This window comes from Gramella sp. KN1008, from assembly GCF_004332155.1.
Classification (GTDB): Bacteria; Bacteroidota; Bacteroidia; order Flavobacteriales; family Flavobacteriaceae; genus Christiangramia.
Window position 1 is genome coordinate 284,918 of the sequence record NZ_SJDV01000002.1, and the last position, 230,686, is coordinate 515,603.

A 230,686-nucleotide genomic window follows, 5' to 3' on the forward strand; every position below is an offset into this window, starting at 1 on the left:
TTCTATTACCCCATTATTTTCTAAACCTATTGCTATTATCATCAACGCAAGAACTGTGATAGTCGCCGGGCTGGAAAATCCCGAAATAGCCTCTTCAGGGCTTATAAGGTTTGTCACCAGAAGACTTACCATTATAAAAAATGCGATCTTATCTACCGGAAAAACTTCCAGGGCAAACAAAAAGATCACGAGCAGGATAATAGCGAACAGTATGATAATTTCCAGGCTCATAGTACTTGTTAAGCTACTAAAAATAATCCTTACTTAGTTTGAAAAATAAGCTTTCAGAAATATTTATGATCTATTCCATTTAAAGTTGAATTTGAATTAAATTTCATAGATTAACTCATAAACCAATAAATATGAGTCGAGGATTTGTAAAAGAAGGTGATCAGGAAGAACCTCCAATGATCCCGCCACGGGCTGCTCTTCCTGAAGGCGTAACGAATTATGTTACCCCAAACGGATTAGAGGATCTTAAGACTGAACTGGTCCATCTGGAATCTGAGCGTGCAGGTATAAAAGGCGAAAATGATACCGAGAAGAGAAGGGCACAGGCCCTGATAGACGGAAAAATCAATTTACTGAAGGAAAGGATTAACACAGCCAGATTACTGTATCCAGAAGATCAGCCGGAGGATGAAGTAAGGTTTGGGGCATCGGTCCAAATAAAAAACATGGATACCGGACAGATACAGGAATTCAGAATCGTGGGAGTAGATGAAGCTGATATCAAAAAGAAGAAAATTGCCTTCGTTGCACCCATAGCAAAAGCTATAACAGGGAAAAAGCTAGGGGAAATTGCAGAATTAAAATTGGGAAATGAAACCCGGAGTCTAAAGGTTATGAAGATTGGCTATTGATCTTCCACCCGCTTTTTAACTACAAGAACAAACTCGAGATCATCAACAATATCGCCATATTCAGTCATTTCAATCTCAAAATCCTCAGACCTGTTTTTAGCGTCCATTCCTATGGTCTTCAATTGTTGGGCGTCAATTTCGGCTACATATTTACCGGGACTTAGACCAAGGAAACTAAAATAACCATCTCCTTCGGTGAGGATGCTTTTTACCTTTTCTCCATTCTCATTCAGGATATTTACGATAATCCGGCCCTGACCCCGGGTGCTTTCATCTTCCTTAACATACACAAAGCCGGCGACCTCTCCCATAACCTTTACAGGCACATACACCGGTTTATAATGATTAGGAACAGTTTCCAGAGCTATCCCTGGATTTTCTATCTTCCAGGCGATATTGTCAAGGCTGCTAGGTTCTATTTCAAGGAACAGGTCTACATAAGGCTGGAGATCATTGATCCGCAGTATCGTTTTATCCTTATTATATAGTAGCCTGCCGGGATTTGATTTTAATTCGAGTCCCGGAACACCAGGCTCCATTTTATCCTGTTTACCATTCTCATTATAATCAAGGAAGGGAATTAGTGTAATTCCACCACGGGCTACACCGGGCCTGTTGCTCACGGCTAGATGTCCGGCATTATCGTCCAGTCGTAAACTACCACGTGCCGACTGGATAAATGAAGAATTTCGGTTACCGATCCTTGACGTTGTTGCTGCCTGTGCAAAATTGAAGGTATACCGAAGCCCGATCTCAAAGGTATGCGCATTCCTTAAAAAGTTATTTTCGTACGCCAGATTTAAAAACCCGCGTTTAAAGATAACCCGCTCCAGTTCAAGATTTATATTTCTTACTGCCTGATCATTTAGGTCATATTGTATCTGAGGTGAAAAAAGAATCTGATAAGGTAATCTGTAGGTTTGGGCAAGACTGCTGTAAATAGTTGGTTCTTTTATCCTGTCGTTATAAATCGCGTAAGTGGTAAGATTCGTGCTTATTCCAAATAAAACTCCCGATACAAGCAGCTGACCTGTGGTGAACTCGGTGGTGGGTAGAATAATCTGGTTAAGACTGAATCGGGTAAATGCTGAAAAAGCTTTACTTCTTATAGGGGAGGAAAAACTGAATTCTCTTTCTTCCAGGTAATTATAATTTATGGCGGTTTGATCTGGGTGATATTTAGTATAATTAAGATCAAACTGCATATTGGACGGTGTACGATAACTTAACAAGCCTTCACCTTTTACTCCATAATTATACTGGGCAGAAAATAAAAGATTAGGAGCTAATTTAACAGAGCTGGTAAAAAAAGGCATTACTTCGCCACTGCTAACTTCAGACAGGTATTCAACCCCGGCACCAAGCGTAATGGAATTTGAAAGACCGTAATTAAGATCAAATCTCGTGAATCTTCGATTATCATCATCTTCCACGATTCCTGCACTCAGTTTGTACTCAAGCTGGTTCTTCGGTATAAAGGTGTAAGGAATATTGATCACTCTGTCTTCACTTCTTTCTTCCCCATAAGGCCCATAAAATCTGAGGTTAACATTTGTGTTTCCATACATTAGAGGTACCTCGAAACTGTAAAATCCGGAGGCATCGGCCTCTGTATAATCTACAAGTACATTGTTCACATAGAGTTCCACCGTCCATCTGGGCTCAGTATAATCATTAAGTATATAGGTGCCATAAGATCTGCGGTTAAGCAATGGACTGTTACTCAACTGTACACCCACCACAGGTGCGAACAGTGAAGATGTTGCGCCGGTAAATATCTTACCGGCCGTCACCTGTTTAAATAATTTACTATCGTTATTCACATATCTCCACTGGTAGAACTGGTTTCGGGAGGTAAATGGAACCCGGTTGGAATAATTCAAAAGGACATTTGTCTCACCACCTGCGATCATAGTTCCCAGACCAAGGTTAAACCGGTTGTCATCAAATCCGTTAGTTTGCTGAGTAGTAATTATGCCCCAATCCAGCATACCCGCTTTAAAGAAAGGATAGCTTCTTTCTATCAGGGTGTCCGGTTCTATAACTCCTTTCACCTTGTTCAGGTTGCTCCTTAATTCCTTTTGTCTTAACTGCCTGAATATTGGGAGGTCAAGCTCGGTTTTAAGATCAATGGCAAGACGCCTGAAACTAAATTCCGTATCCAGACCGAAAATCTCACCAAAAAGATCTGAGCGAAGGTAAAGGGTAGTAGGGGTTTTTATAAAATCCTCTTCGTTAAGGGGATACGTTCTCTCTTTAAAAGTTATTTCCCCTTGCTGTGGATCTATGATGTAGGGGATATCGGGGGAAATTATAAATCCGCTGATGATTCCGTCCGAACTCTCTGTTTCATTTTTAATATTAAAGGAATTAAAAAAATCACTTACCGAAATATAAGCTTCTTCACCTTTAATAGCAACCGGCATCTCAATCACTCCAAGCCGCGGAGCCGATAGATCCACAATAAGCTCATCATATTCATTACTTTCCTGTGCCTGCAACTGCAGTCCCATGAAGAACAAAAGGATAAGGCCTTTAAGAGTGAAGAGATGTGACTTACTAACTTTTAAGGTGAAGCTCATGTAGGCTTTTGGAATTCTTTATTGCTGATTAAAAGTTATCATTATAGTGCCGCTATAGCGACCCGGGGTGTTTGCTGAAGGACTTCCCAGGGTAAGCGTACCGCCGATATAAACCGGATTGGGAATATCTGAATTTTGAGTACTGATAAAGGTATTTCCAGTACTATAACTGTTAATTTCCAGGCTAATTTTCTGGCCACCTCTTGTTAGTTCAAAACTGGGCGGATGGGTTATTGTTATGATTGTTCCGGGATTGGCGTACACATCAAATAAGGCAGGAGAAACTGTGGAGCCACTATTAAGTAAAGTGATATCATCTGTCCAGGTCCTGGTACCCGTATGGTCTACACTCACAGTGCCACCGTTTTCCCCCACAGTAAAAGCTCCAAAATCAAGAAATTGAGCTGTATTTACTTCTACTTCTACCGGAATTGGAGGATTCTCCTGGGCTGCCATTTGGTGATAACTCAATAGAACCGGCAAAAGACCTATGATCAACTTAAAACTTCGGAAACATTTCATATTCTTCATTTTTGAACCAATACCTTTTTTGAAAATTCTCTTTCCCCTGCAATATAACTTACCAGATATACCCCATTACTTTTAATTCCCCTGATATTTATAGTTTCATTCCCTCTTACTTTTCTAAGCTCTATGAGTTGTCCATTGATATTATTAATCCGAAGCACTCCTTTTCCGTGTTCTTTAAGATTCATTTTAATAATGATCTCCTGGCTTCCTCCAATGAGGCTGAATGGTTCATCGAAAATATCCTGTGGTGTTGGAGTATCAGAAGGAGAAAATGAGATATAAAAACGGGAGGAATACTCCATTTTACCTGAATAAAATTCATAATCCTGTTCACGAAGATTAACGTAAGTCTGTTTTGCTTCATCAATCAGGTAAATATTAAAACTTTGAGGGAGATTCTCAGCTGACTGAAGAGAGATACTTATAATGCCTTCACTTGCAGAAATTACTCCCAGCGGATATTTTCCAAAAATCTTACCGTCATCCATAGAAATGGCATTTATGGAAAGTTTTTTTCCTTCCGCAGATAATGAATAAAGATTGGGAACTTTTTTATTAGTATTAAGCAGTTTCAGGGCATCGATATTTTCTTCAAAATCAGCTGAAGCTGCTGGCTGAAAATAAAAGACCATAGCATCCATGTTCTTCTGGTCTTTATAACCAGCCGTAATACGGATTAGCTTTTTTGGTTCACTGCCACTTTTAATAAATTGCTGATCAAAATCCCTAACCCTAACTTCATTGGTCATACCAAGACTTCCAGTGGCCGGGTAAATTCCTGTAGGCGGGTCACTAACATGCACAAAAAAGCCCTGCATGGAAGGGATGATATTAGAACTACCACCATCAGCACTTGAAACACCATTTACATAGGAGGAATAAGTGCCGGTGTACTGATCGGTATTATCGGCTGTAAAGAAATAAATCGCGTCATCGATGTTATTCCTGGTCCAGCCCGTAGAGGCATCCCAGTCAATAGGTGAAGGGTAGGGGTTCCCTACCAGATGAAAACCTTTAGTATATTTCCTGTTATGATTAACAAGATTCTTTTGATAAGGGCCATTATTAACTGTACCACTAAGCTGTATTAGTAAAGGGGATGAATTATTTCCAAAATTAGCTGCATAACCTTCAAGAATATTTAAGGGGGAAGTGGCTGCAGTATAAGCTTCCCAACCCGAAGCATCCCTGTTCTGGGAATCAGTACGGTTTTCATTATACCTGTAGAAAGATGGGAAGCTCGCGTTGAGATCTATATAATCTGAAAGGTCACCAACTACCGTGTTGTCAAGCGGTGAACTTAAATACTTATATCCAAAAGCGGGATCCAGGAATCTCTGCATTATCACATTACCAATTACTTCCCCTGTTCCGGAACCATCGATAAGAGCCGTTTGAATATTATCTGAAATAAGTGCAAAATCATCACTCGTATAAAAATTACCGTTGGTGACCTTCAACGAACCTGTAAGTTGAATAGTTGAATTGGAAGTCACGCCATTTGAATTATCTATTTCCAGGGCTTTGATTCTGCTGTTCAACAGAAGGCCTGAAGGGATGGTCTGCGCAGCACTACCATTGAATTTAATCTTGCCTGAAGAAGCATCTATGCTGCCGGTACTGGTAACTATACCAGATATTTCGAGAGTGTTATCAAGAATTTCAAGGCTGGCTCCGGTTCCTATATTTAGGTGGTGAACCTTTCCACTTGCTCCGGTGTTTAATACTGGATAATTGGTAAGACCTGCCGGAATGCTGATATCTGAAGTACTATCCGGGATTGAATTACAAAGCCAGTTTCCTGCCGTATTCCAATCGCTGTTAATAGCCCCAGTCCATTCATTATTCTGTTGAACCGTCAATGTAGCCGGCTTTGAAATCGTGATCTTACAGCCGGAGGCGGTGGTATCCTGACTCCTGACGACCACTCTGTACTGGTTGCCATTCATATCAGAAGAAATGCCGGTTAAGCTTAATGAAGGAGGAGTAGAGGCCGTGCCAATATCTGTATACTCTGTTCCTCCAGAGGGTCTCATCTGCCACTGGTAATTCACGCCGCTGATCTGGTTCACAGAAAAACTTACAGATCCTCCAATACAGGATGACTGGTCGGTTGGATCTTCCACTTCATAACAGTTAAGTTTCTCGGTATATTCCGGCGGGAAAGTTTCAATATTCTCTTCAAGGTTATCTTCGGTGCCAAAATCGCAGTTATCGTTTCGGGTTTCAGTATTACCATCATAAGTTTCACAGGTAGTGAAATCATCTGGCCAGCCATCCACTTCACCAAAAATATAGATGTTTCCATCTGCAATATCAAGAGTACCCTGGTTGGAACCGGTAGTTCTGATAAAATTTCCCTGAACGATAAGGTAACTCGATACAGAAACATTTACCTGGTTCGAGGCCTCAAAATTACCGTAGACAAGTACAAAAGCCGAATCTCCCATGGAGAATTTCGACATATTTCCGCTCATAGTAAGGTCTCCATATACTATGAGCGTTCCGTTCACCCTAAGATCACTGATGTTTCTATTAAGATCAAGGTTGTTGTATTCCTTGGTTATGCCCGCTGGAATTGTATATAGGCCCGAAATAATGGTATCATTCTGAGCCTGAGTCTCAATAAAAAACGAGAGGCAGCAAATCAGAAATAAGAACCTTTGTAATCGGGGGTGGGGCATTGGTTATTGCAATTCGTGATCGGTTTTGGCAAATATCTTACCGTCTTCACCCTTGTAGGTAATGACGAGCTTTCCTTTTCCAGGCTCAATTGTTTCAGGCGTTTGTAACCTGAAAGAAAAGTGCCTATTTAGATTAGGTGTGTAAACGGCTATTCCTTTTACAAGACCAACTTCGGAAATCCTGGAATCTGCATGATATTCAACTACCAGATTTCCATACACAGACATATTTCCCTTTCTTTCGATATCCAGTGAAAGGATGTTCTCTTTAGCGCTGAATGAAATATTATTAAGTTCAACATCCGTGGTTGATTTCCCATTTCGAATAATCACGGGTATGCTGATCCCAAAGACTGTCCTGATATTTATTGAAATATTGTCTTTATCTTCGGAAATATCTTCACTTCCCAGCGCTTTCTGTTCTTCCACAGCTCTGAAATAAAGATGGGAGCGATATTCACCTTCTGTCATTTCTCCAGTTCTTGTAAGCTGTAATCTTACTGTCTGGGCTTCATTGGGGGCCAGACTAACACGGCGTGGATAATACCTCAGGTAACGATCGGCAAATCGTTGACCCTCTTCTGGTTCGGTTATCTGTTCAAAACCACCATCCTCTTTCATCTTATACTGAATAAATGAAATGGCATAAGTAGCCGAATCATTTCCGGTATTTGCCAGACTTATTTCCTGTGATCTTTCAGATCCGTCAAAAACAAGCCTTTTGGGCATGATCATAAGATCACCCTGAGAGAATGCGGTTTGAAAGGTTATTATTAAAGCAAGGGGTAGTAGGTAGTGTAAATTTTTGGTCATGTGGGGAGCGGTTAGGTTAATTCATCTAAAATCATCCATTTTAATTATAGGTGACCGTCACACTGAAACCTGAAGAATTGGTATAAAAACCGGGGGGCTGATTGGCTCCAAGATTCAGGGTTGCACCTATCTTCAGTATGTCGGTATCATCGCTTGTCACTTCGGGCATAACTGTAAACTGATCGATGACGAGTATCTGGTTCGGATTGCCTTCATTATATAATGTGAAATCTTCGGGCAGGGTGATGGAATAATTATAATTTCCATGTTTAACCACAGCCTCGGCTGGGCTAACCTGGCCCGGATTTGCCGGAGACAGATGAACACCAAAAGCCGTCCTGGTTCCCTCAGGAGATAAGATCAAAGTTCCAGGATTATAACTGCTTATCACATTCCCAAAATGGAGATCAACATTTTTGGTGATCTCAATAGGTTCTACGATCACCGCAGTGCTGTTCACGGAGGTGGAGGAGGAAGATTGAGCATATATTCCCGAACAAAAGCTTAATACCAGTATTAAAAGGCTTTTTTTCATTTATATTTTTAAAGGATTACAGATATGACTAAGTAAAAAACGCCGCCATGGCTGGACGGCGTTTAAATATATTCAAGTATTAAAAATCCTTATTCGTAAGTTACAGTTACGGTTACTTCACCGGTATAAGTTCCTGTAGCCTGGGTGGCTCCAACCTCCAATGTTCCTCCCACGGTAAAATTAGAATGTGACAATCCAGAATTATTAGGAAGACTGGTAGTAATATTTGATAGAGTCATTTGGTCTCCCCCTTCAGTTTCTAATATATCGCCAGAGGTGTTCACACTGTAGGTTACTCCAGTTGCACGACTAACAGAAAAAGTAGGAACAGAAAAAGGGCTGGAACTAATTTCCATATCGGTATTATCAAATGTTCTGTTTTCCCCGGCGGCATCAATAACCACATTTCCAGAAGTTCCATCCTGAGCAATCTTTCCAAAATCAAGGCTTCCCGAAGAAGTAATGCTTATAGGATCTACGATTTCTGCATTTACAGTTGCAGTTCCCGAAGCCGAACTTTGAGCATAACAGTTAAGTGATAAAAGGGCTAAAAGTAAAAGGGTAAAATTTTTCATTGTAAGTAGGTTTAATAGATCGTTTTTACATTGTAAATATGCGATTGTATTACATTACTTACCAAACTTAATCGTTAAGCGGTGGATATTACTCGTTGAGAGGTAATATAATTTGGATGAGTTGATCAAATTCACAACTCATTAACAGATGTTTGACTATAGGATAAAAAAAGGATAGAAGAAAAAGACTACAATTGTAAGTATTAGTTATAACTAACGGTTACCTCAATGGGCGCTATGCTACGGTAGTTTCCAGGCTGCTGTCCCGCCCCAACATCAAGGCTTGCACCCAGACGCACGGTTTCAGTATTATCATTGAATAATCCCTGATAATCGACGGTAAAATCTTTTAAGGTAAGAGAACTTTTTCCATTAGACATGAGGATTTCGTTCTGTGGCACTATAATATTATAGGAATATCCACTCTGTCCTTTTATCCTGAAACTAGCCGCAGAAACACCTGAAGCCTCGTCTAGCAAAACATCACCGCTGCTACTTCGCGTATTATCAGGATGTAAAGTGACTGTCCCCCCTTTACGTGCATCAATACTTGCGAAGTTCATATTCGATGTATTCTCTATTTGCACCGGTTCAATAATGGTGACTGTCGCCATGAAAGTGGCGCTCGCACTGCGTTGGGACAATGCTGTAAACGGCATTAAAACAAATATATAAAGTATTACAAAGTATCTGATATTCACAGGGAGATCTTATTGCTGAAATCGAATATAAATAAAATCAGATGAAATGCATAATAATATCGACGAAATGCATTTTTATTTATTCGGACATTAGTTTAAAATAATTGAACAATTATTCTTAATAATATATTTTCTTATTTTACAATTATATTTAATTAGGAATAATTAGTCGATTCCGAAAAACTAAGTACCTTTTCAGTTAAAATTTTTCCCCATGAAAACTTCATATACAACAAACCTAAACCTTCAGCATACAGATATAGGACTGCTGATTTTCAGAATTGGAATTGCTGGATTAATGTTAACTCATGGAGTGCCAAAGCTTATGAGATTCTTTGGTCCTGATGAGATAAGTTTTGGCGATCCGCTGGGTTTCGGACCGGTTGTTACTTTTACATTTGCCGTCCTTGCCGAATTCGTATGCTCGGTCTTCATTATTTTCGGGTTTCTTACCCGTTTCGCCGCGATTCCTCTTATACTCACCATGGCTGTAGCTGCACTGGTGGTTCATATACCCGATGGATTTGGGAAACAGGAATTGCCATTGCTGTATATGTTTGGCTTTATCCTGCTTTTTTTTACGGGAGGCGGGAAATATTCTCTTGACTTTATCTTGAGCAAAAGGAAAAAATAGGAATTGAGATCGATTTACATTTTAATGGGAGTTTCAGGGGTAGGTAAAACTACTCTAGGGAAAGCTTTGGCCTCAAAGCTTAACTTGAATTTCTATGATGGGGATGATTTTCATCCTCAGGAAAATATCCTTAAGATGAAAAATGGAAAACCTCTCACTGATGGAGACAGAGAGGGATGGCTTAAGAATATTTCTGACAAAATGAATGAATGCCCCAATGGAGCAGTTTTTACCTGTTCAGCCCTGAAGGAAAAATACCGGCGGTTCATAGAGGAGAATTCAGAAACTCTTATACACTGGATATTTCTTTATGAAAGCTTTGATGTAATCCATGAAAGGATGAAGAACAGGCAGGATCATTTTTTTAAACCTGAAATGCTAAAGTCCCAATTTGATATTCTGGAACAACCAAAATATGGGCTGCACATAAAAGTTAACGCCTCCCCTGAAGAGACATTAAAAAACCTGATGAGGAAGATTGAAATGCCTCAAATTGGAATAATAGGCCTTGGCGTTATGGGAAAAAATCTGGCCCTGAATATGGCTGAAAAAGGAATACAGGTTTCGGTCTATAATCGGGAAGTCGAAGGAGAGGAGGAAGGAATCGCTGAAAATTTTTATAAAGAAAATCAGGAGTACTTCGATTTTCATCATTTCAGCAACCTGACAGAATTCGTAAACTCTCTCCCGGTACCCAGGAATTTAATTTTAATGGTCAAAGCCGGGAATGCCGTAGATTCTGTGATGAATGAACTTTCACCATTACTGGAAAAAGATGATCTTATAATGGATGGTGGAAATTCTCACTTTAAGGATACCGAAAGAAGGATTTCCGAATTAAAGAAAAAAGGAATTCTTTATCTGGGAATTGGAATTTCGGGAGGAGAAGAAGGCGCGAGAAAAGGTCCTTCCATTATGCCGGGTGGATCTATGAAAGCCTATGAACGGGTTAAAAAACTACTTGATGCTATTGCGGCAAATGATGTGAAGGGAGTAGGTTGCTGCACATATATTAGCTCGGGAGGTTCCGGACATTTCGTAAAAATGGTACATAACGGGATCGAATACGGGGAAATGCAGCTAATAGCTGAATTTTACCATTTCATGAGGTTCTATCTTCAATTTGAACCCCGCCAAATAGCCAAATTATTTAAAGAGTGGAATAAGGAATTGAATAGTTATCTGCTTGAGATAACTATAGATATCCTTCAGAAAAAGGAAAACAAAGAGCTTCTTCTAGATCTGATTTTAGATGTTGCCGGTCAGAAAGGAACAGGAGGTTGGTCTACGCAGTCTGCCCTGGAACTGGGAGTTCCACTGGATACAATTACATCAGCGGTAATGGCCAGGAATATATCGGCTTATAAGGGCAGGAGAAATAGTGCTCACAAAGCTTATAGAACCTCTCATGATAATAGCTTAGAAACATCAATCAATGAATATCTTTTGCCGGCATTTAGAACCACACAAATAATAAACCATGCTATTGGTTTTGACTTGTTGGAAAAAGCCTCAGCTGAATATAACTGGAACCTTAATCTTTCGGAAATAGCAAGGGTCTGGACCAACGGGTGCATTATACGTTCCGGGTTAATGGAAAGCCTCGTTAAAATATTCAGAAGATCCTCTGATCATCTTCTGATAAATCCGGGAATTATTCCTGAAATTAAGGATAACAGGCAGTCACTTTCAATAATTGTTTCGGAAGCTATAAAACTTAATTGTCCGATACCGGTGAGCTCAGCTGCGATAAATTATCTCAATAATTTTGTCTCTGCACAATCATCGGCTAATATTATTCAGGCCCAGCGAGATTACTTTGGGACTCATACCTATGAAAGAACCGACAGAGTCCGTGGACAGTTTTATCATACCAAATGGAAATAAACCAATAGATGGATATCTCATTACTATTCGCAGTCTTAATCGGAATAGCCTTACTGTTATTTCTAATTCTCCGATTAAAGATTCAGGCGTTCCTGGCATTACTTATCGTTTGTATTGTAGTGGGACTCATGGCGGGACTTCCTGCTCTGGAGATCATGGAAACTATGAAAGAAGGAATGGGAAGCACTCTTGGCTTTGTCGCTACGGTTGTAGGACTTGGCGCTCTTTTTGGTGGCATCCTGGAACAGTCCGGTGGGGCTAAGGAACTTGCAGTACACATTCTTTCAAGAACTGGTGACAAAAGAGCTTCGTGGGCCATGATGCTTACAGGATTTGCGGTTGCCATACCTGTATTCTTTGATGTGGCATTTATTATCCTGGTGCCCGTTGCTTACGCCTTAAGTAAAAGAACGGGGAAATCGCTACTCCTATATGCACTGCCTTTGCTGGCTGGCCTTGCAATTACCCACGCGTTTATCCCGCCCACCCCGGGCCCCATAGCTGTAGCAGATATTCTTGGAGCCGATCTTGGCTGGGTGATCCTGTTTGGTTTCATAGCCGGCTTGCCGGCGGCAATTATCGGAGGGCCGCTTTATGCCCGGTATATATCAAAACGAATTTTCATTGAGGCAGGTCATTTTACCGACGGGAAAGAAGATGAAATTGAGAATCCTCCATCGGCAGGTTTAATAATTTTAATAATATTCGTTCCTATATTCCTTATAGTGCTCAGTACAATTATTAACAGTCCATTTTTGGCTCAGACAAATATTCCCCCGGGTGTTTTGGATGTGATAAGCTTATTGGGACATCCATTTACGGCTCTTATTATAGCCAATTTACTTGCCTGGTATTTTATTGGAGTTAGAAGAGGAATGGGCAAGGATTTTCTTTTAAAAGTAGGGACGTCTTCCTTTCAGGCTGCTGGTATTATCATACTTCTTACCGGTGCGGGAGGAGCTTTCAAACAAATTTTGATCGCGACCGGGGCAGGGGAAATGATAGCAGGGGGGCTTAATAACAGCTTCTTTAACCCATTATTATTTGGTTATATAACTGCTCTTCTTATAAGAATCCTGCAAGGCTCTGCCACAGTGGCCATGATAACGGCTGCGGGCATTACAGCTCCCGTAATTGCGGAAGCAGGATATTCCATGCCTCATATTGCCCTTATAGTAATTGCTATTGCAGCCGGAGCATCAAGTTTTTCGCATGTGAATGATAGTGGATTCTGGTTGGTAGGCCAGTATCTGGGACTTACGGAAAAACAAACTTTCGCTTCGTGGACTGTAATGACCTGTATCATCTCCGTTGTGGGTCTTTTGGTGAGTCTTTTGTTATGGTATATCATTTAAAAAGTCCATCAGATTTGATGGACTTTAAAATTAAATATCTTTATCAGAATTGGGGTGTTCCTTTGATTTCTGCCTGTCTGGCCGGGCACCCTTTTTATTATACTGCCAGTTCTGTTCATCGGGGATCTGTCCCTCTTTATCAGGATTTGCATCATTACTGGCAGGAACATCCATTTCTTCTGCGGTAAAATCTACCGGTCTATCACGATCCAGGGCTTTATCCTGCCCCTTGTTCATACTTCTGCCTTTTTCATTTAAAGCCTGTTTATCTTCGTTTGTAATATCAGGATTATAAGGCAGATCCTCTGGTTTTCCCGCTTTCTTTTCTTCTTCCGGTCTCTTCACTTTTTTCTTCATAACCTTAATTTTTTCTTTCTTTAATAAGTTAATTAATACAATGTATAAAGACTATTTATCAAGGTTAAAATCCAGTTAAACCTCAAAATAAAAAGGGAAGCAATTCTGCTTCCCTTGATTTTTTCAATTATACCTGATTGGTCTATTCTTCGACTTCAGCTACCTGAGCGTCAGACTCAAGCATCGCAAAGAATTTATCAAGATTAGGAATAATTACGATTCTTGTTCTACGATTCTTCGCCATGTTTTCCTTGTTGGTATTATCAACTAGCGGCTGATAACTACTTCTACCCGCGGCGATAAGTTTTGCCGGATCCACATCGTATTTATCCTGCAGAATTCGTACAATAGAAGTTGCTCTTCTCACACTAAGATCCCAGTTGTCTTTGAGGTAAGAGTTCTCAACGATAGTTCTGTCATCTGTATGACCTTCTATCATAACTTCCATGGCAGGTTCACTGTTGATCACTTCAGCAAGTTTTTTAAGAAGTGGCTGAGCTTTATTAGTAACTCTGTAACTTCCGCTTCCAAAAAGAAGTTTATCGGAAACATTGATCATTACCACGGTTTCATCTACGCTAATGTCAATATCATCCTCATCAGCACCTTCAGAAATGTTCTTCTTCAGATTATGTGAAACTGCAAGGTTGATAGAATCTTCGAGGGTTTTTGCTTCTTTTACCTCCTCAGGATCCATTTGAGAGATAGTGTTTCTCATTTTTTCCCTTGTCTGCTTAGACATTACCGTTAGATCGTTCATTTCCATCATGCCCTCATTCTCAGTTCTGAGAGAATTGATCTTGGCATTATATTCTGCCACCCGTTCCTCGATGCGGGCATACTTTTCTTCGATCTCTTCTTTTTCTACCCGGGTTTTCTGTAGAGTGCTTCTGGTATCGTTAAGTTCGCTTTCTAGTGCAACATATTTCTTCTTGGAAACACAGGAAGTCAACATGCTGGCAGCCAGTACCGTTACGGTTAATACTCTTTTCATAAATAGATTTTTAAATGTTGAATTGATTAATTATCTAGTTTTTTATATCACCTTAATAAAAGCCAGAATAATGCCATGTACGAATAATCTTCTTCGGTTGACCTTATAATCCGGGGCCTCCTGAATCTCCAAAAGCGCCTACAGTGCCTGATATTAAGCATTTTAAATATTTTCTGGATTTTCTGATTTCTCTAAAAATATGGAGATTAACTCTCTGAAAAATTGTAATTCACTGATCTCAAAAACTGTGGAAATCCTATAATTCTGTGTAAAAAATCTCCACAATTCTGATTTGTTAACCGCACTGATTCGCTGCTAATAATGGTATTTTCTGAGGATTTTAACAACAAATTAGGTTTTCATGCTTTCGCTTTAACTTCTCTAAACGATAACTTTGAGGTTTACTAAATTCTATTGATTGACAAATTCAGGGAGAAAGCTATTGAAAGTCTTTAAGTTCCTGGGGAAATTCTTCCTTGGTTTGTTGATCGTTATTCTCTTACTGGCTCTTTTTATAAGGAGCGAATGGGGTCAGAATATTATAAAGGACAAATTCATTAGTTCCATAGAAGATAAATCGGGTGCTGAAATAAGCCTGGAGCGTATATTTATCAAGTTCAATGGTGATATCCAGGCAGAAGAGCTTTATATAGAAGATCCTGAAGGTGACACTATCATTTATTCCGAATATATTTCAGCAAATATTGGGCTCTGGCAACTCATTAAGGGCGAGGCTTTTTCACTTAACGACCTGGAGGCTTCAAATCTAAAGGCCAATATTATCCGCAGGGATTCGGTTCAGGGTTATAATTACGAGAGCCTGATGAAAGCCTTTTCAAAGAACAATACCCAGCCCACACCTACAGATACTACTTCTAAACCCATGAAGACTATTATTGGTGATCTGGAGCTTAAAGATTTTAATATTTTATACAGAGACGACGTTTCCGGAATCGATTCCAGGTTTATTTTTGAAAAATTGCAGCTGGATTTCAAAGAATTCGATCTGGACAAGATGGTATATAAAGTCGGGGAGGTGGAATTCTATAACGCGAGGATTGATTATAACCAAACTCGTCCATTTCCAAAAAGCAGTGATGATGAGCCTGTCCCTGCACCAATGTTCAGCATAGATGAACTCAATTTCAGTAATATATTATTGCGCTACAATAGTGAGCCGGATTCCCTTTTTACCCATATGGAAATTAATGAGTTTCAACTTGCTGATAGTGAAATAGACCTAAAGGAACTTCAGCTTTCAGGAGATAATATAAGGCTGGCTAATTCCAGGATAGAGCTGGACCTAAAGCAACGAACTGCTTCTCCTTCGGAAGAAACTTCCGGTGCCGGCTCCGGTTTCCAATGGCCAGAATGGAAGGTTGATATTGCTAATATTGATTTCGAAAATAATTCATTTGATTACTCGGTTAATCAGGCCAGCGTAAAAGATGGCACTTTTGATCCAAATGCCATTAAACTGGAGGATTTCTATCTCCAGGCTGATGCTCTTAACTATGAAAAAGGTAAAGCTACTGCCAGGATTGAGAAATTAGGGTTCAGGGAAGCTTCAGGAATCAATGTTAGAAGGTTTAACATTTTCGTCACATTAAGTGATGAAAGAGCAGAATTTAAAGAGTTTGATCTTGCTGCTAATGGTAATACTGCTTCCGGAAACCTGGTATTGACTTATACAGACATCAATGAATTTCTAAACGAACCGGGTAAGGCTAATATTGAAGCTGATCTTGGAGGTATCAAGCTTGATATAAAGGATATTTTCAGGTTTCAGCCTTCATTAAGAAATAACGAGATTATGCGGTCGCTTTCTGATGCCCCTATAAGGGGAAGCTTCTCAGCTACCGGCAGGTTAGACAACCTGAATTTAAAGCGTTTGGATTTGAACTGGAAGAACACAAGGATAGCGGGCAATGGATCCATTCGTAATCTCCAGGATCCCGACAACCTGGTATTTAACCTTCCGGAATTTAGAATGAATACGGTTAGAAGCGACCTGTTGACTTTCGTCAGGGAAGAGGATACAGGAATCAGCCTTCCTGAAAAAATGAGCCTGGAAGGTAAGTTTTCGGGAAGTATGAGTGATATTGAGACGACTTCTGTCCTAAGCACTTCTGAAGGAAACATTAAGGTAGATGGCCGTTTTGAAACGGGCCAGCAAATAACTTTCAATGCCAGTATCCAGGGAGATAGTTTAGCACTGGGAAGGCTACTTCAGAATGAAAAGTTGGGTAATCTTGATATACAATTAGAGACTTCGGGAAGCGGAAATTCCATGAATACCCTTGATGCCCGTCTTGAATCCAGTATTACTTCCTTCTCGTATAACGGATATGAATTCAGAAATATAGATCTGGAAGGAGAACTCGAGGACGGTCAGGGTCCCATAAATCTTTACTATCAGGATCCTTATCTGGAGATGGAAGCCCAAACTCTTGTGACTCTTGATACGGTCTCTCCCAGGCTGGACTTTACAGTTTATCTGGACGGTGCAGATCTGGGGAAGCTAGGGATAACCCAAAAAAGCATAAAAACAGGATTTGTCCTGGAAGGCTGGTTCCAGGGTAATTCGAACCAATATGAATCCCAGGCTGAAATTATTGACGGGATCGCCGTTTATAATAACAAGACCTATTTATTAGGGAATTTTGATGCTTCGGCCTATGTTAGGCCCGATACCACTTCAGTAACCGTAAAGAACAGGGTGATAAACCTTGATCTTCGCTCTAATGCCGATCCCTTAGCTTTTACAGCGGCCATTAACCGTCATTTTAAACGATATATCACTGAAAATTATAAGGAAGATTCCATTATAGATCCGGTCAATCTAAGGCTTAATGCACATATTAATGAATCTCCTATTCTTAATGAGGTTTTTCTTGTGAATCTTGAAGAACTTGATAGTGTGGATATAGATGTAGACTTCAGGGAAAAGGAACGTAAGCTGGATGCTTCCATCTCCATCCCTTTTATCAATTATTACAGTAGCGAGGTAGACAGTTTAAAACTTGAAATGCGTTCTGATCCCAATGACCTTAATTTTGAATTCGCTTTCAACGAACTCAATGCAGGGCCTCTGGCAATAAAGAAAACCCTCTTACAGGGAACGGTGCTGGATAGAAAATTAAACCTTGATTTTACCTCTCTCTACGATGGGGATAGCCTGGTTCATGTAAATTCAGAACTTAATTTTCAGGGAGACACACTGAAATATCATATAAATCCGCAAAAACTTATTCTTAACCGTAATCCCTGGAGTATTGATTCCTCAAACCGTATAAGTTATGCTCGGGAATATTTGGATTTTAGGGATTTCAGACTTTTCAGAGACGATCAACAAATGCAGATAAGCAATAATGAGCCGGGAGTGGAAAAGGAACATCTCAGTCTCAATTTCAGTAATTTTAAACTGGCCGCCTTACTCAATTATCTTAATCCCGAAAATGAGCTAGCTAAAGGACAGCTCAACGGTAAACTGATTTATGAAGAACCTTTCGGTAAGACCGGTCTTCTTGCCGATATGCAAATAAATCAGTTCCAGGTCATGAATGTAGACCTGAATACCCTTAGTCTAAAGGGAAATTCAGCCGGATTTAATAATTATGACTTTGAAATGGCCATCAAGGGAGGAGAGGTGGATCTTGATCTGGTAGGTACTTATCTAGCTGATGAAACTTCGGCAAACCTTGACTTGAACCTGGACCTGAATGAAGTTAAGATGACCGCTCTTGAAGGATTTTCACTAGGCGAGATCAAGGATGGCAGCGGAAGTTTTTCAGGTAACTTCAATGTTAAGGGAACGGTGGCCGAACCTCAATATGAAGGAGTGTTGAATTTTAACGATGCCGGTTTCAATATTACTTTTCTTAACGCCCCTTTCTTTCTACCCAATGAGACGCTGAGCATGGATAATGACGGAATTTATTTTGAAGATTTCAATATTAATGATGAGAACCGTGATTCGTTCGTGATCAATGGAGAAATAGGTACAGAAACTTTTTTGAATCCAACATTCGACCTGGACCTGCAGGCAAGGGATTTCAGTTTACTTAATTCTACCGAAGAAGATTATGAACTATTCTATGGTGATGCTGTGGTAGATGTGGATGCTCAGGTAACCGGCGATCTTAATCTGCCTGTCGTGAATATGGACCTTAAGGTAAAAGAAAATACTAATTTCACTTATGTTGTACCAGAGGCCGAATTACAGATGAAGGAGAGGGATGGGATCGTAATATTCGTCAATAAGGAAAACCCTGATGATATTCTTACCCAAACCGAAGAAGAGTCCTATGTGATCTCGGGTTTTGATATTTACTCCAGAATAAAGGTTGATGAAGAGGCCAAAATAAATATGATCATCAATCAGGAAACAGGAGACATGTTCCAGGTACAGGGAGAGGGAGATCTGATTTTTAATATGTATCCAAATGGCAGGCTTTCCCTTACTGGTATTTACGAGATCAACGATGGTTTTTATGAAATGAGTCTTTATAACCTCGTGAAGAGAAGGTTTGACATCGCTGATGGAAGCAGGGTTTCCTGGGCGGGCGATCCCTTTGAAGCACAGCTGGATGTAAGGGCTATCTATAGGGTTGAAACATCGGCATCTTCGCTTATGGCCACACGCTTATCTGCCACCGATCCTGCCACAACGCAACGTTACCGGCAGGAATTGCCATTTTATGTCTATTTGAATATAGACGGTGAACTTATGGAACCTAAAATATCTTTTAATCTGGATATGCCTGAAGAAGAACAGGGTGCGATTGGAGGGCAGGTGTATGGAATGGTACAACAACTAAACAGTCAGGAACAGGAACTTAACAAGCAGGTATTTTCACTACTGGTACTCAACAGGTTCTTTCCTGGTTCGGGCAGTGACGGAAGCAGGGGAGGGACTCTAGCTGTGGCAAGGGATAACCTCAACGAAGCTTTATCTGATCAATTAAACATGCTTTCCAGCAGGATCCTGGGAGAGAGTGGACTTCAGTTGAACTTTCAGGTGGACAGTTTTACCGATTACCAGGGTGAAAGTCCGCAGGACAGGACACAGCTTGATATAAGCGCTCAAAAAGCCTTTCTTGAGGATAGGCTTATCGTAGAAGTAGGAAGCGAACTGGATATACAGGGAGGAAATCAGCCGGGACAGGAAACCAGCCCGGTAATCGGAAATGTGAGCATCTCATATCTGCTGGATGAAGACGGGGTTTGGCGCCTTAAAGGTTTTAGCAGAAGCCAGTATGAGAATGTGATAGACGGGCAGCTTATTGTAAGCGGAATAGCGTTGATATTCACGAAAGAATTCAACAAATTTAAAGATATGTTCGAGAAGGCCGTAATGGAAAATGTAAAGAAAGAAGAGAATAGTTCAGAAAAGAAAAATAAGGACAGTGATAAGAATTAAACCGGGAGTCATATTATTTTTAGCAGGTCTTATTATTCAGGGCTGCAGTGTTAAGAAATTCATTCCTGCGGATGAATTTCTATATACCGGTGCACGGGTAGAAATAGAATCAGATACCACGATTAAGGAAAAGCCTCATTTAAAGACCGAACTGGAAAACGTACTAAGGCCGGAGCCTAATACGAAGATCCTGGGAATGCGACCCGGTTTATATTTTCACTATAAAGCACAAAAGGACAAGCCTGGTTTCATTAATAAATTCCTGAACAAGAAGTTCGGAGAGGAACCTGTTTATCTTTCAGATGTTGATATAAACAATACTGAAGACCTCCTTCTTAACAGGCTTGAAAATCGTGGTTTCTTCTATAGCAGGGTAAATTCTTCAACAGAAAAGAATGAAAAGGCCAAAACTGCTTCCACTGCTTATGAACTTATTGTTCCAGAACCTTACACAATGGAGACCTATCAGTTAGATACAGATACCCTGATAGTTTACGAACAAATTAAAAATAACCTGGATAAAACCCTGTTGGAAAAGGGAATGCGTTTCGATCTTCCGGAACTGAAAGCTGAAAGGGAAAGAATAGACCTCCATCTCAAAAAAGATGGGTATTATAACTTCAATCCAGGATTTCTCATTTTTGAAGCCGATACCAATCAGTATGAAAAGAAGAATTTCGATCTTTATTTAAGGCTTAAGAAAGATGTACCTCCAAAATCAGTAATTCCTTATCAGATTTCAAATGTGAATGTGTATGCGAATTATAATGTTGATGAGGACTCACTCACAAAGAATTATGAACGCTACCAGGACAAGAATTACTTCCAGGAAGATCTCATCTTTAAACCTAAACGACTGGATCCCTACATTCTCATTGAGACCGGGGATTATTATGATCCGGAAAAATCAAGGAATACCAGCAGGAGATTAGGATCAATTGGAGCCTATAAATTTGTAAACATCCAGTATAAGGAGATAGATACTCTTGCAACAGACAGCCTGGGACTGCTGGAAGCTAATATCTATTTATCCCCATTAAAGAAGCGGGCTATAAGGGCAGAATTACAGGCCCTTACCAAGTCCAATAATTTTGCAGGTCCTCATCTTGGGGTGACTTTTTCTAACCGAAACCTATTTAAAGGAGGGGAGAGCCTTCATATATCGGCAAATGTAGGATATGAATTTCAGGCTGGGACCAAAGAGAAGGCCGGTCGTAACAGCATACAATTAGGTCTAACCAATGATCTTATTATCCCACGAATGATCTTCCCTATAGAGATCAACAAGAACTTCTTTAAATATTCTATTCCAAAGACAAAGATCAGTCTGGGAGGAGATTATCTGAAGCGCAGTGAGTTATTCAGTCTTAGTTCACTTTCGGCCAGATTTGGCTACTATTGGAATGCCAACAGATATGTTTCCCACGAGATCAACCCTTTAAGTCTTAATTACGTCAGGCCAGGGGAGAAGTCGGAAGAATTTCAGCAGGTACTGGATGAGAATCCGTTTCTGGCAAGTAGTTTTAATGAGCAGTTCATTCCCGGCCTTACTTATTCTTTCATTTATAACGGCCTGATTGATCTGGATAAAAAACACGTGTTCTATTTCAATGGGAATTTTGATATTGCCGGGAATACTTTCAGTCTTTTTGGGAAGAAAAATGAAGAAGGTAAACAGGAAGTTCTGGGTCTTGAATATTCACAGTATGTAAAACTGGATACAGATTTTAGATACCATTTTAGATTTGGAAGAGCGCAGGTGATCGCTACCAGGTTGTTTGCCGGATATGGTTTAGCATATGGCAATTCAGAGGTGATGCCATTTAGTAAACAGTATTTCTCGGGTGGACCCTACAGTGTACGGGCTTTCAGAACGCGGTCTCTTGGCCCTGGAAATTATTCGCCTCCGGAACAAGAGGGAGGCCTTGGATACCGGGACCAATATGGAAATATAAGGCTGGAAGCCAATGCCGAATACAGGTTCCCTATTATCACTTATCTGAATGGAGCTTTCTTTGTAGATGCCGGCAATGTGTGGACAAGCAAGGTGAATCCTGATCTGCAACCTGAAGGGAATGAGGGAGAAAATCTTCCTGCAGATATTGGTAAGTTCAGTGGTAATTTTATAAATGAACTGGGAATTGGAGCCGGTGTGGGCTTACGCATCCATATTCAGAATTTTGTGATACGCTTTGATCTGGCCGCTCCTCTTCATGATCCGGCTTTACCTGCGGGCCAAAGATGGGAATTTGATATTACCAATCCGGTTTTCAATTTCGCGATTGGATATCCCTTCTAATGTTGCATTTTACTTCCAAAACATAAATCTCCTGCATCCCCCAGTCCTGGAACTATATAACCTTTACTATTTAATTCATGATCTATAGTAGCTATCCAGAGCTTGGAATCCTCAGGGAATACAGATTTCAGATATTCGATTCCCTCATCAGAACCTATTACCGATACCAGATGGATCTTTGAAGGTTTTCCCATTGGTTCAAGGGCTTTAAGAACATTGGCAAAAGAACGACCGGTAGCCAGCATAGGATCGGCCAGGATAAGGGTTTTTCCTTCAAGCGAAGGAGAGGCCAGGTATTCTACCAGGATCTCAAACTTCTCATCATTATCGGGATGGTGGCGATAAGCAGAAATAAATGAATTTTCTGCATCATCAAAATAGTTGAGAACTCCCTGGTGTAAGGGAAGACCAGCGCGTAAAATGGAACATATCACCACTTCATCTTTTGGCAGCGATAGTTTTGACTTACCTAACGGAGTACTAATCTCTTCCTCTTTATAATGAAGTTCCTTACTTAGTTCATAGGCCAATATCTCTCCAAGACGTTCAATATTCCGCCGAAAACGCATTCTGTCTACCTGAATATTTATATCCCTTAACTGCGAAACAAATTTGGTCGCAATAGAGTTTGTTTTTAGGAGTTCCTGAACCTGCATGTTTAATTGAATTAGATACGATCCAAATTTAATCTTTTCATTATAGATATTAATAAAAGCTAGCAATAAACATGGGTTCTGTTATAATTCACAATACAGTCCCTACCATCCTTTCAGAAGAATGAAAAAAGTAAAATGTCAAAATAATGACGTAAATTTATGAGTCAACATATTAAAAATCAATAAAATGAAGGGCCTCTCAGAAGCTTTTTCAACATACTCTGTCAATGATCTCAAAATGGCAAAGAAGTTTTATGAGGATACTCTCGGTCTTGATGTTACTGAAAATGAAATGGGGTTACTGGAGTTAAAGATGGCTAATTGTCAGGTTCTTATCTATCCAAAACCTGACCATAAACCGGCTAATTTTACCGTACTTAACTTTAAAGTAAAAAACCTGGAAAGGCAAGTAGATACCCTCAGAGTTAAAGGGGTAATATTTGAACAATATGACAACGATCAAATTAAAACTGATCCCAAAGGTATCCACAGTAGTAAACATGGGCCTCGGATAGCCTGGTTTATGGATCCGGCAGGTAATATACTTTCATTAATTGAAGAAAAATAACAGATTATGGCTAATAGGAAAGAATTCGTTAAAAAAATCAATAAAGCATTCGCAAGTTGTAATACGGAGTTTATTTCTAAAAGTGTAACAGATGAGATTGAATGGATAATAGTTGGTGAAAAAACCATTGCCGGCAGGGAAGCCTTTGAAGATGCTCTTGAAAGAATGAAACTGGGCGGTCCAATGCAAATAAACCTTGTAGATATCATTACTGAAGAGGATAAAACAGTAGTGGAAGGTATTGTTGAAATGGAGATGGAGCCCGGTAAAGTTAAAAAATATGCGTTTTGCGATATCTACATTTTCCAGGATACTAAAAGCAATAAATTTAAAGAGTTAAGAACCTATATATCGGCCATAAAAAAGAAGAAATAACTATTTCTCATATCCATTAATTTAATTATTTGAACACGAAAACTTTAATATCCATAATGTGCCTTGTGTTTCTTGGTGCATTTTATTCCGAAAACCCGGTCAGTACACAGAAAGATGACATCTTTGAATACCTGGAGGAGACAGGAGAAGGTCTGGAAGAAAGCGTTGAGAGTTTAAGTGAGGCGCAAATGCAGTTTAAAGCAAACCCAGATAGCTGGTCTGTAGCAGAAATCGTAGAACACATTAATATTGTTGAAGGCGCCCTAAAATCTATGCTGGAAGCCAAGTTTGCTGAAGATCCAACTCCTGAATTGAGGGCAGAAGTGAAAATGACCGATGAAGATATTATTGCTTTTATTACAGATCGCAGTCAAAAGGTTAAGACACAGTCCCAGTTCGAACCTTCTGCTAAATATAAAAATGCAGATGAAGCCCTGGAGGCTTTTAAGGATCAAAGGGAAGACATCGTGGATTTTCTAAAGGATTCTGATGTAGATATGAGAAATTACATCAATGAATTTCCCTTCGGAAAAATAGATGCCTGCCAGACCGTTCTTTTTATGGCCGGCCATACAGCGCGTCATACTGAGCAGATAAAGGAAATAAAAGCGAGTGCAGGCTTTCCGGAAGATTAGAAAACTAAAGACCTAAATCAATCCCGGATATTAATATCCGGGATTTCAATTTAGTTATTTTTAAAATTGTATTAATGTATGTTTTGAATCTCTTTTTATCATATCCATTTTTTTTGGCTGTATTTTTGATGTAAATAAGAACAGATTGCGAACAAATAATATCATGCTTAAACAAATACTCTTAGTTGCTTTTTTCCTTGTAAACCTGGGAGCATATTCCCAGGTAGAGATACCTCGTACCACTAATACCGGTACTATTATTAAAGCTGAAGAAACCAATACTGGATTTCCCATTCTAAAAAAAGAAGAGACCGAAACCGAAAGCAGGTTTCTAAAAGAGAAACCGAAGGCTATTGATCTCAGAGAGAATCCCAACGGATTATTAACTGCCGGAGACGTGATTGAAGAGAAATGGACCAAGGATAAGGAGATAAAAGAAGAGTTTAAATTTGATCAGAGCCTTGGTAATGTGGTGACCAAGGGTAAGTTTGTAGAAGTCTATTGCCGGGATCATGAATATGTAGATGGAGACAAAGTACAGATCTTTGTGAATGGAGAACTTGTAGCGAGAAGCGTAAGTCTTCATGCAGGCTTTCAACCCATACTGGTAACCCTTCAGGATGGTTTTAATAGCATTGAATTTGTAGCTCTTAATCAGGGAAGTTCCGGGCCAAATACAGCCGAACTTCGTGTACTGAGTGAAAAAGGAGAACAGCTGGCAAAAAAGGAATGGAATCTTCTCACCGGCGCAAAAGCCCAGTTAATAGTGGTTAAAAATTAATAGTTAAAAATGATTTTTCCATTTTCTAGTCGGCTATTTGTTCAAGGCGCTTTATCTCAGAAATAGTTTTCTTAATATGATCTCTCTGAGTCTCCAGCAGGGTTTTGATTCTCGGAGATAGAATGTTTTTTTCGATCACTCTTTCATATTCCTTTAAACTTACTTTTTCACCCCTCAGACACTCCTCAAGCAGAGCCTCATCTTCTTTTTTGGTAATGGCTGTTCTAAAGTCCATCCAGAATTTATGAAGGTTGCCAAGTACGCTACCATTTCCTTTTGAATCAGGATGCTCATTAAGCATATGGATTTCTTTATCGAGTTCAGTCGCAAAATGATTTCGGCGTACAGCCTGTTCTTTAAGGAATACCTTAATATCGCGTCTGTCTGCATGTTCAATAGCTTTTTTATAGCCTTTCTCGGCATCATAATTCTTCTCTAATAACGAAGAAAGTATTTGCAGCATATTTCTATGGCTCTCTTCCCGGGCCGCTTCTCTTGTAGTTTTCATAACGCAGAAGTTTAAAAGTTACCTCTATAAAGATAATTATAATAGCATTTATTAATATATTGATTTTTAATAAATTATCATGACAATCGTCATGTTTTATATATTTTATTCCATACTTATACAGGTAATTACCCATTTTCAAAAATTCTCTTTTTGATTAATTTGCAAGGCTATTCCCAGATCTTTCTGAAAGAAGATTTTGAAAAACTATTTTCAATTTAAAGCTGTTGTAAGGTAAAACCTGATAAAAATTATTCAATATGGAAGCGAATGGATTCATTGTAAGTTTTAAAAAAAGATTGGTGCTGGGGCTATCACTATTATTCTGCAGTTTGTTATATGCCCAGGATGGAAAGCAAACAGAGAAGTCTGTGGTTATTGACCATAACTCAGCAGATTTAAACTGGGGCGGTTGTCCCGAATTCATGCCTGCCGGCTGTAACATAGCGGTGTTACATGGAGATCCCGCTAAAACAAATTCGGATATTCTTTTCAAGGTTCCTGCAAATTCGGATATTCCGCTTCACTGGCATAATTCTGCAGAGCGAATGATATTAATTTCCGGAGAGATGGAAGTCACCTATGAAGGTGAAGATACACGAACCCTTAAAGAAGGTTCCTATGCTTACGGGCCGGCCCAGAAACCTCATACGGCAAAATGTAAGGATAAAGGACCGTGTGTATTATTCATCGCTTTTGAAGATCCCGTAGATGCATTTGCAGGAAAAGGGAAGTAGCTGTAAGAAAAAACCGAACAGGTTGTTGGCTTTTAAAGAATCTTTTTAAACATTAACTGCATTTTTTCCTAATTTAGAGAGACCAATCAATAATTTCTTAATTATGAAAAAGGTCCTTATTGGGATGGATTATAATCCAAACTCAGAGAAAGTCGCTCGAAAAGGTTATGAACTGGCCAAAAAACTTGGAGCCGAAGTCTGTCTAATCCATGTACTTGCCGATGTAAGCTATTACGGAGTAAATTATCCAACCTTTATGGGCTATGAAGGATATAATGAAATGCAGGTAGATCTAAATGTTATCTCCGAACTACGGGAAGTTGCGCGTGATTTTATCGAAACGGCTGCGAAACACCTGAACGATCCATCAGTTTCAACCTATATGGCCGAAGGTCCTACAGCATCTGCTATTCTTGAATACGCAAAGGAATGGGGGGCAGACCTTATCGTAATGGGCACCCATAGTCATTCGGTCCTGGAAAAGGTGCTAATGGGAACCACGGCAAGCCGGGTACTGGAAAAAACCGAGGTCCCTGTCTATATGATTCCTGTAAAGGATAAATAAAATTATTGATTGCATATACCTCGCACTCCTAGATTTATGTTAATTATTTGAAATGCAGATATTTAATAAGTAATTTCAGGAAAAGAGAATTACTAATTTAATATGTTGAATTATGGGAATAATTAAAGTTATCGAGGTGATCGCATCCTCTGAAAAGAGTTTTGAAGATGCTGCTCAAAATGCTGTGAAAGAAGCATCAAAGACTGTAAAGAATATAAAATCTATCTACATTAAGGAGATGAAGGCTAATGTAACCGGCACTGAGATTACTTCTTACGCGGTGAATGCAAAAATTTCTTTTGAAATTAGCAGTTAGAATTGTTCATTATAGGATCAATATGGATCTTATATCATTTTATAAGCCGGACTTTTTGATCCGGCTTTTTTAATAAATTATAATATAGTTTTAACCTTTCAAAATTCCAGGCTCTCTGTGTATTCCTTAAATTTAATATTAATTTTGAGTATGAAAAGAGCAGGGGAGACCCACTTAAATGGGTGGTTAACAAGATAATTAGAAGAAAACATATCCGTATTCAATTTTGAGGGGACCGAAATAAGTAAGATCGATATTGTCATTTTGAAATTTTAATAAAACCTTTGAGTTATGAATGATTTTCGGTTGTTTTTAATAGGAGCTTCGGCGGGTGGAAGACCTGCTGTAGAGAAAGCCCTGGCAAATATACCTCATGATTTTCCAGCAGCTTTCCTTGTGGTGGTACATTCGTCTTTCGATATGATCTCCAGCTTCAGTTCTTATTTAAATCGAAAAATAGAGATGGAGGTTATTGATTGTGAGGAGAATATAATTATCAAGCCTGGTAAAGTATACGTTGGAGTTCCCAATCAACATATGGTCCTGATCGATGGTAAGCTTTCTAATTCCAATGGTCCTCGTGAAAACCTATTTCGTCCTTCTATAGATGTAATGTTCCGATCTGCTGCGGTAACTTACGGGAATCGATGCGTAGGGGTGCTCTTATCGGGCAGGCTTAATGACGGCACCGTGGGACTGGAAGCTATCAAACGATGCGGAGGCAAAACAATTATACAAAATCCGGAAACAGCAGAATTTTCTGGAATGCCGCTAACCGCAAAAAAATTCGTGGATATAGATTATACGGCTGAGCTTGAAGATATTGGGGATCTTATTAAAGAGATTATTGAAAAACCCCTTCCTCAAAATGTGGAAATACCAAATACTCTTAAGCGTGAGGCAGCTATTTCCACAAAAATAAAAAGCCAGGTTAAAACTGAAGATTACCTGGGCGAACAGGTGGCTTTGAGCTGTGCCAGTTGCGGAGGTCCTTTGTGGCGGATTAAGGATACGGGAATTCCCCGGTATAGATGCCATGTGGGTCATTCTTTTTCTGAGGAGTCACTTCTATTAGCACAAAATGAGAATCTGGAGGAAACGCTATGGGTTTGCCTTAGGACTTTGGAAGAAAAAAAGGTACTGCTCCTTAATATCGCAGATAATTTCGCCGAAAAGGGATCCAGTCAGATTTCCCGCTCCTATAAAGACAAAATAGAAGAGGTGGATGAACATATAGACAGGCTAAGGGCACTAATGGATATAAAGGATTAGGTGTCAGAATATAACCACATTCTTACCAACTGATTTTCCGGATTCCTGAAGCCTGTGAACCTTTTTCAAGGTGTCTGCGCTTAAACCGTGAAAGCTTTTGTTGATAGTGGATCTTATCTTATTCTCTTCTATCAGTATTTTTAATTGTTCCAGGATTTTATGCTGGGAAATCATATCCCTGGTGTGAAACATACTTCTGGTAAACATTAGTTCCCAGTGAAAACTAACACTCTTATTTTTTAGTAAATCAAGATCTACATTTTCAGTGGCACCTACTATACCACAAATTGCTCCCTGAGGAGCGACAAGTTCAGCCATCTCCTTCCATGTACCCAAAGTGTCAGCAAAATTTAGAATATAGTCGACATTTTTATAGGCGCTCATATTGTCGATAAGATCATTATAATCAACGATATCATCGGCGCCCATCTTTTCACACCAGTTTCGGGTAACCTCCCGTGAAGCGGTAGCTATTACATGAATTCTGGTTAGTTTTTTTAATAGTTGAATGGCTATTGAACCTACACCACCTGCACCACCAATAATAAGTATATTCCGGCCAGAGCCACTTCCTTCTCTGATCCTGAGTCTGTCAAAGATCGATTCCCAGGCCGTAAGTGAGGTCAAAGGAAGGGCTGCAGCTTCTTCCCAATTTAAATTGACGGGTTTATGACCAACGATCCTTTCATCCACCGCCTGGAATTCGGCATAACACCCGGGCCGGGAAATATCTCCTGAATAATAGACCTCATCTCCTTTTTTAAAGAGACTTACATTTTCGCCTACACTTTCTACAGTGCCGGAAGCATCCCAGCCAATGATTCTGGGTTCTTCCAGTTCTGAATCTTTTGCCGCAGACTGCCTTACCTTGTAATCTACCGGGTTTACAGATATCGCCCTGATCTTTACAAGTACATCCCTTTTTTCCAGTTTTGGGAGCGAAGTCTCAAAATCGAAAAGACTCTTTTCGTCATCGATTGGAAGGGACTTTCTAAATCCTACTGCTTTCATCTTTTTTCTTTTAAATTAGCAGTCATTTTCGGGTTTTCAGGTAAATGTCTCATAAACTTTTGCTAAAATCCAAACCTGATTGTAGGCTTTAAATACACTACTTAAATTTGACATTAAATACTCTAATTATGAAAATTGGTTTTATTGGTTTAGGTATTATGGGCAGCCGGATGGCCGGTAATCTTGTAAAGAATGGATATCAGCTAAAAGTTTATAACCGTACAAAGGAAAAGGCCGATAAACTGATCAAGGCTGGTGCGGCATGGGCAGATTCCCCTTCAGAAGCAGCAAATGAAGTGGATATACTTTTTACTATGCTTGAAAAACCAAAAGTAGTGGAAGAGCTCGCTTTGGGTGATTCGGGTTTTTTAAACTCGATGAAAAAGGATTCTCTATGGATTGATTCCAGTACGGTTAATCCTTCATTCAGTGAGCAAATGGCTGTAGTTGCCCAAAATAAGGGTGTTCGTTTTATGGATGCTCCTGTTTCAGGTTCCAAAAAGCCTGCTGAAGATGCCCAGCTATTATTTCTGGTAGGAGGAGAGAAATCTCAATTTGAACAAGCTAAGCCTTTATTTCTGAAAATGGGAAAAGATGCGCTCCACATTGGGCCAGCAGGCAAAGGCTCGGCCATGAAGATTATGATCAACCAGCTTTTAGGACAAAGTATTCTCGCTTTTTCGGAAAGTCTTAACCTTGGAATGGCAATGGGTATAGATAAAAAAACAGGGATGGACATTTTACTGAAAACACCGGTTACAGCTCCTATCCTTGATTTATTCAGGTCCAGAATAGAGAATAATGAATATGAACCAAATTTTCCTCTAAGGCATCTTCAAAAAGACCTTCATCTTTTTACCGAGACGGCTTATGAACTGAATCAGCCCAGCCCGCTAACCAATGCTGCAAAAGAAGTTTATGCTCTTGCAAAACATAAGAATATGGCTGATCTGGATTTTACCGCAGTTTTTAAATACCTCCATGAAAAGGAATAATTTACGAAGTCTGTGATTTAAGTTTTTATTATCAAATCTCTATACCTATCTTTACCAAAATTTTGATGCAGGCCATAACGGCCATTGCTCTCTCTGAATAAATCCTTCAAAAGATAATATTACACATTAAATTTTCTGGTATTCGTTTAGTGGTTCAAAGCATTGAAATTGAAACGAGTATTAATTAAAATTTAGTGAATGGCAAGATCCGGACAAACCCAAAACAAACGAGAAAAAGAAAAAAAGAAGCTTAAAAAACGTAAAGAGAAGGAGCAGAAAAGACTTGAACGTAAAGAGAATTCCAATAAGGGAGGATCTTTTGAAGATATGATAGCATATGTAGACGCCGATGGAAATCTAACCGACACTCCTCCAGATCCTTCCCAAAAAGTAGAAGTTGAAGCTGAAGATATTGAAATAGCTGTCCCTAAAAAAGAGGATAGGGAAGAGGAAGAAGTAATAACTGATACTGAAGGAAAAGTTTCATTTTTTGATCACTCAAAAGGTTTCGGATTTATTATTGGTAGTCAAACAGGAGAAAAATACTTCGTGCATGTAAGCGGACTCATCGATGAGATCATGGAAAATGATAAGGTGAGCTTTGAACTTGAGCAGGGAATGAAAGGGCTTAACGCTGTAAAGGTGAAAAAGATTTAAACCCGGATAGTGTTAAACCTGGACTAAAACACCCCATAAGATTCCCGCTGGGATTTTATTTAAATGAAAATTAATCAGTTAATTCCCCAAAGGTTCATTATTTAAATGTACATTTGCAATGTTTAATAATTTAGTTTCTTCACTTTTATAGTTTCCCAAGGGATTCTTCAGGTTTTGTTCACTTCAGTATTTAGACGGTAATATTAAATAGTTTCAGTATCAATAATCCAAAATTTGCCCAGAAAAGGGCGTCAGAGTTTTCCAGGACATTAAGAAGTCGGGTAAATTCATATTTTAAGAACAATAATATAAGTAAGCATGCAAATACGAGCATGATCGTAAAGACGGTTCTAATGCTGCTTATATTTATTACTCCCCTTATAATTATCAATACCGGTATTGTTTCCAGTACATGGCTATTATTCAGCCTTTACATCCTAAGTGGTTTTGGTATGGCCGGAATAGGCATGGGTATTATGCATGATGCTATCCATAACTCTTATTCCTGCAATCAAAAGGTAAATAAGTATCTGGGATACACGCTTAATCTAATAGGAGCAAATGCAAGCATCTGGAAGATACAGCATAATGTTCTTCATCATACCTTTACTAATATAGAAGAGGCCGATGATGATATCAACCCTCCATTTTTTCTGCGATTCACACCACATACTAAATGGTATAGCATACATAAGTTCCAGCATATCTATTCCTGGTTCTTTTATGGACTCTCTACAGTTTCATGGGTTACGGCCAAGGATTTTGTGAGAATGGTTCGCTTTAGAAAAATGGGCTTTTTCAGAGAAAAAAGCAGTTTTAATAAGGAGTTGGCGAAAGTTGTTGCCTGGAAGGTGATCTCATTCGGGTTTGTACTTGTACTGCCAATAATAATGGCACCTCAGGCCTGGTGGGTTGTTGTACTTGGTTTTATTGCAATGCATTTCGTGACCGGTCTATTGATCACTACTGTTTTTCAGTTAGCACATATTGTACCTACAACAGAGTATCCATTACCAAATGAAGAAGGAATAGTGGAAGGGGATTGGGCAAGTCACCAATTGCTTACAACAAGTAATTTCTCACCCAAAAGCCGATTGTTTTCATGGTTTATAGGTGGATTAAATTATCAGATAGAGCACCATTTGCTTCCTAACATCTGTCATGTACATTACAGGAAAATATCACATATAGTAGCGCAAACTGCAAAAGAATATGGTTTGCCTTATCATAACAAACATAATTTTGTCTCGGCTGTAGGGGAGCATTTTAAGATGCTTCGCCAACTAGGAAAGATGGATAATCTTAGAGCGGGGTAATGATATAGATTGGATGTCGTACGATCTTTAAACAAACACGGCAATTTTATAAATAATAACAAGTATAGTAATGCAAGAAGGTAAAGTAAAGTTTTTCAATAATACCAAAGGATTTGGTTTTATTAAAGCTGATGATTCAAACGAAGACATCTTTGTACACTCAAGTGGTCTAATCGACGAAATTCGTGAAGACGATAGAGTACAGTTCGAAGTTGAGCAAGGTAAAAAAGGCCTTAACGCCGTAAACGTTGAAGTAATTGACTAATTATTTTCAGTTTTCTTTAGAGATCTGTTAATGATGAAGATTGTATGTCGTACGATCTCTAAACAAGCACGGCAAATTTGTAACAATTAATAAGTATAGTAATGCAAGAAGGTAAAGTAAAGTTTTTCAATAATACCAAAGGATTTGGTTTTATTAAAGCTGACGATTCAAACGAAGACATCTTTGTACACTCAAGTGGTCTAATCGACGAAATTCGTGAAGATGACAGAGTTCAGTTCGAAGTAGAGCAAGGCAAAAAAGGCCTTAACGCTGTGAACGTAGAAGTTATAGACTAATTATTTCAGAACACCTATAAGGAGTTTAGAAATAATCCAGATCGATCGTCGCATGATCTATAAATAAAGCGGCAATTTTATAACAATTAATAAGTACAGTAATGCAAGAAGGTAAAGTAAAGTTTTTCAACAATACAAAAGGATTTGGTTTTATTCAGGCTGAAGGGTCTAACGAAGATATCTTCGTACACTCAAGTGGTCTAATTGACGATATCCGTGAAGACGATAAAGTTCAGTTTGAAACTGAACAAGGGAGAAAAGGATTGAACGCAATAAATGTAGAGCTAATTGACTAATTAGTTATATATATATTTAAAAATCTGAAAGCCGTCCTAATGGACGGCTTTTTTGGTTTTAAGGACTTCATTATGCCTTAATAAATATCTTATAATTGCCCTCTCAATTCTCCACCCGGGAATTCAGTAGTATGAACATTAACATAAATATTCCCTGCTCTAATAGCATCCAGTAGGGCCTGGAAATCTCCATCCAGAGGACCTACAACATCATCTTCAGTAATAACACCTTCAGCAAGAACACCATTAAAGTCTCCTGCAGGTGCTGGACCATCCTTACCAAATAACCATACAACTACATTTCCATTAGTACCGGCAGGTGCCATATGAAAATGTGCCATGATAACATCTTCAATATTGGCTACTATCAGTTTGTATTCAAGATAAGTCTCATCCTTGCTGATTTTAACGATTGCCTGTCCGGTTGCTTTACTGTCAACTGGATGAACTTCATTTTCGGCTTTTAGGCTGGTAGTAAAGTTGAATTTTACCGCAGACTTTATCGAGGCATCTACTTCCTGAATCTTTTCTATTTCGTCCACTGAATCGGTAGAACAACCTATCATGCTTACAATAAACATTAGCAGGATTCCTTTAATAATCTTAGAAATTCTCATAATTTAAATTTTAGGTAAACAAAGTATTTTGAATCGTGTAGGCATTCTTACAATGATAGAAGTAAGTGATGAGAAAGTTCCATATAGGTTTTTAAAACTACAATAGGGGCTAACCATAAAAATTAGTTTCAAAAAGTAATAGATCCCCATTTGCAACAATAGTGGAACCATAGCTCACAGGATATGCTGCAGGCCAGGCCTATTAAACTATACAAATCAAAATGTCGAAACTAATCCAGTTTATTGGTGGTTTGGATATAGACCTCTTTGATAGTCGGCTTTTTAGCCATGATCTCATTTCGAAGGTCATCTATTATCTTTTCTGCCTTGAGTAGTTCAAGATCATCTAAAATATCAACTTCCACTATAAGAAGTATCTTGTCAGGCCCAAAATGCATGGTCTGGGGCAGGGAAGAGGCCTTAATATATTGATTTGAAGTTATTATTTTATCTACATCGTCAATAACTTCAGGATGAGCACTTTCTCCCAGTAACAGGCCTTTACTTTCTCTTGCAAGAAAGGTTGCTACTGTAAGCAGGATCACACCAATTACTATAGAGGCAGCCCCGTCAAGGTATGGATTGTCCAGTTGTTGTGAAAGAAAGACTCCGAGCAAAGCTACCACAAGACCTGTGACCGCAGCAGTATCCTCAATAATAACTGCAAAGGTTGCAGCATCTTTGCTTCGTATGATATTCCTTATTAGGTTCTTTGACTGGTGCGCCCTGGCTTTATTAAAAGTCTTTAAAGCCAGATAAAGAGCGATTCCTTCAAATATAATGGCAGCTCCCAGTACCGCATAATTCCAGGTGGGATCTTCTATTACATGTGGATCCTGAATGGCGTGAACCCCTTCATAAATGGCAAATCCGCCACCAAGAGCAAAAATAAGTATACTTACTACAAAGCTCCAGAAATATACCTCCTTGCCATAGCCAAAAGGATGTAATTTATCGGGTTTCTGTTTGGATCGCTTGATACCTAATAGTAATAATAATCCATTGCCTGTATCTACCAGGGAATGGATCCCTTCTGCAAGCATAGCCGAACTGCCGGTAAAAAAAGAAGCGATGAATTTGCTTATCGCAATTAGAAAATTTGCACCTATAGCGCCATAAATAGCTATGTGAGATCCTCCTGCTGCCATATATATCGTTTATTTCGAAATTACGATTATATGTAAAAAATAAAGAGGCTTTTTGATTTCTTTAATACAGAAGAGCTTAAACATTTCCGATATTAGTTGAATCTAAGCTATAACCATACCTATGAGTACCCGCAGTAAGTTACTTTTCATTACTACCGCTATTATACTTTCAACATTTTTTCTTTTCTGGGGTCTGTCCAAAGCGAAAGGTTTTTTTGCACCGCTTTTTATGGCGGTAATTCTTAGTCTTATTGTACTGCCATTATCCCAAAGAATGGAAAGAAAGATGAATCGTTCATATGCAGCCCTGCTAAACAGTCTGTTGCTTTTTCTGCTATCTCTTGGTTTTTTTGCGATAATCTCGTTCCAGGTAAGAAGTCTTGCTAAAGAATGGCCGCAAATGCAGGAGAAAATGCAACCCAAAATAGAACAATTAGAGAATTTCGCTCTAAAACATACTCCGTTAAGCAGGGCTGATATAAAAGAAGCCAAGAAGAGTTCAGGAACAGAAAAAAAAATGGCATCTCCCAAAAAAATAACTACTTTTCTGAACCAGGCCATGAGTTTTCTTGCAAATTACCTGCTTACATTCATTTACGTATTCTTTCTGCTCAATTACAGGCGCATCTTTAAAGACTTCCTTTTGAATATTTTTTCAGATTCCAAAAGAGATACGATAAAGTCCATAATTTCAGAATCAATAAAAGTAGCTCCTCAATACCTTATTGGACGACTTATGCTTATTGGGTTTCTAGTCATCCTTTACGGAATTGGTCTTGGAATTTCCGGGGTGAGCAATTTTATACTCGTAAGTGTGATAGCTGCTTTACTTACTCTTATCCCTTATGTGGGAAATCTTATAGCTTTTCTGATGGCAGTAGTCTTTGGTTTTCTGGCTACGGGAGACACCATGACCCTGGTAGGCATTGCTCTCACCTTTACTATAGCCCAATTTGTGGAGAGCTACGTTCTTGAGCCTTACGTAGTAGGAGACAGGGTAGATGTACATCCTTTTTTTGTGATCCTAGCCGTAGTGCTTGGCAATATGGTTTGGGGAGTTATAGGGATGATCCTGGCAATACCGGTTTTAGGTATTTTGAGCGTGGTGCTGACCCATATAGAAGATTTACGCCCATTCGGAGTTCTTTTAAGTAAGAAAAAAGCTTCTACAGAAAAAAGTTAGGTAAGCTTATACTGAAATCTTTCTCGGTATCATTTATTTATTTTATTCCTGATAGATATCATATTATCGTCTATTTGTTGGATGTATTAGGTGTTTTTTAGAGACAAAATTTAAAGTATTGTGTATATTTATAAGGCAAATCCTGTACATATGACATCACCTATAACAAGTACTTCACTTTTCAGGACACTGCAGTATCTACCTGTTTACTCATATTCTAAAATCTTACACAATGAAAATTTACGATGATAAGCACATCAAGAACGTAATCTTTGTTGGAGCACATAATAGTGGAAAAACTACCCTGGCTGAAACAATGCTATTTGAAGCGGGTCTTATTAATCGAAGAGGCTCTGTGGAAACCCGTAATACCGTTTCTGATCATCACGAAGTGGAGCATGAGAAAGGGAATTCGGTATTCGCAACCCCACTACATACCGAATGGAGGAATTATAAAATTAACATTATAGATACTCCCGGTCTGGATGATTTTATAGGAGAGATTATCTCTTCAATCAGGGTGGCCGATAGTATTGTAACCGTTCTTAATGCCCAGCATGGGGTAGAAGTAGGCACTGAGATCATCTGGAACTATATTGATAAATATCGTAAACCCACGCTCTTTGTGATCAACCAGATAGATCATCCGGCAGCGAATTTTGAAGATAGTTTTAAAACCATCAGGAACCTTGTTGGGAATAACGCGGTCAAAGTACAGTACCCATTGATGATAAATGGTTCGCAATGCATTGTGGATGTTCTTAAGATGAAGATGTATAAATTCCTTCCCGAAGGAGGAAAACCGGAAAAACTGGAGATTCCTGACGATCAAAAGGAAAATGCCGAATACCTGCATAATGAACTGGTAGAGAAAGCAGCCGAAAATGATGAAGAGCTTATGGAGCTGTTCTTTGAGAAAGGTACTCTGGATGAAAATGAAATGAGAAAAGGAATAAAAGCGGGTATGCTTAACCATGAATTATTTCCTGTTTTTTGCATGTCGGCTCTCAATGATATGGGAAGTGGAAGGCTTATGGGGTTCATAGATAATGTGGCACCGGCAGCAGCCGATCTGGAACCAGAGCAGAGTACAGATGGAAAGGATTTAATTCCTGAAAAGAACGCACCTACTGCTTTATTTGTCTTCAAGACGGTACATCAACCTAATCTTGGCCAGCTCACCTTTTTTAAGGTAAAAAGAGGAGAGGTAAAGGTTAACGATAAACTGGTGAATTCAAGAAATGGAGAATCAGAAACCCTGAACCAGCTCTTTATAATGGATGGAAAGGAAAGAAAGCCGGTTAATAAACTAACGGTAGGTGATATTGGGGCCACTTTAAAACTTAAATACACCGAGACCAATGACACCTTAGCTGAACCGGGAAATGAAGTAAGTATAAAGCCTATTCAATATCCTCAGCCACGGTACCGTAAAGCTATATCGGCAGTAAATAATAAAGATGAGGAAAAGTTAAGTGAAGCTCTTAAAAAGATCCATAGTCAGGATCCTACGGTGGTGATCAACTATTCCAAAGAAGGAAAACAGTTGATCCTCGCCTGCCAGGGTGAATTACATATGTCTATTGTAGAATGGACGTTGAACAACATCTATGATATTGATGTTAAGTTCGATAAACCAAAAATTGCTTTTCGGGAGACCATTCAGAGATCGTCTACCGCGAATTATCGTCATAAAAAACAATCCGGTGGGGCAGGGCAGTTTGCACAGGTCCATCTAAAGATCGAACCCTGGTTTGAAGGAATGGACGAACCCGAAGGTTTCAGTATTAGAGGAAAGGAAGAAGTAGATCTGCCCTGGGGAGGAAAACTGGTCTTTTATAACTGCATTGTTGGAGGAGCCATAGATCAGCGCTATCTTCCCTCTATAATGAAAGGTATTCTTGAAGTGATGGAAGAAGGGCCTCTTACAGGATCTTATATCAGGGATGTACGCGTAATGGTGTATGACGGGAAGATGCATTCTGTAGACTCCAATGATATTTCCTTTAAGATAGCAGGAGCTCATGCCTTTAGAGAAGCTTTTCTTAACGCTAATCCTAAATTATTGGAGCCTACCATCGAACTTACCGTAAAAGTGCCGGAGGAGATGGTTGGAAACGTTATGACCGATCTTCAATCCCGACGCTCCATTATCCAGGGAGTAGATAGTAATGACAATTATCAGATCCTGCGATGTATCGCACCCGAAGCCGAATTGTATGGATATTCTACCGATCTGAGATCTCTCACACAGGGAAGGGCCACCTTTAAATCTGTCTTTTCCGCCTATAAACCGGTACCAAATAATATACAGCAGGAACTTGTAAATTCAGAAAACTGATATAGAAAAAACAGGATTTTAATGTGCCAATTTCTTGAAAAGGAAGGGAGCTTATAATAATTATAAGTTCCCTTTCTACATATTTATTCTTGAGATCTTTAAAAATAGGTCTTAAACAAATACTTTAATTGAGAATCTGATCTATCAGATCACTGAAAATAGTAATTCCGGTTTCTATGATCTCATCGGGAAAATCATAATCTGCATGATGCAAGGCCGGGGAATCAATTCCCGCTCCCAAACCAAACATACAGGCTTTTGATTTTTTGGAAAACCATCCAAAATCCTCACCAAATCTGAATGGAGTCTCCTTTTCTATAAGTTTGTACCCGTTTCTACGTGCGGCTTTTTCAACCATCCTGGTGCATTCTTCGTTATTTATCGTGGCCGGGAAGTAATCAAAATATTCGATGTGATATTCTAACCGCTGATCTTCGCATATTTGAGCTACATCAGCTTTAATCTCCTGCTTTAAGTTCTGCATGAGATCTTCGGTCTTTGTTCTAAGAGTTAAGTGAAATTCACCGTTTCCGGCAGAGATTCCGTAATCAGGGCTTCCAAGATTCACATAGACCGGTGTCAGGAGGGCAAAATTCTTCTCATTGATATCAGGAATATTCATTGACTGGGTTCGCTTAATCAGTTGGGAAATAGCTATAGCCGGATTAATCCCATTCTCAGGTTCAGAAGCATGTGATTGTTTCCCTTTTAGATAGATAGCTATACTTTCAACGGTAGAAGAGAAGGATCCCGTGACATTGATTATAGAATTAATAGGTTTTCCGGGAATGTTATGCAGGGCAAAAATAAAATCGGGCTCAAGACCTTTAAATTTAGGATCGTTCAAAACCGCTGCTGCACCTTTACCGGTTTCTTCAGCGGGCTGAAAGAGCAATATAATTCTTCCTTTTTTATAGAGGCTTTCCTTAATTTTAAATATAAGTCCGGCAACGATCGCCATATGCCCATCATGGCCACATTTATGGGAAGCACCTTCATTTAGGGAACGATGTTTGAAATTATTGGTTTCTTCTATAGGCAATGCATCCAGCTCACAGCGAATCATTACACTGGGGCCATTTTCGGGAAAATCATATATAACGGCAATCCCGTTACCTCCAATTCCTCCAATAATTCTGGCATCAGTATGGGACTTGATAAAATTTATGATAATACCGGCTGTATTAATTTCATTTCCTGATATTTCAGGATGCCGGTGTAAATCTTTGCGCAATTCAGTTATTCGCTGCAGCATAGTTGGAATTAATCAGATATAATTCTTTTTCAGGAATAATTACTAAAGGATCAGGACTTTTGGGAGGACGTGTCAGTTCCGGCTTTCTTCAACCAGTCCCTCGCGGATTCCATATCCGTGAAACCTTTGAATTTCCAACTTGAATTAAGCATTTGGGATATTTCAATATATTTTTCCAATACATGTGTCACCGCTTCCTTATTTGAAATATAGGCTACGTAAATCCGGTTAAGCAGGAGAGAGGCCCCTTTATCCTGAGCCGCCATCTCTTTTATATCCATATCAGTCCATTCAACATCATTCACTTCAAGCACATCAATTATCTGGTACGTTGAAATATCACTTCGCTCGTCTCTGTAAAATTCATCGTTAGCAGCCTCAATTTCTTCGGCAGTAACGTCTCCATAGAACCTCCAGACGATTCCATTTGCTTCCCAGGTTGTTTTGTAGGGCATAAGATTTAAACTTTAAATTTTAGAATTTAATCTGATCATAAACTTAAACATTTTATCCGTAAGGATTTTAGAAGTATAACTGGATGGAATACTTAGCTGAAATACTCATATCTGATAAACTTCATAATCAGTAACTAGTTTATTTCCATTATGGTAGAGGCGACACAATTAAAGTTAGATTCGTTTTAAGGAAATATCCTTATCTTATTTCAGTTTTAAATAAAATTGAAAATGATCAAAAAACTGAATTGGGATACCATTCCAGTAGAAAAGGTTACCGATAAAATGGAACGCCAGCTGGTCTATGGCGAAAAAGTGATGGTCGCAAAAATGAAATTCAAAGACGGGTTTTTAGTGCCACAACACAGCCATATCAATGAGCAGGTTACCAGTGTTCTTTCGGGAACCATTCGATTCTGGTTTGGTGAAAATAAAGAGGAAACAATAGACCTTAATGCCGGGGATGTTATTGTGATCCCGGCAGATCTGCCTCATGAAGCGCTGATGATTGGAGACGTTGAAGAAATTGATACCTGGGCGCCCATACGCGAAGACTGGCTTGACGGAACAGATAATTACCTAAGAAACAACTCATAGATTTTTATGGATTTTGGATTAAAGAATAAAATAGCCTTTGTTGGAGCATCCAGCCAGGGACTGGGGAAAAGTGTGGCTATGGAACTGGCTCGTGAAGGTGCTAAAGTGATCATCAATAGCCGTGATAAGGAAACACTTGAAAAAACAAAGAATGAAATCGCTTCAGCCAGTAACACAGAAGTAATGACCGTTGCCGGTGATCTTGCAAATGCAGAGGATAGAAAACGAATTGTAGCTGAAGTATTGACCAAATTCGGGCATGTTGATATTCTCGTCACCAATACCGGAGGGCCGCCTTCAGGTAAATTTGAAGATTTTGAGCAGGAAGACTGGGATAAGGCTTATCAATTACTGTTAGGCAGCGCGGTTTCCATAATGCGAAGTTTTATTCCCGGAATGAAAGAACAAAACTGGGGGCGCATCATCAGTATTACCTCCCAGGCAGTTAAGCAGCCGGTAGAGAACCTTATTTTATCGAATTCCGTCAGGGCTTCCGTAGCCGGATTGATCAAAACGCTTGCAGGCGAAGTTGGTGAATATAATATCACTGTAAATAATGTGATGCCGGGCTATACTAACACTCAACGCCTAAAAAACCTCATGGATAAAAATCCTGATATGGAAAATGAGAAGAAGAATATTCCTTTGCGTCGATTTGGGGAACCTGAAGAATTTGCTGCTGCGGTCACTTTTCTGGCCAGTGAAAGAGCCAGTTATATTACGGGAGTTTCCCTTGCGGTTGACGGCGGATGGATCAAAAGTATCTTATAATGATAAAACTTGACCTCAGAGGGAAAAATATCCTGCTCACCGGAGCTTCAAAAGGAATAGGGAAGGGGATAGCCGATTTTTTAATGGAAATGGGCGCTACTCTGGCTATCCACTATAATAGCCATAGATCATCTGCACAGAAACTCGCCGTAAAATACGATACCGGTTCAAGAGTTTTTCAGGCCGATCTTGAAAAGGAAAGTAATGTAATCAGACTTTTTGAAGAAGTTACTGCAGAGTTTGGAAAAATAGACGCCATTATTCTGAATGCCGGAGTTTTTCTGAAACATTCTACATCCCTGTCTACGGAAGAATGGCTGAAGACCTGGAGAAAAACCATTAATATCAACCTGAATTCGGTTGGACTCTTAACTAAACTGGGAATAGATCATTTTAAGGAAAATGACGGTGGTCGCTTTATTTATATCGGCAGCCGTGCCGTTTTTCGAGGAGAGACCGAGGAATACCTCGCTTATGCCGCTTCCAAAGGTGGTCTCACATCTTTGGCGAGATCGGTTGCGCGGTCGTTTGGTAAGGTTAATATCAAATCCTTTATAGTTTCTCCTGGCTTTACTCGAACCGCGATGGCAGAGCAGTTTATCGACCAATATGGAGAGGAAAGGGTTTTAAAGGAAATTGCTTTAAACGAGCTCACCAGGCCAAAAGATCTTGCTCCATTGATCGGACTGATGTGCAGCGGACTCATGGACCACGCCACCGGCGCTACGATCGATATTAATGCTGGGAGTCATATTAGATAAATTGCTACGTCATCCTGAACTTGTTTCAGGATCTCTATGATACCGGTTTTGCCCTTAATTCCACCTCATACGGGAAAGCAAAGTTTTCCAGGTCTTTCCCGGCAAGCCATGCAGCGGTATCCTGCTTTTTGAGCACAACAGGCATGCGTTTTTTGTTATTATGTATCTCACTCATCAGTTCATTAGCTTCAGTAGTAAGAATAGAGTAGGAGTTCACTAGCTCATTGGTCTGCGGATTTTTCCACGAGGAATAGATCCCAGCGAAGGAGAATATTTCCTGATCTGCCGGCTGAATAAGATATTTTTGTTTTTCCTTTCCTTTTGGATCTATCCATTGCCATTCATAATAACCATCGGCGATCACCAGGCAACGGTTCTTTACAGAATTTCTGAAGGCCGGCTTTTCACTGGCTGTTTCAATTTTGCTATTAAGTGTCATCTTTTTGATCTTATCATCCTTAGCCCAGAAAGGAATAAGGCCCCAGTGGAACATATTTATCTCTCCGGGATTTTCATCTATGATCACAGGTGTTTCCGAAAAAGTAAAAGCATTGATCTCTTCCCGAGGTTTATACTTTTCCGGCTCAATAAAGCGCGCATCAAGCGACCTCTCGAGGGCCGAGAGTTTTGAGTTTAATTTTGTTCTGTAACACATAAGCCAATGGTTTACTTAAAATTAATCAATTCTATGGGAATATATAAGCAGGAATAGGCCATGCTTTATTATTTTAGTATGCATATGCCAAATACTCAGATGTTGGGGAAATTACAGGAAATAGGTTTTGGAGGAGGCTGTCACTGGTGTACCGAGGCTGTATTTCAGGCTATAAAAGGAGTGGGAGAGGTAAAGCAGGGTTATATTTCCACCGAGCGGGAGAAGGAAACTTTTTATGAAGGAGTGCTGGTATATTATGACCCGGAAAGTATCAGCCTTCAAAAACTTATAGAGATCCACCTACGAACGCATCAAAGTACTTCCAATCATAGTATGCGTTCAAAATATTTGTCTGCCGTTTATACTTTTGATCCTGTGAAATATTCTAAGGTCCTGGATATCCTGGCTTTTTTACAGGGAAAATTTGAAAAGCAGATCATTACTACAGCATATATGTTTGGTGATTTTAAGGCTTCCAGACCTGAAATAAGAAACTATTATAAGACCGATCCTGCAAGACCATTTTGTAAATTGTATATAGATCCAAAAATAAAAATCCTAGAAGATAAATTTCAAAGCTTTGTCAGGTAAAGGAAAAGTATAGCTTTCCTTTTGTCTTAATTGCCTTCAGAGACTAGCGAAGGATAGTAGCCAGGCAGAAATGCATACAACTCTGATTTATAGTATCTTTAGTATTCCAGTAGGATTTCATTGAAATTAATAATTCAAATGCTCAGGCCGTATGTTACAAAATGTATTATTAGAACGCGAAATATACTCATCAGAAGAACATAAAATGATGCAAAAGATGATCCAGGACTTCATCAACAATGAAATGCTGGATCAGATGGAAGAATGGGAAAAGAATGGTATGGTGAGCAGGGAGATCTGGGAACGTGCCGGAGAATTGGGTTTGCTATGTATAGATATGCCAGAGGCCTATGGGGGCAGTGGTTTTGATTTCAGTTTTAGCGCTTTATTCATTGAAGAGCTGGCTAAAAAGGGAGTTACCGGCCCTGGTTTTTCATTACATTCAGATGTTGTTGCTCCATATCTCTTAAAGTATGGTACTGAGGCTCAAAAGCAAAAATATCTACCTGGCATGGCAACTGGAAAAATGATTGCTTCCCTTGGTATGACAGAGCCAAACTGTGGTAGTGATCTTCAGGCGATCACAACAACCGCGGTAGACAACGGAGATCATTATTTAGTAAATGGGCAGAAAACCTTCATCACAAATGGATGTATGTGCGATATATCTTTAGTAGCAGTCAAAACTTGGAAAGGAACAGATAAAGAAGGCATTTCATTATTGATCATAGAAAGTGATTTAGAGGGTTTTGAAAAGGGACATCCTCTCAAAAAAATAGGTATGAAAGCCCAGGATACCTGTGAATTATTTTTCGACAACGTAAAGGTTCCGAAAGAGAATCTATTAGGAGAAGAAGGATCAGGTTTTAAAATTATGATGACCGAATTAGCCCGGGAACGTTTGATAGTTGCACTGAATGCTATAGGCGGTGCAGAGGGAGCTATAGAAAAAACAATTGAATACACGTCTACAAGAACCGCTTTTAAAAAACCAATCGCAGCATTTCAAAACACACAATTCAAACTTGCCGAATGTGCTACACAATTACAGGTTCACCAGGCTTTTTTAGATCGCTGTACATTATTATTATCAAAACATGAACTAACTGCTGAAAGTGCTTCCATGGCGAAATATTCAGCAACAGAAATGCACAATAAAGTAGTTGATGAATGCCTGCAGTTATTTGGAGGTTATGGCTATATGTGGGATTATCCAATTGCACGCATGTATGCAGATAATAGAGTTGCCAGAATTTATGCGGGTACCAATGAAATAATGAAATTATTGATCGCTCGCGGTTTGTATAAGGAATTGTTCGAACAAATGAAGGCCGATAGAAAAAAATAGATGAATTAATTATACTTAGTTAATCTAAAGGTTCTATTTATGTCGTTATATGTAGTTAATTAATATATAACGGCTTATGTGCTTTAGTCCTAATAATTCAATTATATAAATGAACTATAATTTATATTATGTAAAATAGAATATTTAAGAACCGCTCATCCTCATAAGTGTGGTATTTCCCCACTATTCTATGAATCCTGAATTATTTATACAATTAAATCTATATCCGCTAATCCTTGGTATTATTCCCTTTTTCAACACATACACTTTATAACACTGAATTTTAACCAATTAGGCTTGTTCTTTGAGGATTTATTGATTCCTAAGAATTGTTATGAAGAAATCTGTCCTAGATATTGTTCCATACGATCAGATCACAAAGATTCATCACCTGGAGTTCGGTAATTTCTACTTTCTGGATAACATCATTATAGCCGAAGTTTTTGAAGGAGTTGTTTATGACTGGTCCAAAGGCAGGCTGGTTTTTGCATTGGCAGCACAACACTTTGGGCGATCTCCGGTACATTATATTTCCAATAGGATAAACGATTATTCCATAAGGCCTCAGGACTGGAGAAGTTTTTATGAACATAAACAGTATCTGGAATCCTATTGTATAGTGACTTATACCTCAAGCGGATATACCAATCTGCTATTTGAACAGCTCTTTTATTCTTCACAGATTTATCATTTTCATGATCTTGAAAATGCTTTGACCTTTGTAAAGCAGTATGATAAACAACTTAGAGAAAATTTATAATACGAAATAGCTATTAATGATGCCCGGTCCTATTTCATTCTTCCTCTTCCAAACTGCTCAAATTACCCTGATATGAGATGGAAGATCTTTGGGAACTGTTAACTGAAGTCGTTGTATTGCCATTAGAGAATAAACTTATATAAAATTCCAGGTTTTCTCCGTCCTGGGTTCCATCAAATGAAATCTCAACTTTCTTTTTTTCAGGTTTCTTATTTATTTCCATATTCTTTGACAGTCCGTCATATTTGATTCCGCCAGTGTTACCATAACCCCCACCGGTATGGCGAACACCAAAGTACGGCAGAAAAATTTCCACGCTATCTTTTTTAAACCTGATATAATTAGTGTTTCCTATAAGGTTTATATTAGTTCCACCTATTGGATTAGCCCAGTCATTCTCAATTTGAAATTCGCCTGAGTTGACCAGTCTATTCAAGTCTTCATAATTCTGGATATCTCCCGTTCTAGCTGTGCCACAGGCTACTAAACTAACTAGGCCTAAAACTATTAACCCTGCTTTTATAATCCATATCCTTCTGAAAACGCTTTGCATAGTAAATGATCTTTAAGGACTATTAAAATACGATTTTTTACCTCATTCTGAGATGGTGAATCCTAAAACCCTATAGTTTAATAAACAATACCCGAGAATGAACTAAATCACCCCCGGGTATCTACTATCCTAAGCTTTCTGTACTTATACGTGCATTTCTTCTACCTCTGCCTTTTCCCAGACAGCTAACGCATCTTCTCTGCAGATCTGTATCATTTTAAACTCTTTATGCCTTTTATCACTATCGGAATCATAATACATATCACTGTATTTAAAACCAAACTTTTTGGCATCGGCCGCCGAGGCTCCATAATAGATATAATCAATATCAGCCCAATGAGCCGCTCCAAGGCACATCATGCAGGGTTCGCAACTTGAATACAGAACACAGCCCTGCAGGTTCGATGTATTCAGTTTTTTACAAGCACGCTGTATCGCTCTAATTTCAGCATGTTGTGTACAGTCGCCCTTACACAACACCTCACTTCGGGATTCGGCTATAATCTTATCCCCTTTGGTAATTACTGCTCCAAAAGGACCTCCATTATCCATATCCCTACCTTCACAGGCCAATTGAATGGCCCTTCTCATCATTTTTCTCTGTAAATCCTTTGTTTTCATAGTAATATAAATGTAAGGCTTTAATAATGGCTCCCCTCCTTTTTCACACTATTTACCCGTAGATTAAGGACATTTTAAGGTATTACTACACAAACCTAAAAAGAGTGCTAAATCTTTGCCAAATCTAGCCTAATACCCTTGTTTGGCCCCAAGGAATATGGTTTCTTTAAATAAATATTAAACCGAAAAATATGGAAGCTATTTTTGAATTTGTGAATGTTGACAAAAGCCAAAATCTTGAAGCTTTTACTCAAAAAAAATTAGATAAAATAGAAAATAAATATAACTGGATCGTAAGGGCGAATGTCTATTTTAAAAAAGACGAAAATCAAAAGCCAAATGGTTATATAACAGAAATCAGATTAAGTGCTCCAGGCCCGGAAATCTTTGCTCAATCTAATGAAAATTCATTTGAAGCGTCAATTGCTGAAAGCGTGAGGGATGTGGAAAGACAATGTAGTAAACGAAAAGCAAAAATGAATACGCACTAATTCTGCTTTAACGCTTGAAAAAAGCCCCTTTCAGATCATCTGAAAGGGGCTTTTCTTTATCTCTAATGAATCCAGATTATCTAAGCCTTAAGATCTTCTTCTTCCAGCCTTTCCTTAAATTCATTGATGATACCTCCTTTTAATAAGATATCTATTTGCCGATCACTCATACTATGTCTGGCCTCGATCTCTGTTTTTTCTCCATTATCATTTTTTATGATGACCCTTATATTATTTCTTTGCTTCACATCTTCTCTCAAGTTCCTGAAATAAATCAGGTCCCCTTGTTCTATCTTGTCGTAATCATTTAAATCTATAAATTCCAGTGGTAATATCCCGAAATTCACAAGATTCTGCCAGGCTATACGAGCATACGAATTTGCAAGCACGGCTACCTGTCCAAGATATTTTGGAGCAATAGCAGCATGTTCACGGCTGGAGCCCTGGGCATAATTATCTTTTGCTACCACTATATGTCCTCCGTGTTCGGTTTTTGCTTGCATAGCTCTATCATAAAAGGTTTCATCTATGACCGTGTATGAAAATTTGCTTATTTCCGGAAGATTGCTCCTAAATGGAAGTACTTCAGCCCCTGCTTTCAAAATCTCATCTGTAGAAATGTTATCCCCCATTTTGAGGAGTACAGGTACCGAATATTTTTCCTGCATAGGCTCAATATAAGGCAGGGATTTAATATTGGGTCCCTTCTTTAATTGAATATTGCTGCCATCTTCCGGTGGTGGCACAAGCATCTCAGTATTTATGATTTCGATCTCAGGATGTTTGAATTCAGGATATTTCATATCATATAGATCTTCCAGGTCCCGCGGATCTGTAATTTTCCCGGTTAACGCTGAAGCTGCTGCAGTTTCGGGACTGCATAGATACACCTGATCATCCTTGGTACCAGACCTATCGGGGAAATTCCTTGGCATGGTTCTCAAACTGATGGTATCAGAGGCTGGTGCCTGTCCCATTCCTATACACCCCATACAACCGGATTGATGAAACCTCGCTCCAGCGGTAATAAGATTAGCGAAAGCCTTATTATCTATCATGTTCTGAATCATTTGCCTTGAGGTTGGGTTAATATCAAAGGAAACGTCATTATTAACCGATTTTCCTTCCACAATGGCTCCGGCAATCCAGAAATCTCGTAATCCAGGGTTGGCCGAAGATCCGATAACCACCTGGCTTATCTCCTTACCCTCTACTTCCCTAACAGTCACTACATTTCCAGGACTGGTTGGAAGCGCTATAAGAGGTACTAGTTCATCCAGAACAATCTCATCATGATGATCATATTCACAACCTTTGTCTGCCTTTAATTCTACCCAGTCATTCTCCCTTTTCTGGGAACGAAGGAATCTTTTGGTCTCTTCATCACTGGGAAATACTGTAGTGGTAGCACCGAGTTCGGCACCCATGTTCGCTATTACATGACGGTCCATAGCGCTCAGATTCTTCAGGCCGTTTCCATAATATTCTATCACCTTACCTACTCCACCTTTCACATCATATCTTCGAAGCATTTCCAGAATTACGTCCTTGGCACTCACCCAGGCCGGTAAATTACCTGTAAGCTTCACTCCCATTACTTCGGGCATTTTCACAAAATAGGGTTGCCCCGCAATAGCTGCCGCCACATCAAGCCCGCCGGTTCCAATGGCCAGCATTCCCAGGGATCCTGCTGCCGGAGTATGGCTGTCTGAACCTACCATCGTCTTTCCAGGCTTCCCAAAGCGTTGCATATGTACAGGATGGCTCACTCCGTTTCCAGGCCGGCTATACCATAATCCAAAACGTTGTGCTGCAGAATGAAGGAATAAGTGATCATCTGCATTCTTAAAATCGGTTTGAAGGAGATTATGATCTACATACTGGACGGCTACTTCGGTCTGGGCTTTTTTTAATCCCATAGCCTCAAGTTCAAGCTGAACAAGGGTCCCTGTGGCATCCTGAAGTAGTGCCTGGTCTATTTTGATGCCAATTTCTTTTCCGGGCTTCATTTCCCCCTTTAGAAGGTGTTCTTTAATAAGCTTTTGCGTAACATTCAGTTTAGACATACTTTGGAAGTTTTAAACTTTAAATTAGCATCTTTCTGCTGAAATAGTAGTCCATTTAACAGAACCTTAGCCTAATACCATAAAATTTTAGCAGAAGAAAAAAAATAAAAAAACTAAATTCAATTTCGGATATTTTAGCAATCAAAGCATTTAAATGAACGCAATAGTAAAAAGAGCGATCGTGGGTGGAGTGGTTTCTACGATCGTGATGGCAACGGGAACTTTTATTCTTGGACAGATATCAGGTTATAAAGCCCTTGAATTACTTAAGGAATCCATGTCTGGGATCAATATGCTGTGTAATACCGTAATCCTGGGCTCCACTACAATCCTGGCACTTATGCTTACCTTGCTGGGGCTCAGCCGTTCTTCAGAAAACAGGCTTACAGACAGGCATTACAGGGATGTGCTTATGATCGCTAAATCTGACACTATATTGATTGTGGTGGCAGTGATCACTTTTCTTATGCTTAACCTACCAATTAGTGAATCTGAAGAAGTAAATAGAAACTGGTACCAGACTATCTATTACGTTAGCCTGGGAATGGCATCCTTGCTGGGTGGAGGTTTCATAGCTGTAGTAATGATGCTATATGGAACGATCACCAATGTGATACTTATAGTAGGACTAAACATAAAAGACCATCCTCTTGTTTCAGATGAAGATGTTGAAGAAGCCGAAGAACAGGAAAGGAAAGAACAACAGAAAGCGAATTCCAGGGAACAAACATAAGAAAAGGGCGTTTTGAAAGATAAGATCTAACGGATTTGCTGAATTCAAGGCAATCATGGTTGGATCTCACTGTCTTTCAAAACAGCCCTTTCGGAAATTCTGTTTTTAGCTGGATTAACTTCTTCCCAGCTTGTTCAATATATCTATTTGCTGACCTTCTTCAAGATTGAATCCGGGTTTTCCCTTTCTTGGGAAAAGATAGGTGAATGGTGTATCAAAGGCCGCCCAGCTTTCGGCAAGCCCGAAATCATTATTTTCATTCTTTTTCTCCGGTCTTATAAACGTATTGAGCTCTGAATCATAGTCAGAACCTACGGCATCTTCTCCAGGGAATAACATTCCATCGTTCAGATCGCAGTATATAACCACCGAAGCCCCTTCACTTCCGGGAAGGTCAAAGATATTGATATCAAAACTGTCAAGCACCTTATCTTTTCCGGTTATATCTTTTGTTTTAAAGTCATCTTTAAAATTATTTCTGGGATGAGCATAGATTGGAGCACCGCCAGCATCTTCAGAGATGGTCTTAAGATCCGCATACGCAGATTTCAGAATAGCATCACAGGTTATCAATATACCTTTGATATTATACCCCTCATCCACAAGTTTTTTTACCGCTTTTTTACTTGATTTCTCAACTACGTCTATAAGGATCATATCCCGTCGGTTAAGATGTCTTATCGCATATCCCTGATTAAAAACACCATTTTCTTTCTCTCCTTTAATGATAAAGGTATCCGGTATCAATTTCAGGAATTTCCCCGTTTCTCCTTTTTCAATAAACTCAGCCGATTGACTGTGAAGCACCTCCATTTTATCTACTGTCTTCATATATAATTGGTTTTAAAATGTACTTTGAATATACAAAAGTGAGACGGAGAGGTCAAACCAGTTTTTAAATGTTTAACTGCTTTTAGGAGTTAATTAACGGAATGGCAAAAGCTGTAAAATTACCGTGATGACTGAGTGAAAGTGGCAGTTTTTTTTTGGGGTTTGGCCCAATAAGTGAGGGAATGCCTTTGCTGTCCTTTTCCAACCTGAACACCGGACATTCAAGATCCAACGATGCACATATTTCTTCTAAAATTTGATCTTTTGTAGGTTTTACCTTGCTGTATATTCTATGAAAAGTAGACTGGGTTGAAGTTTGGCTATATATATAATCTGAATTTACTTCAAACTCAACATTATAATTCTTACTACCGGTATATACTTTCCCCATATTTTCGAAAGGATTCACAGTACAGCTAAAGGATTGTGGATTCAAAGTTCTTGGCAAGCCATAATTTCTTTGGTGAGCCTTATAAGCGGCTTCTTTCATAGACCATAACAACCAGAGGATAGTTTCGGGATCATCAGAGGCTCTTATAAAGCCTTTCTCCTCGTCAGTAAAAACCTTAGCCATAAAGCGCTGGTTTTCTGATTTCTTTTCAGAAAGGCTAAGCCTTAGATCGATAATATCATTCCCTATCACTCGGCTTTAATTTTATCCTGAATAATAGATTTTGCATCTCCCACGGTTAACATCCCTTCCATGGAATCGTTATCAATTTCGATATCGAATTCATCTTCCACATCAAGGACTACATCAACCAGATTGGCCGAATTGATCTCAAGATCATTCAGAAAATCGGTTTTTTCCTGAAAGTTCTCCAGGCCCTCCGACCTTTGCACATAAGGCTCAACAATTTTCTTTAATCTTTCAATGATTTCTTTTTCACTCATATTGAATAATTAAGCAATATATTTTTTAAAAATAGCAACTGCATTCACATCGCCAAAGCCAAAACTGGCCTTTGCCAAAATATTGATCTCTGTATCTGTTTTTTGCCTTGGAATTCTTTCTTCACTTATAAGCTCCTGAATCTCCGGATGTATATCTACGCAATTGATATTAGGAAACAAAAAGTCATTCTTCACCTGAAGCACTGAGGCCACACATTCAATAGCACCTGAAGCACTAAGGCAGTGTCCCGTCATTCCCTTCAGGGAATTGATATAAGGAAAATCGGAACCTTTTCTTCCAAGTGACTTGATCCAGTTCCTAATTTCAGTGGAGTCCCTATTGGTAGCAGTTAAATGTCCATTTATCGCATCTATATCGTTACCGGAAATATTTGAATTTGTAATCGCGCCTATAATGCATCTTTCGACGGCTTCATTATTAGCTGCGGTCATGCTACCCTCTCCTCTTTGTCCGCCACTATTTACCTCACCGCCAAGCACTTCCGCATATATGTGGGCATCGCGTTCCCTGGCCGAATCAAGCTCTTCAAGTACTAATGCTCCTGCGCCACTGCCAGGCACAAAACCATTTGCCGAGGCACTCATAGGCCTGGAAGCTTCTTTCGGGTTTTCATTATACTTACCGGGAAGAATTCTCATAGCATCAAAACCTCCCCACACATAAGGGCCGTGGTCACCACAACTGCCTACAAGCATCCTTTTCGCCCTCCCTGATCTTATCCTGTCGAATCCCATAAGTAAAGCTTCAGTTCCCGTTGTGCAGGCAGAAGAATTTGTGGTCACTTGATTCCCACAGCCAAGAATACCTCCTAAATAAGCGCTTATGCCACTTGCCATGGTCTGTACCACACTTGTACTGCCCAAACGGCGGGTCTTTCCCTCATCAATAAGATATATGGCTTCCCTGAATTTATCTACGCCAAGGATTCCAGTACCAAAAATGATCCCTGAATCCCAATCTGGTGATTTTTCATCGCCGATTTCCAATCCGGCATCTTTCCATGCATCAGTTCCTGATATTACGCCATATATGATTCCACTACTGTTAAGTCCTTTCAATTGAAGTGGAGTAAAATAATTGCTTAGAAGTTCCTTTGAGATTTGAGGCTTCCCTCCTATCTGGCAGGTAAAATTGAGATCTTCAAGTTCAGGAAAAAAACGAATACCGCTAGTGCCATTTTTTAATGCATGTTCAAAACTTCTAAGGCCTACTGCATTCGGCGCGGCTACGCCCATTCCTGTTATGACAACTCTCTTACTCATTTCCCTTATTATCTATTATCATTCCTGCAATAACTCCCCGGCACACAAGTTCTTCGCTGTTATTAAACATGCTTACCTTACATTTAAGCTTATTGAACCTGAAATACTGTTTTTCTGAAACCACTTCCACGGTTTCTCCGGGAAAGACGGGTTTAAAATATTCGACTTCTGAAGAAGAGAGGGCGATATGTAGATTTTCAGAAATAGAACTGTCTTTATTCAATAAGAATATCCCAAGACATACAAGACCTATCTGCGCCATACATTCGGTTAAAATAACTCCCGGTGTAACCGGATTATCTTTAAAATGGCCTTTATAAAAATCATGTTGCGGAGAAAAAGTATATTGTCCCGTTACAGAGTTTTCATTGATCTCAAGGATCTCATCAACAAATAAAAAAGGCTTTGAATAGGGTAAGTGTTTGAGAATATCTTTTTTATCCACAGGATTTAGCATTTACATAAGATGTTCTCCACCATTAACCGGAATAATGGTACCCGTTATCCAACTAGCTTCATCTTTACTTAATAGGTATACAACATTTGCCACATCATCTGGAACCGTAAGTCTTCTGAATGGATTATGCTTTAAGGCATGTACTCTTAGTGTCTCATTTCCCGGAATCATCTGGAAGGATCTGGTAACTGTAATCCCGGCCTGGATACAGTTGGCCCTTATCCCGTGTCTGGCAAACTCTAATGCCATACTTCTGGTAAGTGATTCCAGGGTGACCTTAGCCGCAGAAACCGCAGCATAATTCTTCCAGGCTTTCTTGTTACCATCACTGGTAAAAGAAATGATCCTGGCATCTTTTGTAAAAAGCTTATTCCTGAAAACCGCCTGGGTCCAGTCATACAAACTCAGGGCCATGGCATCTATGGTAAGCTGAAAATCTATATTCTCCAGGGTCTGATCATCACCTGTCATAGGTTTTAAATTCCCTTTGGCTATGCTATGTAAAAGTGTCCTTATCCTACCTTTATCACCAAGAACTTCTTTGATCTTTTCAATGAGTTCTTCCCTGCTCTCTTTTTTTACGGCATCGGCATTAAAACTTTCGAATTTCACTCCCGAAGCTCTTATCTCGTCAAAGGCTTCTTCAATATCTGGTATTTCTGTTCGCCTGTCCCGATGAATAATTATTATATTCATTCCGTGTTTTGCCAGTTTCTTGGCACTGGCATAACCCAGGCCACTGCTACCTCCAAGGATAAGCGCCCAGTAATCCTGATCTTTGAATTCTGCTACCATTCCAATAAAATTCTTTGAGCCGAAAATCCGGGTCCGAAACTAAGCATGATCCCCTGATCTCCTGCAGGGATATCCTTTTTGAGAAAACGCTCAAGAACATACAGAACCGTTGCACTGCTCATATTTCCATATAAGCGCAAAACTTCCCGGGTATCGTCTATATTCTTTCCTAAGTTACCAAAAAGATCAGAAACCGTTTGTACAATTTTTCGTCCTCCCGGATGAAATATCAAATGATCCACCTTTTCGATTGAAGTTCCATATTTTTTAAGGAATGGGTGAATGATCTCTGGGAAATGTTCAGATATGGTCTCCGGAACTGCCGGATCCAGGATCATCTGAAGACCATTATTGGTGAGATCAAATCCCATCAAATGAGTGGAATTGTAAAAATGATACATATCCTCTCCAACTATTTTTGGACCCGAAATATCTTCTTCCGAAGAAAGTAAAACACAAGCCGCACCATCACCAAAGATCGCGGCGCTCACCATATTTGCCATGCTAAAATCTTCAAGCTGAAAGGTTGCAGTAGGGCTTTCTACTGCTACAACAGCGGCCCTTTTTCCAGGATTGGCCTTAAGAAAATTATAGGCATAAATGATTCCCGAAATTCCTGCGGCACAGCCCATTTTGGTTACGGGAAGCCTGGTAATATCTCTTTTTAGTTCAAGCTCATTGATAAGGTAAGCATCAAGAGAAGGGATCATAATCCCTGTACAACTAACAGTTATAATAAAATCGAGCGAGCTGGCTTCCCACCCTGAATTCTGCATTGCTTTCTTAAGAACATTTTCCCCTAATTTCTTAGCCTCCCTAACGTAGATATTATTCTTTTCTTCAAATGAAGTAGCAGTGAATACATCTTCCGGCGACATGATGGAGTAGCGCTTATCTACCCCTGCACCTTCAAAGATCTTCAAAACTTTTCTTCGGAACCTTTCCTCCTGCCCTTCCAGCCAATTCTCAACCAGAGGAAGTATCTCCTCTATGTTCCTGGAATATTCCGGCAGTTCCTTTTCTACGTTTACAATTTTTACGTTCATAAAGCAAGATACTTCTTCTTGATGATCCACAGGTATCTGAATGCCCACCTCCAGTGGATATAATGATCGCTGGCTCTAATATGACCTGAAAACTCTTCTATTTCCCTTTTTTTAAAACCCCTAAGAATTGAAACAAGTCCATCTTTTCTAGCGATCTCGTTATTTACAAAGACCGAACAAAAGAGCCGGAACAGGAAATAGGCAATTCTACTGCGGTGCAGATCATTTATCACCACTCCCAGTCTGGATTGGGTATGTAACCGTTTTACTAAATTTATGATCTCTTTGTCCTTGAAATGATGCAGCGTTAAGGTACATAAAATGATATCGAATTCCATTTTCTGAAACTCATCGCTGAAAATATTAAGATTCAGAAAACTTATTTCAGGATAATCTTTAGAAAGTTCTTTTGCAATTTGTATGGCATGGGAATTTGCATCTATCCCAACAAATTCAAAGCTATAGCCCTTATTTCTTCCCCAAACCCCTAATTTTCGCATCATCGCACCATTGCCGCAGCCAATATCAGCAATCTTTATCGTTTTACCTTTTATCCTGCTGTTCAGCAGCTTTTCAACCCCATCTTTAGTGATCTTATTCCCCCCAAGCCAGGAATTAATATGCTCAAGATCTCTTAATGTCTTATTTAATTCCGGACCATTTAATCCAAAATCGTCCATGATCTCGTTCATCTCAGTTCTCCGGGAGGTATCAGGTTTAAACATAGATAGGCTTTCCATGGGTTCTTTTAATGATATGTGGCACTACAAAAGGAAAATTTTTAATCATTCCCTGGGTGATCTCAGATAAAGACCTGTTAAGAAGTATTTTTTGGAGGATTCTACCTGCTCTTATCCTAGACTTAAACTCCCTGTTCCACTTATTCCGATAACCGGCTTCCACAGATGCTCTTCCAATTTGCTTATTTTCGTAGAACTCAGTTATACCTTCCGCCGCCAGCTTGGCACTGTGAATAGCCATTGCCATACCGTTACCACATAAGGGATGGATCAAGCCTGCTGCATCTCCAAGCATTAGCATATGATCCTCAATAATATCTTTCTTGTCGAAAGAAACCTGAGCAATACTCAATTCTTTATCAAAAACCGGTGTAGAATGCAGGAAGAATTCTTTTAATTCGGGGTTTCGCATTAAAACCTTTTCTTTAAAAGTTTCTATGTTCTTGAACCTTCTAAAACTTTTATAAGAAGCCAGATAACAAGCATTAACATCGCCAGTTTCGGTCTTAGAGAGTCCGCAATATCCTCCATTGAAATTGTGAAGGGAAACTGTATCATCAGGATACTGATCATTTTTATAATGCGCCTTTACGGCCAGCCAGCCACTTAGATGCTCAAAAAATGGGCGCTTAAGTTCTTTATCAAGATTGGACCTTTTACCGTAAGCTCCTAAAACAAAATCAGAGTTAAGCTTCTTTCCTCCAGATAGTTTTACCTGGAACCCATCTTTTTCAAAATGAACGGCTGAAACCGTATCATATATTATCTGGCAGTTAGGAGAAATGCTATTGCGAAAAAGGTAATTATCCAGGGCATACCGGCTTATACCCAGACCACCCATTTCAAGGTCACAGAAAATGGTTTCTCCGTTTTGAGATGAGTATTTAAGGCGTTTTATTCTTGCGGGCTCCAGGGAGTCAAGATCAAGCCCCAAAAACTTCAGGTAAGGAATCACTTCTTTGGATAAATATTCACCGCAAACTTTATGATGGGGATATTTTTCCTTTTCGATCAGGATCACATTAATGTCCTTGAGAGATAAATGAATGGCAGCAGTAAGACCTGCCAATCCGCCTCCAATAATTATAACCTGGGTGTTTTTCACTCTTTTAAATTAAATAAAAGAATAAAAAATCCCGGATGGTATCCGGGATTTTTCTTTAAAACTAACTATATGACTAATTATCATTTTGTTGTTCAGCCTGTTTTTTTGCTTCTTCCTTCATCTCCTCATTGGCCACAATAGCCAGTTCAACTCTTCGGTTCTGGGCACGACCTTCAACAGTACTGTTATCATATTTTGGTTGACTCTCTCCATACCATTTGGTAGTGAATCTTCCACGATCTATACCAGCATCAACCAGGTATCCTGTTACAGCCTGGGCTCTGTTCTTTGAAAGAGTAAAATTATAGCTGTCACTTCCTGTATTATCGGTATGGCCTTCTACCAGAATATTGGTTTGTGGGTATTCTTTAAATATTCCAGCCAGTTTATTAAGTGTTTCCTGTGATTTCGCATTGATATTATACTTATCTGTAGCGAAATAAACGCCACTGGATTCGTCAAAGGTAACATTGATACCTTCTCCCACACGTTCTACTTCGGCACCCGGGATCTCTTCTTCGATTTCCTTGGCCTGCTTATCCATTTCATTTCCGATGATCGCTCCTGCTGCACCACCAACTACTCCACCAATAATAGCACCCAGTGCAGTATTACCATCTCCGGTATTATTGCCAATAACACCACCAATCACGGCTCCACCTGTGGCACCGATTACGGCTCCTTTTTGTTTGTTATTAGCATTTTTAGTGGCTTCACATCCAAAAATCAATGTTGAAACCAGCAGTAATGCTAACATTCTATTTATCATTGTTCTCATAGCTATTCAATTTTAATTATAATTTTGAAAAATTCATTCTAATGGTAAAAGGAGAACCATCCAAACTTACTGTCTGTTCCCATACCATATTAGTATCGCTCAGACTTTTAAGACTTAAACGGAATCCCTGATTCCCGGTAGTGGATTTATAGTCTTCATTGGTCGGTTTGAGAAGAAAATCATATACTCCTTCAGGAGTGTTTTCCTCATCTATAGACCAGATGAAATAATTAGTATCTCCATCACACCCTACACCTGTTACAGAATATGTGCCACGATTGTTGTTAGAAACAAAATCCCAGGTACTGTTCTCAAAACAGGAAGCAGATGCTTCATTAAAAAGAGTAACATTAAATTCTCCAGGATTATTAGGATAAGTAACATTTGTTAATGTCCAGTTCCCGTCAAAGGTTTTACGGGCTTCTCTGGCTGTTTTACTTGGTCCGCAGGCCGACATAAAGACAACTGCGGATAATAGAATTAAAAACTTTTTCATAGTAGAATTGATTTTAAACTAAAAATCCAATGTGCATTATGGTTTTGCATAAGAACACATTGGATGATATGAACCTGATTTTATTATCTTCTGAATAATCTGCTTAAGAGTGAAATAACCAGCAGAACGAGGAATATGTAAAAGATAATCTTCGCAATATCCGCTGCCCCTTCAGCGACGCCACCGAAACCAAAGATCGCGGCAACGATCGCAATAATCAGAAAAATAACGATTAAGCGTACCATAATTTATAGTTTTAATTGATTAGTTATATCTAAATTACAGTAGCCTCTTTCCTTCAACAAAAGATTATTAATACTTTAACAGTGGGTTTGTTAAGGATTCTTAATTAAATCTTACTTCTATTGCCGGCTTATTAATATTCTATTAAATATTGCAGTTTTTGCCTGAATCTTTCCTTTGGCAGATATTGCTTTTCAAGGTTCGAAGCAAAAGGAATCGGTGTTTCCAGACTACCTACCCTTATTACAGGTGCATCAAGGCTTTCAAAGCAATTTTCAATAATAATTGCGGCAATTTCAGAAGCCATACTTCCAAATAGCGAATCTTCGGTCAATATGATAACCTTTCCCGTTTTAGTTACCGACTCGTAAATCGTATCAATATCCAAAGGTTGTAAAGACCTTAGATCTATTAGATCAGCCTCCTGAATACCCAATTCATCAAGTGTTTCAAGAGCCCAGTGAACTCCTGCCCCGTAGGTAATGATACTAACATCACCTCCCTGTCTAAGGAGTGAGGCTTTGCCAATTGGTAACGTATAGTAATCTACAGGAACATCCTGCCTTATACTTCTGTATAAAGCCTTGTGCTCAAAGAACATTACAGGGTTCGGATCGTTAAAAGCCGTATTAAGCAGGCCTTTCGCGTCGTAAGGAAAGGCCGGGTAAACCACCTTTAAACCAGGGACTTTTGTAAACCAGGCTTCGTTGGTCTGACTGTGAAAGGGGCCAGCTCCTACTCCACCCCCGCAGGGCATTCTTATTACCACATCTGCGTTTTGATTCCATCGATACTGAACCTTGGCAAGATAATTTACTATTGGATTAAAACCTGAACTTACAAAATCACTGAATTGCATTTCGACCATCGCCTTCATTCCGTTGATCGATAAGCCCATGGCGGCTCCTACAACCGCCGATTCACAGATCGGGGTGTTTCGAATCCTGTCTTTGCCAAATTGGCCTATAAAACCCTCTGTAATCTTAAATACACCACCATAATCAGCTATATCCTGCCCCATTAGTACCAGGTTTTCATGTTTTTCCATAGATGATCTCAATGCCTGGGAAATAGCATCTACAAATCGAATATTTTCCGTGTCCTCTGAAGGCTCAATATCTTCATATTCAAAGTTATGATACACATCATTTAATTCGTTTGTTTCATTGGATTCTATAGCTGGTTCAGAAAATGCCTTTTCAAGATTAAGGTCTATTTCTTCAGCGATCTGCTTCCTTATTCCACTTTGTAACTCGTCATTTAAAATGCCCTCCTCAAAAAGATATTCCTTAAAGTTGATGATAGGATCTTTTTGCTCCCATTCTTTCATAAGTTCCTCAGGAACATACTTGGTGCCACTTGCTTCTTCGTGGCCTCTCATTCGGAAGGTTTTGAATTCAATTAAAACTGGCCGGGGATTCTTTCTTAGATTCTCCGCAATTTCCGAAACCCTGGTATACACTTCCAGGATATTGTTTCCGTCAATAATATGTGACTCCATCCCGTAACCTACCCCTCGATCTGCCAGATCCTTACATCTGTATTGTTCTATCGTGGGCGTTGAGAGTCCGTACCCGTTATTTTCTATGCAAAACATTACCGGAAGATCCCAGACAGCAGCTATGTTGAGAGCCTCATGAAAATCTCCTTCGCTGGTTCCTCCTTCACCCGTAAATACAGCAGTGACCGCATGTTCACCTCTGAGTTTATTTGCCAGGGCGATCCCGTCTGCAACCCCCAGTTGCGGTCCCAGATGTGAGATCATACCTACTATCTTATATTCCTGTGTTCCGAAATGAAAACTTCGATCCCTTCCATTGGAAAAACCTGAGGCTTTTCCCTGCCACTGGGAAAATAGTCTGTTTAAAGGGATATTACGACTGGTAAAAACTCCCAGGTTTCGGTGCATAGGCAAAATATACTCATCCTTATTCATGGCCATACTAACACCAATTGCAATGGCTTCCTGCCCTATCCCACTAAACCATTTGGATATCTTACCCTGCCTTAAGAGAATAAGCATCTTTTCTTCTATCATCCTGGGCTTCAACATGGCCTTATAAAGCTCAAGCATTTTATCTTTTGTTACATGGAACCCGGTATAGTTCAATTGATCTGATTTTATTTTTCTGGAGAGCATAAAAAAATATTTTTGCACTCAAATGTAACTAAATTTCCATATGCTAAGAAAAATATAAACCACAGGCATATCACCTAATTTTACTTACCTTTGCGTGTTGATTTATAATTAAAATACAGCTTAGAATGGCGATGAATAATATTCCCAGCGTAGATCTGGCCGATTTTCTTTCGGACGATCCAAGGAGAAAACAAAAGTTTGTTGACGAGATTGGAAAGGCCTACGAAGAAATTGGGTTTGTAGCTTTGAAGAATCACTTTTTAAGTGATGAACTGGTGGAAGAATTGTATAAAGAGGTAAAATCGTTCTTTGATCTTCCCCTGGAAACCAAACAGAAATATGAAATAGAAGGCCTTGCCGGTCAAAGAGGTTATATCTCATTTGGTAAGGAGCATGCCAAAGGGAAAAAGGAAGGAGACCTAAAAGAATTCTGGCATTTTGGTCAGGAGCCGTCTGAAGATGCTAACCTCATGGAAGAATATCCAGCCAATGTTCAGGTTGAAGAATTAAAGGACTTTAATCATGTAGGGATGGAAGCCTACAGGATGCTTGAGAAAACAGGAATCTATGTTTTAAGAGCATTAGCTCTTTATATTGGACTGGAAGAGCATTATTTTGATCACTGGGCCAGCAATGGAAACAGTATTCTTAGACCTATCCACTATCCTCCAATTACCGAAGAACCAAAAGGAGCGGTAAGAGCCGGAGCCCACGGAGATATTAATCTTATCACACTTCTAATGGGAGCTTCAACCGGAGGACTGCAGGTACTTAGAAAGGATGGAGAATGGATCGATGCCATTCCCCAGGAAGATGAGCTTGTGATTAATGTTGGAGATATGCTTGAAAGACATACTAATAATAAATTAAGATCTACTATTCACCGTGTGATTAATCCACCTAAGGAAGAATGGGATAAACCAAGATATTCCATTCCTTTTTTCATGCATCCAAGAAGTGATATGAGGCTGGATTGCCTTGAAGAGTGTATAGATGAAGACCATCCTAAACAATACGAGGATATCACTGCCGGTGAGTTTTTGAATCAGCGCCTTATAGAAATAGGCCTGGCTAAAAAATAATTATGGCAAAGAAAAAATTAGGACTGGAAGACCTGGGAGGGTTTGTTTTCTCTACCAATGATGATTTTGATGAAAGTGAGTATACTGAAGATGGAGCCGATGAACCACTTTCCCCCGGAGATCAGAGGCTGGAAGCTCATTTTAGTAATAAAGGCCGTGGTGGAAAGACCGTGACCATTATAAAAGGCTATCAGGGCCCCGAAGATGATCTTATTGCCCTGGGCAAAATGCTTAAAAAGAAATGCGGTGTTGGTGGTTCTACCAAAGATGGTGAGATCATCATCCAGGGAGACCATAGGGACAAGGTCATGCAGATCTTAAAAAAAGAAGGTTATAACGTTAAGCGTGTAGGAGGTTAACTCCTATACGCTTTTTTTTAGGTCTAAAGATGAAAGACAGGATCTTACATATTGTCAATGGCGATAGCCTAGCTGAACAGATGCAGGAGCTTCAACTTCCCGGAGAACTTGTAATCTGGAGAGAGTTATTATGTGAAGGTCCAACCCTTCAGGAAATAAATCAGGAGTTCTTTAAGGTCCGAAAGAAATTTCTTCGGCAAGCCTATAATATTTCTGCTGAGAATTACGAAGAGCGGTTTATTGCGGAAGTGAAGCGATTAAAAGCCGCGAAGGATTATGATAAAGTGGTACTTTGGTTCGAGTTTGATCTCTTCTGTCATATTAATATGCTGGCGGCCATTAACCTGCTTTTTCAGAAAAATAAGGAAGTACCTATCTCACTGGTATGTAGCAGGAAATTACCTGGCGAAAAGGAGTTTCAACCCCTTTCTCACCTAAATTTAAAGGAGTTGAAAAATCATTATGAAAACCTGATTGAACTTAATGAGGATGATCTGGAAGCGGCAGTCTTTATCTGGGAACTTTATTGCGGTAACAATCCCATGAAATTAAAATCACAGATAAAAACCAATACGAACTTTGAATATCTTTCAAGTTGTATAAGGGCTCATATAGAAAGGTTTCCCAATAGCGTAACCGGTATTAATTCTCTGGAAAAGAATGTTCTCAAGCTCATTGAAAATCATGAGATCACCAGTGAAAATCATCTGCTGGGCTACGCGCTCCAATATCAGGGTTACTATGGTTACAGTGATACGCAAATGCAGCGTTTAATTAATAAGCTTTCCATATTTTACACCAAAACGGAGAATCGCATCCTGTTAAACGAAAAAGGCAAAGAGGTACTAAATGCCGAAAAGAATTTTTACAGGGAACTACGGAATGACGAGTATTTTGGGGGCGCAAAAATGTACGATTTCCTATATGAGTCTGAATCTCACCGATTACTAAAATTATAATATGAATTTACAAGCATCAGAACTGGTCCTTTCCAAGAATGGTTCTATCTATCATCTTGGCCTTCTTCCGGAGGATCTGGCACAAACTGTTATCATCGTAGGAGATCCGGCAAGGGTTGAGAGAATAAGCCGGTTTTTTGATAAGATCGAAGTCAAGAAACAGAAAAGGGAATTTGTTACCCATACAGGTATTTTTAGAGGTAAACGTATTACCGTAATGTCTACCGGAATGGGAACGGATAATATTGATATAGCCCTTACAGAACTGGATGCACTTGCTAATATAGACCTGGAAAAGAAAACAATTAAAAAAACACAGGTTAACCTGGATATTATCCGTATAGGAACCACTGGTTCCATACGAGAGGAAATTCCCGTTGGAGCCTTTATTACCAGTGAATGGGCTATTGGTTTTGACGGACTCATGTATTATTATGAAGGCGATTCATTCCTGGATCATGAGGCAGCAACAGCTTTCGTTGAACATTCAAATTGGGATCCACGAATGCCCATGCCTTATATAGTGAAAGGTGATGAGGACCTGATAGAGAAATTAAGTTCTGATAGTACAATAAAGGGTCTCACTGGCACCAATATTGGTTTTTATGGTCCTCAGGGCAGGGTGCTTCGGAACAAACTATCCAACCCGGAACTGAACGAAAAATTATACAGTTTTAATCATAAAGGGCTTCAGATAACCAACCTGGAAATGGAAACTTCAGCCATATATGGTTTATCGAAGCTAATGAATCACCGGGCAGTTTCCATGAATGTTGTTCTGGCGAACAGGGCAACCGGAGAATTTGCTGAAGATTCAAAAGAACCGGTCGATGCGCTGATTAAATATTCTCTGGAGAGGATCGCTGGATAGCCATGTCTTATTTAACAATATATTAAAAGCAAAGCATGGTGTACTTTGTATTTTTGATCAAACAATCTATCACCAATGCAGCAACCTAATGAAGACCGGTTTAGACACAGGGATCTTAACTGGTTAAGTTTTAATGAGAGGGTTCTTCAGGAGGCCGCAGATAAGCTTAATCCACTATTTGAGCGGATGAAATTTCTGGCTATTTTTTCTTCGAATCTGGACGAATATTTCAGGGTGCGAGTCTCACAGCTTCGACAAATAAAACGCGTTAAGAAAAGTATTCGTAAGAAACTTGCACTCAGGCCTTCCCGGATCACAAAACAGATCATTGAAGAGGTTAAGAAACAGCAGGATAGATTCGGTGAAATATACCACGAACAGATCATTCCTGAACTCGCTGCTAATGGAATTCATATTCTGGATGCCGAACATTTCAAAGAAGTCCATAAAGAATTTCTAAGTTCCTTTTTCAATAATAAGGTTGAAGAACATCTGAAACCGATAATGCTTGATTTAAATAAAGAGAATGAACTGTTTCTGGAAAATTCGGTATTGTATTTTCTTATAACATTTGAAAATGAGGATAAACTTGCCGTAGTGAACATCCCCGTTAAAGAATGTGGCAGGTTCGTAATGATGAAGGGGATTAAGAACAAACACAATATCACCTATCTTGATGAGGTTATAAGACATGAATCCTATAAAATTTTTCCGAAGAACAATATTACGGGTATCTACGAGATAAAATTGTCCAGGGATGCTGAGCTCTATATTGATGATATTTATGAAGGGGTACTGGCAGAGAAGATCTATGAGTCTTTGCAGCAGCGCACAGATGGGCAACCAACCCGATTGCTGTATGATGCTTCTATGCCAAAGGATGTTCAGAAAAAAATAAGGAAGCTTTTAAAGTTGGGAAAAATAGATATGATGCCGGGAGGGAAATATCATAATTTTAAGGATTTCTTTTCCTTCCCAGATCCTACCGATAATCCAAAGCTTCATTATGAAGAACTTCCTCCCCTGCCCCATGCCACCCTGGATAAAAGCAGGGATTATTTCGAAGATATCAGGAAGAAGGATCAGTCACTGCATTTTCCGTACATGTCGTTTGGTTATGTGGAGAGATTTCTGGAACAGGCAGCTAAAGATGAAAAGGTGACAGATATTAGTATCTCACTTTACAGAGTAGCTGATGAATCCAGGCTTACATCCTCTTTAATAGAAGCGCTGGATAAAGGAAAAAGGGTCACTGTTTTTGTAGAGGCCAAAGCCAGGTTCGATGAAGAGAACAATATCATATGGGGAAGAAAATTTGAAGAAAAGGGAGCCAATGTAATCTACAGTTATCCCAAAGTAAAAGTTCATTCCAAGATCATGCTCATTTGCAGGCAGGAAGGGGACATCAGTATGCGATATGCTTATATAGGAACCGGGAATTTTAATAGTGAAACTGCAAAGATATATTGCGATCATGCTATTTTTACTGCCAATAAATATATTACCAAAGAGCTGCAGCGACTTTTCAAGGTTCTGGAAGGAGAACTGATCATTCCCAGGGAAAAAAATCTCCTTATCTCGCCATTTTCTACGAGGCAGGAATTTCTCAAACTAATTTATAATGAGATAGAAAATGCGCGGGAAGGCAAGAAAGCCAAGATCACCGCCAAGATGAACAGCCTTGAAGATGAAGAAATGATAGAATTACTCTATAAAGCCAGTCAGGCAGGGGTAGAAATCAGGATGCTTGTTCGTGGTTTTACCAGTCTTATTCCGGGGGTTGAAGGATTGAGCGAGAATATCTATATGACCAGTATCGTTGATAGATTTTTGGAACACGGACGTATTTATATTTTCGAAAATGGCGGAGATGAACGTATGTTCTACGGTAGTGCAGACTGGATGAACCGTAACCTTGATAGAAGGATAGAAGTGATCTCCCCCGTACTGGACGAGGATATAAAGCAGGAATTCAAGGATATTCTTAACATTCAACTTAGTGACAATGTAAAGGCAAGGATACAGGATGCAAGTGAGTCTAATAAATATGTGGAAAGTAAAAAAGGAGAAAAGGCGATTCGTTCACAATATGCGATCTATGAATATCTTAAAGAAAAACATTCATGAAGACTATTAAAATAGGAGGCGTACCGGAACACTTCAATCTTCCATGGCATCTTTGCATTGAAGAGAATAAATTTAGTGATGAAGGTCTTAATGTGATCTGGAAAGATTTCCCGGAAGGTACTGGTGCAATGTGTCAGGCCCTGAGAGCAGGTGAACTGGATGTCGCTGTTATTCTTACTGAAGGAATAACCAGGGACATAATTAATGGGAATGAAAGCAGGATCATCCAAACATATATTGGAAGTCCGCTGATTTGGGGTATACATGTTGCCGCGGGCTCACCTTACAAGGATATCAAAGACCTTAAAGGTACAACCGCAGCAATAAGTCGAAAAGGAAGTGGCTCCCATTTGATGGCCTATGTGAATGCACAACACAGAAATTGGGATATAAACGACCTTAAGTTTGAGATCGTAAATAACCTGGATGGAGCTATCTCAGCCCTTCAGGAAGACGAAGCGCAGTATTTCATGTGGGAACATTTTACAACCAAACCTCTTGTGGATAATAAGACCTTCAGGCTTGTAGCCGACTGTCCTACTCCATGGCCATGTTTTGTGATCGCTGCCAGGAATGAAACTATTCGCAAGGATCCTAACCGACTTCAGAAAATGTTGGAAATACTTAATGCTGAAACCAGAGAATTTAAACTTCAAAGGAATATAGATATAGTGCTTTCTGAAAGATATCAGCAAAAACTGGAAGATATCAGGAAATGGCTTGATTTAACTAGATGGAGCCAGGAGCAAATAAGTGATGAAACGATAAATAAAGTCATAAAACAACTGGCAAACCTTAATTTAATTGGTTCGAAGGTTTCCCCTTCTGAAATTAAACATAGTCTTTAATTCATTTTTATTGAACTCCCAGATACGAGGAAAGAAAAGAATATTTACTATTCAGGAAATTCAAGGGAGCAAAACCAATATGCTTTTTGAAATCTTTTATAAAATGTGCCTGGTCAAAATATCCGCAGTCTAGAGCAATATCATTCAACTTCTCACTCTGCCCTACATTAATCATTCTAAAAACTGAATTCAACTGTATTACCTTACAATAATATTTTGGCGGCATACCTATAATTTCTTTGAACTTACGGCGAAAATGTCGTGGACTAATTTCATCCGGATCATAAAGGTCCTTAATATGGATATGACCTTCCTTCATTATAATTTTTTCTATAGCCGTATCCAACCAACCTATTGCTGGGGTCTTTTTGGGAATCAGATCTATTAAAAAGGAAAAAATAACTTCAATTTTACTTTCCAGAGTTTTTGCCTCACTTAATTTATCTCTTAGATCTCCTGCATCTACATCGATATTTTTTAGACCGGTCCAATTATTCAGTAATTCAGTGCCATTTTTATGAAAGAGATAATAGGTGCTGGTAGGAGATAATATTATACCGATGGCTGATAGCTCCTGATCTTTAAATGAGACGGAAACATGAGCATTATAGATCTGGCCGGCAATATTCAAAACATCCTGAGGTAAATTCCTGTTATTATTGGTAATAATTTCGGGGGCATCCAGGATATAAATCATAACAGGAAAGCCTGTTGCAAACATTGGGTATTGCAGATTTAGTTTTTCACCAGAGGATCCATGAATAACTGCCTTTACATAAGGTACCAACTCTTTTGGTACAGAATAATCTACTGGTTTGGCGAAGGATGCTAACATAAAAAAACTGTAAAATTAATAAGTGGCCATTTTTTACAATTTTGAGGATTTGCTTTGCACTAAATTAGCTTTTTAATTGACAATCAACACGTTGAAGCCTAAAAACTTTCTGGTTTTGGTGAGCTATTTAGTGTTTGATTCGAGGGGATCCTCAGAAATTCCAGCCTCCTTATCACCTGTATAACCTGCAAATGTTATTAATAAAACCGAAACAGATTTCGGTAATTTCTTTTCATACTATACTAGCTGAGATTATGACAGCACGAACATATATCAAAGCATATGTGTAATGGGACTTAGTCTTTTTCCTAGCAGGATTAGGACACAAGTGATCTTAGACGATTTTAATTATGAAGCAATAAGTGAAAAGGAAATATTTAGTGTTAACCAGGATATTAATGGAAACTCGATGGGAGGTATAGGGTAATTTAGTATTAAATACTTCCATAGCCCTATTCCATTTTACTAATACTGCTGCTTAACATTTCAAGCGATGGACAGATACAAGGCTATTGGCCAGATGTGTTATGGCATTTAACAATGAAATAGAATATTACTAACTAACAAAACTCTTTATCATGAAAAAATTTTATACGCTTTTTTTCGTAATTATCTGCCTTTTTAATATTCAACGAACTATCGGGCAGGAAGAATGTATTATTAATGTTCAATTGGCTGGAACAGAGCAATGTCCAAACGAAGTTTTATTGGATCTCCACATTTTTAATACCACGGAATATACTTCAGTTGAGATTCATTTGTTTGAAATTTCAGAACAAACAGCTAATCTACTGGAAACTAGAACAGAACCAATTGCTCCTTATAGCAATTATGTTATTCATCTAGGAAAATACCCTATTGGACCATATGAAGCTGGTGTTCATCTGTTAGACAATTTAGGAAATCCTGTTTGTACAGGATCAGACTATAAGGAATATTTTTGCACTTGTACTGATTTGGACAATGATACAATTTGTGACGATGTTGATCTATGTTTCGGAGATAATAGCACTGGGGATGCTGATAACGATGGAGTATGCGCATCTAATGACAATTGTGATTTAGATCCAAATAAAACTGAACCGGGAATATGCGGTTGTGGAGTCTCTGATATAGATTCAGATGGTGATGGAACAGCAGACTGTAATGACAATTGTGATTTAGATCCAAATAAAACTGAACCGGGAATATGCGGTTGTGGAGTCTCTGACATAGATTCAGATGGTGATGGCATAGCCGATTGTAACGATAATTGCCAAAATCTCGTTAATCCTAATCAGGAACCAGATGGAGATTGTGACGGAGTACCAACTTCAGAAGACTGTAATGATAGCGATCCAAATATCACAAGCTCTAACTTAGTTGATTCGGATGGTGATGGAACAGCAGACTGTAATGATCTATGTCCTAATGACAGATTGAAAATCGCTCCTGGAGATTGCGGTTGCGGAAATAGGGAAATTGATAGAGATAATGATGGAGTTTCAGACTGTATAGACCTGGAGGTAAGATCTACCTGTCCAAATGATGTGGATGCTAATGGAGTTTCCAATGATGATGATCAAGATGGAGTTCCAAATTGTCAAGATATATGTCCAGGATTTGACGATAATCTAGACTTTGATGGTGATAGAATTCCTGATGGCTGTGATCAAGAGTTTCCATATTGCCGAGGGGAAAAAATAGCAATTTGCCATGAAAATAATGGCCGCTTCACTACCGTATGTGTTTCTCCGCAACAGCTTGAAAGACATAGAAATCATCCTAATGATAATCTTAACGGGCCCTGTGAGACCCTAACTGCTTCTAATATTATATATGAAGAGGAATTAAATATGGATATAAGTCTATATCCAAATCCTACTACAGAGGAATTCAATGCAGAGTTAACTAATGTAAAGGAGCAATCTACAGTTAGAATTTATAATCTTCTGGGGATTCCGCTATATGAAACTGCAGTAGGACCGGCAGAGTTCCAAACCATTAAAATTAATGAAAGACTGGCACCCGGTACTTATATTATCCAAATAAGCAGTAGTTCAGAAAATATTTCAAAGAAATTTATAATAGAATAATTAACCACCAAAAATCATATTATGAAAACTAAATGGAAATTTGTGAAGTTAGCAATCTTAAAAAGCTTTTACGTAGCTCTGTTATTATGCCTTTTCACTGCATGCGAAAAGGAGATAGATAATCTAAACCTCGAAACTTTTGATCTATCAATGAAGAAAAATCAATCAGTAGGTACATTCGAATTTCCGGATGCCGAGGTATTTGATATTTCAGCCACTGCTGATGGAAGTATTATGGTAGGATTAAATACTGGCAACGGGAGAAGTATTCAGCTGATCAAAAATGGAGAAATTAGAACACTTCATGAAGTTGAAACCAATACCAATATTCAGGGTATTCAGGCTATAGGAACTGGCAATGCTTTCTTCACCACCGGTGGCAGCAACCTTGCGGAAGATGGTGAGCTGTACCGAATTTCAAATGGGAAAGTAAGAATGGTAGCCGATCTGGGTGAATTTGAAAAGGCTAATGATCCCGATGCTTTTGAGGGCATACAGTGGAAATATCAGCTCTGCGAAGAAGAAGGTGTTTTTAGTGCAGGTCCTCAAAACAATCCTTTCAAGGTCACTACACTTGATGGAGGAACTGCTTTAATTGGCGATGCAGCAGGAAATACGATCCTACAGGCAACTACTACAGGCCATATTGACTGGAAAGCTATCCTTACCCCTCCGTTAGATGAGAATGGGGAATTTATGGTGCTTTTTGAACATGATGGACTTACCTGCTATGTACAGCCCGTAGCAACATCTGTGGCAGTTGGTCCCGATGGATATGTGTATGCTGGCGAACTCACAGGGGCAGTACCGCAAACCAGTTTAACTCCAGAAGGACTTCCCAAAGGACTATCAAGAGTTTGGAGATTTCCGGCAGATGCTACAAATTTAGTTTGTTCTGAATTGGAAGGATCAGAAAACTGCTATTTATTCCTTGATGGTTTAACTTCTATTATCGATCTTGAATTTGGACCTGACGGGCTTCTTTATGTAGTAGAATTTGACGAAAACAGCTGGGCTGGGTTATCCAACCCATCAGGTGGCACTGTCAGCGCTTATAATCTTGAGGGAGAACTCATTAAAAAGGCTGAAGGTTTAATGTTACCCAGTGCCATCACCTTTGATAAGAAGGGAAACCTATGGCTTCTCGAGAATAATATTTTTGCTCCCACTGTAAGAATACTGGATCCAGGGGAATTCACCCATGAAGGTTCATAAAAATAAGAGTTTGAAGAAGGCCGGTAAGATACCGGCCTTTTAAATTTCAAAAGAATCGCACGTAGTTACTAACACGATGAATAATTTCAAAAAATATGATTTAATTATTCTATTTTAGAATAAAATTTATAATTTCGAAAGAGACAAAATTAATTTTTTAACAAATCAAATGAAACTTAACTTTATTACCTTCCTGTGTTTACAGTTATTACTTTTTAGTTCCTGTAAAGAAAAATCAAAGCCTGATTCCGAAATAGATTCTTCCGCAACGGCCGACAGCATTTCAGAAAAAGACTGGATCTATCTTTTTGACGGCACTTCTACGGAAGGCTGGCGCGCCTATAACGGTGATTCCCTGCCACCCGGATGGGTTATCAAAGACAGTGTCTTAACTTTCGATACAGAATTGGGTCTGGAACAAAATTATAAGGGTGGAAAGGATATTATATATGGAGCTGAAGAATTTGACAATTTTGAACTATATCTGGAATGGAAACTCCCTAAAGGTGGAAATAGCGGCATCTTTTATCATGTAAAGGAAGGCTACAGCGGACCACCAAAAATAGCACCGGAATACCAATTGATTGATGATGAAAACTACGCAGATATCCATGATCTTACCGGCTATAATTCACAATTTGGGGCAGAAAATCCGGAGGAACTTCAGGACTGGCAAAAAACCGGAGCAGATTATGCGATGCATGAAGTAGACACTACTCAGAAAGTATTAAATCCTGTTGGGGAATGGAATTCATCAAAAATCGTTTTTACTCCAGAGAAAGTGGAACATTGGCTCAACGGAAAAAAAATAGTGGAATTCGTTCCTTGGTCTGAAGAATGGATGAAAAAGAAAAATTCAGGTAAATGGAATAATGCACCAGATTACGGTAAATTCAAATCTGGATTTATTGGTCTTCAGGACCACGCTAGCCCGATATGGTTCAGAAATATTAAAATCAAAAAGTTGTAATCTGATGAAAAAAAGAGAATTTTTAAAAATCACAGGCCTGGCCACATCAGGGATCTTAGTTTTACCCAGCCTTTCCTGGTCAAAAGCCGGAATCCACAATAGATTAAGAACAGCACATATTGGAGTTGGGAACATGGGATTGGAAGACCTTAAAGCAATCTCCTCCCACGAGCTTGTTGATGTTGTGGCTCTTTGTGACGTTGATTCCAACTATTTGGCCAATGCCCATTCCATGCATCCAAAAGCAAAGACATTTTCAGATTACAGGGTAATGTTACAGTTAATGGAAGATGAGATAGATGCGGTGATAGTCTCTACCCCAGATCATACACATGCTCCTGCGTCGATAATGGCTATGAATATGAATAAACCAGTGTATTGTCAGAAACCATTGACCCACCATGTCTCTGAGGCTCGGGAAATGAACAAACTGGCTGCAGAAAAGAAACTGGTTACACAAATGGGGATCCAGGTACATTCATTTTATGATTATAAACTGGCAACGCTTTTAATTCAATCAGGGATAATTGGTAAAGTGCATACCGTAAGAGCCTGGTCGCCTAAAAACTGGGGATATGATGGACCCATTCCAAAAGGTGTGGATCCGGTTCCTGAGGATTTGGACTGGAATTTGTGGCTAGGCACCTCTAAAGTAAAGAGCTATAAAGAAGATGTATATCATCCAGGTAACTGGCGAAAACTGGTAGATTATGGCTGCGGTACATTAGGTGATATGGGCGTTCATATTTTTGACACTCCTTATAACGCACTACAATTGGATGTGCCTCTAACTGTTAAAAACGATTGCCGGGAACCAAACGGATTCGGATATCCCGAAAAAAATAAGGTTACCTATGAATTTCCTGGCACGGCCTATACAACCGAGAGACTTAAGTGGGTATGGTATGATGGTCCGGGTGCGCCTGAGGATCACGAAGACCTAAAACTACCTAAGAATGGTAAAGGTGAAGCCTCAAAAGCCAAAAAGAAAAAGAATAATAAGGCCGGGGATATTTCGTTAGATGCAAAAATTGCTGAAAAGGGACAGCTTCCTGAACAGGGAGCCATGTTTATTGGTGAAAAAGGCCGCTTATTACTTCCTCACTTCATGCAGTTACCTTCCAAGATCGTAAATGGTAAATATGTTGATATTTCTGATGAAATCGCTAAAATCTCCAAAGAAAATAATTTAGGTGAACCTATTAGAAATTATAAATCTGAAGGTCCCAAGCACTATCATCAATTCGTAGAAGCATGCCTTGGCAGGGAAAAATGTTCTGCTCCCTTTTCATATGCTGCTCGTTTAACAGAAACCATACTTTTAGGAGTTATTGCCGGAAGGTTCCCCAATAAGACATTACATTGGGATAGTAAGGCTGCAAAATTCTCTGAGGAAGAGGCTAATGCATTTTTAGAAGCACCCTACCGGGAATTCTAACTTGAAAAATAAAATTCTGTAGGGAACTGCAATAATATGAATACCTCATTGAAATTTTTTGTGAAAAGGCCGGCAAAATAGTCGGCCTTTCTATTCTAATAATCTCATTATTAAAATATTTGGTTGCTATATTATATTACGAATAATATTCATACTTTCGGCACGAAATAATTCTAACCAATTAATGAAAAAACTCTTTTTAGCAGGTGCCCTGCTTTTAACCACCGTATTTTGCCAAGCACAGAAAAATTCAGGAAATGACCAGCCTGTAAAACGTGATACCACACAGAATGAATTAAGCATTAATGCTTTTAATCTTGTCACCTTAGGAATAATAGAAATAACCTACGAAAGGGTAATAGATGAGAATTCCTCATGGGCTATAGAAGGCTTTATACACCCTGGTAAGGACGATTATATAGATGAACTTTATTATAAAGACGTATCCCTAACCGGTAAATACAAGCATTTCTTTAGCTCTACCTATGCCAGAGGCTTTTATGTACATGGCTTTGGAATGATCTCCGCTGGTGAATATGAAACAGGTTATTATGATCTTAATGAAAGCCTTAACGAATATATATACGAGACCGAAGACTTTACAGATTTTGCGATCGGCTTTGGATTAGGCGGTAAATTCGTGTCTCCCGGCGGATTTTTACTGGATCTTAGCACAGGAATAGGAAGAAACTTTTTTAGTGACACTTCACCCACTATAGTTGGTCAGTTCATGGTAAACCTTGGGTTCCGGTTTTAATTACCAGTTGATAGGTTTTAATCCCTTTTCTTCAAGGTATTCATTCGCCTTACTAAAATGCTTGTTTCCAAACCAGTAACCACGGTTAGCACTTAATGGAGAAGGGTGCCCACTCGTGAGGATAAGATGTTTTGAACCATCAATTAACCGGGCTTTTTTCTTAGCGTAGCCGCCCCACAGCATAAAGACCACATGCTCCTTATCTGAAGAAATGGTTTTTATTACTTCATCAGTAAAGATCTCCCATCCTTTATTCTGATGAGACCCGGCCTGATGAGCTCTGACGCTTAGCGTCGCATTCAGCAATAAGACTCCCTGATCTGCCCATCTTTCAAGATTACCGGTCTGTGGCAGTGGTTTACCCAGATCATTTTCTATCTCTTTAAAGATATTGAGCAATGAGGGAGGAAAAGCAATACCATCTTTTACAGAAAAACAGAGGCCGTTGGCCTGTCCCGGTCCGTGATAAGGATCCTGGCCCAGAATAACCACCCGGGTATCATCAAAATTCGAATGGTCAAAAGCCGCGAAGATCTCGTTGCCTGGAGGAAAACATTTGTTCTCTGTATATTCCTTTTTAACGAAATCGGTCAGATTCTGAAAATAGTCTTTTTCGAACTCAGGTTCCAGTTCTTTTTTCCAGCTGGGGTGTATTCTTACGTTCATGAGAATTAAGTAACTTTGCAGGACCTCAAAAGTAGGGAAAAATTGATATGATTAAAATTAGTTCGAGGAGTCTTGAAGATCTTGAATTTCCGGTGGTGTGTGAACAGATCAGCGAATTTTGCATTACCGGGCTGGGAAAGGAAAAAGCTCTTAAGATTCAACCTTATCCAAATTATAAAAAGACGATTTTTGGCCTGGACCAGACCAATGAATATTTCAATTCAAAGACGAAGGATCAGCCCATTCCAAATCACGGTTTTGATTCCATTCAGCCAGAGATCAAATTACTGGGGATAGAAGGATCTCTTGTGGAGATCTCAGGCTTCAGAAAGATCGCCTCCATTACCGAAACGGTAAATACTCATCTAAGGTACTTTCAGAAATATTCTGAATATTATCCGGCTCTTTCGGAAACGGTTTCACATATTGAGTTTGACCTAAGCCTCACTAATAAGATAAATGGGGTTATAGATCGTTTCGGCGAAATGAAGGATGATGCCTCTCCTCTATTACAGGATTTAAGGCGCTCTATTAGTTCGGTAAAAGGAAAAATAAATTCCAGTTTTAATTCGGCTCTTACCTCCTATCAATCTTACGGATATCTTGATGAGATCAAGGAGAGTGTAGTAGAGAATGTACGTGTTCTCGCTGTGAAAGCCATGCACCGAAGAAAGGTGAAAGGCGGAATAATGGGGAATTCAAAGACCGGAAGCATCGTTTATATTCAGCCCGAAGCGACCTATCAGTTTACCAGGGAGCTCAACAACCTTGAATACGAAGAGAAAGAAGAGATAAAAAGGATCTTAAAGGAGCTAACTGAATTTGCCAGACCTTACCGGGAAATATTGGTCGAATACCAGGAACTCCTTAGTGATATAGATGTAATAGCCGCCAAATCTAAATATGCTGAAAAGATTAATGGGGTATTGCCTAAAATAAGTAAGGAAAGAGAACTGGAATTGAGGGACGCATATCACCCCCTCCTCTACTTAAACAATAAAAAGAAGGGAGAAAAGACCTTCCCTCAAAGTATCCAGCTGGCTCCCGATAATAGAATAATTGTTATTTCGGGTCCTAATGCGGGGGGTAAAAGTATTACTCTTAAAACTGTTGGTTTGTTACAGGTAATGCTTCAAAGTGGGATTCTTATTCCTGTTCATGAATACAGCCGGGTATGCCTTTTCAAAAAGGTTCTAACCGATATAGGAGACAATCAGTCCATAGAAAACCATCTGAGCACCTATAGTTACAGACTTAAGAACATGAATTACTTCCTTAGAAAATGTGATGATAAAACCCTTTTCCTTATTGATGAATTCGGGACAGGTAGTGATCCTGAACTCGGAGGTGCCCTTGCAGAAACATTTTTGGAGGTGTTCTATGAAAAAGGTTCGTATGGTATACTGACCACCCACTACGCCAACCTGAAAAAGCTGGCTAATGAGTTGCCCGATATGAGCAATGCTAATATGATGTTCGATAACCGCACCCTGGAACCTGTTTATAAACTTCAAGTTGGTGAAGCTGGAAGTTCATTTACCTTTGAAGTGGCTCAGAAAAATGGAATTCCGTACAGTCTTATTAACCGTTCTAAAAAGAAGGTGGAAAGAGGAAAGATAAGGTTTGACAGAAGTATCGCCAAACTTCAGAAGGAGAGGTCAGAATTAAGGAAAACCACAGATTCACTTAAAACAAAAGAGGAAAAAGCGGCTGCACAAAAGGAAAAGCTAGAAGAGATCAACACAAAGATCCAGCAAAAACTAGAGAGTTACCAGGAACTTTATGATACCAACCAAAGGCTTATCTACCTTGGCCAGAAGGTAAACGATCTTAGTGAAAAATATTTCAACGATAAACGAAAAAAAGAGTTGATCGGAGAGTTTCTGAAGATGGTTGAGATAGAGAACTCAAAAAGAAAGAAAGAGGATAAAAAGAAGCAGAAGGCCAAAAAAGCAAAAGAACGTCAGATTAAGCAGGAAGTTCAGAAAAAGATCCAGCCTATAAGGCAAAAGAAAAAGGAAGAAAAAAAGAAAGAAGAAGAGATCAAAAAACAGAAGGCCAACAAACCTAAAGCAAAATTAAAGGTTGGGGACCGGGTGAGACTTGAAGATGGGAAGGCCGTGGGATCTATAGACAGTATAGAAAAAGGAAAGGCCATAGTGAATTACGGAATGTTTACTACTTCAGTAGGACTTGAGCAATTAGAACTCGTGCAGGCTGCTAAAAAATAAGTATATGGATAATTTACCTGAAAATAAGAAGATCGTATTGTTTGATGGTGTCTGCAATCTCTGTAATGGCGCCGTACAGTTCATCATAAACCATGATAAGAAAGATATTTTCAGATTTGCCTCACTACAGAGCGAAACCGGCAGGAAACTGGTATCAGAACGCGGACTTGATCCGGATAAGATAGACTCCATTATGCTAATATACCCCGGAGTAGCTTATTACCGAAAATCTACAGCGGCTTTGGAAATCTCTCGAGACCTTTCAGGAGGATATTCATTACTAAAGAATTTTCTTGGCTTACCTGAGGGATTCAGAGACCTTATCTATGATCTTATAGCGAACAACCGCTATAAATGGTTCGGGAAGAAAGATGAGTGTATGATCCCTACTCCCGAACTAAAAGCTAAATTCCTGGATTAAATTTTTTCAGTTTCCGAAACAGTTTCTGCCTCCGGGTGATAATCATCGTCCCATTCCTTAACATTTGGAGGTCCCATCATGTCTACTGACTTGGCAACCATTAGAGAAACAGCAGCATCTCCTGTCACATTAACCGTAGTTCTGCACATATCCAGAGGTCTGTCAACCGCAAAGATCAAAGCAAGTCCAGCTTCCGGAATTCCTGCCTGAGCTAATACGATCACAAGCATTACCATTCCGGCTCCTGGTACAGCTGCAGAGCCTATTGAGGCAAGGGTCGCAGTCATAATGATTCCAAGTTGAGCTCCGATAGTTAGATCCATCCCAAAGGCCTGCGCAATGAATACAGCCGCTACTGCCTGGTATAAGCTGGTTCCATCCATATTAATAGTTGCGCCAATTGGAAGAACGAAACTGGTTACCTCTTTATGAACTCCCATATGTTCTTCTACCCTTTCCATGGTAACTGGAAGCGTCGCAGCACTTGAGCTGGTTGAAAAAGCCAGTAACTGTGCGGGAGCAATTCCGTTTATAAAGAAAGAAGGTTTGTTTTTGGTGAATACCCAGACTAACAGTATATAGACCCCTATCATAAGGGCAAGTCCAATCAAGACAGTAAGCGCATACATTGCCAGCGCCGCGAAAAGATCGGCACTCGGTGACTCAACCACCAGGGCGGCCAGAAGTGCAAAAACACCATAAGGCGCCGTGAGCATTATAAGATCGATTAGTTTAAGGATAACTTCATTGAATCCATCAAAGAAGTCCTTAACAGGTTTTGCAGTCTTTTCGGGAATAAGGATAAGACCAAGTCCGAAGAAAATGGCGAAAAAGATCACCTGGAGCATATTCCCGTTATCGCTGGCAGCACCAAAAATATTACTTGGCACAAGGTCTTCCAAAGCCTGTAATGGTCCTGCATCCTTCTGTTTTTGGGCATCAGAGATCCTTACTGAAGCATCCCCTTCATAACTCGCAATAAGATCACTTCTTGTCTCTTCTGATATCGTACGTCCCGGACCTATAAGATTCACCATTACTAGACCGATGGAAACCGCAATTACTGTAGTTATTATGTAAGTTGCTATGGTTCGCGTACCCATTTTGGACAATTTAGAGATATCTTTTAGATCTGATATCCCTTTGATAAGGGACGCGAGAATAAGTGGCACTGCTATCAGTTTTAAAGCATTTATAAAGATATTACCCAATGGTTTTATCCAGTCACTTACAAACTCTGCGCCCCAGCTAAAATTTGTCATGATCAGGGCGAACAGAACCCCGGCAACCATTCCTAATAAAATCTGCCAATGCAGTGCAAGTTTTTTCATATTGGTTTGTTTCTAAAAAATTAGATTTTCGATGATTTATTCTGAAGAAAATAATCGGCAAGTACGAGGGCTGCCATAGATTCAACAATTGGAACGGCTCTAGGAACAACACATGGATCATGACGACCTTTCCCCTGCATTTCAACTTCTTCCCCTTTTGAATTTATTGTCGCCTGCTTTTGCATAAGCGTGGCTACCGGCTTGAATGCTACCTTAAAATAAATATCCATTCCATTGGAAATACCACCCTGTATTCCGCCGCTTAAATTGGTTTTGGTAGAACCATCTGGATTGAACATGTCATTATGCTCACTTCCTCTCATTTTTGTTCCTTCAAAGCCACTACCATATTCAAAACCCTTAACGGCATTAATAGATAGCATAGCCTTTCCAAGTTCAGCATGCAACCTGTCAAACACAGGTTCTCCAAGACCTTTCGGAACATTTTTTATCACACATTGCACAGTTCCACCAACCGTATCGCCATCGCCCCTTATTTCCTTAATATAAGCTTCCATTTCTGAAGCCATTTGAGGATCTGGACAACGAACAGGATTATTCTCTATCTCTGAAAAGTCAAGCTCGCTAATATCTTTATCAAGCTGCAGTTTACCGACTGAAGAAACATAAGCGGTGATCTGTACATTGTGAAGCAGCTGTTTCGCAATACTTCCAGCCACTACACGGCAGGCAGTTTCCCTGGCCGATGATCTTCCACCACCCCGGTAATCCCTTATTCCGTATTTTTCATCATAGGTATAATCGGCATGGGAAGGCCTGTAAGTATCTTTTATGTGAGAATAGTCTTTTGACTTTTGATTAGCGTTCTTAATGATAAAACCAATAGGCGTACCTGTGGATTTGCCTTCAAATATACCCGAAAGAAACTCTACCGTATCTGGTTCTTTACGCTGAGTAACGATTGCCGATTGACCCGGGCGCCTTCTGTCTAGATCAGTTTGTATTGCTTCTATATCTATGTCTAATCCGGCAGGGCAGCCGTCTATAACCCCTCCTATAGCCACACCATGTGACTCACCGAAGGTGATTAATTTGAATAATTTACCAAAGGAATTTCCGGGCATTCAGATGATTTTGAACAAATGTAATTTTTTAAGCACATATTTAAAAATAGAAATCCGTTTTATATAGCAATAAGCTTTCTTTCTATTTTCTTAAGACCTTTCCCGGAATATTATTTTATCATGCAAATTATTATTAATCTTTCCCGGAGTGTTTTTCCAGGATCTCATTGGTCTTGGAGATAAGGGTTTCCATATCAAATGGTTTGGCAATGAATTCGGTAGCGCCTGCAGATTTACACACTTCACCGGCATTATGAAGCGCAGACATCATGATGATTGGGATCTGCGGTACATCCTCATCCTCTCTTAATTCGGCACATACATCGGTACCGTCCACACCTGAAATCAGCTTATCCAGAAGCAAAAGCTGTATATCATTCTCAAGGATATTCTCCTTGGTTTTTCCAGGTTGTTGTGAAATTGTCACATCATGCCCGCTAAACTCAAGGATGTCTTTCAGCATAAGTCCTATGCTCTGATCATCATCAACAATCAATATTCTAGCCATGGTTTAAGTATGATTTAGGGGTATTAAAAAGGTGAACTCCGATCCTTCCCCAGGCTCGCTATTCACAAATATTTTTCCGTTATGTCTTTCTATAATTTCATTTGAAAGATATAATCCTATTCCGAAACCTGCATAGGTTTTTTCATTTTCTGAAGAAACCCTATAGAAACGCTGAAAAATTCTGGTGAGATCCTTTTGCTCTATTCCAATCCCGAAATCCCGAACGCTAACTCCAACCATATTCCTTTCTTCCTTAAAGATCTTTATCTGGACCTTCTTATTATCAGGAGAATATTTGAGCGCATTAGTAATAAAATTAATGATCACCTGTCCAATCCTGTCTTTATCAGCTTTTACCTCACCTTCATACTCATGATCCAATTCTATCTGCACATCTTTATGAATATAAGATATATCTTCTATTATATTCTCTAAATGTTCATTGAGACTAAAATTTTCCTTATTTAATTCAAGTTCATTCTTCTCAATCCTTGAAAGGTCCAGCATTTCAGAGATCAACCTGATAAGACGCTCCACCTGACCCTCAATTCTATACAAATAAGGTTTTGTAATGTTGTTTTCGTCATTCTGTATTATGGACTGTAATAGCTGAACATAACCTTTAATTGAGGTCACCGGGGTCTTTAATTCATGGCTAACCAGTTTCAAAAAGTCCTGTTTGCGCTGCTCTTCTTCCTTTAATTTCTGTATCTCTGTGCTGGAGCTTATCCAAGAGGTTATAATGCCGTCATCTTTCATGGCGATCGCCCTGTGTAAATGCCACTTATAGTCCCCACTCCTATTCCTTATCTTCAATTCCAGATCGAGATCCTTACCGGATTTCAGAGATTCCTTCATTTCATCTTCAAATTTCTTAGAATGCTCAGGGTGTATGAGTTTGATCCAGGGTGCTTCCAGACACTCCTCCATATTGAGGCCGGTATAATCCACCCAACTTTGGTTAAAGAACACCGGATTTCCATCCGCATCTGCAATACTTATTTTATGGGGCATAAAGTCTACTAGCTCGCGAAATTCCTTTTCGCTTTTTTTTACCTTTTGATGGAGTTTTGTCTGGCTTGTTACGTCCTGAGCAATAACTCCCACACCAATTACCTTCCCCTGGGAGTTATACTGAGGCATATATGAAAAATCGAAAAACGATTTCACCATTTCTCCATTCACGTTATGCTCTACGGGTAAACTCCGGGCATGATATGGCTCTCCCTGATAATATACCTGGTGTAAATATCCTTGAATTCCCTGCTCCCTTATTTCGGGAAGAACTTCAAATAGAGGTTTTCCCACTACATCGCTTCCTTTACCCCAGACTTTAATAATACTGTCGTTGGCAAATTCAATGCGGTGTTCAGGTCCTTTCAGAAAAGTAATAAGGGCTGTTGAAGAGTATATCAGACTTTTTAGCTGATAGATCTCTTCTTTTAATTTATTATTAGCTGCCGTAATGAAAGATAGCTGCTCTTCCACCGCAAGTTTTTCTTGACGGCTTTCAGCCAACTCCTTTTCCAACTCCTTAATTTGTAGTTCTTTATCCATCCGCTGCTAATTCTTCATTGTATCGGTAAACTTGACGTGGCATAAATTTACCATTAAATGATAGCCGGTAAAGGATTTTTTAAAAGCCTTAACAGAAAATCCTAAGGTTTAACTTTTTGGGTTTTTTAAAGCATTCCTTAGAATAGTTACAGGATGTAAAGCCAACCTTCCGGTCCCATCTTTAATCTGATGTCTACAGCTGGTACCATTTGCGGCAATTATGGCAGATTTATCTGATTTTCTTACGGCAGGAAATAGTGAATTCTCTCCTATTCTCATACTTATCTCATAATGTTCCTTTTCATAGCCAAAAGACCCGGCCATTCCACAACAGCCTGAAGGAATGATGGTAACTTTATAATTTTTTGGAAGATTAAGAATATCAAAGGTACGTGAGGAGCTTGAAAGAGCTTTCTGGTGACAATGGGCATGTATCTTTACGGTCGCATTTTTACCGGTAAACTGTTCCTGTGTTATATTTCCAGCTGCTATTTCCTGTTTTATAAATTCCTCTACAAGAAATGTATTGTTCGCGATCTTCTTCGCAGCATCCTTATCATCTGAAAGCCTTAAATATTCATCTCTAAAGCTCAATACGGCCGAAGGTTCAACACCCAATAGTAGAAATTCCTCAGAGATAAGTTCTTTAAAGATGCTTATGTTTTTATTCGCGAGCTCTTTCGCCTTACCTAGAAATCCTTTTGAAATCTGGCTTCTGCCACTTTCTGGATGATCTACGATTAGTACACGATACCTCAGTCCCGCCAGAAGGTGTAAGGCATCCTTACCTACCTGAACATCCAGATAGTTAGTAAATTCATCATTGAATAAATAGACAGTTTTGATACTATCCCGAATATCGAATTTAGCCTTATTCTTTAAATAATACTCTTTAAGCGTTTGTTTGGCAACTTTGGGCAATTCCCTTTCTTTTGCCACCCCCATTATCTTTTTAGCTATGCCAGAAGTAAAGCCATTGGTCATTACAAATCTGGAAATGCCAGGAAACTTTGCAGCCATGGCGTTATGCTGGGTAATATTGGCAAAAGCCTTATCCCTGAAGCTTGGCTTGTTATTTTTATGATATTGATGCTGAAATTCAGCCTTCAAAGAAGCCATGTCTACATTAGAAGGACATTCGCTTTTACATCCTTTGCAGCTTATACACAGGTCCAGTACTTCCTTAAGCTCAGGATGATCAAAACGATTTGCCTTATCAGAATTCGTCAGGAACTCACGTAAGGCATTGGCCCGGGCACGGGTAGTATCCTTTTCATCTTTCGTGGCCCTGTAGCTTGGACACATGGTTCCCCCTGCTTCAACCGATTTACGACAGTCTCCACTCCCATTACATTTTTCAGCCAGGCGAAGTATACCGTCAGCATCCGAGAAATCCATTAAAGTCTCTATCTCCGGTTCGGTCCTGTCTGGAACATACCTTAAGGAAGTATCCATAGCGGGAGCATCCACTATTTTACCCGGGTTAAAAATATTTTCCGGATCAAAAGCTTTTTTCACTTCTCTCAAAACCTCGTATAAATGCTCTCCATACATCAGTTTTATGAATTCAGCCCTTACACGGCCATCACCATGCTCCCCACTTAAGGAGCCGTTATACTTCTTAACCAGTTTGGCAACATCAGTTGTAATATTTCTGAAAAGCGATACTTCTTCAGACTTCTTGAGATTGAGTATGGGTCTTAAGTGAATTTCACCGGCCCCGGCATGAGCATAATATACGGCCTGCTGACCGTATGATTTCATCAATTCGCTGAATTCTGCAATATAATCAGCAAGAACCGGAAGCGCCACGGCGGTGTCTTCAATACAAGCAACAGCCTTTTTATCTCCTTTCATATTCCCCAGGAGTCCGAGGCCTGCCTTTCTTAATTCAAGCGCCAATTCTATCTGGTCATCATAAAGAACTGGGAAGGCATATCCGAGCCCTGAATCTTCCAGTGATTTAAGCAGGGATTTCACTTTACCCTGAAGTTCCACCTCAGAATCAGACCTTAATTCTAGCATAAGAATTGCTTCCGGATCACCTTCAATAAAAAATCGATTTTCACGATATTTTAGACTTTCCTTGGTGCAATCAAGAATCACTTTATCCATCATCTCGCAGGTGAAAAGTGAATGTTCCATTGCCGGAACTACAGCCTGCATACAATTGTCTATACTGGCAAAATGTGCCGCCACCATTGCGGTATTAGACGGAGGCAGCTCGTCAAGCTGAAGGGTGATCTCAGTAATAAAGGCGAGCGTACCTTCGCTTCCAGAAATAAGCCTGCATAGATTGTATGGCCTGGCATTATCTTCAAAAATCTCACTGTCCAGCAGTTCATCCAGCGCATAACCTGTATTTCGTCGATGCAGACTTGAAGGGGGATAATGGGTTCTTATCTCTTCCTGATTCTTACTATCACGAAGTTTATCATCTATCTTGCGATAGATAGCTCCTTCGAGATTCTTAAGTTGAAGTTTTTTCTGATAATCTTCTTTACTTATATCACCGAAATGAACCCTGGAACCATCGCTAAGAATGGCTTTAAGGGAAACCAGCTTATCCCGGGTGGTTCCATATTTTATCGAAGTGGTCCCACTGGAGTTATTTCCAACCATCCCCCCTATCATACACCTGTTTGAGGTGGATGTATTAGGACCGAAGAAAAGACCGTGTTTAAACAGCCGCCTGTTAAGATCATCGCGTATAACGCCGGGCTGGACGGTTACCGTTTTCTTTTTTGGATCTATATTAATAATATCAGTGAAATTCCTGGACACATCAACCACAATACCGTTACCGGTACACTGTCCAGCAAGAGAAGTTCCAGCAGTTCGGGGAATTAATGAAGTATTATTTTCCCTGGCAAAATCAATTAAAACAACGAGATCTTCTTCATTTTCAGGGTAACAAACTGCAAGTGGAATTTCCCTGTAAACAGAGGCATCTGTGGCATAAATGCTTTTCCATAAGTCATCATAAAACAACTTTCCGGTAAGCTGACCGGCAAGTTTCTCCAGGCGTTTATTCTTTTTCATATTCAAATTTATAAGTTTTCCGGGAAGTTAGCTTAACAGTTTTTTAATTAATATTAACAATACATTTGCGAGAGTCTTCGTTCTTGTAACGCTATTCAAACTAAATTTGTCTATCAAAAACAATCAAATATGAAAAAACTAGTGCTTCTAGCGGCCTTAACTATAGGCGCTGTATTTTGTAGTGAATCTAACGCCCAAACGATTTCTGAAAATGCAATAGGACTTAGAGTTGGTGGCGGTAATGGAACTGGAGCAGAAGTTTCTTATCAAAGAGCAACCAGTGGAAATAACCGTCTCGAATTCGACTTGGGCTGGAGAAATGATAGTTCACATTATGATGCTATAAAACTGGTTGGTCTTTACCAGTGGGTTTGGAACATCGAAGGTGGATTTAACTGGTATGTAGGTGCCGGTGCCGGTCTGGGTAATTATGATCATAAGCATGATCATCATAATCATAATGATGACGACGGTATCTTCGCTTTAATAGCCGGGGATATAGGAATTGAATATAATTTCGACTTCCCTCTGTTATTATCATTGGATTTTAGACCAGAGATTGGATTTTCTGATTTTCATGATTATAGTGAATTCACTCCCGATGTCGCATTGGGAATAAGATATCAGTTTTAGATTTCTTAAATAGGTTTAAGAAAGAAGAGGTGGAGATCGAAAGATCTTCACTTTTTTTATGCCGTTGCGAGAGCTCTCTGGTAAAGTTCCTCATACCTTGGAACAATCTCATTCACATCATATTTCTTTGCAGCTTCCAGGGCCTGGCTTTTGAATTTAGCCAGCTGATCCGGATCTTTAAGTATTGAAATCGCACTTCTGGCCATTCCCTCTACATCGCCTACCTCATGAAGAAAACCTGAAAAATTATCGATATTCACCTCTGGTAAACCACCTGTATTAGAGGATATTACGGGTACCGAGTGAACCATTGCTTCAAGTGCTGCCAAACCAAAACTTTCAGTTTCTGACGGTAAGAGGAAAAGATCTGAAAAGCAAAGTATCTTATCTATCTCATTGCTCTGACCAAGGAAAAGGACCTTATCTCTTATCCCAAGTTCCCTCACGAGTTTTTCGGCAGGTTCCCTTTGGGGTCCTTCACCTACCATGAGCAGTCTGGCTTTTAATTTCTTTTGTATCTCAAAAAAGACCTTTATTACATCATCAATTCTTTTTACCTTCCTAAAATTAGAAACGTGAGATATGATCATTTCATCATCTTCAGCCATAATTCCTCTCTGACAATCGGTAAAAGCCTGTTGTTGATATTTTGCAACATCTATAAAATTCGGGATGACTTCGATCTCTTTCTTGATATTAAAAAATTTGAGAGTATCATCTTTAAGACTCTCAGATACTGAAGTAACAAAATCACTGTGGTTAATGCTGAAATTCACGGCTGGCTTATAAAACGGATGATTACCTACCAGGGTAATATCTGTACCGTGCAGGGTTGTTACCATTGGAAGGTTTATTCCTTCATCCGCAAGCATTTTCTTTGTCATATAACCCGCATATGCATGGGGTATCGCGTAATGAACGTGCAATAGTTCTATACCATAATTTTTAACCACGTTAACGAGCTTACTACTCAAAGCCAACTCGTAAGGCTGATAATGAAATAAAGGATATTCCGGTACATTCACTTCGTGAAATCTAATGTGACTGGAGATGGTTTCTAACCTTACCGGTTGCTTGTAGGTTACAAAATGTATCTCATGCCCTCTTCGGGACAGGGCAAGTCCTAATTCAGTGGCTACAACCCCACTACCCCCAAAGGTAGGATAACAAACAATGGCAATTTTCATCGGTTAAAAATCTATGGATTCGTATATAACTTTTTGTATTTCAGACCGTATATCTTCCCGGATCAGCTTCCGATTATTGGAATCGGGATAAGTACGATTTGACAAAAATACATAAACAATTTCTTCTGCGGGATCGGCCCAGGCAAGAGTTCCTGTAAAGCCGGTGTGGCCAAAGCTCATCATGGAAACACAATTACACGTGGGACCCGCTTCACTTAGCTGTGGCTTGTCAAAGCCCACCCCACGCCTCACATCGTCTTCACAATAATAACACGTGTTATACTTATCTATGGTTTCCTGACTCAGAATTCTTTCTCCACCGTAAATCCCACCATTTAAAAAGGTCTGCATGATCTTGGCTACATCATTAGCTGTGCTGAACAGGCCCGCATGACCACCTATACCTCCCTGCATGGCCGCACCCTGATCGTGAACAAATCCTCGCACCACCTGGCGCCTCCACAATTTATCATCTTCGGTAGGTGCGATTTGCAAAGTATCAAAGCGCGTTAAAGGAAGAAAACCTGTATAATTGGCTCCAATAGGCTTGTAAAGATGTTCCTGGGTAAGATTATGCAGATTACTATTGTAATAGGATTCCAGGTAGTATTTAAGCAAATAATAGGGAAGGTCGCTGTATCTGTATCGAAGTCTTCCTTCCAGTTCACTTTCCTTAATAATATTGACGATGGTGTCTCCAACATCATTTCTTATGTACATATTGTTAGCCACCTGAGTATTGTACAGATCTGATGGGGTATCACTGTAATAGTTTGTTGATAGTTTACTGGATTTAGGTTCGAGTGTGGAAATATAAAATGGGATCCACGCCTGTAAACGGGCATAGTGCATGAGCATATCCTGCAACCTGATGGTGCCTTTATTGGAACCTTTAAAAACTGGCAATAATTCTTCCAGTTTAGTGTTAAAATCAATCACTCCCTGTTCATCAAGCTCCATTACCAGTGGAAGGCTAGCCAGTATTTTGGTAAGTGAGGCTAGGTCATAAATCGTAGTATCTGTAACCGGAATATCCTTTTCATAGGTTTGATAGCCAAAATTCTTTTGATACACTATTTTTCCCTTTCTCGCCACAAGAACCTGGGCACCGGGAGTCATCTTTTTATCAATAGCGACATCAATTATGCTATCTATCTTTTTGAGCTTAGCCGAATTCATACCTACACTTTCCGGTGCTCCATAGGAAAGCCTGTTAATACTTCTTGTATTAAAGCCTGTCCCTTCGGGGAATTCATTCTTAATGCTTACCGGTAATCTGCCTTTTGCTTCCAGTGCACCAAATATAACCTGAGCCACCTTCTGCTGGGCCACGGGATGATTTTGATAGCCTATCAGAATACCCTCCAGATTAGCAAAGCTCTTAATATCCAGAAGTGCATAAGGACGGGTAAAAACTGAGAGTACCGTTTTATTCCTGCGGGCGATCTCATGTAACCATACCAGTTCCTTATTGGAGAACTTATAGGAAGACCATGGACTTTTATCCGATTTATGATAACCAACCACTACATAATCATAGGCTTCCAGTTTTTGAAGGAGATCAGATAATTTCTCATCCTTTACCCAGTCAACTTCCCCGTATTTTTTCATCTGGGCTAAAAAATCACTGCCATCCGCATCACCAAAATTAACATATGCGATCTTCTGTTTGACCAGGTCTTTCACAGGAACCACCGCCTTATTATTCTTAATAAGAGTTACTGCGTTTTCAAACAATTCATGTAATAGCGCATTATCCCCTGAAGTATTCAACTCTTCGTTCAGGAAAGTAGTAGAAATCGGTTTAAAGTCACTGAGTCCCACCTTATACTTGGCCGCAAGGATCTTTTTAACCGAAAGTTCCAGTCTGTTTTCGGAGATCACACCTTTATTATAAGCTTCAATGATACTCTGTGAAGCCTTTGCCACATCCTCGCTCATTAGAAGAACATCATTTCCTGCAAGAAAAGCCTGCAGATCCACCTCGCCTGGTTCTTTGTTCCCCGCAACACCTTTCATACCCAACGCATCTGTAAAAATAAGACCGTTAAAACCCATATTCTTTTTCAGAATATCGGTAACGATGCTTTCAGATAGCGATGCGGGCAGGCCGTCTTTAGGTTCCAGTGCTGGAACATTAAGATGAGCGACCATAATACTGCTGAGACCTTCAGGAATTAATTGTTTATATGGATATAACTCCACATTATCTATGCGCTCTGCACTAAAGTTAATTGTAGGAAGTGATTTGTGGGAATCCTGGTCGGTATCTCCATGACCTGGAAAATGCTTCGCAGTACTCAGAGCGCCCTCCCGCTGCATTCCCCTCATAAAAGCCAGGGCCTTTTCTGTAACGTTCTCTTTGCTTTCTCCAAAGGACCTGTTTCCTATAATAGGATTATCAGGGTTGGTATTAATATCTACAACGGGCGCAAAATTAAAATGAACACCAAGTCTCCTCGCATGACGGGAAATAGCAGCACCGGCATCCTCGATCAGTTTATTGTCTCTTATAGCACCCAGGGTCATATTCCATGGAAGTGCAAACGTACTGTCAAGTCGCATGGCCAGTCCCCATTCAGCATCCATCCCTACCAGTAAGGGGACATCAGACATTTCCTGAAATTCATTGGTGAGTTTTGCCTGTTTTAAAGGGCCTCCCTTAGAAAAAATAAGGCCTCCAATATGATTTTCTTTTATGAGTTTTCGAATGGTATCTGCCTCATTATTATTCTGAGACCAGATGCTCGCCATAAAAAGCTGCCCAACCTTTCGTTCAAGGCTCATTGAATTATATACGCTATCCACCCACCTCTTTTGCGCAGGAAAGTTTTCTGCCAGGAGCGGATCACCGTCCTGAGGGAAAGCGCTGGCTGAAATTAGTAGGAAAAGTAAGAATGTATAAAATCTTCGAGGCTGCTTCAACTTCATTAATTCATAAAACGTTTATGCCAGCTTTCAGAAGCAGGCACTTCCCAGTCTGAAAGATATTCGGCTTTATTGTTTACAAGATTATTAAATACGATGGTCTTTGATGAAACCGCTTTTTCTTTAGCCATCTTTCTGAAATCTGAAAGACTCTTATAAGCGATAAATTCTCCCTGTTTATAGGATACGTTCATCTTATCAAGCAGATCAACGTTATATTCCTTTTCAAGCTGCTGAATAAAGTTTACCGAGGCATCGATGGAACATCCTGATGCTGCATTAAGCTGCTGATCCAGAGCTATGATGATAAATCGATTGTATTTGATATCATAGGAGGCCTTAAGATCGGCTCCATGAGCAGTCCAGCTCTCTATGAAAACATCCAGTTTCCCGGATATCTCTTCGAGCTCTTCCTCTGTAAAACTTCTATTGGCCTGGTATATCCATACCCGAGCACTGTCGGGCAGAGTTTCAAATGGTACTAACATAGTTAAGGGCTAAATTAAATTGTTACAAATCTAATTTTTTTAGCCATGGACTCAAATATAGTACCGGGATTTAACTTTTTATGTTTTTTTACAGATCTTTGGCATTCGCAATAAGCTCAGCCACATCCATCACTGCCACGCTGTCTTCTTTATCCTTACCTTTTACCCCATCGGTCATCATGGTATTGCAGAATGGACATCCTGCGGCTATGATCTCAGGATTCGTCTCCAAAGCCTGTTCTGTTCTTTCGATATTTACATCTTTATTGCCTGGTTCGGGTTCCTTGAACATTTGCCCGCCTCCGGCACCGCAACAAAGACCTTCTTTTTTACACTTTCTCATCTCCACCAGCTCTACCTCCAGTTTTCTCAGTAGATCACGAGGAGCTTCGTATTCGTTGTTGGCTCTGCCCAGATAACATGGATCATGAAAGGTAATCTTCTTTCCTTTGAATTTACCTCCCTCTACCTTTAATCTGCCTTCATTAAGCAACGCCTTAAGGAACTGGGTGTGATGCATCACCTCGTAATGTCCTCCAAGTGAAGGGTATTCGTTCTTAAGCGTATTAAAACAATGAGGACAGGCAGTTACTACCTTTTTGATCTCATAGCCGTTGAGTACCTCAATATTGGTGGCAGCCTGCATCTGAAACAGGAATTCGTTACCAGCACGTTTTGCAGGGTCCCCGGTACAGCTTTCTTCAGTTCCAAGAACTGCAAAATCAACCCCGGCCTGATTGAGTAGTTTCACAAAGGCTTTGGTGATCTTTTTTGCACGGTCATCGAAACTACCGGCACAACCCACCCAGAAAAGGACTTCGGGTTTTTTACCTTCTGCCATATATTCGGCCATTGTAGGAACCTTAAGTGCTTCTGCCATATTATTGGTCTTTTTATTCTGTTTCTAAATCTTATTTTTCTTCAACCCAATTCAAACGATCCATCTGGTTGTAAGGCCATGGAGCACCGTTATTTTCAATATTGGTCATTGCGATAGCCAGCTCATTTGGTGCTGCACTCTGCTCCATCATAAGGTATCGTCGCATATCAAGAATAATTGAAAGAGGATCTATACTAACAGGACAGGCCTCCACACACGCATTACAGGTAGTACATGCCCATAATTCTTCCCGTGTTATATAATCGTCCAGTAATTGCTTACCATCCTTCTCGTATTTCCCATTCTTATTGATCATTTCTCCTACCTCTTCCAGTCTGTCTCTGGTATCCATCATGATCTTTCTCGGAGAAAGCTTCTTACCTGTCTGATTAGCGGGACATTCTGAAGTACAGCGTCCACATTCAGTACAGGTATAGGCATTTAAAAGCTGAACCTGATTGAGGTCAAAAACATCTGAAGCCCCAAACTTCCCAGGTTCTTCCTCGTCTTCTCCTTCGGCCGGCGCTGCAAAAGGATCGGCATTTGGATCCATCATAAGCTGAACTTCCTTCTTGACAGCCTCAAGATTATCAAATTCACCCTGAGGGGTAAGTTTTGATAAGTATACATTTGGGAAAGCAAGCAAAATATGAAGGTGCTTGGAATAATATAAGTAGTTAAGGAAGAAGAGAATCCCAAGTATATGCGCCCACCAGGCCACCCTTTCGATAATTATCAAAGTGGAATTGCTCAACCCATCCATAAGCGGTAATAAATACTGACTCACTGGAAAACTTCCCATGATACCAGCTTCAGAAGCATAATGTGCAGCTCCATTTAGTTGCAGCTGATAATCGGCCGCGTTCATGATGAGGAAAAGCATCATAAGAACCATCTCAAAATAAAGGATATAATTGGCATCATTTTTAGGCCAGCCCTTCATTTCCCTGCTCCAAAATCTTTTTATTTTACTGATATTCCTTCTTGTCCAGAAAATAATTACACCTACCAGTACTAAAAGAGCAAGGATCTCAAAAGCACCAATAAGTACATTATAAAAACCACCCAGGAAGGACAGTACCCGGTGGGTACCAAAAATACCATCTATAATGATCTCCAGAACTTCTATATTAATAATAATGAAGCCCAGATAAACGACGATATGAAGCGCACCCGCGAGTGGACGTCGCACCATTTTGCTTTGTCCAAGAGCGATCCTTGCCATTTTGGCAAATCTCTCTCCGGAATTATCAGACCTGTCTATTTCTTTTCCAAGTTTTATATTCCTGATAACTCGCCTTATGTTCCTGGTGAAGAAACCTATTCCCGCCACCAGGGCAATTACAAATAAAATCTGTGCAATAATCTGCATGGTTGGTTATTTTAGAGAGTCTTTTGGCGGATCATACGGACCTGGGTTTTTGCCAAAAACCGAAAAATGAACATAACGCTTCGGATTGAGCTTTACATCCTGAAGCAACTCTTCAAGCTGTTTGGTGGCGCGGTCCAGGTTATTATAAACGGCATCATCATTAATAAGCTTAGCTGCCGTACCGTTCCCATTATTAAGTTTGTCTGAAACACTTTGGAAATCGGCCACCACTTTCTCAAGATCAGAAGTAAGCTTTTTCACATCCATACTCGTAAGAGTATCAGAAAACCTATTGAAATTGGTGGACATCTCGTCCAGATTCGTAAAAGTCCTGTCTAGTTTCTCTGAATTCCCCTGAACTATCCCTTGAAGTTCCTCAGCAGTGATCCTGAAACTGGTAACTGTATGATCCAGATTTTGGAAAGTACCACGAATATTGTTTCTGGTAGAATCGTTCAGAATGTGGTTTATGGCAGTAATCATGGAGTCGGCACTTACAATAGTGTTCTCCAGTTTCTCCTGAAGTGGAGTAAGGCGATCGTTCACAAGTTCCATGATTCCTTCTTCCTTGCTACCCTGCAGTGTATCTCCATCTTTAGCCATCCCTACATTTGAATCATATTTAGGAATAATGGCCAGGGATTTCCCACCAATTATATCTCCTCCATAAATTCTGGCTTCACTATTCTTTGAAAAAGGAAAATTTTTCTTAACGGTGAAGCTCACGAGAAGTTCACCCCTGTTATTCAGAAAATCGATCCCTGTAATCTTACCTACTTTCAGACCATTAATAGTTACTTCTGACGAGGGTGACAAACCTTCAACATCATCATATACAGCATAAAACGTTCGACTATTATCTAGAAGATTTTCTCCTTTAAGAAAACTATAACCGAATATTAAAATCACTATCGCCGTAATAGCTAGCAGGGCAGTCTTTACCTCTCTGGAATATTTCAAAAGCAAACTTTTTAAAGGATAAGCACAAATTTAGAAATAAAAATAGAAAAGCCGTTCTATTTCAGTCTAGATTTTAACGCCTCATTAACCGATATCTTGTCATCGTTTTTAAACGCAACAATATAACTGTCTGGATATCCTTTTTTTATTGCTTCCTGATGTATCTGCTGAATTTTCAGATAATCTGATGTTTCTCCGTAGTAGTATTTATACAATTTCCCCTCTTTTGTACGCTCAATATTCTGAAGCCCTTTAAAATTATAAGGTTTAGTTTCAAGTTTTTTAGACCCGGCTGCCAGTTGAACCTTAAAGGTAACATCCTTATAGATGCGAGTGGGCGTTTCAGCAATTCCTTCGGTTTCCTGAGGGTGATTTACGGCAATACTCTCAAGTGTATTAAGGTTTATTGTATGGCTATATTCAATAATCGCACTGGTGATGGCGGTCGCCATTTTCTCCCTTCCTGTATTACTATTCAGATATGCCCCTTCATGGTCGTTGGTTAAAAAGCCAGTCTCTATAAGAACACTTGGCATATAGGTTTGATGAAGCACAATAAAGCCAGCCTGCTTAACTCCGCGGTCCTTTCTCTTAAGCTTATTGGTAAACTGTTTCTGTACAAAATCGGCAAGCAGGATGCTCTGGTCAAGATATTCTTCCTGCATTATGGTGAGCCCTATAAATGATTCCGGTGAATTAATATCAAAATCGCTGTAGGTGATTTCATAATCTTCCTCCAGGTAGATCACAGAGTTTTCACGCTTGGCCACCTCAAAGTTGGTCTCGTTACGATGAAGACCTAACACAAAGGTCTCAGTTCCATATGCCTGGGAATTATGGGCGTTACAGTGTACAGAGACAAAAAGATCGGCATTGGCATCATTAGCGATCTTACCTCTTTTTTCCAGCGGAATAAATACATCTGTTTTTCGGGTATAGACCACATCGACCCCTTCATATTTCTCAAGAGCCTCTCCTATTTTTAATACAATGCTTAAAGCGATGTCCTTTTCACGGTAACCATTTCCTATATTTCCCTTATCCTTTCCACCATGGCCTGCATCCAGCACTACAACAAATCTGTCCATATTTGGTGGAATTTCAGCGGAATATCCTCGATTGGAAAAACCGGTTACCAGAATTGCAAATACGAAAAGTTTAAGTAAGTTCGTTCTCATAAAAAGCTAACGCTTAAGTGGGGTGAATATTTTAATTACTATTTTTCCTGCGCTCTCAAAAGTCACCTGAAAAAATATATGTAATTTTGGAGTTGCAAAAAGCAAGCCAATCCGTACAAAAATAGCACTTAAAGCATTGCAAACAAATATCCCGAATAGTCTTTTTTGCTTCGTTTTCACGCTGTTCTTTTCTCTGGTTTTGTACCCACAGGAAATTGAAAATACTTCGATCCCGGTACAGGCTGAAAAGGATTCAATAGCTCCCGCCCTACAGGCTGATGAGATTAGCCGGCAGCTGCAACAGCAGGATACCACTCAAACAGATACAATAAAGAAACCTCAGTTTTTAACCGATATTGTCACCTATACGGCTACAGATTACATGAGACTTAGTCCTAAGGAAAATAAGATGTATCTGTATAACGAAGCCAGGATTGTTTATGGTGATATGACCATTGAGGCAGGACTTATTATAATAGATAATGTTAAAAACGAGGTTTTCGCCTATGGGATAGAGGACTCTACGGGAGTTTATACGCAAACCCCTGTTTTTACCCAGGCCCAGCGAACAGTTGAACCGGACTCTATTCGATTCAATTTTGATACTGAACGGGCTCTTGTTTATAATTCACGTACCCAGGAAGCCGAATTCAATGTAAAGGGAATGGTCACAAAGCGTGAAAATGATTCGGTTTACTTTATGAAGAATGTTCGCTTCACTACATCGGAAGATGTGGATGATCCGGAATATTTCTTTTATGCAAGAAGGATCAAGTTCGTGCCGGATAAGAAGATCGTTTCGGGACTTGTGAATATGTACATCGCCGATGTACCTACTCCTCTGGGTCTACCCTTTGGATACTTCCCACTTACCGATGAAGAAACATCAGGTTTTATTATCCCGTCCTTTGGAGACAGCCAGTTTGGTTATAACCTGCAGAATGGAGGGTATTATTTTGCCATCAGTGACTATGCTGATTTACTTGCCCTGGGAAGCTATTATACAAATGGAACCTATAATCTTGAACTTACCTCTAACTATGCAAAAAGATATCGGTTCCGAGGGAACTTCAGCATGAGATATGAAAAAAGGTTCAATAGTCAACGTGGATTTCCTGATTTCAGCGAGTCCTCATCATATAATATAAGATGGTCTCACAGCCAGGATGCCAAAGCAAATCCAAGCTCACGATTTTCAGCATCTGTTAACCTGGGTAGTTCTGAATATTACCAGGAGTCCATCAACCAGTCCAATACAGGAAATTTCCTGAATAACACACTAAGTTCTTCGGTATCCTACAGCAAGACCTTTGAAGGGGAACCACAGGTGAACTTAAGCCTTGCCGCAAGGCACTCTCAAAATACACGAACACAGAGCATTAATATGAGCCTGCCAACAATGCAGTTGAGTATGTCCAGGATCTATCCTTTCGCTCCCAGCGTTGGTGCCAAAAAAGGGCTTTTTCAAAATATTAACCTACAGTATAGCCTGCGAGCCGAAAATCAAATTGAGACCACAGATTCTTTATTCTTCAAACCTGAAATGTTCAGGGATGCCAAACTGGGCGCCCAGCATTCCGTGCCGCTTTCTACCAACTTTAAGCTTTTTAAGTACCTAAGCGTAAGTACTGGGACAAGTTATGAGGAAACCTGGGTTTCACGAACCTTTCAACAGTCTTACGACCCTACATTAAATGAAGTGGTAAGAGACACCATTAGCGGATTTGATTCCTACCGCACCTACAATTTCAACGCCAGCATGGGTACCACGCTTTACGGACTCAAAAGCTTCGGTAAGGACAAAAAGATACAGGCGATAAGGCATGTAATGCGACCGTCTGTTAGCTACAGCCTCAACCCAGGCTTCGATGAGTTCTATGATACTTATGAAAGGCCGGGAAGAATGAATCCAGATCAAATAGAGCTGGTGGATTATTCCAGATTCGATGGTACTTTATATGGTGCACCTGGCAGGAATTTTTCCAGCTCGGTTGGATTAAGCATCAGCAATACTCTGGAGGCAAAGGTGACTTCCAAAGACAGTACCGCTACAGAGCCTAAGAAGGTAACACTGCTAAACAATTTTAGCATGAGCACTAGCTACAACCTTGCCGGTGATTCCTTACGGCTCTCTCCTATCGCCCTCAGAGGATCTATTCCGGTTGTAAAAAACAAACTGGATATCAATTTTGGTGGAAACCTGGATATTTATGCACTTAACAATAATAGCCGAAGAATCGATAAGCTGAATATAGAGAACGGAGGAAGCCTCTTCAGACTTACCAATGGTAGCGTAAACTTTGGGTATTCCTTTTCAAGTAAAGATTTTGAAGGTGGTGAGGAGGAAGATGATGATGAGCTGGAGAATGAGACTTATCGAAATGGCGGAAGGAAAGACGATCTTTTTGGAAAGGGAATGGGTCCCGATGGAGAACTGTTTGAAGAGGATGCATTTGAAGGAGATGAACGAGAAAATGAAGATGCCTGGTACAATTATAAAATCCCGTGGGACCTGAGGCTTGCATACTCCCTGAATTATTCCAATTCGGCAAGGCAAAATGAAATTTCAGCACATTCCCTGATGTTCACCGGAAATATTGAGCTGGCTCCAAAATGGAAAATAGGAGTAAGTTCAGGTTACGATATCGTTAACCAGGGTTTCACTTTTACACAGCTAAGATTCCAGAGAGACCTAAATAGCTGGATGATGAGCTTTAACTGGGTACCTTTTAGCAACCGAAAATCCTGGAACTTCCTTATTAGGATCAAAGCTAACGTTCTAAGCGATATCAAATACGAGAAAAGACGGGAAAGAGACAGACAGTTATAAAAAGTTAGAAAGATTAAAATTTTAGGATTATGAAAAAAATAATTGAAACCAAAAATGCACCGGCTCCTATTGGCCCCTATAACCAGGCTATCTTTGCGGGAGACACACTTTATGTTTCAGGTCAGATAGCAATAGACCCCAAGACCGGAGATCTGAATACAGGTGACCTGGAATCGGAAACAGTACAGGTACTGGAAAATCTTAAAGCGATACTTACCGAAGCAGGCCTATCACTGGAAAATGTGGTAAAAACATCCATTTTCATCAGTGACATGAATAATTTCTCCAGTATCAATGAGGTCTATGCCCGTTACTTTGAAGCAGAAAATGCACCTGCAAGAGAAACTGTAGAAGTTGCAAACCTCCCAAAATTTGTAAATGTGGAGATCAGCGCAATTGCCGTTAAACCCTGATTAAATAAGACCTTTTATCAATAGTCTGGCTGTGGCCGGATTCGTTGCCAGGGGCACATTCTGTACGTCACAAAGACGCATCAGCATAAAAATATCAGGTTCATGAGGGTGTTTATCCAGGGGATCCCTGAAGAAGATTACCATATCAACTTTTGCTTCAGCTATTCTCGCAGCTATCTGCGCATCCCCTCCTAAAGGACCTGATAAAAGTTTCTCTACCTTATAACCAGCAGCTTCCGTTTTGGAACCGGTGGTCCCGGTAGCAATGATCTGTACATTAGCTGAATCCAGTATTTCCCTGTGTTCATTAAGAAATTGAACCATTTCGGGTTTCTTGCCATCATGTGCGATTATCGCAATTGTTTTCATATTAAGTAGATAAGATTTCTGAAATTTTCAGAAGTTCCTTGTTGATATTGTGTTTGCCTTTAAGTGCTCTTTCAAGGCTGCAGGATTCTATTTCGTTATTGAGCATTCCAACCATAAGGTCTCTTTTCCCATCAAGAAGGAGTTCCACCGCTTTTACAGATAAACGACTTGCCAGTACACGATCAAAACAGGTAGGCCTTCCACCTCTTTGTATATGGCCCAGTACAGTTACCCTGGCATCATAATTTGGAAGGTTTTCCTTTACATAATCTGCCAGCTGGAAAACGTTCTTTCCTATCTTATCACCTTCAGAAACCACTACGATACTGGAAGTCTTTCCTGCACGTCTACTTCTTTCCAGCGAGTCCAGCAAGCGCTCCAACCCAAGGTCTTCCTCTGGAATAAGTATCTCTTCGGCGCCAGCCCCAATTCCACTATTAAGTGCTATAAAGCCGGCATCCCGGCCCATTACCTCTACAAAGAACAGGCGGTTATGTGAACTTGCCGTATCTCTTATTTTATCTATGGCCTCTACAACTGTGTTCAGGGCTGTATCATAACCAATTGCGAAATTGGTGCCGTAGATATCATTATCTATGGTACCCGGCACCCCGATCACAGGAACATCATGCTCCTGGCTAAAGACCTTGCCTCCACGGAAGGTGCCGTCTCCCCCAATAAGGATCATGGCATCCACTTCATCCTTTTTAAGGTTCTTCGCGGCTTTGGCCCTGCCTTCTTTGGTAAGGAAATCCTTGGAACGTGCGCTTTGTAGAATGGTCCCTCCCTGATTCACAATATTCCGAACGCTTCTGGCATTAAGTTTCACCGAATCGCCATTAACCATTCCCTGGTAACCGCGATAATAACCTATACATTCTGTATGATAATAGGCACAGGCTCTTACAACAGCCCTGATAGCGGCATTCATTCCCGGGGAATCACCTCCGGAGGTCATAACTCCGATACGTCTTACTTTTTTACCCATATATTACTTTTATTGAGAATAAATCTACAAACTAATTTATAGAAATCCGTGCATAGCGGCACTTCTTCCAAAATTAAACGGAAGCGAACGAATGAACTTTAAATTATTATTAAAATTTTTGTCCGTTGTTGTCTTTCGAAGGAAAATTAATATACTCCGGAGCGAGGGATTTAGCCGATTCCTCTTCCTGTTCTTCAGCCGCCGACTTAACGATCTCTGTATTCACTATCTTCTGTAAAAGTTCTTTAAAGGTGTCGAAGTCTACCGAATAGGAAAGACCAACACCCTGGGTGAAACCTATTTCCTCCCCTATAAACTGGATATTGCTTTCGCGGTTGAATACCTTAGCCCGCAGGGTTCCGTCTTCATTTAGCAGAAAATCGATCTCTATATCTCCAATGATCACAGATTCTGTAATACCTCCGATAGGCACCCCAACCTGGCCATTGATTATAACCCTGTCTGAAATCTGCGTGGAAAGTGTAAGACCAAATCTATCTACGGTTTGCTGGTCGGGGGTTCTGTCTCCCTGTACATAATTGACGCCCACCTGGAATTTACCGTCATCATCGGCAAAGATATCGTTCACTATACTCGATGCTCTTTCAGCCAGGGTTCCATAGATTGCGGCTCCCCGCAATCCAAATTCACTGTAAAATGTTCCCTGTGTAACCAGAAAGAGAGCCTGTAATTCCTTACTAGCACGATCATCTATCCTGTACTGAAGTTCTGATTTTACAGTAGAACTCGCATTAGGAAAATCTATATCGAAAGTGATATCTGGCTGTTCTATCTGCCCCTGAAGATTGATCACAACATCTACCGGGATCTTACGGTTGACCGATGGATTTTCGAGTAAAACTGCCGGATTGGCATTAAGAGAATATACAGCGCTCACATCCAGGCGCGCATCCATAGGATCTCCATCCCAGTTAATACTACCACCAGACTCTACCGTGAATACCTTTTGAACGAGACCCGCATATTTAAAATTATACACACCCTCATATACCACAAAATCTCCCCACATATTGAATTTACCGTTGGTATTGATCTCCAGCAGAAGGTTACCAGCACCACGCCCTCTAAGTGTACTGCCACTGGTTTTATCTACAACCACCTCTACCTCGGCGTCGTTCGTAATATCGAGATCAAAGATCATTTCTAATCCCTTAACCTCGGGAATTTCTATCTCCTGCCCAGCCAGACGAGCAGCTTTTTCTTCCGGGCTTAAAAAACGAATAAAAGAGTTGTCACCCACAGATTCCGTATCGCTCAACGGAATTTTGAACACCGTGCCTCTCTCCGTGGCCGCGGTCACATCTATCACCAGCTCATCTGTAGGCCCTTCAATAGTGGCTTCCCCATCTATAAAGGCCGTTCCGTAATACAGAGCATCTTCATCGGCTTCGGTATCCAGCACCAGTATTCTGTTAGACCTGAGACCAAGATCCAAGAACCATTCGGAGAAATTGCGATGAGAAATGATCCCATCCAGCACTCCCCTGGTTTTATATTTTGTGTCTACTATCCCAATATTATTAAAGACGAATTGTTGTTTGGTGAGATCTACACGTGCCTGATCCTGAAAATCTATATCAACATTAAGATAAGGAATACGTAAACCAGCCTGATTCAGTCTTAAATTACCTGAAAAATCGGGATTCTTATAATTACCCGTTACAAACGCCCGTCCTGTGGCAAAACCACGAATATCGGTAAGTACATCTGCTCCCAAAGGAGTAAAGATCCCCATATTTAACCGATTAAGGTTCACTTCCAGATCTATAGCCGGTTCAGCACCGCTAACATTTATATCACCTATGGCAGAAAGGGATTCCATTCCTTCTTTCCGAATAACGCCATATACGGAATAATTGGTAAGATCTTCATTCCCATCAACATCCATCTTCAGATCCCCTAGAAGAATATCGTTCACTTTAAGCGAATCTATGGTCATATTCGTGTTAGGGAAATAGGCTCCATCCTCCTGCAACAGATCCAGATCGCCATTAAGGGTGCCGGCAAGATTGAGACTATCAATCTCGGGTGTAATTTTTTCAATATCCACATTCACGAACTGCATCTTGAAATTCTTATATGTGGAGTCCCTCATTTGTCCGCTTAGCCTTATCTCTTCATTCTGATGGCTCATAACCAGAGAATCTATCTGCAGATCCCGGAACTTATTATCGAAGATAATCTTGTTGTTTTTATTACCCGATTCATTGAGATACCAAACTTTCTCCTTAAACTTAAAATCTGAACGCTGGATTCCTACCACAGATTTACTGTTCTCATTGATCGTATGGAACAGGTTAAGGTTAAAAGCATCATTATTGTTCTTCCCTCCCTGGAATTCAGATCGAATAAAGAGCGTATCTCTTTGGGTAACATTGATAAAGCTGAATTCAGAAAAATTATAAAGATCTGTAGCAACGCTGTCAGCTTCAAAGAAGGTGTTGTAAATAGGGTTGGTATTATCAACCTGAAGGTTCACCTCTTCCATCATGTTATCAAAAATGTCAATTCTGGGAGATCTGAAAGTGAGCTTGAATTCAGATTCATCAGATTCCACCCTTCCGCGGATAAAAGTATTGGGAGCCAGCTGAATTTCGGGGTAAAAAACCTCCACGATCTGATTGTAAATATCAAAGTCGAATTCCATATACTGGTTGGTGGTGATCGTGCGCGGTTTATAGTTGGTATAAATGCTTCCCAGCGAATTCTGGAAAAGTGCCCCCACCTCTCTTATCTGGAAGATCCCCGTTACTTCACCGTTTATCACATCAGGTGACTTGATTGTGATAGTTCTAACCGGCCCTTCAAAAGTCGAAGAAATACTAAGATCGTCAAAATAATAGAGATCATCCTGATTCCTGTACGATGTATTCAAAAGAAGTATATCTCCAAAAGCGTCATCTATATTAGTCCCCTTCATGTTCATTATTACATCGCCTTTGAAAACAGAAATACTATCCCTGCTTACAAAATTCAGTTCATTAAGATCTGCATACTGTACTGAAGCCTCGAAATCGTATACATTGATATCTTCAGAAACATCTACAAGCCCATTGAACTCCATCTGCAGATTAGGATCCCGTGATACGAAATAACCATTAAAAACAGGATTTCTAAGATTTCCTATAACCCGAATGTTGGAATAGGTATAATTGTTATACCGAATTTTGGAAATACTTCCTTTTAACTGGGTGTTGAGATGTTCCCTGTCAAAACCACCTCCATCAAAATTTATATCAAAACTTGTCTTTCCAAACTGTTTATTATCGGTAAGCCGGCCAATATTAACATCCCGTAACACAAGTTTTCCCTTATAGGTTGCCCTGGCCGAACTATTGAAATTGCGAAGTACAAAGTCGGCATCTGCCGAACCTATCTGACTCGTAAGATACACATCTGCATCCAACGAAGAACCGGTTACATAAGTGTTTCCCTTCAGGTTCACATTTCCGAACTCTGTAAGTGTTTCCGGCAGTTTACCAAGAAGTGGCCCTGGCAGGAAATTCACCATATCGTAATAATTGGTGTTGAAATCAGAAAAACTACCATCCATGCTAAACGAACCGGGATCGTTCGAGAATGATCCTTTAATCTGGAAATTGCCGTAGATAGTCGTACGATCCAATCCCTGAAGTTCAAAGCCTTCCAGATAAAAATCATTAAGCGTACCCGTTAATTTCGTTTTGAAGTTAACCACCTGGTCATCTCCAAACCCATCATAGAATGCCTGAAGATCATTAGTAGATACTACGCTTTCACGGAACTCTGCTTCAACCTGAACGAGGTTTTCAAAATCTGAAAAATCACCCTTGTCATAATTAAAATATAGATCGGCTTTCACCAGCGAACCCGGAGTTTGAAGGCTCATTCCCACAAGGTTCATTTTGGAGGGGTCGTAATGAAATTGTGTAGATAGATTATCAATCTGAATACCGCGATGTTCATAGCCCTTAAGGCTGCCTATATCAATATCTATATTTTCATCATCTATAAGGAGCTGATTGGCATAAATATTAAGACTGTCTATTACCAGTACATCCTGGGAATCCAGGTTTTCGTCATAATAACTATATCGACTATTGAGTATCTGGACGTTATCTGCCTGCAATTCAAAATGAGTAGAATCTCCTTTTTTTTCCTTTCCAAGCTTCTCAATGAGAACACCCAGATTGTCTTTATCTTCGCCCTTATAGCGCCTCATCTTCATGTTAAGACCTTCAATCCTCGTATTTCCCAGGTTTGGAGAATTATTGATAAGGTTGGTAAAGCTTATGATAGAAGAACGCAGCTCATCTGCAGTCAATAAAGTATCGGCATGATGATCTTCTACATAAATTTCATTGAGTCTTACATTCCCAAAATAGCTAAGTGACACCCGACCTATTGAAATATTAACATCATTTTTCTCGCGGAGAGATTCAGTAAGTCTTTTGGCTACAGATGTTTGTACTGCAGGAATGGAAAATACTATCAATAAAATTATGAATAACAAAATCAGTGCGACCACTGTTTTAGTTAGTATTTTCCAGAATTTTTTGATACGTTATTATGTTTTAACTTTGCGTCTAATTTACAACTTCTATGCTCAATAATTTCTGATGCCAGATCAAAAAATCAACATTCTCGCCATTGAATCATCCTGTGATGACACCGCTGCTGCTGTACTTTGCAACGGAAAAATACTATCCAATATTGTTGCAACTCAGGAAGTTCACAAACAATATGGTGGTGTGGTACCCGAACTTGCGTCCAGAGCGCACCAGCAGAACATAGTTCCGGTGATTCACCAGGCCCTGGCGAAGGCAAATATCGACAAAAAAGACGTTTCTGCAATTGCTTTTACAAGAGGCCCGGGATTGATGGGATCCTTACTCGTAGGAACTTCTTTTGCGAAATCTCTTTCTATGGGATTAAATATCCCGTTGATCGAGGTAAATCATATGCAGGCACATATTCTTGCTCATTTTATTGAGGAAGATGGATATGATAAACCCCAATTCCCCTTCCTGGCCATGACCATTAGTGGCGGCCACACCCAAATTGTTAAGGTGACCGATTATTTTGAAATGGAAGTGATAGGGGAAACCACCGACGATGCTGTGGGCGAGGCATTTGATAAAAGCGCCAAGATCCTGGGACTTCCTTATCCCGGCGGTCCCTTGATTGATAAGTACGCCAGGGAAGGTAACCCGAAAGCCTTCAAATTTCCCAAACCGAAGGTAGATGGTCTTAACTTCAGCTTTAGTGGTTTTAAAACAGCCGTACTTTATTTTGTTCAAAAGGAAACCAAAAATGACCCGGAATTCATTGAAAAGAATCTGAAGGATATCTGCTCCTCCATACAGTATACAATAATTGGAATACTCATGGATAAAATTAAAAAGGCCGTCAAGGAAACCGGAATAAACCAGGTTGCCATAGGGGGCGGAGTTTCAGCCAATAGCGGAATAAGGCAGGCATTGCAAGAGGCCCAAAAGAAATGGGGATGGAAATGCTATATTCCCAAATTTGAATATACCACAGATAATGCGGCAATGATCGGCATCGCCGGATATCATAAATATCAGGAGCAGGATTTCGCCGATTATTCAATCACGGCCCAATCCCGATATAAATTCTGATATGCAGTTATTCTACAATCCGAAAATTTCAGAAAAAGACACCCAGGTCGTTTTTCAAAGGGATGAAAGCAAGCATATTGCTAAAGTCCTTCGTAAGAAGGAAGGCGATATCCTGAATATTACGAATGGTGAAGGTTTGCTGTTCGAAGCCGAGATAATAACTTCGGATATCAAACAATGTGTTGCGAAGATCATTTCGGTTGATAAACAACCCCCTCCGCCCTATTATTTACATATGATAGTCGCGCCGACAAAGATGAACGACAGGTTTGAATGGTTCCTGGAAAAAGCAATGGAGATAGGGGTTCATGAGATCACTCCAGTAATCTGTGAACACAGCGAAAGAAAGGTGGTAAAACTTAACCGTTTTGAAAGGGTGCTGCAAAGTGCCATGAAACAGTCCCTACACTTCAGAATGCCCAGACTTAATGAGCCGGTGAGTTTTTCAGATTTCGTGAATTCCGAAGTCGAAGGTGATAAATTCATCGCTCATTGTGAAGATGAAGCTGAAAAAGCATATCTTCAGAAAAAATTGAATCCCGGAACAAATGTCCATATCCTGATAGGTCCAGAAGGTGATTTTACTACGACTGAAATAGAAATGGCCAGGGATAAAGGATGGGTTCCTGTAAGTTTGGGAGATAGCAGGCTAAGGACAGAAACAGCAGCCATAGTTGCCTGTCATACCGTGGCTCTGGTGAATCAGGAAGCCTGATTAGATCATGAAAAAGATTTTGCTGCTCATATTGTTGGGGACGGGGTTCTTAAACGCCCAGGAGATCGCAGTACTTAAATACAGCGGTGGCGGTGACTGGTATGCCAACCCAACTGCGCTTCCAAATCTTATTAAGTTTTGTAATGAAAATATAAATACCCGGATTGCTTCCAAACCGCAAAGCGTGGAAGTGGGCAGTACTGATATATTTCAATATCCCTTTGTTCATATGACAGGGCACGGAAATGTATTGTTTAGTGAGAGTGATGTTGAAAATCTTCGAAATTACCTTTTAAGCGGCGGGTTTCTTCACATTGATGATAATTACGGAATGAACCAGTACATCAGAAAAGAGATCAAAAAACTGTTTCCTGAAAAGGAACTAACTGAATTACCTGCTAATCATCCTATTTTTTCGACAGCCTACGACTTCCCAAACGGCTTACCCAAAATTCACGAGCATGATGCGCTTCCCCCACAGGCCTTTGGGATTTTTGAAAATGAAAGGCTCATTCTTCTTTTCACCTATGAAAGTGACCTTGGGGATGGCTGGGAAAGTGCACCGGTTCATAACAATCCTGAAGAAGTAAGGCAAAAAGCCCTGAAGATGGGTGCTAACATCATTAAATACGCTTTCGAGAATTGAGCAAACAGCTGTCCCATACCGAAACCTACTTTCAGAAAAAACAGTTCCCATTAATCCTTTTCCTGGACAACGTGACCGGTGAAGCAAATATTGGTAGTCTCTTCAGGCTTGCCGATGCATTTGGGGTGGAAAGAATGATATTTGGTGGCACCCTTCCTAATTTAAACAGTAACAGACTGACACGCACCGCCCGGAATACACAAAATACCGTAAATTTTGAGTTTACTGATAATTCAAAAGACCTTCTCCAGAAATTAAAAAAGGAGAAATACCGAATAATATCCGTAGAGATCACTTCAGAAAGTAAACCCATTCAGAATTTCAAGGTTGATAATGGAGAAAAGATCGTATTGATGGTAGGAAATGAACGCCACGGCATCTCTGAAGAACTTCTTGCCCTTTCAGATGAAGTTTTTCATATTGAGATGTTTGGAGACAATAGCAGTATGAACGTAGCGCAATCGGCCGGCATCGCGTTATATGAAATCACGAAAACCCTGAACAAGTTTCAGAAGAAATAATATATTTACGCTGTGAAATCACATGAGATAGCAAACGGAATACTTAGAGCCACAGGGATCATGCTGGGTATTATCCTGTTACTCTATTTCTTATGGGAAGTACAATCTGTGATCGTTTATGTGGCAGTAGCCGCCGTGATCGCATTGATTGGCCGACCCGTTGTTATCTTTCTTCGTAATCAGCTTCATTTGCCTAATCAGCTTGCTGTGATTACCGTTCTTATACTTGTACTGGCCATTTTCGTAGGTATCATATTTGTATTTGTGCCCATTATCATAGAACAAAGCAAATATCTTGCACAAATAGACATTGAAGCTTTTAAAAGTGATCTTAATGACCTCAATGAGCAGATAAATAATTATCTAGGTGTTGAAGAAATAAATATCATAGAGGGGCTCAAAAGAAGTGCTTTTGTGAGGAATTTTGATGTAAGTCTTATCCCGCAGTTCCTGAATAATGTCTTCGGTATTCTGGGTGCTACCATGGTAGCAGTCTTCTCTATCCTTTTTATATCCTTCTTCTTTCTGAAGGACAGTAAATTAATGCTTAACAGTATCCTGGTCTTCGCAAATCAGGGAGAAGAGCAAAAATTCCAGAGGGTTTTCAATAAGATCAAGGTGCTGCTTTCACGCTATTTTGTGGGGCTTACGCTTCAGATCACGGTGCTTTTTATTCTATATACCATACTGCTCTCTGTTTTTGAAATTAACAATCCAATAGCCATCGCATTTATCTGCGCGGTCCTCAACCTTGTTCCTTATTTAGGACCATTACTGGCCGGCATATTAATGGCGCTGTTCGTAATATCGAGCAATCTAGGTGCTGATTTCAGCAGTGTTATCCTTCCAAAGGTAATCTATGTTATGCTGGGCTACGGAATTTGCCAGCTTATAGATAACTTCATTTCTCAGCCCATGATCTTTGGTGCAAGTGTAAGATCACATCCCTTAGAGATCTTCCTTATTATTCTTATTGCCGGTCTAATGTTTGGAATCACCGGTATGGTTGTGGCCGTTCCGTTTTACACGGCCCTGAAAGTGATCGCCAAGGAAACTCTGAGCGAATATAAGATCGTAAAAAGGCTAACGAGAGACCTGTAATCACTTATGTTTAACCAGGCCCTTTTCGACCCCGAAGTTGCCCGATTCATAAGAGAAAACCAAAATAAGGACATTCCTGCGCTTATCCTGAAAGGAAGTCCATTTTCAAATATCACTATACAGGAAATTGCCATTCAAATAAAAGGCCAGAAAGTAGCCAAAAAGAAATTCCCTGAATTCTATAAGACCGAAGGAATCGTATATCCGCCAAAATTAAACCTGGAGCAAACCTCCTCAGAAACTACGGCTCTCTATAAAGCTTCGCTAATAAAGGGTAGCAACGCGATTGATCTTACCGGAGGTATGGGAATTGACAGTTATTATATTTCCCGCAACTTTGAAGACTTCACTTACTGTGAAATAAATGAAGAACTGGCAGAAATAGCTGCCCACAATTTCATACAACTGAATGCGAATAATATATTAGTAAGACCTGAAAATGGCATCGAGGTTATAGAAAAATCCAGCGGCAAATTCTCCTGGGTCTATGCTGATCCAGCCCGCCGTGGGGAACATGGAGGAAAGGTCTTTAAACTGGAAGACTGCGAACCGAATATACCAGTAAAGCTGGAAATGATCTTTAAACACACTGAAAATATATTGATCAAAACCTCACCTATCCTCGATCTCTCTGCAGGAATGGAAGAATTAAAATGGGTGAAGGAAATTCATATAGTCGCGGTGAGAAATGAAGTAAAGGAATTGTTATGGATACTGGAAAAAGGATATCAGGATGAAGTTGTGATCAAAACTGTCAATTTTGAAAAGGACAGAGAACAGGAGTTTTCCGGTAGTATAAATCAAAATACTTCCCTCAGTCAATTTAGTGACCCTCAAGAATATTTATACGAACCTAATGCCGCTGTGATGAAGAGTGGAATGTTCAGCCAACTGGCTCTGAACACCGGTACAGAAAAACTTGGCCAGAACTCCCATCTTTACACCTCCAAAGAGATCAGGTCATTTCCCGGACGAACCTTCGAAATAATTGATATTAAAGAATATAAAGATTCTGGTTTAAAGAAATACTTTAAAAATAAGAAAGCCAATATCACCACGAGGAATTTTCCCGAATCGGTTGAACAGATCAGAAAAAAGTTCAAAATCAAGGATGGCGGCGACGAGTATATTTTCTTTACAATTAATTCCACCGGTCAAAAGATAGTGATCTTCTGTAAAAAACTCTTATCTTCTTAGATCCTGGAATATCTGAGGTTTCCTGCTCCCTTTAGGAAATTTCAGTAGTTCGATTTGTTTCTCATCCAGCTTTTCAATCTTGGGAGTCACATGAAGGCGGGATTTGAAATATGACTTTAATTCTTCTATCTCTTTAAATGTATCGGGAACTTTAACTGAAACAAGGTCATTATCCAGATCATCTTTTCTAACCTCTATCACAAAGGTTTTAAGCTTTCCGAAAGAATTTAAAACTTCTATAATATGCTGAGGATATATACTGGTGCCTTTTACCTTCATTTTCTGCTGTTTTCTGCCAATTACAGGGCCTAGTCGGGGTGTGTTCCTTCCACATCTGCATTTGCCTTCATAATAAGTAAGCATATCACCCGTCGCAAACCTCAATAATGGCATCGTTTGAGTTCCCAGTGGAGTAACCACCAATTCCCCTGTTTCTCCCGGTTTTACCTGTTGACCGTCTTCGTCAATTACTTCCGCATAGATGAGTTCACTTAGAACATGATTCCCTGAATGATAGGGACATTCTGTAAATGCCGTAGACATTTCGGTAGAGGCATAAGTAGAGAACAGCTCAATATCCCATAATTCATTTATTTTCTTTCCTAAAGCATTCAATTCAAAATTCTCATCACGCAATGGCTCTCCAATACAGATTGCTGCTTTAACTGAAGAATTTCTATAATTGATATTATTTTCCGCGGCATACTGGATCATTTTGAGCAGTAATGAAGGAACAGCGACCAGATAATTCGGCTTAAACCTCTCTATACTCTCCCATTGTAATTGAGGAAGCCCGCTGCCTGTTCTTATAATTCCAGCTCCAAGCTTCCTAAGCCCAAGAAAATAAGCCATCCCAGCCATAAACCTCCTGTCCAGAGTGGTTGTGATCTGTACCTTATCTGCTTTTTTAATGCCAGCTATACTAAAGGCCTTAAATTCATTTTCTGCCAGACGGTCAAGATCGGCATCGTTTAGAGCAAAATTAACCGGACTGCCCAAAGTCCCGGAGGTAGTAACAAAATCAATGATATCCTCTTCGGGAATACTGAGGAATTCCCAATTATGCAACTGGAGCTCCTCTTTGGAGGTAACGGGGATATTCCTAAAGTCTTCAGATGATTCAATTTTATTTAACTGAATAGATCTTTCTTTAAAAATCCTCTGGTAATATGGTGAGTTCTGGAAAGTATATTCCAGCTGGGTTTTAAGCAGTTTCCATTGCTCCGCTTTTATGGTTTCAATATTTTGATAATGAAGATCTTTCATTTTAAAGTTTTCGGTAGCTTTTTCTTATCATTTTGGAGATCATTTCTTCATCGGGTTTTGTGGTAACCTCTCTCCTTTGAGCCTGTTTAAAGTGGATAACAGCATTCTTAAAATCACTATTTTCATAATACACCATTCCGGCAAGATACCATGCTTCCCAGAACTCAGGATTTAATTTCACGAGCTTTTCTGCCTTCACTGCTTCTACAGAAGCATCTCCGGACAAGGCAATTTTAACATCGCTCTTTAACTTCCGGTATTCTTCATAGTCATGAAACTGCTTTGTATGAATAAATTCACTTTCAGGGATATTGAATTTGCTGGTTGCAACCGAAGTTTTTATTAGACCTTGCTGAAATTGAGAAAAAGCCTCATCAAGATCATAAGCCACGAATTCTCCCATCTGGTAAGGATTTGATGAAACCCATACCAATCTTTCCTCAGGTTTAAATATGATACCATGATGGGCGAGCAGCTGATTAATGGCCTTTTCATTGCCGTAACCCAACGGAACATCATTCAAACCCCTCCTATTGCGCAATATACTCACGGCTTTTTCAGGATCGAGATGGTTGGCTTCTGAAAGTAGTTCTTTCATCCTGTCGTAACGATATTTTGAATGACTTTCTTCTATTGCCTTTAAATTCCTCCGGTCTTCTGAGTAAGTTTCACTTTGAAAGTGATTACTGCAAACAAGCTCATCTGAATTGTCTACTTCATATACCCCAAAATCTGAAGGTGAAACCTCAATCAAAACTGCCTTCTGCTCATCTGCGCTACTAATCATGATAGCTTCAGAAACAAAAACTTCTCTTTTTTTAGCAATTTCGATCGCTTCAGAAGTATTTCCCGCATACTGCAGTATCTCTCTTGTTACCAGACTTATTGGAGTTTTTGCAACAAAGGGTATTTTTGATTTACCTGCATTGATCGTTACCGTTATACCCTTTTCATTCATCCCGCTTACAACACCCGTCATTCCCCCCCAGGTATACATCATAAATTTATGTCCCGAATCAGGATTTACAAAAGCTGCTATCTTTTGTTGCGCAAAATCATCCCCTGCATAAAAATCAAAATTTCGACCTATCAACAACTGTCCGTCTTCTGTTTTTTCGCCCCAAGCTGCAAACGAAGTACACCCCACCAGCATAAGATCCTGCAGAGCATGTCCAATATCGTGTGCGCCGTGCAAATACAGCATCCTTACATAGGCAGGGGCAAAATCATCATAATCTGCCAGGGCAAACCTGGATACTCCAAAGATCTCCTGCTGATATTCCTCGGGCACATGTTGATACATTTTTCTGTTGAACCAGGACACCACATTTTTAAGAAATCCCCGATAGCTTCTGGAAGGCACCATAGACTGGAGTTTTTCCATAAAAACTCTTTCCTGATGCTGTAGCAGTTCACGGGTAAGGCTGCCATTGGCAAGACCTCTTTCCAGTGCATCGCCTTCAATATAAAGTTCCCAGATTCCCTGTTCATTTAGAAAAAGCTGGTTATTTCCAAGACTAAAATGATTTTCACCATGCTGTATCCTGCTGGTATCTATTTGTTCTATTCCGCTTAAATCTGGCCTTTGTTCAAGGGATTTTTTCACCCCGCATGAAAGGAACAGGACTGAGATCATGAATAATATCACACAGAATCGGAACTTCATTTAATCAACTTTTCGAAAAACAAGAATATTACTCTGGCGATAAATTATCTCAAAGTTCAAATCCAGCAACCAGCGATTTGGAAAATCTGAATCGACAAAGATCACCTTTTCGGCATTTTCTTTTATAAGTTTTATTAAGACCTCCTGATCGGGAAAATCACCATTTATTATAAAAACCTCACTGGCGGGTAATTCACTAATGGAAGAATAGTAAACGATCCCGGCATCATAAGTACGAGGAGCGCTCTTTGAGATCCTGTACCTGTAATCTCTGCTCTCATAGGCATGGATTCTAACATTTTCGAATTTATACGAAAGAAAAAGCGGAATGATACCATATTCAGAATTCACTATGGAAATGTTCTCCCCTTCCCTGATATATCGGCTTAACCTGAGATTCTTTTCTCGCGTATATCGGAATTTCCGACTTACCTTCTGAAAGACCGATTTATAGCGATAATTACTTAAAACCGCTCTCTTCCTGTACAGTTTTTCACCTTCAGATTCACTTAGTCTTCCGTTTAAATCGGCTAGTTGTCCTAAATGAAATGGCGGTTTCCCCTCTTCAACCCTTTTAAGGATAAGCCTTTTGAATATTGCCCTCTGTATAACAAAACTAACGAAGACCGCCGTAATGACCCCTATTATGGATACGACTGAAACAGACCTCAGGGCCGGATGCCTCGCAAAAATAAGCGCTCCCATTCCAAGTAAGCTGGTGATCACTGAAATAAGAATCGAGGTCTGATAGGTTTGAAGATCGGCTTTACCTGTCTCGTATTCATCCAGACATGCATTGGTTATAAAAATACTGTAATCAAGTCCCAGGCCGAAGATAAAGGTGGAAATTATAATATTCAGAATATTAAATTCTATATCAAGAATTGCCATTATACCCAGGGCTATTATCCAGGTAATAGCTATAGGCAGCAAAGTGAAAATACTAATCTCGAGGTTACGATAGCATATTAAGAGAACAAGAAATACAGCGATCATAGAGATCAGGATCAGCATATTGAAATCCTCCTTTAGGTTCCCAAGGAAACTCTGATTCATCGCTTTGCGATCCAGTGCAAAGATCCCGTTATCTCCATCGAAACCAGAAATAAAATCTGAACTCCCGTCCTCTTCCAGGCTCACAGTACTGGTAACAGTTGCTATATCTTCCCCTTCGGAAATAAAATCATCTAAATAAAGGGAGCCTGCATTTTTGTAGTCGTCCAGATCTATATTTGAAAAATCCCTTTCCAGCTGCTTATAAAAAGTATTGAAAGTTTGCGGGCGAAAACCGTATTCTCCTGATATAACTGTTATATTTTCTTTCAGGCTGTCAGTTCTGGCGGATGTCCAGAAAGATTCCCAGTTCTCTATTCGATTATTTTGAGTTTCGGTTGAGAGAATCACCCCTCCAATACTACTAAAGCTTCTAATCCTTCCTTCATCCTCAAATTCTTTCAAACGCTGATACAGCCTGTTATTCTCCTGAAGGGCATCGTCTACTGAATTGCCGTAAGCCACCATATACACCGTTTTCCCAGATCTGCCTGCAAGGCTTTCCACCCTTTCCTCAAGCTCCTTAATTCCTGATGGTTCATAATTAAGCTTTGAGAGATCGTTATTGAATTCAACCCGATTAAAAAAGAAAAGTGAAACCGCAAAGAGCAGGATAACAATAATCACCAGAGGTCTTATCCTCGAATAATCTACAGCTGCTATCCTGTCTAAAAATGTGGTATTTCGCGTTACATCAGTGTTAGGCTGATAAAATAATGGGACAAGAATTAAGGCAAAAACCGATGAAAGCATAACGCTTATAGAGGCAAACAGCCCCAGGTCATTAAGGGCTTCGCTTTTCAGGAAGATGAGACATAGAAATGCGATGGCTGTGGTTGCACTGCTCATAAGTACAGGCCTGGTAATATCACGATATAACTGATCTATATCCCTGTTATTCCTGTAATGGGTCATTATATGAAGGGCATAATCCAGGGTGATACCTAGCAGGATTGCGCCAATCCCGAGAGAGATCGCAGAAACACTTCCTTTAAAGACACTTAATATTGCTATAGCAGTTATTCCCGCCATTAAACTTGGAATAAAAAGAAGCAGGGGAACATATATCTTTCTATAAAAGAACACCAGTAAAGTGAGTAATAATATTCCCGCAATACCTATAGTGAGCTTTATATCTTCTTTTATACGGCTGGCATTCGCAAGCGAGTAAAGTATGCCTCCAAAATAACTTGCCTCCACCCCTTCAAACCTGGTATTAAGCCTGCCCGTGATAGCTTCAAGGCCATTTATAAAGTCTGCATTCTTATCGGTTTCCGAAGAAGGCAGGGTTGAGTCAAGAAAAAGAATGATATTCTTCCTGTCTTTCGTAACGAGGTAATTCTTATAAATACCAAAATTATCCCCTATCTGCAACTCCTGGAGCTTGGCCAGCCCCAGATTGGCAAATCCAAGGGGGTCTCCAAGGAAGTAATCTTTGGTCACAAAACCGGTGGGAGACATCAATTGCCGATAACCCGAACCTAAACGATCCCTTATGCTGTCCGGATAGAGGCGGTTGGAGATTTCTTCATAATCGTTCTCCTGAAGGAATACCGGCAGATTGTCATAAACAAAATTATAGACTTGCCTAATATCCCTGGGGGGCACCTTTCCTTTTATCTGAGTGACATATTGCGGTAATTCCTTTTCTATTTTCTCTGTAAGACTATGGGCGTATGCAACCAGGCTATCGGGAGAAGTCTCATCAGAGCTTGCTGATATAGTAATGATCAGCTTGTCGGAAAGATCGGTAACTCTAAGTACTTTTTTCAGGATATCCTGTTTCTTTCCGGAAGGTATAAGTCTTGTTATATCTTCCTCAAGGCTGATGCTCCAGGCTAAAACTGATGTGATTACCACATATATAAAAAGCAGAATAATACCGAATAACCTACGGTTCTTCAGAAAGTTATGAATATTGAGAAAAGCTTTGTGCATTAGGGTTTGACAACCTGCTTTTGGTTAAAGACCGAAAATAAAAAATAAAATACAATCCACAGGCTCAAGGCCATGACAATTGCAAGGGCAAAACTTCCCATAACATATTGCCAGACACCCATAAACACATCAGTTCCATTTTCAAGATTATGAAGTTTTATTTCCCAGTCAAATCCGTTACCTGTGATAAAGGAACCCATTTGATAACTGGCATAAATGATAACAGGAATAAAAGGCGGTATGCTTATATTCGAGAATAAAAAGGCTATAACCTTATTAACCCTGAAAACAGCGGCAAGACTAAAAACCAGAAGGGTATGCAAACCCCAGAAGGGTGATATCCCTACAAAGATCCCCAATGCAATTGCTGCAGCTTTTTTATGTGGGGGCTCCTGACTTTTTACAATATCTTCTTTCCAGAATTTTCGGAAACCCTTATTCTTAAAATCCTGGTATTTATTCCTTGGATGTATATAAAAGAAACTTACCAGTACAAACCACATATAAAGCAAAACTATCCTGACGATATCCCAAAATGGCCTGAAATGAGTTACTCTTTTACCCTCCTCATAAAAAACTTTTATAGGGATGTTCTTCACCTCGGCCTTATTCCAGGCTGCTTTAACCAGAACTTCGATCTCAAGTTCAAATTTCCATGTGATAAGCTTAATTGAATTGATGAGTTTTACCGGATACAGTCGGTAGCCGCTTTGCGTATCCCTTAATTCAATGCCGGTCACCACTAAAAACCAGAAATTGGAAAATCTGTTTCCTTTACTGCTTTGTCCGGGAATTCCTTCTGCTCCCATATTACGATCGCCTACCAGAAGTAATTCAGGATCATCTGGTTCACGCTCTTCCAGTTCAGCTAAAAACACCTCAAGATCATCTGGATAATGCTGGCCGTCTGAATCTATAGTGATCGCATATTCATATCCCAGCTCTTCAGCAAATGCGAACCCGGTTTTAAGTGCCATTCCCTTGCCCTGGTTCTGGTCATGAACTCTAAGGTCCAGATCAGAATGATTTTTGAGGATTTGAGAGGTCTTATCGGTAGAACCATCATTGATGATGATAATGTTACGGGTATATTGCTTAAGATCCTGCAGGAATGATGCAAGAGAGTGGGCATTATTGTAGGTAGGAACAATAACGCAACAGTTAAGCCTTTCGAATCTGGATTGAAAAAGCGGTTCTTCCTTCACCCTCTTGATTTTATTGCAAAAATATTATTTATTCGGGGAGAAACATGAGATCATATTGATAATTAGATGGACTTATAGAGACTACTGATCTTTAATACAATACCCCGGCTGTTCTTAGCCACTCCTTTAAGCTTGATAAATTCCCCGTTTTCTTCCAGCTGTGATTCAAGTTGCAATTCTTCATCCTGGTTAGGGTCAAATACTGCTATAAATTTCACATTATCTGCCCTTACAAGTTGTAGTTTCCTTTTAAAGATCCTTTCAGCTTCTTCTTTGAATAGCTGCATGAGCACGACTCCGGGAGTTACAGGCCTGTTTGGAAAATGACCTTTAAATATCTCATGTTCCTTATTCACCTTAAGTGTGGTAAGGTAAACATCTTCAGTTTTTCCGTTATCGGAAACCTCGTAAAAATCCTTTAAAATCATCGATGCGCTTTAAAGGACAAGATAATTAGTTTTGAAAAACGGAGGGGGGTATGGACTGATTAATTTTGATGTTTTTCATAAAGATCTCGGTATAATCTCCAGAAGGGTCTATCAATCTCACTGACCTAATGAGATGATCCTTATTAAAATTCACCCATATTTCCCTGAACATCCCACTGAGATTTTTATCCTTAGGGATGATTTTCGCCTTAATATTTTGCCTGTCCCGATAGTAAGTAATAGTAAAGTCTTTATCTGCCTGCAAAATCTTGCCATTCACAGTACCGGCCACAAGTTCTCCTATTTTCCCAAAGAGTTTGTTGGAAGACAGGTCCACCTCAGACAGCTGTCCCTCTTCCAAGATATACAGTTTGGAATCCCTGAAAAGTAACTGGTAATCGTAAGGTCTTATATATTCCCATTTAAGCATATCAGGAGATTTATAATAGACCCTGCCCTGACTCTCCGGGCTCTCGTCCATCACGTTCATATGCCGGGTTTGCATGAAATCGGCTGAAAAACTATTGATCCCGCTGGCCTTTTCAATCACACGGGATTTAAAGGCATCTTCTTCGGCATTATTCAAAACACCATCCTGCGCCATCATATTCAGACTTAGGAAAAATATGCAGATCTTAATTATACGCATTGATATTAAATAATTTATCGGGTCTTACAATAGCGAAATTTCGCTGCTTTAGAATTACCAATAACTGTTCCAAGATATCGGGAGTTTTTTCTCTATTATCATGTAACAGAATAAGATCGCCTCTTTCCAGCTTTTTCGTGATTCTATTTATGATCACTTGCGGAGACTTGGTGATAGCATCATAAGGTCTAACGTTCCAGCCTATCACCGTATGTCCTGATCTTAATAATGCTCTCCTGGTCTTGGGATTGATTATTCCGAAAGGTGGCCGGAATAGATTCATTTTCACCCCTCCCACCTCCTGGGCAACCCTATCACATTCAGATATCTCTTCCAGGATTCTCTTACTGCTAAGGAATCCCATTCTTCTGGTATGTGAAAAAGTATGATTCCCTACTATATGTCCTCTTTTTAGGATCTCCCGGAAGATTTCCGGCTTTTCCTCTATTTTCTTCCCTATGCAGAAAAATACTGCTTTAGCTTCATATTTGTCAAGTATATCAAGGATCTTCATACTATTTTCATCAGGCCCGTCATCAAAGCTCAGTGCAACGGCATTTTCAACAAAATCAGGATTCTTGTTATAGGCTTTTACAAAGAAGTTGAACTGAACATTGGTAGATACCACAAGCATGAATATGGCATACAGGACAACCAGTAGCGGCAGAGGCCATAAAGGCCAGTCACTCATAATAAAAAGCAGCGTCAATAAAATAAAGAGACCCGAAAAAATTATATTGACAATTTTATAGATCAAAGTTTTTCCAAAAGAATTAGTCCATGATTTTTCCCCAGATACTGGTTATACATTAGGATCTTGCGAGGTTGGCTGCAATTTAAGTCATTCAGTTTAAAAACTCTGGGAATTCTTTCTTCTTTCAGGATCTTGGATGCCAGCCAGAAAGCGTAGGCCGAAACTGAATTGTTCTCCCCTACCAGGTGTTTATAAGCTAATTGCGCAGTATCATTAAAAAGTTTCTCCTGTATCTCATGGTAATAAGTATCATATCTTGAATCACCGTTATTACCAAGGATCACAGTATCAATATCTGAAACGTTCAGATTATTTCTCTGGAGAAATCGCTCTATTGTTTCCTCTATTCTATTCACCTCAATTGAGTTGATGATCTCAACAGCTTTTAATTCAGCATAGGAATTACCTGATCTTTGTGAACCAAGAACAAAGAATGAAGCTGTTTCAGAAAAAATCGTGCCCGGACTTTTGGACCTTAGCAGATCAATATTACCTGTCGATTTTTCTTTTAACTGGCCATCGAGATTCTGGAAGCCTGTAAAGGCATGAGAGGTCTCATCCACACCGCCAACCAGAATACTAGAAAGATCATTTTCGGTACTGAACTGTAGCATAGCATCCAGTAACGCACTTTCAAAAGACACTGAATTTTGGGTAAAGGTCATATTATAACCTGTACATTTCAGATCCAGTGCTATCTGACCTCCAACCGTATTATGAGTGGATTGTATAAAAGAGGTTGGACTCAAAAGGCCTTCATCACTGGAAAGCATACTCGTCATGAATTTTTCGGTATCCTGAAGACATCCTTGCCCCGTACCAACCATAATGGCATCTGGCAAATCTATCATAGCATCCAAAAGTGCTTTTTTTGAACAGAACAAACCCATTTTCACTGCTTTGGACATTCTTCTAAGCATAATAGGCCTGATCAATGACTTATAATCCTGATCCAGGGCAGGAATTACATTTTCCTGATATTTTTCAATACCTCCCCCTTCAAAGATATTTTCAGGCTGAGGAGAGATAGATGATATTCCATTTATGTATATCCTACTCATCTTTCTGAAAAATTAAGGATGTACAATTTCCGCCGAAACCGAAGGAATTGGAAAGAATGCTATTGAGCTTCTTTTTTTTAGGCTGGGTAACCGGCATAAGTGCGGTATCATCCATTCTTTTCTCAAAATTAAGGTTTGGGAAGATCTCCTGTTCCTGCAGGGAAAGCAGACTAAAAACCGCTTCAACTGCCCCGGCAGCACCAAGTGTATGACCGGTAAATGCTTTGGTTGAACTGAAATCAGGAATTTTTGTTCCAAAGGCCCTCTTCATCGCAATGCTTTCTGAAAGATCATTATTCTTTGTGCCTGTTCCATGAGCATTGATATAATCAATATCCTGTGGTGAGATACCAGCCTTTTTCATCGCTTTGAAAATGGCAAGAAAGGCTCCCTCCCCATTTTCTGAAGATGCGGTTTGATGAAAAGCATCGTTAGCATTCCCATAACCGGCAACTCTCCCAATAACTTTTTTATCATCTATACAATCTTCGGCTTCCAGCAAAATATAAGCGGCCGCTTCACCTAAATTAAGTCCGTCACGCCCCTCATCAAAAGGTTTGCACTTATTATCAGAAAGGATCATAAGTGAATTAAAGCCGTTCAGTGTAAATTTTGTAAGACAGTCGCTTCCGCCAACGATCACTCTTTTAAGTTTACCTGATTCTATCATTCGGGCTCCCATCATGATTGCATTTGCCGATGAGGAACAGGCCGTGCTTATGGTAGAAACAAAGTCTTTAAGGCCAAAATACGCAGCGATCATCTCAGTAGAAAATCCAGGATGCTGAGTCTGAATAAATTTCCTTTTTTCAGGATCATTCTCAAAATCATGAAAATAACGCTCGGTATAATCTATACCTCCAACACTGGTCCCTGAAATGATTCCGGTATCTGAGGAGAATTCCTTCATACCCGTATTATCGAGAATCTGCCTGATAGCGAAAACACCAAGCATAGTGGCCCGGGTATAGGCCTGGCCAGGAGAAATTTTTAAAAGGTTTCGAAACTGAGAATCAGATATTTTTATTTCGCCTACAGGCAGGTGCGAATGGCTTGTCTTGAAAATTTCAGGAAAATCAATGCCGTTTTCAGCCTTCTTCAGGGAATCCAAGGTCTCTTCAAGGTTATTTCCAATAGAAGAAACAATTCCCATTCCGGTGACGGCGACACCTTTCATAAATTACCTGGTCCTGTTTTTCTCGATAAAGTCGGCCATTGTATTTACTGAATTAAATACTTCTTTTCCCTGTTGAGGATCTGAAAGTTTGATCCCGTAATTCTTTTCAAGCAGAACAATAAGCTCAAGAGCATCAATACTGTCAAGTCCCAGACCATCCCCAAAGAGAGGTTCGTCATTCTCAATATCGCTCACCTCCATGTCTTCAAGGTTCAGCTGTTCAATAATGCTTTTTTTTAATTCGGTATGCAGGTCACTCATGTGTAGGTAAGTATAATTTCTTTAGCTCTTCTTCGGTAAAGTCAATTCCTTTATCAGGGCTAATCCTGCACAAAAATACATCATAATCGGTATTGTGCAAGTCAACCCGGCCACAAACAATTTCCCGGGCCTTCTCCTGCTGAAATAACGCTCCGGAATAATCCAGATATAAGCTGGGATCAAAGAATTCACTTATCAGGAATATGTTCTCTGATCTAAGCTTAAACCGAATGCTTATTTCTCCCAGCATAATATTAGGCAGAGTATAAACAAATAGAGAAGGCGACGGATAGTCATGCATGGTCTCAGCATAGGCCTTATCAGTTTCAAGGCTGGAAGAAGCATTGGAAAACACAAGAGCAGTTTCAGGGGCCGGTTCTTCTCCTTTAAATAAGATCTCGCTTCCCAGATATCCTAATTTGGAAAGAGTATCCATTTTAAAGAATTTGGGGTATTTAAGTTTCCGGTTTTTATAGATATCCTTCAAAAATGAAGATAGTTTCTTATCATGAGCAGCTTTAAAAATAATATCGCTGTTCCTTATCACTTTTCCTGCACGAATGATAACCCAATCCTGTATGTAGAGACTATTACTCATTTACTACTTTTTTAAGCAACATTGCAAGATTGCATCCGCCAAACCCCGAAGCGGTCTTTAAAACCAGCTTAAGTTCTTCATGGCGGTGTTCTTTTATTATATTCAGAGGCTTTGAAACTCCTGAAGCTGAAAAATTCGCCGAAGCCAAAAGTTCATTGTTTAAAAGACTATGCCTGGTAAGAATAGTTTCAATTAAAGCCGAAGTCCCCAGGGTATGGCCATAATAACCTTTAAAACTGTTAACGGGAACATCTTTAAGTCCTACGCGGTTAAATGCGATCGCCTCCATCTCGTCATTATAATCTGTCGCGGTGCCGTGAGCTGACAGATAATCTATTTCTTCGACTGAAACCTTATTATGATCCAGAAGTCTTGATATGCTCAAATAAAGGCCTTCTCCCGTTCTGCTGGGTCCGGAAATATGATTGGCATCGTTCGAGGTACAGGTATCAATATATTCCACAAATTCTTTTCCCGTTTCCTCGGTTGGGCCTACCAGCATGGCCGCGGCAGCCTCACCCAGGCTTATACCCTGGCGGTCTATGGAAAAAGGCCTGCACGGTTGAGGACTTATCGCCTGGAATGACTGAAATCCAGAAAGCACAAAATGGGATACAAGATCACCTCCGGCTACAATAGCGTGGGAAAATCGACCTGCATTTATAAGATCGTTTGCGGTCTTTATTGCTAGTGCTCCCGAAATACAGGCATTGGAGACAACCACAGGCTTCTTCTTAAAACCAAAGAATTGAGATATCACTTCAGCCATCTTCCAGAGATAGAGTCTTTCCTCAGGGAATAACTTCTTTCCAAGCTGATCTATATTTCCTTTGGTTGTGGAAATTATTAATCCGGTATTTTCAATATCCAGGCCTGGATTCTCGTCCAAAACCTGATTAATAGCAAGAATAATTAGCTTTTCCAGTTTTGTATAAATATCCGGATCTCCAATTTCCTTAAAATGTTCATTGATGATTTTCTCGGGTATAAGTCCGGCATATCCGCCATTCCCTGGAAAACCAGTATTCTGATGAAATTTTAAAGCTGTATCATCCTGGCGTATTGCCTCCAGGTTTTCCCGGGTTCCGAAGCCCATTGGGGAAATAATCGAATCACTTAGAAGGTAATTCCTTTTCATTTATATCAATCCCATTTTCGATTTCCAATCTAAGAAAAACGGCGGATTGTTAAGCACCAATTCTGAATTTTTATCGGTGAAAACCTGAGTGGTTTCCCCTGTACATATAAGTTTATCTGAAGAAAATATTTTATACTGAAAGATGATCTTAGCGGCTTCAGAATTTATAAAAGTGGTTTCCACCTCAAATTCATCACCATATTTCAATGGGAGTTTATGTTCGCAAACTGATTTTACCACTGGGGTTGCATATCCATTTCTTTTAGCATCCAGATAGGAGATATTATGATTTTTACCAAAATCCTCACGTCCCTCCTCAAAATATTTAAAGTAATTCCCGTGCCATACTATCTGCAAAGGGTCACATTCATGAAAGCGAACTTTCAGTTTTATTCTGGTTTTTAAATATTTGTCGCTCATTCTACCGTAACGGTTTTCATTTCGGAAATAGCGATCACCTCCCCCATTTTATTTTCGGTACGGGCAGAGACAGAAGTGACATTCATAATTTCATGGAGTATCTCAACATAGGTCTTCAGCTTCTCTCCTACTTTAGGCTGATAAAAAATCTCAACAGTCTTGATAAGACCTATAAAACCGGTCTTAGGTTTTCTTTGGCCGCTTAATGAGCCCTGATAACCTCTGTGAAGGGACATGCTTTGAGCCATATGTTCTATCAGACCACTTTCAGAAAGCCTGTTCTTATCGAGCAAAATATTATCACCAGGCACAGTAAAACCAGTAACACCAGTAAGAGAGGTATATTCAAAAAGAGTATCCACAAAAACAAAAGGTGGCTTTTGAGGAATTAGTTTAATGATTTCCTCATGCGAGGTTATTGGATGCTGTAATAGGTTTTCTGCCATAATTAACTGAAATCATTCCAGTAATCGTAGTAATTATACCACTGGTGAGGATATTTCTTTACCATTTTTTCCAGATCATCCAGGTAAGCCTTTAGAATTTCGCTGGCTTTAAACTCCTTTGGAACATAGGGCCTGGCATAAAAATGATAGTGAAAATTCTTTTCACGCATTAAATGTACAAATAAGACAGGGATTTTATTTCTCGCGGCCAGTTTAAATGGCCCCTGAGGAAATTTCACCATTTCTCCCAGGAATTCTGCTTTGTATGTTTTTGAATGTTTCAGATACCTGTCGGCGGCAAAAACAAGTAGTTCATTCCTTGACAGGGCCTCTTTCATCTTGAAAATATGACTAAGGTCTTCCTTTAAAACGATGGTCCTGACCTCCGACCTACCGGTTACCGATTCCAGGTAATCTTTGATCTGGCGGTGTTCAAAATCGGTTATTACCAGGTTGACGACTGCTTCTGAATGTTTTTCCTCAAAAAAATGCTTGGCAAGGTTAAAATTCCCGATATGAGCCGTTAATAAGATCCCACCTTTTTTCTGTTCTAGCAGATTTTCAATATGCTCAATTCCATCAAATTCAAATGAGAATTTATGTTTCAAACCACTGGTGATCGCTACCCTGTCAAGCTGAATTCGACCAAAAGTGAAATAGCTCCAGTAGACATTCAGAGCTGAGCTTAGTGGGGAATAACCCAGTCTTTTCCTGAAAAGATAGTAGGTGCTTTTTGTAGAAGTAAATGAAAAAAGGATGAAATAGGCGGCAACAAAAAGAAGTACAAAATAAGCGGAATAAAGCCCTGTCTTCTTAATGATTTGCACATAGATCCTAAAGCCTAAAAGCGTACCTCTCGATTTTCCTTTCCAGGTGGCCATGGATCTATGAATATAAACCTCCGTTAATATTAATCACTTCTCCCGTGATATAGGAAGATTTTTCAGAAGCCAGAAAACTTACCAGATTGGCGACCTCTTCGGGATCACCAAAACGATTAAGAGGAACCAGTTTCTTCAGTTCGCCCTCATCAAAATCAGCGGTCATATCAGATTTGATAAAGCCTGGTGCTACCGCATTCACAGTTACCTTTCTTTTTCCTATTTCCTGTGCAAGCGCCTTGGTAGCAGAGATCATTGCTCCCTTGGCGGCAGAATAATTCACCTGCCCGGGATTTCCTTTAAGTCCCGAAAGAGAAACTATATTGACCACCCTTCCATACCGGCTGGTGAGCATATCTTTTAGAACAGCCTGGGTCACATTGTAGAAACCGTTTAAGCTAGTATTAATAACCGAATCCCAAGCTTCCTGATTGGTCCATATGAACAGACCATCATTGGTGATACCTGCATTGTTTATCAGGACTTCTATTTTAGAATCAGGGTTCTCATTTTTCCAGTTGTCTATCGCTGTTTTAGTAGATTCATGATTGGCAACATCAAATTGCAGAAGATCGCATTTAACATTCAGCTTCTCAATTTCTGCTTTTGTCTCTTCAGCGGCCCCTGTATTTGAGTGATAGTTGAGGAGTATATTATATTTAAGGTCGGCCACAAGTTTAATACAGATGGCTTTCCCAATCCCTCTAGATCCTCCCGTTACCAATGCATATTTCATCTTAATAGGCTTCGTTATTTTTTAGATAATCATTCAGTTGTGCTATCTCATCATACAAAGGCCTGTCTTCTTTTATTGGTGGAATGATCTTCCTTAGTTTTTCCAGATTTGATCTGGTTACTGAAGACAGTTTCTCATCAAAATCCAGATAATAAAGGGCCTGGATAATGGTGGCCAGTTCAGTTGAAAGCACCTCACAACTGTTATCTATCACCTTCTTCGTTATATTAGCCGAATTGGCTCCCATGCTTACAATATCCTGATTGTCATTATTATTCGGAATACTATGCACATACATGGAATTGGATAGCATCTGGTTTTCGGCAGTGGTAGAAACGGCGGTAAACTGAGCTCCCTGCATCCCGAAATTAAGTCCCAGCTTACTCAGATTAACGAAAGGAGGCAGAATATCGTTGAGTTTTGAATTAAGAAGATAGTTAAGCTGTCTTTCAGCAAGCATGGCGGTTTTGGTTATTACCAATCGTAATTTATCCATTTCAAGGGAAACGTAGTCCCCATGAAAATTTCCGCCGTGATAAACATGCTCTGTTTGAACATCGATAATAGGATTATCGTTTGCAGAGTTCACCTCTTCAATAAGAATCTTCACGGAATTCTCAATAGTATCGGAAACAGGACCAAGGATTTGCGGTACACACCTTAGACTGTAATATTCCTGGACCTTTTCCTTAAAAAAGGTATTCTTATCGGCACCATTCGTATAGAGATGTTCATTCCGGTCACGTGTAAGTTTAGAGTCGGCGAGGTGTTTTCGCATATGGCCTGCAACATGCTGCTGACCGGGATGTAGCTTTGACGCATTCAATTCTTCCGAAAGATGATCATCATAAGCCTCTACGATCTCATTGATCACGGCACTACAGAAAATGGCCCAGTTAAGTAATCTTCTGGAATAAATTACATTTACGATCCCGATCCCCGTCATCGCGGAGGTTCCATTCATAAGAGCCAGACCTTCCCTGATTTTGATCTGAGCCGGTTCTATATTCAATTCATTAAAAACCTCTTTCGTGGATCTCCTGCGGCCCTTATAAAAAACTTCCCCCTCTCCTATCAGTACCAAAGCCAGATGCGCTAGCTGAACAAGATCCCCAGATGCTCCCACACCCCCATGTTCAAAAATAAGCGGAGTTACATCCTTGTTGATCAATTGGATCATTGTTCTTGCAACCGAAGAATGGATTCCCGATTTACCCAGACAAAGTGTATTCAACCGAGCCAGCATAAGAGCTTTTACATAAAGTGGTTTCATTACTTCACCGGCGCCGGTAGCATGGCTTCGAATGAGATTGAGTTGAAGTTTGATCTTATCTTCACTATCAATCTTGTACTGGGCCATTGGGCCAAAGCCGGTGTTTACTCCGTAAATTATCTTATTTTGGGAAAAATCATTTAGAAAACTGAAACTTTCATCAAGCCTTTTTAAGGTCTTGGATCCGAGGTCAATCTTCTCATTTTCAAAAAGAACCCTGTAAAAATCGTCAAGTTCCAGTGCATTTTCTAAGGTAAGCATATGCCGTTTCTGCTTATATTTAAAGGTTTGGGATAGCTGTTAAAGCTATTAACAAATGTAGTATAATAAATAGAAAATACAGGTGTTTTCTAAGTAGCTTTAAAGGAAAAGTGACTATAGAAACCGGCTCAATTTTGGCAAATTTGAGTTTTTACCAGCTATACCTTCTAAGCTATTTCTTTGCCGGAATATTTCTAAATCATTTCGTACATTCTCTTTAAGTTTGCCATAGCTCTTTTTGTAATCTATGAAAAAGAAAATAAAAGATATTATCATTATAGGCGCGGGTCCTTCAGGGATGGTGGCTGCAGGTTATTTGGAAAAACAGGATGCATCCATTCTGGTACTGGAAAAACAAAAATTTCCCAGATTTAGTATCGGAGAAAGCCTGATCCCAAGATGTATGGATAATTTTGAGGAAGCCGGCCTTTTAAAGGCAATCGGGAAAGAAGGTTTTCAAAAGAAGTATGGGGCACGTTTTCTTCGCGGGAACGAAGTGGCCGAATTTGATTTCAGTAAGAAGTTTGGTTCAGGCTGGGACTGGACCTGGCAGGTATCCCGGGCAGATTTTGATAAAGTTCTTGCCGATGAAATTCGTTCCCGGGGAGTGGATATTCGGTTTGAAACCGAAGTGAAATCTTTAAATTATAACAATGATATCTGGGAAATTACAACGCTTGATTCTACAGGAAAAGAATCACAATTTTTTTCCAGATTTATTATTGACTCCAGCGGAAATGGAAGGGTGTTGGCAAGAAAACTGGGTCTGGAAGCACCGCCTAAGATTTACGATCATTCTTCAATTTTTACTCATGTCAAAGAAACCAACCGACCTGGGGGAAAGGAAGGAGAGTTAATTAGTTTTGAAGTCCTGGATACAGAAACCTGGTTCTGGTATATTCCCTTTTCCGATGGCAACAGCAGTCTTGGTTTTGTAGGGAGGAGTGAATGGTTTGATTTATTTGCAGGCGACAATGAAGAGAAATTCCGAAAAATGCTAAGGGAAACGAAATACTACAAGGGGCGTTTTGATTATTATCGGTTAAAATTTAAGCCTGTGCTCTTAAAGAATATTTCCCGAAGCGTACAATCTGTGTATGGAAAGGGTTTTGCATTAACCGGGAATTCAGCAGAATTTCTGGACCCTGTTTTCTCTTCGGGTGTGGCCTTTGCCACCGAATCCGGATTACTGGCCGCAAAACTTGCATATCGGGAACTCAATGGATCTACTGTAAACTGGGAGAAGGAGTATTCCGATTATATTGCCAAGGGGGTGAATGTATTTTCAACCTATGTAAAGGAATGGTATACTGGCAGATTACAGGAGATATTTTTCCACCCTTACCCGGATTCCCAGATCAAAGAACAGATATGTGCCGTACTTGCCGGTTATGTATGGGATAACAGCAATCCATTTGTACGAAATCATGATAGGGCGGTAAGGAATTTATATGAATTGATAAGTTCACAGAAAATTAGTTGAAAAAATTAATAAACATAGATTCCTGAAGCCAAGTATTTTAAAAAATTAAGCCTTATTTTTATTCGGATCTAAACCGAAAAAAGAAATAAAAGGTTTGGAAGGTTTACAAGTAAAAGTTACATTTGCAACCGCAAAATTAGTTGCGACGTTCTTACAATAACGGAGAGGTGGCAGAGTGGTAATGCAGCAGCCTGCTAAGCTGTCATCCTTCTTGGATGCCCGGGTTCGAATCCCGGTCTCTCCGCTAGATTTTTAGTCTGCGGTTTTTTATTCTCTTTTTCAACAGAAAAATCGGGATAAATTTCCTCCGCTTCCCGGCTGCTTTTTTAAGTGATTTGGAACGGAAAAGACTAAAAATATCGATTATTCTAATGAATAATAGCTTTTGCTATTACGGGGTGTAGCGTAGCCCGGTTATCGCGCCTGCTTTGGGAGCAGGAGGCCGCAGGTTCGAATCCTGCCACCCCGACCTTAATCCTTTAGAAAGCCCTGTTTTTACAGGGCTTTTTTATTTTACTCCTTACTCGCTACATTCTTGTTGCCTAATTATTATCATAAGGCAAAATGTATTTTTCTTCTGCAAAAAACATCTGCACCAATTTGTTAATGTTTTCCAAAAAAAATTATCTTTAACCCTCACAATTGTATTTCATAGATATTTACATCCATTTTATCGAGAATTAATGATTTTTTTATGACGCGTATTCTCTATTTTTCTAATTCAGGCCTGGGCGGAAAAGTGTTTGAAATATTAAGAAAGAGGTTTTTTGATGTTGAGGTTGCGAAAGCTGAGAAATGTAAAAAACCGGAGACTTTCCTTAATAGTATAAACCAAATCAGGCCCGACCTAATTCTGGCTGATTACCATAACAATTATACTGAATCGCTGAAGAAATATTTATCAAGTATAAAAGAACAAATTCCTCTAATTCTTTTGACAGAGGTAGAAAACGAACATTTAGTGCTCCCTCTAATTGAAAGCGGAGTCGCCTACGACTTTCTCTATTCAGACAGACTGAATAAACTACCTGCAATAATCAAAAAAACCCTGCACTGCAAAATAGCGGAACAGGAGATAAAGGAAAATAACAGAAAATATAAAGCAATCTTTGAAAACAGTTTAGATGGAATTCTTCTTACAGTCACCGATGGTCGGATTCTTGCCGCCAATGCTGCTGCATGCAGTATTTTTCAGATGACTGAAGAAGAAATTTGTGCAGCAGGGAGAAAAGGTTTAGTTGATATTAATCATCCTAACTATTTGAAGTCATTGCAAGAAAGAAGACTTACTGGCAGACTGAAAACTGAGTTAATGATGAAACGAAAGGATGGCAGTAGCTTTCCTGCAGAAATAACTTCCTCGGTATTTAATAGTGGAGATGGCCAGAACAGAACCTCTATGATCATTAGAGATATTTCTGATGCCAAGAAAGCTGAGGAAGAACTGCGAACGTCAAAAGAAAAATATAAACAGCTTTTTAAAAATAGTCCCCTTCCCTGTTTTATTTATGATCTTGAAAATTATGAAATCCAGGAAGTTAATCTTGCAGCTACTAAAATTTATGGGTATAAACGCCAGGAACTCCTTAATCTAACTTTACTTGATCTTTTACCGGATAATGAAGCGGTTAAGCACCTAAACACCTTGCAGGACGAGGACCAGAAGGACGGAGAAGTTTTTCAACACCGCATGGTTCATTTAAAAAAAGGAAGATCTCCTTTAACCGTGGAAACTTATCAGTATTCATTGGAATATAAAAACAGAAAATGTCGTTTAATAATGTGTTTAGACATTTCTGAAAAAGAAAATTACCTGCGCAGGTTAAAGTCCAAGACTTCTAAATTGCAGATTGCGCAAAAAATTGCCAAACTGGGATACTGGGAGAATGATCTAAGCAATGAAAAGCTTTACTGGTCTGAAGAAGTCTATAATATCTGGAATCAACCAAGAAAAGATTTTAATCCCACATTACAGTTTATTAAAGATACCATTCATCCAGAAGATAAAAACAAGTTTGAAGAATCTCATAAACTTGCTCTAAAAGGAATTAAAGATTTCGATATAGAGTACAGAATAATCCTGCCTGACGGTACTCTGAAGTGGGTGCATGAGATAGGTAGACTATCATCCAATCTGTTCAAGAATATAACATTTAGTGGAAGCATACAAGATATTACAGACAGGATCAAAACAGAAAAATCCTTACAGGAAAGCAATACCCGGTATGAACTGGTACTTAGAGCAACATCAGAGGTTATTTATGATTGGGATTGCATAACAGATGAATTTTTTTGGAGTGAAGAATACAGCAAAATTTTTGGGTATGACAAAAAGCACATGGCTTCTGATATTGATGCATGGAGCAGGAATGTACATCCCGATGACTCTCATGTAGTTGATTATCTTTATGAAGTACTCGAAGGAAAAGATGAAAATTTTCAAGCCGAATACAGATTCAAAAGAGTTGATGGACAATATTTATACGTAGTTGAAAGAGGAACGGTCGTAAGAAACGACGATGGAAAAGCTATACGTATGGTGGGAGCAATAAAAGATGTCACTGCTAAAAAAATAGCTTTATTACAACTGGAAAAAAGCAAGTCTTGGTACAAAAGCCTTATCCAGTCTCAGACAAATTATATGATAAGAATTGATCTGCAGGGAAGATATTCTTATGCTAATAAAAAGTTTAAGGATGAATTTGGAGGGCTTTATCCTGATGGAAAAATTTTAGGTAAAGATTCAATGGTTTCAGTAATGCCTTATCATTATGACAGGGTTAAAGAAATCACAGAAAAATGTCTCGCTAATCCAAATCAGGTTTTCCAGATGGAAATAGATAAGCCGAGTAAAAATGGAGGGGTGAAGACTACCATATGGGATATGATCTTTCTTGAGAACACTGATAAAGAAAATGGTGAAATACAGTGTGTGGGAATTGATATTACAGACCGGGTGAAAGCTGAAGCCGAAAACCATTTCCAGGCTAATCTTCTTAGCAAAATAGGCCAGGCAGTAATAGCCACTGATGTCGAAGGAAAGGTTGTTTACTGGAATAAAGCAGCCACTGAGATGTATGGCTGGACCACAGAGGAGGTTTTAGGTGTCCATATTGAAAAATTCCTGCCCCAACTTTCAAAAAAGAAAATATCTTTAAACTATAGCAAGCAGGGACTTAAAGAATCCCATTCTGAATTAACTTTGAATACGAAAAAAGGGGATGTTATTGATATTTTTCTTACAAGTTCTCCAGTTTACAATGAAAGAGGAAAGCTTACCGGATTTATTGGTATATCTAATGACATAACAGAACGGATTAAAGCAGATAAAGCATTAAGGGAACTTAACCGGGACCTGAAGAAGTATACAGAAGAACTTATAACGGCTAATAAGGGGCTGGAGCAATTCTCCTATATCGTCTCCCATAACCTCAGGGCTCCGGTTGCCAACATTATAGGATTAGGAGATCTGATGAATGAAGATTATCCGGATGAGATCAAGAATGATTTTAAGAATAAGATGTTGGACAATGTAAAACGATTGGATTCAATTATAAGAGATCTTAATGATATTCTACAGATAAAGGTAGAGACCAGTGCGAAGAAAGAACCTGTTGAATTAGAAGAACTGGTAAACTCTATAAAATCTGCCATAGGCGAAATTATCCAAAAGGAAAATATTGAAATAATTACTGATTTCAAAGACGTGCCAGCTTTAAATGCAATCAGAACTTATTTATATAGTGTTTTCTATAATCTTATTTTTAATAGCATTAAATATCGCCAGAATCATAATACTCCGGTTATACAAATAAAATCTCTTCAAAAGAAAGGAAGGGTTATCCTGACATTTGAAGACAACGGTATTGGTATAGACCTAAAAAAAAGAGGCAACGAGATCTTTGGTTTGTATAAAAAATTCCATCATCACGTGGAGGGCAAAGGGATGGGACTGTTTATGGTAAAAAATCAGGTGGAATTGATGGGTGGAAAAATTACGGTTTCTAGTGAGGTAGGCCAAGGGACGGTATTCACCATTGAACTGGAAGAGGAAAAAACGATAAAAAATTTGGATGATGAAGAAACCACTACAATATATTATAATTGATGATGATCAAACCAATAATTTAATTTGCAGTCATGTAATTAAAAAATTTAATTCTAATGCACAGGTACTTTTGTTTCAGGATCCTGAAGAAGCATTAGAATCATTTCTAAATAAGAATGAAGAAAAACTCATCGGAAAAAAACAAACTGTGGTTTTCCTGGATCTTAACATGCCATCAATCTCCGGTTGGGAGTTCCTGGAGGCTTTAGAAAAAAATAAACCGGAAATTTTAAGTCATGTAGAAATCTACATACTTTCTTCATCAATTGAAGATTTTTCTGAACAATTAAAGCGATATCCTTATTTAGCGGGGTTTCTTTCCAAACCTCTTACCAAACATAATCTTCAGGAAATCGCACTTACGAAGGGAAACAGTTTTAGGGGATTTAATTAATACAATTAAATACCTGCAAAAGACTACCCGCACTCCATTATTGTAACTAACCTGGTCTCTAACAGAAGAGATCATATGGCACAAACCTTCAGCAACCTTGAATAGATAATTATAGCTCATTGAAGGCGTCAATTTTTTAACACAAAGACCAATCCTTCCTATACATAAACTATAGGACCGATGTATTACTCAAACCTTAAAGTTTTTTTAATTATAACAGTTGGTAAATTAATTCAGCTTATTTTAAAGTTTCAAAAATTAACCAATCAACAAACAATATGAGTAGTAAAAAGAAGAATTTTGCAAGATTTGGCATGGTCGCCAAGGGAGCCGTTTATTCTATTATTGGAGTGCTTACTGCTCTCGCGGCTTTCGGCCAGGGAGGTGAACAAACGGGAGGTAAAGGAGCTCTTCAATACCTTGCACAGCAATCATATGGTCAGATACTTCTTGTCTTAATGGGAATAGGACTACTTGGATACGTTTTCTGGCGTTTCTATCAGTCATTCGCAAATCCTAAAGGACTGGAAGATAATGCTAAGGGTTATGCAAAAAGAATAGCTTTCTTTATAAGTGGATTAATTTACGGAGGTCTTGCTTTTTATTCTTTCAAACTTGCTTTTGGAAGCGGGTCAGGTGACAGCAAGTCAATGATGGGTTCTCTAATGTCCGGATCCAATGGGGATACAATTGCCATTATAATCGGGATCGGAATGGCCATAAAAGCCATTTACGATCTTTACCGTGCATATTCAGGAAAATTCCGGGAAGAAGTTGAAGAAGCGGGAATGGATCATAAAGAACAGAAATTACTTATAAATGCCGGAAAGTTTGGCCATACTGCCCGAGGAATAGTTATAGCCCTGATGGCCTTTCTTACATTACGTTCCGGATTATCTTCCGGAAATAATATAGGTACTCAAACCGATGCTTTCAGTTTTATCCAGAATGAATTCGGATCAGTAGCCATGGGAATTGTGGCAATTGGCCTTGTTGGCTACGGAGTGTATATGTTCATTAAGGCTAAACACCCCGCAATATCCGTTGCCAGTTTGCGCGGTGGTACAGGCGGACCTGGTAAGAAAACCATTGACCTTAAATAGTTTATCTGAGCCGGGAAAAATTAGTTCCCGGCTCTTTTTTTTTAGGCCGGGAAAAAATATTCCACCTGATTATTTTTTGAAAATTAAAACAATCAGGATAAGTATGATACTGATAACAAAAAGTACAGCTCTAATAAAATCTTCCCTTCGGGTTTGAGAGTCCATATTCCAGCAATTATAATTTCATCAAAATAATTCCAGGGGGTAATAATAATGGGGCCTGATCTGTGGGGAGAGGTCTTTCAGCAGAAAGACAGGACATAACGCTTATAAATATAAACTTTTATCTTTAAACAGGCTAGGGATATCATTTTTTAACTAACCGGATTGATCAATTTTTAACACCAGTCGATTAATAGAATAATATGGATCAGTTTTTAAGAATAGCCATTGAAGAAGCTAAAAAAGGTCTTGCCGAAGGCGGAATACCTATAGGAAGTGTGATTGTTCACAGGAATAAGGTGTTGGGAAAAGGCCATAACCGAAGAATTCAAAATTCAAGTGTAATACTCCATGGCGAAATGGATGCCCTGGAAAATGCAGGTCGCCAGCCGGCCTCGGTCTACAGGGAGTCTGTTCTTTATACCACACTTTCACCATGCCCTATGTGTACGGGGGCAATTCTTCTGTATGGAATACCCAGGGTCATAATCGGGGAGAATACTACTTTCCAGGGTTCGGAAGATCTTTTAAAAACAAATGATGTGGAAGTGGACGTAATTAACAATCCTGAATGTATAGAAATGATGAAAGATTTCATCAAGGCTAAACCAGAATTATGGAACGAAGATATCGGAGAATAATAAAGTTAATCCTCCGAAAGAATTCCAAGCCTTTTTATAAGCTGAGATAAGGGTACTGAAATACTTCCGAAGACCACTACAGTTAAAAGCTGTTGTATATTTAACGCTTTCAGGGAAAGCATGGTATTCAAAAAAGGAATCCAGTAAGCTATCACCACAATAAGAATAGAAAGCACTATAGCTCCCCATACCCATTTATTCCGTGTAACTTCATTAAAAATAAAAGAAGATTTTACCGAAGGCAGATTGAAAACGTTCAGTAATTGTCCTAAAATGAGGGTATAAAAAGCCATGTTGTTTACAATTACCATATCATAGCTTTTTAAATAATAGGCATACCAGGTAATACCGATCACGACCAGCGTTATGGACAGGCTATAAATTACAATCGCCCTCCACAGAGCCCGGGTGATGATTGGCTCATCTGACAAGCGTGGCGGTTTCTGCATAACCTTCTCACTACCCTTTCCCATTCCCAGGGCAAGCGCGGGGAAGACATCTGTCACAAGATTAAGGAACAGGATCTGCAATGGTGTCAATGGTAGCGGAAGACTGGATAAAGATGCAAGAGCCACGGCGATTATTTCGGCCAGGTTACATGACAGTAAGAAAACCACAAAATGCCGGATATTTTCAAAAATATTCCTACCCTGTCTTATCGCAAGTTCTGTAGAAGTAAATTTATCATCCATAAGAATGACATCGGCCACTTCTTTTGCAGCCTCGGTTCCCCTTATTCCCATGGCAATACCAATATCCGCTTTTTTTAATGCCGGAGTATCATTAACCCCGTCCCCTAACATGCCTACCACAAGATTATTATTTTGATACAGCTCTACCAGATCCAGTTTTTGTTCAGGGATCATACGGGCAAAAATCCGTGCTTTCAGAAACTTCTTCTCTGCCTGTGGTGTAAGCTCCTTTAGATTAGTAAACTCCTTCCCAAAAACTATATCATCAGGGTTTGAGTCTGAACCCACCAGTTTTATTTCCTCTCCGATCTTCCGGGCAGTATTTGGATGATCACCGGTAACCATTACAACTTTCACACCGGCCTTCCTGTAGGTCTCTATAGCATCTGCAACGTCCTTTCGTGGTGGATCCTGAAAGCCTATAAGCCCAAGAAGTATAAGATCATGCATGGGATTGGATGGAACCTCCTTTTCAAGTTTATAGGCCAGGGCCAGGGTACGCAGCCCGCCAGATGCCATTTGTTCACCTTCCTTAAGCCACAAATCCTTATTGTGAAGCTCAACAATCTCTTCTCCGGCCTGTAAATAGCTACTGTGATCAAGCAGTGTTTCCATGGCTCCCTTAACACAGATAAGAAATTCATCATTCGCATTATGAACGGTAAGCATTCGCTTTTTTTCAGTATCGAAGGGAAACTCTTTTATACGGGGAAATTCCTGCCGTAATGAATCCAGCTCACCACCCTGATCAATCGCAAAATGTAATAAAGCTTCTTCTATAGGATCACCTGATTTCTTTTCATCTGGTCTGGAATTATTACATAAGGCTGCTACCTGAATGAGTCTGTCCCGCAGGGACTGAGCAATCGGTAAATTCTCATTTTCTACTTTAAGATTCCGAAGATGCTCGTTATGTACTACGATATTTTCCACAAGCATCTTATTTTCTGTAAGTGTCCCGGTCTTATCGGTACAAATCACTCCAACTTCACCAAGCGTTTCTACCGATTCCAGTCTTTTGATCACCACCTTCTCTTTGGAAAGTCTTAGCATTCCCCGGGCGAGCGCAATAGTAGCAACAATTGGCAGACCTTCAGGAATTGCGGCAACCGCCAGAGCAATTCCTGTCTTTATCATCAATACAAGTTCCTTACCCTGAATATATCCGCTTACAGTGGTAAGGACAGCAAGAATCAAAGTAAGCCATATTAACTTCCGGCTTAGTTTATTAAGTTTCTTCTCCAGAGGAGTTCTTACCTTTATGGCTTCATGAGTAAGTTTACTTATCTCACCAATTTTGGTAGCATTTCCGGTAGCGGTAACTATGGCCTTTGCACTTCCCCTGGTAACGACAGTACTGCTAAAAACCATATTCTTTTGCTCAGAAAGAGGAATACTTTCATCTAAAACCTCGATTATTTTTTCTATCTGATGACTCTCCCCGGTGAGGACTGATTCTTTTATAGCCAGGCTATTTGTTTCTATAAGGCGGGCATCTGCCGGGACCATATCTCCCATTTCAAGGATAAGTATATCGCCAGGAACCAGTAGCCCTGACTCAATGGTCTGGACTTCTGAATCACGGAGCACTCTGCAGGTAGCAGGAGCAAGTTTCTGAAGCGCTTCAATAGATCGTACTGCCTGCAATTCCATAAAAAAGCCAATAAGGCTGGTCATAATTATAACGAACAGCACTGCAAAACCTTCTATCCAGTCCTGGAAGAAAAAGGCCAGGACCATGGCAACCGCAAGAATATAAATTATGGGATCTAAAAATTGCTCTGCGAATATATGTAGCACACTTTTTTTCTTCTTACGTTCCAGAAGGTTAGGACCATAGATTGCCTGTCTTGCTCTTACCTTATCACTGCTCAGACCTTTATCCTTATCAGAGTCCAGCTCTTGTAGGAGTTTAACTGCAATTTGAGCATGCGGATTTTTTATGCTGATTTTTGATTCCATTTGATCTAAAGCCGGATAAAAGAATACCTCTTGGATCGGATAATGAGGATAAAATCAATGTTCGATCTGTTAATCCTTAAAATTTCCTTAAATAAAAGCAATAGGCTTTTTAAATTTACGTTGAAAACAAAACATAAAGAACCCTACCCCATGAGAATTTTCAAGATCACATTAATCTTTATTGCCCTAAACGCTTTTCTGGCCTGTGATAATGACCAGGATGACATAGCTCTTTCTGCTGCCGAAGCTGCCCAGCTTAATTACATAGTAAAACAGGGAGAATGGAAGATCAGCAATTATACTTCTAACGGGATGGATAATACTGCAAATTATAATGATTATGTTTTCGTTTTTGAAGAAAACAATAAACTTGTGGTTAATTCATCTTCTGAAACTATAAGCGGAACATGGAGAGTAAGCAATGATTCGGGAAGTGAAACTGATTCCTATGACGACGTAGACTTCAATCTTTTTTTCAGTTCTACCGGAAAACTTGCAGAGCTTACCAGTAATTATGATGTGATCTCGGCTACTAATAATGAGATCCGGCTAATTCACGAAAACTCTCAAAATGAAAATGACGGCCTGCTAACTTTTAGCAGAAATTAAAGTTTGAGAAATATCTCCAGATTACCCGTTATTAAAATTATTATCTATTACTCTTGCCTTCATTTTTGAATAGCTTTTTAGTAAATTGGCTACTTCAAACCCAAATAAAATGAGTACATACCAACCTGCTGAGAAGAGATACGAAAAAATGCAATATCGCCGCTGTGGAAAAAGTGGTATCAAATTGCCATTAATTTCTTTGGGCCTGTGGCATAACTTTGGAGATAATGACGATTTTGAGAATTCCAGAAGTATCTTAAGAACAGCATTTGACAATGGTATAACTCATTTTGACCTGGCAAATAATTATGGTCCGCCGTATGGCTCAGCTGAAAAGAACTTCGGAAGGATTTTTAAGGAAGACTTTAAACCTTATAGAGATGAACTTATAATTTCCACTAAAGCCGGCTGGGATATGTGGCCAGGGCCTTACGGGAATTTTGGATCAAGAAAATACTTAATCGCCAGTCTTGACCAGTCGTTACAACGCATGGGACTGGATTATGTAGATATTTTCTATCACCACCGTCCGGATCCTGAAACACCTCTGGAAGAGACCATGGGAGCACTGGATCAGATCGTACGGCAGGGTAAAGCCCTTTATGTGGGAATTTCACAGTATAACGCCGAAGACACTAAGAAGGCCGCAAAAATTCTAAAAGAGCAGAAAACTCCTTTTCTTATACACCAGCCACGCTATAATATGATGGATCGCTGGGTGGAAGATAGCCTGTTGAATAGCCTCGAAAAAATTGGAATTGGAAGCATAGTATTCTCTCCTTTAGAACAGGGAATCCTTACTTCTAAATACCTGCATGGAATTCCTGAAGATTCCAGGGCAGCGACAGAAGGCAGCTATCTTGACAAATCACAGATCACCGATGAAGTGGTTGGACAGGTTCAGGAATTAAACAAAATAGCCAAATCAAGAGATCAGAGTCTTGCTCAGATGGCCGTAGCATGGTTGTTAAAAGATGAAAGAGTTACCTCTGTACTCGTAGGTGTTAGTAAAGTGGCTCAGCTCGAAGATAATATAGCCGCTATCAGGAACATTCAATTCACAAAGGAAGAACTTCAACAGATTGATAATATTCTGAAGAAATAATCCGGTTTATTCTATATAGATCTCCAAAAGCTCTGCGCCATTTGCATTAATTTCGACTTTGTTAGCCAAAGCAGGTAGCAGCAGAGTCTGACCTTTTTTTAGAGATTCAGAATTCCCGTTAAGGTTTATCACAGCCTTTCCATTAATACACATGTAGACTACAAAAGAGTCCAGAGAAGAATAGTCTTTTTTAACCTCGTCTTTTATCGACAGGAAATTGGTTGTAAAATATTCACAGGAAGTTATTTCAGAAGACCGGTTTTCTCTTTTTTCATACTCAAGCCAGTAATCATCCTTTTTCTCAAAATCTATTGCATCAAGGGCAAGTGCGGTATGCAGATCTCTTGAATTGCCTTCACTGTCCAGCCTGTTCCAATCGTATATTCTGTAAGTAATGTCAGATGTCTGCTGAATTTCCGCAAGCAGGATACCACCTCCAATCGCATGCACCGTACCTGTTTTTATGAACAGAGAATCTCCTTTTTTCACTTCTTCGAAGTTCAGCAGATCGGTGATCTTTCCCTCTTCAAGGTACTCAAGATACTCTCTTTTATCCAGGGCCTTGTTAAAACCTATATTCAGTTTAGAGCCTTTATCTGCTTGTATAATATACCACATTTCGGTCTTACCGGAAGAATTATGCCTCTGCCTGGCCAGTTCATCATTAGGATGTAATTGTACCGAAAGATTGGTCTTAGCATCTATGAACTTGATGAGTAATGGAAAATTATTTCCAAATTCTTTATAGATCTTTTGTCCTACCAGACTTTCTTTGTGCTCTTCTATTAGCTCTCTAAGATTTTTACCCTTAGCCTCTCCATTTTCCACAACCGATATAAAGCCTTCTACTCCGGATATTTCCCAACTCTCCCCTACATGTTCCCGGTTGGTGTCTTTTTGAAGGATATCCCTGAGCTTACTTCCGCCCCATATCTTATCCTGCAAAATAGGTCTGAATTTTATAGGATACTCAATCATTATTCACATTTTTACTTATCAAATATAGGTCTCTATATAATCTTTCTTTATGGGTATTCCCCACCGGATTCATATCTATCTCATCGATTTTCCTTATCTCAAATTTAGAAAATACTTCCTCCATTTCAGTTTTTTGCCCTTCGGTAGCCAGAAGAAGAAATTTTGCGGATTCCGGTATCGCGAAGTTCTTTCCATCCCAGAGAACTTTTATAGGTTTTCCATATTCCCAGATGATTTCGGGAGTAAATCCATGAAACTCATATAGAGGCATGGGATCCTTTTCAATATAAATGTCTACTTTTCTTATACTGGTATAATCAGGATTCACTTCTATTTTCCTGGCCATGGGAAGCCCAAAGAATATTATACTAATAATAAACCACACTGTAAGGTAAAAGACTGGTTTAAATCGATTGGCTCTCAGGTAAAATAAAATAAGGATCCCAATCCCAAACAAAACTAAAGAAGTGACCAGGAGCCATGGCCAGATATCCGGTAGTTCATCCTGGAAATATATATATCCTCCTATGGGAAATATTAGACCAATAATGGCAATAAGAATGAAATTGAAATATACTACCCATTTTTCCTTTCCCGGTAACATATCAAACCTTCTAAAGAGGTATTCAATATAAAAGGCAGTGTTCAAAGCCATAGGGATAAGGACAGGTAAAAGATATCTTGATTTTTTCTCCGGGATTATGGAAAGCAGTAAAACAGAACCCAGCGTCCAAATGAGCGTGAACTTATATCCCGGTTTGTTAAAAACACGGTTCTTAAGGTAAGGATACAGTAAGCCTACGAAGGCCGGAATTGTCCAGATACCGCTCTGTATCACAAAACTCCAGTAGTAATAGAATGGTCTTACATTATAATCCAGCCATCTGCCGGTTTCCTTATCGGTGATTCTTGAAACGGCATGAGTATCTTCCAGGTAAACATATAAGCTCCACGGGGCAGCTACAAGAAATGCAAATCCTATGGTAAGTAATAAAGGTTTCCATAAGCTTTTAAAATTCCTGTACTTATAAACCGCTCCGTATGCGATGAGGAAAGGAAGTAAAAGCGCATACATAGAAACGGGGCCCTTACTCAAGAAAGAGCAGCCAATCAGAATCCCGGCAAGAACAGAATTAAGGTATTTATCCGATTGTTCGGTAAAAACCTTGTAAAGCCCGTAAATAGCCATAACCATCCAGGCGTGTGTATGTATATCCCATTGGCCGTCCCTTCCGGAATAAAGAATATAAAAAGAAGTGGAAGCAATAAGACCCGAGATAAAGGCAAACTTTCTATGTCCAGTGAACTTAAGCCCAAGTTTATAAATAAAGATCACCGCAAGAGAGCCCATTATAGCTGCCGGCAACCTTAGAGCAAAGAGATTTTTCATCCCGAAAAGCATCATGGAAATTGCAGTAAACCAGGTTGGTAACGGAGGTTTCTCATATCGTGGCTCATCGTTCAAGGTGGTGAAGATCCAGTGGTCCAGACTGATCATTTCCCTTGCCGTGGCAAAATTACGCGCCTCCATTATATTCACATAAATAGCATCTAGGTTTACGAAGAAGATCGCTATACATACCAGGATTAATAAAAGAAGATAATTATCCCTTAATTTCATTTTTATGGATATAAATATTTCGAATATACATTATAAGACCAAATCCATGACCTGCCAGCAACACAGGATCCTTCCTTATTACTGCATAGATAAGAATAAGTCCGGAACCAAGTAGGCTCAAAAGCCAGAAACCTATGGGTAGCGAGGATACCTTCTTTCTTTCTGAATAAATCCATTGATATAGAAACCTCAGATTAAAAATTACCTGAGCCACCGAACCAAGAAGAAGGAGCCAGAAGGGAATATCTTCATTCCTGAAAAGTCTCGTGGCATTGTACTCATTGTTATTAAATCCGTAAACGACTATCAATAGAGGAAAAATCCATAAGAACAGTCTTAAAACCCGGGGGAATCTTAACCATTCTCCCTGGAGTTGTAGGTTCCTTATATAAATAAAATAGGTTAACGCCTGGCCAAACATAATGGCGAAATCATCCCTTAGATAACCGTACACGAATAATAAGAACGAAGCAAAAAGACTTAACTGCCAGAAGATAACCGGAGTAATGATCCTTTTATTCTTTTCTGAAAGTAACCATTGAAGAATCATACGCCCTGAAAATAAAAGCTGAGCTGTAAATCCTAGAGCATAGACCAACCAGTTACTCATTCTTTTCGGCTACTTTATAATTTATATAGGATTTTTTCATCCATACGTATGCAAAACAGTCTATAAGTGGTCCCATAAACCGGTTCCTGAAATTGTATTTCGATTGTCCCGCCAGCCTGGGATAGTGTGGTATTACCACTTCTTTTATCTTACCATGCTGAAGCAACACCATTGCAGGAAGAAATCGCTGTAAGCCTTTAAACATTGGGATATTCACTGCATATTCGGTCTTCATTACTTTTAACGGGCATCCGGTATCATGCATATAATCTTTGGTGAACAAATTTCTTACCCCGTTACCAACTTTTGAAGATATTCTTTTTACCAGTGTATCTTTTCTTTCCTTCCGCCATCCAGTCACCAGATCATATTCCCCCAAATAAGGAAGTAATTTTTCGAAATCTTCCGGATAGGTCTGCAAATCGGCGTCGAGATATCCTAAAAAAGCCGTATCGGTATGGTCAAAAGCGGCTTTTAAAGCAGCTCCTTTTCCAAAATTCCTTTCGAAAAGAAGATATCCAAATCCATCATTCTGGCAACAGAATTCCTTTATCATTACCGGACTGGAATCGGTAGAACCATCGTCCACTAAAAGGACCTTAGTTCTTTTGGAAGCTCGTGAAATATATTCTTTTAATTGAACGAAAAGTTGTGGCAGGCAGTCCTGTTCGTTATAGACGGGAACAATAATTGTAAAATCGTTTGTCATGCTATAGCGGCAATTCCGTATTCAAGATCATGGATACTGTCACCGGTTTTAATGGCAATTTTCATCGAAAAGCATGAATGCTCCCCATTTTCGTAAACCGGAGAGATTTTTAGTAGAAATTCAGGCATAAATTTGAGCTCGAAAATTTTGGGCTAAATTAAGATAAATTTATGAACCCATCCTTTTTTGTCTTTCACCGATGAATCTTTACTATTAAAAGATTTTTTGACCGAATCTAATTGTGGATAGGCATTTCCTCCTATATTTGGAATGCCAAATCTACACGAATCACCTGCTTGCTAACTGTAAAACAACTGGTTATGCTACAGCAACAGGATTATATTTTAAATACAGAGGAAGAATATAAACAGATCGATTCTGTAAAAGAAATGATCCAGGATATTCACCAGTCTGGAAATTTCTTTCAACTATCGTTACAAACCCTGGAGCTTATAAGACGCTTCAATAATCTTTTTATCACGGTGTTTGAGAAAAATGAGAAATCCCCAAGTCTGTTTCATCAACTTGTGGTCCTGAGTCATAGCCTGGAAACGCAATTATTAAGAGAAAACTGAATAAACTAAAAAATACTATTTACTGAAAATCAAAAACTTCCTTCGGGAAGTTTTTCTTTTTTAGGAATTGCCTTATTTTTTAAATAAAAAAACATTGTTTTATTTATAAAGAGGCTTATATTTGCAACCGCAAAAAGGTCTCGTAGCTCAGCTGGATAGAGCATCTGCCTTCTAAGCAGACGGTCACAGGTTCGAATCCTGTCGAGATCACAAAAAGCCTCGTAATCGCGGGGCTTTTTTGTTTTTAGTTGATTTGTATTATTGGTGGAAAATATTCACTAACAAGCCCCAAATGGAAGATCAATTAGATCAAGTTCATCCAGAGTTTTATCGAATTTGGACTTTTCATTATCCTCATAAAACACAAAATGAATATTTCCGTGCTTACAAATAAAACCAATAGCAGCTGAATGTGCTCCTGCGAATGAGCATTCCGGAAAATCTACATTATCCACCTTCAGTCTAATTAACAGACTTATCCACTCTTTCAGATCCTCACCATCGGCATAGATCCCACCTGCGAAATCATTCACTACACCATTGCTTCTTAACCATGAAATCATTTTTTTATCTCTAAAGGCATCCAGGTTCTCTAACCATGGGTAAGGATAATCGGGAATAAAAAGCATTCCCTCCCACTGCAGTTCCTTATTAAAATAATTCAAGCCCTTGCTTAAAAGCTGAACCTGTTCAATAAAATTTTCAGTCTCTGTACCAAGAATTGCCTGAGCCTTAAAGTTCTCTAATTCCGGAGCAGCGGGTATCTTGTCCCGTACTTCTTCATAATTCTGTAAAACAGGCCTGTTTCTCTCCTCACACTCCTTTTCAGAAAGATCCACCCACCTTTGCTCCTCTTCAATATAATTCTCTCCCGGAATAAATAAAAGACCATTCTTATCAGGAGCATAAACAGATGCCTGAGTTTTCTGAATAACAGCTGCCAGAATCAGGTTAGTTTCAAGACACTCCTTTCTACTTAATAATTTAACCATACAAATTACAAATGTCCTGTTAGGATTTTAGGTTTTTAAATCTCAACCCATTTTGAGTCTTGATATTTGTATTTCTTTGAGACGCTCCCGTCACTTTTATATTCAATCCATTCTCCTTGATAAAGACCATTGTTCAAATAGTACTTACGAACTTTATTTCCCCAGTCATTATATAAAATAACAGAGCCCGTACCGTCTTTTATAGTGCCTTTGTCAAATGGTTCACCCTCTGGGCTAAAACTTGCATGAATATTATAAACTTTACCATCCTTATACTCTATATCACTTAAAAGCTGGCCATTTGGATAATATAATTTTTCCCTTTCCAGAATATTATCCTTAAAATCTCTTTCTATCGTGGGCCTGCCATAAATACTAAACCAAATAAAGTGACCTTCCCGTAGCGTAAGCTCTTTATCTTTATACTGACCTCTCATTTGTAGTTTTCCAGACTTCCATCTGTCCTGAACTATATAAAGATCATCCAAATGATCTACCGTACGGAAATAAACATAATCCTGTGCATCTGTATAGTTCCAGTCGGCATCATAATAGACCATTGGACTTCCAATACTTCTTGCGGCATTAATAAGATTCTTGGCGGTCTTAACCGGGTCTTGGTCTACCCACCCCAGTTTATAATGTATAACCTTATCGCCTAAAAAGACATAGCCGTAGGGTGCTCTTATCTCATCCTTTTTTAAAAATTTTCGGATGTTCTCATCGGGATCCATATAAATATCAAAAGTCCATTGTTTCTTCAGAGCAAACTCCTTAATCCCCAGAACTCCATTACTGGGTTCAGAGACATTAACAGCCATAATTCTGAAGTCTGTCTTGTCTGAACCATAAGTTCCGTCATTTTTTAATTCTTTGTGAATTCTATCCAATGAACCAATACACACTTCACAGTTATTGAAATAGGTAAATAAAATTACCGGCTCCTCACTAGTTTTGATGATATCACTTACTTTCACTTCTATCCCGCCCAGGGTTTGCACTTTCACATCAAAAATAGACTCCTGGGAATTTATATTCGGACTGAAAAAAATTAAAAACATTAAAAAAGCTAAGCATTTAAAGAAGGCATTGAAAGAATTCATTTTGTAAAAAAATTAGTTAGTAAAGATTAGTCTGTATTTTAGTTCCTATATGGCTTATAGTTGATTATTAATTCACATCCGGGTACTTCTTCAAGGAAGTAGTTTAAACTTGACTCCTCTATTTCTGGCGGACTTACGATCAAGGTCTTTAAATTTTTAAGAGTAGATAATTTACTCACTCCTTTACAGGTCACCTCAGTACTGCCTAAATGCAAAAGCTCGAGACCTTGCATTTTGCAAAGACTCTCAATCGAAGCATCGGTAATATTCATTGATTTAAGTCTTAACTCCCTGATATATTCAAGGTTTTTAAGGCAGGTTATTCCTTCATCATCAATTAGATTATTATCAAGATCCAGTCTTTCAATTTTCCTGATCCGTGAAGTGATAAAACACAATTCTTCATTAGTAAAAGATTCGTCTCTTAAATTAAGATGAATCATTTCTGTAGGGATGCTCTCAATATCTTTAAAGCTGAATTTCGTTTTCCAGAATCTTCTTTCCTTCTTAGACAATTTCATGCTTATTCCTCTATTCCTAATGTACAGACCTCTGCATCATGCTTTTTCTTATGATACAAAGCCGTGGTAGCTTTTAAATGCTTTAAAGCGGCATGAGTCACATATTTCTCTCTTTCTGAAGGGATATAAAATTCAAGAAACTTAATTTCCTTATTGTTATTATTCTGGCAGTTCCGGGAAAAACTCAATTGTATTTGTTGTCCGTTTGCTGAAACATCCATAAGTTCAGTTAGTGGGAAATCCATAGCGATAACATAGTAAACCTCCACATCTGGTTCAGTAGCGGTTTGATAGATCTCAAAAGCTGCCTTCTCGAAATTCGAGTTATTTATTACTAAAATGGAATCTACATACTGCCACTCCTCATCTACTCCATACCGGTAGTTGATATTGGACATTTTAGCTCTGTTCTTGTTAATATGATCTATGGCCGACTCCCACTTCTGCCCAAACCCGGAAAATGGAATTAAAACAATAAATAAAAGGAAATAAAGAAGATGATTTATCTTCATTAGAATTTTCGGTTGATTAATTTTACTAAAATAAAAATCTTTTTCAAATTGAAAGTTAAGCAACTGATAGACTGCATTCTCACTCTTTATTTTTTTGATATATTCTTATCTACTTACTCTGAAGAAAGGGCTGAAAAGTAGTCTAATTGGTTATGTTCTTCTCTTTCCTCAAATTCCAAACCTTAGGAAAGCTCATACGCACCTTCATCAAAATCCTTTATTATCTGATTGATCTTTTTAGCGATTTCCTTTCTGTCTTTTGAACATAACAAATCCAGAGAATTCATTTTGATAGATCTTCCACTTCCGGGAAATATCCAGTTTCATTTTCTGGTATATATCTTCCATATCACTTGTGTTTAATTCCTCGTAAGCATAATCTTTTCACAATAATTTATGGCTCAATCTTAAAGTATTGTCAAAAGTACAGTTTTGGCGGTTAATCCCTATTAATCTTTCTAAATTAGGTATAAATACTAGTAAAAAACGATCTGTAAATCCCTATAAATAATGCTGTTAAAGCATTGTTTAACTAAGTTTTCAAAGAAATGCAGGAAATACCTGATTTATCTGAAAATTCCATTGAACAAATTTTAACAATTCTTGAAAAAGAAAAAGAGATAAGCTGTAGTTTGCCCGGTAACGGTATTCTGCATATAGAAAAGGAACTACCTTATCTGGTGATATACCGGCAGAGAAAAAATGACAGAGGCACCCGGAGGTTTGTTACCAATGAGGCTTCTTATCTTATTATTGGCAACCAGGATTTTCCCGGCTACCAAAAACTATTATATAAAATTTCTGATAAGATCTCCGCTGATCTGGAGGCCTTTCTCCTTTGTGAAATATATGCAGGTGAGCCTGGTTCTTCAAAAATAAGGATTAAGGGTCCGGCAAAAAGACTTCCTTCAACCCTTGATAGATTAAAGGAGGATTTCCTGAAGGTAAATTCTGAATTCACCGGACTTTATTTGGATACAGAAATCTTAGATACTCCTCACAGACAGGCTGAAAACACTGAAGCCTTAATGGAAGTTGAAGATGCCAAAAATTGTGGGGCTGTAATACTAGGCCTTGAAATTCCACCGGTTTACCGGAATGAGAACAATGAATTATATCCAGTCTTTTTCAGGAGATTTAAGGATTTTCTTATAAAAGCGATTCATCGCTCGTTCTTTGAATTCATTAGGGTACAAACTTCTGGAGGGGTTGCAAGTTACAACGCTCTTGGACGGAAATATCTTAAGCAGAAGGTATTTGACATAGATAAGAAGCTGGCCGAAATTGAAAAATCCTATCAGTTTTTATGGCTGGTGTCGCCTTCTAATATTCATGAAATCAAACAGGAATTCTTCAATAGCAATTACGAAAAAGTAATAGATTATCATTACCGTCTTCTGCCTATAGATCCTGATATACTCAAACGACGTTTATATAATCTGCCTATGGAAGAAATTGATGATCCGGCAATGTCGTATCTCTTCCGTGAAAAACGGGAAGAACTGGATATGCAGATCACCATGCTTAACGAACGGGGAACAAAGAATTTTCTGTACGACAGTATCAGACTTTATAAAGGGGTGGAAAATGTTTTGTGTGAAGAAGCCCGGGCTATTCTAAGAGATGTTGATGAAGAAGACGTTAATGAGGATGAACATCTAATCGATTCAAAGGAATTCAGCAGTCTTGCCCGAAAGGAATTTGATTATTACAGGGAGCAGGATGAAAATTTCAAATGTAAGGTTCATATACGTAAGGATGTGAACATTATGATGGTTTCCCAGGGAGAACTATATATCCCGGAAGATTACAAGATGAACAGAATTGAAGCTGAAGCACTCATTCAGCATGAGGTAGGCACCCATGTGCTCACCTATTATAACGGCAGCAGCCAACCTTTGCGTCAGTTAAGCATAGGTCTTGCCGATTATGATCCGCTTCAGGAAGGTCTCGCGGTGATGTCAGAATTCATGGTAGATGGACTTACAGCGAACCGTCTACGTATACTCGCAGGAAGGGTTATCGCAGGAGAAGCTCTTATGAATGGAGGGGATTTTCAGGAAATATTCAGGCTTCTGAAAATGGAATATGGATTCTCTCCGGAAAGAGCTTTCAATATTACCTCCCGTATTATGCAGGGCGGCGGATTTATGAAAGATATTATCTATTTGAAAGGGCTGGTGCTATTAAAAGAATATTTAAAAGAAGGGGGAGACTACGAACCCCTGCTGGCAGGAAAATTTGGAATAAATCATACGGGGATTATAAAGGAACTTACAGACCGTAAGGTTCTTAACCCGGTGAAAGTCAAGCCAAGTTATCTGCACAGCGAAAAGATGTGTGAAAAATTAGAATTAATCAGGCAGGGTTTAAGTCTGCCACAAATGGTATGTAAATGAAAATATGTTTTGTTTTAAATGATATAGCCACCGAGACCAGTGGTACTTCGGTAGCTTTAATGTGTATGGCCCATCAGCGAGGGCATGATGTGTATGCTATGGGGGTTGGGGACTTCAGTTTCCATCACGATGCTCCTATTAGTATAAATGCCACACAGGTACCAAAAAACACAAAAACCAAATCGCCTGCAAAATACCTGGAAGCACTTCAGAGTAATAAGGCCAGGAAGAAAAAAATAGATTCCACAGCCCTTGATGTATTGTTCATTCGTAATAATCCTACCGAAGAAAAAGGAAGGGAATGGGCAGAACAGGCCGGAGTAGCTTTTGGTAGGATGATCCAGCAACAGGATGTACTGGTCCTTAATGATGCATATGCGCTCTCACACGCCTTTATAGATAAGCTTTATTTTGAAGAGCTGCCACAGGAGATAAAACCAGATTCCATAGTAACCAGGGACAAGGAGCAGCTACTGGATTTTTGGGAAAAACAAAACAAGAAAATGGTATTAAAACCTCTGGAGGGCTCTGGGGGTCAGGATGTCTACCTTATAGATGAACATGAGAAGAACGTAAACCAGATCATTGAACACCTGAGCTCACAGGGATATGTGATCGCACAGGAATTTCTTCCAGCAGTGAAAGATGGTGACGTTAGAGTACTGTTGCTTAACGGAAAAGTAATGGAAAAAGATGGTGAAAAAGCGATAATCAGGAGAGTTGCTGGAGAAGGGGAATTTAGAAGTAACTTCAAGCTGGGCGCAACCGCAGATAGCAGTGATCTCACTCCCGAAATGCAACGTATCGTTGATCTTACAGCTCCAAAATTGATACGTGACGGACTTTTTTTCGTAGGTCTCGATATTGTAAAGGACAAACTTATAGAAATTAATGTTCTTAGTCCCGGTGGGATGGAAAGATTCAAAGACATAGGGCTTCCTCCTTTTACCGATTACGTGATTGAAGCCATTGAACGAAAAGTTGAATATAAAAAGCAGTACAAGGGTCAGCTCTCTAACAGAACCCTTGCTACAATGGATTAATAGGTCTGGATATGAATGAAGAATTGAAAGAAGAGATACCAAGGATAATTGGAAAATATACCACAGGAAAAGAAGGACCCTTACTTTTTGTTACAGGTGGCATTCATGGGAATGAACCAAGCGGGATACAGGCTTTGGAGATTGTATTTAAGGAACTTGAAAAAACGAGGCCTGAAATTGAAGGGACCATTGTAGGTGTAGCTGGAAATAAAATGGCCCTTAACCAGAATAAACGGTATATAGATGAAGATCTTAATCGAACCTGGACAGAGGAAAATATCGAAAGTGGGAATAAAGATAGCCATGAGAAAAAGGAGATGTTCGAGATCATAAGTATCCTTGAGCAATATCCTCAAAAAGATTTCACAAAGAGATATTTCCTCGATTGCCATACCACTTCCTCTGCCAGTCTGCCTTATGTTTCAGTTCAGGAAGTGAACGATAATGATGAATGGGCACACCGGTTCCCTACATATATTATTCGGGGTTTTAGTGATATCATAACAGGAGATATAGACCATTATTTAAGTCGTATCGGGATGACCGGTTTTGTCTTTGAGGCAGGCCAGCATACCGATAAAACATCGGTAGAAAATCATGAAGGAGTGATCTGGCTGGCCTTAAAGGAAGCCTGTAATATTGACCTTTCACAGATATCAAGATATCCGGAATGTGTGGATAGATTTGCAAAAAAGAATGCACCTCCCCAGAAAACCTTTGAAATTGTTTATAGACACGGTCTTGAAGATAGCGATATCTTCGAGATGCAGCCCGGATATGAAAACTTCCAGAAAATTAAAAAAGGAGAACTCCTTGCGAAACAAAACGGGAATGAAGTTAAAAGCGAATGGGACGCGCATATCTTTATGCCATTATATCAATCACAGGGTAATGATGGTTTCTTCGTAGTAAAGGAAGTATAAATAGAAAAAAACCGGTGATTTCTCACCGGTTTTTTCATTTTTTTACGATTCCCAGAACCTTGCCTGTCTGGCAGTCTATACGAAGTAATTCATTATCTCTCATACCATATTTGCCTGACCTAACCCGGTAGTCTCCTATACCTCTACCCGATTCTACCATGATAATTTCTGATCCGTCATTTGGATCCATCAAAGGACTTCTACATCCAGTCTCGCTGAACTCCATACCCGGTTTTGTAGTGAAAAATTCCGGAGCATCATCGGCAGTACGCATCGATTTGGTTGCGAAAGATTGTGAGGAGCATCCAAAGGCCGCTAATAGTATTACCATTAGAGCGGCAATAAATACTTTTTTCATAGAAATAATTTGAAAATTTGACCGATAAATTTAGATAAAAAAAGGATTGGTTTTACACTCCTAAATAACTATTTACCAGACCATTTAAGCCTTTTATTTTTCAGAATCACTTTGCAAATTCCAGGCAAACCGGTGTCTTGATCTCAAATAGTTCCTGGTGAATTTTCAGTTTTCCTGTATTAGGATTTATTGTGTAAATAGTAATATTCCCGGTATCCTGACTTGCTGCATATAAATACCTCCCAAAAGGTGAGATCGCAAAGTTGCGCGGGGTCTTACCGGCTACGGGTACAAAATCAACAGTTTTAAGTTTTCCGGTTTCTGAATTTATTTCAAATACAACAATGCTATTATGACCTCTATTGGATGCATAAAGAAATTTTCCATCCGGGTGTAAATGTATATCGGCAGCATAGTTCTTGTTTTTATAGCTTTCAGGCAGGGAGGAAATATTCTGAATTAATTCCAGTCCGCCATCTATTTTCACTGAGAATACACTAACGCTACTGTTAAGTTCATTAATAGAATACGCAAAACTGCCATTTTTAGCGAAACTCATATGCCTTGGGCCAGCTCCCTTTTTCAGGGTAACAAATTTCTGGTCATGAGGAGTAAGCTTACCTTCTCCCCTGTCAAAATGATAGATCCATATCTTATCATTCCCCAGATCGGCGACATAAGCATAACGGTTATCCCCACTAACTTTTACCGAATGAGCATTAGCGCTTTCTGAAGATTCCAGTTTAAGCTCCTGATTTTTAACAAGCTTTCCGTCGCTGTCTATTTTATAGACCATAACTATTCCGCCTAAATAATTACTCACGAACACAAACTTGCCCGATTTGTCCAGGGCGATGTGGCAGGGCGCTAAACCACCAGTGGATAATTTTCCGATATTCTTTAAGGAACCATCTTCCTGTATCTCGTAAGAATAAACAAACCCGCTTTCAGCATCATTAGGCCCCAGTTCACTTACGGCATACAGGTACTTCCCCATCTTTCCGACCTTAATAAAAGAAGGGTTTGTAACCTCAGTAGCCGTACAAACGAACTCAAGATCACCGGTGGCCGAATGCTGGTTGAGAAGATAGATTCCACGTGCTTTTCCATCCACATGCCCCTCTTTTTTGGTATAAGTACCAACATACATGCGGTTAATTGAATCAGCGAGTGGTCTTTTCTCCATTTGCCCGTAATTAGGCTGGACCATAAGCGCTGTTAAAATGAGTAGAATACCTGAAATTTTCATATTAATGCTTTTTTAAAATTAGAGCCACTTCTTTCTTTTGAAATAATATAACATCAAAAGGAAAATAATGATCATCACTCCCCACAGTACAAAGTAGCTGTATCTCCATTCCAGTTCAGGAATATATTCGAAGTTCATCCCATATATACCGGCAATAAAGGTTAGCGGGATAAAAATACTGGCCATTATGGTAAGTACCTTCATTACTTCGTTCATCTTATTACTAATGGTAGTCATGTAAAGATCCATTAGTCCCCAGATCATTTCACGGTAGATCTCGATGTTTTCTGATATCTGCACTATGTGATCATGCAAATCTCTTATATAATTGATGGTACTATCCTTTATAAGCCCATTTTCCATTTTTTCCAGTCTCCCCACTACTTCGCGTAAAGGAAAAACCGAACGTCTGATCCTTAAAATTGTACTTTTTAACTCCTGTATCTCCTGGGTGATATTTTCCTGCGGCTCTGCTGTAAAAAGAGTTGATTCCAAAGTTTCTATACGGTCACTAATATCGTCTATTACCAGAAAGTAATTATCTATAATGGAATCCAAAAGTGCGAACATCAGGTAATCTGCAGAGCGCCCCCGGATCCTTCCCTTGGCAGTCTCCAGCCTCTCTCTCACAGGATCAAAAACATCCCCGTCAGATTCCTGGAAAGTGAGTAGATAGTTTCTTCCAACAATCATGCTTATATGCTCATTCTCAATATGGCCATCCCTGTAGTAGAGCATTTTGGCAACTATAAAAAGATAATCCTGATATTCTTCAATCTTTGGCCTTTGCCCAGTATTTACAATATCTTCCAACACCAGGGGGTGCAATTCATAATGCTCTCCCAGTTTCTGTATTTCAGCTACATTACTTAAACCATCAATATTGAACCAGGTGATCCTGTCTTCATCCACAAATTTGAAAGCATCCTCGGTAGAAGTCGATGTGAACCTTTCATAATTTTCAAGGTTGTAATCTATCACATCAAGCTTAGTAGTGACAGATTCTTTCCTTCCTACATAAGTCATGGTACCAGGGATCTGGTTTACCGTCTTTGTATTTTTAGGACGCCTTAATAACAGTGATTTTGGTTTGAGGGCCATAAGTAGAATAATATTTTCTATAAATGTAATAATAATACCTTAACGATACTTTTTAGGAAATAAATCGCGGTCGGCTGAATAAAAATGAGAAATAGCGCTAAGTTTTTCCCGAAAATCTGGGCTTAATTTTACCTTTGCCGTCATGAAAGAAGCAGTGCTGTTAGATACCCTGAAGGAATATTTTGGTTACGAGAGTTTTAGGCCTTTACAGAAGAAGATAATCAATTCGGTCTTTGAAGCTAAAGACAATTTAGTGATCATGCCTACAGGTGGTGGAAAGTCCATCTGTTACCAGCTTCCTGCAATTCTGCTTCCGGAAATCACCCTGGTGATATCTCCTCTTATCGCCCTTATGAAAGACCAGGTAGATGGTCTTAAGGCTAATGGTGTGCCTGCCGCTTTTCTAAATAGCAGTCAGGACGAAGCCGATAAAGAAGCAATCTTTCAGAAAATAGATAAAAACGAGATCAAATTATTATACGTGGCGCCGGAAAGCCTTCAATTTATTGATCGTTTTCTGAATGACGGGAAAGTAAGCCTTATAGCCATTGACGAAGCCCATTGTATTTCCAGCTGGGGTCATGACTTCAGGCCGGCTTACACTCAGCTTGGCTACCTTAAAAAACGATTCCCTTCTACCCCAATACTCGCCTTAACGGCTACTGCAGATAAAGCCACCCGAAATGATATTTGCAGGCAACTTAATATTCCCCGGGCTGAAAAGCACATTGCCTCGTTTGATCGTAAGAACTTAAGTTTAGAAGTAAAGCCCGGCATCAAACGCTTTGAGAAGATCCTGGATTTCATTAAGAATCGCAGTACCGAAAGCGGTATCATTTACTGTCTTAGCAGGAAGACTACCGAAGAACTTGCTTCCAAGCTTAAGGCGAAAGGTTTTAAGGCCGAAGCCTATCACGCCGGTTTAGATCACCTTGAGCGTTCAAAGATCCAGGAAGACTTCATCAATGATGAAAAGCAGATCATCTGTGCCACCATAGCCTTTGGAATGGGTATCGATAAATCAAATATTAGATGGGTGATCCATTATAATATGCCAAAGAATCTTGAGGGATATTACCAGGAAATTGGTCGTGCCGGCCGCGATGGACTGCCGTCAGACACCCTTCTTTTTCATAGTTATTCTGATGTGATCCAGCTTCAGAAATTCGCGTCTAACGCTAAAAATGAAGACGTTCAGCTGGCCAAACTGGACAGGATGAAGCAGTATGCCGAAGCTCTTAGTTGCCGAAGAAAAATACTGCTCAGCTATTTTGGCGAGTTTATGGAGGAGAATTGCGGTAACTGCGATATTTGCAGAAATCCTCCTGAATTTTTTGATGGTACTGTTATAGCTCAAAAAGCACTTTCCTGCATCTTTCGATTAAAGGCTTCCGAACCTATTTCAGCCGTTATAGATGTCTTGCGAGGAGCCCAGAATGAAGTGGTTAGAAGAAATAACTATGAGCAGCTTTCCACCTATGGAATTGGAAAGGAAATTTCGTGGCATAACTGGCAGCAGTACCTTATTCAGCTTATTAATCTTGGGTATATCGAAATTGCTTTTGACCGGAATAATCATTTACAGCTTACTGAACAGGCTAAGAGAGTATTATTCGAAAATGAAAAAGTCTTACTCGCAGAAGTAACAGAAAATAAAGCAAAGATTCAGGCTGAAAGGACCACTTCTGCTTCAGATTCACTTTTTGAAAGACTCAGGCAGCTTCGACTTGAGATCGCCCGGGAAGAGGATATTCCTGCCTATCTCATTTTTAATGATGCTGCGCTTAAGGACATGGAAATACAGCGCCCAATGTCAGATTCCGAATTTATGCTGATTAATGGTGTGGGTAGGAAGAAGATGGAAGATTACGGGTACAGATTCATCAAGGAGATCATCGCTTTCAGCAAAGAAAAGAGAAAAAAGAAAACCAGGAAAAAGACAAAAAAGGGAAACACTTTAAAGGAAACCCTGGCCTTATATGAAGAGGGGCTAAGCGTAGAAGAGATGGCAGAAGAACGTGGCATTGCCAGGAATACGATTTTCACCCATTTGATCAAACTTTACGATGAAGGTGAAGAAGTTAATTTGCGGCAGTTCGTACCCGAACCTGAACTGAGTTCAATAAAAGAAGCTAAAGCGAAGCTTGACAATCCTAATTCTTTAAAAGCCTATTTTGAACATTTTGAAGAAGCTATTCCATATGAAACCATCAAGATATCATTAAAGATCCTTGAAAAAGAAGAAGCGCTATAGCTAATCAAATTCAATCTTGTTCAGAATAAGTCCGGAAGCCGGCGCGATAAAATCCATTTGAAGGTGTGTACTATCAGGCAACAGACTTTCCTTGATATCGTCCAGAGTTAGTTCTCCCCTTCCTACCAGAACTAGCGCACCCATCATTAGTCTTACCTGGTGCCTAAGGAATCCGGCGGCATGAATATGAAAAATATACGATCTCTCTGGAAAGAAATTAGCAGTATACATATGATTTTCTACGATTTCAGATCTAAGCATCTCTCTTTCAAACGTGCTTTTCTCGGAAACACGAACACAATAATTTCTAAAATTGTGGGTGCCCTGGAATAGCTTTGCGGCCTGCTGCATCTTTTGAATATCAAGGTCTTCCTGGAAATTGGCCATAAAAGGAGCACAAAAGGGATGAAATTTTTCACCAATACTGAACAAATATGCGTACTCTTTGGTCTTGGAATGCTGAATGATGTTGAAGTTCTTATCTACTTCTTCAATACTTAAAGCCCGGATATCCTGCGGAAGATTCTTATTAAAAAGAGAAAGGAATTCATCAAGGTCTTCTAATGGTTCATGATCAAGAAATAACTCAAATGCCGACTCCTCAGCCGAAACCATGGCATCGGTGCGACTGGTGCCAAGGATCTTACATTTAGCTTCAGGCATGACCCAACCCAGGGTCTTGGTTATTAAGCCTTCAACTGTTTTCACATCAGGTTGTTTCTGCCAGCCATGAAGCCGGTAACCTAAGTACTGGATTTTGATAAAATAGTAGAATCGTTTTCTGAACAAGATCGATAGTTTCAGGCAAATATATTCATTCTTAATAGTCTCTTATCATCAAACATTCCTTGAGACAGCTTATTCCTAATTTTAAGACTAAAACCCCGTTAAAATAGGTTAAAATTTCTTAAATTTACAGACGCTTCAATTCACCATTTTCACCTATTGCCCTATCCTATCTTTAACCCGTAAGAACTTTAAAATAAACTAATTAAACGATAGACCTCTATCATCAATCAAAAACATCAAAGCCCCGAAAGGGGCTTTTTCAATCTTATCAATTCTGAGTAAATTGATTCAAAAATTAAAATGAAGCCTTACCACAGAAAACCATCCCAGAAATGTCTAATTCAGTTTGATAAGAATTTCTCAAACATCGACGATCTTAGAACAGAGATCTCCAGCAGTCTTGCTACCGACGATAATCTCTGGCTGAGTTATGACGAGGATGTGGGAATAGAGCGTCTCACCAAAACCGAACGAGGTTTTGGTTATCATAAACACTATGAACTATTCGATTTTTTTGATCTTCCGGGAGGCCAAGGAGAGGCCGATATGGAAGCACTTGCCTACCAGGAGCCCTTTTTATGGTTCTGCGGAAGCATGAGTCTTAAGAGAGATTCCCCGGATCCTGAGGATTCGCTAGAAGAACAACTCGATGATCTCAGCGATGTGGATATAGATGAAAACAGGTTTAATTTAGGTCGAATTCCCTGTATCAAAGAGAACGGAAGCTATGAACTTCTAAAAGAAGCTGAATATAAAGGCAAAAAGATCCGCCCACTCATGCTGCGTGGAGGTACCAAAAGTACCGAACTTCATAATGCATTGATGCTGGATGAACATCTGGAAAAGTTTATGCATATTCCGTGTAAGGATAACGGTTTTGATATTGAAGGTCTGGCGGTGCATAACGAAAGGATCTTTATTGGTCTGCGCGGCCCTGTTCTTAATGGATACGCGATTATACTGGAAATTTCCTGTAAAGAATTTGACGGTGAACTGCTATTATCAAAAAGACCTGATGAAGATAAACTCTATCGCAAGCATTTTATAGATCTCCGGGGAATGGGAATAAGGGAACTGAATATTGACAAAAAAGGAGATCTTTACCTGCTTGCCGGGCCCACAATGGACCTGGACGGCACGATAAGTATTTATAAAATAAATGGCGGGTTACCAGACCAGCATGCCAGTGTTATCCATGATGCCGAAAGACTCTTTGATGTGGCCCGCGGATCAGAATTAGAACATGGGGCAGACAAAGCTGAGGGAATGGCATTTCTCGATGAGAAAAGAATTTTGATCACTTATGATTCTCCCGTTAAAGAAAGACTAGAAGGAGATACTGGAGTTTGGATGGATTGTTATGAGCTATAGATTTAATAAAATATTCTAATCCATGGCTCTTTCTTTAAGCCCTGTTTATTTTTTATCTTGCTGAAGTGAAATTCAGAACTCCAATGAAAAGACCCCTTCTATTTTCTTTATTCGTGATTAGTCTCTCGTTTATGGCTTCTGCCCAGACGGGTAGAGACAGTGTGACCTCAGCAGATTATGAACATGCTACTCGTTTCTTAAGTTTTAATACCTCTGCTTTGGTAGACAGAAGTTATGTAAGTCCGCAATGGCTTGAGGATGGGGAATTCTGGTACAAGGTTACTGAAAAGGGACAGGACAGGTTCGTTCTTCTGGATCCGGAAACAGGGAAAAGAGTAACCTCTTCTTCAGAAAAAGAACTCCTTTCCGGCTTAAAACAAGCTAGAGAAAAAAACGTTAGTCACTCGACGAATGAAGTTCTTTCCCCGAATGGTGAAAAAGTAGTATTTATAAAAGAGTGGAATCTATGGATGCGTGATCTTGAATCGGGTGAAGAAACACAGCTGACCAGTGATGGCAAAGAGAATTTTGGTTATGCCACAGATAATGCAGGGTGGCGTAAAAGTGATAAACCTATTCTTCTTTGGTCGCCAGATTCTAAAAAGATCGCTACTTATCAACAGGATCAACGACATATAAACGATATGTACCTGGTTTCAACAAATGTGGGTGCTCCAAATTTGCAGAAATGGAAATATCCCCTTCCTGGAGATAAGGAAATAATCAAAATTCACAGGGTGATCATTGAAGTTGATGATCCTAAAGTGATAAGACTCAATATTCCTGCCGATCCCAGACGTGGGACTCTTTGTGATAATATATCATGTTCCGGAGCTTTTGATGATAACCAGTGGAATGATGATGCTACCAAACTTGCTTTCGTTTCTACTTCGCGTGACCATAAGTCGGCTAAAATGAGAATTGCTGATGCTGAAACAGGCGAAGTAAGGGAAGTATTTGAAGAAAGAGTTGAAACTCAGTACGAATCAGGCCAGGGGTCCATCAACTGGCATTACCTTCCCGAGTCTGAAGAAATTATCTGGTATTCTGAAAGAGATGATTGGGGCCATCTCTATTTATATGATTCAGAAACGGGTGAATTAAAAAACCAGATCACAAAGGGTAATTTTGTGGTTACTCAATTACTTCATGTTGACGAGGATAAACGCAAACTCTATTTTCTTGCGGATGGTCGTGAAGAAGGACGCGATCCCTATTTCAGCCACTTTTACAGCATAGATTTCAATGGAAAGAATTTAAAATTACTTACTACTGAAAATGGTAATCATAAAATATCGATCTCACCAAACGCCGAATATTTCGTAGATAATTATTCTCAGCCCAACGTTCCGAATGTTGCTGAATTGAGAACAATGAAAGGTAAATTGATCACTACTCTTGAGGAAGCCGATATCTCAAGGTTAAAAGAGGCCGGATGGAAAGCTCCACAACCTATCACTGTAAAGTCAAGAGATGGCAAATGGGACCTTTACGGACTCATGTTCACCCCTACTCACCTGGATAAAACAAAAAAATATCCTGTGGTTAATTACGTATATCCAGGTCCGCAGGGAGGTGGTGTAGGCAGCCGTTCTTTTTCTCCATCCAGAAGGGATCATCAGGCGCTGGCCGAACTGGGTTTTGTGGTAGTGGTAATTGATGGCACCTGTAATCCCGACAGATCTAAGTCTTTCCATGATGCCTGCTACGGAAATATGGCCGATAATACTCTGGAAGATCAGATCTCGGGTATCAAACAACTGGCAGAAAAACATCCATATATGGACCTTGACCATGTAGGTATCTGGGGACATTCAGGTGGAGGTTTCGCTACTGCTGCCGCCATGTTCAAATATCCCAAGTTCTATAAAGTAGGTATCTCGGAATCCGGAAACCACGACAACAGGAATTATGAAGATGACTGGGGAGAAAGGTATATAGGACTTCTTACCGAAGATGCTGATGGAGTCTCGAATTACGAAAAACAGGCCAATCAAAATCTCGCCGAAAACCTTGAAGGAAAGCTTTTACTGGCACATGGTGCAATGGATGATAATGTCCCCCCATATAACACCTATCTTGTGGTAGATGCCCTAATAGAAGCCAATAAGGATTTTGATCTTATTATTTTTCCTCACGCAAGACATGGGTTTGGAAAAGACTATTATTATATGATGAGACGCCGGTGGGATTACTTTGTAGAACACCTGATGGGCGCAACCCCTCCTGAAAATTTTGAAATAGACCCTTCTAAATAGATACAGATGCAGCAACCTGAAATTAAGGAAATAGAAGAAAAGAAACTGGTGGGGATTAAAGTCTCCACTACTCTTGCCGATGATAAGACCAGCCTTCTCTGGAAGAGATTCATGCAATCCAGGGACGCTATTAAGAATAATAAGAATGAGGATCTTTACTCTGTTCAGATCTACGGTGAAAAATTTATGAAAGAAGAATTCGATTCACAGTCGGTCTTTGAAAAGTGGGCTGCCATGGAAACCGAAGATCATAGTTTTATACCTAAAGGTCTCCAGAAACTAGAGCTTCCCGCCGGACTTTATGCTGTTTTTATACATCATGGTACTGCTAATGAATTTGCTGAAACGGCAAAATTCATATTTGAAGACTGGCTACCTTCCTCCCAATACGTGCTTGATAATAGACCTCACTTTGAAGTTCTGGGCGAAGAATACAAGGGACCCGACAATCCAGATTCAATGGAAAGAATATGGATCCCCGTTAAGGAAAAATCATGATAAGCCTTGTGGACCAGTTCCGCGGTTTCTGCTCTACTCCTTCTATATTTCCGCAGAACAAAAATCTATCGGTCAGGTCTTTTTCCTTTCCGGATGTTGAGATAAACTCAGCAATCGTAAATGATCTCGAGAATATTGTGCATCCAAGAAATTCAGTACTTGGAAAGCGAATGGAAAGCTTTTTTGAGATCGCTATAAAACATTCAGAAAGATATGATCTCATAGATTCCAATATTCAGATTATTGAAAACAAACAAACCCTGGGTGAGATCGATTTTCTTTTATATGATAAACTCAAAGCCTGCCCTCTGCATGTAGAACTGGTTTATAAGCTCTATGTATATGATGAACAATTGTCACCTGAGATAAACAGGTGGATCGGACCTAACCGCAAGGATAGTTTTTCTGAAAAACTTGAAAAGTTAAAAAACAAACAGTTTCCTATCTTATATAAACCGGAAACGCTCACCTATTTGGAAAAGCTCGGTTTAGCACCACAGGATATTGAGCAACGGCTGTGCTTTAAGGCCAAGCTATTCACAGCTTCCGATTTACCCATTCAAAAAGATGAAAACAATATCATAAATTCCGACTGCTTTAGTGGAGAATTGTACAGGTTTTCAGAGTTTGAAAAATTCAACTGGCAGCAAAACCTGTTTTTTAGTCCGCAGAAAAAATACTGGAGTGCTTCCCCGGCAACCAATCCCGAATGGTTAGACTATAATGACATTGTAAAGAATATTAAAAGCCTGTTTGAAAGACAGCGGGCACCGCTTATCTGGATGAAAACAAAAACCGGTTATAAAAGCTTTTTTGTAGTTTGGTGGTAATTGTTTAAATGATGATAGAAATCTTTCAGCAAATAGACCTTCTTTTACTCCTGTTACTTTTTATTGCCGGTATTGTTGCTTTCGTGATAAGCACGATATCTGGCGGCGGCGGAGCACTGATCCTTGTCCCCACCCTTAATTTCCTGATAGGCGCTACAAAGACAGCCCCGGTGATTAACCTGGGAACCTTTATAGGCCGCCCGGCACGACTTATATTATTCTGGAAACATATCAACTGGAAAGTTTTCTGGTATTATGTTCCGGCGGCGATGCTTGGCGCCTGGGTTGCAGGCTGGTTTTTCACTAAAGTTGAAGCTTCCTGGTTGCAAATCCTTGTTGGCCTTTTTCTGATAAGTACTGTCTTTCAGTATAGGTTTGGAAAAAAGGAACGCTCTTTCCCCGTGAAGCTCTGGTACTTTATTCCCCTTGGCTTTATAGTATCCGTGCTTGGAACCATCATAGGGGCGCTGGGGCCGGTTCTTAATCCTTTCTACCTTAATCTTGGACTCGATAAGGAAGAACTTATCGCCACAAAAACTGTGAATTCATTTTTCCTGGGAGTTTCTCAAATAGGCAGTTACACTTTCTTCGGACTCCTGTATGCCGAATTATGGGTGTATGGTATAGCACTTGGACTAGGGGCGGTAGTTGGGAATATTATCGGAAAGAAATTCCTTTCAAAAATGAAGAGTAGCACCTTCAGAAAATTGCTTATAAGCTTAATGGTGATAAGCGGAATTTTACTAATCTATAACCAATTGAAGTAACAAAATATCCTAATTTAGCAATCCTAAAGCAAATTCTATGCAGGCCGGAGCCCGGGAAGCCATCAAAGCATCTTATTTGAGTATTGCAGGAAACGCATTCCTGGCAGTTGCAAAATTTGTTACTGGCGTGTTTGGTAATTCCTATGCTCTTATCGCAGACGCCATAGAATCTACAACCGATGTTTTCTCATCCATTCTAGTACTAGTTGGCTTAAGATATGCCAACAAACCCGCCGATGAAAATCATCCTTATGGCCACGGCAAAGCCGAACCTTTATTTACTTTTATTGTTGTTGGCTTCCTGATAGTTTCGGCAACCGTAATAGCTTACGAAAGTATTGAGAATATTAATACTCCGCATGAAGTTCCTGAACCTTATACCCTGCTGGTACTGGCTGCGATTATAATAATTAAGGAAACCTTTTACCGCGTAGTCTCAAAAAAAGGAAAGAAGACCGAAAGTTCTGTATTGAAAGCTGATGCATGGCACCACCGAAGCGATGCGATTACTTCCCTGATGGCCTTTATAGGAATAAGCGTAGCCCTCGTAATGGGAAAGGGTTATGAAAATGCCGATGACTGGGCAGCTCTCGCCGCATCCGGATTTATACTTTACAACGCCTATAAAATTCTCAGGCCAGCCCTGGGAGAAGTGATGGACGAACACCGTTACGAAGAGATTGAAAATGAGATCAGGAAGATCTCTCAAAAACATCCGGCGGTAGTAGATACAGAAAAGTGCTATATAAGAAAAACAGGAATGACCTACCATGTAGACCTTCACATAGCTGTAGATGCCCAGATCACGGTAAAAGAAGGCCACGATATCGCCCACCGGGTTAAGGATGAACTACTTCAGGAAATTCCACAAATCGCAGATGTACTTATACATGTAGAGCCAGACGATGAGCTTTAAAAGAAGACACCTGATTTAAAAAATCGTTCAGATTAATTAAGAAAGATTTAGCACTAAGACGAGCCTTAGGGGCTTTGATGTCTATACCATTAAACGTATCTTATATTTTGTAATTAACCACTAAAATTGAAGTTATGTCGATGATCAATGAGAAAGAATTTAAAAAGCTGGCCGGTCATAAGAATGAGGTATGCGTATCAATTTTTATTCCCACTCAAAGGGCTGGAAAAGAAGTGCTGGAAGAAAAGAGCAAAAAGCATTTACATTCCGAATGGGTACAAGTAAGAAAGGAGCTTAAAGAGAATAAAGTGGATGATAAACATATAGAAAAAATCGGGAAACCAATTGAAGAACTGTTGGAAGACCGTGATTTCTGGAGACACCAGAGCGATGGGCTTGCGATATTCTCCTCTCCGCAATTTTTTGAGAAATACACTCTTCCTGTAAATTTTGAAGCCTATCATTATATTTCGGAAGAGTTCTATGTAAAACCTCTGGTTCCGGCGATGACAGGTGACGGGAAATTCAACATTCTGGCTATCCAGCTTGGAGATGTGAGCTTTTATGAAGCCTCGAGATTCAGTATCACTCCTGTTGAAATTGACGACCTCACCCCTTCCCGACTGGAAGAAAGGGTTGGATATGATTATAAAGAGAAGGCCCTTCAATTCCGTACCCAGGCTGAAGGTGGAGAGAAAACCCAATTCCATGGTCATGGTGGCAGCGAGAGAGATGAGAAAGAGGAAGTTAAACAATTTTTCAGAGCTGTAGATCAGGGGCTTAAAAATTATCTGAATAAGGAAAAACTGCCGTTAGTAGTTTATTGTCAGGATTATTTATATCCAATTTATAAGGAAGCAAACACCTATAACCAACTGATCGATAAGGTGGTGGCTGGAAACCCTAACGATACAGATCTGCTTGGAATTCATCAAAAGGCACTGGAAGTTGCTGAGCCCTTCCTTAACGAAACCCGGAATGAAAAGATCGAGAAGTACAGGGAATTAAGCAAAACCGAAAATACAACATCGGCCGTAAGTGATATTATTCCCGCTGTGTACCAGGGAAAGGTAGATACGCTATTTATTGAGAACCGGGCAGAACTCTGGGGAGAATACAACGAAGATAAAATGAAGGTTAAAATTCATGAAAATAATAATGATCATAATATATCCTTGCTTAACCTGGCCGCTAAAAAGACTGTAGAGATGGGCGGAAAGGTTTATCTGGTGGAGCATGAATTTATGCCCGAAAAAGAATCAAAAATGAATGCTCTTTTCCGGTTCTGATAGAATCAAGGCCGTTTTTTCAAACGGCCTTTTCAATTTCCTGTCTCAATTATGATAGACTTATTTAATTAAGCTTAACTTTAGTGTCCTTAAACTAAAATAATTAATGGAAACTAATCTTGCAGTATTAATAGATGGTGACAACATACCGTCAGCTCATGTAAAGGAGATGATGGAAGAAATCGCCAAATATGGAAATCCTACTATTAAACGTATATATGGCGACTGGACAAAGCCACATTTGAATAAATGGAAGAATGTCCTTCTTGAAAATGCAATTCATCCAATTCAGCAATATGGCTATACCCAGGGTAAGAACGCTACAGATTCTGCCATGATCATAGACGCCATGGACATTCTGTACTCAAACAAAGTTGATGGATTCTGTCTGGTTTCCAGTGATTCCGATTTTACGCGGCTGGCCACCAGGTTACGCGAAGCCAGTATGAAGGTAATTGGTATCGGGGAAAAGAAGACTCCCGATCCTTTTATTGTTGCCTGCGATAAATTCATCTATATCGAGATCCTGAAGAACAATTCCAAGGAATCTGAAAATGGCAAGGCCAAGGAAAAGGATACCAAAAAACAGAATGTAGACAAGATCACCCCTGCGGTGGTACGCCTTATAGCACAAACAATTTCTGATGTGGCCGATGAAGATGGCTGGGCTTTCCTTGGGGATGTTGGTAGCCTGCTTCAAAAGAAACAACCTAATTTCGATTCACGTAATTACGGGTTTCAGAAATTAACCCCCATGATCAATTCAATCAACAAGTTCGAGATAGAATCAAGGGAAAACACCAACTCAAAATTCAAACTTATTTACGTAAGAAATAAATGATCTGAAATATGAGGAATATTAAGAAACTTCATAAAGCCGAATATAGGCCAATGGGAGATCTTAAAACCTGGTCTCCAATGCCGACCAGAGACCTGCAAATGATAGATCCATTTATATTTCTTAATCATCATGGCCCACAGGTTTATCCACCTCACAATAATGGGCTGCCTTTCGGACCGCATCCGCATCGCGGAATGGAAACCGTTACTTTCATTATAGATGGTGATATCGCACATAAGGATAGCGGTGGAAATTATAGCGTTATTGAAAGTGGCGGGGTACAGTGGATGACTGCCGGAAAGGGCTTAATACATGCCGAGGTTTCTTCTTCTAAATTTAAAAAGGAAGGAGGTCCACTGGAAATTCTTCAGTTATGGGTAAACCTTCCGAAACGCCTTAAGATGGCCGATCCACGATACAAAGGCTTGCAGAAAGATCAGATTTCGGTCTGGAAGAATCGAGAAGAGACTATTGAGGCTCAGGTGGTTTCGGGTAGTTTTAAAGGAATTAGGGGAGCCTTTGATACCCCAACCTCAGTAAATCTTGCGGTGGTTCATTTTGATAAGGGCTCCAAAATAGACCTGGAAATTCCTAAAACTGACAATATCTTTTTTTACGTAATAAGAGGAGAACTGGAAGTGAACGAAATAAGTGTACCTGAACTTCAACTTGCCGATTTCTCTAAAAATGATGAGAAACTGGATATCTCAGCTAAAAATGACAGCATACTCTTACTAGGACATGCTGAACCGTTTAATGAAAAAGTAGTTTTTGGCGGCCCCTTCGTTATGAATTCTGAAGAAGAGATCCATCAGGCCTATGAAGACTATAAAGCTGGTAAAATGGGTGCATGGGAAGAATAACCTCTTTCCTGAATTGACGCTGAAATAAGTTCAGCCTGCCTTACCAGCTTTTCAATAGTTTTATATCAATGTCTTTCCTGTAAAACCTTCACTACATCTTTCAATTGAAAACCTTTAGCCTTTAACAGTATCAGGTAATGAAACAAAAGATCGGCGCTTTCATTCAGGAAAAGCTCATCATTGTCATCCTTAGCTTCAATCACTGTTTCAATAGCCTCCTCTCCTACTTTCTGGGCTATCTTATTGATCCCTTCATCAAAAAGAGAGACCACATAGCTGGATTCGTTATCCTTTCTCAATTCAGGCTCTGTATGGCTTAATTTTTTCCGACTTTCAATAATCCCTTCCAGTGTAGTAAGAAATCCAAAATCAACTTCATTCTTCTCTGCCCAGCAGGTATCGGTCCCCTTATGACAAACCGGACCCACAGGATTCACCTGAATCAATAATGTATCATTATCACAATCAAGTTTCATGTTCACCAGGTCAAGAAAATTTCCACTTTCCTCTCCTTTGGTCCATAAACGCCTTTTAGACCGACTATAGAAAGTGATCTTTTTAGTTTCATTGGTCTTTAAAAATGCCTCTTCGTTCATATATCCCAACATTAATACCTTCTTTGTATTGGCATCCTGGACAATGGCTGGAACCAGGCCATCTGAATTTTTATTAAAATCTATATTCATAATTTTTCATATTCTTTACTAGGTCATCCTGAACTTGTTTCAGGATCTTTTTATTTAATATATAAGATGCTGAAAAATCCTGATAGCTATCGGGACAGCATGACTATTTGTTTTAAGTTTGAAATTCTGAATTTTCATATTCTCATGGGAATTCCAGCAGACCCTAATTGTCTTTTCAGTTCCCCGATCTCTATTTCCCTAAAGTGAAAAACACTGGCTGCCAGAGCAGCATCGGCTTTTCCTTTCTGAAAGGTATCCCTGAAATGCTCAATTTTTCCGGCACCGCCTGAAGCTATTATCGGGATATTCAATTCTTCTGAAAGTCTGGCAAGAGCTTCGTTCGCAAAACCATTTTTAGTGCCGTCATGATCCATAGAAGTGAAAAGGATTTCTCCTGCCCCACGTTGCTCAACTTCCTTTGCCCATTCAAAAAGATCGATATCGGTAGGCACTTTTCCTCCTACCAGATGAACTTTCCACTGACCATCCACATTCTTGGCATCGATCGCAACAACCACACACTGACTCCCGAATTTTTCGGAGAGCTGGTTGATGAGTTCAGGATTTTTTACAGCCGATGAATTTATCGAAACCTTGTCAGCTCCATTCTTCAGAAGGATATCCACGTCTTCAACCGATGATATTCCTCCACCAACGGTAAACGGGATATTCAGCTGTTCAGCCACATCCAGAACAAGTTTGGCCAGGGTCTTTCTTTTTTCTTCGGTAGCTGATATATCAAGAAAAACGAGTTCATCGGCTCCTTCTTCGGCATAAGCCGCGGCAAGTTCTACCGGGTCACCGGCATCCCTAAGATCAACGAAATTGACTCCTTTCACGGTTCTTCCATTCTTAATATCAAGACATGGAATGATTCTTTTTGTTAGCACAATTTATTATTTTTTTACTGTCAAGCTGAACTTGTTTCAGCTTCTCAAAGACCCTGAAACAAGTTCAGGGTGACGACTCTTACTTATTTAGTATATAATTCTCTAATTGCTTTAAACTTATCCTGTTCTCGTATATGGCCTTTCCAATAATAACACCTTCACAGCCTAAATCTTTAAGCTTTGGCAATTCATCAAATTCTGAAATTCCGCCACTGGCAATAAGATTGATATTTTCAGTTTCAGAAAGGATCTCCTTATAGAGTTCAAAAGAAGGGCCTTCCAGCATCCCATCCTTTGATATATCGGTACAGATCACATATTTGGCTCCGTTCTTCTCATATTCCTGTATAAATGGAATGATCTCCTTATTTGAATCTTCCAGCCAGCCTGAAACGGCAATCTTTCTATCCTTGGCATCTGCTCCAAGAATGATCTTCTCGCTTCCGTATTTCTGAAGCCAGCTCTTAAACAATTCCGGATCCTTTACGGCTATGCTGCCACCTGTAATCTGGTTCGCGCCACTTTCAAATGCGATCTTCAGGTCCTGATCTGATTTCAATCCGCCACCAAAATCCACCTTTAAACCTGTTTTGGAAGCTAATTGCTCCAGGATCCGATAATTTACAATATGGCTGGATTTCGCTCCATCCAGATCAACGAGATGTAGATACTCAATTCCATGGTCCTGAAAGGACTTTGCCACCTCTAAGGGATTTTCGTTATATATCTTTTTTGTGTTGTAATCTCCTTTAGAGAGCCTCACACATTTTCCTTCGATTATATCTATTGCGGGAATTATTCTCATATAAAGTAAAAATTTAGAAATGGGAAGTAAGAAATTTTCATTTGGTTATCTTACTTTTTCTAGTATTGATCGAAGCAACTACAATTGAAATTATTTCGTTGCATTCAGCATGTAAAATTTTGGCTTCCGCGTTATTATCTTCCAGAACTCAATTAATAATTCCAGGAAATACATACTTTCATCGGCTTCTTCCTCCACTATTTTTAATTTATTTATAAAATCAGCATCAGATTTTGCTCTCTGAGCAGCTCTATAATTCGCACCTACAGAGCTTGAAGATCGGATCAGTTGATTTGCATAGGCATTATATTCTCTTGAATGAGGTATTTTAGCACAAAAATTCCAACATTCAATGATAAATCTTTTGGTTCTTTCTTTTAAATCTCTCATTTGAAGTACTTCGTATTTCTAACTTCTTAATTCTATATTCAAAAAGTTCTTCAATATCTGTTCTCCAGTTTTACTGCTCTTTTCAGGGTGGAATTGAACCCCATAAAAATTATTCTTATGCAGGGCAGTGGAATACTTTACTCCATATTCGGTTCTGGCAATTTCGTCTTCGCATTCAGGTACATAATAACTGTGAACGAGATAAACATACTCACCTTCATTTACCGAATCAAAAAGATGAGTTTCCAGGTTTGTTATCTGATTCCATCCAATCTGTGGAACCTTGACCGTGTTAGCAAATCTTTTAACATCAGCATCGAAAATACCCAAGCCCTGAGTATTTCCTTCTTCTGAAAAATTGCACATCAGCTGCATGCCAAGGCAAATGCCCAGTACAGGCTGTTTAAGTTCGGGAATGAGCTTATCAAGACCGGTGGATTTTAGCATTCGCATAGCACTGCCTGCTTCTCCTACCCCTGGAAATATAACCTTATCAGCATTTTTTATTTCTTCAGCATCATTGCTTAAAACAGCCTCATAACCAAGTCGTTGTACAGCAAACTTAATACTCTGAATATTACCCGCTCCGTAATCTATTATTACTATTTTTTTATTCTTTTTCATTGCAAAATTTACCAGTACGCTTCTAATTTCTAAGATCTAACTTCCCTAAAGCATTCCTTTTGTTGATGGAAGTATCATTTTTTCGGTATCCCTCTTTACCGCCATTTTGATCGACTTTGCAAAAGCCTTGAAAATGGCTTCGATCTTATGATGCTCATTCACACCTTCAGCCTTTACATTAAGATTAGCCTTAGCCCCATCGGTAAATGATTTGAAGAAATGGTAGAACATCTCGGTTGGCATTTTCCCAATCATTTCACGGTTGAATTCTGCGTCCCACTCCAGCCAATTACGACCGCCAAAGTCAATGGCAACCTGTGCCAGACAGTCATCCATAGGCAGACAGAAACCGTATCTCTCAATTCCAAGTTTATTGCCCAGTGCCTGACTGAAAACTTCTCCCAGGGCAATGGCGGTATCCTCAATGGTATGATGTTCATCCACCTCAAGATCACCATCTACCTTTATCTTAAGGTCCATCTGCCCGTGACGGGCAAGCTGGTCTAGCATATGGTCAAAAAAGGCAATTCCGGTACTTATTTCGCTTTTCCCCGATCCATCTAAATTCAATTCAATTTTGATATCTGTTTCGTTCGTCTTCCTTTTCACACTCGCTGTACGATCCTGAAGTTTTAAAAATTCATAGATCTCTTTCCAGGAACTTGTTTTCAACGCGATACTTTCCTCTACTTCGCTTTTGTCATTCTCAACTTCATCGGCCCCAAGGTGTTCATGATTATCTATAAAAATGCCTTTCCCTCCAAAGTTAAAGGCGAATTCAATATCGGTAAGTCGGTCGCCGATCATAAAGGAATTTTTAAGGTCATACTGATCATTATTCAGGAACTTCCCTTCCATTAGCCCCAGATTAGGCTTTCGGGTAGGCGCATTATCTTCAGGGAAGGTTCTGTCTATAAAAACATCCAGGAATTCCACTCCTTCATTCTTAAAGGTTTTAATGATAAAATTCTGAATAGGCCAGAAATCATCTTCCGGAAAACTATCGGTCCCCAATCCATCCTGATTGGTTACCATTACTATCTCATAATCCAGTTCCTTGGCGATCTTTCCCATGTAGGTCAAAACCTCGGGGTAGAACTCCAGTTTATCAAGGTTGTCTATCTGGTAATCTTCCGGCTCATGTATCAGGGTTCCGTCCCGGTCTACAAATAAAATTTTAGTCATTTTCAATCTCTTTTAATGCGTTGATCAGTTCTGTGTTTTCTTTCTGGGTACCTACTGTAATCCGCAGGCAATTTTCACATAAGGGCTGGTTGCTTCGGTTCCTTACCACTATTCCCTTATCGATCAGCTGTTCGTATCTTATATTAGCGTTATCCACTTCAATAAGTAAAAAATTGGCATCCGATTTATAAACTTTCGAAATAAAGTTAACTTCAACTAATTCTTTAACTAGGGTGCGCTTTTCTTTCAGTATATCAGACACTTGGGTGTTTACCTCTTTTAAATTCCTTAACCTGTCAAGCGCTTCGTTCTGAGTAAGTTGATTTACGTTATATGGAGGTTTGATCCGGTTTAAAATCTTTATAATTTCTTCAGAAGCATAAAGAATTCCCAACCTTATTCCGGCCATTCCATATGCCTTTGAAAATGTTTGGGTGACTATCAGGTTTGGATATTGCTGAAGCTCTACAGCCCAACTATTGGTCTCAGAAAAATTAATATAAGCCTCGTCGATCACCACAAGACCATTAAAATTTTCCAGGATCTTTTTTATTCTTTCCGCCTCAAAGGAATTTCCGGAAGGGTTATTAGGTGAGCAAAGAAAAATGATCTTTGTACTCCTGTTTACCTGATTCAATATAGCAGTTACATCCGGCTCGAAATTATGGTTTAAAAGCACTTCCCTGTTCTCAACAGCATTAATATCTGCAAGCACCTTATACATGCCGTAAGTTGGCGGCATGGTTATAACATTATCATTTCCCGGTTCACAAAAAGCCCGGAAGATCAGGTCCAGCACTTCATCACTTCCATTCCCCAAAAGAATATTACCTACCGGAACATTCTTAACTGCAGAAAGCTTCTCTTTAAGTAAAATCTGCTGAGGATCGGGATAGCGGTTAAGCCCGGTGTCATTTGGGTTTTCATTTGCATCCAGAAAGACCATCCCGGTACCCTGGGTCTGGAATTCGTCCCTGGCAGATGAATAAGGCTTAAGGGCAGCAACATTCCTGCGAACGAGGTTATTTATATCAAATACACTCATACTATTCCAGGTCTTTTAATCTTAGACTAACTGCGTTCTTGTGAGCCTGTAAGCCTTCAGCTTCCGCCAGCAATTCTATAGATGGTCCAATTTTCCTGATCCCATCTTCGGTTATCTTCTGAAAAGTGATAGTCTTCATAAAACTATCGAGGTTCACTCCGCTATATTGCTTGGCATATCCATTAGTAGGCAAGGTATGATTAGTTCCGGAAGCGTAATCTCCAGCACTCTCAGGTGCATAATTGCCAATAAAAACCGAACCGGCATTGGCAATTCCTTCCACAAAGAACGTTTCATTCTCTGCGCAGACTATAAAGTGTTCAGGACTATACTCGTTAATCAGCTCCAAAGCCACTTCATCGCTGTCTACCAGAATCAACCTCGAATTCTCAATAGCTTTTTGGGCGATCTCTTTCCTTGGCAGATCATAAATCTGGTTTTCAATTTCTTCGGAAACCTGATCCACTAATTTTTCAGAGGTGGAAACCAGGATCACCTGACTGTCTGCACCATGTTCTGCCTGACTCAACAGATCGGAAGCCACGTAGTTGGCTCTAGCCGAATCATCAGCAAAAATAAGGAGTTCAGATGGGCCTGCAGGCATGTCTATAGCCACCTGATATTTAGTAGCGAGCTGTTTGGCAACGGTTACAAATTGATTCCCGGGACCAAATATCTTATAGACCTGCGGCACATCCTCAGTACCAAAGGTCATGGCTCCGATAGCCTGGATACCTCCTATCTTAAAGATCTTTGTAACCCCGCAAAGGTCAGCGGCATAAAGAATTGCCGAATTCACTTTTCCTTCTTTATTTGGTGGTGTACATAGAATAATCTCATCGCATCCTGCAAGTCTTGCGGGAATTGCAAGCATTAATATTGATGAGAATAACGGGGCGGTTCCACCCGGAATGTATAACCCCACTTTTTGAATTGGTTTCTTCTCCTGCCAGCAACTTACTCCGCTGGTAGTCTCCACACTCACACGATCGGTCTTTTGTGCAGAATGGAATTTCTCAATATTAGCTTTAGCTAGCTGAATCGCTTCTTTCAAATCAGCAGAGACCTCCCTTTTAGCCTCTTCGATCTCCTTAGGAATCACAACCAGACTATCCAGCTTAATCCCGTCAAACAGATCAGTATACTTAGCAACTGCTGAATTTCCTTTTGTTTTGATCTCGTCAAAGATCTGATTTACGGTTTGCTCAATATCGGCCACAGTCTGGGTTGGCCTTTTCAGGATCTCCGCCCAGTCTGCTCTTGAAGGATTTATAATCTTATTCATAATCTAAATTTTCAGCAGTTATTAAATTACCATTTTTTCTATTGGCGCAACAAGAATTCCTTCCGCTCCGCAATTCTTAAGTTCATCTATTACCTCCCAGAATCGCTCTTCATTGATCACCGTATGAACCGAGCTCCAGCCTTCTTCTGCAAGCGGAAGTACTGTAGGGCTTCTCATCCCTGGCAATAATTTGATAATATCGTTGAGTTTCTCATTTGGGGCATTCAGTAAGATGTATTTGGATGTGCGGGCATTCAGAACAGACTTGAGCCTGAATTGGAGTTTTGCCAATATATCTTTTCGTTCTGAAGATATTTGAGGAGAGATTGCAAGAACGGCTTCGCTTTTCAACATAACTTCAACTTCCTTAAGGCCGTTTTTAAAAAGAGTGCTTCCGCTGGAAACGATATCACAAATAGCATCGGCCAAACCAATGTTGGGAGCGATCTCCACAGAACCATTAATTATATGCAGATCTGCAGATATCCCCTTTTCGGCGAGAAAAGCATTGACAGTATTGGGGTAAGATGTTGCGATCTTCAACCCGTCCAGATCCTTCACCCCGGAATATTTAAAGGATTTTGGCACTGCCATGGAAACCCTGCATTTTGAGAAACCAAGCTTTTCACCCTGAATGATATCCTGCCCTTTTTCAATTAGGACATTTTCACCTATTATGGCTACGTCTACCACTCCATCCCTTAAATACTGCGGAATATCACCATTCCTAAGATACATAACCTCCAGAGGGAAATTTCGGGATGAAGCCTTCAACTGCTCTTTCCCGTTGTCTATGGAAATCCCGGCATCCTTAAGTATCTTTATGGAATCCTCATAAAGTCGGCCCGATTTCTGAACTGCGATTCTTAATTTTTCTTTACTCATAACTCAATTAGCTTACTTTTTAAAATAAAAAAACCCGTTTGATTGCTCAAACGGGTCATGATATATTAGGTAATGTTACAGCATATCATATTCACCTCGCCTGAGCGTGGGTAGAAATATGATGATGATGTACAAAGTTCGTTCTCATTGAAGTTTCAAATCTAAACAAAAAAATTAAAAACAGGACTCCATTTGTAATTTTTAAGATTTGTTTTTAATTCCCCCCCAAGATCAGAGGCATTCCATCATCACCGGAACCAATAACCACCACCTTACTGTTCGGTGACTTAGCCAGTTCCAGGGTAGCCTGAATACCTTTTTCCTTTAAAACCTTTTCAGTAAGTGATTCGTTAAGGATCCTGTTGGCACGGGCTTTACCTTCCGCATCGATTCGCTGTCTTTCCGCTTCCTGTTCAGCCTTTGTTAAACGAAACTCATATTCAAGAGATTCCTGTTCCTGTCTCAACTTTCTTTCGATCGCCTCTTTAATGGTTGGAGGAAGCGAAACATCTCTTACGAGCACCTCATTAACCTGAACATACTGATCTTCTAACAAAAGATTGGTCTCATCGAATATCTCTTTCTGAATAGCTTCCCTTTTACTGGCGTATAATTGTTCAGGATTATAACGGCCTACCACTGCCCTCGTTGCTGAACGGATGGCAGGCTGTAACAGACGCTGAATATAGGCTTCACCTTTTTCCTGGTGAAGTTTCCCCAGTCTTTCATATTCCGGCTGAAACCATACAGATGCATCAAGACGTATTTCCAGTCCGTTTGACGAAAGCACACGCATCTCCTCATCTATTGACTGCTGTCTTACTTCATAAACAAACACCTTATTCCAGGGAGCTACCAGATGAAATCCTTCAGATAAAGGAGGCTGGTCTGTAACAACACCCCCGCCAAAGGTTCGGTAAAGAACTCCGGCTTCACCGGAATCTATTGTAACTGTAGATTTTGCAATAAAAATTATTAAAATGACGATACCGATGAATAAAGGTATGCCAATCTTGGGTAATCGTTCCATATATAAAAATTGAATTTAAATTAATCCTAAATATTTTCGGTAAAACCATTCAGCGGCAAGAATAATTATCAGGATAAACAATAGGTAATACCAGTCGATCAAAGGTACGTTTTTTTGTCGGCTTTTCTGCACCGGCCGGAACTTATCGTCATTAAGAAGACTACTAATAAGATCTTCTAACCTATCCGGGTAAATAAGACTGGTGGCGTTATTCTCTGAAAATGCCTTAAGGCCTTCCAGGTTTGCCGAGACAAACTGCTGTTCGGTATTATAATCTATAACCTCAAAACTGCCGGATTTAGATATATTACTATCCAGAACTGAAATGGTAAAAGCATAATTTCCAGGAGGAAGATCTCCTCCATCAAATTGGTAGAAATTGTTCTTCACCACCAGGTCTGAAGTAAAGCTTTCTTCACTCTCCTTATTAGTTACGGTTATCTTCAGGTTTTCACCGGCATCAAATTGATAGTTTTCGTCAAAATACTGGGCCGTGATGATCACATTCTGGTTGGCGTAATAAAAGTTCTCGTTCTCTATGGTTAATCGGTCCCGGGATCGTTTGGAAGAAAGATTCTGAACGAGTTTTCCAAAAAAATCATCGAACTCTTCAAAAGACTTATTATCAAGATAAGATTTTGCCCGCCAGCGCCAGATATTCTCGCCAAGTAAAAAACCTGACTTTGGTGAATTCTTTGAAACCCCAAGCAAAGGCTCTCCGGTCTTTACTCCCTGAAGTTCCTGATAAAGCATCACCCCGAATATTGAATTATCAAATTCCAGAGGGCCAAACTTATCTACCAGCGGAGGGAAATCATCAAAACCAATATCCTCAAACTGAAATGAACTGAAGGTGGGATTATATACAGGAAATATTTCCTGGGGCTGACTTGTAGCACTTCTTGTATAACCAAGACCAAGACTATTGAGGTAATTCCAATCGGTTTGGCTGCCGGTCAGTATCAAATAATTATAGTTTTCACCTAAGATCTCATCAATCACACTCTTAAACCTTCTGTTTGGCTGATTTATTATAATCAATTGATAATCTTTAAATTGTAAATTTTTATTGTCTAAATATTTTATGTCAGCTACACGTTGCTGATTACTTTCAACTGATTTCTTGATAGCACCAAGATCTGGATGCGGATTCTCACTTAAGATGAGCACTGAGGTTCTCTCATCTATCACTTCAATGGCGAAATTCTGCTGATTATTGACATTGTTTTTTTCATCTGGAAGAGCTTCGATCTCTACCCGGAAGCTTTTTACACCAAGAGAATTTGCAGGAAGATCGGTCTTTATAATTTGGGATCTAACATCCTTTGTAAATTCAACATTTGTGGAAAAAATAATACTGTTGCCAGATTTTATTCTAAAATTACTTTCTACAGGTTCCTGCCCTGAATAATTTAAAAATACTTCAACCGGAAAGCGATTGTTTAAAAAAGCATACCGGTTAGAGTTTATCCTTTCTATACTCAGGTCCTTATAAGTGATGGTATCTCCTATTACAATAGGAAAAATTCTGGTGTTCTCTTTGGACTTAAAATATCGAAAATCCCTTCCCAGGCTTTGGTTACCGTCGGTGAGTAATACTATGGCCGATTGTTTTCCCGAAAATATTTCCTGAGTTTCAGAAAGAGCCCTGTATATATTTGTCTGCCCGGCACTAAAATCAAGACTATCCTCTAAAGAGAGTTCTTCTCCGAAACTTATATGGTTTACTTCAAAATTTTGATTGATCTCAGTGTTCTCTGAAAGCCTGTTTGAGAGATTTTCCAGCTTTCCCTTTTCCTCAAGATAGGTTATAGATTGAGAATTATCAGCAAGAATAACGAGTTCGGGCTTTTCTATCTCATATTCTGTAGAGGTTATCTTCGGGTTAATAAGCAATAAGAGCACCAGAAACACAGAAAGCGTTCGTAGACCAAAAAAAACATAATCCTTTCGCTGCCAGTGCTGCTTCCCGAACAAATATTGAAAAAAAGCAAACCCCAGCGCTGCTATGAGAGCCAGGGTTATATATACTATAGTGAATATCGTCATTAAAGTTTGAAGTTATAAACTAGCAGCTCAAAGCTCCAAGTTAACTAAAATTTTCATCGCTATAAAAATTAATGAAAACCTGAAATTCTAACTTCCTACTTAAAGAATCTAACTTCTTTTAGGTATGCATCCCACCGTCAACATGAATTATCTGACCTGTAACATAGGAACTAAGATCACTTCCTAAATACACACAGGCATTAGCGATATCTTCAGGAGTTCCCCCTCTTTTAAGCGGAATAGACTCTCTCCACCCCTGAACTGTCTTCTCATCAAGTTTTTCGGTCATTTCAGTCTCAATAAATCCGGGAGCGATCACGTTGGTCCTTATGTTACGCGAGCCAAGCTCCTGAGCCATGGATTTTGAGAAACCAATAATCCCAGCCTTGGAGGCTGCATAATTTGCCTGTCCGGCATTCCCGGTAACACCAACAACAGAACTCATATTTATAATACTTCCGCTTCGCTGTTTCAGCATTGTACGCTGAACAGCCTTGGTCATATTGAAAATAGATTTAAGGTTCACTTCAATGACCTTATCAAAATCTTCTTCGCTCATCCTCATCAAAAGATTATCCTTTGTGATCCCGGCATTATTTACAAGAATATCGATAGAACCAAAATCCTCGTTCACCTTATCCACTAACTCCTGAGCTTCCTTAAAACTGGCCGCATTGGACTGATAAGCTTTAGCTTTTACGCCCATCCCTTCTAGCTCTTTAGCAAGCTCTTCAGCTGACTGTGCCGAAGAATTGTATGTGAAAGCGACGTTTGCTCCGTGCTTCGCAAAAACCTGTGCGATACCTTTTCCTATTCCACGGCTACCGCCTGTAATTATAGCATTCTTTCCTTCTAATAATTTCATATTGATTGATCTTGGTTAATTGACTATCCAAATATAACAAAACTGGACAGGCATCAAATAAAAAATCCTTCCGGAATATCCATTTTTCAGGACATCATCAGAAGGATATTTTTAAAAATATTTGTTTGTCTTAGCTATTTAGAACTTCAGCTACCTTCACTCCGATCTCAGCCGGAGAATCAACTACATGGATCCCATTTTCCTTAAGGATCTTTTTCTTGGCCTGAGCGGTATCTTCACTCCCTCCAACTATCGCACCGGCATGTCCCATAGTTCGTCCGGCAGGAGCAGTTTCACCAGCGATAAAACCAACAACAGGTTTTTTGTTACCGTTCTCTTTAACCCATTTGGCAGCATCAGCCTCAAGCTGACCACCAATCTCACCTATCATAACGATACATTCTGTTTCCTCGTCGTTCATCAATAACTCAACAGCTTCTTTAGTTGTGGTCCCGATGATAGGGTCTCCACCGATTCCAATAGCTGTAGTAATCCCAAGACCCTGCTTCACAACCTGATCTGCCGCCTCATAAGTTAGAGTACCGGATTTAGAAACGATTCCTACTTTTCCTTTTTTGAATACGAAACCTGGCATGATACCAACTTTTGCCTCTCCAGGAGTAATAACACCAGGACAGTTAGGGCCTACCAGTCGGCAATCACGGTCTTTGATATAATCTGCAGCTTTCACCATGTCTGCAACAGGAATACCTTCAGTAATAGTAATTATAACTTTGATTCCGGCATCAGCAGCTTCCATAATGGCATCTGCAGCAAAAGCCGGTGGTACAAAAATGATCGAAACATCTGCTCCGGTCTGTTCAACGGCATCAGATACCGTATTAAAAACCGGTTTATTAAGGTGCTTTTGTCCTCCTTTACCAGGAGTAACCCCACCAACTACATTCGTACCATATTCTATCATCTGCTCGGCATGGAAAGTACCTTCACTTCCGGTAAAACCCTGCACGATTACTTTAGAATTTTTATTAACTAAAACGCTCATAAGTGTTTTTTGATTTTGGTTTACAAAAGTATGTTTTTCCTTATAAAACCTAAAGCCATTTCAAACATTATTCTCTTCGTAATTGCTAAAATTCCCCTAAAATGGATAGAAATGAAAAAATACCAAACTTTTGGGTCCGGGATTTAAAGATTCGGTTAAACTCTAATTATCTGAAATTTCCACCTTCGATGAAGAATCACCTGTATTATTTACGTTTACATTAATATTCTTCTTACTTAAAACAATTTGTCTTGCTCGTTGAACCGAAATCTGTTTACCATTATAATAAAAGCTTCCACCAGCTGCTTCAACTTCATCAATCACCTTCTGAGGTGATGATGGCGGCGGAGGTGGTGGAATATTTCTCTCCCCTTCCTGCTCTGCTATCCTCCGATGCTTTTCCCTAGCTTCCTCCATTTCTTTACGCATTTCTTTGTGTTCTATTTCAATTTCTTCCCTACGCTGCTTTCTTTCTTTTTCAGTTAACTGCTTCCTTTCTTCCATTATTTCCTTTCGCTTCTCCTGTAGCTGTTTTCTATGTGCTATCACTTCCTTTCTTCTTTCCCTCCTTCTGGCTTCCATTCTCTCACTTCTTAACGCTTCTTCTTTCCACCTTCTTTCGGATTCTGCTTTCGGTGCAGGAGGTGCTGGAGGCGCATTCCTAGGTGACATTTTCGGTGCCTTTGGCGGTGGGGGCACCTCACCAGCATTCTGTGGAGAAGGCGCACCCGGCGGTGGTGCAACCTTCGCATCGGGAATTGGAGGAGGTGGAGGTAAAATGGAATTTCCGGTCACTTTGGAAAATCTGGTTTTTTCAAATTCCCTGTTCAACAAATTCAGAAGCCCCTCTTTCCCCTTCTCTGTCCTCATATGGAAGCTCATCTCTTTTAACTTGGCATCGCTTTTATCTTCCACCAGCTTATCCAGATGAGCCGCAAATGAATTTAATTTTACCTGGTTGTTATTAACAAATATTTTATCCTTTTCCAGTCGAATAGAAATTACATCCAAATCCTGGTCTTCTTTTATAAGAACTTTTTCCTCCTTAGCATCAACACTTTTAACAACTGGTTTGGCAACTATATCATTATTAAAGAAATAAATACATAAGGCCAGAAACGGGAGTAAAAATCCTATCCTGCTTAGAAAGCGTTTAAATGAAAAACTTTTTGAAATCATAATGATTCGTTTTTTGATTAATGAATTGCTTATTGAGCTTGATAATGAATTGTGATGAAAATCTGTACTATAATTCAGGAGTACATTGGAGTATTCAAGTGCATTCGCTTTTTTCGATACAACCTGCTGATCTGCAAGAAACTCATGGTTAAGTTTCACTGATTTCTTTAACCATATAAAAACCGGATTGAACCAGAAAATAACCTGCAAACTTTCGATGAATAAAATATCCAGTGAATGTTTTTGATCTACATGAGCCTTCTCATGCTCTATAACAGATTCTGAAATCTGATCATTTTCATATTCGCCTTTACTTAGAAAAATATAATTAAGAAAGGTGTGCGGAACCAACTTTTGCTTTAAAAGAACATAAATGTAATTCCAGTTCTTTAGTTGCTGATTGTTTTTAATATCCCTTTGAATGGAACGGAGGTTTTTAGAAAACCTGAAACCCATGATTAAAACCCCTATCATGTAAATAATTAATGCTATAGACACTAAATATGAATGCCAGTTTTCATTATGGTTACCAGGCCTGTTTTCTGAAACTTCAGAAAAAGGAATTACCATTACAGGGTCTTCTGCATATTCAACAGTATATGAAAATGTGATTAGAGGAAGAACAATTGAGAAAACCACAGATCCTAGCAGAAAGAAACGCTTAAAGCTGTGCATACTTTCAGCTTCCAGGAACACCTTGTAAAATGAGAATAATACAAGCAGACAGAGCAGGGATTTTATTAAATAAACTATCATGTCATTTGTTCTTTATCCGTTCGTCAATAAGCTTTCTTATTTCCTTTAACTCTTCTTCACTAAGATCTGTTTCCTTGGTGAAAAAAGATGCAAATTGAGAAGCAGAGTCGTTAAAAAAGCTCTTTATCATACCATTCATCTGCCTTGAGAAATAATTCCTTTTAGAAACTTTCGGAAAATACTCCCGGGACCTGCCCTTCTGTGTATAACCTACAAAATTCTTATCCTGCATCCTTTTCAGTAAAGTTGCCACGGTTGTTACTGCTGGTTTTGGTTCGGGATAGGCGTCTACGAGTTCTTTCATTAAGGCCTTTTCCTTTTTCCATAGGAGCTGCATCAATTGTTCTTCGGCGTTAGATAGTTCCATAACTAAATTTATTTACTCTACAAATGTAGAATAATATTTTAAATTCTACAAACATAGAACAAAAACCAAATAAAAAAAGCCCTCATAAAAGGGCTGTAATTAAAATCTGTAATGATCGAGTTAAGACCAGGGGCTTTCGTCAATCTCCTCGCCTAACTGGCTTATTTGAACACCCCTGTATAGCTTTCCGTCTTTTAATTCCCATATTGCAATGAAATGTGCCAGAGGCATCTCTTCTTCAGGGTTTTCTATGGTTCGAACATGATAAGTAAAGTTAATAGCCACCTCATCTTTATTAACTACTATCTTTTCTACTTCTGCCCTAAGGGATTCGTACGAGGAAGCAAGCAGGCTACTTATCTCAGCTATTCCCTCCAGGTTCAATTTCCTGAAACCGGTAGTTCCATACCATGACAATTCCACATCGGGATGAAGAAAACTCTCCAGAACCCCATCATCCTGATAGAAATTGGACTTATAGAATTTTTCAACAATTTCTTTAGTCTTTGAACCCATAGTTAGCTATTTTAATGATTTAACGATTTCCGGTAATTTCTTGATAGCCGCATATTCTTTCAACTTTGTTCGAACTTCTCCAAAGGGAGTCCCCCAATAAGTAGTATTAGGGTCAGTGTCTTTCGAAACGCCGCACTGGGCCATCAGAACGGTTCCTTTAGCAATAGTCACATCGCTTCTGATTCCAACCTGTCCCCAAATGGTTACATCATCTTCAACAACCACACACCCGGCAATACCAACCTGCGAAGCAATCAAACAGTTCTTTCCGATCACGGTATCGTGTCCAATCTGTATCAAATTATCCAGTTTTGAACCTTCTCCAATAATCGTATCTCCTGTTACCCCTCTATCAATCGAATTGTTGGATCCTATCTCTACGTTATCCTTCACTACCACTCTTCCGCCTGAAAGCAACTTATCAAAACCATCAGGTCTTTTCTTGTAATAAAAAGCATCACCTCCCAAGACGGTGCCGCTATGAATGATCACATTGTCTCCAATGACACAGTTATCACCGATATTCACACTGGAATGAATAAGACAGTTATTGCCTATTTTCACATTATTCCCCAGATATACATTGGGCTGAATGATAGTTCCCTCTCCCACGAAGGCAGAATCTGAGATCATCCCAGCCGAAGCCTGAAAAGGTTTAAAGTGTTTTGTAAGCTTATTGAAATCCCTAAAGGGATCATCTGATATTAACAAAGCCTTTCCCTTCGGGCACGCTACCTGCTTATTTATAAGAATAATAGTTGCCGCTGAATTCAAGGCTTTATCGTAATATTTCGGATGGTCTACAAAGACAATATCACCCGGGGTCACCACATGTATCTCATTCATTCCCCATACCGGAAAATCGGCATCGCCAACATATTCACTTCCTATAAGTTCCGCGATTTCCTTAAGGGAATGTTTCCTGGTAAACCTCATATAAGCCTTTTATTCTTTTATTCTTTCCTTATAAGTCCCCTTCTCAGTCTCTATCCTGATCTTATCCCCTTCATTGATAAAAAGCGGAACGTTTACTTCGAACCCGGTTTCTACAGTCGCCGGTTTAGTAGCATTCGTTGCTGTGTTACCTTTTACACCAGGCTCAGTATGAGTTACCTCGAGCACTACACTGGCAGGCATCTCCACGGAAAGCGGCATATTATCTTCGGTATTTATAAGAATGGTAACCACCTCTCCTTCTTTCAGAAGTTTAGGCATATCCAATGCATTCTCAGTTAGTCTAATCTGAGTATAATCTTCAACATTCATAAAATGCCAGAATTCGCCATCTTCATAAAGGAACTGATATTTATGAGTTTCCACTCTGATATCTTCAATTTTATGGCCGGCAGAAAAAGTATTTTCAAGTACTTTCCCTGTGGTCACACTTTTAAGTTTTGTTCTAACGAAAGCAGGACCTTTTCCCGGTTTCACATGAAGAAATTCCACGATCTTATAAATATCGTGATTATATCGAATACAAAGTCCGTTTCTAATATCGCTGGTTGTAGCCATTTTTATAAATTAATTTGAACTGAAGTATCCTTTCATGATACCTCTTTGTGAGTTTTTAATAAATTCCAGTATTTCATCCCTTTCTGCAGTAGCCTGCATTTCTGCTTCAATTATAGCCACTGCCTGGGAATTATTATAATTTTTCTGATAAAGAATTCGATAGATATCCTGTATCTCTCTGATCTTTTCAGTAGAGAAACCTCTTCTTCGCAATCCTATTGAGTTGATCCCAACATAACTTAAAGGTTCCCTTCCTGCCTTCACGAAAGGAGGTACATCTTTTCTTACCAGAGATCCGCCAGTCACAAAAGCATGCTTTCCAATACTGCAAAATTGCTGAATTGCAGCCATCCCGGCCAGGACTACATGGTCTCCTACATTGATATGGCCGGCAAGCGTACTGTTATTCGAAAAAATACAGTTATCTCCTACTATACAATCGTGTGCGATATGGCAATAAGCCATTATCCAGCAGTTATTCCCTACCACGGTCTTCATCCTGTCTGTAGTACCTCTGTTAATGGTAACACACTCCCTGATAGTGGTATTGTCTCCTATAACGGTAAGAGTATCTTCGTCGTTGAATTTTTTGTCCTGGGGAACTGCCGAAATCACGGCACCGGGGAAAATACTGCAATTTTTCCCGATACGGGCTCCCTCCATTATCGTAACATTGGACCCAATCCAGGTACCTTCTCCTATCACTACATTGTTATGGATTGTGGCGAAAGGCTCAATCACCACATTTTTGGCGATTTTTGCTCCCGGATGCACATATGCTAAGGGTTGATTCATATATTTTATTTAGATTTTACAATTTGGGCCATCAGAATAGCTTCTGTAGCCAGCTTGCCATTTACATAGGCATAGGCCTGCATCTGGCAGATCCCCCTTCTAATCGGGGCTAATAGTTCAAGTTTAAATATTAAGGTATCACCGGGTACCACCTGCTGTTTGAACCTTACATTATCGATTTTCATAAAATAAGTAAGATAATTTTCAGGATCCGGAACCGACTTAAGCGCGAGAATACCTCCAGTCTGCGCCATGGCCTCCACCTGCAAAACACCTGGCATTACAGGTTTCCCGGGGAAATGCCCCACGAAAAATGGCTCATTCATCGTCACGTTCTTAACCCCGATAACGTGAGAGTCTGTCAACTCATATATTTTATCTACCAGCAAAAATGGAGAACGATGCGGTAAGGTATTCATGATATCGTTTACATCCATCAAAGGTGGCTGGTTAAGATCTATTTTAGGCATATTATTTCTCTTCTCTGCCTTTATTACCTTAGCCATCTTCTTGGCAAATTCGGTATTTACATGATGTCCTGGTTTAGTAGCAATTATTTTGCCCCTTATTCTTGTACCCACCAAAGCAAGGTCACCTAGAACGTCCAGCAATTTATGTCTGGCAGCCTCATTGGGATAATGCAAGGTAAGATTATCTAAAATTCCGTTCGGTTTTACAGAAATATCTTCCCTATTAAAAGCAACCCTTAATTTTTTTAGTGTTTCTTCTCCAATTTCCTTATCAACATAAACAATTGCGTTATTAAGGTCACCACCCTTTATGAGTCCGTGTTCAAGAAGTGTTTCTATTTCATGCAGAAAACTAAAAGTTCTGGAATCGGCTATCTCCCTTTTGAAGTCTGAAAGGTGTTCCAGAGAAGCATTCTGTGTCCCAAGAACCTTGGTTCCGAAATCTACCATCGTGGTCACCTGGTACTCTTCGGCCGGCATCGCGATGATCTCGCTTCCGCTTTCTTCGTCACGATAACAAATGATCTCATTTACAATGTATTCCTCACGATCGGCTTCCTGTTCAACGGTTCCCGCCTTTTCCAGGGCTTCTACAAAGAACTTGGATGACCCATCCATGATTGGAGGTTCTGAAGCATCAAGCTCTATATATAAATTATCTATTTCCAGTCCCACGCAGGCAGCCAGTACATGCTCTGAAGTCTGAATGGTCACCCCATTCTTTTCCAGATTGGTGCCCCTTCTGGTATTTACCACATAGCTTACATCAGCTTCTACTTCTGGCTTATCGTCCAGATCTGTCCTTCTAAAAACATAACCTGTATTTTCGGGCGCAGGTTTAAAGGTCAGTTTTACTTCTTTACCCGTATGCAGGCCAACACCTTCAAGAGACACTTCCTCCCGAATTGTTGTTTGCTTCAAAATTCTATCAGCCATTATTAATCTTTTTTTCCAGTTGGTGTATAGTTTTCATGGTTTCAGGCAGATTCTTAAAATGAATATAGGATTTATTGTATTCGCTATATCCTATTGCAGGAGTTCCCTGCAGTTTTTCGTCATCTTTTATATCACGTCCAATTCCTGACTGAGCCTGTATCTTTACCCTATTTCCTATGCTAAGGTGACCGGCGATGCCTACCTGTCCTCCAATAAGACAATTCTTTCCAATCTTAGTAGAACCGGCAATACCCGTTTGAGCGGCTATAGCTGTATTTTCTCCTATTTCAACATTATGTGCTATCTGGATATGATTATCCAGTTTTACACCCTGCCTAATAATTGTAGATCCTAATGTTGCTCTGTCAATGGTTGTGACTGCTCCTATATCAACATTATCTTCAATAATAACATTTCCTATCTGCGGAACCTTGCTATATTCTCCAGTATCTCCAGGACTAAAACCAAATCCGTCAGCACCTATCACCGCTCCACTATGAATGGTACAGTTATTTCCAATCAAACTTTCAGAATAGATCTTTACTCCCGCAAAAACAGTTACATTATCACCAATCCTCACATTATCACCAATATAAACATTGGGATAGATCTTTACATTTTCACCAACAATCACATTTTCACCCATATATGAAAATGATCCAAAATACAATCCTTCACCATACTTGGCAGTGTCACAAATGTGACTGGGTTGTTCAATTCCAGCCTTATTAAGCTTTATCTGATTGTAATATTCCAGCAATGTGGAGAATGCCTTATAGGCATCCTTTACCTTGATTAGGGTAGTATTTACCGGATGATCTATTTCAAAATCACTATTTACAATAGTAATAGATGCATTGGTTGTATATAAGAATGAGGTATATTTTGGATTGCTTAAAAAAGTAAGCGATCCCTTAGAGCCTTCTTCGATCTTGGCAAGTTCAGAAACCTCCACTTCGGGGTTTCCTTCAACCGTGCCTTCTAATATCTCGGCTATTTGCGCTGCTGTAAACTTCATTCTGGCAAAAGTAAAAAAAATGCTTTAATCTCTCACTTTAGGATAACACATATAGAATTTGGTCACTGTATTGGTGAGGGCCTTAAGGTTTAGCTGATCTGAGACCTTAATTACATCACTGATCTTCCCATTCTTATGCAGAATATTGATATTGTTCTTCTCTCTCTTATAGGCCAGATTGGCTATTTCTCCTTCAAAAACAAAGTATGAGGCTTCTTTTTCTGAAATTCCGTATTTATCCTGAAGGGCTCTGGAACGTTTCTCTAATTTGGCTTCTGAAGGCCTTTTCTTTTTAATCTTGACCTTAAGAAGGTTTCTGTTGATTATCATCTCGCAAAGGTTGCTAAGTACAAAATCGTCAGAATACATCCATTCCTTCATTGCAGAGATCACATCATTATCATCAAGCCGTGAAAAGATTTCGAGCGTTTCATTAGTAAAGTTATCCCTGGTAATCTTATTTTCAAGAAAGTATAATAAAGCCCCACTTGCGTGCAACTTTTCACCTTTTTCAATAAGTTCCTTTGCTCTTTTTAAAACTCTGATAAGAAGCTGTTCTGCCACCAGACTTGTTTTGTGTAGATAAACCTGCCAGTACATAAGTCGGCGGCCTATGAGGAATTTTTCTACAGAATAGATCCCCTTTTCTTCGATCACCAGTTCATCGTTCACAACATTCAGCATGGTAATAATTCGCTCACTATTTATATTTCCCTCTACAGCACCGGTATAAAAGCTATCTCTTTTCAGATAATCGAGCCTGTCCATATCCATCTGACTGGAGATCAGCTGATTCATGAAATTGCGATCATAACTGCCTTTGAATATCTTTATTGCAAGCGTTAAACTTTGGTTAAAGTTGGCATTCATCTCCTCCATAAAAAGAAGCGAAATAGTCTCATGATCAACCCCTTCCACAAGACTGTGTTCCATTGCATGACTAAAAGGACCATGACCAATATCATGCATCAAAATAGCGATAAGAAGCGCCTCTTCTTCCGTTTCCGAAATCTCAACCCCCTTATACCTAAGCACTCGCACCGCTTTCTGCATAAGATGGACACATCCAAGCGCATGATGAAACCTCGTATGATGAGCTCCGGGATACACCAGATATGAAAGTCCCATCTGGGAAATTCGGCGTAATCTTTGAAAGTATGGATGCTCTATAATACGGAAGACCCTCTCATTCGGAATGGTAATAAAACCGTAAATTGGGTCGTTTAATATTTTAAGTTTAGTTTGTGAAGCCAAGCTATATTTTTGAGTTAATTTAAAAACAAAGATACATATATGAAACCAGCCAGTGTTATAATCCTGAAATGCAGGCATAACCGCTAATTTCATATAGATTTCAAAATAAGACGCCAATATATGAGTTCTATTAAAATACTATGGGTAGATGATGAAATAGATTTGCTGAAACCACATATAATGTTCCTGGAATCACGCAATTATGAAGTACAAACCTGTAAAAGCGGTACTGAGGCCTTAGACCTTATTGAAGAAGAGAACTTCGATATCATTTTTCTTGACGAAAATATGCCAGGGCTTACCGGCCTCGAAACTCTTTCTGAAATAAAGGAACGAAGAGAGACCGTTCCTATTGTAATGATCACAAAGAGTGAGGAGGAATATATTATGGAAGAAGCCATAGGTTCCAAGATCGCCGACTATCTTATAAAGCCAGTTAATCCAAATCAGATCCTGCTTAGCATCAAAAAGAACCTGGATCATTCCAGGCTGATTTCTGAAAAGACAACCTCAAATTACCAGCAGGAATTCAGAAAGATCGCCATGGATATGTCTCAGGTAAACAGCTGGGAAGAATGGGCAGAACTCTATCAGAAATTGGTTTACTGGGAGCTTCAACTTGAAGATATCGAAGACTCGGGCATGTTTGAGATCCTAGAATCGCAAAAACTGGAAGCCAACAACCAGTTCTTTAAGTTCATTTCAAAAAACTACCAAAGCTGGTTTGAAAAAAGCAGCGAACCACCGGTAATGTCTCATACGCTATTTAAGAAAATGGTTCTGCCTGAGTTAAAAGACGACCAGCCCACTTTAATGATCGTAGTGGATAATTTAAGATATGATCAGTGGAAAAGTCTTGAGCCTATTATAAATACATATTATAAGAAAGAAAAGGAAACGCCATACTATAGTATTCTGCCTACGGCTACCCAATATGCGAGAAACGCTATATTCTCGGGGCTTATGCCCAGTGACATGGAGAAACTATTCCCTGATTACTGGAAGAATGACACAGAAGAAGGAGGAAAAAACAATTATGAAGCTGAATTCCTTAGAGAACAGTTAAAGCGTCTCGGGAAGGAACTTAAGTTTGAATACCACAAAATTAGTAGTTTAAAGGCTGGTAAAAAGCTGGTAGATAATTTCAAAACCCAGAAATCCAATGACCTTACTGTAGTGGTCTATAATTTCGTGGATATGCTTTCCCATGCCAAGACAGAGATGGAGGTCATCAAGGAGCTTGCTTCTAATGATAAATCCTATCGGAGCCTTACTCAAAGCTGGTTCAAGAATTCACCTTTGCTGGAGATAATTCAGAAAGCACAGCAGTCCGGCTTCAAACTTATCATCACCACAGACCATGGAACGATCAATGTAAAAAACCCCTCCAAGGTCATAGGAGATAAGAATACCAGTCTTAATTTAAGATATAAGACCGGTAAAAGTCTTACCTATGAGAATAAAGAGGTATTAGCGATAGAGGATCCAAAATCTGTTCACCTGCCAACAATAAATATGAGTAGTTCTTACATCTTTGCCAAGGAGGATCTTTTCTTCGCCTATCCCAACAATTACAATCATTATGTGAGTTATTACAGAAATACATACCAGCATGGAGGGATATCACTGGAGGAAATTGTAATCCCTTTTGTAGTCCTAAATCCAAAATAATCGATAAAATACATGTTTTTATCGATATAAAGCATTATTCAATTACATACGAAACTGATTATCAGGTAGATGTGTCTATTTATCCATTTTTTATATATCTTTACAGTCCCGAATCTGACATTTTGAAATTATGGAGTTAACCTACAAACTTCAAGAACTGGATGTAGCCGTAGATTACATTCTTAGTAACACAAAGAGCAAAACATTGCTTTTTTACGGTGAAATGGGTGCAGGAAAAACCACGCTTATAAAAGAGCTGGTTAAAGCCCTGGGCGTACGCGATGTCGCCTCCAGTCCTACGTTTTCACTAGTTAACCATTACGAGTCAGAGGAAGGATCTGTATTCCATTTCGATTTTTATCGAATTGAAGACGATACAGAAGCTTTGGACATTGGATTGGAAGATTATCTGGATTCCGATGGATGGAATTTAATAGAATGGCCCGAAAAGGTGGAAAGATTATTGGGGGAAAACACCCAAAAATTGCATTTAGAGGTCGAATCTGAGGATACCAGAAAGTTAAAGTTTTGTTAAAGAAATTAATTTGGTGTCGAACCACGGCAAAAAAATAATTGTAAGAATTTTATTACTTTTACGGGAAATTTATAAAGAGGATTTTTTTAATTTAATTCATTGAACGATTTATAAATAATTTTAAACTAACATATCTAAAGTTTTTTCAGCGGTTTTTGGGGCTTTTTCGGCCTCTAAAAAGGGCGCAAAGGTACGACTAATATATTAATTTATAGGAATTTAAGTTGCCATATGTTTGTTATCAGAAAACAAAACGAATTACCAATTTAAAAACCTATAAAGATGAAACTAAAAGCAATACTTTTCGCAGCCGCAATATTTGGAGCAAGTTTTTTTGTAACTTCAACTTCAGACGATGACACTAACAAAAATGAAATCAAAGAGCAAGCGGTCGACAGAACGAAGATCAGAGTACCTGCTGCTGGGTAGTATTATTGCCCTCACTATAGCATTTTCACCTTATTTATTTTATTTATATGAGATTTTCCCAAGCGCTCCCGTTTGGGAAACTTCTTTTTTTACTTACGAAAGTAAGTTTTATTTAGACGTCCTTACTGCTGCCTGGACATATTTAGGTAAAATTGTTCCACTTTTACTCCTATTAATTTGGTTCTTCACCTGTAAACACTGGTGGTATCATGTTATCCTGATTCCAACTGGAATGTATGCGTTTCAATTAGTAGTTGCCTTTTATCAGGATGTATATATGGACACAAGTAGGTTCATGGATATCAACGGACTTCTTTATTTAGCTCCTTTCTTCATAATTATTCTTTCTATAGTTTATCTGGTTCGTGTTAAGATCTTTGACCGTGTCTATGGCATAGATTTATCAGAATTGGAAGAAACAGAAATATCTGTTTTTTCTCCCATTTCTGATAAAGACATGAAAGAGATAAAGAATTTCCAGGAAGAAGAAGATTTTGATGATGTATATTCTAATTCTGAGGTTATTCTTGAAGACTATTACCGTAAACTATAAGTCTATTCTTCTTTTTATAAATTTAGTTGTAATTTAACTGCGTTAACATAGAAATATGGGAAAACAGCAGGTTTCACCTTTTACCAAGGAACAGCTAATACCTCAGGAAGAAACCCTTGAGATATATAAGAGTAAAGGTCAGCTTTTTATAGGAATTCCTAAAGAGACCGCTTACCAGGAAAAACGCATCTGCCTGAGTCCCGATGCAGTAGCCGCCATAACCGCTCATGGACACAGGGTGATGATCGAATCCGGGGCTGGAAAATGGGCCAGGTTCAGCGACAAGGACTATTCTGATGCGGGAGCCGAAATAACTAAGGACACCAAAAAGGTATTCTCCTGCCCTATCATTCTCAAAATTGAACCCCCATCCAGTGAGGAACTTGAATACATAAACCCTCAAACAATCCTTATCTCTGCACTACAGATAAAGACCCAGTGTAAAGAATATTTTCAGAAACTTGCCGAAAAAAGAATTACAGCCCTAGGATTCGAATTCATCAGGGATGACGATGGTAGTTACCCTATTGTAAGGGCTCTTAGCGAGATTGCCGGAACCGCTTCAATTCTCATTTCTTCGGAAATAATGAGTAACCATGAAGAAGGTAACGGGCTCATGTTTGGGAATATCAGTGGAGTCCCTCCGGTGGAGATTGTGATTATTGGAGCCGGAACCGTTGGAGAATTCGCCACCCGATCTGCTATAGGTTTGGGGGCAAGCGTAAAAGTATTTGACAGTTCATTAACGAAGCTCAGAAATATCCAGGCAAATCTTGGAAACACCTTTTATACCAGTACAATTCAGCCAAAGAACCTTTTAAAAGCATTAAAACGTGCCGATGTGGTTATTGGTGCGGTAAGAGGGAAAGACAGGTCACCCGTACTTATTACCGAAGATATGGTGAGATCTATGAAACGAGGTGCTGTTATTATAGATGTTAGTATAGATATGGGCGGTTGTGTGGAAACCAGCGAAATAACCTCACATGATGAGCCTATCTTCACCAAACATGATGTAATTCATTATTGTGTTCCTAATATTCCCTCCCGTTACGCGAGAACCTCTTCATTATCAATAAGCAATATTTTTACACCCTATCTTTTACATATTGCTGAAGAAGGTGGCCTGGAAAATACTTTACGATTTGATCGCGGTTTACGAAGTGGTTTGTATTTTTACCACGGAATTTTAACCAATAAGTCTATTGCAGACTGGTTTAATCTTTCCTACCGTGACATTAATCTGTTGATATTTTAGAATATGAAGCTTATTCATCGCCTGGCATATTATGGCCTGGGGCTATTTTTTGGAATCGTCATTCTGATTTTCTTTCTGGGAGGAAAGAAAGCCTCCTGTGATTATTCTCCCAATGCGCGTGTACTTAAGAACATCAAGACCAAAAAACGTACTTTTTCCGATAGCTCTCTTCTTTCTTTTCAGGAATATGATATTGACACAGCCGTGGTTTCATCTATTCTGGAAGATGGAGATGTTAACTTTGATAAGAGCTTAACTCATAAGGATCCCTGCAATATCTATTTTATATCCGGTAGAATAGAAAGCCGCTTATTAGAACTGGAAATAGAGAATTGCGACAGCCTGGCTACTATAAAGCAGATGAAAATTAAAAAAGACGAATAAATTCGTCTTTTTTATGAATTGTTTGAATTAGGGAACGGTTATTCCTCCAGGATCTGTTCTGCATGAGCTTTGGTCTTCACCTTTTTGATAACCTCTTCAATTTTCCCATTTTCATCAATGATAAAAGTAGTTCTATGAATGCCATCATACTCCTTCCCCATAAATTTTTTGGGGCCCCACACTCCATAGGCATTAATCACTTCTTTATCTTCATCAGCCAGTAACGGATAAGGAAAATCATATTTGTTCTTAAAATTTTGCTGGCGTTTTTTAGAATCTGCGCTTACCCCCAGTATCTCGTAACCCTTCTTTTGCATAAGTTCAAAATTATCACTTAGATTACAGGCTTCTGCTGTACAGCCAGGGGTACTTGCCTTCGGATAGAAAAAGAGTACTAATTTCTTTCCTTTATAATCTGAAAGTTTTATTTCGTTACCATCCTGATCTTCGGCTTTAAAATCGGGAGCCTTATCCCCTGCTTTCAATGTTGTCATAATTATTACTTTTGCTCTAAATTTAAAATTTTATGACCAAACAGGAAAAGGTAGACTTCGTTATTGATACGTTAAATGATATATATCCGGAAATTCCAATTCCTTTAGATCACAAAGATCCTTATACGCTACTGATAGCCGTCTTGCTTTCAGCCCAGAGTACCGATGTGAAAGTTAATCAGATAACCCCAAAATTATTTGAAATAGCCGATAATCCTTATAAGATGGTCAAACTCTCAGTAGAAGAAATAAGAGAGATCATCAAACCGGTTGGATTATCACCTATGAAGTCCAAAGGAATACACGGTCTCTCTAAAATTTTAATAGAAAAGTATAATGGTGAGGTCCCAGCAGATATGGATGCCCTGGAAGAATTGCCTGCCGTAGGTCATAAAACCGCCAGTGTGGTGATCTCCCAGGCCTTCAATGTTCCGGCTTTTCCTGTTGATACTCATATTCACCGACTAATGTACCGCTGGAATCTTAGCAATGGGAAAAATGTAACCCAAACCGAGAAAGATGCGAAGCGCCTTTTTCCAAAAGATCTTTGGAACAAACTTCATCTCCAGATCATCTGGTATGGAAGGCAATATTCCCCTGCAAGAGGCTGGGATCTTGAAAAGGATATCATCACAAAAACTATCGGAAGAAAAAGCGTAATCAAAGAATATTTGAAAAAGAGAAAATAAAAAAGACCTGCTGGCTAATAAAACAGGTCTTTATATTTAATTAATTCAGAAGCGTTTCAAACTTCATCTTCTTGTATTCAATTACACTCAGTGCTTTTGAATAATTAAGTAGAAAGCGAATCGTCTCTTTCTTTGGTTGTGGATGATTAATTTTTTCTTCTTTCGAAGAGTTTTTAAAGTAAAGTTTCCCCATTTGGTATTATTTTTCGATGGTTTTATAGAATAACGCAACAAATGGGGGGATATTGTTCGATTAATTGGTTAAAATCAAATTTCTCTTTTCAATGATCTTTCTAAGGTTGATGAGCGCATATCGCATTCTTCCCAGTGCAGTGTTTATGCTCACCCCGGTGCGTTCAGAGATTTCCTTAAAACTCATATCCTTGTAGATACGCATTGTTAAAACCTCCAGCTGATCTTCCGGAAGTTCTTTAATGAGTTCCTGAACATCAGATTCTATTTGATCCTTAATAAGTTGTTTTTCTGCATTCAGATCATTATCGCTTAGAACGGAAAAGATGTTGAAATCCCCACTATTATCAAACATGGGCATTCGTTTGTTTTTTCTGAAATGATCTATTACAAGATTGTGGGAGATGCGCATTACCCAGGGTAGAAACTTCCCTTCTTCATTGTACTTTCCTCTTTTCAGGGTCCGGATTACTTTTATAAAAGTGTCCTGAAAAATATCTTCAGCGATATCTTTATCGAAGACCTTAGAAAAAATAAAACTGTAAATACGATGTTGGTGACGATTGATGAGGGCGCCTAGTGCATTTTCATTTCCATCAAGATAATCACGAACGAGCGAAGCGTCAGTTACCTTAGTGTTATTCATAACAGTTACTTTAATGTACAGGAATTTAGGGCTTCCTGAGGGTTAGGTTATTTAGTTATTAAAAGTAACTGTGCGCTATAGGCTAAAAGATTTCGGTTGTTAAGCCTCAAATATAGCAAGATAAAATTGAGAAATACAAATAAAAACTTAATTTTTTAACAATACTATAGGTTTTTAACTCCTTTCTTTCCCGCCTCATATTGAGTACCTTTGCCGTTTTAGCAGAAGCAGGAATGACAGTAGATATAACCAAAGCAGACCCCAAAAAGAATATTATAATAAAAGGTGCAAAGCTGCACAATCTCAAGAATATAAATGCTATTATACCCCGGAATAAACTGGTTGTTATTACCGGTTTATCGGGATCTGGTAAATCCAGCCTTGCATTTGATACCCTCTATGCCGAAGGGCAGCGAAGATATGTGGAAAGCCTTAGTTCTTATGCGCGACAATTTCTTGGAAGGCTGAACAAACCTAAAGTTGATTATATAAAAGGGATCGCCCCGGCAATCGCTATTGAGCAGAAAGTAAATTCTACCAATCCCAGGTCCACCGTAGGAACCTCTACAGAGATCTATGATTATCTCAAACTCTTATTTGCCAGAATTGGAAAAACCTACTCCCCTATATCAGGTAATGAGGTAAAGAAGGATTCGGTCACCGATGTCATCAACTTTGTCAAGGAATTTCCTGAAAGGGAGAAACTTCTACTCCTCGCTCCTATTCATGTTGAAGAAGGCCGGTCTCTTGAGAAAAAAATAAAGATCCTGGCTCAGCAGGGCTATAGCCGAATCAAGATAGATTCTGAAGTATTGAGAATAGATGAGGCTGACCTTTCTACGGCGCATGATGATAATACCTGGCTGGTAGTGGACCGTATCATTACAAAGGATGACGAAGATTTTTATAATCGTCTTGCAGATGCAGTTGAAGCGGCATTCTATGAAGGTAAGGGAGAATTATTCCTTGAAAAGTTATCGGATCACAGCCAGAGGCATTTCAGCAATAAATTTGAACTTGATGGGATGAGTTTCCTGGAACCGAATGTTCACCTTTTTAGCTTCAATAATCCCTATGGGGCTTGTCCGAAGTGTGAAGGTTACGGAGATGTGATAGGGATAGACGAAGACCTTGTAATTCCCAATACCGGCTTATCAATCTATGAAAACGCAATCTTCCCATGGCGGGGTGATAGCATGAGCTGGTACCGTGACCAATTGGTAAAAAATTCACACAAATTCGATTTTCCTATTCATAAACCTTATTTCCAGCTTAGCGATGAGCAGAAAGATCTTGTTTGGAACGGGAATCAATATTTTGAGGGTATTAATCAGTTTTTTGAATTCCTGGAAAGTAAGGCCTATAAGATCCAGAACAGGGTGATGCTTTCCCGATACCGTGGAAAAACAAAATGTTCGGCTTGTAAAGGAAAAAGGTTGCGACCGGAGGCTCAGTATGTCAAGATCAACGGTCACAGTATTACCGACCTGGTTGAGAAGCCTCTAAATAAAGTAAGAGCTTTCTTTAATGATCTAGAACTCAATGAGTATGATGAGAAGATAGCGAAAAGACTTCTTACTGAAATTAGGAACAGACTCGAATTTCTTTCAAACGTTGGTCTGGACTATTTAACTCTTAACAGGAAATCCAATACTTTATCAGGAGGTGAATCCCAGAGGATCAACCTTGCAACTTCACTGGGTAGCAGCCTGGTGGGCTCCATGTATATTCTTGATGAACCCTCTATTGGTTTACATCCAAAAGATACTGAAAAACTTATTGGTGTGTTAAAGCATTTGCGTGACCTTGGTAACACAGTGATCGTAGTAGAGCATGATGAAGAGATCATGAATGCAGCCGATGAGATCATCGATATAGGACCTGAAGCAGGTACCAATGGCGGTCATGTGGTTGCCACCGGAACTATGAAGGACATTTTAAAATCAGATTCCCTCACTGCCAGTTACCTGAACGGAAAAATGGAAATTGAAATTCCTGAAAAGCGACGGACTACAAAAAATAAGATTAAAGTACTGGGGGCCCGGGAAAACAATCTGAAAAATATAGATGTTGAATTTCCACTGGGAGTTTTTACAGCCATAACCGGTGTATCGGGTAGCGGAAAGAGTACATTGGTAAAAAAAATACTTTATCCTGCAGTTCAGAAGGAAATTGGAGGTTACGGGGAAAAAGCGGGTCAGTTCAACGGAATAGAAGGAGATCTCAAAAAACTGGGAACCGTTGAATTTGTAGACCAGAATCCTATTGGTAGATCTTCCCGGTCCAATCCAGTAACTTACATCAAGGCTTATGATGATATCAGAAATCTTTTTGCAGGTCAGCGTCTGGCTAAATTAAGAGGCTTTAAAGCCAAACATTTTTCTTTTAATGTAGACGGAGGGAGATGTGAAACCTGTAAAGGTGAAGGGGAAGTAACCATAGAAATGCAGTTTATGGCTGATGTTCACCTGGAGTGTGAAGCCTGTAATGGTAAACGTTTTAAAAAGGAAGTTCTTGAAGTCACTTTCAATGAGAAAAATATCGATGATATCCTGAATATGACCATTGATGATGCGACAGCTTTCTTTGATGAGCACGGACAGGAAAAGATCGTAAAAAAACTCAAACCTTTACGCGATGTAGGATTAGGATATGTACAGCTGGGACAAAGCTCCTCCACCCTTTCCGGAGGAGAAGCGCAACGAATTAAGCTTGCATCCTTCCTTGTGAAAGGAAATACCAAATCCAAGGCCTTATTTATATTTGATGAGCCAACCACAGGACTGCATTTTCACGATATTAAGAAACTTCTTAAATCATTCAATGCCCTTATTTCTAAAGGCCATACGGTAATCGTGATAGAACATAATATGGACCTGGTTAAATGTGCAGATCATGTGATAGATCTTGGCCTTGAAGGAGGCGAAAATGGAGGTCATATAATTGGTGAAGGGACTCCTGAACAACTGGCCGGGATAAAAGAATCATATACCGCTAAATACCTAAAACAAAAACTGAAATAACATAAGTACCTAATTTTCAGGTTTTTGAACACTTATTTAATACGTATATCCTTGCTTAAGCCGCTCTCTCCGGACTTTGGCACGTGCTTTGTATTTAATTGAGAAAATGTTCTTAATTAAATACTTTACTACCATGAGAAACCTGACCTTTTTATTCGCAGTCCTATTTATTGGATGGTCAGTAGCGGCATCCGGAAATTCTAACCCAACCACCAGTTATTATAACGATTCATTCATCTTTATTGAGCGAGGCGTAGAGTTTGCGGTTTACCCAAATGGTGAATTCGACTTTTACTTTAACCCGGACTTTAGAAGAGGTAATTCTGTTCATATTTCCTCTCCAAGTGTAAACATCAGTTATAACTCGGGTTATAATTATGATCCTTATATACAGTATGACGATTATGGCGCGGTAATCCAGATAGAAACCGTTCCGGTATACTATGATTATTACGGTAGAATAATTCAGGCGGGAGATGTATTTATAAGATATAACAATTTTGGGCGTATTTCGCGTATAGGAAATTTACATATCCACTATGATCATCACCATCATTTCTCACACTACAGTGGTTTTATAAATCATTACAACAGGCGATATGTTTACCGTCCATGGCATAGATATTATAGCCGTCCGCATGTAAATGTAAGTATTGTATTTAACAGGCCTTACAGAGCTTATTATCAGCCTCACAGGATTTCATATAACCAGTATGTAAACGTTTACAATACTTATTATGTAAAGAATAACGGTAGAAGGAATTTTTACAGACCTTCAGATCAAGTCCGTTCTTATAATTATGGGAACAGAACTACGAGTAAGCGCGATCTGAGAGCTGTGACCAGCAGATCTAATACTAGTATGGCTACCAGACAAAGTGTTGCCAGAAGCAAGACTTATTCAGATCGAAATAGAAGCGCGCGATCAGAAAATACTAAAGACAGGACGAGGTCCTATTCTGAAAGGAACGAAAGAAAAGCCATAAGCAGGAGTGACAATGCCAGAAACAGGACATATGGTTCACGAACTGAAATAAGTACCAATTCGAGAGGCCGGTCTACGGGGAGTGATAATGTAAAGACAAGAGAAAGATCTTCTGAAAACAAATCGGTAAGGACTCCAAATCGTACCATGGAAAGAAAGGTGGAAAGTCAGGGAAGAATTAGAAATGTTGAAAGACCAACAGAAACCAGGAGCCGATCTATTGAAAGATCATCCAGAACTTCTGAAAGGAAACCGGCTGTCCAACGTCAAAGTACTCAGAGGAGACCTTCGGCAAGAACCAGGTCGTCTTCGGGAACATCTAGATCTGAAGTAATTAGATCAAAAAATTCCTCAAGATCAAGAAGTTCGGCACGAAATATGAAAGTATAATTAATGTAGATGACAAGTTCATAATTTAATTTTTTGGTTGGTTAGTTGGAAAACCCCTGAAGCTCCTCGCTGATGGGGTTTTCTCGTTTATGAACCTGTAAAATATCTCTCTAAAACCTGATTGATATCTTCCGAAAATTTAAATCTGTAGACCAAAAACACATACAAAAGAGCCGTTATCCCCCCCTTGAGGAGGATATTTGCAATCGGATGTATCTGAAAATCCCAAAAATAGAATCCAAGACTTAAAAGCCCGGTCAAAAGAATGATCCAGAAGGTGTTTTGAGTGAAAGGATGAATCCTGAACTTATTGAAAACAATAAATATTTTTGAGGTGTTATAAAGGAAGAAGGCAAGAAAACTGGCAAGGGCGGCCCCTTCAATTCCAAATCTCGGGATCAGCACAATATTAAGGACGAATGCCACGATCACCAGAAATACTCCTACTCCCAGAACAATGCGATAATAGTCGGAATTAAAAAGAATACTATTGTTGTTTCCAAGAAAATTATCATACAACTTCACCAGAGATATAAGTAAAACTACCAGGATACTGATCTCATATTCTTCCGGTATCAGTTCGTAAAGGGAATTGATATTAGTGATAATAAGAATAAAGATGAGTCCGCTTACGATCAAAAGATTAAGGGAGCTTTTCTCATATATCTCCTTAAGCCCTAATTTATCCCGATTATTTAACATTTCCGCGGTAAGCGGATTGGTGATCTGATGCATGGCCTTTTGAGGCACCGAAATTACCGTGGCTATGTAAACGGCAATCCCATAGATCGCTACATTCTCGATAGGTAGATAATATTCTATCATTACCTTATCAAGGTCTAACAAAACGGTAGCTACTGAAGCCGCTAATAGGATAAGGGATGAGTATTTAAGAACCGGAGAAAGATTTTCAGGGAATTTAAAGCCTACCCTGGGTCTATGCAGAGAGAAGGCATACATGGCCATTAGAATGGTTCTGAGAACAAACACGCCGGAGATACAATAAATGAAAAACTCAACACTAATAATTTTAAAAAAGACAGCCAATAGAAGAATACTAATACAGAATCTATGGAATACCTCTTTCATGAAATTACCAAAGGTACTTTTGTAATAGATCTTGGACCAGGAGAAAAAAACTTCAAAATAAGCTGTCGCGAGGGCGATGAGAAATATCAGCCACACATAGGGCTGTACAAGATCGTTATCTCCTTCAAAATATTTGAGCAGCCTTCCATAAAAGATCAATCCGGCACTACCAATAATAGCAGCCGCCAACACCGGGATTATTAAAACCAGGTTTAACAGGCGATCTTGTGCTCCTCTTGTTTTATATGAAGTGAAGAATTTAATGAGTGTACTGTGAACCCCAAAAACAAGGAATGGCCAGATCAAATTCGCAGCAGAGAGAAGGAAACTAACCAAACCATAGTATTCCTTTTCCAGAAAGTAGGTAAATAAGAAGAGGGTGTTCACCGCCCCTATCCCAAATCCAATATAGGTGGTTACCATATTCTTAAACGACTGTTTAATTATAATACCCATTTAAACTTCCTTTATCAGTGCAGCTAATCTTTCGGTTAAACGCTTCCTGTGATATTTCCCAATACCATGAGAATTAAAAGCCAGGTCATCTTTTTTATAGTTCTCGAAGAGTTTAAGAATATGAGATTTAATACTTCCCTTATCTTTATAACCGAAAACTTCTCCTGCGCCGGTCTCCTTAATTATCTGCTGTACATCCCATTTTTCAGGTCCTATAGCCAGAATTGGTCTTCTTGAGGCCAGGTATTCAAATAGCTTTCCAGGAATGATCCCACGGGTCTCTTCTGAGTCTATCTCAATGAGTAAAAGTACGGAAGCTGACCTTTGCAGATCCACAGCTTTGGAATGACTCACATAACCCAAATTCTCCAGATATGGCTGAATTCCATTATTTCGAATACTCTTTAAAACTTCCTCACTTACCTTGCCTGCCAGTCTTAACCTGAAATTATCAGCAAATTGTTCATTCTCCTTAATCAGCTCGCCGATAGCTTCCCAAAGATTCTCCGGATTTCTTTGGGATAACAGGGAACCTACGTGGGCCATTTGAAAACTTTCACCGGACGGTACATTTTCACAGATCTCTGTATCAAATCCATTGGTGATTACCGTTACCGGTTTTAACGTCTTGGTGCTGAACTCTTCTTTTGTAGTAAAACTGGTTGTGATTATATGATCGGCAGAATTGAGCACCTTCTTCTCAAGTTCCTCGTGTTTCTTTCTGGACTTTTGAGTTAGTTTAAGTTTTTCATGATAGCCTATCTGGGTCCAGGGGTCTCGAAAATCTGCGATCCATTTTATATCTAATTCTTCCTTTAGTCTTAATCCTATTAAATGCAGGCTGTGTGGAGGTCCTGTAGTGACAATGGTATCATACTCCCCCATCTCAAGCTCATCTTTCAACGTATTAACCGAAGGTTTTACCCAAAACCTTCGGGCATCGGGAATAAAATAATTACCCCGTATGAAAAGCATCGCCTTTTGAAGAGGCGATTGATTCTCTTCTTTCGAAATTATGCCGGCACTAATGGTTTCGGTTTCTTTTTTGGAGAAAAGTCCTGCTATGGAATAAGGCTCAAAGATCTTCTTTTTGATGATCCTGACTCCATCAGGAATTTCAGCTTCAAAGCTCTTATCGATTAGTGGGTAACTGGGATTCTCGGGAACATACACTACGGGTTCTACATCAAAATCACCAAGATACTTTACGAATTTGAGCCAGCGTTGTACTCCGGGTCCGCCAGCAGGCGGCCAGTAATATGTTATAATGAGAACCTTTTTCATTCAATGTTGAAAATGGAGAAAATCAATTCCGTTTCTTAAGTTCATAACCAATCCCGCCAATGACAACGAGAGCTATCAAAACCGAACTTATTAAAGCAATAGTGCCTCCAGTCTTTATAACCTCAGGTTCAAACTTAAACCTTATTTCATGCTCTCCGGCAGGAACATTCATCGCTCTTAGCACATAATTCGCCTGCACATGAGATACGGATTCACCATCAAGATAGGCCTGCCAGCCCGGTTGATAATAGGCTTCGGAAAATACCACGAACTGATCTGCTTCAGCTGAAATCTTATATTTCAATTCATTCGGCTGCTGATCTACAAGCTCCACACTGGCATTCGGATCCAATTTAAAATCCTCATTAACGGCATCCCTGAACTTTCTATTTACGATCGCCGTGCTTTTCAGGTCGGCATCCTTCAATGCGAGGATCTCTTCGTCGGCATTATCCACCCATTCAATATTTTCTACGAACCATGCATTCCCAAAGGCATTTGGATTTTGTTGAGCCTGGTTTCCTTCTTCCGTAGGAACTATGAAATATTTCACATTCATCATGTTCAATATCTTCATATTGTTCTCTGAAATATAAAAATCGTACAGGTCCTGAATCCTGCCTGGTTTTGCAGCGTGATAGCCTCCCAGGGCATTGTGAAAATACGAAGTTCTTCCGGTATTGAAAGGATTGCCGGATACATCGAAGACCCGGTAATGAGAAGTATCCTGAAGTATGGCAGCATCAGCCTCCTGCATTTGATAAGGTTCTTCCATCTCCCTGGCCTGCACAAAATCATCACGGTTCACATACCTGAGATCAATTCCAATCAGGTCTACAAGAAAGATAATTGCAAAGCCGCCAATTACAAGATTTCTGTTTATTTTTCCTTTTAGATACCCCCATATAAGACCGGCTGATAGAATAACAAATATTAAAGATCTTATCACATCAGAAGTGAAGATGGCTTTTCTGTCTTCTTCCAGAGCCTTCATAAAATCCATTCCAAACTGCTGGCGGTACATAGCGTCATTCGCTCCGGTAAAATCAAAAAGAATTGATTTAAAAAGTAGGAATATCAAAAGCAAACCACCGGTAATGATCGCCGACCATTTTAAAGCATATAATTTCTCCTCTTTGCCTACTTCCTCTCTGAATAACTTATAAAGTCCAAACACGGCCAGCAACGGCAAACATAACTCCAGGATTACCTGAATGGAAGAAACCGCTCTGAATTTATTATAAAGGGGTACCACATCTATGAAGAATTGAGTGAGAAAATCAAAATTCTTACCCCAGCTTAATAATAAGGCAAGTATACTGGCTCCCACTACCCACCATTTTAATCGGCCCTTAATTAAGAATAATGCGAAAACGAATAGAAATATCACAGCAGCTCCAATATAGGCAGGAGCCTTTACATAGGTTTGATCTCCCCAATACGTAGGTGCGTTTTCGGCAAAATCTGCGGCCTGCACACTTGAAGCTCCCATTTGTCTTATAGCATCATAAAGATGTGAATCCCTTCCCAGGTTTTCGGAACTTCCTCCACCCATAAATCGTGGAACAAATAGATTAAAAGTTTCCAGTATACCATAACTATACTCTGTAATATACTCAAACCCTAATCCCGATTTTTCTTTGGGAGTTCCATCCGGCTTTATACTCAGTCCAGATTCTCCACGCGTACTAAATTGAGTGTATTCGCTGGTGGCCAATAGATTGGTCGCATTCGCAGTAATGGCAATGACCACTGCAATAACCATTACACCGATAGATTTGAAATATTGCGGAATTCGTTTCTTTCTGTAAGCATCAACCAGGTACGCGATACCCAGTACTATTACTAACAGCAGGAGATAATAGGTCATCTGGAAATGATTGGCCTGTATTTCCAGAGCCATGGTAACCGCCAGTAATAAAAAGCTCCAGATATTCCTGTTTCGGAAAATAGCTATAATCCCCGCGAGGACCATCGGCATATAAGCAATCGCGTGAGCTTTGGCATTATGCCCTACCCCCAGGATGATAATTAGATATGTTGAAAACCCGAAGGCCAGCGAGCCCAGGAAAGCAAGTTTATAATCCAGTTTTAAGCACAGAAGCAGTATATAGAACCCTATGAAATAGAGGAAAAGATAATCTGCTGGTCGTGGTAGAAATCTGAGTACACTATCCAGTTGCTTTACATAATTATGCGGATAATAGGCACCAAGTTGATAAGTTGGCATTCCTCCAAAAGCTGCATCGGTCCAGTATGGTTCCTCTCCGGTTTCTTCCCTGAAATCATTCTGTTCCTTTGCCATTCCGATATATTGCACTATATCGCTTTGGAAGATCTCCTTGCCCTGTAAGACAGGATTGAAATAGAATAAGGATAAAATAATAAAACCTGCCAGTACGAACAGGTGTGGTAGGAATTGCTTCAGTTTGGCCATTAATCGGACTTTAGTTTTTAATCACAGGGTTTGTGCAAAAGCAAAGCCTTTTTCAAGGCTTTGTTAAAATCCGAAATTAATCAATTTCTTCGTAATCGATATATTCCCCAACTTTTTTATTGGAACTACGCCGCGATTTAGGCTTTTTATCAATAGTAACCTTATCCTTTCTATTTCCATCCGGTTGCTGATAACCTCCAAACTGCTGATTGAACTGCTTTTCGAATTTACGTCCCATCCTCTTCATGAAATACCTGAGTAACATCGGGCCGAAATAACGGAATAATATTTTAAGACCGAAGTATACTAACAGAATGATGAGTACCGTTTTCAATACTGCGGTAAATGATGCTTCTAACATTGTATAAGCTTTTTGCAAAAATAAAATAAGCCTTCACAATACGGAAAGCTTCACCGATAAATTTATAATAAAACTTATATATTTGAGACAACCAACGCTAGTAATTATGCGCAAATCAGCCTTATTTAGCCTTTTATTTATCTTTGTAACCTCCCTTAATGCTCAATATACTGAAACAATAAACTCCAACCGTCCAGGGCAGTCCCAGGGTGCCTTTGCTGTTGGTACGAATGTTATCCAATTAGAAACCGGTGGTTACTTCGGGAACGATGAGCATACTGCTTTTGGCAGTACTACCGATATATGGGGAATCGATTATCAACTCCGTTACGGATTACTTTTTGAAAACCTGGAACTCAATCTCACGGGGGCATTTGAAAACCAGGATATCTCACGCAATTTACTCGGTACTCAGGATGAGTCATCCGTCAGGAATTTTAAAGCCAATAGCATAGGAGCGAAATACCTCATATTTGATCCCTATAAGGAACTGGAAGAAGATAAACCTAACCTTTATAGCTGGAAAGCTAATCAGCGTTTCAAATGGAAAAAACTGATCCCTGCCGTCTCACTTTATGCGGGAGCAAACCTTTCCTTTGGTGACAATCCTTATTTATATGAAGGAGAAGGTAAATTCAGTCCCAAAGCCGCGATCATCACTCAAAATAACTGGGGCAGATGGGTTCTGGTGCTTAATTTTATAGGAGATAAATTAACAGAAGAATACAGAAACTATATTCTGATGGCCACTGTAACCCATGCCGTAAGTCCAGAATTTGCAGTTTTCGGGGAGTTCCAGAGTATATTTAGTGATATCTATGCCGATGACCTGGCAAGAGCAGGTGCTGCCTATCTGGTAGGAAAAAATCTTCAGTTTGACGTTTCAGGCCTTCTCAATTTCAAGGACACTCCTTCCCGCTGGCAGGTAGCAGCGGGAGTATCGTACAGACTGGACCTTCATAAAATGGATGAATTCCTGGAAGAATCGAATGAGGGTAACAGGAGAAGATTGAGAAGTGAAAAAATGAGCCGGAAAAATGAGAACAAAAATGAAGGCAACGATAATAATTAATGTCTCTACTACTAATAAAAAAACCCCGCTAATGGCGGGGTTTTTAATTGTATTATATTGATCTTATTTATTTGTCATTGCAGCGGTTACCGATGCAGACAGTCTTTTATATGTTCCATTCTCAAGTCTTTCCCGAATCGCAGAGAATGCATCCAGGGTTTCTTCAACATCCTGCAAGGTATGTGTAGCTGTAGGAATCATTCTAAGAAGGATCAATCCTTTTGGAATTACAGGATATACCACAATAGAACAGAAAACTCCATGGTTCTCGCGCAGATCCTTCACCAATGCCATTGCTTCGGGGATACTACCTTTAAGATACACCGGGGTTACACAACTTTGTGTGGTTCCTATGTCAAATCCGCGATCTTTAAGTCCGTTTTGAAGCGCATTTACATTTTCCCAAAGCTTTTCTTTTAGCTCAGGCATGGTTCTAAGCATTTCAAGACGTTTAAGTGCTCCAACCACTAACTGCATTTGTAGTGATTTAGCGAACATTTGTGAACGCAAATTATATTTAAGGTAATCTATAATCTCTTTATCTCCTGCGATAAATGCTCCTGTACTTGCAAGTGATTTGGCAAAAGTGGCAAAATACACATCTATCTCATCCTGCACTCCCTGCTCCTCTCCTGCTCCGGCGCCTGTTTTACCAAGGGTTCCGAAACCATGAGCATCATCTACAAATAATCTGAAGTTATATTTTTTCTTAAGCTCAACGATCTCCTTGAGTTTTCCCTGCTCACCACGCATTCCGAAAACACCTTCAGAAATAAGAAGAATTCCTCCTCCTGTCTGCTCGGCGATCTTGGTAGCACGCTGAAGATTCTTCTCGATACTCTCCATATCGTTATGCTTATAGGTGAACCTTTGACCAAGGTGTAACCTAACACCGTCTATAATACATGCATGGGCATCAACATCATAAACTATGACGTCCTGCTTGGAAACCAGGGCATCTATGGTAGAAACCATTCCCTGATACCCGAAATTAAGAAGGTATGCTGCCTGTTTATTTACAAAGGATGCAAGCTCATCCTGGAGTTTCTCGTGAAGATCTGTATGACCACTCATCATCCTTGCTCCCATGGGATAGGCCGATCCATATTCGGCAGCCGCTTCAGCATCTACCTTGCGAACCTCAGGGTGATTGGCAAGACCCAGATAATCATTGATACTCCAGGTAATAACCTCTTTCCCCCGGAATTTCATACGGTTAGAAATTGGTCCTTCCAATTTTGGAAAAACGAAGTATCCTTCGGCCTGTTCTGCCCATTTACCTAGCGGTCCTTTGTCTTTGTATATTTTATCAAATAAATCCTTCATCGGTCATTTTTTAGACGAGCCGCAAAAATACTGAAATTTGGCCCAATTCTACAAAGTAAATTATGAACATCGAAAGCTAATAAAAACAAAAGCATCCAACAAGGAATTGGATGCTTTTGTTAATAAGTGTTAATATTCTTGTTTTATTTGATAATCTCTATGCTTTGAGCGGATGCTTCGTTCTTTGTATCGAAAAATCCCTGCTCGTTCATCCAGTCATCACTATAAATTTTACTCATATAGCGTGATCCATGATCAGGAAAGATCATAACTACCTGAGAATTCTTATCAAATTCTCCTTCATCATAGAGTTGTTTTAGTCCCTGCATAGCAGCACCACTAGTGTAACCTACAAAGAGACCTTCTTTTCTGGCCAGTTCCCGTGCCGTATGGGCGGCATCTTCATCGGTCACCTTGGTGAACTTATCTATGATATCAAAATCGGTGGCAGTAGGAATCAGGTTTTTTCCTAAACCTTCAATTCTATATGGATAAATCTCCTCTTCATCAAACTCCCTGGTCTCGTGATATTTCTTCAATACCGAACCAAAAGCATCTATTCCAAGCACTTTTATGTCCGGGTTTTTAGACTTCAAATATCTGGCAGTTCCTGAAATTGTCCCTCCGGTACCACTACAGGCCACCAAATGAGTTATTTTCCCTTCAGTCTGCTTCCATATCTCCGGCCCCGTAGAATTAAAATGAGCATCAATATTCAATTCATTGAAATACTGATTGATATACACCGAACCTTTGATCTCCTGGTGAAGTCGTTTAGCGACCTGATAATAAGATCTAGGATCATCTGCCGAAACATTCGCCGGGCAAACATATACCTTAGCTCCCATTGTCCTGAGCATGTCGATCTTATCCTTGGAAGATTTTGAACTCACCGCAAGTATACATTCATATCCCTTTATGATACTCACCATCGCTATACTGAATCCAGTATTTCCCGAAGTGGTCTCGATGATAGTATCTCCAGGTTTTAAAATGCCTTTTTTTTCAGCTTCTTCAATAATGTAAAGGGCGATTCTGTCTTTTGTGGAGTGTCCGGGGTTAAAGGCTTCTACTTTTGCGAAATACTTTCCTTTATAACCATTGGTTATTTTGTTTAGGTGAATTAACGGCGTATTACCAATTAGCTGTAATACGTTGTCATAAACCTGCAAGTCTTCTTTCATAAATCGAAGTTCTTTTACAACAGGTTCCCAAAGAAATTTTAAGAACCGGTCAAATTTAAGGCAAATTTTTTAATTATTCCCTGATTCCCTCTAAATCCAGTAAAAAGGCGTACTCTTCAGCCACTTCTTTTAAGGCTTCGAATCGTCCTGAGGCTCCTCCATGCCCGGCATCCATATTGGTATGAAGCAGCAGGATATTATCATCAGTTTTATGCTCCCTTAACTTCGCTACCCATTTGGCAGGTTCCCAGTATTGCACCTGGGAATCGTGCAGTCCTGTAGTTACCAGCATATTTGGATAATCCTGGGCTTTTACATTATCGTAAGGAGAATAAGACATCATATAATCATAATACTCCTTATTATTGGGATTACCCCATTCATCGTATTCTCCGGTTGTAAGCGGGATACTGTCATCAAGCATGGTGGTGACCACATCCACAAAAGGAACCGCAGCTATTACTCCGTTATAGAGCTCCGGAGCCATATTCACAACTGCTCCCATCAGAAGACCTCCTGCAGAGCCTCCCATTGCATAGAGATGATCATGGGAGGTATATTTTTCCTGAATAAGAAATTCAGACACATCTATAAAATCGGTAAAGGTGTTTTTCTTGGTGAAAAGTTTTCCATCTTCATACCACTCCCGTCCAAGGTATTCACCACCCCTTATATGAGCGATGGCATAGATAAAACCTCTGTCAAGCAAGCTAAGTCTGACGGAAGAAAAATAAGGATCAATGGTAGAACCATACGAACCATAGGCATATTGAAGCAAAGGATTGTTACCATCTAACTTCAGGTCTTTCCGGTATACCAGGGAAACCGGAATTTTAGTACCATCATCGGCGGTTGCCCATAGTCGTTCAGAGGTATAATTATCCTTATCGAACTTACCCCCCAGAACCTCCTGTTCTTTCAACACTTCCTTTTCTCCGGTTTTCATATTGTACTGGATCACTGAAGTGGGTGTTGTAAGACTGTTATAATTATATCTCAACAGTTGTGTATCAAAATCAGGATTAATGGCAGTATACGCCGTATAGGTTTCATTATCAAAAGGGATATAATATTCTTCATTATTATCCCATCTTATTATGCGAATTTTATTAAGCCCGTTATTTCTTTCACTCACCACCAGATAGTCTTTAAAGATATCTATATCTTCAAGCAGGTAGTCTTTGCGATGTGGAATAACATCTACCCAGTTTTCCATTTCCGTATTATCAACCGGTGTCTTCATTAGTTTGAAGTTGATAGCATCATCTTTATTGGTAACTATGTAGAAGTGGCCGTCAAAATGAGAAATGCTGTATTCCAGTCTGCGTTCGCGAGGCTGAAAGATCTGAAATTCTTTTTCAGGAGTATCGGCACTCAGGAATCGATACTCAGTGGTAAGAGTACTATGCGAACCTATGATAATATACTTCCTGGATTTGGATTTGTACACATAGGTATTGAAAGTCTCATCTTCCTCTTCATAAACCAGTTGATCTTCGGCGGGATCGGTTCCCAGTATATGCTTATATATCTGAAAAGATCTTAAGGTCTGGGGATCCTTTTTTGTGTAGTAAAGCGTCTTATTGTCATTAGCCCAGGTTGAACCACCGGTAGTATTTTTAATTTCCTCGTCATAGATCTCTCCCGTCTCCAGATTCTTGATCCTTATAATATATTGCCTGCGACTAACCGTATCGGTTCCAAAAGCTACCATTTTATTGTTCGGACTCACGTTCAGGCCACCAAGACTATAATAGTCAAAACCTTCGGCCATTTCATTTACATTGAACATCACCTCTTCGGGCGCATCCAGACTTTCTTTCTTTCTTGAATATACGGGATAATCATAGCCTTTTTCAAATCTGGTCATATACCAGTAACCATTCAGTTTATAAGGAACAGATTCATCATCCTCCTTGATTCGGGATTTCATTTCTTCAAACAACTTTTCCTGAAACTCCTTTGTATGAGCCGTCATATGCTCGTTATACGCGTTTTCGGCCTTAAGATATGCGATCACTTCAGGATCTTCCCTCTGGTTCATCCAGAAATAATTATCGATACGCACATCCCCATGTTTCTCAAGTTGTTTCGCAATTTTTTTTGCCTTTGGCGGCTGAATATCCTTTTTCAAATCGATCGTATTGTTTTGGGCGGTTGCAAATGTAATGCTTCCTAAAAGAATTACTAATAGTCTTTTCATATGGATTGTTTAATGAGGTAATTTAGTAAATTTGACTTCATAAAACTTTAAAATCGGAAAAATATGTTTGGAGATATGATGGGCATGATGAACAAACTGAAGGAGGCCCAGGAAAAAGTTGAAGAGACCAAGAAAAGAATGGACAGTGTTCTTGTAGATGAACAATCTAATGACGGCTTGCTTAAAGTAACAATTACCGCCAACAGAACGATAAAGAATATATCGGTTGATGATGATTTACTAAAAGATAAAGAGCAATTAGAAGATTATCTGGTTTTGACACTGAATAAAGCCATAGAAAAGGCGACTAAAATCAATGAGGCTGAAGTTGCCGCTGCTGCCAAAGATGGGATGCCGGATATTCCCGGGATGAATGATATGCTGAAATAAGAAATGAGAAGTTAGACTTTATATCACTTTTTATTTCGTGTTATAATTTAAGTAAGAAAAAGCATGAGGTTTCTCATGCTTTTTTATTGTTTTATTTTAACCTTCTTATCTCTCCCTTCTAAAACTTTATGCCTCTCCCCTGGCAGGATAATCATCTTTTATAATAAAGCTTATAGTTTTTAAAAGTTCATCGAATTTTGGCCTGGCAAAAGGCATGGACTGGATACTTGCCGAATAAAGGGTGTTATCCGGTCGAACCAGAAATAAGGCCGGTTCCAGAAAAACCTGAGGTTCTGATTCCTTTATAGCTTCTGAAACAAACAATCCCCATTTCCTGCCATCTTCAACACTGAAGTCACAACCTATATGAAGTTTATCTATTTCCCATTCGTCAACAGTCTTCTCTGCTAGAACCTGTGAATTTGAACTTATACAAATAACGTTCACCCCTCTATCCCTAAAATCACTAATTTTCTCATTTAGTTCTTCCAGATATTTTTTACAAATTGGACAATGTATACCACGATAGAAAACGATCATGGTGAATGTTCCAGGATCGCTGTCTTTAATATTCCACTTTAACCCTTCGGTAGTGTTCACTATTAGCTCGGGAACTCTTTGCCCGGGTTTAAGATTTTTCATGATATAATTTTCCGAAAATTAATTCATTAACAATTTTAGGCTTATTAAACTCCTGCCAATATTTAGTTAAGTTTATATAAGGCCCATTACAGGTTTATATTCCTGAGAGTCTCCAAAAACCTTTCATGCATCTCCTGAGTATAATCCAAATGAGTAACGATTCGGAGTTTTCCCTGTCCCATATTACTGATCCTTATATTATTGTCTGAAAGATGTTTCATGAAATCCTCTTCCATTGAGGCATCACCCAGGTAGAATATAACAATATTGGTCTCAACAGGCTCCACGCTCTTAACATATCCCTGTTCCTGTAAAACTTCTCCAATTTCAGTAGCCCTTTTATGATCTTTGGCCAGTCTTTCTACATGATTGTCCAGGGCATAAATACCTGCAGCGGCCATGAAGCCAATCTGTCTCATACCTCCGCCCAGCACTTTCCTGATTCGTATGGCATTTTTCATGTATTTACTATCTCCAATTAAAACCGAACCTATTGGAGTCCCTAGTCCTTTAGAAAGACATACCGAAATAGTATCGAATAGTTTCCCATAATCTTTAGCACTTTCTCCTTTCTTTACCAGAGCATTAAAAAGCCTGGCACCATCCAGGTGCAATCCAAGATCATGTTTATCACACACCTGCCGTATTTTCCTGATCTCTTCAAGATCATAACACGCGCCCCCTCCTTTATTAGTAGTATTTTCAAGGCAGACCAGAGTAGTTAGCGGACTGTGATAAAAGTCTGGAGGATTGATATTTTCCTCCACCTGTGCTGCGGTGATCATCCCGCGGTCTCCATCAACCAATTTACATGAAACACCACTGTTGAATGAAACACCCCCACCTTCATAGTTATAAACGTGAGCCCATTTATCGCAAATAAGCTGCTCTCCCGGCTGGGTATGAAGCTTAATGGCTGCCTGGTTGGTCATGCTGCCGGTTGGAAAAAACAGGGCTTCGTCCTTCCCGAACATATCTGCCAACTTCTTCTCCAGCTTATTAACGGTTGGATCTTCCTTGTATACATCATCGCCAACTTCGGCTGTCATAATAGCCTGAAGCATTTCTTTAGTGGGACGGGTTACCGTATCACTTCTAAGATCTATTTCTTTCATATTCTATTTTAGATTTTTAATAACTCCCAATTGGTGAACCATCCGGGATCTTAGGAACATTTATGTCAAGTTTGAACTCTTCAGGTTCTTCCCTGAAACGCTTAATATTCCTGTACATTTCTGCCGAAACCGCATCCTTTCGAGTTCTGAGCCAGCTTGCAAGTTCATCCACCTTCTGATTGGCTACAGACCTTACCAGCGGAGTGAATTCCTCATTAACAGCCAGGTTCAGCAAATGTTTGAACACTACAAAATTGATGGTGTTCTGAACACTTTTCAGGTATTCATCTTTTTTATCATTTTTAATGGTCTGGGATATGGTCTCATCAAGCACATAATCAAGCCCGGGAAGTTTCCTGTCTATAGCATGCTGCTGAACCAGTCTTTCTGCTCTTGCCGGATGAAACAATAAAGCCAGGGTCATATCGCCAGCAGTTGCAGGTGCGCCAAGCGCATCAAAGGCAACATCAGTATTACTTTTAAAAGTTTCACGGTCTCTTGAATATCCAAAGGCTCGTGGTGGAAATAATTCCAGTTTCTCTTCTGGAATTGCCAGTTCTTCAGCCAATAATGTTTTAAGAATACTCTCCAGCGCCTTTTTCTGAAGTTTCTCATCAAGATGCTCAACTATATCCTCCCTTCCTCCTTTAACGGCATAACTGTATTCAAGTCCGCCTATCATTTTTACCGCGGCTTCGGTTTGATAGCGATGAAAGAAATACAGAGGGACAAATACATCTTCCAGGACAGAATAAGGCTCATTGGTTCTGATATTATCTTTTGAAAAGTTCTGAATGGCTTGCTCCCTAATATCGAGGACCCTTTCCAGTTCTTCGGCGGCATCCTGACCGTTATCCCACAGATGGGCAAAAGCATGGGCTCCTCCGGTTGCTCTGGCATCGGAATCTGTAATAAATTTAAGGCCTTCTAGCTGGGCATCCTCAAGAACAGAATTAAGGTATTCTCTTTCCTCCATTCCTTCAGGGATGTCACTGTAACTGTATTTAACGGTTACCTTATCCCACTCACCTATTCCGGTATCGTAAGCATTTGTAAATTCTATTTCTCCATTATTCAGTTCAAACTGAGGATGGGGATAATCCATCACAGAAGCTCTATCATTGGTACTGGCTGCGAAATTATGAGTAAAGCCAATTGTATGACCTACTTCGTGAGCAGATAGCTGGCGGATCCTGGCCAGGGCCAGCTCCATCATTGGATCGTGGTTATCATCGCTGTTCTCAAAAGGTTTGTTCATCATCGCCTGCGCAATCATAAAATCCTGTCTTATTCTTAAACTCCCCAGGCTTACATGGCCCTTAATGATCTCTCCTGTCCTTGGGTCAACCACACTGGCACCATAGCTCCAGCCCCTGGTAGACCTGTGCACCCACTGGATAACATTATATCTAACATCAAGCGGATCGGCATCTTCGGGTAGCATTTTTACCTGGAAAGCATTCTCATAACCTATTTCTTCAAAAGCCTGATTCCACCAGCTGGCTCCTTCCAAAAGGGCTGAGCGTACAGGCTCCGGGGTACCGGGATCCAGGTAATATATAATTGGCTCCACAGCTTCGCTTATTTCAGCATCAGGATCCTTCTTCTCAAGCCGGTGCCTGATAGCGTAACGCTTTTTGATAGGTTCGTAGACCGGAGATGCGTAATCCATATATGAAATGAAAATGGCTCCACTCCGCGGGTCGAAAATCCTCTTTTTATAATTATCATCAGGAAGCTTCACAAAGGAATGATGCTGAGTTACACTAATGTTCTTTGGGTCGGGAACCACAGAATTCACAGTTCTGCTTTTAGGCTCCCCTTCAAAGGTTAACAAAGACTCAAACTCCACATTTTCGGGAAAAGCTTTTGTACGCTCTAAAGCAAGTGCGCTCTTTGATTTATCAAGTTTATACGTCCCGTAGTTGCCTTTCTTAAGTCTGTCGATGACTCCATGAGTATCCTGCATCAGAAAAGGGGTGAAATCGATAATATATCTACCATCCTTTTCTTCCTTGATCTCAAAACCAAAGATGACAGATTTAGCAAAGGCTTCTGCAACGCTTTGTCTTTCCGCCTCATTTTCAGTAATTGCCCTATAACTCTGATTCGGCTGAACCAGTAATAATTTATTCCCGGCTTTCTGAAATTTAACCACACTTTCGCCACCCAGCTGGCCGCGATCCAGTCCAATATCATTGGAGCCAACTCCCGTGGTCAAAAAATGAGTATACAAAAATTCGGTGTCAAGACTGGCTACTTCCAGATATATCTCATCTTCTTTCTCGTTATAGTGGAAATTGAAGTATCCTTCATAAGTTTTTAGATTTTCTTTTTTCTCGAGGAATTGAGCCTTCATAGCGAATGAAATACTGAAGGCCAGAATGATACAGGTAAATCTACTCATTTATCCATTTTTTAAAGCTGTCTAAAACTATAAAATTATCGTTAAATACTTTTCCGAAACTTCCCTAAATTCTATTTTTACCACAAATCAATCATGAATGATAACCACTGAAAACATTAAGGATCTTAAGGAGCGCCTGGTTGCGTTAAGGAGGTATCTTTGACATTGATGCCAAGAAAATCGAAATAACAAATATGGAAGAAAAGACCTTCGCTCCTAATTTTTGGGATGACCCAAAAAAAGCAGAGCAGATTATGAGAGAGGTCAATTCTGAAAAAAGCTGGGTGGAAGACTATGAAAAGGCTGAAACCCTGGTAGATGACCTGGATGTCATCTACGAATTTTATAAAGAGGAAGAAGCATCAGCTCAGGATGTTGAAGAACGTCATGAAAAGGCTGTTGATCTTATAGAAGATCTGGAGTTCAAGAATATGCTATCTGAAGAAGGAGACAATATGAGCGCCGTACTTCAGATAACTGCCGGGGCCGGAGGAACCGAAAGTTGTGACTGGGCAGAGATGCTCATGCGAATGTACCTTATGTGGGCTGAAAAGCGAAAATATAAGATAAGGGAACTCAACTACCAGGCCGGTGATGTGGCGGGGATTAAAACCGTTACTATTGAGATTGAAGGTGAATACGCCTTTGGCTGGTTAAAAGGTGAAAATGGGGTCCACCGTTTGGTGCGTATTTCCCCATTTGATTCCAACGCCAAGAGGCATACTTCGTTCGCTTCGGTTTATGTCTATCCCTTGGTGGATGAAAGTATAGAAATAGATATCAATCCTGCAGACCTAAGCTGGGAAACCATGAGATCTTCAGGTGCGGGAGGACAGAACGTGAATAAAGTGGAGACCGCTGTAAGACTTCGGCATGCTCCTACCGGGATTGTCATTGAAAATTCCGAAACGCGTTCCCAGCTGGAGAACAAGAACAAGGCAATGCAGCTGTTAAAAAGTCAGTTATTTGAAATAGAACTGCAGAAAAGACAGGCGCAGCGCAGGGAGATAGAGGATTCCAAGATGAAGATTGAATGGGGATCTCAGATCAGGAATTATGTAATGCACCCTTATAAACTTGTGAAAGATGTAAGAACCGGAGAGGAAACTGGAAATGTGGATGATGTGATGGATGGTGAAATAGACAAATTCCTTAAATCTTTCCTGATGATGATGGGACAAAGGAACGAAGATTGATAATTGTAAAATCCGACTTTTAAAATTTGAATTAATTGATTATTTTAAAAAGGAAAAATTTCGATACATGCTAAGGATCTATCATAATACAAGATGCAAGAAATCCAGAGAAGGGTTGGAAATTCTTGAGAATTCAAATAAGGAATTCGAAATCAGGGAATACCTCAAAGAACCTCTTAGCGAAGCTGAGCTTGAAACTCTTATTGGTAAACTGGATATCGCACCAATTCAGCTTGTAAGAAAGAACGAAAAGATCTGGAAAGAAGAATACAAGCATAAAGATTTAAGCGACAGGGAGCTTATTACCGTAATGGTTAAAAACCCGAAACTTATTGAGAGGCCAATAGTGGAAGACGATAATAAAGCTGTGATCGGGAGACCCCCTTCTGAAATAGAAAAATTGCTTTAAAAAGGAATTATAACAATGAAACTTCAACACCGCATAGCATTGATTAGTGTAGCAGCCGCAGCCGTGGCCGGTTTCGTTTATTCCCAGATCTATATTCATGAAAGGAATCGCAGGGAGATCAAGGATGTGGCCGAGGAGCTGGCACTCACCTGGAAAGACCAGTTAAATCTTAACGAGGAGCAAACAATGCTTCTTGAAAATTCTATTATAGAATATACGATCAAAAAGAATGAGATCATCAATTCGAGTCTTAACATCAGCCAGCAGGTAAACAAGCTTAAGGCAATTCAGAGAAATGAACATAAGCATCTAAAGAAATTCCTGGATGAGGATCAGTATGATCATTATATTTTTCTGAATAAAGAGATCACCAGAAAATCCTGATTAATAAAATTTTAGGCACTGTTTTATTTATATGGTTATTTGTTTAACAAAATATTAACCGGGATAAATTAAACCAATAGGCTTTTGATTGGTCATAAAAGAAAAATTGACCATGACCAACAAGAAGATTTTCTTCCTGGGCTTATTTTTCAGCCTTTTTAATACTTTTTTATTTACGAGTATAGCTCAGGGACCCTCAGACCCCCGTCAGTTCACAATTACGGGAAAAGTTATAGACAATGAATTAGAGGTTCCTCTGGAATATGCTACTATCTCTGTGGTAGATGTAAACGATCCCAGCAATCTTACCGGTGGTGTTACCAACGCTCAGGGAGAGTTCTCTGTCGAGGTAAAAAAAGGTACTTATAATATTATTGTTGAATTCATTTCTTACGAAAACAAAACTTTTGATAATCGTACTATTGATAGCGATCTAAATTTGGGGGTTATCAAACTTGGTCTGGGGTCCGAAAATCTGGATGAAGTAGTTGTGCGGGCCGAGACCACCCAGGTAGATGTTCGTCTGGACAAAAAGATATACAATATAGGAAAGGATCTTACCACCGCGGGAGGAACCGTAAGTGACGCACTGAATAATGTTCCCTCGGTTACCGTCGATATAGATGGAGGAATCAGCCTTAGGGGTAATGAAAACGTACGAATTCTCATCAACGGAAAACCTTCTGCCATGGCTGGGTTTGGTGACACTAATGTGTTGAATCAGTTGCCTGCAGACGCTATTGAAAGAGTGGAGGTCATCACCTCTCCCTCGGCAAGGTATGATGCCGAAGGTACAGCTGGGATTCTTAATATCATTCTTCGCCAGAAAGAAACTCTTGGTTTCAATGGATCTTTAAACCTTAATGCCGGCACCCCGGCTAATGCAGGTATAAGTGCCAACTTAAATTACAGGACCGAAGATTTTAATATTTTCACCACTACAGGATTCAGATATTTTGATGCCCCCGGAGGTGGTTATTTTGACACCAGGTTTTTTGAAACTAGCTCCAATCAATTTTCCCGAATTTACGAAGACCGTGATATTGAGAGATTGAATCGGAACTTCAATACCAATATCGGAATGGAATATTTCATTAACGATCAGTCTTCAATCACCGGTTCTATTTTCTACCGTGGCGGGGAAGATGTTGATGTTACTACAAACGAAAGCGATTATTACCGAAGAAATGAGGGGCTTGCCCTGGAAACTACGCGTACCGAAAGACAAAATGAAAACGATAATAGCTGGCAATTTTCATTGAATTATATTAATAACTTCAATAATAAAGGGCATAAGTTGACAGCCGATTTTCAATATGAAAATGATAGTGAAACCCAGTTTACAACGATAGATGAAGTTATAAACTCCAATCCAGGAGCAGTGAATTATGGTCTTTTCGCAGAAAACATAAATACTACTGAAGATCAAACAGAATATCTTATTCAGGCCGATTATGTACTCCCTTTTAATGAAGAGTCGCAGTTCGAAGCTGGTTATCGTGGAAATTTTGAGAATGAGATCACCGATTATGAACTATTCAACGAGGATCCTGATAGCGGAGAACTGCTTTTCAATGAAACCCTTTCAAACGTATTTGATTACACCGAAAATGTAAATGCCCTTTATACACAATACGGAAGTAAATTTGGTGATTTTTCCTTCTTGTTGGGACTGAGGTTAGAGAATACTCAGCTGAAAGGCAAAATAGATAGTGAACTTACCGAAGAAGAGCTGCAAGAGGCATTTGGAATCCCAATAGATACAGATTTTGACAATAATTATCTTGGGCTGTTTCCTACTGTGAACCTGATTTATGAGCTGGCCGAGGAAGAAAATATCACACTTGGATATAACAGAAGGATCAACCGCCCGCGAGGCTGGTATATTAATCCTTTTCCTTCACGAAGCAGTAACAATAACGTGTTTCAGGGTAATCCAAATTTAAGGCCGGCATATTCCAATGCCTTCGATCTTGGCTACCTGAAAAGATGGGAGAAATTAACCCTTACATCCTCTATCTACTATCAACATGAAACTAATTCCTTCGAGAGGATCCAGGAAAATGTTGCGGGGTCTAACATTGTGCGTACCATACCTGTAAATCTTAGCAGCAATGATCGCACAGGAGCTGAACTTGGAGTGCTTTACAACCCGGCTCGATGGTTAAGATTAAATGGTAGTTTCAATTTTTTCAGATTTAAAACGGAAGGAAGTTTTGATGGGGTTAACTATGATGCTGAAAATACCAGCTGGTTTGCCCGTTTCAGCTCCAAAGTGACTCTGCCTGCAAAGATAGATTGGCAAACGAACGCTTTTTATCGGGGTGCGTCTGAAGAAGTTCAGGGTACCAGAGATGGCTTACTTTCAATAGACCTGGCCTTTAGTAAAGATATTTTTAATGATAACGCTACCCTATCATTGAATATGCGGGATCTTTTGAATTCAAGAAAATGGCAGTCTTACACAATAACCGATACCTACGAAAGAGACAGTGAATTCCAGTGGAGACGGGGGCAAAATTTTACCGTTTCGCTTATTTACAGATTTAATCAGCAAAAGAAACGTCAGGAAAGAAGAGGTGGTGGTGATGAAGATTTTGATGAAGGAGGATTCTAACCTGTTTGACAATAAAAAAGGGACTTTTTCAAGTCCCTTTTTTTATACTTTTTCTGCTTTAGCTTTTTTTCGTGCTTCTCGTTTTTCTTTGATAAGCTCTCCTACAGAACCTCCTATCCAGTAAGGAACAAAGGCCATTAAGAAGATCATTAACCAGAATCCCATTGTAAGAATAACCAAAAATGCTAAGAAACCAAGGTATTGATCGAATTCGAACATAACAGTCAGGTTTGATTTAAATCTCGTCAAAGATAGGAAGTCTGGCTGGCTTATCACAGGAATTATTGAATTTTTTGAAGCCTGGACAGGATTGGAACTAAATTTTTCGATTCCTATTAAAATTTGAAAAATTAACTGTATCCCGGATGATCCAATAACCTTTTAATTGGAAATTTTAAATTTAGTTGGCTCAAAACCAACACTAAACAATGAGAATACTTCATTCAAAATTGTTAAAAAGTTCGATAGTCTTCAGTTAAATATTTAATTAATGTTAAAATATAAGTTTAATTTTGTTTAAGATTAGACATTCTCTATTTTTAATTGCTCTTTTACTTTTTAATAAGTCAAAAGTTTCCCCCAAAACATCTGACTTATTAGGATTGAATGATTGTTAATAGCAGTCATGTGGAAAGAATAGGTTTACTAAAAGGAATTTCACCAGTTGTCGAAATTCCTTTTTTTTATTCTTAAATTCAAGTCACAGACCAATTCTACACTCCATTCAATTATTAAACAGTTGTTAAGGATGTTAGGCTTTTCCTTTCTGGGAGTTTTCCCTCTCAAAAATGATCTTTCCCGCAAAATTAAATTCTAATTTTAATTCTTTTTTTCTGCAAGAATCCTGCTAAATCTTAACTTTGTGCAACAACCAATTTTAGCATTATGGATTATAGAATAGAGAAAGATACCATGGGGGAAGTTAAGGTTCCTTCAGATAAATTATGGGGTGCACAAACCGAACGCTCTCGTAATAATTTCAAAATTGGTCCTGCCGGTTCAATGCCGCTGGATATCATATATGGATTCGCCTATTTAAAGAAGGCAGCTGCCTATACTAATTGTGAGCTCGGAGTTCTTCCTGTTGATAAAAGAGATCTTATAGCTCAGGTGTGTGACGAAATCCTGGAAGGTAAACATGATGATCAATTTCCTCTTGTGATCTGGCAAACCGGAAGCGGTACACAAAGCAATATGAATGTAAATGAAGTGATTGCGAATCGTGCACATCAGCTTGCTGGAAAAAAAATTGGTGAAGGCGAGAAAACACTTCAGCCCAATGATGATGTTAACAAATCCCAATCTTCCAATGATACCTTTCCTACAGGAATGCACATTGCCGCCTATAGAAAAGTGACCAAAGTGACGCTTCCGGGGCTGATTAAATTACGGGACACCCTTAAAAAGAAATCGGAAGAATTCAAAGATACGGTTAAGATTGGGCGCACCCATTTTATGGATGCCACTCCCCTAACCCTTGGACAGGAATTCAGTGGCTATGTAGCTCAACTGGATTATGGTATCAGGGCTCTGGAAAATACACTTCCGCATCTCGCCGATCTGGCCCTTGGAGGAACCGCAGTTGGTACCGGACTAAATACTCCAAAAGGGTATTCCAAGCGTGTGGCTGAATTCATTGCGAAATTCACCGATATGCCTTTCGTTTCTGCCGGCAACAAATTTGAAGCCCTTGCTGCACACGACGCCTTTGTTGAAACACACGGAGCTTTGAAACAGCTTGCAGTTTCACTTAATAAAATTGGAAATGATATAAGAATGTTGGCTTCAGGCCCACGTAGCGGAATTGGTGAGATTATTATCCCTGCCAATGAACCCGGCTCTTCTATTATGCCCGGCAAAGTGAATCCAACTCAGTGTGAAGCCCTTACGATGGTTTGTGCTCAGGTTATTGGAAACGACACTACGATGAGCGTTGGAGGTATGCAGGGACAATTTGAATTAAATGTATTTAAGCCGGTTATGGCTAACGCATTACTTCAAAGCGCCCAGCTTCTTGGAGATGCCTGTGTGTCTTTTGAAGAACACTGCGCTCGAGGCATTGAGGCTAATATACCACGAATCAAAGAACATCTGAATAATTCCCTGATGCTCGTTACAGCTCTTAATACTAAAATAGGATATTACAAAGCAGCTGAAATTGCAAATACGGCCCATAAGAACGGAACTACTTTAAAAGAGGAAGCTGTAAATCTGGGTTACGTGACCGAAGAACAGTTTGACGAATGGGTAGATCCTAAAGATATGGTTGGGAATATAAAATAGATATTCCTCACATAAAAGTTCATTATTATTAAAAAAGCGAAGTAACCTCAATGAGATTACTTCGCTTTTTTTTTATGCGGATCTTCCTGTGGTAGAAAAATGCTTATTTCTTCGAGTAATGTTTCCTGAACTTCCAGTAAGAAACTGCACCAAGCACCGCAACAACAGCTACACTGTAATAAACAAAACTTGGAGTAATAACCTTATCCCCGCTGGCATAAGAATGCAGGCCGGCAAGATAAAAGTTTACCCCAAAATAAGTCATCAGGATGCTGGCAAATGCAACCACTGCCATAAGGTTAAAGAACCATCTGCTTCTTAGCCCTGGAACCAGTCTCATATGGATTACAAAGGCATAAACCATGATACTAATAAGAGCCCAGGTTTCCTTAGGGTCCCAGCCCCAGTATCTTCCCCAGCTTTCATTCGCCCACTGACCTCCTAAAAAGTTACCAATGGTAAGCATGACGAGTCCAACGGTAAGTGCCATTTCGGTGATCACCGTAATCTCGTGAATATTGATCTCCATCTTCTTTTTATTCTTCTCTGTAGTAAGAATCATCAATACAAGAGCTACTACTCCGAGGATCATTCCAAGAGTGAAGGGTCCATAACTACCAACGATTACCGAGACGTGGATCATTAACCAGTATGAATTTAACACAGGCTGCAGATTGGCGATCGCCGGATCCATCCAGTTCCAGTGAGCAATCATCAGGATCATCGAGGTTACGAAGGCTGTGGAAGCAATAGTAAGGTTGGATTTTCTGCCGAAGGCCAGCCCGAAGAACATAGTAGCCCAGGCCACATAGATCATCGATTCATACGCATCACTCCATGGCGCGTGGCCTGAGATGTACCATCGGGCACCCAGTCCCGCTGTATGCAAAGCGAATAATACTATGATTACACCTACACTCACATATATCAGGCTTCTAATGAATTTATTATCCTTGAATATCTGAACGATCACGAACAATAACATTACCAGTCCAGCTAACATATACAACCAGAAAAGACTTCTGAAAATATCATACTTGTTGTAAAACAACTCCGCTTCTATTTTTTCTTCTGAAGGCATTACCTCTGCGCCAAATTTCTGCTGATAGCTGTGTATGCTTTCCAGGTACTGATCGGCCTTTTCATAATCACCGCTCTTACGGGCACTTCGTAAAGCATTCATATACAAAGGCAGGATCTGCTTGGTATAAACCGAATCCATGCCTTTAAGATTAGCCTCATCCACTTCAGGATAAGATACCCACTCGTTATTCTCATCACCTGGCACCGGGAAGATTTTTAGCACTTTTCCCTGCAATGCCTGGTAGAGAAGATTCACCTTTTTATCGGTTTCTATGAAATCTTTCTGAAACTTATTGGGTACGGCTGCTCTGTAGGCATCTTCCAAATAAGGAGAAAGTTTATAGGCCCCCTTTTCATCAAAGAAATCGGTTAATGATAAATATTTCTTTCCTTCCTCCACATCCAGAATATGATGAAGGCTGTCATTTTTCTTCTGTACAAAGATTAAAGGTGCCTGGTACCAGAAAACCGGATTTTCCGTCATGGACACCAGTACCTGATCTGAGTTGAGTCCCTCATATTCATCACTCTTACTTAGTTTTCTAAGCAATTCTGATGAATAGGTGTTGGCCGGTTTCATCCTACCCCCGGCATCCTGTATAATCAGTTTTCCGAATTTCCTGGCATGCTCAGGCTTAACCGCATTTGCCTTGATGATACTGTCTATTTGCGGCGTGCTGGTTTCGATATGGTCATGAGCACTCTGTTGGGCTTTCATCCCAAATGAAAAGGCAACAAGAACAAGCAGCGTAGCCAGACTCTTCTTTTTTTCCTTGATCTTATCCAGCATTTTTTCCAGGTGGCCAAAGCGTGAGTTCTTCGCGAAAAGTATCCACATAAGCCCAAAATAAAGGAGGAAATAGCCAATATATGTAATCCAGGTACCCCAGAAATCGTGGTTTACCGAAAGTATGGTTCCTTTTTCATCAGGATGAAAACTGGACTGGAAGAATCTAAACCCTTTATGGTCCAGAACATGATTCATATAAATCTCATAAGGTTGTGCAGGCTTTCCTTCTTCAATGACCTCAACTTTACTCTTAAAGGAAGCATAACCCGGTGTTTCCCTGTCAGCCGTTCCGGGATATTTCTCAGCGATAAAATCATTGAGTTTTAAAGCAAACGGAAGTTCTCTTTCAATTGACCCATAGTTTAGAAAAATATCGAGTCCCGCGAGCTGAATTTGCGTAGGATCGGCAACCGTACCCTGACCTCCAAGTAGCGTAACTGTTTCGGTCTCACCCTGTGATGTGATCTTCAGGCTTACTGCATCCAGATCCTGGTCTGTCCTGGGGTTGGTTGGAACCACATCATATTCGCCTTTAATGGCGGGTTCGGGGATCACGAACTGCATATTGCCAATATTGTAAAGTGACCTCAGCATGAGAGGCTGGATAGAATCTCTTAAAAGCTCTCCCTGTTCCTGATCTGCCATTCTCATATAGGTTCCCTCAAAAGGAGAATCTATAAGGTATTTTCCGTCTTCGGTAAGCTCAATATTAATAGCTCCGTCCTGCGGACTATTAAGGGTAAATAAAACATTATGAATATTGCTTACTTCTCCTTCCTTCAGATAATGGTCATGTCTTTGCCCGCCTCCTGATTCAACAATTTTCAGGTAAGTATCACCGTCTTCTGTAGGCACAAGGGTTTCTTCTGCCCCGTATATGAAGTTGGTAACTTCAAACGTTACAGGCTGACCGTTGAAATCTGTATTCAATACATAGTCGTTTTCCACTTCGGGACCAAAAAGTACTTCTTCCTGAAGGATACGTCTTCTCGGCTCCCCATCCATTTCACCGTCAAGAAAGAACGTAAGGAAAGTCTCCTGGGTTAGTATCTTATTGGTTGTCTCCCCTTCCCTAATGGGCATTATACCTTCGTAACTTATATAACGAGTCACAAATGCACCAACCAGGATGAGGATAAACGAAAGGTGTAAAACCAGAGCGCTCCATTTTTCCTTTTTATATAACTGATAGCGGTTAATATTTCCAAGGAAATTGATAAGAAGAATGAGCATAATGCCCTCAAACCACCAGGTATTATAAATAAGGATACGGGCTGTTTCTATACTATACCAGCTTTCTATAAAGGTACCCATGGCCATGGCAACTGCAAAAACTATAAAGAGAACGGCCATAATTCGGGTAGAAAAAAGGATAGAGGCAATTTTTTTCTGCATGGAAGATCTGTCAAATTTAACGGCTGCAAATTTAACGATTTATTGTGAGTTTTCAGACTTATAACCTATGCAATCTAAACCTAACGAATGTTAATTTCAGCTGCATTAAAATTTTGGTATTTTAGCCACATGGTAAAAGTGATCATCATTGGGGCCGGAAACGTGGCCAGCCACCTGTATCACAGGTTTTCGGCTGTAGAAGATCTGGAAGTGGTACAGGTCCATAATCGGAATCCAGCCAACCTGAATTTCGTGAAAGAACCTGAAAAAAGAAGTTCTGAGCTTGAAAAGCTTAAAAAAGCAGATCTTTATATTCTGGCAGTAAAGGACGAAGCTATTCCGGAAATGGCAGAAAAACTATCAGATAATAAAGCCGTTTTTGTCCATTGTTCAGGTAGCCAGCCAATGTCACTGCTGTCAAAATTTGAAAATCACGGGGTTTTCTATCCCTTACAGTCATTTTCGAAAGAAAAACCGGTGAATTTTAAAGAAGTTCCTCTTTGCCTGGAGGCCAGCTCTTCGGAAACGCTAGTCTTCCTGAAGAACATAGCTTCCAAAATAAGCGAAAAGATCTTTGAAGTGAACTCAGACCAACGTAAGGCTTTGCATCTTTCGGCAGTTTTCGTGAATAATTTCACCAATCATCTGTATGCCCTAGCGGCTGACTATTGTGAAAAAAACGAATTGCCCTTTAAGATCCTGCAGCCATTGATCAAAGAAACGGCTGCAAAGATTGAGACACTTTCACCATATTCTGCTCAAACAGGCCCTGCTCTAAGAAACGATGAGAAGACCATTTCGGCTCATCTGGAAATGCTGGATGAAGATCAGAAAGAGATATATACTATTTTAACCCAATCTATACAGAAATTGCATGGAAAAAAGCTATAAAGAACACCTGAACCAGATAAAAACCTTCGTTTTTGATGTAGACGGAGTACTTACCGATGGCACCATCCAGATCTCCACTCACGGAGAACTGCTCAGAACCATGAACACCAAAGACGGTTATGCTATGAAGATGGCTCAAAAAGCCGGATATACAGTTTGTATAATAAGTGGTGGCAAAAATGAAGGGGTTAGAAAACGCCTTCGGGACCTGGGAATTACGGATATCTATCTTGGCATACATGACAAGGTGGAACAAATGGATGAGTTCTTTGATATTTACCAGATAAAGCCCGAGGAAGTTCTTTATATGGGAGATGATATTCCCGATTACTACCCAATGAAACTGGTAGGACTGCCCTGTTGCCCTCACGATGCGGTTCCCGAAGTGAAAGAGATCTCCCTGTATGTTTCGCATAAGAACGGAGGTGAAGGATGTGTTCGTGATGTAATTGAACAGGTTATGAAGGTGCAGGGAAAATGGATTGAAAAACCATAGTTCATGCTTAGTTTCTTTAAACTTATAAGAACTGGTAACCTGGTATTTATCGCGCTCACCATGTTCCTCATCAAATATGGACTGTTTGAGCCTTTCGGGGTAGCCGTGACCCTAAACCTACTGGGGTTTTCTTTACTTGTATTGGCAGTGGTTTGTGTCGCAGCTTCAGGATATGTGATCAACGATATATTTGATGTAAAAGCTGATGTTAAAAACAAACCAGACAGGACCATTGTTAATAGTCGGATATCTGAAAAAAATGCCTACAGACTGTTCTTTATTTTAAATATCATTGGTGTAGGCCTGGGTTTCTATCTTTCAAACATGATAGGTCAGCCAGGATTTTCAGCTTTTTTCATCTTTGGCTCCGCCATACTTTATCTTTACAATTCCCAATTTCAACAAACCATACTGGTAGGGAATATCCTTGTGAGTGTTATAGTAGGACTTGTACCTGTTGGTGTTGGCCTTTATGATCTTTTGCCGGCGATCACAGATCAGAATCAGCAGACGCAATCTGTAATATTCTCGATCCTTATAGATTATTCCATTTTCGCCTTCCTGATCAACCTATTAAGGGAAATTGTAAAGGACCAGGAAGATATTGACGGAGATTATAATGCAGGATATAAAACCCTGCCTATCGTACTGGGTAAGAACAGAACCAATAAAATACTTTTTGCCCTGGGCCTTCTGCCGCTGGGCTTTTTGATCTTCTATACCTACAAATACCTTTTTGAAAATACCCCGGCCGTGATCTATACCTTACTTTTACTAGTCGGGCCATTGTTGTTTTTCCTGATAAATATCTGGACAGCCGAAAAGAAAAAAGAATATTCAAGATTAAGTTTTGTACTTAAAGGGATTTTATTCTTCGGGCTAATTTCAATTGGTTTATTACAATTCATATTGCTTTGATTATGCTGAAAGATTTACTGAAAGATTATGAGATAGTTCTTGCCTCGGGTTCACCAAGACGGCAGAAGTTCTTTGAAGAACTTGAAATTCCGGTTTTAATCGATGTAAGACCTGTTGATGAGGTATATCCCGAAAAACTGAAGGAAGGAGAAATTACAGATTATCTGGCAGTGTTGAAAGCAGAAGCCTTTACTGATGATTTAAAGGAAAATCAAATTTTGATCACCAGTGACACTATTGTGTATAATGATGGGGTTGCCCTGGGAAAACCGGCAGATCATGATGAAGCCGTAAAGATGATCACCTCCCTCTCTGGGAAGGAGCATGATGTGATTACGTCAGTTTGTTTCACCAGTAATAAGGATCAGAAGATCCTGAACCATACCACCCGTGTTTTTTTTGCTGAACTGGATCCGGAAGAAATCGAATATTACGTTAGCAATTATAAACCCTTCGACAAAGCTGGAGGTTATGCCATACAGGAGTGGATAGGTCTGATTGGGATCGAAAAGATCGAAGGAAGTTATTTTAACGTGGTGGGGCTTCCAACATTCGAAGTATACAATACTTTAAAAGAAATGCTGAAATCCTGAAATTTGTAACTTTAATAAAAAAATCATGATTCGGTATTGTGGATACCTTCTACTTCTAATATTTCTAATAGGCTGCGATGAACAGCAGTCTACCGACCGGGAATTTAAACTCTCCGAAGAATTCAAGAATTACTGGTATTCCGGAACAGCAGAGATCACTTCCTATGATCTTAAACAGGCAAGATATGGTGAAATAAGAGATGGAGAAGCGGTGCTTATTTTTGTTACCGAAGATTTTTTACCAAAAGAACAGGTAAAGGCCAATGCTCAAAACGATAAGAATATTTCGGTCTTAAAACTAAACTCAACCAAAAAGTTCCTCACAGGAATCTATCCATACAGCATTATGGAAAGCACATTTTTTCCGCTTAACGGAAAAGAACATGCTCTAAAGGTAAGCGCTTCGGTACAGGAATGGTGCGGACAGGTTTATATGCAGCTCAATAATCGAAACAAATTTGAAATAACAGGTCACTCCTATTTCCAGGGAGAAGCGGATCAGGAAACAAAGCTCGAAAAAGTAAATCTCGAGAATGAGCTTTGGACTCGTTTAAGGCTTGATCATGAAAATTTACCCGTGGGAGAATTTAAGATGATACCTTCTTTTGAATATCTTAGGTTAAGACATCAACCGGTAAAGCCATATGAAGCATATGCAGAATATTACACAGATGAAGACCTGAATATTTACAGCCTGGAATACCCACAATTAAAAAGAAGCCTGAAGATCTATTTCAGCCGAACCTTTCCTTACACCATAGAAAAATGGGAAGAATCCTCTACTTCCGGTTTTGGTGAAAACCAAAAAATCCTAACAACAAGGGCAACAAAAAAACAAAGCATAAAGACCGATTACTGGAATAAGAATTCAAATAAAAATCTACCTTTACGGGAAAAACTGGAATTAAATTAATGTACGAGATCCTGTCTACATATCGCTATGAGCTGGTATATACCATTGCTGTTCTTATATTTTTAATGATCATGCAATTCTTGCTTAAGAAAACAGCCAATAAGGTAGGCAAGAAAAGTGAGATCAATATTACCCGAACAAGATTGATGTTCAAGTACATTAATATCCTAATTTTTCTAATCGCCGCGTTCCTGCTTTCTCTGGCATGGGGAGTTGGCTATACAGAGCTTTCACTGGTATTTTCTTCTGTATTCGCAGTGATTGGAGTGGCTTTATTCGCTATCTGGTCTATTCTTAGCAATATCACTTCCGGGATCATCATGTTCTTCTCCTTCCCGTATAAGATCGGGGACACTATAAAGATACATGACAAGGACCTTCCTGTAGAAGCAATGATAGAAGATATCAGGGCTTTTCATTTACTTTTACGAACCCGTGAAGGAGAACTCATCACCTATCCAAATAACCTTATCTTACAGAAGGCCGTTTCTTTAATTGAACAGGAGCGTAGACATGATGAGGGCAAGGATGCGCTTTAAAAAAGTCAAAAGAAGCCTAAATTATTCGCAGCCGCAAATGGAAAGTTTTTATATTTGGTAAAATCCCTTAGTCAATGCGAAAATTAATTTTTGCTTTATTTCTTCTAAGTTTCACAATAAATAATGCCCAGGCTCCCGAAAAATGGAGCTCTTCTGATATATATCACAATATCAAGAAACTGAACTTCCTGGGCTCTGTGCTTTATATCGCTGCCCATCCCGATGATGAAAATACCAGGCTCATATCATATTTTTCGAATGAGAAACACGCCCGAACAGCCTATCTTTCTCTCACACGTGGTGATGGAGGACAAAACCTGATAGGACCGGAACTACGGGAACAACTGGGGGTTATAAGAACCCAGGAACTTCTGGCAGCTAGACGCATAGATGGAGGCCAACAGTTCTTTACACGGGCCAATGATTTTGGTTATTCCAAAAATCCTTCCGAAACCCTTGATATCTGGAATAAAGAGGAAGTACTGGGCGATGTGGTATGGATAATAAGGAAATTCAGACCAGATGTTATCATCAACCGTTTTGACCATCGCACACCGGGTAGCACTCATGGGCACCATACTTCTTCGGCAGTTTTGAGCGTAGAAGCTTTTGACCTGGCAGGAAATGAGAATTATTATGAGAATCAGCTGGAATATGTTGAAGCCTATAAGCCTAAACGCTTATTCTTTAATACTTCCCCCTGGTTCTATGGTGGGGACGAAGCTTTTAAAGAGGCCGATAAATCCAATTTTGTAAGTTTTGACACCGGAGTATATTTTCCGGTTAAAGGACTTTCCAATCCTGAGATCGCTTCTTTAAGCCGTAGTCAGCATCGCTCCCAGGGATTTGGGAGTACGGGAAGTCGGGGCACGCAGATGGAATATCTGGAGTTTCTGAAAGGCAATCAGCTTTCTG

General features: G+C 39.6%; 213 protein-coding genes and 3 tRNA genes (2 of these 216 cut by a window edge). 98 read left to right on the top strand and 118 right to left on the bottom strand.

Going from position 1 to position 230,686, the window contains the following annotated elements; translation table 11 throughout:
• Positions 1-231 carry the 5' portion of an SLC13 family permease gene (locus EZJ28_RS04530; RefSeq protein ID WP_131395387.1) on the bottom strand. 1,581 nt of this gene lie to the left of the window's left edge, so 231 of the gene's 1,812 nt are visible here — the first part of the coding sequence; its start codon is at positions 229-231; the stop codon falls past the left edge of the window.
• A 131-nt stretch (positions 232-362) separates the two neighbouring features.
• On the opposite strand from EZJ28_RS04530, the gene EZJ28_RS04535 reads away from it, so the two are divergent.
• Positions 363-863: a GreA/GreB family elongation factor gene (locus tag EZJ28_RS04535; protein WP_131395389.1), complete on the top strand. Its 501-nt coding sequence runs from the start codon at positions 363-365 to the stop codon at positions 861-863.
• Here EZJ28_RS04535 and EZJ28_RS04540 read toward each other — a convergent pair.
• The 7 genes from EZJ28_RS04540 to EZJ28_RS04570 form a co-directional block, all read right to left on the bottom strand.
• On the bottom strand, positions 857-3,445 hold the full coding sequence (locus EZJ28_RS04540; RefSeq protein ID WP_242670066.1) for a hypothetical protein: 2,589 nt from the start codon (positions 3,443-3,445) through the stop codon (positions 857-859). The genes EZJ28_RS04535 and EZJ28_RS04540 overlap by 7 nt on opposite strands.
• Before the next feature lie 18 nt (positions 3,446-3,463).
• Positions 3,464-3,967, bottom strand: a complete 504-nt coding sequence (locus EZJ28_RS04545) for a DUF4402 domain-containing protein (protein WP_165499025.1) — start codon at positions 3,965-3,967, stop codon at positions 3,464-3,466.
• Positions 3,968-3,972: 5 nt separating this feature from the next.
• Positions 3,973-6,660 carry a T9SS type A sorting domain-containing protein gene (locus EZJ28_RS04550; RefSeq protein ID WP_131395395.1) on the bottom strand — a complete coding sequence of 896 codons (2,688 nt, stop codon included), beginning with the start codon at positions 6,658-6,660 and terminating at the stop codon, positions 3,973-3,975.
• A gap of 3 nt (positions 6,661-6,663) precedes the next feature.
• Entirely contained in the window at positions 6,664-7,473 is an 810-nt protein-coding gene (locus EZJ28_RS04555; protein WP_131395397.1) for a molecular chaperone, read from the bottom strand.
• A 40-nt stretch (positions 7,474-7,513) separates the two neighbouring features.
• The gene (locus EZJ28_RS04560; protein ID WP_131395399.1) at positions 7,514-8,008 is read right to left on the bottom strand and encodes a DUF4402 domain-containing protein; all 495 of its coding nucleotides are present in this window, start codon (positions 8,006-8,008) and stop codon (positions 7,514-7,516) included.
• A gap of 89 nt (positions 8,009-8,097) precedes the next feature.
• Positions 8,098-8,583, bottom strand: coding sequence for a DUF4402 domain-containing protein (locus EZJ28_RS04565; protein WP_131395401.1), 486 nt, complete (start codon positions 8,581-8,583; stop codon positions 8,098-8,100).
• 203 nt (positions 8,584-8,786) lie between these two features.
• Complete coding sequence (locus EZJ28_RS04570; RefSeq protein WP_207388430.1) at positions 8,787-9,197, bottom strand: DUF4402 domain-containing protein; 411 nt, start codon at positions 9,195-9,197, stop codon at positions 8,787-8,789.
• 301 nt (positions 9,198-9,498) lie between these two features.
• Between EZJ28_RS04570 and EZJ28_RS04575 the strand changes: the two genes are divergently transcribed.
• Genes EZJ28_RS04575 through EZJ28_RS04585 form a run of 3 tightly spaced genes read left to right on the top strand, consistent with a single transcriptional unit; the run spans position 9,499 to position 13,160 of the window.
• Positions 9,499-9,918 carry a DoxX family protein gene (locus EZJ28_RS04575; protein ID WP_131395405.1) on the top strand — a complete coding sequence of 140 codons (420 nt, stop codon included), beginning with the start codon at positions 9,499-9,501 and terminating at the stop codon, positions 9,916-9,918.
• Between the two features lie 3 nt (positions 9,919-9,921).
• Positions 9,922-11,805, top strand: coding sequence for an NADP-dependent phosphogluconate dehydrogenase (gene gndA / locus EZJ28_RS04580; protein ID WP_242670067.1), 1,884 nt, complete (start codon positions 9,922-9,924; stop codon positions 11,803-11,805).
• An 8-nt stretch (positions 11,806-11,813) separates the two neighbouring features.
• Positions 11,814-13,160 (top strand): GntP family permease, encoded by a 1,347-nt coding sequence (locus EZJ28_RS04585; RefSeq protein ID WP_131395407.1) that lies wholly within the window; start codon positions 11,814-11,816, stop codon positions 13,158-13,160.
• A 30-nt stretch (positions 13,161-13,190) separates the two neighbouring features.
• On the opposite strand, the gene EZJ28_RS04590 is transcribed toward EZJ28_RS04585, so the two are convergent.
• Both EZJ28_RS04590 and EZJ28_RS04595 read right to left on the bottom strand, forming a co-directional pair.
• On the bottom strand, positions 13,191-13,517 hold the full coding sequence (locus EZJ28_RS04590; RefSeq protein ID WP_131395409.1) for a hypothetical protein: 327 nt from the start codon (positions 13,515-13,517) through the stop codon (positions 13,191-13,193).
• A 142-nt stretch (positions 13,518-13,659) separates the two neighbouring features.
• Entirely contained in the window at positions 13,660-14,511 is an 852-nt protein-coding gene (locus tag EZJ28_RS04595; protein ID WP_131395411.1) for an OmpA family protein, read from the bottom strand.
• Positions 14,512-14,929: 418 nt separating this feature from the next.
• Between EZJ28_RS04595 and EZJ28_RS04600 the strand changes: the two genes are divergently transcribed.
• Together EZJ28_RS04600 and EZJ28_RS04605 are read left to right on the top strand one after the other, a co-directional pair.
• Positions 14,930-19,933 carry a translocation/assembly module TamB gene (locus tag EZJ28_RS04600; RefSeq protein WP_131395413.1) on the top strand — a complete coding sequence of 1,668 codons (5,004 nt, stop codon included), beginning with the start codon at positions 14,930-14,932 and terminating at the stop codon, positions 19,931-19,933.
• A complete protein-coding gene (locus EZJ28_RS04605; protein WP_347562573.1) occupies positions 19,920-22,232 on the top strand; it encodes a BamA/TamA family outer membrane protein in 2,313 nt (770 codons plus the stop codon). Before EZJ28_RS04600 ends, EZJ28_RS04605 begins: the two co-directional genes overlap by 14 nt.
• Here EZJ28_RS04605 and upp read toward each other — a convergent pair.
• Entirely contained in the window at positions 22,229-22,888 is a 660-nt protein-coding gene (gene upp, locus EZJ28_RS04610; RefSeq protein WP_131395415.1) for a uracil phosphoribosyltransferase, read from the bottom strand. The two genes, EZJ28_RS04605 and upp, sit on opposite strands and share 4 nt — an antisense overlap.
• 187 nt (positions 22,889-23,075) lie before the next feature.
• Here upp and EZJ28_RS04615 point away from each other — a divergent pair, with 187 nt between their 5' ends.
• The 4 genes from EZJ28_RS04615 (at position 23,076) to EZJ28_RS04630 (ending at position 25,247) form a co-directional block, all read left to right on the top strand.
• Complete coding sequence (locus tag EZJ28_RS04615; protein ID WP_131395418.1) at positions 23,076-23,456, top strand: VOC family protein; 381 nt, start codon at positions 23,076-23,078, stop codon at positions 23,454-23,456.
• A 6-nt stretch (positions 23,457-23,462) separates the two neighbouring features.
• On the top strand, positions 23,463-23,831 hold the full coding sequence (locus EZJ28_RS04620; RefSeq protein ID WP_131395420.1) for a nuclear transport factor 2 family protein: 369 nt from the start codon (positions 23,463-23,465) through the stop codon (positions 23,829-23,831).
• Positions 23,832-23,860: 29 nt separating this feature from the next.
• The gene (locus EZJ28_RS04625; protein WP_165499026.1) at positions 23,861-24,466 is read left to right on the top strand and encodes a DinB family protein; all 606 of its coding nucleotides are present in this window, start codon (positions 23,861-23,863) and stop codon (positions 24,464-24,466) included.
• 163 nt (positions 24,467-24,629) lie between these two features.
• Positions 24,630-25,247, top strand: coding sequence for a hypothetical protein (locus EZJ28_RS04630; protein ID WP_131395424.1), 618 nt, complete (start codon positions 24,630-24,632; stop codon positions 25,245-25,247).
• A gap of 25 nt (positions 25,248-25,272) precedes the next feature.
• On the opposite strand, the gene EZJ28_RS04635 is transcribed toward EZJ28_RS04630, so the two are convergent.
• The gene (locus EZJ28_RS04635) at positions 25,273-25,755 is read right to left on the bottom strand and encodes a PA2169 family four-helix-bundle protein (RefSeq protein WP_131395426.1); all 483 of its coding nucleotides are present in this window, start codon (positions 25,753-25,755) and stop codon (positions 25,273-25,275) included.
• A gap of 260 nt (positions 25,756-26,015) precedes the next feature.
• Here EZJ28_RS04635 and EZJ28_RS04640 point away from each other — a divergent pair, with 260 nt between their 5' ends.
• From EZJ28_RS04640 to EZJ28_RS04655, 4 genes are all read left to right on the top strand, one after another.
• A complete protein-coding gene (locus tag EZJ28_RS04640) occupies positions 26,016-26,492 on the top strand; it encodes a cupin domain-containing protein (RefSeq protein ID WP_131395428.1) in 477 nt (158 codons plus the stop codon).
• 103 nt (positions 26,493-26,595) lie between these two features.
• On the top strand, positions 26,596-27,057 hold the full coding sequence (locus EZJ28_RS04645; RefSeq protein WP_131395429.1) for a universal stress protein: 462 nt from the start codon (positions 26,596-26,598) through the stop codon (positions 27,055-27,057).
• Positions 27,058-27,169: 112 nt separating this feature from the next.
• Positions 27,170-27,373: a dodecin family protein gene (locus tag EZJ28_RS04650; RefSeq protein WP_131395431.1), complete on the top strand. Its 204-nt coding sequence runs from the start codon at positions 27,170-27,172 to the stop codon at positions 27,371-27,373.
• A gap of 291 nt (positions 27,374-27,664) precedes the next feature.
• Positions 27,665-28,645, top strand: coding sequence for a chemotaxis protein CheB (locus EZJ28_RS04655; protein ID WP_131395433.1), 981 nt, complete (start codon positions 27,665-27,667; stop codon positions 28,643-28,645).
• A gap of 3 nt (positions 28,646-28,648) precedes the next feature.
• Here EZJ28_RS04655 and EZJ28_RS04660 read toward each other — a convergent pair whose 3' ends face one another.
• Complete coding sequence (locus EZJ28_RS04660) at positions 28,649-29,656, bottom strand: zinc-binding alcohol dehydrogenase family protein (RefSeq protein WP_131395435.1); 1,008 nt, start codon at positions 29,654-29,656, stop codon at positions 28,649-28,651.
• Between the two features lie 128 nt (positions 29,657-29,784).
• On the opposite strand from EZJ28_RS04660, the gene EZJ28_RS04665 reads away from it, so the two are divergent.
• From EZJ28_RS04665 to EZJ28_RS04690, 6 genes are all read left to right on the top strand, one after another.
• Complete coding sequence (locus EZJ28_RS04665; RefSeq protein ID WP_131395437.1) at positions 29,785-30,651, top strand: NAD(P)-dependent oxidoreductase; 867 nt, start codon at positions 29,785-29,787, stop codon at positions 30,649-30,651.
• Positions 30,652-30,849: 198 nt separating this feature from the next.
• Entirely contained in the window at positions 30,850-31,308 is a 459-nt protein-coding gene (locus EZJ28_RS04670; protein WP_131395439.1) for a cold-shock protein, read from the top strand.
• A 332-nt stretch (positions 31,309-31,640) separates the two neighbouring features.
• On the top strand, positions 31,641-32,624 hold the full coding sequence (locus EZJ28_RS04675) for an acyl-CoA desaturase (RefSeq protein WP_131395441.1): 984 nt from the start codon (positions 31,641-31,643) through the stop codon (positions 32,622-32,624).
• A gap of 70 nt (positions 32,625-32,694) precedes the next feature.
• Positions 32,695-32,889: a cold-shock protein gene (locus EZJ28_RS04680; protein ID WP_011709462.1), complete on the top strand. Its 195-nt coding sequence runs from the start codon at positions 32,695-32,697 to the stop codon at positions 32,887-32,889.
• Between the two features lie 101 nt (positions 32,890-32,990).
• On the top strand, positions 32,991-33,185 hold the full coding sequence (locus EZJ28_RS04685; RefSeq protein WP_011709462.1) for a cold-shock protein: 195 nt from the start codon (positions 32,991-32,993) through the stop codon (positions 33,183-33,185).
• A gap of 101 nt (positions 33,186-33,286) precedes the next feature.
• Positions 33,287-33,481 carry a cold-shock protein gene (locus EZJ28_RS04690; protein WP_131395443.1) on the top strand — a complete coding sequence of 65 codons (195 nt, stop codon included), beginning with the start codon at positions 33,287-33,289 and terminating at the stop codon, positions 33,479-33,481.
• A gap of 89 nt (positions 33,482-33,570) precedes the next feature.
• Here EZJ28_RS04690 and EZJ28_RS04695 read toward each other — a convergent pair whose 3' ends face one another.
• Positions 33,571-34,098: a CHRD domain-containing protein gene (locus EZJ28_RS04695; protein WP_131395445.1), complete on the bottom strand. Its 528-nt coding sequence runs from the start codon at positions 34,096-34,098 to the stop codon at positions 33,571-33,573.
• A gap of 230 nt (positions 34,099-34,328) precedes the next feature.
• On the bottom strand, positions 34,329-35,246 hold the full coding sequence (locus tag EZJ28_RS04700) for a cation diffusion facilitator family transporter (protein ID WP_131395447.1): 918 nt from the start codon (positions 35,244-35,246) through the stop codon (positions 34,329-34,331).
• Between the two features lie 121 nt (positions 35,247-35,367).
• Between EZJ28_RS04700 and EZJ28_RS04705 the strand changes: the two genes are divergently transcribed.
• Together EZJ28_RS04705 and EZJ28_RS04710 are read left to right on the top strand one after the other, a co-directional pair.
• On the top strand, positions 35,368-36,429 hold the full coding sequence (locus EZJ28_RS04705; RefSeq protein WP_131395449.1) for an AI-2E family transporter: 1,062 nt from the start codon (positions 35,368-35,370) through the stop codon (positions 36,427-36,429).
• Positions 36,430-36,661: 232 nt separating this feature from the next.
• Positions 36,662-38,770 (top strand): translation factor GTPase family protein, encoded by a 2,109-nt coding sequence (locus tag EZJ28_RS04710; RefSeq protein WP_131395451.1) that lies wholly within the window; start codon positions 36,662-36,664, stop codon positions 38,768-38,770.
• Positions 38,771-38,894: 124 nt separating this feature from the next.
• Here the strand turns inward: EZJ28_RS04710 and EZJ28_RS04715 are convergent, their stop codons facing one another.
• Both EZJ28_RS04715 and EZJ28_RS04720 read right to left on the bottom strand, forming a co-directional pair.
• Positions 38,895-40,025: an amidohydrolase gene (locus EZJ28_RS04715; protein WP_131395453.1), complete on the bottom strand. Its 1,131-nt coding sequence runs from the start codon at positions 40,023-40,025 to the stop codon at positions 38,895-38,897.
• 50 nt (positions 40,026-40,075) lie between these two features.
• Positions 40,076-40,480 carry a hypothetical protein gene (locus EZJ28_RS04720; RefSeq protein WP_131395455.1) on the bottom strand — a complete coding sequence of 135 codons (405 nt, stop codon included), beginning with the start codon at positions 40,478-40,480 and terminating at the stop codon, positions 40,076-40,078.
• Between the two features lie 231 nt (positions 40,481-40,711).
• On the opposite strand from EZJ28_RS04720, the gene EZJ28_RS04725 reads away from it, so the two are divergent.
• From EZJ28_RS04725 to EZJ28_RS04735, 3 genes are read left to right on the top strand one after another with little or no spacing between them, the layout of a single operon-like run.
• Complete coding sequence (locus EZJ28_RS04725) at positions 40,712-41,077, top strand: cupin domain-containing protein (RefSeq protein WP_131395457.1); 366 nt, start codon at positions 40,712-40,714, stop codon at positions 41,075-41,077.
• 6 nt (positions 41,078-41,083) lie between these two features.
• The gene (locus EZJ28_RS04730) at positions 41,084-41,848 is read left to right on the top strand and encodes an SDR family oxidoreductase (protein ID WP_131395459.1); all 765 of its coding nucleotides are present in this window, start codon (positions 41,084-41,086) and stop codon (positions 41,846-41,848) included.
• Positions 41,848-42,609: an SDR family oxidoreductase gene (locus tag EZJ28_RS04735; protein ID WP_207388431.1), complete on the top strand. Its 762-nt coding sequence runs from the start codon at positions 41,848-41,850 to the stop codon at positions 42,607-42,609. The genes EZJ28_RS04730 and EZJ28_RS04735 overlap by 1 nt, the downstream gene beginning before the upstream one ends.
• Before the next feature lie 34 nt (positions 42,610-42,643).
• Here EZJ28_RS04735 and EZJ28_RS04740 read toward each other — a convergent pair whose 3' ends face one another.
• Positions 42,644-43,264, bottom strand: coding sequence for an SOS response-associated peptidase (locus EZJ28_RS04740; protein WP_131395461.1), 621 nt, complete (start codon positions 43,262-43,264; stop codon positions 42,644-42,646).
• Positions 43,265-43,324: 60 nt separating this feature from the next.
• On the opposite strand from EZJ28_RS04740, the gene EZJ28_RS04745 reads away from it, so the two are divergent.
• The 3 genes from EZJ28_RS04745 to EZJ28_RS04755 all read left to right on the top strand — a co-directional run bounded on the left by EZJ28_RS04745 (position 43,325) and on the right by EZJ28_RS04755 (position 45,963).
• Positions 43,325-43,855, top strand: a complete 531-nt coding sequence (locus tag EZJ28_RS04745; protein WP_242670068.1) for a peptide-methionine (S)-S-oxide reductase — start codon at positions 43,325-43,327, stop codon at positions 43,853-43,855.
• A gap of 151 nt (positions 43,856-44,006) precedes the next feature.
• Positions 44,007-45,203: an acyl-CoA dehydrogenase family protein gene (locus EZJ28_RS04750; protein WP_131395463.1), complete on the top strand. Its 1,197-nt coding sequence runs from the start codon at positions 44,007-44,009 to the stop codon at positions 45,201-45,203.
• A gap of 334 nt (positions 45,204-45,537) precedes the next feature.
• Entirely contained in the window at positions 45,538-45,963 is a 426-nt protein-coding gene (locus tag EZJ28_RS04755) for a hypothetical protein (RefSeq protein WP_131395465.1), read from the top strand.
• 34 nt (positions 45,964-45,997) lie between these two features.
• Here the strand turns inward: EZJ28_RS04755 and EZJ28_RS04760 are convergent, their stop codons facing one another.
• Both EZJ28_RS04760 and EZJ28_RS04765 read right to left on the bottom strand, forming a co-directional pair.
• On the bottom strand, positions 45,998-46,516 hold the full coding sequence (locus EZJ28_RS04760; protein ID WP_131395467.1) for a DUF4251 domain-containing protein: 519 nt from the start codon (positions 46,514-46,516) through the stop codon (positions 45,998-46,000).
• Positions 46,517-46,660: 144 nt separating this feature from the next.
• Positions 46,661-47,137, bottom strand: coding sequence for a nucleoside deaminase (locus EZJ28_RS04765; protein ID WP_131395468.1), 477 nt, complete (start codon positions 47,135-47,137; stop codon positions 46,661-46,663).
• A 191-nt stretch (positions 47,138-47,328) separates the two neighbouring features.
• Between EZJ28_RS04765 and EZJ28_RS04770 the strand changes: the two genes are divergently transcribed.
• Positions 47,329-47,628 (top strand): HPF/RaiA family ribosome-associated protein, encoded by a 300-nt coding sequence (locus EZJ28_RS04770; protein ID WP_131395470.1) that lies wholly within the window; start codon positions 47,329-47,331, stop codon positions 47,626-47,628.
• An 80-nt stretch (positions 47,629-47,708) separates the two neighbouring features.
• Here EZJ28_RS04770 and EZJ28_RS04775 read toward each other — a convergent pair whose 3' ends face one another.
• Entirely contained in the window at positions 47,709-49,694 is a 1,986-nt protein-coding gene (locus EZJ28_RS04775; RefSeq protein WP_131395472.1) for an aconitate hydratase, read from the bottom strand.
• A 154-nt stretch (positions 49,695-49,848) separates the two neighbouring features.
• Between EZJ28_RS04775 and EZJ28_RS04780 the strand changes: the two genes are divergently transcribed.
• Positions 49,849-50,427: a hypothetical protein gene (locus EZJ28_RS04780; protein ID WP_131395474.1), complete on the top strand. Its 579-nt coding sequence runs from the start codon at positions 49,849-49,851 to the stop codon at positions 50,425-50,427.
• Between the two features lie 114 nt (positions 50,428-50,541).
• On the opposite strand, the gene EZJ28_RS04785 is transcribed toward EZJ28_RS04780, so the two are convergent.
• The 13 genes from EZJ28_RS04785 to EZJ28_RS04845 all read right to left on the bottom strand — a co-directional run bounded on the left by EZJ28_RS04785 (position 50,542) and on the right by EZJ28_RS04845 (position 61,236).
• Positions 50,542-51,258, bottom strand: coding sequence for an MBL fold metallo-hydrolase (locus tag EZJ28_RS04785; protein ID WP_131395476.1), 717 nt, complete (start codon positions 51,256-51,258; stop codon positions 50,542-50,544).
• Positions 51,259-51,340: 82 nt separating this feature from the next.
• Positions 51,341-51,901 (bottom strand): 4'-phosphopantetheinyl transferase superfamily protein, encoded by a 561-nt coding sequence (locus tag EZJ28_RS04790; RefSeq protein ID WP_131395478.1) that lies wholly within the window; start codon positions 51,899-51,901, stop codon positions 51,341-51,343.
• Complete coding sequence (locus EZJ28_RS04795) at positions 51,898-52,152, bottom strand: acyl carrier protein (protein WP_131395480.1); 255 nt, start codon at positions 52,150-52,152, stop codon at positions 51,898-51,900. Before EZJ28_RS04795 ends, EZJ28_RS04790 begins: the two co-directional genes overlap by 4 nt.
• Positions 52,153-52,161: 9 nt before the next feature.
• Positions 52,162-53,436, bottom strand: coding sequence for a beta-ketoacyl synthase (locus EZJ28_RS04800; protein ID WP_131395481.1), 1,275 nt, complete (start codon positions 53,434-53,436; stop codon positions 52,162-52,164).
• Positions 53,429-53,881, bottom strand: coding sequence for a 3-hydroxyacyl-ACP dehydratase FabZ family protein (locus tag EZJ28_RS04805; RefSeq protein WP_131395482.1), 453 nt, complete (start codon positions 53,879-53,881; stop codon positions 53,429-53,431). Before EZJ28_RS04805 ends, EZJ28_RS04800 begins: the two co-directional genes overlap by 8 nt.
• A 12-nt stretch (positions 53,882-53,893) precedes the next feature.
• Positions 53,894-54,688: an enoyl-ACP reductase gene (locus EZJ28_RS04810; protein WP_131395484.1), complete on the bottom strand. Its 795-nt coding sequence runs from the start codon at positions 54,686-54,688 to the stop codon at positions 53,894-53,896.
• A complete protein-coding gene (locus tag EZJ28_RS04815) occupies positions 54,682-55,734 on the bottom strand; it encodes a type III polyketide synthase (protein ID WP_131395486.1) in 1,053 nt (350 codons plus the stop codon). The genes EZJ28_RS04810 and EZJ28_RS04815 overlap by 7 nt, the downstream gene beginning before the upstream one ends.
• Entirely contained in the window at positions 55,731-56,474 is a 744-nt protein-coding gene (locus EZJ28_RS04820) for a methyltransferase domain-containing protein (protein ID WP_242670070.1), read from the bottom strand. The genes EZJ28_RS04815 and EZJ28_RS04820 overlap by 4 nt, the downstream gene beginning before the upstream one ends.
• The gene (locus EZJ28_RS04825; protein WP_131395488.1) at positions 56,452-57,579 is read right to left on the bottom strand and encodes an NAD(P)/FAD-dependent oxidoreductase; all 1,128 of its coding nucleotides are present in this window, start codon (positions 57,577-57,579) and stop codon (positions 56,452-56,454) included. Before EZJ28_RS04825 ends, EZJ28_RS04820 begins: the two co-directional genes overlap by 23 nt.
• A 73-nt stretch (positions 57,580-57,652) precedes the next feature.
• Positions 57,653-58,357: an OmpA family protein gene (locus tag EZJ28_RS04830; RefSeq protein ID WP_131395490.1), complete on the bottom strand. Its 705-nt coding sequence runs from the start codon at positions 58,355-58,357 to the stop codon at positions 57,653-57,655.
• 16 nt (positions 58,358-58,373) lie between these two features.
• Positions 58,374-58,853 (bottom strand): lipocalin family protein, encoded by a 480-nt coding sequence (locus EZJ28_RS04835; RefSeq protein WP_131395492.1) that lies wholly within the window; start codon positions 58,851-58,853, stop codon positions 58,374-58,376.
• A gap of 83 nt (positions 58,854-58,936) precedes the next feature.
• On the bottom strand, positions 58,937-59,098 hold the full coding sequence (locus EZJ28_RS04840) for a DUF1328 domain-containing protein (RefSeq protein WP_131395494.1): 162 nt from the start codon (positions 59,096-59,098) through the stop codon (positions 58,937-58,939).
• A 131-nt stretch (positions 59,099-59,229) separates the two neighbouring features.
• On the bottom strand, positions 59,230-61,236 hold the full coding sequence (locus tag EZJ28_RS04845) for a thiamine pyrophosphate-dependent enzyme (protein ID WP_131395496.1): 2,007 nt from the start codon (positions 61,234-61,236) through the stop codon (positions 59,230-59,232).
• Between the two features lie 131 nt (positions 61,237-61,367).
• Between EZJ28_RS04845 and EZJ28_RS04850 the strand changes: the two genes are divergently transcribed.
• The 6 genes from EZJ28_RS04850 (at position 61,368) to EZJ28_RS04875 (ending at position 67,482) form a co-directional block, all read left to right on the top strand.
• Positions 61,368-62,318, top strand: a complete 951-nt coding sequence (locus tag EZJ28_RS04850; RefSeq protein ID WP_131395837.1) for an isopenicillin N synthase family oxygenase — start codon at positions 61,368-61,370, stop codon at positions 62,316-62,318.
• Between the two features lie 2 nt (positions 62,319-62,320).
• Complete coding sequence (locus EZJ28_RS04855; RefSeq protein ID WP_165499027.1) at positions 62,321-62,677, top strand: translation initiation factor; 357 nt, start codon at positions 62,321-62,323, stop codon at positions 62,675-62,677.
• A gap of 29 nt (positions 62,678-62,706) precedes the next feature.
• Positions 62,707-63,636 (top strand): DUF1835 domain-containing protein, encoded by a 930-nt coding sequence (locus tag EZJ28_RS04860; RefSeq protein WP_131395499.1) that lies wholly within the window; start codon positions 62,707-62,709, stop codon positions 63,634-63,636.
• Between the two features lies 1 nt (position 63,637).
• Complete coding sequence (locus EZJ28_RS04865) at positions 63,638-64,507, top strand: nucleoside phosphorylase (protein ID WP_131395501.1); 870 nt, start codon at positions 63,638-63,640, stop codon at positions 64,505-64,507.
• A 75-nt stretch (positions 64,508-64,582) separates the two neighbouring features.
• Positions 64,583-66,634: a polyphosphate kinase 1 gene (gene ppk1, locus EZJ28_RS04870; protein ID WP_131395503.1), complete on the top strand. Its 2,052-nt coding sequence runs from the start codon at positions 64,583-64,585 to the stop codon at positions 66,632-66,634.
• A complete protein-coding gene (locus EZJ28_RS04875; protein ID WP_131395505.1) occupies positions 66,631-67,482 on the top strand; it encodes a substrate-binding domain-containing protein in 852 nt (283 codons plus the stop codon). Before ppk1 ends, EZJ28_RS04875 begins: the two co-directional genes overlap by 4 nt.
• A gap of 7 nt (positions 67,483-67,489) precedes the next feature.
• Here the strand turns inward: EZJ28_RS04875 and EZJ28_RS04880 are convergent, their stop codons facing one another.
• Positions 67,490-68,317 carry an AraC family transcriptional regulator gene (locus EZJ28_RS04880; protein ID WP_131395507.1) on the bottom strand — a complete coding sequence of 276 codons (828 nt, stop codon included), beginning with the start codon at positions 68,315-68,317 and terminating at the stop codon, positions 67,490-67,492.
• A gap of 578 nt (positions 68,318-68,895) precedes the next feature.
• Here EZJ28_RS04880 and EZJ28_RS04885 point away from each other — a divergent pair.
• The 5 genes from EZJ28_RS04885 (at position 68,896) to EZJ28_RS04905 (ending at position 74,772) form a co-directional block, all read left to right on the top strand.
• On the top strand, positions 68,896-70,392 hold the full coding sequence (locus EZJ28_RS04885; RefSeq protein WP_131395509.1) for a T9SS type A sorting domain-containing protein: 1,497 nt from the start codon (positions 68,896-68,898) through the stop codon (positions 70,390-70,392).
• A 42-nt stretch (positions 70,393-70,434) separates the two neighbouring features.
• The gene (locus tag EZJ28_RS04890) at positions 70,435-71,607 is read left to right on the top strand and encodes a ScyD/ScyE family protein (protein ID WP_165499028.1); all 1,173 of its coding nucleotides are present in this window, start codon (positions 70,435-70,437) and stop codon (positions 71,605-71,607) included.
• Positions 71,608-71,776: 169 nt separating this feature from the next.
• Positions 71,777-72,577: a DUF1080 domain-containing protein gene (locus EZJ28_RS04895; protein ID WP_131395514.1), complete on the top strand. Its 801-nt coding sequence runs from the start codon at positions 71,777-71,779 to the stop codon at positions 72,575-72,577.
• Between the two features lie 4 nt (positions 72,578-72,581).
• Positions 72,582-74,015 (top strand): Gfo/Idh/MocA family protein, encoded by a 1,434-nt coding sequence (locus tag EZJ28_RS04900; protein ID WP_131395516.1) that lies wholly within the window; start codon positions 72,582-72,584, stop codon positions 74,013-74,015.
• A 184-nt stretch (positions 74,016-74,199) separates the two neighbouring features.
• Positions 74,200-74,772, top strand: coding sequence for a hypothetical protein (locus EZJ28_RS04905; protein ID WP_131395518.1), 573 nt, complete (start codon positions 74,200-74,202; stop codon positions 74,770-74,772).
• Here EZJ28_RS04905 and EZJ28_RS04910 read toward each other — a convergent pair whose 3' ends face one another.
• The gene (locus EZJ28_RS04910) at positions 74,773-75,438 is read right to left on the bottom strand and encodes a uracil-DNA glycosylase (protein WP_131395520.1); all 666 of its coding nucleotides are present in this window, start codon (positions 75,436-75,438) and stop codon (positions 74,773-74,775) included.
• 47 nt (positions 75,439-75,485) lie between these two features.
• Here EZJ28_RS04910 and EZJ28_RS04915 point away from each other — a divergent pair, with 47 nt between their 5' ends.
• Positions 75,486-77,669 (top strand): DNA mismatch repair protein MutS, encoded by a 2,184-nt coding sequence (locus tag EZJ28_RS04915; protein ID WP_131395522.1) that lies wholly within the window; start codon positions 75,486-75,488, stop codon positions 77,667-77,669.
• Between the two features lie 4 nt (positions 77,670-77,673).
• Positions 77,674-78,090 (top strand): thiol-disulfide oxidoreductase DCC family protein, encoded by a 417-nt coding sequence (locus EZJ28_RS04920; protein ID WP_131395524.1) that lies wholly within the window; start codon positions 77,674-77,676, stop codon positions 78,088-78,090.
• Here the strand turns inward: EZJ28_RS04920 and EZJ28_RS04925 are convergent.
• From EZJ28_RS04925 to EZJ28_RS04945, 5 genes are all read right to left on the bottom strand, one after another.
• Entirely contained in the window at positions 78,087-79,421 is a 1,335-nt protein-coding gene (locus EZJ28_RS04925; protein WP_131395526.1) for a dicarboxylate/amino acid:cation symporter, read from the bottom strand. The genes EZJ28_RS04920 and EZJ28_RS04925 overlap by 4 nt on opposite strands.
• Before the next feature lie 20 nt (positions 79,422-79,441).
• Positions 79,442-80,506 carry a chorismate synthase gene (gene aroC, locus EZJ28_RS04930; RefSeq protein ID WP_131395528.1) on the bottom strand — a complete coding sequence of 355 codons (1,065 nt, stop codon included), beginning with the start codon at positions 80,504-80,506 and terminating at the stop codon, positions 79,442-79,444.
• A gap of 133 nt (positions 80,507-80,639) precedes the next feature.
• Complete coding sequence (locus EZJ28_RS04935; RefSeq protein WP_131395530.1) at positions 80,640-81,014, bottom strand: PleD family two-component system response regulator; 375 nt, start codon at positions 81,012-81,014, stop codon at positions 80,640-80,642.
• A 3-nt stretch (positions 81,015-81,017) separates the two neighbouring features.
• Positions 81,018-82,571 (bottom strand): PAS domain-containing sensor histidine kinase, encoded by a 1,554-nt coding sequence (locus EZJ28_RS04940; protein ID WP_131395532.1) that lies wholly within the window; start codon positions 82,569-82,571, stop codon positions 81,018-81,020.
• A 108-nt stretch (positions 82,572-82,679) separates the two neighbouring features.
• Positions 82,680-85,613, bottom strand: coding sequence for an FAD-binding and (Fe-S)-binding domain-containing protein (locus EZJ28_RS04945; protein ID WP_131395534.1), 2,934 nt, complete (start codon positions 85,611-85,613; stop codon positions 82,680-82,682).
• Positions 85,614-85,742: 129 nt separating this feature from the next.
• On the opposite strand from EZJ28_RS04945, the gene EZJ28_RS04950 reads away from it, so the two are divergent.
• On the top strand, positions 85,743-86,246 hold the full coding sequence (locus EZJ28_RS04950) for a hypothetical protein (protein ID WP_131395535.1): 504 nt from the start codon (positions 85,743-85,745) through the stop codon (positions 86,244-86,246).
• A 56-nt stretch (positions 86,247-86,302) separates the two neighbouring features.
• Here EZJ28_RS04950 and bshA read toward each other — a convergent pair whose 3' ends face one another.
• The 7 genes from bshA to EZJ28_RS04985 all read right to left on the bottom strand — a co-directional run bounded on the left by bshA (position 86,303) and on the right by EZJ28_RS04985 (position 95,239).
• Positions 86,303-87,433, bottom strand: a complete 1,131-nt coding sequence (gene bshA, locus EZJ28_RS04955) for an N-acetyl-alpha-D-glucosaminyl L-malate synthase BshA (protein WP_131395538.1) — start codon at positions 87,431-87,433, stop codon at positions 86,303-86,305.
• Between the two features lie 3 nt (positions 87,434-87,436).
• Positions 87,437-90,364 carry a glycoside hydrolase family 3 N-terminal domain-containing protein gene (locus EZJ28_RS04960; RefSeq protein WP_131395540.1) on the bottom strand — a complete coding sequence of 976 codons (2,928 nt, stop codon included), beginning with the start codon at positions 90,362-90,364 and terminating at the stop codon, positions 87,437-87,439.
• Positions 90,364-90,849: an ABC transporter ATPase gene (locus EZJ28_RS04965; protein WP_131395542.1), complete on the bottom strand. Its 486-nt coding sequence runs from the start codon at positions 90,847-90,849 to the stop codon at positions 90,364-90,366. The genes EZJ28_RS04960 and EZJ28_RS04965 overlap by 1 nt, the downstream gene beginning before the upstream one ends.
• An 88-nt stretch (positions 90,850-90,937) precedes the next feature.
• Entirely contained in the window at positions 90,938-91,729 is a 792-nt protein-coding gene (locus EZJ28_RS04970; RefSeq protein WP_131395544.1) for a (Fe-S)-binding protein, read from the bottom strand.
• Between the two features lie 31 nt (positions 91,730-91,760).
• Positions 91,761-93,101 carry a (Fe-S)-binding protein gene (locus EZJ28_RS04975; RefSeq protein WP_131395547.1) on the bottom strand — a complete coding sequence of 447 codons (1,341 nt, stop codon included), beginning with the start codon at positions 93,099-93,101 and terminating at the stop codon, positions 91,761-91,763.
• Between the two features lie 6 nt (positions 93,102-93,107).
• Entirely contained in the window at positions 93,108-94,061 is a 954-nt protein-coding gene (locus EZJ28_RS04980; protein ID WP_165499029.1) for an MlaD family protein, read from the bottom strand.
• A gap of 56 nt (positions 94,062-94,117) precedes the next feature.
• Entirely contained in the window at positions 94,118-95,239 is a 1,122-nt protein-coding gene (locus EZJ28_RS04985) for an N-acetylmuramoyl-L-alanine amidase (protein ID WP_131395551.1), read from the bottom strand.
• A gap of 136 nt (positions 95,240-95,375) precedes the next feature.
• On the opposite strand from EZJ28_RS04985, the gene EZJ28_RS04990 reads away from it, so the two are divergent.
• On the top strand, positions 95,376-98,069 hold the full coding sequence (locus EZJ28_RS04990) for a putative LPS assembly protein LptD (protein WP_131395553.1): 2,694 nt from the start codon (positions 95,376-95,378) through the stop codon (positions 98,067-98,069).
• A 29-nt stretch (positions 98,070-98,098) separates the two neighbouring features.
• Positions 98,099-98,482, top strand: coding sequence for a RidA family protein (locus EZJ28_RS04995; RefSeq protein ID WP_131395555.1), 384 nt, complete (start codon positions 98,099-98,101; stop codon positions 98,480-98,482).
• On the opposite strand, the gene EZJ28_RS05000 is transcribed toward EZJ28_RS04995, so the two are convergent.
• From EZJ28_RS05000 to EZJ28_RS05010, 3 genes are all read right to left on the bottom strand, one after another.
• Entirely contained in the window at positions 98,483-98,851 is a 369-nt protein-coding gene (locus EZJ28_RS05000) for a methylglyoxal synthase (protein WP_131395557.1), read from the bottom strand.
• A gap of 1 nt (position 98,852) precedes the next feature.
• The gene (gene pfkA, locus EZJ28_RS05005; RefSeq protein WP_131395559.1) at positions 98,853-99,839 is read right to left on the bottom strand and encodes a 6-phosphofructokinase; all 987 of its coding nucleotides are present in this window, start codon (positions 99,837-99,839) and stop codon (positions 98,853-98,855) included.
• 109 nt (positions 99,840-99,948) lie between these two features.
• The gene (locus tag EZJ28_RS05010) at positions 99,949-104,334 is read right to left on the bottom strand and encodes a translocation/assembly module TamB domain-containing protein (RefSeq protein WP_242670071.1); all 4,386 of its coding nucleotides are present in this window, start codon (positions 104,332-104,334) and stop codon (positions 99,949-99,951) included.
• Positions 104,335-104,458: 124 nt separating this feature from the next.
• Here EZJ28_RS05010 and tsaD point away from each other — a divergent pair, with 124 nt between their 5' ends.
• Genes tsaD through EZJ28_RS05040 form a run of 6 tightly spaced genes read left to right on the top strand, consistent with a single transcriptional unit; the run spans position 104,459 to position 109,661 of the window.
• On the top strand, positions 104,459-105,481 hold the full coding sequence (gene tsaD / locus EZJ28_RS05015; protein WP_131395561.1) for a tRNA (adenosine(37)-N6)-threonylcarbamoyltransferase complex transferase subunit TsaD: 1,023 nt from the start codon (positions 104,459-104,461) through the stop codon (positions 105,479-105,481).
• Position 105,482: 1 nt separating this feature from the next.
• On the top strand, positions 105,483-106,196 hold the full coding sequence (locus tag EZJ28_RS05020; protein WP_131395563.1) for a 16S rRNA (uracil(1498)-N(3))-methyltransferase: 714 nt from the start codon (positions 105,483-105,485) through the stop codon (positions 106,194-106,196).
• A gap of 7 nt (positions 106,197-106,203) precedes the next feature.
• On the top strand, positions 106,204-106,842 hold the full coding sequence (locus EZJ28_RS05025; protein WP_131395566.1) for a DUF4159 domain-containing protein: 639 nt from the start codon (positions 106,204-106,206) through the stop codon (positions 106,840-106,842).
• Positions 106,839-107,363 carry a TrmH family RNA methyltransferase gene (locus EZJ28_RS05030; protein ID WP_131395568.1) on the top strand — a complete coding sequence of 175 codons (525 nt, stop codon included), beginning with the start codon at positions 106,839-106,841 and terminating at the stop codon, positions 107,361-107,363. The genes EZJ28_RS05025 and EZJ28_RS05030 overlap by 4 nt, the downstream gene beginning before the upstream one ends.
• A 12-nt stretch (positions 107,364-107,375) precedes the next feature.
• A complete protein-coding gene (locus EZJ28_RS05035; RefSeq protein ID WP_131395570.1) occupies positions 107,376-108,464 on the top strand; it encodes an AI-2E family transporter in 1,089 nt (362 codons plus the stop codon).
• 6 nt (positions 108,465-108,470) lie between these two features.
• Entirely contained in the window at positions 108,471-109,661 is a 1,191-nt protein-coding gene (locus EZJ28_RS05040; protein ID WP_131395572.1) for a class I SAM-dependent methyltransferase, read from the top strand.
• On the opposite strand, the gene EZJ28_RS05045 is transcribed toward EZJ28_RS05040, so the two are convergent.
• The 17 genes from EZJ28_RS05045 to hutH form a co-directional block, all read right to left on the bottom strand.
• A complete protein-coding gene (locus EZJ28_RS05045) occupies positions 109,650-110,927 on the bottom strand; it encodes a phenylacetate--CoA ligase family protein (RefSeq protein ID WP_131395574.1) in 1,278 nt (425 codons plus the stop codon). The two genes, EZJ28_RS05040 and EZJ28_RS05045, sit on opposite strands and share 12 nt — an antisense overlap.
• A gap of 1 nt (position 110,928) precedes the next feature.
• Positions 110,929-112,593, bottom strand: a complete 1,665-nt coding sequence (locus tag EZJ28_RS05050; RefSeq protein WP_131395576.1) for a C45 family peptidase — start codon at positions 112,591-112,593, stop codon at positions 110,929-110,931.
• A complete protein-coding gene (locus EZJ28_RS05055) occupies positions 112,594-115,584 on the bottom strand; it encodes an MMPL family transporter (protein ID WP_131395578.1) in 2,991 nt (996 codons plus the stop codon). It lies immediately after the preceding gene.
• A complete protein-coding gene (locus EZJ28_RS05060) occupies positions 115,584-116,789 on the bottom strand; it encodes a DUF2062 domain-containing protein (RefSeq protein WP_131395580.1) in 1,206 nt (401 codons plus the stop codon). The genes EZJ28_RS05055 and EZJ28_RS05060 overlap by 1 nt, the downstream gene beginning before the upstream one ends.
• 62 nt (positions 116,790-116,851) lie before the next feature.
• Complete coding sequence (locus tag EZJ28_RS05065) at positions 116,852-117,217, bottom strand: hydroxymyristoyl-ACP dehydratase (protein WP_131395582.1); 366 nt, start codon at positions 117,215-117,217, stop codon at positions 116,852-116,854.
• Positions 117,218-117,242: 25 nt separating this feature from the next.
• A complete protein-coding gene (locus EZJ28_RS05070) occupies positions 117,243-117,866 on the bottom strand; it encodes an outer membrane lipoprotein carrier protein LolA (RefSeq protein WP_131395584.1) in 624 nt (207 codons plus the stop codon).
• Positions 117,853-118,557 carry a polysaccharide deacetylase family protein gene (locus EZJ28_RS05075; protein ID WP_165499030.1) on the bottom strand — a complete coding sequence of 235 codons (705 nt, stop codon included), beginning with the start codon at positions 118,555-118,557 and terminating at the stop codon, positions 117,853-117,855. Before EZJ28_RS05075 ends, EZJ28_RS05070 begins: the two co-directional genes overlap by 14 nt.
• 62 nt (positions 118,558-118,619) lie before the next feature.
• A complete protein-coding gene (locus EZJ28_RS05080) occupies positions 118,620-119,681 on the bottom strand; it encodes a beta-ketoacyl synthase N-terminal-like domain-containing protein (protein WP_131395588.1) in 1,062 nt (353 codons plus the stop codon).
• Positions 119,674-120,858, bottom strand: coding sequence for a beta-ketoacyl synthase (locus EZJ28_RS05085; protein WP_131395590.1), 1,185 nt, complete (start codon positions 120,856-120,858; stop codon positions 119,674-119,676). The genes EZJ28_RS05080 and EZJ28_RS05085 overlap by 8 nt, the downstream gene beginning before the upstream one ends.
• A gap of 3 nt (positions 120,859-120,861) precedes the next feature.
• Positions 120,862-121,119 (bottom strand): phosphopantetheine-binding protein, encoded by a 258-nt coding sequence (locus EZJ28_RS05090; RefSeq protein ID WP_131395592.1) that lies wholly within the window; start codon positions 121,117-121,119, stop codon positions 120,862-120,864.
• The gene (locus tag EZJ28_RS05095; protein WP_131395594.1) at positions 121,112-121,717 is read right to left on the bottom strand and encodes a 3-oxoacyl-ACP synthase; all 606 of its coding nucleotides are present in this window, start codon (positions 121,715-121,717) and stop codon (positions 121,112-121,114) included. The genes EZJ28_RS05090 and EZJ28_RS05095 overlap by 8 nt, the downstream gene beginning before the upstream one ends.
• Entirely contained in the window at positions 121,710-122,855 is a 1,146-nt protein-coding gene (locus EZJ28_RS05100; RefSeq protein WP_131395596.1) for a beta-ketoacyl synthase N-terminal-like domain-containing protein, read from the bottom strand. Before EZJ28_RS05100 ends, EZJ28_RS05095 begins: the two co-directional genes overlap by 8 nt.
• On the bottom strand, positions 122,856-123,275 hold the full coding sequence (locus EZJ28_RS05105) for a thioesterase family protein (RefSeq protein WP_131395598.1): 420 nt from the start codon (positions 123,273-123,275) through the stop codon (positions 122,856-122,858). It lies immediately after the preceding gene.
• Positions 123,272-123,721: a hypothetical protein gene (locus EZJ28_RS05110; protein WP_131395600.1), complete on the bottom strand. Its 450-nt coding sequence runs from the start codon at positions 123,719-123,721 to the stop codon at positions 123,272-123,274. The genes EZJ28_RS05105 and EZJ28_RS05110 overlap by 4 nt, the downstream gene beginning before the upstream one ends.
• A 2-nt stretch (positions 123,722-123,723) precedes the next feature.
• The gene (locus EZJ28_RS05115) at positions 123,724-124,602 is read right to left on the bottom strand and encodes a lipid A biosynthesis acyltransferase (protein WP_131395602.1); all 879 of its coding nucleotides are present in this window, start codon (positions 124,600-124,602) and stop codon (positions 123,724-123,726) included.
• Between the two features lie 4 nt (positions 124,603-124,606).
• Positions 124,607-125,338, bottom strand: a complete 732-nt coding sequence (gene fabG, locus EZJ28_RS05120; RefSeq protein ID WP_131395604.1) for a 3-oxoacyl-ACP reductase FabG — start codon at positions 125,336-125,338, stop codon at positions 124,607-124,609.
• A gap of 1 nt (position 125,339) precedes the next feature.
• Entirely contained in the window at positions 125,340-126,872 is a 1,533-nt protein-coding gene (gene hutH, locus EZJ28_RS05125; RefSeq protein ID WP_131395606.1) for a histidine ammonia-lyase, read from the bottom strand.
• A 247-nt stretch (positions 126,873-127,119) separates the two neighbouring features.
• Here hutH and EZJ28_RS05130 point away from each other — a divergent pair, with 247 nt between their 5' ends.
• From EZJ28_RS05130 to EZJ28_RS05160, 7 genes are all read left to right on the top strand, one after another.
• Positions 127,120-128,355, top strand: a complete 1,236-nt coding sequence (locus EZJ28_RS05130; RefSeq protein ID WP_131395608.1) for an NAD(P)/FAD-dependent oxidoreductase — start codon at positions 127,120-127,122, stop codon at positions 128,353-128,355.
• A 161-nt stretch (positions 128,356-128,516) separates the two neighbouring features.
• Positions 128,517-128,599 (top strand) — tRNA-Ser (locus EZJ28_RS05135).
• 150 nt (positions 128,600-128,749) lie between these two features.
• Positions 128,750-128,824 (top strand) — tRNA-Pro (locus tag EZJ28_RS05140).
• Between the two features lie 225 nt (positions 128,825-129,049).
• Positions 129,050-132,463 (top strand): PAS domain S-box protein, encoded by a 3,414-nt coding sequence (locus EZJ28_RS05145; RefSeq protein WP_131395610.1) that lies wholly within the window; start codon positions 129,050-129,052, stop codon positions 132,461-132,463.
• Entirely contained in the window at positions 132,429-132,857 is a 429-nt protein-coding gene (locus tag EZJ28_RS05150) for a response regulator (protein ID WP_131395612.1), read from the top strand. Before EZJ28_RS05145 ends, EZJ28_RS05150 begins: the two co-directional genes overlap by 35 nt.
• Before the next feature lie 278 nt (positions 132,858-133,135).
• Positions 133,136-133,960, top strand: a complete 825-nt coding sequence (locus EZJ28_RS05155) for a DUF1206 domain-containing protein (RefSeq protein WP_131395614.1) — start codon at positions 133,136-133,138, stop codon at positions 133,958-133,960.
• A 365-nt stretch (positions 133,961-134,325) separates the two neighbouring features.
• Entirely contained in the window at positions 134,326-134,763 is a 438-nt protein-coding gene (locus tag EZJ28_RS05160; RefSeq protein WP_131395616.1) for a nucleoside deaminase, read from the top strand.
• Positions 134,764-134,768: 5 nt separating this feature from the next.
• Here the strand turns inward: EZJ28_RS05160 and EZJ28_RS05165 are convergent, their stop codons facing one another.
• A complete protein-coding gene (locus EZJ28_RS05165; protein WP_131395618.1) occupies positions 134,769-137,417 on the bottom strand; it encodes a cation-transporting P-type ATPase in 2,649 nt (882 codons plus the stop codon).
• A gap of 150 nt (positions 137,418-137,567) precedes the next feature.
• Between EZJ28_RS05165 and EZJ28_RS05170 the strand changes: the two genes are divergently transcribed.
• Both EZJ28_RS05170 and mgrA read left to right on the top strand, forming a co-directional pair.
• Complete coding sequence (locus tag EZJ28_RS05170; RefSeq protein ID WP_131395620.1) at positions 137,568-138,026, top strand: hypothetical protein; 459 nt, start codon at positions 137,568-137,570, stop codon at positions 138,024-138,026.
• A gap of 109 nt (positions 138,027-138,135) precedes the next feature.
• Positions 138,136-139,131 (top strand): L-glyceraldehyde 3-phosphate reductase, encoded by a 996-nt coding sequence (gene mgrA, locus EZJ28_RS05175; RefSeq protein WP_131395622.1) that lies wholly within the window; start codon positions 138,136-138,138, stop codon positions 139,129-139,131.
• A gap of 6 nt (positions 139,132-139,137) precedes the next feature.
• Here the strand turns inward: mgrA and EZJ28_RS05180 are convergent, their stop codons facing one another.
• Genes EZJ28_RS05180 through EZJ28_RS16185 form a run of 5 tightly spaced genes read right to left on the bottom strand, consistent with a single transcriptional unit; the run spans position 139,138 to position 143,177 of the window.
• The gene (locus EZJ28_RS05180) at positions 139,138-140,109 is read right to left on the bottom strand and encodes a type I phosphomannose isomerase catalytic subunit (protein ID WP_131395624.1); all 972 of its coding nucleotides are present in this window, start codon (positions 140,107-140,109) and stop codon (positions 139,138-139,140) included.
• On the bottom strand, positions 140,102-141,730 hold the full coding sequence (locus tag EZJ28_RS05185) for a glycosyltransferase family 39 protein (protein WP_131395626.1): 1,629 nt from the start codon (positions 141,728-141,730) through the stop codon (positions 140,102-140,104). The genes EZJ28_RS05180 and EZJ28_RS05185 overlap by 8 nt, the downstream gene beginning before the upstream one ends.
• On the bottom strand, positions 141,714-142,340 hold the full coding sequence (locus tag EZJ28_RS05190; protein ID WP_131395628.1) for a lipid-A-disaccharide synthase N-terminal domain-containing protein: 627 nt from the start codon (positions 142,338-142,340) through the stop codon (positions 141,714-141,716). The genes EZJ28_RS05185 and EZJ28_RS05190 overlap by 17 nt, the downstream gene beginning before the upstream one ends.
• Complete coding sequence (locus EZJ28_RS05195; RefSeq protein WP_131395630.1) at positions 142,333-143,049, bottom strand: glycosyltransferase family 2 protein; 717 nt, start codon at positions 143,047-143,049, stop codon at positions 142,333-142,335. Before EZJ28_RS05195 ends, EZJ28_RS05190 begins: the two co-directional genes overlap by 8 nt.
• Complete coding sequence (locus tag EZJ28_RS16185; RefSeq protein WP_278248304.1) at positions 143,046-143,177, bottom strand: hypothetical protein; 132 nt, start codon at positions 143,175-143,177, stop codon at positions 143,046-143,048. The genes EZJ28_RS05195 and EZJ28_RS16185 overlap by 4 nt, the downstream gene beginning before the upstream one ends.
• A gap of 192 nt (positions 143,178-143,369) precedes the next feature.
• On the opposite strand from EZJ28_RS16185, the gene EZJ28_RS05200 reads away from it, so the two are divergent.
• Positions 143,370-143,624 (top strand): hypothetical protein, encoded by a 255-nt coding sequence (locus tag EZJ28_RS05200; protein WP_131395633.1) that lies wholly within the window; start codon positions 143,370-143,372, stop codon positions 143,622-143,624.
• A gap of 136 nt (positions 143,625-143,760) precedes the next feature.
• Positions 143,761-143,834: transfer RNA gene (locus EZJ28_RS05205), tRNA-Arg, on the top strand.
• Positions 143,835-143,902: 68 nt separating this feature from the next.
• Here the strand turns inward: EZJ28_RS05205 and EZJ28_RS05210 are convergent.
• The 4 genes from EZJ28_RS05210 to EZJ28_RS05225 all read right to left on the bottom strand — a co-directional run bounded on the left by EZJ28_RS05210 (position 143,903) and on the right by EZJ28_RS05225 (position 146,752).
• Positions 143,903-144,616, bottom strand: coding sequence for a hypothetical protein (locus EZJ28_RS05210; protein WP_131395635.1), 714 nt, complete (start codon positions 144,614-144,616; stop codon positions 143,903-143,905).
• A 35-nt stretch (positions 144,617-144,651) separates the two neighbouring features.
• Positions 144,652-145,677, bottom strand: a complete 1,026-nt coding sequence (locus tag EZJ28_RS05215) for a redoxin domain-containing protein (RefSeq protein ID WP_165499032.1) — start codon at positions 145,675-145,677, stop codon at positions 144,652-144,654.
• Between the two features lie 80 nt (positions 145,678-145,757).
• A complete protein-coding gene (locus EZJ28_RS05220; RefSeq protein ID WP_131395639.1) occupies positions 145,758-146,240 on the bottom strand; it encodes a hypothetical protein in 483 nt (160 codons plus the stop codon).
• Positions 146,241-146,242: 2 nt separating this feature from the next.
• Positions 146,243-146,752, bottom strand: coding sequence for a hypothetical protein (locus EZJ28_RS05225; RefSeq protein ID WP_131395641.1), 510 nt, complete (start codon positions 146,750-146,752; stop codon positions 146,243-146,245).
• 548 nt (positions 146,753-147,300) lie between these two features.
• Between EZJ28_RS05225 and EZJ28_RS05230 the strand changes: the two genes are divergently transcribed.
• Genes EZJ28_RS05230 through EZJ28_RS05240 form a run of 3 tightly spaced genes read left to right on the top strand, consistent with a single transcriptional unit; the run spans position 147,301 to position 151,117 of the window.
• Entirely contained in the window at positions 147,301-149,151 is a 1,851-nt protein-coding gene (locus EZJ28_RS05230; protein ID WP_131395643.1) for a flavohemoglobin expression-modulating QEGLA motif protein, read from the top strand.
• The gene (locus tag EZJ28_RS05235; RefSeq protein WP_131395645.1) at positions 149,148-150,194 is read left to right on the top strand and encodes a glutathione synthetase; all 1,047 of its coding nucleotides are present in this window, start codon (positions 149,148-149,150) and stop codon (positions 150,192-150,194) included. The genes EZJ28_RS05230 and EZJ28_RS05235 overlap by 4 nt, the downstream gene beginning before the upstream one ends.
• A gap of 11 nt (positions 150,195-150,205) precedes the next feature.
• On the top strand, positions 150,206-151,117 hold the full coding sequence (locus tag EZJ28_RS05240) for a succinylglutamate desuccinylase/aspartoacylase family protein (protein WP_131395647.1): 912 nt from the start codon (positions 150,206-150,208) through the stop codon (positions 151,115-151,117).
• 34 nt (positions 151,118-151,151) lie between these two features.
• Here the strand turns inward: EZJ28_RS05240 and EZJ28_RS05245 are convergent, their stop codons facing one another.
• The 3 genes from EZJ28_RS05245 to corA all read right to left on the bottom strand — a co-directional run bounded on the left by EZJ28_RS05245 (position 151,152) and on the right by corA (position 153,825).
• The gene (locus tag EZJ28_RS05245; protein ID WP_131395649.1) at positions 151,152-151,475 is read right to left on the bottom strand and encodes a hypothetical protein; all 324 of its coding nucleotides are present in this window, start codon (positions 151,473-151,475) and stop codon (positions 151,152-151,154) included.
• Between the two features lie 106 nt (positions 151,476-151,581).
• Positions 151,582-152,724 carry a lactonase family protein gene (locus EZJ28_RS05250; protein ID WP_131395651.1) on the bottom strand — a complete coding sequence of 381 codons (1,143 nt, stop codon included), beginning with the start codon at positions 152,722-152,724 and terminating at the stop codon, positions 151,582-151,584.
• An 18-nt stretch (positions 152,725-152,742) separates the two neighbouring features.
• Positions 152,743-153,825: a magnesium/cobalt transporter CorA gene (gene corA / locus EZJ28_RS05255; protein WP_131395653.1), complete on the bottom strand. Its 1,083-nt coding sequence runs from the start codon at positions 153,823-153,825 to the stop codon at positions 152,743-152,745.
• Positions 153,826-153,967: 142 nt separating this feature from the next.
• Here corA and recQ point away from each other — a divergent pair, with 142 nt between their 5' ends.
• Positions 153,968-156,079 (top strand): DNA helicase RecQ, encoded by a 2,112-nt coding sequence (gene recQ, locus EZJ28_RS05260; protein ID WP_131395655.1) that lies wholly within the window; start codon positions 153,968-153,970, stop codon positions 156,077-156,079.
• Here the strand turns inward: recQ and truA are convergent, their stop codons facing one another.
• Positions 156,080-156,868 carry a tRNA pseudouridine(38-40) synthase TruA gene (gene truA, locus EZJ28_RS05265; RefSeq protein ID WP_131395657.1) on the bottom strand — a complete coding sequence of 263 codons (789 nt, stop codon included), beginning with the start codon at positions 156,866-156,868 and terminating at the stop codon, positions 156,080-156,082.
• A gap of 300 nt (positions 156,869-157,168) precedes the next feature.
• On the opposite strand from truA, the gene EZJ28_RS05270 reads away from it, so the two are divergent.
• The 9 genes from EZJ28_RS05270 to EZJ28_RS05310 all read left to right on the top strand — a co-directional run bounded on the left by EZJ28_RS05270 (position 157,169) and on the right by EZJ28_RS05310 (position 166,501).
• The gene (locus tag EZJ28_RS05270) at positions 157,169-158,239 is read left to right on the top strand and encodes a DUF3616 domain-containing protein (protein ID WP_131395659.1); all 1,071 of its coding nucleotides are present in this window, start codon (positions 157,169-157,171) and stop codon (positions 158,237-158,239) included.
• An 83-nt stretch (positions 158,240-158,322) separates the two neighbouring features.
• Positions 158,323-160,497 carry a S9 family peptidase gene (locus tag EZJ28_RS05275; RefSeq protein ID WP_131395661.1) on the top strand — a complete coding sequence of 725 codons (2,175 nt, stop codon included), beginning with the start codon at positions 158,323-158,325 and terminating at the stop codon, positions 160,495-160,497.
• Between the two features lie 6 nt (positions 160,498-160,503).
• Positions 160,504-160,995 (top strand): GyrI-like domain-containing protein, encoded by a 492-nt coding sequence (locus EZJ28_RS05280; RefSeq protein WP_131395663.1) that lies wholly within the window; start codon positions 160,504-160,506, stop codon positions 160,993-160,995.
• On the top strand, positions 160,992-161,825 hold the full coding sequence (locus tag EZJ28_RS05285; RefSeq protein ID WP_131395665.1) for a DUF1853 family protein: 834 nt from the start codon (positions 160,992-160,994) through the stop codon (positions 161,823-161,825). The genes EZJ28_RS05280 and EZJ28_RS05285 overlap by 4 nt, the downstream gene beginning before the upstream one ends.
• An 8-nt stretch (positions 161,826-161,833) precedes the next feature.
• Positions 161,834-162,592 carry a sulfite exporter TauE/SafE family protein gene (locus tag EZJ28_RS05290; protein ID WP_131395667.1) on the top strand — a complete coding sequence of 253 codons (759 nt, stop codon included), beginning with the start codon at positions 161,834-161,836 and terminating at the stop codon, positions 162,590-162,592.
• 37 nt (positions 162,593-162,629) lie between these two features.
• The gene (locus tag EZJ28_RS05295) at positions 162,630-163,508 is read left to right on the top strand and encodes a cation diffusion facilitator family transporter (RefSeq protein ID WP_131395669.1); all 879 of its coding nucleotides are present in this window, start codon (positions 162,630-162,632) and stop codon (positions 163,506-163,508) included.
• A 134-nt stretch (positions 163,509-163,642) separates the two neighbouring features.
• Positions 163,643-164,797 (top strand): hypothetical protein, encoded by a 1,155-nt coding sequence (locus EZJ28_RS05300; RefSeq protein ID WP_131395671.1) that lies wholly within the window; start codon positions 163,643-163,645, stop codon positions 164,795-164,797.
• A 106-nt stretch (positions 164,798-164,903) separates the two neighbouring features.
• Positions 164,904-165,638: an NYN domain-containing protein gene (locus tag EZJ28_RS05305; protein ID WP_131395673.1), complete on the top strand. Its 735-nt coding sequence runs from the start codon at positions 164,904-164,906 to the stop codon at positions 165,636-165,638.
• 8 nt (positions 165,639-165,646) lie between these two features.
• On the top strand, positions 165,647-166,501 hold the full coding sequence (locus tag EZJ28_RS05310) for a pirin family protein (RefSeq protein ID WP_131395675.1): 855 nt from the start codon (positions 165,647-165,649) through the stop codon (positions 166,499-166,501).
• Positions 166,502-166,566: 65 nt separating this feature from the next.
• Here EZJ28_RS05310 and hisIE read toward each other — a convergent pair whose 3' ends face one another.
• The 22 genes from hisIE to EZJ28_RS05420 all read right to left on the bottom strand — a co-directional run bounded on the left by hisIE (position 166,567) and on the right by EZJ28_RS05420 (position 188,049).
• A complete protein-coding gene (hisIE, locus tag EZJ28_RS05315) occupies positions 166,567-167,187 on the bottom strand; it encodes a bifunctional phosphoribosyl-AMP cyclohydrolase/phosphoribosyl-ATP diphosphatase HisIE (RefSeq protein ID WP_131395677.1) in 621 nt (206 codons plus the stop codon).
• A 134-nt stretch (positions 167,188-167,321) separates the two neighbouring features.
• Positions 167,322-168,077, bottom strand: a complete 756-nt coding sequence (gene hisF, locus EZJ28_RS05320; RefSeq protein ID WP_131395679.1) for an imidazole glycerol phosphate synthase subunit HisF — start codon at positions 168,075-168,077, stop codon at positions 167,322-167,324.
• A 79-nt stretch (positions 168,078-168,156) separates the two neighbouring features.
• A complete protein-coding gene (gene hisA / locus EZJ28_RS05325) occupies positions 168,157-168,882 on the bottom strand; it encodes a 1-(5-phosphoribosyl)-5-[(5-phosphoribosylamino)methylideneamino]imidazole-4-carboxamide isomerase (RefSeq protein ID WP_131395681.1) in 726 nt (241 codons plus the stop codon).
• A gap of 90 nt (positions 168,883-168,972) precedes the next feature.
• The gene (locus EZJ28_RS05330) at positions 168,973-169,272 is read right to left on the bottom strand and encodes a four helix bundle protein (RefSeq protein WP_242670073.1); all 300 of its coding nucleotides are present in this window, start codon (positions 169,270-169,272) and stop codon (positions 168,973-168,975) included.
• An 18-nt stretch (positions 169,273-169,290) separates the two neighbouring features.
• Positions 169,291-169,896 carry an imidazole glycerol phosphate synthase subunit HisH gene (gene hisH / locus EZJ28_RS05335; protein ID WP_131395683.1) on the bottom strand — a complete coding sequence of 202 codons (606 nt, stop codon included), beginning with the start codon at positions 169,894-169,896 and terminating at the stop codon, positions 169,291-169,293.
• A 45-nt stretch (positions 169,897-169,941) separates the two neighbouring features.
• Complete coding sequence (gene hisB, locus EZJ28_RS05340; protein ID WP_131395685.1) at positions 169,942-171,081, bottom strand: bifunctional histidinol-phosphatase/imidazoleglycerol-phosphate dehydratase HisB; 1,140 nt, start codon at positions 171,079-171,081, stop codon at positions 169,942-169,944.
• On the bottom strand, positions 171,074-172,126 hold the full coding sequence (gene hisC / locus EZJ28_RS05345) for a histidinol-phosphate transaminase (protein WP_131395687.1): 1,053 nt from the start codon (positions 172,124-172,126) through the stop codon (positions 171,074-171,076). The genes hisB and hisC overlap by 8 nt, the downstream gene beginning before the upstream one ends.
• Position 172,127: 1 nt before the next feature.
• Positions 172,128-173,411, bottom strand: a complete 1,284-nt coding sequence (gene hisD / locus EZJ28_RS05350; RefSeq protein WP_131395689.1) for a histidinol dehydrogenase — start codon at positions 173,409-173,411, stop codon at positions 172,128-172,130.
• A gap of 21 nt (positions 173,412-173,432) precedes the next feature.
• Positions 173,433-174,296: an ATP phosphoribosyltransferase gene (hisG, locus tag EZJ28_RS05355; protein WP_131395690.1), complete on the bottom strand. Its 864-nt coding sequence runs from the start codon at positions 174,294-174,296 to the stop codon at positions 173,433-173,435.
• Between the two features lie 214 nt (positions 174,297-174,510).
• Positions 174,511-175,326, bottom strand: a complete 816-nt coding sequence (locus EZJ28_RS05360; RefSeq protein ID WP_131395691.1) for a prohibitin family protein — start codon at positions 175,324-175,326, stop codon at positions 174,511-174,513.
• A 15-nt stretch (positions 175,327-175,341) separates the two neighbouring features.
• On the bottom strand, positions 175,342-177,375 hold the full coding sequence (locus tag EZJ28_RS05365; protein ID WP_131395692.1) for a vWA domain-containing protein: 2,034 nt from the start codon (positions 177,373-177,375) through the stop codon (positions 175,342-175,344).
• Positions 177,376-177,493: 118 nt separating this feature from the next.
• The gene (gene fabG, locus EZJ28_RS05370; RefSeq protein ID WP_131395693.1) at positions 177,494-178,240 is read right to left on the bottom strand and encodes a 3-oxoacyl-[acyl-carrier-protein] reductase; all 747 of its coding nucleotides are present in this window, start codon (positions 178,238-178,240) and stop codon (positions 177,494-177,496) included.
• A gap of 130 nt (positions 178,241-178,370) precedes the next feature.
• Positions 178,371-179,246, bottom strand: coding sequence for a succinate--CoA ligase subunit alpha (gene sucD / locus EZJ28_RS05375; RefSeq protein WP_131395694.1), 876 nt, complete (start codon positions 179,244-179,246; stop codon positions 178,371-178,373).
• Positions 179,247-179,408: 162 nt separating this feature from the next.
• Positions 179,409-181,181, bottom strand: coding sequence for a M56 family metallopeptidase (locus EZJ28_RS05380; protein WP_131395695.1), 1,773 nt, complete (start codon positions 181,179-181,181; stop codon positions 179,409-179,411).
• A gap of 1 nt (position 181,182) precedes the next feature.
• Positions 181,183-181,548 carry a BlaI/MecI/CopY family transcriptional regulator gene (locus tag EZJ28_RS05385; protein WP_131395696.1) on the bottom strand — a complete coding sequence of 122 codons (366 nt, stop codon included), beginning with the start codon at positions 181,546-181,548 and terminating at the stop codon, positions 181,183-181,185.
• 120 nt (positions 181,549-181,668) lie between these two features.
• Entirely contained in the window at positions 181,669-182,064 is a 396-nt protein-coding gene (locus EZJ28_RS05390) for a nuclear transport factor 2 family protein (protein WP_131395697.1), read from the bottom strand.
• A gap of 6 nt (positions 182,065-182,070) precedes the next feature.
• Positions 182,071-183,000, bottom strand: coding sequence for a UDP-3-O-(3-hydroxymyristoyl)glucosamine N-acyltransferase (locus EZJ28_RS05395; RefSeq protein ID WP_131395698.1), 930 nt, complete (start codon positions 182,998-183,000; stop codon positions 182,071-182,073).
• A 9-nt stretch (positions 183,001-183,009) separates the two neighbouring features.
• Positions 183,010-183,576 carry an elongation factor P gene (gene efp / locus EZJ28_RS05400; RefSeq protein ID WP_131395700.1) on the bottom strand — a complete coding sequence of 189 codons (567 nt, stop codon included), beginning with the start codon at positions 183,574-183,576 and terminating at the stop codon, positions 183,010-183,012.
• 9 nt (positions 183,577-183,585) lie between these two features.
• The gene (gene lpxA / locus EZJ28_RS05405) at positions 183,586-184,371 is read right to left on the bottom strand and encodes an acyl-ACP--UDP-N-acetylglucosamine O-acyltransferase (RefSeq protein WP_131395702.1); all 786 of its coding nucleotides are present in this window, start codon (positions 184,369-184,371) and stop codon (positions 183,586-183,588) included.
• Between the two features lie 5 nt (positions 184,372-184,376).
• Positions 184,377-185,777 (bottom strand): bifunctional UDP-3-O-[3-hydroxymyristoyl] N-acetylglucosamine deacetylase/3-hydroxyacyl-ACP dehydratase, encoded by a 1,401-nt coding sequence (locus tag EZJ28_RS05410; RefSeq protein WP_131395704.1) that lies wholly within the window; start codon positions 185,775-185,777, stop codon positions 184,377-184,379.
• Positions 185,770-186,795 (bottom strand): UDP-3-O-(3-hydroxymyristoyl)glucosamine N-acyltransferase, encoded by a 1,026-nt coding sequence (lpxD, locus tag EZJ28_RS05415; RefSeq protein WP_131395706.1) that lies wholly within the window; start codon positions 186,793-186,795, stop codon positions 185,770-185,772. The genes EZJ28_RS05410 and lpxD overlap by 8 nt, the downstream gene beginning before the upstream one ends.
• Positions 186,796-186,819: 24 nt before the next feature.
• Complete coding sequence (locus EZJ28_RS05420) at positions 186,820-188,049, bottom strand: HD domain-containing protein (protein ID WP_207388432.1); 1,230 nt, start codon at positions 188,047-188,049, stop codon at positions 186,820-186,822.
• Between the two features lie 120 nt (positions 188,050-188,169).
• Between EZJ28_RS05420 and EZJ28_RS05425 the strand changes: the two genes are divergently transcribed.
• From EZJ28_RS05425 to EZJ28_RS05445, 5 genes are all read left to right on the top strand, one after another.
• A complete protein-coding gene (locus EZJ28_RS05425; protein ID WP_131395710.1) occupies positions 188,170-189,720 on the top strand; it encodes a bifunctional response regulator/alkaline phosphatase family protein in 1,551 nt (516 codons plus the stop codon).
• A gap of 130 nt (positions 189,721-189,850) precedes the next feature.
• On the top strand, positions 189,851-190,255 hold the full coding sequence (gene tsaE, locus EZJ28_RS05430; protein WP_131395712.1) for a tRNA (adenosine(37)-N6)-threonylcarbamoyltransferase complex ATPase subunit type 1 TsaE: 405 nt from the start codon (positions 189,851-189,853) through the stop codon (positions 190,253-190,255).
• A 370-nt stretch (positions 190,256-190,625) separates the two neighbouring features.
• Entirely contained in the window at positions 190,626-191,237 is a 612-nt protein-coding gene (locus tag EZJ28_RS05435) for a hypothetical protein (protein ID WP_131395714.1), read from the top strand.
• A gap of 55 nt (positions 191,238-191,292) precedes the next feature.
• Positions 191,293-192,495, top strand: coding sequence for an alanine dehydrogenase (locus EZJ28_RS05440; RefSeq protein ID WP_131395716.1), 1,203 nt, complete (start codon positions 191,293-191,295; stop codon positions 192,493-192,495).
• A 3-nt stretch (positions 192,496-192,498) separates the two neighbouring features.
• Positions 192,499-192,879 carry a DUF4258 domain-containing protein gene (locus EZJ28_RS05445; RefSeq protein WP_131395718.1) on the top strand — a complete coding sequence of 127 codons (381 nt, stop codon included), beginning with the start codon at positions 192,499-192,501 and terminating at the stop codon, positions 192,877-192,879.
• A 38-nt stretch (positions 192,880-192,917) separates the two neighbouring features.
• On the opposite strand, the gene bcp is transcribed toward EZJ28_RS05445, so the two are convergent.
• Positions 192,918-193,373 carry a thioredoxin-dependent thiol peroxidase gene (gene bcp, locus EZJ28_RS05450; protein ID WP_131395720.1) on the bottom strand — a complete coding sequence of 152 codons (456 nt, stop codon included), beginning with the start codon at positions 193,371-193,373 and terminating at the stop codon, positions 192,918-192,920.
• 32 nt (positions 193,374-193,405) lie between these two features.
• On the opposite strand from bcp, the gene nth reads away from it, so the two are divergent.
• Positions 193,406-194,062 carry an endonuclease III gene (gene nth / locus EZJ28_RS05455; protein WP_131395721.1) on the top strand — a complete coding sequence of 219 codons (657 nt, stop codon included), beginning with the start codon at positions 193,406-193,408 and terminating at the stop codon, positions 194,060-194,062.
• Positions 194,063-194,315: 253 nt separating this feature from the next.
• Here the strand turns inward: nth and EZJ28_RS05460 are convergent, their stop codons facing one another.
• The gene (locus EZJ28_RS05460) at positions 194,316-194,900 is read right to left on the bottom strand and encodes an RNA polymerase sigma factor (RefSeq protein WP_131395723.1); all 585 of its coding nucleotides are present in this window, start codon (positions 194,898-194,900) and stop codon (positions 194,316-194,318) included.
• Between the two features lie 233 nt (positions 194,901-195,133).
• Here EZJ28_RS05460 and uvrA point away from each other — a divergent pair, with 233 nt between their 5' ends.
• The gene (uvrA, locus tag EZJ28_RS05465) at positions 195,134-197,923 is read left to right on the top strand and encodes an excinuclease ABC subunit UvrA (RefSeq protein ID WP_131395725.1); all 2,790 of its coding nucleotides are present in this window, start codon (positions 195,134-195,136) and stop codon (positions 197,921-197,923) included.
• Positions 197,924-198,056: 133 nt separating this feature from the next.
• Positions 198,057-199,298, top strand: coding sequence for a hypothetical protein (locus EZJ28_RS05470; protein ID WP_131395727.1), 1,242 nt, complete (start codon positions 198,057-198,059; stop codon positions 199,296-199,298).
• 87 nt (positions 199,299-199,385) lie between these two features.
• Here EZJ28_RS05470 and EZJ28_RS05475 read toward each other — a convergent pair whose 3' ends face one another.
• From EZJ28_RS05475 to EZJ28_RS05490, 4 genes are all read right to left on the bottom strand, one after another.
• Entirely contained in the window at positions 199,386-200,843 is a 1,458-nt protein-coding gene (locus EZJ28_RS05475) for a polysaccharide biosynthesis C-terminal domain-containing protein (protein ID WP_131395729.1), read from the bottom strand.
• Positions 200,844-202,127, bottom strand: coding sequence for a glycosyltransferase family 4 protein (locus tag EZJ28_RS05480; protein WP_131395730.1), 1,284 nt, complete (start codon positions 202,125-202,127; stop codon positions 200,844-200,846).
• Positions 202,128-202,149: 22 nt separating this feature from the next.
• Positions 202,150-204,564, bottom strand: a complete 2,415-nt coding sequence (locus EZJ28_RS05485; RefSeq protein WP_131395732.1) for a YfhO family protein — start codon at positions 204,562-204,564, stop codon at positions 202,150-202,152.
• 76 nt (positions 204,565-204,640) lie between these two features.
• Positions 204,641-204,925, bottom strand: a complete 285-nt coding sequence (locus EZJ28_RS05490) for a DUF4834 family protein (protein ID WP_131395734.1) — start codon at positions 204,923-204,925, stop codon at positions 204,641-204,643.
• A gap of 106 nt (positions 204,926-205,031) precedes the next feature.
• On the opposite strand from EZJ28_RS05490, the gene EZJ28_RS05495 reads away from it, so the two are divergent.
• Positions 205,032-205,997: a transporter gene (locus EZJ28_RS05495; protein ID WP_131395736.1), complete on the top strand. Its 966-nt coding sequence runs from the start codon at positions 205,032-205,034 to the stop codon at positions 205,995-205,997.
• Positions 205,998-206,060: 63 nt separating this feature from the next.
• Here EZJ28_RS05495 and EZJ28_RS05500 read toward each other — a convergent pair whose 3' ends face one another.
• The 3 genes from EZJ28_RS05500 to EZJ28_RS05510 all read right to left on the bottom strand — a co-directional run bounded on the left by EZJ28_RS05500 (position 206,061) and on the right by EZJ28_RS05510 (position 210,710).
• Complete coding sequence (locus EZJ28_RS05500; RefSeq protein WP_131395737.1) at positions 206,061-207,323, bottom strand: aminotransferase class I/II-fold pyridoxal phosphate-dependent enzyme; 1,263 nt, start codon at positions 207,321-207,323, stop codon at positions 206,061-206,063.
• Positions 207,324-207,466: 143 nt separating this feature from the next.
• Entirely contained in the window at positions 207,467-208,507 is a 1,041-nt protein-coding gene (locus tag EZJ28_RS05505; RefSeq protein WP_131395739.1) for a PLP-dependent cysteine synthase family protein, read from the bottom strand.
• 73 nt (positions 208,508-208,580) lie between these two features.
• On the bottom strand, positions 208,581-210,710 hold the full coding sequence (locus EZJ28_RS05510; protein WP_131395741.1) for a S9 family peptidase: 2,130 nt from the start codon (positions 210,708-210,710) through the stop codon (positions 208,581-208,583).
• Between the two features lie 63 nt (positions 210,711-210,773).
• Between EZJ28_RS05510 and EZJ28_RS05515 the strand changes: the two genes are divergently transcribed.
• Positions 210,774-211,100, top strand: a complete 327-nt coding sequence (locus tag EZJ28_RS05515; protein WP_131395743.1) for a YbaB/EbfC family nucleoid-associated protein — start codon at positions 210,774-210,776, stop codon at positions 211,098-211,100.
• Positions 211,101-211,226: 126 nt separating this feature from the next.
• Here the strand turns inward: EZJ28_RS05515 and EZJ28_RS05520 are convergent, their stop codons facing one another.
• The 3 genes from EZJ28_RS05520 to EZJ28_RS05530 all read right to left on the bottom strand — a co-directional run bounded on the left by EZJ28_RS05520 (position 211,227) and on the right by EZJ28_RS05530 (position 215,264).
• Positions 211,227-211,742 carry a redoxin domain-containing protein gene (locus EZJ28_RS05520; protein ID WP_131395745.1) on the bottom strand — a complete coding sequence of 172 codons (516 nt, stop codon included), beginning with the start codon at positions 211,740-211,742 and terminating at the stop codon, positions 211,227-211,229.
• Positions 211,743-211,828: 86 nt separating this feature from the next.
• The gene (locus EZJ28_RS05525; RefSeq protein ID WP_131395746.1) at positions 211,829-212,857 is read right to left on the bottom strand and encodes a low specificity L-threonine aldolase; all 1,029 of its coding nucleotides are present in this window, start codon (positions 212,855-212,857) and stop codon (positions 211,829-211,831) included.
• 16 nt (positions 212,858-212,873) lie between these two features.
• On the bottom strand, positions 212,874-215,264 hold the full coding sequence (locus tag EZJ28_RS05530; protein WP_131395748.1) for a zinc-dependent metalloprotease: 2,391 nt from the start codon (positions 215,262-215,264) through the stop codon (positions 212,874-212,876).
• 97 nt (positions 215,265-215,361) lie between these two features.
• Here EZJ28_RS05530 and prfB point away from each other — a divergent pair.
• From prfB to EZJ28_RS05550, 4 genes are all read left to right on the top strand, one after another.
• Positions 215,362-216,460 (top strand): peptide chain release factor 2 gene (gene prfB, locus EZJ28_RS05535; protein ID WP_131395750.1). Its coding sequence is split into 2 segments (ribosomal slippage): positions 215,362-215,424 and positions 215,426-216,460, totalling 1,098 coding nucleotides; the frame shifts between segments, so codons are not numbered across the junction.
• Positions 216,461-216,527: 67 nt separating this feature from the next.
• Positions 216,528-216,869, top strand: a complete 342-nt coding sequence (gene arsC / locus EZJ28_RS05540; protein WP_131395752.1) for an arsenate reductase (glutaredoxin) — start codon at positions 216,528-216,530, stop codon at positions 216,867-216,869.
• Between the two features lie 15 nt (positions 216,870-216,884).
• Positions 216,885-217,253, top strand: coding sequence for a hypothetical protein (locus EZJ28_RS05545; RefSeq protein WP_131395754.1), 369 nt, complete (start codon positions 216,885-216,887; stop codon positions 217,251-217,253).
• Positions 217,254-217,365: 112 nt separating this feature from the next.
• Positions 217,366-219,870 (top strand): TonB-dependent receptor domain-containing protein, encoded by a 2,505-nt coding sequence (locus EZJ28_RS05550; RefSeq protein WP_131395756.1) that lies wholly within the window; start codon positions 217,366-217,368, stop codon positions 219,868-219,870.
• Between the two features lie 42 nt (positions 219,871-219,912).
• Here the strand turns inward: EZJ28_RS05550 and EZJ28_RS15980 are convergent, their stop codons facing one another.
• Positions 219,913-220,089 carry a hypothetical protein gene (locus tag EZJ28_RS15980; RefSeq protein WP_165499034.1) on the bottom strand — a complete coding sequence of 59 codons (177 nt, stop codon included), beginning with the start codon at positions 220,087-220,089 and terminating at the stop codon, positions 219,913-219,915.
• Between the two features lie 666 nt (positions 220,090-220,755).
• Here EZJ28_RS15980 and fumC point away from each other — a divergent pair.
• Complete coding sequence (gene fumC, locus EZJ28_RS05555) at positions 220,756-222,153, top strand: class II fumarate hydratase (protein ID WP_131395758.1); 1,398 nt, start codon at positions 220,756-220,758, stop codon at positions 222,151-222,153.
• Positions 222,154-222,256: 103 nt separating this feature from the next.
• On the opposite strand, the gene ccsA is transcribed toward fumC, so the two are convergent.
• A complete protein-coding gene (gene ccsA / locus EZJ28_RS05560; RefSeq protein ID WP_131395760.1) occupies positions 222,257-225,421 on the bottom strand; it encodes a cytochrome c biogenesis protein in 3,165 nt (1,054 codons plus the stop codon).
• Between the two features lie 87 nt (positions 225,422-225,508).
• Between ccsA and EZJ28_RS05565 the strand changes: the two genes are divergently transcribed.
• The 7 genes from EZJ28_RS05565 to EZJ28_RS05595 all read left to right on the top strand — a co-directional run.
• Complete coding sequence (locus EZJ28_RS05565; protein ID WP_242670075.1) at positions 225,509-226,312, top strand: Rossmann-like and DUF2520 domain-containing protein; 804 nt, start codon at positions 225,509-225,511, stop codon at positions 226,310-226,312.
• A complete protein-coding gene (locus EZJ28_RS05570) occupies positions 226,296-226,808 on the top strand; it encodes an HAD family hydrolase (protein WP_131395762.1) in 513 nt (170 codons plus the stop codon). The genes EZJ28_RS05565 and EZJ28_RS05570 overlap by 17 nt, the downstream gene beginning before the upstream one ends.
• 3 nt (positions 226,809-226,811) lie before the next feature.
• The gene (locus EZJ28_RS05575; protein WP_131395764.1) at positions 226,812-227,726 is read left to right on the top strand and encodes a geranylgeranylglycerol-phosphate geranylgeranyltransferase; all 915 of its coding nucleotides are present in this window, start codon (positions 226,812-226,814) and stop codon (positions 227,724-227,726) included.
• Positions 227,727-227,728: 2 nt separating this feature from the next.
• Positions 227,729-228,319, top strand: coding sequence for a Maf-like protein (locus EZJ28_RS05580; RefSeq protein ID WP_131395766.1), 591 nt, complete (start codon positions 227,729-227,731; stop codon positions 228,317-228,319).
• Positions 228,320-228,344: 25 nt separating this feature from the next.
• Entirely contained in the window at positions 228,345-229,232 is an 888-nt protein-coding gene (locus tag EZJ28_RS05585) for a septum formation inhibitor Maf (protein WP_131395768.1), read from the top strand.
• On the top strand, positions 229,232-229,771 hold the full coding sequence (locus EZJ28_RS05590) for a mechanosensitive ion channel domain-containing protein (protein WP_131395770.1): 540 nt from the start codon (positions 229,232-229,234) through the stop codon (positions 229,769-229,771). Before EZJ28_RS05585 ends, EZJ28_RS05590 begins: the two co-directional genes overlap by 1 nt.
• 74 nt (positions 229,772-229,845) lie before the next feature.
• Positions 229,846-230,686, top strand: the beginning of a protein-coding gene (locus EZJ28_RS05595; RefSeq protein ID WP_131395772.1) for a PIG-L family deacetylase. It continues 1,649 nt past the right edge of the window; only the first 841 of its 2,490 coding nucleotides appear in the window; its start codon is at positions 229,846-229,848; the stop codon falls past the right edge of the window.

Excerpts from the sequence above, each read along its gene's own strand:
- EZJ28_RS04540 (WP_242670066.1), bottom strand. The coding sequence starts at position 3,445 with ATGAGCTTCACCTTAAAAGTTAGTAAGTCACATCTCTTCACTCTTAAA.
- EZJ28_RS04785 (WP_131395476.1), bottom strand. The coding sequence starts at position 51,258 with ATGAAGACAGTAGATAAAATGGAGGTGCTTCACAGTCAATCGGCTGAG.
- EZJ28_RS04850 (WP_131395837.1), top strand. The coding sequence starts at position 61,368 with ATGAATAATATTCCCAGCGTAGATCTGGCCGATTTTCTTTCGGACGAT.
- EZJ28_RS05490 (WP_131395734.1), bottom strand. The coding sequence starts at position 204,925 with ATGTTAGAAGCATCATTTACCGCAGTATTGAAAACGGTACTCATCATT.
- EZJ28_RS04830 (WP_131395490.1), bottom strand. The coding sequence starts at position 58,357 with ATGAGAACAATGATAAATAGAATGTTAGCATTACTGCTGGTTTCAACA.
- hisG (WP_131395690.1), bottom strand. The coding sequence starts at position 174,296 with ATGAGTAAAGAAAAATTAAGAATCGCAGTTCAGAAATCGGGCCGACTT.
- EZJ28_RS04865 (WP_131395501.1), top strand. The coding sequence starts at position 63,638 with ATGAATTTACAAGCATCAGAACTGGTCCTTTCCAAGAATGGTTCTATC.
- EZJ28_RS05245 (WP_131395649.1), bottom strand. The coding sequence starts at position 151,475 with ATGAAAAAAGTATTTATTGCCGCTCTAATGGTAATACTATTAGCGGCC.
- EZJ28_RS05390 (WP_131395697.1), bottom strand. The coding sequence starts at position 182,064 with ATGGGTTCAAAGACTAAAGAAATTGTTGAAAAATTCTATAAGTCCAAT.
- EZJ28_RS05590 (WP_131395770.1), top strand. The coding sequence starts at position 229,232 with ATGTACGAGATCCTGTCTACATATCGCTATGAGCTGGTATATACCATT.
- EZJ28_RS05130 (WP_131395608.1), top strand. The coding sequence starts at position 127,120 with ATGAAAAAGAAAATAAAAGATATTATCATTATAGGCGCGGGTCCTTCA.
- EZJ28_RS04960 (WP_131395540.1), bottom strand. The coding sequence starts at position 90,364 with ATGAAGTTGAAGCAGCCTCGAAGATTTTATACATTCTTACTTTTCCTA.
- EZJ28_RS04985 (WP_131395551.1), bottom strand. The coding sequence starts at position 95,239 with ATGAGAACGAACTTACTTAAACTTTTCGTATTTGCAATTCTGGTAACC.
- EZJ28_RS05550 (WP_131395756.1), top strand. The coding sequence starts at position 217,366 with ATGACCAACAAGAAGATTTTCTTCCTGGGCTTATTTTTCAGCCTTTTT.
- EZJ28_RS04875 (WP_131395505.1), top strand. The coding sequence starts at position 66,631 with ATGAAGACTATTAAAATAGGAGGCGTACCGGAACACTTCAATCTTCCA.
- EZJ28_RS05580 (WP_131395766.1), top strand. The coding sequence starts at position 227,729 with ATGCTGAAAGATTTACTGAAAGATTATGAGATAGTTCTTGCCTCGGGT.
- EZJ28_RS04905 (WP_131395518.1), top strand. The coding sequence starts at position 74,200 with ATGAAAAAACTCTTTTTAGCAGGTGCCCTGCTTTTAACCACCGTATTT.
- EZJ28_RS04855 (WP_165499027.1), top strand. The coding sequence starts at position 62,321 with ATGGCAAAGAAAAAATTAGGACTGGAAGACCTGGGAGGGTTTGTTTTC.
- EZJ28_RS04655 (WP_131395433.1), top strand. The coding sequence starts at position 27,665 with ATGAATGATTTTCGGTTGTTTTTAATAGGAGCTTCGGCGGGTGGAAGA.
- EZJ28_RS04630 (WP_131395424.1), top strand. The coding sequence starts at position 24,630 with ATGCTTAAACAAATACTCTTAGTTGCTTTTTTCCTTGTAAACCTGGGA.
- nth (WP_131395721.1), top strand. The coding sequence starts at position 193,406 with ATGACCAAACAGGAAAAGGTAGACTTCGTTATTGATACGTTAAATGAT.
- EZJ28_RS04730 (WP_131395459.1), top strand. The coding sequence starts at position 41,084 with ATGGATTTTGGATTAAAGAATAAAATAGCCTTTGTTGGAGCATCCAGC.
- EZJ28_RS04570 (WP_207388430.1), bottom strand. The coding sequence starts at position 9,197 with ATGGCGACAGTCACCATTATTGAACCGGTGCAAATAGAGAATACATCG.
- EZJ28_RS05510 (WP_131395741.1), bottom strand. The coding sequence starts at position 210,710 with ATGAAAAGACTATTAGTAATTCTTTTAGGAAGCATTACATTTGCAACC.
- hisA (WP_131395681.1), bottom strand. The coding sequence starts at position 168,882 with ATGAGAATAATTCCCGCAATAGATATAATCGAAGGAAAATGTGTGAGG.
- EZJ28_RS05515 (WP_131395743.1), top strand. The coding sequence starts at position 210,774 with ATGTTTGGAGATATGATGGGCATGATGAACAAACTGAAGGAGGCCCAG.
- EZJ28_RS04915 (WP_131395522.1), top strand. The coding sequence starts at position 75,486 with ATGATTAAAATTAGTTCGAGGAGTCTTGAAGATCTTGAATTTCCGGTG.
- EZJ28_RS05380 (WP_131395695.1), bottom strand. The coding sequence starts at position 181,181 with ATGATAGTTTATTTAATAAAATCCCTGCTCTGTCTGCTTGTATTATTC.
- EZJ28_RS04650 (WP_131395431.1), top strand. The coding sequence starts at position 27,170 with ATGGGAATAATTAAAGTTATCGAGGTGATCGCATCCTCTGAAAAGAGT.
- EZJ28_RS05270 (WP_131395659.1), top strand. The coding sequence starts at position 157,169 with ATGAAGCCTTACCACAGAAAACCATCCCAGAAATGTCTAATTCAGTTT.
- EZJ28_RS05395 (WP_131395698.1), bottom strand. The coding sequence starts at position 183,000 with ATGAGGTTTACCAGGAAACATTCCCTTAAGGAAATCGCGGAACTTATA.
- EZJ28_RS04920 (WP_131395524.1), top strand. The coding sequence starts at position 77,674 with ATGGATAATTTACCTGAAAATAAGAAGATCGTATTGTTTGATGGTGTC.
- EZJ28_RS15980 (WP_165499034.1), bottom strand. The coding sequence starts at position 220,089 with ATGTTCGAATTCGATCAATACCTTGGTTTCTTAGCATTTTTGGTTATT.
- EZJ28_RS05150 (WP_131395612.1), top strand. The coding sequence starts at position 132,429 with ATGATGAAGAAACCACTACAATATATTATAATTGATGATGATCAAACC.
- arsC (WP_131395752.1), top strand. The coding sequence starts at position 216,528 with ATGCTAAGGATCTATCATAATACAAGATGCAAGAAATCCAGAGAAGGG.
- EZJ28_RS04780 (WP_131395474.1), top strand. The coding sequence starts at position 49,849 with ATGAACGCAATAGTAAAAAGAGCGATCGTGGGTGGAGTGGTTTCTACG.
- EZJ28_RS04690 (WP_131395443.1), top strand. The coding sequence starts at position 33,287 with ATGCAAGAAGGTAAAGTAAAGTTTTTCAACAATACAAAAGGATTTGGT.
- EZJ28_RS04715 (WP_131395453.1), bottom strand. The coding sequence starts at position 40,025 with ATGCTGCAGCGAATAACTGAATTGCGCAAAGATTTACACCGGCATCCT.
- EZJ28_RS04545 (WP_165499025.1), bottom strand. The coding sequence starts at position 3,967 with ATGAAATGTTTCCGAAGTTTTAAGTTGATCATAGGTCTTTTGCCGGTT.
- EZJ28_RS04725 (WP_131395457.1), top strand. The coding sequence starts at position 40,712 with ATGATCAAAAAACTGAATTGGGATACCATTCCAGTAGAAAAGGTTACC.
- EZJ28_RS04750 (WP_131395463.1), top strand. The coding sequence starts at position 44,007 with ATGTTACAAAATGTATTATTAGAACGCGAAATATACTCATCAGAAGAA.
- EZJ28_RS05300 (WP_131395671.1), top strand. The coding sequence starts at position 163,643 with ATGTCGATGATCAATGAGAAAGAATTTAAAAAGCTGGCCGGTCATAAG.
- EZJ28_RS05505 (WP_131395739.1), bottom strand. The coding sequence starts at position 208,507 with ATGAAAGAAGACTTGCAGGTTTATGACAACGTATTACAGCTAATTGGT.
- EZJ28_RS04940 (WP_131395532.1), bottom strand. The coding sequence starts at position 82,571 with ATGGATAAAGAACTACAAATTAAGGAGTTGGAAAAGGAGTTGGCTGAA.
- hutH (WP_131395606.1), bottom strand. The coding sequence starts at position 126,872 with ATGCTTACCTTAGAAAATGCACTGGAACTTGACGATTTTTACAGGGTT.
- EZJ28_RS04935 (WP_131395530.1), bottom strand. The coding sequence starts at position 81,014 with ATGGCTAGAATATTGATTGTTGATGATGATCAGAGCATAGGACTTATG.
- hisB (WP_131395685.1), bottom strand. The coding sequence starts at position 171,081 with ATGACTAAAATTTTATTTGTAGACCGGGACGGAACCCTGATACATGAG.
- EZJ28_RS05160 (WP_131395616.1), top strand. The coding sequence starts at position 134,326 with ATGGATCAGTTTTTAAGAATAGCCATTGAAGAAGCTAAAAAAGGTCTT.
- EZJ28_RS05050 (WP_131395576.1), bottom strand. The coding sequence starts at position 112,593 with ATGAAGTTCCGATTCTGTGTGATATTATTCATGATCTCAGTCCTGTTC.
- EZJ28_RS05520 (WP_131395745.1), bottom strand. The coding sequence starts at position 211,742 with ATGAAAAATCTTAAACCCGGGCAAAGAGTTCCCGAGCTAATAGTGAAC.
- EZJ28_RS04615 (WP_131395418.1), top strand. The coding sequence starts at position 23,076 with ATGAAGGGCCTCTCAGAAGCTTTTTCAACATACTCTGTCAATGATCTC.
- uvrA (WP_131395725.1), top strand. The coding sequence starts at position 195,134 with ATGACAGTAGATATAACCAAAGCAGACCCCAAAAAGAATATTATAATA.
- EZJ28_RS05365 (WP_131395692.1), bottom strand. The coding sequence starts at position 177,375 with ATGACGATATTCACTATAGTATATATAACCCTGGCTCTCATAGCAGCG.
- EZJ28_RS04720 (WP_131395455.1), bottom strand. The coding sequence starts at position 40,480 with ATGCCCTACAAAACAACCTGGGAAGCAAATGGAATCGTCTGGAGGTTC.
- EZJ28_RS05480 (WP_131395730.1), bottom strand. The coding sequence starts at position 202,127 with ATGAAAAAGGTTCTCATTATAACATATTACTGGCCGCCTGCTGGCGGA.
- EZJ28_RS05565 (WP_242670075.1), top strand. The coding sequence starts at position 225,509 with ATGTTAATTTCAGCTGCATTAAAATTTTGGTATTTTAGCCACATGGTA.
- EZJ28_RS04770 (WP_131395470.1), top strand. The coding sequence starts at position 47,329 with ATGGAAGCTATTTTTGAATTTGTGAATGTTGACAAAAGCCAAAATCTT.
- fumC (WP_131395758.1), top strand. The coding sequence starts at position 220,756 with ATGGATTATAGAATAGAGAAAGATACCATGGGGGAAGTTAAGGTTCCT.
- EZJ28_RS04845 (WP_131395496.1), bottom strand. The coding sequence starts at position 61,236 with ATGCTCTCCAGAAAAATAAAATCAGATCAATTGAACTATACCGGGTTC.
- upp (WP_131395415.1), bottom strand. The coding sequence starts at position 22,888 with ATGCAGGTTCAGGAACTCCTAAAAACAAACTCTATTGCGACCAAATTT.
- EZJ28_RS05250 (WP_131395651.1), bottom strand. The coding sequence starts at position 152,724 with ATGAAAATTTCAGGTATTCTACTCATTTTAACAGCGCTTATGGTCCAG.
- EZJ28_RS05085 (WP_131395590.1), bottom strand. The coding sequence starts at position 120,858 with ATGAAAGGTGTCGCCGTCACCGGAATGGGAATTGTTTCTTCTATTGGA.
- EZJ28_RS04815 (WP_131395486.1), bottom strand. The coding sequence starts at position 55,734 with ATGAACGTAAAAATTGTAAACGTAGAAAAGGAACTGCCGGAATATTCC.
- EZJ28_RS05190 (WP_131395628.1), bottom strand. The coding sequence starts at position 142,340 with ATGAGTAACTGGTTGGTCTATGCTCTAGGATTTACAGCTCAGCTTTTA.
- EZJ28_RS05475 (WP_131395729.1), bottom strand. The coding sequence starts at position 200,843 with ATGGGTATTATAATTAAACAGTCGTTTAAGAATATGGTAACCACCTAT.
- lpxA (WP_131395702.1), bottom strand. The coding sequence starts at position 184,371 with ATGAATCAACCCTTAGCATATGTGCATCCGGGAGCAAAAATCGCCAAA.
- bcp (WP_131395720.1), bottom strand. The coding sequence starts at position 193,373 with ATGACAACATTGAAAGCAGGGGATAAGGCTCCCGATTTTAAAGCCGAA.
- corA (WP_131395653.1), bottom strand. The coding sequence starts at position 153,825 with ATGGCCCTCAAACCAAAATCACTGTTATTAAGGCGTCCTAAAAATACA.
- hisC (WP_131395687.1), bottom strand. The coding sequence starts at position 172,126 with ATGAGTGTATTTGATATAAATAACCTCGTTCGCAGGAATGTTGCTGCC.
- fabG (WP_131395604.1), bottom strand. The coding sequence starts at position 125,338 with ATGAAATATGCATTGGTAACGGGAGGATCTAGAGGGATTGGGAAAGCC.
- EZJ28_RS04555 (WP_131395397.1), bottom strand. The coding sequence starts at position 7,473 with ATGACCAAAAATTTACACTACCTACTACCCCTTGCTTTAATAATAACC.
- EZJ28_RS04795 (WP_131395480.1), bottom strand. The coding sequence starts at position 52,152 with ATGAGTGAAAAAGAAATCATTGAAAGATTAAAGAAAATTGTTGAGCCT.
- EZJ28_RS04975 (WP_131395547.1), bottom strand. The coding sequence starts at position 93,101 with ATGCAGATTATTGCACAGATTTTATTTGTAATTGCCCTGGTGGCGGGA.
- aroC (WP_131395528.1), bottom strand. The coding sequence starts at position 80,506 with ATGCCCGGAAATTCCTTTGGTAAATTATTCAAATTAATCACCTTCGGT.
- fabG (WP_131395693.1), bottom strand. The coding sequence starts at position 178,240 with ATGAAATTATTAGAAGGAAAGAATGCTATAATTACAGGCGGTAGCCGT.
- EZJ28_RS05435 (WP_131395714.1), top strand. The coding sequence starts at position 190,626 with ATGAAATCAAAGAGCAAGCGGTCGACAGAACGAAGATCAGAGTACCTG.
- EZJ28_RS05000 (WP_131395557.1), bottom strand. The coding sequence starts at position 98,851 with ATGAAAACAATTGCGATAATCGCACATGATGGCAAGAAACCCGAAATG.
- EZJ28_RS05055 (WP_131395578.1), bottom strand. The coding sequence starts at position 115,584 with ATGCACAAAGCTTTTCTCAATATTCATAACTTTCTGAAGAACCGTAGG.
- EZJ28_RS04565 (WP_131395401.1), bottom strand. The coding sequence starts at position 8,583 with ATGAAAAATTTTACCCTTTTACTTTTAGCCCTTTTATCACTTAACTGT.
- EZJ28_RS04680 (WP_011709462.1), top strand. The coding sequence starts at position 32,695 with ATGCAAGAAGGTAAAGTAAAGTTTTTCAATAATACCAAAGGATTTGGT.
- EZJ28_RS05275 (WP_131395661.1), top strand. The coding sequence starts at position 158,323 with ATGAAAAGACCCCTTCTATTTTCTTTATTCGTGATTAGTCTCTCGTTT.
- EZJ28_RS05235 (WP_131395645.1), top strand. The coding sequence starts at position 149,148 with ATGAAAATATGTTTTGTTTTAAATGATATAGCCACCGAGACCAGTGGT.
- EZJ28_RS04585 (WP_131395407.1), top strand. The coding sequence starts at position 11,814 with ATGGATATCTCATTACTATTCGCAGTCTTAATCGGAATAGCCTTACTG.
- EZJ28_RS05090 (WP_131395592.1), bottom strand. The coding sequence starts at position 121,119 with ATGAGTGACCTGCATACCGAATTAAAAAAAAGCATTATTGAACAGCTG.
- EZJ28_RS04860 (WP_131395499.1), top strand. The coding sequence starts at position 62,707 with ATGAAAGACAGGATCTTACATATTGTCAATGGCGATAGCCTAGCTGAA.
- EZJ28_RS04550 (WP_131395395.1), bottom strand. The coding sequence starts at position 6,660 with ATGCCCCACCCCCGATTACAAAGGTTCTTATTTCTGATTTGCTGCCTC.
- EZJ28_RS05165 (WP_131395618.1), bottom strand. The coding sequence starts at position 137,417 with ATGGAATCAAAAATCAGCATAAAAAATCCGCATGCTCAAATTGCAGTT.
- EZJ28_RS04700 (WP_131395447.1), bottom strand. The coding sequence starts at position 35,246 with ATGGCAGCAGGAGGATCTCACATAGCTATTTATGGCGCTATAGGTGCA.
- EZJ28_RS04765 (WP_131395468.1), bottom strand. The coding sequence starts at position 47,137 with ATGAAAACAAAGGATTTACAGAGAAAAATGATGAGAAGGGCCATTCAA.
- EZJ28_RS04995 (WP_131395555.1), top strand. The coding sequence starts at position 98,099 with ATGAAAAAAATAATTGAAACCAAAAATGCACCGGCTCCTATTGGCCCC.
- ccsA (WP_131395760.1), bottom strand. The coding sequence starts at position 225,421 with ATGCAGAAAAAAATTGCCTCTATCCTTTTTTCTACCCGAATTATGGCC.
- EZJ28_RS04950 (WP_131395535.1), top strand. The coding sequence starts at position 85,743 with ATGAAAAAACTAGTGCTTCTAGCGGCCTTAACTATAGGCGCTGTATTT.
- EZJ28_RS04745 (WP_242670068.1), top strand. The coding sequence starts at position 43,325 with ATGCTTTATTATTTTAGTATGCATATGCCAAATACTCAGATGTTGGGG.
- EZJ28_RS05075 (WP_165499030.1), bottom strand. The coding sequence starts at position 118,557 with ATGAGTGACTGGCCTTTATGGCCTCTGCCGCTACTGGTTGTCCTGTAT.
- EZJ28_RS04900 (WP_131395516.1), top strand. The coding sequence starts at position 72,582 with ATGAAAAAAAGAGAATTTTTAAAAATCACAGGCCTGGCCACATCAGGG.
- EZJ28_RS04735 (WP_207388431.1), top strand. The coding sequence starts at position 41,848 with ATGATAAAACTTGACCTCAGAGGGAAAAATATCCTGCTCACCGGAGCT.
- hisH (WP_131395683.1), bottom strand. The coding sequence starts at position 169,896 with ATGAAAAAGAATAAAAAAATAGTAATAATAGATTACGGAGCGGGTAAT.
- efp (WP_131395700.1), bottom strand. The coding sequence starts at position 183,576 with ATGGCTACAACCAGCGATATTAGAAACGGACTTTGTATTCGATATAAT.
- EZJ28_RS05185 (WP_131395626.1), bottom strand. The coding sequence starts at position 141,730 with ATGAAATTAAGGGATAATTATCTTCTTTTATTAATCCTGGTATGTATA.
- EZJ28_RS05290 (WP_131395667.1), top strand. The coding sequence starts at position 161,834 with ATGATGATAGAAATCTTTCAGCAAATAGACCTTCTTTTACTCCTGTTA.
- recQ (WP_131395655.1), top strand. The coding sequence starts at position 153,968 with ATGAAAGAAGCAGTGCTGTTAGATACCCTGAAGGAATATTTTGGTTAC.
- tsaE (WP_131395712.1), top strand. The coding sequence starts at position 189,851 with ATGGAGTTAACCTACAAACTTCAAGAACTGGATGTAGCCGTAGATTAC.
- EZJ28_RS05045 (WP_131395574.1), bottom strand. The coding sequence starts at position 110,927 with ATGAAAGATCTTCATTATCAAAATATTGAAACCATAAAAGCGGAGCAA.
- EZJ28_RS05440 (WP_131395716.1), top strand. The coding sequence starts at position 191,293 with ATGGGAAAACAGCAGGTTTCACCTTTTACCAAGGAACAGCTAATACCT.
- EZJ28_RS04775 (WP_131395472.1), bottom strand. The coding sequence starts at position 49,694 with ATGTCTAAACTGAATGTTACGCAAAAGCTTATTAAAGAACACCTTCTA.
- EZJ28_RS05215 (WP_165499032.1), bottom strand. The coding sequence starts at position 145,677 with ATGTTTTTAATTTTTTTCAGTCCGAATATAAATTCCCAGGAGTCTATT.
- EZJ28_RS05210 (WP_131395635.1), bottom strand. The coding sequence starts at position 144,616 with ATGGTTAAATTATTAAGTAGAAAGGAGTGTCTTGAAACTAACCTGATT.
- EZJ28_RS05460 (WP_131395723.1), bottom strand. The coding sequence starts at position 194,900 with ATGAATAACACTAAGGTAACTGACGCTTCGCTCGTTCGTGATTATCTT.
- EZJ28_RS05100 (WP_131395596.1), bottom strand. The coding sequence starts at position 122,855 with ATGAAAAGGAATTACCTTCTAAGTGATTCGATTATTTCCCCAATGGGC.
- EZJ28_RS05080 (WP_131395588.1), bottom strand. The coding sequence starts at position 119,681 with ATGAGTAGGATATACATAAATGGAATATCATCTATCTCTCCTCAGCCT.
- EZJ28_RS05495 (WP_131395736.1), top strand. The coding sequence starts at position 205,032 with ATGCGCAAATCAGCCTTATTTAGCCTTTTATTTATCTTTGTAACCTCC.
- EZJ28_RS05570 (WP_131395762.1), top strand. The coding sequence starts at position 226,296 with ATGGAAAAAAGCTATAAAGAACACCTGAACCAGATAAAAACCTTCGTT.
- EZJ28_RS04665 (WP_131395437.1), top strand. The coding sequence starts at position 29,785 with ATGAAAATTGGTTTTATTGGTTTAGGTATTATGGGCAGCCGGATGGCC.
- pfkA (WP_131395559.1), bottom strand. The coding sequence starts at position 99,839 with ATGGGTAAAAAAGTAAGACGTATCGGAGTTATGACCTCCGGAGGTGAT.
- EZJ28_RS04910 (WP_131395520.1), bottom strand. The coding sequence starts at position 75,438 with ATGAACGTAAGAATACACCCCAGCTGGAAAAAAGAACTGGAACCTGAG.
- EZJ28_RS04590 (WP_131395409.1), bottom strand. The coding sequence starts at position 13,517 with ATGAAGAAAAAAGTGAAGAGACCGGAAGAAGAAAAGAAAGCGGGAAAA.
- sucD (WP_131395694.1), bottom strand. The coding sequence starts at position 179,246 with ATGAGCGTTTTAGTTAATAAAAATTCTAAAGTAATCGTGCAGGGTTTT.
- mgrA (WP_131395622.1), top strand. The coding sequence starts at position 138,136 with ATGAGTACATACCAACCTGCTGAGAAGAGATACGAAAAAATGCAATAT.
- EZJ28_RS05220 (WP_131395639.1), bottom strand. The coding sequence starts at position 146,240 with ATGAAATTGTCTAAGAAGGAAAGAAGATTCTGGAAAACGAAATTCAGC.
- EZJ28_RS05180 (WP_131395624.1), bottom strand. The coding sequence starts at position 140,109 with ATGATTGAGTATCCTATAAAATTCAGACCTATTTTGCAGGATAAGATA.
- EZJ28_RS05200 (WP_131395633.1), top strand. The coding sequence starts at position 143,370 with ATGCTACAGCAACAGGATTATATTTTAAATACAGAGGAAGAATATAAA.
- EZJ28_RS05025 (WP_131395566.1), top strand. The coding sequence starts at position 106,204 with ATGAAAAAGATTTTGCTGCTCATATTGTTGGGGACGGGGTTCTTAAAC.
- EZJ28_RS04710 (WP_131395451.1), top strand. The coding sequence starts at position 36,662 with ATGAAAATTTACGATGATAAGCACATCAAGAACGTAATCTTTGTTGGA.
- EZJ28_RS04945 (WP_131395534.1), bottom strand. The coding sequence starts at position 85,613 with ATGAAAAAGAATAAACGCCTGGAGAAACTTGCCGGTCAGCTTACCGGA.
- EZJ28_RS05585 (WP_131395768.1), top strand. The coding sequence starts at position 228,345 with ATGATTCGGTATTGTGGATACCTTCTACTTCTAATATTTCTAATAGGC.
- hisIE (WP_131395677.1), bottom strand. The coding sequence starts at position 167,187 with ATGAATATAGATTTTAATAAAAATTCAGATGGCCTGGTTCCAGCCATT.
- EZJ28_RS04620 (WP_131395420.1), top strand. The coding sequence starts at position 23,463 with ATGGCTAATAGGAAAGAATTCGTTAAAAAAATCAATAAAGCATTCGCA.
- EZJ28_RS04880 (WP_131395507.1), bottom strand. The coding sequence starts at position 68,317 with ATGTTAGCATCCTTCGCCAAACCAGTAGATTATTCTGTACCAAAAGAG.
- EZJ28_RS05095 (WP_131395594.1), bottom strand. The coding sequence starts at position 121,717 with ATGAGTAATAGTCTCTACATACAGGATTGGGTTATCATTCGTGCAGGA.
- EZJ28_RS04840 (WP_131395494.1), bottom strand. The coding sequence starts at position 59,098 with ATGGTACGCTTAATCGTTATTTTTCTGATTATTGCGATCGTTGCCGCG.
- EZJ28_RS04560 (WP_131395399.1), bottom strand. The coding sequence starts at position 8,008 with ATGAAAAAAAGCCTTTTAATACTGGTATTAAGCTTTTGTTCGGGAATA.
- EZJ28_RS05470 (WP_131395727.1), top strand. The coding sequence starts at position 198,057 with ATGAGAAACCTGACCTTTTTATTCGCAGTCCTATTTATTGGATGGTCA.
- EZJ28_RS04800 (WP_131395481.1), bottom strand. The coding sequence starts at position 53,436 with ATGAGTAAGAGAGTTGTCATAACAGGAATGGGCGTAGCCGCGCCGAAT.
- EZJ28_RS05385 (WP_131395696.1), bottom strand. The coding sequence starts at position 181,548 with ATGGAACTATCTAACGCCGAAGAACAATTGATGCAGCTCCTATGGAAA.
- EZJ28_RS05170 (WP_131395620.1), top strand. The coding sequence starts at position 137,568 with ATGAGAATTTTCAAGATCACATTAATCTTTATTGCCCTAAACGCTTTT.
- EZJ28_RS05285 (WP_131395665.1), top strand. The coding sequence starts at position 160,992 with ATGATAAGCCTTGTGGACCAGTTCCGCGGTTTCTGCTCTACTCCTTCT.
- EZJ28_RS05110 (WP_131395600.1), bottom strand. The coding sequence starts at position 123,721 with ATGGCAGAAAACCTATTACAGCATCCAATAACCTCGCATGAGGAAATC.
- EZJ28_RS04675 (WP_131395441.1), top strand. The coding sequence starts at position 31,641 with ATGATCGTAAAGACGGTTCTAATGCTGCTTATATTTATTACTCCCCTT.
- EZJ28_RS04965 (WP_131395542.1), bottom strand. The coding sequence starts at position 90,849 with ATGTTAGTACCATTTGAAACTCTGCCCGACAGTGCTCGGGTATGGATA.
- EZJ28_RS05240 (WP_131395647.1), top strand. The coding sequence starts at position 150,206 with ATGAATGAAGAATTGAAAGAAGAGATACCAAGGATAATTGGAAAATAT.
- EZJ28_RS04760 (WP_131395467.1), bottom strand. The coding sequence starts at position 46,516 with ATGCAAAGCGTTTTCAGAAGGATATGGATTATAAAAGCAGGGTTAATA.
- EZJ28_RS05065 (WP_131395582.1), bottom strand. The coding sequence starts at position 117,217 with ATGATTTTAAAGGATTTTTACGAGGTTTCCGATAACGGAAAAACTGAA.
- EZJ28_RS04925 (WP_131395526.1), bottom strand. The coding sequence starts at position 79,421 with ATGAAAAAACTTGCACTGCATTGGCAGATTTTATTAGGAATGGTTGCC.
- EZJ28_RS05310 (WP_131395675.1), top strand. The coding sequence starts at position 165,647 with ATGAGGAATATTAAGAAACTTCATAAAGCCGAATATAGGCCAATGGGA.
- EZJ28_RS05530 (WP_131395748.1), bottom strand. The coding sequence starts at position 215,264 with ATGAGTAGATTTACCTGTATCATTCTGGCCTTCAGTATTTCATTCGCT.
- EZJ28_RS05040 (WP_131395572.1), top strand. The coding sequence starts at position 108,471 with ATGTTTAACCAGGCCCTTTTCGACCCCGAAGTTGCCCGATTCATAAGA.
- EZJ28_RS04705 (WP_131395449.1), top strand. The coding sequence starts at position 35,368 with ATGAGTACCCGCAGTAAGTTACTTTTCATTACTACCGCTATTATACTT.
- EZJ28_RS04635 (WP_131395426.1), bottom strand. The coding sequence starts at position 25,755 with ATGAAAACTACAAGAGAAGCGGCCCGGGAAGAGAGCCATAGAAATATG.
- EZJ28_RS04660 (WP_131395435.1), bottom strand. The coding sequence starts at position 29,656 with ATGAAAGCAGTAGGATTTAGAAAGTCCCTTCCAATCGATGACGAAAAG.
- EZJ28_RS05425 (WP_131395710.1), top strand. The coding sequence starts at position 188,170 with ATGAGTTCTATTAAAATACTATGGGTAGATGATGAAATAGATTTGCTG.
- EZJ28_RS05020 (WP_131395563.1), top strand. The coding sequence starts at position 105,483 with ATGCAGTTATTCTACAATCCGAAAATTTCAGAAAAAGACACCCAGGTC.
- bshA (WP_131395538.1), bottom strand. The coding sequence starts at position 87,433 with ATGAAAATTGCCATTGTTTGTTATCCTACCTTTGGGGGTAGTGGGGTT.
- EZJ28_RS05575 (WP_131395764.1), top strand. The coding sequence starts at position 226,812 with ATGCTTAGTTTCTTTAAACTTATAAGAACTGGTAACCTGGTATTTATC.
- EZJ28_RS05145 (WP_131395610.1), top strand. The coding sequence starts at position 129,050 with ATGACGCGTATTCTCTATTTTTCTAATTCAGGCCTGGGCGGAAAAGTG.
- EZJ28_RS04970 (WP_131395544.1), bottom strand. The coding sequence starts at position 91,729 with ATGGCAGAAGCACTTAAGGTTCCTACAATGGCCGAATATATGGCAGAA.
- EZJ28_RS04670 (WP_131395439.1), top strand. The coding sequence starts at position 30,850 with ATGGCAAGATCCGGACAAACCCAAAACAAACGAGAAAAAGAAAAAAAG.
- lpxD (WP_131395706.1), bottom strand. The coding sequence starts at position 186,795 with ATGAAGTTTACAGCAGCGCAAATAGCCGAGATATTAGAAGGCACGGTT.
- EZJ28_RS04755 (WP_131395465.1), top strand. The coding sequence starts at position 45,538 with ATGAAGAAATCTGTCCTAGATATTGTTCCATACGATCAGATCACAAAG.
- EZJ28_RS05280 (WP_131395663.1), top strand. The coding sequence starts at position 160,504 with ATGCAGCAACCTGAAATTAAGGAAATAGAAGAAAAGAAACTGGTGGGG.
- hisD (WP_131395689.1), bottom strand. The coding sequence starts at position 173,411 with ATGAATAAGATTATAAATCCTTCAAGAGCAGACTGGGCGGAGATCCTG.
- EZJ28_RS05115 (WP_131395602.1), bottom strand. The coding sequence starts at position 124,602 with ATGGCCACCTGGAAAGGAAAATCGAGAGGTACGCTTTTAGGCTTTAGG.
- EZJ28_RS04645 (WP_131395429.1), top strand. The coding sequence starts at position 26,596 with ATGAAAAAGGTCCTTATTGGGATGGATTATAATCCAAACTCAGAGAAA.
- EZJ28_RS05195 (WP_131395630.1), bottom strand. The coding sequence starts at position 143,049 with ATGACAAACGATTTTACAATTATTGTTCCCGTCTATAACGAACAGGAC.
- EZJ28_RS04575 (WP_131395405.1), top strand. The coding sequence starts at position 9,499 with ATGAAAACTTCATATACAACAAACCTAAACCTTCAGCATACAGATATA.
- EZJ28_RS04695 (WP_131395445.1), bottom strand. The coding sequence starts at position 34,098 with ATGAGAATTTCTAAGATTATTAAAGGAATCCTGCTAATGTTTATTGTA.
- EZJ28_RS05485 (WP_131395732.1), bottom strand. The coding sequence starts at position 204,564 with ATGGCCAAACTGAAGCAATTCCTACCACACCTGTTCGTACTGGCAGGT.
- ppk1 (WP_131395503.1), top strand. The coding sequence starts at position 64,583 with ATGCAGCAACCTAATGAAGACCGGTTTAGACACAGGGATCTTAACTGG.
- EZJ28_RS05525 (WP_131395746.1), bottom strand. The coding sequence starts at position 212,857 with ATGAAAGAAATAGATCTTAGAAGTGATACGGTAACCCGTCCCACTAAA.
- EZJ28_RS04835 (WP_131395492.1), bottom strand. The coding sequence starts at position 58,853 with ATGAAAAAGTTTTTAATTCTATTATCCGCAGTTGTCTTTATGTCGGCC.
- EZJ28_RS04810 (WP_131395484.1), bottom strand. The coding sequence starts at position 54,688 with ATGGTAGCAGAATTCAAAGATCAGGATTACTGGGCGCTTATCCTTGGA.
- EZJ28_RS05070 (WP_131395584.1), bottom strand. The coding sequence starts at position 117,866 with ATGCGTATAATTAAGATCTGCATATTTTTCCTAAGTCTGAATATGATG.
- EZJ28_RS05500 (WP_131395737.1), bottom strand. The coding sequence starts at position 207,323 with ATGAAGGATTTATTTGATAAAATATACAAAGACAAAGGACCGCTAGGT.
- EZJ28_RS04640 (WP_131395428.1), top strand. The coding sequence starts at position 26,016 with ATGGAAGCGAATGGATTCATTGTAAGTTTTAAAAAAAGATTGGTGCTG.
- tsaD (WP_131395561.1), top strand. The coding sequence starts at position 104,459 with ATGCCAGATCAAAAAATCAACATTCTCGCCATTGAATCATCCTGTGAT.
- EZJ28_RS05305 (WP_131395673.1), top strand. The coding sequence starts at position 164,904 with ATGGAAACTAATCTTGCAGTATTAATAGATGGTGACAACATACCGTCA.
- EZJ28_RS04820 (WP_242670070.1), bottom strand. The coding sequence starts at position 56,474 with ATGGAAAGCCTATCTATGTTTAAACCTGATACCTCCCGGAGAACTGAG.
- EZJ28_RS05360 (WP_131395691.1), bottom strand. The coding sequence starts at position 175,326 with ATGGAACGATTACCCAAGATTGGCATACCTTTATTCATCGGTATCGTC.
- EZJ28_RS04885 (WP_131395509.1), top strand. The coding sequence starts at position 68,896 with ATGAAAAAATTTTATACGCTTTTTTTCGTAATTATCTGCCTTTTTAAT.
- EZJ28_RS05230 (WP_131395643.1), top strand. The coding sequence starts at position 147,301 with ATGCAGGAAATACCTGATTTATCTGAAAATTCCATTGAACAAATTTTA.
- EZJ28_RS04895 (WP_131395514.1), top strand. The coding sequence starts at position 71,777 with ATGAAACTTAACTTTATTACCTTCCTGTGTTTACAGTTATTACTTTTT.
- EZJ28_RS05410 (WP_131395704.1), bottom strand. The coding sequence starts at position 185,777 with ATGGCTGATAGAATTTTGAAGCAAACAACAATTCGGGAGGAAGTGTCT.
- EZJ28_RS05105 (WP_131395598.1), bottom strand. The coding sequence starts at position 123,275 with ATGAGCGACAAATATTTAAAAACCAGAATAAAACTGAAAGTTCGCTTT.
- EZJ28_RS05155 (WP_131395614.1), top strand. The coding sequence starts at position 133,136 with ATGAGTAGTAAAAAGAAGAATTTTGCAAGATTTGGCATGGTCGCCAAG.
- EZJ28_RS05225 (WP_131395641.1), bottom strand. The coding sequence starts at position 146,752 with ATGAAGATAAATCATCTTCTTTATTTCCTTTTATTTATTGTTTTAATT.
- EZJ28_RS05330 (WP_242670073.1), bottom strand. The coding sequence starts at position 169,272 with ATGAGAGATTTAAAAGAAAGAACCAAAAGATTTATCATTGAATGTTGG.
- EZJ28_RS04595 (WP_131395411.1), bottom strand. The coding sequence starts at position 14,511 with ATGAAAAGAGTATTAACCGTAACGGTACTGGCTGCCAGCATGTTGACT.
- EZJ28_RS05295 (WP_131395669.1), top strand. The coding sequence starts at position 162,630 with ATGCAGGCCGGAGCCCGGGAAGCCATCAAAGCATCTTATTTGAGTATT.
- EZJ28_RS16185 (WP_278248304.1), bottom strand. The coding sequence starts at position 143,177 with ATGCCTGAATTTCTACTAAAAATCTCTCCGGTTTACGAAAATGGGGAG.
- EZJ28_RS04685 (WP_011709462.1), top strand. The coding sequence starts at position 32,991 with ATGCAAGAAGGTAAAGTAAAGTTTTTCAATAATACCAAAGGATTTGGT.
- EZJ28_RS05545 (WP_131395754.1), top strand. The coding sequence starts at position 216,885 with ATGAAACTTCAACACCGCATAGCATTGATTAGTGTAGCAGCCGCAGCC.
- EZJ28_RS05445 (WP_131395718.1), top strand. The coding sequence starts at position 192,499 with ATGAAGCTTATTCATCGCCTGGCATATTATGGCCTGGGGCTATTTTTT.
- EZJ28_RS04740 (WP_131395461.1), bottom strand. The coding sequence starts at position 43,264 with ATGTGTTACAGAACAAAATTAAACTCAAAACTCTCGGCCCTCGAGAGG.
- EZJ28_RS04535 (WP_131395389.1), top strand. The coding sequence starts at position 363 with ATGAGTCGAGGATTTGTAAAAGAAGGTGATCAGGAAGAACCTCCAATG.